154 protein-coding genes and 2 pseudogenes are annotated in these 182,275 nt (G+C 72.3%); 78 read left to right on the plus strand and 78 right to left on the minus strand.

What is annotated here, in order from left to right; all coding sequences use genetic code 11:
• Positions 1 to 359 precede the first annotated feature (359 nt).
• Entirely contained in the window at positions 360 to 839 is a 480-nt protein-coding gene (locus tag ACBI99_RS25305) for a GNAT family N-acetyltransferase (RefSeq protein ID WP_219503521.1), read from the plus strand.
• A 33-nt stretch (positions 840 to 872) separates the two neighbouring features.
• Here the strand turns inward: ACBI99_RS25305 and ACBI99_RS25310 are convergent, their stop codons facing one another.
• On the minus strand, positions 873 to 1,652 hold the full coding sequence (locus tag ACBI99_RS25310; protein ID WP_375073650.1) for an aminoglycoside N(3)-acetyltransferase: 780 nt from the start codon (positions 1,650 to 1,652) through the stop codon (positions 873 to 875).
• A gap of 271 nt (positions 1,653 to 1,923) precedes the next feature.
• Between ACBI99_RS25310 and ACBI99_RS25315 the strand changes: the two genes are divergently transcribed.
• Positions 1,924 to 3,213 (plus strand): MFS transporter, encoded by a 1,290-nt coding sequence (locus ACBI99_RS25315; protein ID WP_219503515.1) that lies wholly within the window; start codon positions 1,924 to 1,926, stop codon positions 3,211 to 3,213.
• 3 nt (positions 3,214 to 3,216) lie between these two features.
• On the opposite strand, the gene ACBI99_RS25320 is transcribed toward ACBI99_RS25315, so the two are convergent.
• Positions 3,217 to 5,196 (minus strand): hypothetical protein, encoded by a 1,980-nt coding sequence (locus ACBI99_RS25320; protein WP_375073651.1) that lies wholly within the window; start codon positions 5,194 to 5,196, stop codon positions 3,217 to 3,219.
• Between the two features lie 164 nt (positions 5,197 to 5,360).
• Complete coding sequence (fxsA, locus tag ACBI99_RS25325) at positions 5,361 to 5,519, minus strand: FxSxx-COOH cyclophane-containing RiPP peptide (protein WP_219503507.1); 159 nt, start codon at positions 5,517 to 5,519, stop codon at positions 5,361 to 5,363.
• A gap of 168 nt (positions 5,520 to 5,687) precedes the next feature.
• Here fxsA and fxsT point away from each other — a divergent pair, with 168 nt between their 5' ends.
• On the plus strand, positions 5,688 to 8,201 hold the full coding sequence (gene fxsT, locus ACBI99_RS25330) for an FxSxx-COOH system tetratricopeptide repeat protein (RefSeq protein WP_308125699.1): 2,514 nt from the start codon (positions 5,688 to 5,690) through the stop codon (positions 8,199 to 8,201).
• Positions 8,202 to 8,227: 26 nt separating this feature from the next.
• Here fxsT and ACBI99_RS25335 read toward each other — a convergent pair whose 3' ends face one another.
• The 6 genes from ACBI99_RS25335 to ACBI99_RS25360 form a co-directional block, all read right to left on the minus strand.
• Positions 8,228 to 9,508 (minus strand): HEXXH motif domain-containing protein, encoded by a 1,281-nt coding sequence (locus ACBI99_RS25335; protein ID WP_375073652.1) that lies wholly within the window; start codon positions 9,506 to 9,508, stop codon positions 8,228 to 8,230.
• Positions 9,505 to 10,737, minus strand: coding sequence for an FxsB family cyclophane-forming radical SAM/SPASM peptide maturase (locus ACBI99_RS25340; RefSeq protein WP_246644455.1), 1,233 nt, complete (start codon positions 10,735 to 10,737; stop codon positions 9,505 to 9,507). The genes ACBI99_RS25335 and ACBI99_RS25340 overlap by 4 nt, the downstream gene beginning before the upstream one ends.
• 111 nt (positions 10,738 to 10,848) lie before the next feature.
• On the minus strand, positions 10,849 to 13,524 hold the full coding sequence (locus tag ACBI99_RS25345; RefSeq protein ID WP_375073653.1) for a BREX system ATP-binding domain-containing protein: 2,676 nt from the start codon (positions 13,522 to 13,524) through the stop codon (positions 10,849 to 10,851).
• A 9-nt stretch (positions 13,525 to 13,533) separates the two neighbouring features.
• On the minus strand, positions 13,534 to 14,502 hold the full coding sequence (locus ACBI99_RS25350; protein WP_219503499.1) for a hypothetical protein: 969 nt from the start codon (positions 14,500 to 14,502) through the stop codon (positions 13,534 to 13,536).
• Positions 14,503 to 14,505: 3 nt separating this feature from the next.
• The gene (locus ACBI99_RS25355) at positions 14,506 to 15,762 is read right to left on the minus strand and encodes a P-loop NTPase fold protein (protein WP_219503496.1); all 1,257 of its coding nucleotides are present in this window, start codon (positions 15,760 to 15,762) and stop codon (positions 14,506 to 14,508) included.
• 50 nt (positions 15,763 to 15,812) lie between these two features.
• On the minus strand, positions 15,813 to 16,049 hold the full coding sequence (locus tag ACBI99_RS25360; protein WP_219503493.1) for a glutaredoxin domain-containing protein: 237 nt from the start codon (positions 16,047 to 16,049) through the stop codon (positions 15,813 to 15,815).
• 130 nt (positions 16,050 to 16,179) lie between these two features.
• On the opposite strand from ACBI99_RS25360, the gene ACBI99_RS25365 reads away from it, so the two are divergent.
• The 5 genes from ACBI99_RS25365 to ACBI99_RS25385 are packed head-to-tail and all read left to right on the plus strand — an operon-like array spanning position 16,180 to position 23,134.
• Positions 16,180 to 17,793, plus strand: coding sequence for an ABC transporter substrate-binding protein (locus ACBI99_RS25365; RefSeq protein WP_375073654.1), 1,614 nt, complete (start codon positions 16,180 to 16,182; stop codon positions 17,791 to 17,793).
• Positions 17,766 to 19,625, plus strand: a complete 1,860-nt coding sequence (locus tag ACBI99_RS25370; RefSeq protein ID WP_375073655.1) for an alpha/beta hydrolase family protein — start codon at positions 17,766 to 17,768, stop codon at positions 19,623 to 19,625. The genes ACBI99_RS25365 and ACBI99_RS25370 overlap by 28 nt, the downstream gene beginning before the upstream one ends.
• A complete protein-coding gene (locus ACBI99_RS25375) occupies positions 19,625 to 20,578 on the plus strand; it encodes an ABC transporter permease (RefSeq protein WP_375073656.1) in 954 nt (317 codons plus the stop codon). Before ACBI99_RS25370 ends, ACBI99_RS25375 begins: the two co-directional genes overlap by 1 nt.
• Positions 20,575 to 21,387: an ABC transporter permease gene (locus ACBI99_RS25380; RefSeq protein WP_375073657.1), complete on the plus strand. Its 813-nt coding sequence runs from the start codon at positions 20,575 to 20,577 to the stop codon at positions 21,385 to 21,387. Before ACBI99_RS25375 ends, ACBI99_RS25380 begins: the two co-directional genes overlap by 4 nt.
• Before the next feature lies 1 nt (position 21,388).
• Positions 21,389 to 23,134, plus strand: a complete 1,746-nt coding sequence (locus tag ACBI99_RS25385) for an ABC transporter ATP-binding protein (protein WP_375073658.1) — start codon at positions 21,389 to 21,391, stop codon at positions 23,132 to 23,134.
• 40 nt (positions 23,135 to 23,174) lie between these two features.
• Here the strand turns inward: ACBI99_RS25385 and ACBI99_RS25390 are convergent, their stop codons facing one another.
• From ACBI99_RS25390 to ACBI99_RS25410, 5 genes are all read right to left on the minus strand, one after another.
• Positions 23,175 to 23,768, minus strand: a complete 594-nt coding sequence (locus tag ACBI99_RS25390; RefSeq protein ID WP_219503459.1) for an XRE family transcriptional regulator — start codon at positions 23,766 to 23,768, stop codon at positions 23,175 to 23,177.
• A gap of 42 nt (positions 23,769 to 23,810) precedes the next feature.
• Positions 23,811 to 24,686 carry a 1,4-dihydroxy-2-naphthoate polyprenyltransferase gene (locus tag ACBI99_RS25395; RefSeq protein ID WP_375073659.1) on the minus strand — a complete coding sequence of 292 codons (876 nt, stop codon included), beginning with the start codon at positions 24,684 to 24,686 and terminating at the stop codon, positions 23,811 to 23,813.
• Entirely contained in the window at positions 24,686 to 25,246 is a 561-nt protein-coding gene (locus tag ACBI99_RS25400; protein ID WP_308125698.1) for a GNAT family N-acetyltransferase, read from the minus strand. The genes ACBI99_RS25395 and ACBI99_RS25400 overlap by 1 nt, the downstream gene beginning before the upstream one ends.
• A 92-nt stretch (positions 25,247 to 25,338) precedes the next feature.
• On the minus strand, positions 25,339 to 25,860 hold the full coding sequence (locus ACBI99_RS25405) for a CGNR zinc finger domain-containing protein (protein ID WP_219503450.1): 522 nt from the start codon (positions 25,858 to 25,860) through the stop codon (positions 25,339 to 25,341).
• Between the two features lie 24 nt (positions 25,861 to 25,884).
• Positions 25,885 to 27,282 carry a PLP-dependent aminotransferase family protein gene (locus ACBI99_RS25410; RefSeq protein WP_375073660.1) on the minus strand — a complete coding sequence of 466 codons (1,398 nt, stop codon included), beginning with the start codon at positions 27,280 to 27,282 and terminating at the stop codon, positions 25,885 to 25,887.
• On the opposite strand from ACBI99_RS25410, the gene ACBI99_RS25415 reads away from it, so the two are divergent.
• Genes ACBI99_RS25415 through ACBI99_RS25425 form a run of 3 tightly spaced genes read left to right on the plus strand, consistent with a single transcriptional unit; the run spans position 27,281 to position 29,679 of the window.
• A complete protein-coding gene (locus tag ACBI99_RS25415; RefSeq protein WP_219503443.1) occupies positions 27,281 to 28,192 on the plus strand; it encodes a DMT family transporter in 912 nt (303 codons plus the stop codon). The genes ACBI99_RS25410 and ACBI99_RS25415 overlap by 2 nt on opposite strands.
• A gap of 42 nt (positions 28,193 to 28,234) precedes the next feature.
• Positions 28,235 to 29,257, plus strand: coding sequence for a hypothetical protein (locus tag ACBI99_RS25420; RefSeq protein WP_219503440.1), 1,023 nt, complete (start codon positions 28,235 to 28,237; stop codon positions 29,255 to 29,257).
• A 23-nt stretch (positions 29,258 to 29,280) separates the two neighbouring features.
• Positions 29,281 to 29,679, plus strand: coding sequence for an ASCH domain-containing protein (locus ACBI99_RS25425; protein WP_357585309.1), 399 nt, complete (start codon positions 29,281 to 29,283; stop codon positions 29,677 to 29,679).
• A gap of 157 nt (positions 29,680 to 29,836) precedes the next feature.
• Here the strand turns inward: ACBI99_RS25425 and ACBI99_RS25430 are convergent, their stop codons facing one another.
• Together ACBI99_RS25430 and ACBI99_RS25435 are read right to left on the minus strand one after the other, a co-directional pair.
• Positions 29,837 to 30,325 carry a GntR family transcriptional regulator gene (locus ACBI99_RS25430; RefSeq protein WP_375073661.1) on the minus strand — a complete coding sequence of 163 codons (489 nt, stop codon included), beginning with the start codon at positions 30,323 to 30,325 and terminating at the stop codon, positions 29,837 to 29,839.
• 42 nt (positions 30,326 to 30,367) lie between these two features.
• Positions 30,368 to 30,844 carry a GntR family transcriptional regulator gene (locus ACBI99_RS25435; RefSeq protein ID WP_375073662.1) on the minus strand — a complete coding sequence of 159 codons (477 nt, stop codon included), beginning with the start codon at positions 30,842 to 30,844 and terminating at the stop codon, positions 30,368 to 30,370.
• A 110-nt stretch (positions 30,845 to 30,954) separates the two neighbouring features.
• Here ACBI99_RS25435 and ACBI99_RS25440 point away from each other — a divergent pair, with 110 nt between their 5' ends.
• Together ACBI99_RS25440 and ACBI99_RS25445 are read left to right on the plus strand one after the other, a co-directional pair.
• Complete coding sequence (locus ACBI99_RS25440) at positions 30,955 to 31,257, plus strand: hypothetical protein (RefSeq protein WP_357585303.1); 303 nt, start codon at positions 30,955 to 30,957, stop codon at positions 31,255 to 31,257.
• 254 nt (positions 31,258 to 31,511) lie between these two features.
• Complete coding sequence (locus ACBI99_RS25445) at positions 31,512 to 32,330, plus strand: NmrA family NAD(P)-binding protein (RefSeq protein ID WP_375073663.1); 819 nt, start codon at positions 31,512 to 31,514, stop codon at positions 32,328 to 32,330.
• A gap of 327 nt (positions 32,331 to 32,657) precedes the next feature.
• Here the strand turns inward: ACBI99_RS25445 and ACBI99_RS25450 are convergent, their stop codons facing one another.
• Positions 32,658 to 33,347, minus strand: coding sequence for a RadC family protein (locus ACBI99_RS25450; protein WP_375073664.1), 690 nt, complete (start codon positions 33,345 to 33,347; stop codon positions 32,658 to 32,660).
• A gap of 181 nt (positions 33,348 to 33,528) precedes the next feature.
• On the minus strand, positions 33,529 to 34,245 hold the full coding sequence (locus tag ACBI99_RS25455; RefSeq protein ID WP_219503420.1) for a GntR family transcriptional regulator: 717 nt from the start codon (positions 34,243 to 34,245) through the stop codon (positions 33,529 to 33,531).
• A gap of 527 nt (positions 34,246 to 34,772) precedes the next feature.
• On the opposite strand from ACBI99_RS25455, the gene dapA reads away from it, so the two are divergent.
• Together dapA and ACBI99_RS25465 are read left to right on the plus strand one after the other, a co-directional pair.
• On the plus strand, positions 34,773 to 35,690 hold the full coding sequence (dapA, locus tag ACBI99_RS25460; RefSeq protein ID WP_375073665.1) for a 4-hydroxy-tetrahydrodipicolinate synthase: 918 nt from the start codon (positions 34,773 to 34,775) through the stop codon (positions 35,688 to 35,690).
• A 66-nt stretch (positions 35,691 to 35,756) separates the two neighbouring features.
• Entirely contained in the window at positions 35,757 to 37,442 is a 1,686-nt protein-coding gene (locus ACBI99_RS25465) for a ribonuclease J (protein WP_219503416.1), read from the plus strand.
• 198 nt (positions 37,443 to 37,640) lie between these two features.
• On the opposite strand, the gene ACBI99_RS25470 is transcribed toward ACBI99_RS25465, so the two are convergent.
• From ACBI99_RS25470 to ACBI99_RS25485, 4 genes are all read right to left on the minus strand, one after another.
• On the minus strand, positions 37,641 to 38,777 hold the full coding sequence (locus tag ACBI99_RS25470) for an NAD(P)/FAD-dependent oxidoreductase (protein ID WP_375073666.1): 1,137 nt from the start codon (positions 38,775 to 38,777) through the stop codon (positions 37,641 to 37,643).
• An 830-nt stretch (positions 38,778 to 39,607) separates the two neighbouring features.
• Positions 39,608 to 40,960: a YcaO-like family protein gene (locus ACBI99_RS25475; RefSeq protein WP_375073667.1), complete on the minus strand. Its 1,353-nt coding sequence runs from the start codon at positions 40,958 to 40,960 to the stop codon at positions 39,608 to 39,610.
• Positions 40,953 to 41,984 carry a TOMM precursor leader peptide-binding protein gene (locus ACBI99_RS25480; RefSeq protein ID WP_375073668.1) on the minus strand — a complete coding sequence of 344 codons (1,032 nt, stop codon included), beginning with the start codon at positions 41,982 to 41,984 and terminating at the stop codon, positions 40,953 to 40,955. The genes ACBI99_RS25475 and ACBI99_RS25480 overlap by 8 nt, the downstream gene beginning before the upstream one ends.
• Positions 41,981 to 42,886 carry a SagB/ThcOx family dehydrogenase gene (locus ACBI99_RS25485; protein ID WP_357585293.1) on the minus strand — a complete coding sequence of 302 codons (906 nt, stop codon included), beginning with the start codon at positions 42,884 to 42,886 and terminating at the stop codon, positions 41,981 to 41,983. Before ACBI99_RS25485 ends, ACBI99_RS25480 begins: the two co-directional genes overlap by 4 nt.
• An 881-nt stretch (positions 42,887 to 43,767) precedes the next feature.
• Here ACBI99_RS25485 and ACBI99_RS25490 point away from each other — a divergent pair.
• The 3 genes from ACBI99_RS25490 (at position 43,768) to ACBI99_RS25500 (ending at position 46,515) form a co-directional block, all read left to right on the plus strand.
• Positions 43,768 to 45,186: a sensor histidine kinase gene (locus tag ACBI99_RS25490; RefSeq protein WP_375073669.1), complete on the plus strand. Its 1,419-nt coding sequence runs from the start codon at positions 43,768 to 43,770 to the stop codon at positions 45,184 to 45,186.
• Positions 45,183 to 45,824 carry a response regulator transcription factor gene (locus ACBI99_RS25495; RefSeq protein ID WP_219503400.1) on the plus strand — a complete coding sequence of 214 codons (642 nt, stop codon included), beginning with the start codon at positions 45,183 to 45,185 and terminating at the stop codon, positions 45,822 to 45,824. The genes ACBI99_RS25490 and ACBI99_RS25495 overlap by 4 nt, the downstream gene beginning before the upstream one ends.
• A gap of 202 nt (positions 45,825 to 46,026) precedes the next feature.
• Positions 46,027 to 46,515: a DUF402 domain-containing protein gene (locus ACBI99_RS25500; RefSeq protein WP_357585289.1), complete on the plus strand. Its 489-nt coding sequence runs from the start codon at positions 46,027 to 46,029 to the stop codon at positions 46,513 to 46,515.
• A gap of 110 nt (positions 46,516 to 46,625) precedes the next feature.
• On the opposite strand, the gene ACBI99_RS25505 is transcribed toward ACBI99_RS25500, so the two are convergent.
• Together ACBI99_RS25505 and ACBI99_RS25510 are read right to left on the minus strand one after the other, a co-directional pair.
• The gene (locus ACBI99_RS25505; protein ID WP_375073670.1) at positions 46,626 to 47,774 is read right to left on the minus strand and encodes a hypothetical protein; all 1,149 of its coding nucleotides are present in this window, start codon (positions 47,772 to 47,774) and stop codon (positions 46,626 to 46,628) included.
• Between the two features lie 765 nt (positions 47,775 to 48,539).
• Positions 48,540 to 49,811 carry a glucarate dehydratase family protein gene (locus ACBI99_RS25510; protein ID WP_375073671.1) on the minus strand — a complete coding sequence of 424 codons (1,272 nt, stop codon included), beginning with the start codon at positions 49,809 to 49,811 and terminating at the stop codon, positions 48,540 to 48,542.
• Between the two features lie 86 nt (positions 49,812 to 49,897).
• Here ACBI99_RS25510 and ACBI99_RS25515 point away from each other — a divergent pair, with 86 nt between their 5' ends.
• Entirely contained in the window at positions 49,898 to 51,367 is a 1,470-nt protein-coding gene (locus ACBI99_RS25515; RefSeq protein ID WP_375073672.1) for an aldehyde dehydrogenase (NADP(+)), read from the plus strand.
• A gap of 744 nt (positions 51,368 to 52,111) precedes the next feature.
• Here ACBI99_RS25515 and ACBI99_RS25520 read toward each other — a convergent pair.
• From ACBI99_RS25520 to ACBI99_RS25540, 5 genes are all read right to left on the minus strand, one after another.
• The gene (locus ACBI99_RS25520) at positions 52,112 to 53,017 is read right to left on the minus strand and encodes a 5-dehydro-4-deoxyglucarate dehydratase (protein ID WP_357585281.1); all 906 of its coding nucleotides are present in this window, start codon (positions 53,015 to 53,017) and stop codon (positions 52,112 to 52,114) included.
• 13 nt (positions 53,018 to 53,030) lie between these two features.
• On the minus strand, positions 53,031 to 53,792 hold the full coding sequence (locus ACBI99_RS25525; RefSeq protein WP_219503377.1) for an IclR family transcriptional regulator: 762 nt from the start codon (positions 53,790 to 53,792) through the stop codon (positions 53,031 to 53,033).
• A 67-nt stretch (positions 53,793 to 53,859) separates the two neighbouring features.
• Complete coding sequence (locus tag ACBI99_RS25530) at positions 53,860 to 54,720, minus strand: carbohydrate ABC transporter permease (protein WP_357585279.1); 861 nt, start codon at positions 54,718 to 54,720, stop codon at positions 53,860 to 53,862.
• Entirely contained in the window at positions 54,717 to 55,604 is an 888-nt protein-coding gene (locus ACBI99_RS25535; RefSeq protein WP_357585277.1) for a sugar ABC transporter permease, read from the minus strand. The genes ACBI99_RS25530 and ACBI99_RS25535 overlap by 4 nt, the downstream gene beginning before the upstream one ends.
• Positions 55,601 to 56,920 (minus strand): extracellular solute-binding protein, encoded by a 1,320-nt coding sequence (locus ACBI99_RS25540; RefSeq protein ID WP_375073673.1) that lies wholly within the window; start codon positions 56,918 to 56,920, stop codon positions 55,601 to 55,603. The genes ACBI99_RS25535 and ACBI99_RS25540 overlap by 4 nt, the downstream gene beginning before the upstream one ends.
• A gap of 136 nt (positions 56,921 to 57,056) precedes the next feature.
• Here ACBI99_RS25540 and ACBI99_RS25545 point away from each other — a divergent pair, with 136 nt between their 5' ends.
• The 6 genes from ACBI99_RS25545 to ACBI99_RS25570 all read left to right on the plus strand — a co-directional run bounded on the left by ACBI99_RS25545 (position 57,057) and on the right by ACBI99_RS25570 (position 64,065).
• Positions 57,057 to 57,851, plus strand: coding sequence for an NAD(P)-dependent oxidoreductase (locus ACBI99_RS25545; RefSeq protein WP_357585273.1), 795 nt, complete (start codon positions 57,057 to 57,059; stop codon positions 57,849 to 57,851).
• A 274-nt stretch (positions 57,852 to 58,125) separates the two neighbouring features.
• Entirely contained in the window at positions 58,126 to 59,112 is a 987-nt protein-coding gene (locus ACBI99_RS25550) for a carbohydrate ABC transporter permease (protein WP_219503367.1), read from the plus strand.
• Positions 59,096 to 59,965, plus strand: a complete 870-nt coding sequence (locus tag ACBI99_RS25555) for a carbohydrate ABC transporter permease (RefSeq protein ID WP_357585271.1) — start codon at positions 59,096 to 59,098, stop codon at positions 59,963 to 59,965. Before ACBI99_RS25550 ends, ACBI99_RS25555 begins: the two co-directional genes overlap by 17 nt.
• 42 nt (positions 59,966 to 60,007) lie before the next feature.
• The gene (locus tag ACBI99_RS25560) at positions 60,008 to 61,297 is read left to right on the plus strand and encodes an extracellular solute-binding protein (RefSeq protein WP_357585269.1); all 1,290 of its coding nucleotides are present in this window, start codon (positions 60,008 to 60,010) and stop codon (positions 61,295 to 61,297) included.
• 63 nt (positions 61,298 to 61,360) lie between these two features.
• Positions 61,361 to 62,641, plus strand: a complete 1,281-nt coding sequence (locus tag ACBI99_RS25565; RefSeq protein WP_281426929.1) for a Gfo/Idh/MocA family oxidoreductase — start codon at positions 61,361 to 61,363, stop codon at positions 62,639 to 62,641.
• Between the two features lie 344 nt (positions 62,642 to 62,985).
• A complete protein-coding gene (locus tag ACBI99_RS25570) occupies positions 62,986 to 64,065 on the plus strand; it encodes a hypothetical protein (RefSeq protein ID WP_375073674.1) in 1,080 nt (359 codons plus the stop codon).
• Here ACBI99_RS25570 and ACBI99_RS25575 read toward each other — a convergent pair.
• The 4 genes from ACBI99_RS25575 to ACBI99_RS25590 are packed head-to-tail and all read right to left on the minus strand — an operon-like array spanning position 64,055 to position 68,779.
• Positions 64,055 to 65,941 carry a DUF6807 family protein gene (locus tag ACBI99_RS25575; protein WP_375073675.1) on the minus strand — a complete coding sequence of 629 codons (1,887 nt, stop codon included), beginning with the start codon at positions 65,939 to 65,941 and terminating at the stop codon, positions 64,055 to 64,057. The genes ACBI99_RS25570 and ACBI99_RS25575 overlap by 11 nt on opposite strands.
• Positions 65,942 to 65,946: 5 nt before the next feature.
• A complete protein-coding gene (locus ACBI99_RS25580) occupies positions 65,947 to 66,996 on the minus strand; it encodes a mandelate racemase/muconate lactonizing enzyme family protein (RefSeq protein WP_375073676.1) in 1,050 nt (349 codons plus the stop codon).
• Positions 66,993 to 67,895, minus strand: coding sequence for a 5-dehydro-4-deoxyglucarate dehydratase (locus tag ACBI99_RS25585; protein ID WP_219503349.1), 903 nt, complete (start codon positions 67,893 to 67,895; stop codon positions 66,993 to 66,995). The genes ACBI99_RS25580 and ACBI99_RS25585 overlap by 4 nt, the downstream gene beginning before the upstream one ends.
• Positions 67,892 to 68,779 carry an NAD(P)-dependent oxidoreductase gene (locus ACBI99_RS25590; protein WP_219503346.1) on the minus strand — a complete coding sequence of 296 codons (888 nt, stop codon included), beginning with the start codon at positions 68,777 to 68,779 and terminating at the stop codon, positions 67,892 to 67,894. Before ACBI99_RS25590 ends, ACBI99_RS25585 begins: the two co-directional genes overlap by 4 nt.
• 224 nt (positions 68,780 to 69,003) lie before the next feature.
• On the opposite strand from ACBI99_RS25590, the gene ACBI99_RS25595 reads away from it, so the two are divergent.
• Positions 69,004 to 69,975: a LacI family DNA-binding transcriptional regulator gene (locus ACBI99_RS25595; RefSeq protein ID WP_219503343.1), complete on the plus strand. Its 972-nt coding sequence runs from the start codon at positions 69,004 to 69,006 to the stop codon at positions 69,973 to 69,975.
• Positions 69,972 to 70,913, plus strand: coding sequence for an aldose epimerase family protein (locus ACBI99_RS25600; protein WP_375073677.1), 942 nt, complete (start codon positions 69,972 to 69,974; stop codon positions 70,911 to 70,913). Before ACBI99_RS25595 ends, ACBI99_RS25600 begins: the two co-directional genes overlap by 4 nt.
• Here ACBI99_RS25600 and ACBI99_RS25605 read toward each other — a convergent pair.
• Positions 70,895 to 73,333: a SpoIIE family protein phosphatase gene (locus ACBI99_RS25605; RefSeq protein ID WP_357585252.1), complete on the minus strand. Its 2,439-nt coding sequence runs from the start codon at positions 73,331 to 73,333 to the stop codon at positions 70,895 to 70,897. The genes ACBI99_RS25600 and ACBI99_RS25605 overlap by 19 nt on opposite strands.
• A 154-nt stretch (positions 73,334 to 73,487) precedes the next feature.
• Here ACBI99_RS25605 and ACBI99_RS25610 point away from each other — a divergent pair, with 154 nt between their 5' ends.
• The 6 genes from ACBI99_RS25610 (at position 73,488) to ACBI99_RS25635 (ending at position 79,935) form a co-directional block, all read left to right on the plus strand.
• Positions 73,488 to 75,992: a DNA translocase FtsK gene (locus tag ACBI99_RS25610; protein WP_219503332.1), complete on the plus strand. Its 2,505-nt coding sequence runs from the start codon at positions 73,488 to 73,490 to the stop codon at positions 75,990 to 75,992.
• A 77-nt stretch (positions 75,993 to 76,069) separates the two neighbouring features.
• On the plus strand, positions 76,070 to 76,834 hold the full coding sequence (locus ACBI99_RS25615) for a helix-turn-helix domain-containing protein (protein WP_219503330.1): 765 nt from the start codon (positions 76,070 to 76,072) through the stop codon (positions 76,832 to 76,834).
• A gap of 46 nt (positions 76,835 to 76,880) precedes the next feature.
• On the plus strand, positions 76,881 to 78,287 hold the full coding sequence (gene rimO / locus ACBI99_RS25620; protein WP_219503328.1) for a 30S ribosomal protein S12 methylthiotransferase RimO: 1,407 nt from the start codon (positions 76,881 to 76,883) through the stop codon (positions 78,285 to 78,287).
• Positions 78,284 to 78,856: a CDP-diacylglycerol--glycerol-3-phosphate 3-phosphatidyltransferase gene (pgsA, locus tag ACBI99_RS25625; RefSeq protein ID WP_219503325.1), complete on the plus strand. Its 573-nt coding sequence runs from the start codon at positions 78,284 to 78,286 to the stop codon at positions 78,854 to 78,856. The genes rimO and pgsA overlap by 4 nt, the downstream gene beginning before the upstream one ends.
• 4 nt (positions 78,857 to 78,860) lie before the next feature.
• Positions 78,861 to 79,352, plus strand: a complete 492-nt coding sequence (locus ACBI99_RS25630; protein WP_375073678.1) for a CinA family protein — start codon at positions 78,861 to 78,863, stop codon at positions 79,350 to 79,352.
• 226 nt (positions 79,353 to 79,578) lie between these two features.
• Positions 79,579 to 79,935 carry a helix-turn-helix domain-containing protein gene (locus ACBI99_RS25635; RefSeq protein ID WP_219503598.1) on the plus strand — a complete coding sequence of 119 codons (357 nt, stop codon included), beginning with the start codon at positions 79,579 to 79,581 and terminating at the stop codon, positions 79,933 to 79,935.
• On the opposite strand, the gene ACBI99_RS25640 is transcribed toward ACBI99_RS25635, so the two are convergent.
• Together ACBI99_RS25640 and ACBI99_RS25645 are read right to left on the minus strand one after the other, a co-directional pair.
• Positions 79,932 to 80,711, minus strand: coding sequence for a DNA-formamidopyrimidine glycosylase family protein (locus tag ACBI99_RS25640; protein WP_375073679.1), 780 nt, complete (start codon positions 80,709 to 80,711; stop codon positions 79,932 to 79,934). The genes ACBI99_RS25635 and ACBI99_RS25640 overlap by 4 nt on opposite strands.
• 9 nt (positions 80,712 to 80,720) lie before the next feature.
• On the minus strand, positions 80,721 to 81,320 hold the full coding sequence (locus tag ACBI99_RS25645; protein WP_357585250.1) for a TetR/AcrR family transcriptional regulator: 600 nt from the start codon (positions 81,318 to 81,320) through the stop codon (positions 80,721 to 80,723).
• Positions 81,321 to 81,406: 86 nt separating this feature from the next.
• Between ACBI99_RS25645 and ACBI99_RS25650 the strand changes: the two genes are divergently transcribed.
• Complete coding sequence (locus tag ACBI99_RS25650) at positions 81,407 to 82,837, plus strand: MFS transporter (protein ID WP_375073680.1); 1,431 nt, start codon at positions 81,407 to 81,409, stop codon at positions 82,835 to 82,837.
• A gap of 19 nt (positions 82,838 to 82,856) precedes the next feature.
• On the opposite strand, the gene ACBI99_RS25655 is transcribed toward ACBI99_RS25650, so the two are convergent.
• Complete coding sequence (locus ACBI99_RS25655) at positions 82,857 to 83,306, minus strand: Rrf2 family transcriptional regulator (RefSeq protein WP_219503311.1); 450 nt, start codon at positions 83,304 to 83,306, stop codon at positions 82,857 to 82,859.
• Positions 83,307 to 83,518: 212 nt separating this feature from the next.
• On the opposite strand from ACBI99_RS25655, the gene ACBI99_RS25660 reads away from it, so the two are divergent.
• Positions 83,519 to 84,697, plus strand: a complete 1,179-nt coding sequence (locus tag ACBI99_RS25660; protein WP_219503308.1) for an ROK family transcriptional regulator — start codon at positions 83,519 to 83,521, stop codon at positions 84,695 to 84,697.
• On the opposite strand, the gene ACBI99_RS25665 is transcribed toward ACBI99_RS25660, so the two are convergent.
• Positions 84,687 to 86,405 (minus strand): glycoside hydrolase family 3 protein, encoded by a 1,719-nt coding sequence (locus tag ACBI99_RS25665; protein ID WP_375073681.1) that lies wholly within the window; start codon positions 86,403 to 86,405, stop codon positions 84,687 to 84,689. The genes ACBI99_RS25660 and ACBI99_RS25665 overlap by 11 nt on opposite strands.
• A gap of 162 nt (positions 86,406 to 86,567) precedes the next feature.
• On the opposite strand from ACBI99_RS25665, the gene ACBI99_RS25670 reads away from it, so the two are divergent.
• From ACBI99_RS25670 to ACBI99_RS25690, 5 genes are read left to right on the plus strand one after another with little or no spacing between them, the layout of a single operon-like run.
• Positions 86,568 to 90,734, plus strand: coding sequence for an amino acid adenylation domain-containing protein (locus tag ACBI99_RS25670; RefSeq protein WP_375073682.1), 4,167 nt, complete (start codon positions 86,568 to 86,570; stop codon positions 90,732 to 90,734).
• Positions 90,727 to 92,037 carry an MFS transporter gene (locus ACBI99_RS25675; RefSeq protein WP_357585242.1) on the plus strand — a complete coding sequence of 437 codons (1,311 nt, stop codon included), beginning with the start codon at positions 90,727 to 90,729 and terminating at the stop codon, positions 92,035 to 92,037. Before ACBI99_RS25670 ends, ACBI99_RS25675 begins: the two co-directional genes overlap by 8 nt.
• Complete coding sequence (locus ACBI99_RS25680; RefSeq protein WP_219503298.1) at positions 92,015 to 93,079, plus strand: methyltransferase; 1,065 nt, start codon at positions 92,015 to 92,017, stop codon at positions 93,077 to 93,079. The genes ACBI99_RS25675 and ACBI99_RS25680 overlap by 23 nt, the downstream gene beginning before the upstream one ends.
• Complete coding sequence (locus ACBI99_RS25685) at positions 93,076 to 94,347, plus strand: NAD(P)/FAD-dependent oxidoreductase (RefSeq protein WP_219503295.1); 1,272 nt, start codon at positions 93,076 to 93,078, stop codon at positions 94,345 to 94,347. The genes ACBI99_RS25680 and ACBI99_RS25685 overlap by 4 nt, the downstream gene beginning before the upstream one ends.
• Positions 94,347 to 95,000, plus strand: coding sequence for a DUF6875 domain-containing protein (locus ACBI99_RS25690; protein WP_219503293.1), 654 nt, complete (start codon positions 94,347 to 94,349; stop codon positions 94,998 to 95,000). The genes ACBI99_RS25685 and ACBI99_RS25690 overlap by 1 nt, the downstream gene beginning before the upstream one ends.
• Here the strand turns inward: ACBI99_RS25690 and ACBI99_RS25695 are convergent, their stop codons facing one another.
• From ACBI99_RS25695 to ACBI99_RS25710, 4 genes are all read right to left on the minus strand, one after another.
• Positions 95,001 to 96,443 (minus strand): glycoside hydrolase family 3 protein, encoded by a 1,443-nt coding sequence (locus tag ACBI99_RS25695; RefSeq protein WP_219503290.1) that lies wholly within the window; start codon positions 96,441 to 96,443, stop codon positions 95,001 to 95,003.
• Between the two features lie 91 nt (positions 96,444 to 96,534).
• The gene (locus tag ACBI99_RS25700; RefSeq protein WP_375073683.1) at positions 96,535 to 97,386 is read right to left on the minus strand and encodes a carbohydrate ABC transporter permease; all 852 of its coding nucleotides are present in this window, start codon (positions 97,384 to 97,386) and stop codon (positions 96,535 to 96,537) included.
• Complete coding sequence (locus tag ACBI99_RS25705) at positions 97,383 to 98,303, minus strand: carbohydrate ABC transporter permease (protein ID WP_375073684.1); 921 nt, start codon at positions 98,301 to 98,303, stop codon at positions 97,383 to 97,385. The genes ACBI99_RS25700 and ACBI99_RS25705 overlap by 4 nt, the downstream gene beginning before the upstream one ends.
• A gap of 98 nt (positions 98,304 to 98,401) precedes the next feature.
• Positions 98,402 to 99,727 (minus strand): extracellular solute-binding protein, encoded by a 1,326-nt coding sequence (locus ACBI99_RS25710; protein WP_375073685.1) that lies wholly within the window; start codon positions 99,725 to 99,727, stop codon positions 98,402 to 98,404.
• Between the two features lie 167 nt (positions 99,728 to 99,894).
• On the opposite strand from ACBI99_RS25710, the gene ACBI99_RS25715 reads away from it, so the two are divergent.
• Both ACBI99_RS25715 and ACBI99_RS25720 read left to right on the plus strand, forming a co-directional pair.
• The gene (locus ACBI99_RS25715; protein ID WP_375073686.1) at positions 99,895 to 101,064 is read left to right on the plus strand and encodes an ROK family protein; all 1,170 of its coding nucleotides are present in this window, start codon (positions 99,895 to 99,897) and stop codon (positions 101,062 to 101,064) included.
• A 12-nt stretch (positions 101,065 to 101,076) separates the two neighbouring features.
• Positions 101,077 to 101,727: a M15 family metallopeptidase gene (locus ACBI99_RS25720; RefSeq protein ID WP_219503269.1), complete on the plus strand. Its 651-nt coding sequence runs from the start codon at positions 101,077 to 101,079 to the stop codon at positions 101,725 to 101,727.
• Here the strand turns inward: ACBI99_RS25720 and ACBI99_RS25725 are convergent.
• From ACBI99_RS25725 to ACBI99_RS25735, 3 genes are read right to left on the minus strand one after another with little or no spacing between them, the layout of a single operon-like run.
• Entirely contained in the window at positions 101,690 to 103,822 is a 2,133-nt protein-coding gene (locus tag ACBI99_RS25725; protein WP_375073687.1) for a N,N-dimethylformamidase beta subunit family domain-containing protein, read from the minus strand. The genes ACBI99_RS25720 and ACBI99_RS25725 overlap by 38 nt on opposite strands.
• On the minus strand, positions 103,819 to 105,081 hold the full coding sequence (locus ACBI99_RS25730) for a condensation domain-containing protein (RefSeq protein ID WP_375073688.1): 1,263 nt from the start codon (positions 105,079 to 105,081) through the stop codon (positions 103,819 to 103,821). Before ACBI99_RS25730 ends, ACBI99_RS25725 begins: the two co-directional genes overlap by 4 nt.
• Entirely contained in the window at positions 105,078 to 105,314 is a 237-nt protein-coding gene (locus ACBI99_RS25735; protein WP_246644443.1) for an acyl carrier protein, read from the minus strand. The genes ACBI99_RS25730 and ACBI99_RS25735 overlap by 4 nt, the downstream gene beginning before the upstream one ends.
• 185 nt (positions 105,315 to 105,499) lie before the next feature.
• On the opposite strand from ACBI99_RS25735, the gene ACBI99_RS25740 reads away from it, so the two are divergent.
• From ACBI99_RS25740 to ACBI99_RS25765, 6 genes are all read left to right on the plus strand, one after another.
• Positions 105,500 to 106,894 (plus strand): AMP-binding protein, encoded by a 1,395-nt coding sequence (locus tag ACBI99_RS25740; RefSeq protein ID WP_357585234.1) that lies wholly within the window; start codon positions 105,500 to 105,502, stop codon positions 106,892 to 106,894.
• Between the two features lie 68 nt (positions 106,895 to 106,962).
• Positions 106,963 to 108,306, plus strand: a complete 1,344-nt coding sequence (locus ACBI99_RS25745) for a phosphopantetheine-binding protein (protein WP_375073689.1) — start codon at positions 106,963 to 106,965, stop codon at positions 108,304 to 108,306.
• Positions 108,303 to 109,220 (plus strand): thiamine pyrophosphate-dependent dehydrogenase E1 component subunit alpha, encoded by a 918-nt coding sequence (locus ACBI99_RS25750; protein ID WP_375073690.1) that lies wholly within the window; start codon positions 108,303 to 108,305, stop codon positions 109,218 to 109,220. The genes ACBI99_RS25745 and ACBI99_RS25750 overlap by 4 nt, the downstream gene beginning before the upstream one ends.
• Complete coding sequence (locus ACBI99_RS25755) at positions 109,217 to 110,182, plus strand: alpha-ketoacid dehydrogenase subunit beta (protein WP_375073691.1); 966 nt, start codon at positions 109,217 to 109,219, stop codon at positions 110,180 to 110,182. The genes ACBI99_RS25750 and ACBI99_RS25755 overlap by 4 nt, the downstream gene beginning before the upstream one ends.
• Positions 110,175 to 111,206, plus strand: coding sequence for a 2-oxo acid dehydrogenase subunit E2 (locus ACBI99_RS25760; protein WP_375073692.1), 1,032 nt, complete (start codon positions 110,175 to 110,177; stop codon positions 111,204 to 111,206). The genes ACBI99_RS25755 and ACBI99_RS25760 overlap by 8 nt, the downstream gene beginning before the upstream one ends.
• Before the next feature lie 81 nt (positions 111,207 to 111,287).
• On the plus strand, positions 111,288 to 112,373 hold the full coding sequence (locus ACBI99_RS25765) for a glutamate--cysteine ligase (protein WP_219503252.1): 1,086 nt from the start codon (positions 111,288 to 111,290) through the stop codon (positions 112,371 to 112,373).
• 16 nt (positions 112,374 to 112,389) lie between these two features.
• Here the strand turns inward: ACBI99_RS25765 and ACBI99_RS25770 are convergent, their stop codons facing one another.
• The 12 genes from ACBI99_RS25770 to ACBI99_RS25825 all read right to left on the minus strand — a co-directional run bounded on the left by ACBI99_RS25770 (position 112,390) and on the right by ACBI99_RS25825 (position 124,819).
• Positions 112,390 to 113,139 (minus strand): sulfite exporter TauE/SafE family protein, encoded by a 750-nt coding sequence (locus ACBI99_RS25770; protein ID WP_357585224.1) that lies wholly within the window; start codon positions 113,137 to 113,139, stop codon positions 112,390 to 112,392.
• 63 nt (positions 113,140 to 113,202) lie between these two features.
• The gene (locus tag ACBI99_RS25775) at positions 113,203 to 115,050 is read right to left on the minus strand and encodes a gamma-glutamyltransferase family protein (RefSeq protein ID WP_375073693.1); all 1,848 of its coding nucleotides are present in this window, start codon (positions 115,048 to 115,050) and stop codon (positions 113,203 to 113,205) included.
• Positions 115,047 to 116,024 carry an oligopeptide/dipeptide ABC transporter ATP-binding protein gene (locus ACBI99_RS25780; RefSeq protein ID WP_364175430.1) on the minus strand — a complete coding sequence of 326 codons (978 nt, stop codon included), beginning with the start codon at positions 116,022 to 116,024 and terminating at the stop codon, positions 115,047 to 115,049. Before ACBI99_RS25780 ends, ACBI99_RS25775 begins: the two co-directional genes overlap by 4 nt.
• Positions 116,021 to 116,986, minus strand: coding sequence for an ABC transporter ATP-binding protein (locus tag ACBI99_RS25785; protein WP_375073694.1), 966 nt, complete (start codon positions 116,984 to 116,986; stop codon positions 116,021 to 116,023). The genes ACBI99_RS25780 and ACBI99_RS25785 overlap by 4 nt, the downstream gene beginning before the upstream one ends.
• Positions 116,983 to 117,858 (minus strand): ABC transporter permease, encoded by an 876-nt coding sequence (locus ACBI99_RS25790; protein ID WP_219503245.1) that lies wholly within the window; start codon positions 117,856 to 117,858, stop codon positions 116,983 to 116,985. The genes ACBI99_RS25785 and ACBI99_RS25790 overlap by 4 nt, the downstream gene beginning before the upstream one ends.
• Positions 117,851 to 118,810: an ABC transporter permease gene (locus ACBI99_RS25795; RefSeq protein WP_219503243.1), complete on the minus strand. Its 960-nt coding sequence runs from the start codon at positions 118,808 to 118,810 to the stop codon at positions 117,851 to 117,853. Before ACBI99_RS25795 ends, ACBI99_RS25790 begins: the two co-directional genes overlap by 8 nt.
• Complete coding sequence (locus ACBI99_RS25800) at positions 118,810 to 120,321, minus strand: ABC transporter substrate-binding protein (RefSeq protein ID WP_219503240.1); 1,512 nt, start codon at positions 120,319 to 120,321, stop codon at positions 118,810 to 118,812. Before ACBI99_RS25800 ends, ACBI99_RS25795 begins: the two co-directional genes overlap by 1 nt.
• 197 nt (positions 120,322 to 120,518) lie before the next feature.
• Positions 120,519 to 121,202, minus strand: coding sequence for a GntR family transcriptional regulator (locus ACBI99_RS25805; protein WP_219503237.1), 684 nt, complete (start codon positions 121,200 to 121,202; stop codon positions 120,519 to 120,521).
• Entirely contained in the window at positions 121,195 to 122,964 is a 1,770-nt protein-coding gene (locus ACBI99_RS25810; protein WP_375073695.1) for a hypothetical protein, read from the minus strand. Before ACBI99_RS25810 ends, ACBI99_RS25805 begins: the two co-directional genes overlap by 8 nt.
• The gene (locus ACBI99_RS25815; RefSeq protein ID WP_219503230.1) at positions 122,955 to 123,704 is read right to left on the minus strand and encodes an ABC transporter ATP-binding protein; all 750 of its coding nucleotides are present in this window, start codon (positions 123,702 to 123,704) and stop codon (positions 122,955 to 122,957) included. Before ACBI99_RS25815 ends, ACBI99_RS25810 begins: the two co-directional genes overlap by 10 nt.
• Positions 123,701 to 124,309, minus strand: coding sequence for a TetR/AcrR family transcriptional regulator (locus ACBI99_RS25820; protein ID WP_219503227.1), 609 nt, complete (start codon positions 124,307 to 124,309; stop codon positions 123,701 to 123,703). The genes ACBI99_RS25815 and ACBI99_RS25820 overlap by 4 nt, the downstream gene beginning before the upstream one ends.
• A gap of 54 nt (positions 124,310 to 124,363) precedes the next feature.
• Positions 124,364 to 124,819, minus strand: a complete 456-nt coding sequence (locus ACBI99_RS25825; protein ID WP_219503224.1) for an NUDIX hydrolase — start codon at positions 124,817 to 124,819, stop codon at positions 124,364 to 124,366.
• Between the two features lie 274 nt (positions 124,820 to 125,093).
• Between ACBI99_RS25825 and ACBI99_RS25830 the strand changes: the two genes are divergently transcribed.
• Positions 125,094 to 126,602, plus strand: a complete 1,509-nt coding sequence (locus ACBI99_RS25830) for a PQQ-dependent sugar dehydrogenase (RefSeq protein ID WP_375073696.1) — start codon at positions 125,094 to 125,096, stop codon at positions 126,600 to 126,602.
• A gap of 675 nt (positions 126,603 to 127,277) precedes the next feature.
• Here the strand turns inward: ACBI99_RS25830 and ACBI99_RS25835 are convergent.
• Positions 127,278 to 132,005, minus strand: coding sequence for an ATP-dependent helicase (locus ACBI99_RS25835; RefSeq protein WP_375073697.1), 4,728 nt, complete (start codon positions 132,003 to 132,005; stop codon positions 127,278 to 127,280).
• A gap of 87 nt (positions 132,006 to 132,092) precedes the next feature.
• Between ACBI99_RS25835 and ACBI99_RS25840 the strand changes: the two genes are divergently transcribed.
• Positions 132,093 to 132,581: a VOC family protein gene (locus ACBI99_RS25840; RefSeq protein WP_219513434.1), complete on the plus strand. Its 489-nt coding sequence runs from the start codon at positions 132,093 to 132,095 to the stop codon at positions 132,579 to 132,581.
• Between the two features lie 10 nt (positions 132,582 to 132,591).
• On the opposite strand, the gene ACBI99_RS25845 is transcribed toward ACBI99_RS25840, so the two are convergent.
• A complete protein-coding gene (locus tag ACBI99_RS25845; protein ID WP_219513437.1) occupies positions 132,592 to 132,786 on the minus strand; it encodes a hypothetical protein in 195 nt (64 codons plus the stop codon).
• Positions 132,787 to 132,829: 43 nt separating this feature from the next.
• Between ACBI99_RS25845 and ACBI99_RS25850 the strand changes: the two genes are divergently transcribed.
• Positions 132,830 to 133,024: a DUF3046 domain-containing protein gene (locus ACBI99_RS25850; RefSeq protein ID WP_219513439.1), complete on the plus strand. Its 195-nt coding sequence runs from the start codon at positions 132,830 to 132,832 to the stop codon at positions 133,022 to 133,024.
• On the opposite strand, the gene ACBI99_RS25855 is transcribed toward ACBI99_RS25850, so the two are convergent.
• Positions 133,025 to 133,300 (minus strand): hypothetical protein, encoded by a 276-nt coding sequence (locus ACBI99_RS25855; RefSeq protein ID WP_375073698.1) that lies wholly within the window; start codon positions 133,298 to 133,300, stop codon positions 133,025 to 133,027.
• A gap of 127 nt (positions 133,301 to 133,427) precedes the next feature.
• On the opposite strand from ACBI99_RS25855, the gene ACBI99_RS25860 reads away from it, so the two are divergent.
• From ACBI99_RS25860 to rny, 4 genes are all read left to right on the plus strand, one after another.
• On the plus strand, positions 133,428 to 133,778 hold the full coding sequence (locus tag ACBI99_RS25860) for a YciI family protein (protein ID WP_364175402.1): 351 nt from the start codon (positions 133,428 to 133,430) through the stop codon (positions 133,776 to 133,778).
• Positions 133,779 to 133,972: 194 nt separating this feature from the next.
• Positions 133,973 to 135,064 (plus strand): recombinase RecA, encoded by a 1,092-nt coding sequence (gene recA, locus ACBI99_RS25865; RefSeq protein ID WP_219513467.1) that lies wholly within the window; start codon positions 133,973 to 133,975, stop codon positions 135,062 to 135,064.
• A gap of 956 nt (positions 135,065 to 136,020) precedes the next feature.
• Entirely contained in the window at positions 136,021 to 137,220 is a 1,200-nt protein-coding gene (gene recX / locus ACBI99_RS25870) for a recombination regulator RecX (protein ID WP_375073757.1), read from the plus strand.
• 627 nt (positions 137,221 to 137,847) lie between these two features.
• Complete coding sequence (gene rny, locus ACBI99_RS25875; protein WP_219513480.1) at positions 137,848 to 139,464, plus strand: ribonuclease Y; 1,617 nt, start codon at positions 137,848 to 137,850, stop codon at positions 139,462 to 139,464.
• Here the strand turns inward: rny and ACBI99_RS25880 are convergent, their stop codons facing one another.
• The 5 genes from ACBI99_RS25880 to ACBI99_RS25900 form a co-directional block, all read right to left on the minus strand.
• The gene (locus ACBI99_RS25880; RefSeq protein WP_375073699.1) at positions 139,465 to 141,288 is read right to left on the minus strand and encodes a S9 family peptidase; all 1,824 of its coding nucleotides are present in this window, start codon (positions 141,286 to 141,288) and stop codon (positions 139,465 to 139,467) included.
• A gap of 108 nt (positions 141,289 to 141,396) precedes the next feature.
• Positions 141,397 to 142,290: an amino acid ABC transporter permease gene (locus ACBI99_RS25885; RefSeq protein ID WP_364175378.1), complete on the minus strand. Its 894-nt coding sequence runs from the start codon at positions 142,288 to 142,290 to the stop codon at positions 141,397 to 141,399.
• Entirely contained in the window at positions 142,287 to 142,955 is a 669-nt protein-coding gene (locus tag ACBI99_RS25890; protein WP_219513496.1) for an amino acid ABC transporter permease, read from the minus strand. Before ACBI99_RS25890 ends, ACBI99_RS25885 begins: the two co-directional genes overlap by 4 nt.
• A gap of 58 nt (positions 142,956 to 143,013) precedes the next feature.
• A complete protein-coding gene (locus tag ACBI99_RS25895; RefSeq protein WP_219513498.1) occupies positions 143,014 to 143,871 on the minus strand; it encodes a glutamate ABC transporter substrate-binding protein in 858 nt (285 codons plus the stop codon).
• Positions 143,872 to 143,891: 20 nt separating this feature from the next.
• Complete coding sequence (locus ACBI99_RS25900; RefSeq protein WP_364175373.1) at positions 143,892 to 144,611, minus strand: amino acid ABC transporter ATP-binding protein; 720 nt, start codon at positions 144,609 to 144,611, stop codon at positions 143,892 to 143,894.
• 173 nt (positions 144,612 to 144,784) lie between these two features.
• Between ACBI99_RS25900 and miaB the strand changes: the two genes are divergently transcribed.
• Entirely contained in the window at positions 144,785 to 146,278 is a 1,494-nt protein-coding gene (gene miaB / locus ACBI99_RS25905) for a tRNA (N6-isopentenyl adenosine(37)-C2)-methylthiotransferase MiaB (protein ID WP_375073700.1), read from the plus strand.
• A 114-nt stretch (positions 146,279 to 146,392) separates the two neighbouring features.
• Here miaB and ACBI99_RS25910 read toward each other — a convergent pair whose 3' ends face one another.
• A complete protein-coding gene (locus tag ACBI99_RS25910) occupies positions 146,393 to 146,656 on the minus strand; it encodes a hypothetical protein (protein ID WP_219513508.1) in 264 nt (87 codons plus the stop codon).
• A gap of 468 nt (positions 146,657 to 147,124) precedes the next feature.
• Between ACBI99_RS25910 and ACBI99_RS25915 the strand changes: the two genes are divergently transcribed.
• The 3 genes from ACBI99_RS25915 (at position 147,125) to ACBI99_RS25925 (ending at position 149,423) form a co-directional block, all read left to right on the plus strand.
• On the plus strand, positions 147,125 to 147,691 hold the full coding sequence (locus ACBI99_RS25915; protein ID WP_219513510.1) for a hypothetical protein: 567 nt from the start codon (positions 147,125 to 147,127) through the stop codon (positions 147,689 to 147,691).
• Between the two features lie 244 nt (positions 147,692 to 147,935).
• The gene (locus ACBI99_RS25920; protein ID WP_219513512.1) at positions 147,936 to 148,688 is read left to right on the plus strand and encodes an isocitrate lyase/phosphoenolpyruvate mutase family protein; all 753 of its coding nucleotides are present in this window, start codon (positions 147,936 to 147,938) and stop codon (positions 148,686 to 148,688) included.
• 24 nt (positions 148,689 to 148,712) lie between these two features.
• On the plus strand, positions 148,713 to 149,423 hold the full coding sequence (locus ACBI99_RS25925; protein WP_219513514.1) for a hypothetical protein: 711 nt from the start codon (positions 148,713 to 148,715) through the stop codon (positions 149,421 to 149,423).
• Here ACBI99_RS25925 and ACBI99_RS25930 read toward each other — a convergent pair.
• Entirely contained in the window at positions 149,377 to 150,288 is a 912-nt protein-coding gene (locus ACBI99_RS25930) for a ribonuclease Z (RefSeq protein ID WP_219513516.1), read from the minus strand. The two genes, ACBI99_RS25925 and ACBI99_RS25930, sit on opposite strands and share 47 nt — an antisense overlap.
• Here ACBI99_RS25930 and ACBI99_RS25935 point away from each other — a divergent pair.
• The 12 genes from ACBI99_RS25935 (at position 150,287) to ACBI99_RS25990 (ending at position 164,741) form a co-directional block, all read left to right on the plus strand.
• On the plus strand, positions 150,287 to 150,811 hold the full coding sequence (locus tag ACBI99_RS25935; RefSeq protein ID WP_219513518.1) for a methylated-DNA--[protein]-cysteine S-methyltransferase: 525 nt from the start codon (positions 150,287 to 150,289) through the stop codon (positions 150,809 to 150,811). The genes ACBI99_RS25930 and ACBI99_RS25935 overlap by 2 nt on opposite strands.
• Before the next feature lie 11 nt (positions 150,812 to 150,822).
• A complete protein-coding gene (gene miaA / locus ACBI99_RS25940; RefSeq protein WP_219513520.1) occupies positions 150,823 to 151,728 on the plus strand; it encodes a tRNA (adenosine(37)-N6)-dimethylallyltransferase MiaA in 906 nt (301 codons plus the stop codon).
• Positions 151,729 to 151,737: 9 nt separating this feature from the next.
• The gene (dapF, locus tag ACBI99_RS25945) at positions 151,738 to 152,550 is read left to right on the plus strand and encodes a diaminopimelate epimerase (RefSeq protein ID WP_219513528.1); all 813 of its coding nucleotides are present in this window, start codon (positions 151,738 to 151,740) and stop codon (positions 152,548 to 152,550) included.
• Between the two features lie 50 nt (positions 152,551 to 152,600).
• The gene (locus tag ACBI99_RS25950) at positions 152,601 to 153,356 is read left to right on the plus strand and encodes a hypothetical protein (RefSeq protein WP_375073701.1); all 756 of its coding nucleotides are present in this window, start codon (positions 152,601 to 152,603) and stop codon (positions 153,354 to 153,356) included.
• 19 nt (positions 153,357 to 153,375) lie between these two features.
• Positions 153,376 to 155,652, plus strand: coding sequence for a tetratricopeptide repeat protein (locus tag ACBI99_RS25955; protein ID WP_357585191.1), 2,277 nt, complete (start codon positions 153,376 to 153,378; stop codon positions 155,650 to 155,652).
• Position 155,653: 1 nt separating this feature from the next.
• Positions 155,654 to 156,412, plus strand: a complete 759-nt coding sequence (locus ACBI99_RS25960; protein WP_219513553.1) for an SDR family NAD(P)-dependent oxidoreductase — start codon at positions 155,654 to 155,656, stop codon at positions 156,410 to 156,412.
• Positions 156,413 to 156,515: 103 nt separating this feature from the next.
• On the plus strand, positions 156,516 to 158,906 hold the full coding sequence (locus tag ACBI99_RS25965) for an FAD-dependent oxidoreductase (protein WP_375073702.1): 2,391 nt from the start codon (positions 156,516 to 156,518) through the stop codon (positions 158,904 to 158,906).
• A complete protein-coding gene (locus tag ACBI99_RS25970) occupies positions 158,903 to 160,105 on the plus strand; it encodes a sarcosine oxidase subunit beta family protein (protein ID WP_375073703.1) in 1,203 nt (400 codons plus the stop codon). Before ACBI99_RS25965 ends, ACBI99_RS25970 begins: the two co-directional genes overlap by 4 nt.
• On the plus strand, positions 160,105 to 160,356 hold the full coding sequence (locus ACBI99_RS25975; protein ID WP_375073704.1) for a sarcosine oxidase subunit delta: 252 nt from the start codon (positions 160,105 to 160,107) through the stop codon (positions 160,354 to 160,356). Before ACBI99_RS25970 ends, ACBI99_RS25975 begins: the two co-directional genes overlap by 1 nt.
• The gene (locus tag ACBI99_RS25980) at positions 160,353 to 163,538 is read left to right on the plus strand and encodes a 2Fe-2S iron-sulfur cluster-binding protein (protein ID WP_375073705.1); all 3,186 of its coding nucleotides are present in this window, start codon (positions 160,353 to 160,355) and stop codon (positions 163,536 to 163,538) included. Before ACBI99_RS25975 ends, ACBI99_RS25980 begins: the two co-directional genes overlap by 4 nt.
• A 105-nt stretch (positions 163,539 to 163,643) precedes the next feature.
• The gene (locus ACBI99_RS25985) at positions 163,644 to 164,279 is read left to right on the plus strand and encodes an HNH endonuclease family protein (protein ID WP_375073706.1); all 636 of its coding nucleotides are present in this window, start codon (positions 163,644 to 163,646) and stop codon (positions 164,277 to 164,279) included.
• Between the two features lie 75 nt (positions 164,280 to 164,354).
• The gene (locus tag ACBI99_RS25990) at positions 164,355 to 164,741 is read left to right on the plus strand and encodes a RidA family protein (RefSeq protein WP_219517745.1); all 387 of its coding nucleotides are present in this window, start codon (positions 164,355 to 164,357) and stop codon (positions 164,739 to 164,741) included.
• Between the two features lie 11 nt (positions 164,742 to 164,752).
• Here ACBI99_RS25990 and ACBI99_RS25995 read toward each other — a convergent pair whose 3' ends face one another.
• The 3 genes from ACBI99_RS25995 to ACBI99_RS26005 are packed head-to-tail and all read right to left on the minus strand — an operon-like array spanning position 164,753 to position 167,025.
• Complete coding sequence (locus tag ACBI99_RS25995) at positions 164,753 to 165,076, minus strand: PepSY domain-containing protein (RefSeq protein WP_219517746.1); 324 nt, start codon at positions 165,074 to 165,076, stop codon at positions 164,753 to 164,755.
• Between the two features lie 36 nt (positions 165,077 to 165,112).
• Positions 165,113 to 166,348: an ATP-binding protein gene (locus ACBI99_RS26000; protein WP_375073707.1), complete on the minus strand. Its 1,236-nt coding sequence runs from the start codon at positions 166,346 to 166,348 to the stop codon at positions 165,113 to 165,115.
• Positions 166,345 to 167,025 carry a response regulator transcription factor gene (locus ACBI99_RS26005; protein ID WP_219517748.1) on the minus strand — a complete coding sequence of 227 codons (681 nt, stop codon included), beginning with the start codon at positions 167,023 to 167,025 and terminating at the stop codon, positions 166,345 to 166,347. The genes ACBI99_RS26000 and ACBI99_RS26005 overlap by 4 nt, the downstream gene beginning before the upstream one ends.
• Before the next feature lie 93 nt (positions 167,026 to 167,118).
• Here ACBI99_RS26005 and ACBI99_RS26010 point away from each other — a divergent pair, with 93 nt between their 5' ends.
• Complete coding sequence (locus ACBI99_RS26010; protein WP_219517749.1) at positions 167,119 to 167,553, plus strand: hypothetical protein; 435 nt, start codon at positions 167,119 to 167,121, stop codon at positions 167,551 to 167,553.
• A 1-nt stretch (position 167,554) separates the two neighbouring features.
• Here the strand turns inward: ACBI99_RS26010 and ACBI99_RS26015 are convergent, their stop codons facing one another.
• The 8 genes from ACBI99_RS26015 to aceB are packed head-to-tail and all read right to left on the minus strand — an operon-like array spanning position 167,555 to position 176,696.
• Positions 167,555 to 169,456, minus strand: coding sequence for a hypothetical protein (locus ACBI99_RS26015; protein ID WP_375073708.1), 1,902 nt, complete (start codon positions 169,454 to 169,456; stop codon positions 167,555 to 167,557).
• A 60-nt stretch (positions 169,457 to 169,516) separates the two neighbouring features.
• On the minus strand, positions 169,517 to 169,729 hold the full coding sequence (locus ACBI99_RS26020; RefSeq protein WP_219517752.1) for a DUF2277 domain-containing protein: 213 nt from the start codon (positions 169,727 to 169,729) through the stop codon (positions 169,517 to 169,519).
• Positions 169,730 to 169,733: 4 nt separating this feature from the next.
• Complete coding sequence (locus ACBI99_RS26025; protein WP_375073709.1) at positions 169,734 to 170,471, minus strand: IclR family transcriptional regulator; 738 nt, start codon at positions 170,469 to 170,471, stop codon at positions 169,734 to 169,736.
• A 23-nt stretch (positions 170,472 to 170,494) separates the two neighbouring features.
• A complete protein-coding gene (locus ACBI99_RS26030) occupies positions 170,495 to 171,235 on the minus strand; it encodes an IclR family transcriptional regulator (RefSeq protein ID WP_372455438.1) in 741 nt (246 codons plus the stop codon).
• A gap of 2 nt (positions 171,236 to 171,237) precedes the next feature.
• Positions 171,238 to 172,440, minus strand: coding sequence for a (Fe-S)-binding protein (locus ACBI99_RS26035; RefSeq protein WP_375073710.1), 1,203 nt, complete (start codon positions 172,438 to 172,440; stop codon positions 171,238 to 171,240).
• Position 172,441: 1 nt separating this feature from the next.
• Complete coding sequence (locus ACBI99_RS26040; RefSeq protein WP_375073711.1) at positions 172,442 to 173,650, minus strand: FAD-binding oxidoreductase; 1,209 nt, start codon at positions 173,648 to 173,650, stop codon at positions 172,442 to 172,444.
• A complete protein-coding gene (locus ACBI99_RS26045) occupies positions 173,650 to 175,089 on the minus strand; it encodes an FAD-linked oxidase C-terminal domain-containing protein (RefSeq protein ID WP_375073712.1) in 1,440 nt (479 codons plus the stop codon). Before ACBI99_RS26045 ends, ACBI99_RS26040 begins: the two co-directional genes overlap by 1 nt.
• A gap of 29 nt (positions 175,090 to 175,118) precedes the next feature.
• Positions 175,119 to 176,696 (minus strand): malate synthase A, encoded by a 1,578-nt coding sequence (gene aceB, locus ACBI99_RS26050; RefSeq protein ID WP_375073713.1) that lies wholly within the window; start codon positions 176,694 to 176,696, stop codon positions 175,119 to 175,121.
• A 144-nt stretch (positions 176,697 to 176,840) separates the two neighbouring features.
• Here aceB and ACBI99_RS26055 point away from each other — a divergent pair, with 144 nt between their 5' ends.
• The 6 genes and pseudogenes from ACBI99_RS26055 to ACBI99_RS26080 form a co-directional block, all read left to right on the plus strand.
• Positions 176,841 to 177,530 (plus strand): DUF4097 family beta strand repeat-containing protein, encoded by a 690-nt coding sequence (locus tag ACBI99_RS26055; protein ID WP_357585175.1) that lies wholly within the window; start codon positions 176,841 to 176,843, stop codon positions 177,528 to 177,530.
• 83 nt (positions 177,531 to 177,613) lie between these two features.
• Entirely contained in the window at positions 177,614 to 179,026 is a 1,413-nt protein-coding gene (gene hflX, locus ACBI99_RS26060) for a GTPase HflX (protein ID WP_219517763.1), read from the plus strand.
• A 416-nt stretch (positions 179,027 to 179,442) separates the two neighbouring features.
• Positions 179,443 to 180,651 carry an imidazolonepropionase gene (hutI, locus tag ACBI99_RS26065; RefSeq protein WP_219517764.1) on the plus strand — a complete coding sequence of 403 codons (1,209 nt, stop codon included), beginning with the start codon at positions 179,443 to 179,445 and terminating at the stop codon, positions 180,649 to 180,651.
• A gap of 13 nt (positions 180,652 to 180,664) precedes the next feature.
• A pseudogene (locus tag ACBI99_RS26070) lies at positions 180,665 to 181,215 on the plus strand (DegV family protein); the annotation flags it as partial.
• A 315-nt stretch (positions 181,216 to 181,530) separates the two neighbouring features.
• Entirely contained in the window at positions 181,531 to 181,734 is a 204-nt protein-coding gene (locus ACBI99_RS26075) for a DegV family protein (protein ID WP_375073758.1), read from the plus strand.
• Positions 181,735 to 181,802: 68 nt separating this feature from the next.
• Positions 181,803 to 182,275 (plus strand): annotated as a pseudogene (locus ACBI99_RS26080) (hypothetical protein); the annotation flags it as partial.

Below are 182,275 nucleotides of genomic sequence, written 5' to 3' on the forward strand. Positions count from 1 at the left end.
ACCTGATCGGCAGCATCGGGCGTCACGTCCTGGCCCACCTCTTGCCCGCCCGGCGGGTCCGCACCAAAGACCGCATCGTCAAACGCGCGATCTCCAAATACAACGCCCGCGGACCCGCCATCGACCGAACCACCTACAAAGCCACCATCAGCATCAACATGCTCCGGGCCAGCCCTTGACGCCACGACCCCAGCCCTAACTGAACGGCGTTGCCTCTAGACGGAGGCCGTGCCCGCCACCTCGGGACGAGGTCGCGGGCACGGGTGAAGGAGGGGTTCCCGGCTCCGCACAGCCGAGCCTACGATCATCACACTAATATTCGCGGGCGTCCGCGTCGGCAATCATGAGACCGTGTCGGCATGGTGCGATGGGCTGAATCCGCGGATCTTCCCGGCCTGACGGCTGTGGAGCTGGCCGCCGACGGGCTGTTCGAGCAGGTGGGCATCACGTTCCCGCCGGGCACGACGATGATCGAGGAGGTCACCGACCCCGGCCCGGTGCTGGTGGAGGGCGACCCGCCCGACGGTTTCGCCCTCGTCGGCCACGTCGACGGCAACCTCCACCTCGAACAGCTCGCCGTACGCCCCGAGCGGATGCGCCGGGGCATCGGCGGCCGGCTCGTCGCCGCCGTCCTCGACCACGCCCGCGCCACGGGCGCCCCCGCCGTGACGCTGACCACCTTCCGCGACGTGCCCTGGAACGCCCCCTGGTACGAGCGCCACGGCTTCCACGTCCTGCCCGCCGAGGACTGGGGCCCTGAGCTGCGCGCCCTGGTGGAGCACGAGCGCGCCCTGGGCATCGACGTGGCCCCCCGCGTCGTCATGAGCGCCATCCCCTGACAGCGGGGCCCCTGCCGTGACGGCGGAGTGCTTCTAGCGGTTGGCGGTGAGCCAGGCGACGGCGAAGTCCACGGCCGTCCTCAGCGGGAACAGCCGCGCGGTAGCGTCCCCCACCGGCCCCCGCCGCACCCGGCAGGCCCGCTCGAACGCGGCGCCCAGCGCGGCGAAGTCGCCCGCGTCGAGGTCCACGTCCTCGAACTCGCACCACTCCCGCCCCCGCCCGTCGTCCACCACCCCCCGGTACGACCGGCGCGGCGGATCGTCACGGAAGCGGTACTCGGCCAGGTGGAAGGCCGTGCACCGGTCGTAGCCGACGCCGAGCAGCAGCACGAGCGCCCCGGCGTCGTACAGCCGGCCGAGCGGCGAACGCTCGCCGAGCAGGCAGTCACGCGCGTGACCGTCGATGACGGCGGCGGCGTGCGGCCCCACGGCGGCGAACGAGGTGTGCGGGTGCGCGCTGCGCCGCGCCCCGGGAAGCTGCCGGACGTGCTCGGGTATGCGCCCCATCAAAGCCGTCGGCGTCGTCGCCGGGTCGTACGCGGGCATGGCGGCCCGATGCCGGGCGACCTCCTCGGCGCTCATCCCGGCGACGAGGGCGCGATAGCAGGAGGAGGTGTCGGAGTTGGCCGGGGTCCCGGTGGGGACCACGAGCGTGCCGCCGGGCCCCAGCAGGTCACGCAGCGCGGCGACGACGGCCGGAGCACCGCCGTGAACCCGGCCGATGGCACTGAGCGAGGAGTGCGCCAGGACGACCTGTCCGGGCGCGACGCCCAGCGCCGCGAAAGCGTGCCTTAAATGGTGATAATTGGGCATCTAACACCTCATTCCTGCTCAATGGCGCTTTCTATACACGAGAGTCGAATAAATGATCTTTCGCAAGCAAATGGCCATATTTCGTGCTGGTGAGGCGTGCTTTCCGGGGTGAGAGACGGCTGACGGGTCCTGATCGCTCCCATATAATTCGACGGGCCGTACGCGGCCAAAATCCTGTATCCACTCCCCACTGAGGCGGGTCGTCGCCGTGGCAATCGCCTCCTGTGAGCCTAAGGTCAACTCCGGGAAAGAACGGGGTGAGGCGAGGGGATTGAGGAGTACGGGTGGGGCACGCGGCCGCCCGCGTCTGCCCAAGCGGCTGGAATTTCCGGTCGCCTGGACCAGCTCCGCCCTGTCCACGGTCGGCACCCGGACGCTCCACGTCGCCTATCCGCTCCTCGCCCTCGCGCAGACCGGCTCGCCCACCGCCGCCGGTTGGACCGGGTTCGCCCTGACCATTCCCATTCTGGTCTTCTACGTCCCGGGTGGCCTCGTCGTCGATCGCCTGTCACCACGGACGATCATGTTCGTCGCCGAGCTGGGCCGTTTCCTCACCGTGCTGTCGGTGCTGGCCTCGCTGGCGTTCGGCGAGCCCCACCTGGTGCATCTCATCCTGGCCGCCCTCCTGGAGGGCACGCTCTGGGTGATGTACAACCTCGCGGAGACGTCGCTCCTGCCGTCGCTGGTGGAGCCGGTGAAAGTACGCAGCGCGCTGGCCAAGAGCGAGGGGGCGGGGCATCTGGCCTCGCTGGCGGGCCGGCCGCTCGGCGGCTACCTGTTCGGGCTGGGGGCGATGGTCCCGTTCGTGCTGAACGCCGTCCTGTTCTTCCTCTCCTCGCTGCTGACGCTTCCGCTGCTGCGCCGCTCCGGCCCCCGGCCGCCCCGCGCGTCGCTGCTGCACGACCTGTCGGGAGGGTTCCGCGTGCTGCGCAGGCAGGTCTTCCTGCGGGGCGCGATCACGCTGGTGACGCTGACCAACCTGCTCGTCAACACGCTCGTGATGATCTTCATCGCGGGCTCCGAGGGCATGTCGCCGCTGACCATCGGGCTGGTGCTGGCCGTGGGCGGCGTGGGCGGGGCGCTGGGCGCCCTGCGGGCCCACTACAGGAAGCCGAGCGGCTCCACCCTGCTGGTCCACGCGTGGATCTGGGCCGGGGCGATGTTCCTGGCGATGGTCGGCGCGCTGCTGCAGGCGGTGCTGGGCACCACCTGGCAGTTGTGGCCGATCTTCTTCGCCCTCGCCTTCATCACCACCGGCTACGGCGGCGCGATGAGCAACGTGGCGATCAGGGTGACGGAGGTGGAGCACATCGCGCCCCGCGAGCTGGCACGGGTGATCGGCGTCTCCCGGCTGTCCTCCTACGGCGCCCTCTGCTTCGCCGCGCCGCTCGGCGGCCTGCTCGTCACCTGGTGCGGCATCGAGGGCGGGTCGATCGTGCTGTTCGTACTGATGCTGGTCCTGGCGCTCGCGGCGACCTACCTGCCGGGCGTGCGGAACTGGCTGACCCCACCCCTGCCGAGCAGGCTGTACGAGCAGCACACCCCCGCACAGGCCGTGTGACCGCTACACGCTGACGAGCCGCCTGGCGTCCTTCTCCATGTGGCCGGGCAGGGGCGGCGCCGAGGCGGAGATGGCCCGCCGCGCCAGGTCGGCCGCGGACGTGGCCTGCCCCGCCAGCTCCTTGACCTTGGCCGCGTAGAGCAGCAGGGGGCCGTGGTCGCCGACCTCGGCCAGCGCGTCGGCCATCTCCCGCTCGGCCTCGGCGAGGCTGTCGACCTGAGCCAGCGCGAGCGCGTGCGCCACCCGGGCGAACGGCCGGCGGAGCGGCCGGGCCCGCTCCAGGTCCCGCAGCGCGTCGCGGCCCCGGCCCATCCCGGCCAGGATCTGCCCCCGGCCGAGCAGCGCGTCGAGGTTGTTGCCCTCGCGGTCGAGCACGCCGTCGAGCACCCCGAGGGCCGCCTCGGGATGGCCGCCGTGCCACAGTGCCCAGGCCAGCTCGGTCTGGACGGCGAGGTCGGCGGGCAGGCGGATCATCGCCGCGCGCAGGTCGCGGACCGCCTCCTCGGGCGAGCCCTGAGCCAGCCGCAGCCGGCCGATGGCCGTGAGCAGCGGCCCGACGGCGGTCGCCACCCCGGCGCTCTCGAAGCCCTTGGCGGCCCTGCTGTAGCGGGAGACGGCGGCGGCCAGGTTGCCGCGCCGGTGGTCGACGTTGCCCAGCAGCGATTCGATCTCGGCGCGCAGCTCCAGCTCGTCGTCCTGGGAACGCGCCAGCGCCTCCTCGCCGCGTCTGGCGGCCAGGGCCAGGTCACCCTCCCGCAGGGCCCCCTCGGCGGCCCGCAGGCAGTCCTCGGGCGGTGACGGCGCCCTGGGAGGGGCGTGCACCGGCTGGACGTCCTGAGGGCGTGGCAACCGGTCGTAGGCGAGCTCGTACCAGCCCTCGCCCTTGTGCCGGCCGGCTCGCAGCAGGTGGCGCTTGACGAGCAGCTCGAACGCGGGCTCGCCGATCCCGGTGACCCCGGCCAGGCCCTGGCCGACCGGCCGCCCGCCCGCGGGCGAGGCGCCGAAGGTCAGCCGCAGCCAGGTGCGCAGCCCGTGCTCGTCGCCGTCGAACCGCTCGGCGGCCAGGTCGGCGATCAGCCGGTCGTAGTGGCGGGCGAGCACCGAGTCCGCGTCGCCGTGCCGGAGCACGTCGCGTACCGAGATCGTCCCGCCGTGCGGCGGCAGCGCCTTCCACAGCGCCTCGCAGACCACCTGAAGCTGGACCGGCTCCACGCCCTCCCCGTGGCGCGCGATGTCCGAACGGGCCCTGATGTCGGCCAGGTCGTTCACCAGCTGCTCGGCGGCGGCCTCGGACAGGGCGCGGCCGGTGCCGGCCATCGGCCGCGTGACCGCTTCCAGCGCGGCGTCGGGCCCGAGGGGCCCCAGCTCGTAACGTGCCGCTGCGGAGCCGGCCAGCGCCCGCTCGTACGGTTCGACGTCGGCGAGGTGATCGGCGCGGACGGAGAGCAGGACGCGCAGGCCCGGATCGGCCTGGAGCGCCTCGGCGAGCTGGCCGAAGAACCAGTCGCGGTAGGGCTGGTCTCGCCCGTCGGCGGTGAACAGCTCCTCGGCCTGGTCGATGCTCACCATGGTGAGCGTGCGCTCCCCGTGGACGTCGCGCTTGACCGGACGGGACCGCAGGAACGCGCGGATTGTCAGACCGGCCAGCCGCGTGGGCGGCGCCATCGGCGACCACGACAGCAGAAGGGCCAGCACGTACGGATCGTGGTCGGGCAGCGCGGCCTGTGGATAGGCCGAGCCGTACGTGACCCGGCCGACCGGGAGCACGTCGGTCCGGTTGGGGCTGAGCAGCGGGATGACCCCGGCCTGGAGCAGGGACGTCTTGCCCGTGCCCGACGCGCCGTACAGGACCGTCAGCGGCCGGCTCTCCCAGAGCTCGCGGATGTCACGGGCTTCGCCGTCGCGTCCGAAAAAGGCGTGGTGATCCTCGGCGTGATAGGGGCGTAAACCTTTGTACGGTCCCGCCGCCCGCCGCGTTCTCATGCCGGAAGTCACCATGTCGATCCCATCCGCAGCCGCGTTTCACCGCACAGGTCCCCGGTGTAATGGTGCGCGATATCCTCGCACGTGCGGTCGGACCGGCACACCTGCCCGCGGGGACAAAGTGTTCTCCGGAACGCGGTTTACCGCCCCTCCGGGGAGGCGTGTCAGATCGAATTCGAGAATGCGGCGACCTGCTCCTTGTCGTCGCCCAGGCAGGAGGCCACCGCCGCACGCAGGGCCGCGCTCTCCAGGTCCTCCAGGTTGCGTAGCGACACGGAGGTGACGTCGATCAGCTGACCTGATCCGTACTGCCGGTCACGCATGTGCACTCCTCTGTTTCGGCCTGCCCGAATACCGATTGGCGCGATGGCAAATTATGAGCGTGCGTGATACTTCTGATTATGATTCTGTGATAAGCGGGTCGAGTAATCAAGCTCTAGGATGAGCCATATGATTGCCCGGCGCGTCCGGGTGCGGAGCGGAGGATCGACGTGACGGAGAATTCGTACTCCATGGCGCAGGGACCGAAGGTCTGGGAAAAGGTGCCCAAACGGAATCCGAACTTCACCGGCCGCAACGATCTTCTGACCGCTCTTCGCAAGAGCATCAACACCGTCACCGCCGTCGTGGCGCAGCCGCAGGCCCTGCAGGGGCTCGGCGGCGTGGGCAAGACCCAGCTCGCGATCGAGTACGCGTGGCAGTACCGCGCCCACTACGAGTTCGTCTGGTGGATCTCCGCCGACCAGCCCGTGCTCGTGCCGTCCGCGCTCGCCGCGATGGGCCCGGCGCTCGGCCTGCCCCCGGCCACCGGGGTGGAGCAGGCGACCCAGGCGGTGCTGCGCACGCTGGAGAGCGGCACGCCGTACCGGAGCTGGCTGGTGATCTTCGACAACGCGGAGGAGCCGGAGTACATCAAGGACTTCATCCCGCGAGGTCCCGGCCACGTCCTCATCACCTCGCGCAACTCGCGCTGGAGCGACCACGAGCCGACCATCCAGGTGGACGTCTTCGAGCGCCAGGAGAGCGTCGACTTCCTGCGCAAGCGTCTCAGGGGCACGGTCGGGGAGGCGGACGCGGACCTGATCGCCGAGAAGCTCGGCGACCTCCCGCTTGCGCTGGAGCAGGCGGGCGCCCTGCTGGCCAGGACGCTCATGCCGGTGGAGGAGTACGTGGCGCTGCTGGACGAGCAGACCAGCCGGCTGCTCAGCCTGGAGAAGGCGCCGATGTACCCGCAGTCGATGACGGCCGCCTGGCAGTTGTCGGTGTCGCAGCTGGAGGACCGGGTGCCCGAGGCGGTCGAGGTGCTGCGCTGCTGCGCGTTCTTCGGCCCTGAGCCCATCCCGCGCGACGTCTTCCGGCGCGGCGGCAACCGGTCGGTCGGCCCGCGGCTGGCGCCCATCCTGTCGGACCCGATCCTGCTGGCCAGCGCCCTGAGCAACCTCGAACGCTACGCGCTCGTCAAGGCCGAGCCCAACACCCGCACCCTCCAGGTCCACCGGCTGAATCAGGCGCTGCTGCGTGACGAGACGCCGGAGAAGGAACGCGGCGAGTTCCGCCACGAGGTGCACCTGCTCCTGGCCGGCAGCGCGCCGGACAACCCGGACGACACGAGCAAGTGGGCCAGTTTCGAGGAGCTGGCCGCGCACCTGCGGCCCTCCGGGCTGATCGACTGCGTGGATCCCGGGGTGCGCAAGTTCGCCCTCGACCTGGTGCGCTACATGTACGTGCGCGGCAGCTACACCCAGGCCCAGGCGCTGCTCGACGAGTACATCGAGAAGTGGACCGAGAAGAGCGGGGCTCGCCATCCCAACGTGCTGTCGGCCCGCGTCCACCTCGGCAACGTCTACCGGGCGCTGGCCCTCTACGACAAGGCCTACGACCTCGACTCGGTGACCTGGGAGCTGATGCGGGAGTCCCTGCGCCACGACCACGCCGACACGATCTGGGCCACCAGCAGCTACGCCGCCACCCTGCGGGGCCGCGGCGAGTTCAGCCGGGCGCGGGAGGTCGACCAGGAGGCGGTGGAGGCCTACGAGCGGCTGCACGGCGAGGACGACATCCTGACGCTGCGCTCCCGCAACAACCTGGCCGTCGACTACGCGCTCACCAGCGACTACGACCAGGCGCGCGAGATCCTGCAGAAGGTCTACCGGAAGGTGAGCGTCGAGGAGAACATGGGCAGCCGGTTCTTCCTGCAGATCTGGAGCAACCTCAACCGGGCCGTGCGGTTGAGCGGGCGGTTCCAGGCGGCTGCCGACATGGGCGAGGACCTGCACACCTACGGCGGCACCCACCTCGGCGAGGACCATCCCAACACGCTGCTGGCGGCCAAGGACTACGCGATCTCGCTGCGCAGGACGGGGCAGTTGGGCGAGGCCGTGGAGCTCATGCGTGACACCTACAAGCGCCTGCAGCGGCTGTACGGCGACCGGCACGGCGACACGATGGCGGCGGCGCTGGGCCTGTCCAACGCGTTGCGCGCCGCGGGCGAGCTCGAGGCGGCCGGGCAACTGGCCGAGGAGGCTCTGCTCTACTATCCGTCGGTGTTCGGCGACGACCATCCCTTCACCCACGCCGTACGGATCAACCAGGCTCTGCTCCTGCGGCTGAGCGGCGACGTGGCCACGGCGCGGCAGATGAACCAGCGCGCGCTGGCCGGTCTCACCGAGCGGGTCGGCCGCGCGCACGACTACACCGTCTCCTGCGCCGTCAACCTGCAGAACGACCTGGCCGCGCTCGGCGAGCACGACAGGGCCCGGCAGCTCGGTGAGGAGAACTACCGTGCGATCCGGACACACTTCAGCGAGGATCACTACCTGAGCATGATCTGCGCCGCCAACCTGAGCATCGACCTGCGCGAGACGGGGGCGGCGGAAGAGGCCGACCGGCTGCACGCCGAGACGATGAAGCGCTTCGCCCTGCACATGGGGCAGGACCATCCCGACAGCCTGGCGGCGGCCTCCGGCCTGCGCATCGACACGGACTTCGACCCGCCGCCCCTCTGACCCGCCGCCCGTCCGACCCGGGCGTCTCAGCGGAGGCGGGTCTGCCGGCGGTGGCGTTCGGAGAGCAGGCCCGCGCGGGCGGCCGCGGCCGGGGTGACCGGCTCGGCCCGCCAGCGGCCGAGCAGGCCGCGCAGCTCGCCGACGAGCTCCTCCCCGGCCGGGGTCAGGCCGCCGCTGCCGAGCAGCGTCGCGCAGACCTGGTAGGAGGCCTCACGCCAGCGGGCGAACTCCACCTGGGCCCGCGGGCCGATCCCGGCGTCGGCGGCGTGCACCCGCCAGAACCCGGCTACGGCGGCGTGCGCGTACGCGCCGTGCAGCAGGCCGAACAGCGGACGCGGATCCGGGCGCCAGGGCGCGTAATAGCGGCGGCCGTCGTCGGGACGGACCAGCTCCACCACCTCGCTCAGCGCGTTCAGCTTGGCGTGCTGCAACTCGTGCGCCAGCGTGACGGCCATGCCGATCCCGTCCAGCGGGTCGGACAGCGCGATCGCGCCGAAGGCGTCGCGCGCGGAGGCGCTGTGCTGGTCGCGCTCGCCCGCCAGCACGGGGGTGAGGACCGAGACGGCGGCTCCGAGTTCCGCCGCGACCGCCGGGTGTCGGCCCGTGAGCACCTCCCAGGCGCCGCGCGCGCAGGCGAACCACCGTTCCCGCCGCTCGTCCGTCAGCCGCCCGTCGACGTCGTCGCCCGGCCAGCGGCACGGGTCCAGGTCGTCGATCGTCAGCGACAGGCCGGGGGTCCCCGGCACCTGGTGCAGCACCTGCCAGCCGGGACCGTCACGTACCGGGGAGATGTCGATCTTGTGCCTGCCGGCCCGCAGCTCGGCGCCGCCGGACGCCGGCTCCACGGCCACCTCCGTGACCTCGGGCAGGCCGCCGGGCAGCGTCACCAGGCCCAGCGTGGGCAGCATGAGCGTGCCGTCGGACGCCGGGACGCGCAGGCGGCACGGCGCGCCCGCCCGCACGGCCGCCGCGAGCGCGAGCGCCGCCAGTTCGCCGGGGGACCCGCCGGGCAGCGCCCGGCAGGTGCGCAGCAGCCACGCGCCGGTCACCGGATAGCGCAGGCAGCGGTCGACCTGCTCGGGGAAGCGCTCCTCCAGCTCCGACAGCGTCTCGTAGGCCGCCGACACCAGTGCCGCGTCGCGGTGGCCGATCCGGCGGGTCTCGTCCACGAGGAAGCGCGCCAGCAGGCGGTGCTTGCTCGCCTGGGCGGCGCACAACTCCGCGACCGCCGCCGCTCCGCCCGTGCCCGTCCCCGTGGCGAGCGTCGCGAACGCCGCGGCCGAGATCCGATGGCCTGCCGCGCTCACCCGGCTCCTCTCAGGCGCGCCATGTCCCGCTCGCACCGGGCCGAGATGTGGCTGATCAACCGGTACAGGTCCGGGCAGTAGACGGAAGGCTCGGCGAACCCGGTGGCCGGGCTGTAGCGGTGCGCGTACTGGCCGCCGCCGCAGACGTTCACGAGGTCGCAGGCGCGGCAGGTGCCGGACAGCGCCAGCTCGCCGATCTGCCGGGCCACGATCGGCGGCTGCAGGAGCGCCTTGTCCAGCGGGTCGGTGAGCACGTGCAGGCTGGTGGCCGTGGCGCCCTCGAAGGCGCTCTTCAGGATGTCCGACTGTTCGATGCCGCCGTTCGTCTCGATCACCACCATGCGCACCGGCGACAGGCCCACCGCCTCCGCACGCGAGGCCCCGCCCATCAGCAGCCGCATGATCTCCCGGAACAGGCGGATCTCCGTCTGCAGGACCGGGCTGTCGTACCAGCGGTCGAAGATCGGGATCAGCCAGTCGGCGTACGGTGTCGCCGGCGAGCCCGGGATGCGGAACGGCGGCGGGGTGGCCCAGTTGCCGTGCGGCAGCAGGAAGTCGACCGCCGGCGGGTCGAACTCCAGCAGCGCCTCATAGGTGCGCAGCGGGTCGTTGCGGACATCGATCGTGCACAGGATGCCGTTGAACAGGTGGTGGTAGGGGCCCGAGGTCAGCCTGCGCAGCGACTCGCTGACCAGCGCGTGACTGCCGCGCCCGTCGGCGAAGCGCCGGTGCCGGTCCTGCCCCTCGGCGTCGCCGTCGAGGCTCACGCCGACGTGCACCTCCAGCGAGTCGAACAGCTCCAGGAAGGCCGGGCCGAGCCGGACGCCGTTGGTCTGGACGGTGACGTTGACCCGGGTGCCGGTGCCCACCGCGCCGCGGACGCCCAGGACCAGGCGGGAGATGAGGTCGGGGCCTGCCAGCAGGGGTTCGCCGCCGTGCAGGATGACGTCGATCTCCGGGAGGTCGTAGCGGGCGGTGTGCTCGCCGATCCGCTCGATCGCGCGGTCGGCGATGGCGTCGGACATGCGCCGGGGCTGGCCGCGCCAGCTCTGGTCGGCCATCTCGTACACGTAGCAGTGGCGGCAGGCCAGATCGCAGCGGCTGTGGATCTTCAGGATGAACTGCTGAAAGGCCAGCGGGGTCCAGCCGCCGGCCAGCAGTGCGTCAACGTCGAGGAATTCCGGGAACCTCCGCGTGAGCAGTGGCTCCGAATCAGGCCTTCCCAGCAACGGCTACCTCATTATGCGTCGTGCACGCCATTGTGCCCTTCTGACAAGGACTTCCGCTTTCGCGGATTGTGCGCTACGCCCCTCCCTATCTCTCACGACAGGGAAGACAAGTCAAGATTTGGGCCGGTTGGAAGTCATTTCTTCCTGGTGGTAGAGCAATTCCTCGAAGAATAGGTACAGGCCGTCGATTTCGGCGACGAGCGGGAGCCAGTCGTAGGTGCCGAGCCCGTCGGGCTCCAGGGGCGACAGGAGATGCGCCGCCGCTCTCAGCTCGTTGCGCGGGATCTCGATCGGCACGCTGCCGGGCGGCCCGCCGCGCGCCCTGGCCAGCGGGTGCCCGGGGCCCCGTACGCCCAGCGCGGCCAGCACCAGCTCCGCCGGATGCCGGGAGATCGCGCCGTCGGCCAGGTCGGGCGCGCCCGGGTTGGCCAGCGCCACCAGCACGCGCAGCTCGGGAGGCAGGTCGCGCAGCACCCGCGGCGGCCGGTCCACCTCGCTGTGCCGCTGGGCACGCGCCAGGAGCAGCAGCACCTCGGGGGTCCGCTCGCGCAGCCCGCGCTGCACCTCCGGCACGCAGTCCGCGGGGGAGCGTTCGGTCACGGCCATCCGGTGGCCGATGGCCTGCCGGACGAGGGCGAGCGGTTCGCCCAGCATGGCCGTCGCCAGCCGCCGGTAGTTGTCGTCCGGGTCCTCGGTGAGCGCGTAGGCGTAGCGGCAGACGGGATCGGCGGAGCGCGGGTCCGCGTACCGCCGCAGCTCCCGGGCGATCAGGTCGAGCTCGCGCCTGGACTCCAGCGGCACGGCGGCGAGACGGATGCGCGAGGTGATCAACCGGCTCCCGTGGTAGGCGGCCACGGCCGCCGCGACGAGCGCCGCCCCCAGACCGGCCCCGAGCAGGCCGGGGTGTTGCGACGCGGTCGCGAGCGTCACGAAGGCCAGCGCCACGGCCGCCGTCAAGGCCACGGCCAGCCACCTGATCCGGTTCAGCCGCAACAGCACGACCGCGTCGCGGATCTTGCGGAACTCCTCCCAGTCGGACGTCGCGCGCCGCCGCCTGGCCTCGGCGATCGCCGCCGCCAGCTCCGCCCGCCTGGCCGGCCAGCCGGACGCCGGCTTCTCCTCGCCGCGTTCGAGCCGATCGGCCACCTCTGCCAGGCTCCGCTGCAGCGTGACGGCCTCCTCGCGGCGTACGGAGTTCAGCTGCTCCAGCGAGGCCGTCAGCGCTCGCAGGGTCTCGTCGAGCTCACCGGGATCCCGTACGGGCTGCTCGTCGCCGGCGAGCACGTGGCCGATCTCCGCCAGGACCGCGTCCAGCCCGCGCGAGAACACGGCCGAGCCGTCGGCCACCAGCACCCGGTGCACGGCCTTGCGCAGGTGGTCCAGCACGGCGGGGCTGACGTAGCCGGTGACGACGAGCGCGGTGAAGACGGGGTTGCGGCCCGACCTGGCCTTCCTGCTCAGGCGGACCAGCTCGGTCGCGCGCGCCGCCTCGTCGTCGAAGAAGATGGCCTCGCTCAGCCTGATCACGGCGCGGGGAGCGCGCCCGCCGGGGAAGCAGAACTCGGTCGTCCCGGCGTCGGTCCTGCCGCGTTCCGCCGTCAGCCCGGCGGCCAGCAGCTTCGCCTCCACGAGCATCTCCAGCCCCGGGAGGTCGGGCGAGCGGCCGTGCCGGGCCGCCGCGGCGTCGACCGCCGTGGCGCCGACGGCCGCGCCGGGCTCGGCGTCCTCGAAGCTCGCCCAGCTCAGCTGCAGCAACAGGCGGACGTTGCCGCCGCTGTGGCGCAGCAGCGCCAGCAGGCCGGAGTCGGTGAACGGCCGGATGTCCGGCGCCGGGGTCGCGAGATACGCCGACAGCACCAGCCTGGCCTCGTCCGGGGTGAGCGGCAGCAGCCGCACGGCGCCGGCGCCGATCCGCTGGCGGAAGTCGGGCGGCACGCAGTCCCAGCCCGCCTCGCTGGTCACCAGGAGCAGCATCCCGCCGGCCCGGGGGATCGCCTCGACCAGGCTCTGCAGGAGGCCCACGTTCGCCGGGATCGGGTCGCCTTCCTCCAGGAGGAACTTCTCGCACTGGTCCAGGACCACCATGAACGGGCGGCCGCTCCCGGTCATCAGCGCCGTCAGCAACTGCACGCCGTAGCGGCACATCACCGGGTCGTCGAGCTGCCCGCGCACCCCGATGGCCAGGGCCGCCTCCGTGCTGATCGGCCTGCCGCACAGCCAGTCGTAGGCGGCCTCGGAGAAGCCGGGATTGGCCAGGAACGACAGCGCCCGCTGGAACTCGGCCCCGTTGCCCGCGACCGCGGAGATCTCCTTGGCCTGCTCCTCCAGCACCTGCCCGGACGGGACCAGATCCGGGTCGCCGGCCCGGGCCACCAGGTCCTCCCACACCCGGTCAAGGTAGCGCTCGTTCAGATCCGTCAGCAGCGTCTGCGGAAGCTGCGACACCAGCCGGCGGTAGGCGGCGACGAAGTCGTCCTCCTGGAACCGCAGGTAGAGCTGGACCGCCTCGGGAGCCTCCCGTCCGGCCTGCGCCATCATGTGCCGGGCGGCGTGCGTCTTGCCCACCCCGTGCGCCCCGTACAGGCAGCCGAGGCCGCCCTCGCCGGCGGCCCCGCCGCGGAAGGCGCGCAGGTACTCGCCGGACAGACGGACCGCGCCGCGCACGCCGGGCAGCAGCGCGGTCGGGGTGTGCCGCGCCCAGTCGTCACGGAAGTCGCGTCGTGAGGTCTCCTCCGCGCTGGAGGTGCCGCGCGCGGGGAACGGGTTCCTCGTGGGGTGACCGGCCATGGGAGCCTCCTAGCCCGCGTTCCATTTCTCGCCCTGCCACATCCTGAGCCGCAACCAGCTCTCGCTCATGTGCAGCCCCTCGGTGGGCCAGGGATCGTCCTTGTCGTACTCGCTGAGCCGGAAGTCGAGCAGCAGCTGCAGGTGCCGCATGGCCTGGCCGATCGTGTACGGGCGTCCGCTGAAGGCGCTCTTGACGCCCTCCGGCTGGAAGGGAGAGGGCGGCCGGCCGTTCCAGCGGCCCGTGGCCAGCTCGCAGATCTGCTCCGGGGTCAGCGTGCCGAGGTCGACGACATGGCCGGCGAACTGCTCCCGGTCCGCCTTGGTGAGCTGGACGGTGTTGGCGTGGTCGTACGTCTCGACGGTGAACACGACGACGCAGGCCGTGTCCTCGAAGACCCGGGTCGCCAGGGTGATCAGCTTCTTGGTGGACACGTCCTCGTAGCAGACCCCGAAGCCCGCCTCGCGGCCCGCGAACGTGGCGCCGATCGAACCGGCGATGTCCTGGAGGTCGTAGTCGTCCATCCGGTCGGCGGTGGTGCGCCGGCTCAGCTCGGTGAAGCGGGCGCGCAGGTCGGGCGGGACGCTGATGGCTGCGGCGTTCATCCTATTGCGCAGCGAGAGCAGGGTGGAGCACATCATGGCGTAGGCGTCGTGCGTCATGTCGGTGCGCCCGGCGCGGTGGGTGACGAACGTGTGACCGGGGCCCGTCGAGGTGGCCTTCCGATACAGGTGCATGATGTGGTTGGCCAGCGAGGTCCGCCCGCTCTTGCCGACCCCGGTGATGAGGAAGAAGGCCGGGCGCCCGGCGTCGGCGGCCTCCCGCACGGCCGTCTCGATCGCGGGCAGCTGGATGAACCCGGCCAGCGGCAGCAACAGCTCGTGGTCGGCGTCCAGGCTGACGGCGTCCAGCGGGCGGCAGACGTACGGATTGCCGGACCGGAGGCCGTACAGCTCGTAGCGGACCTCGCCGATGTCCATGCCTCAGCCGCCGATCATCGTGAGGTAGGCCGGCAGGTCGGCGGCCGACGCCTCGAAGGCGGAGCCGGTGAACAGGTGCGGGTAGAAGTCGTGCTTGCCGTGGTAGGCCCTGGCCAGGTGCTGGATCTGGTCGGCCCGGCCGCGGAAGCGGGTCTGGAAGCCCTGGGCGACGTCGAGGACGAGCCGGTCCTGGTGGACGAGTTCGAGCGCGACGAGGAGGTCGGGGTGGCGGACGACGTCGGCGAACAGGTCGGGGCTCTGCACGCGGAGCACGACGAGGCGGACGATGAGGTCGGTGTGGAGGGCGGCGAGGCCGGGGGTGGCCTCGATGACCGCCTCGGTCACGCGCAGGAGGTTGAGCACCCGTTTGATCTTGCGGGGGTTCGGGGTGACGATCTTCTCCAGGGTGGCGGCGTGCCTGGCGGCGAGGGCGCCGGGGCCTGAGGCGTGGATGAAGCGGCCGACCTCGGCGGGGCCGAGCGGGTAGAGGTGCAGCGGGAGCTGGATCATCTTGTCGAGGTAGTCGTCGCCGATGGCGGCGTGGTCGGCCTCGGGGAAGCCGAACGGTTGATACTTGACCGAGATGCCGCGGTTGACGACGTCCTTGGCCAGGGCGATCAGGACGAAGACGTGTTTGAGGTCGAGGAAGAGCTTGATGGACTCCAGCACGTCGATGATCTGGTCGGGTTCGCAGCGGTCGAGGTCGTCGACGAAGAACACGATCTTCTTGCCCTGGGCGGCGAGGCGGTCGGCCTCCTCCTGGAGCAGTCCGCGCAGGCGGCCGGTCTGGCTGTCGACGCGGCCGCGCATCTCGGCGTACTGCCGGGCCAGGTTGCCGATCTTCTCGACGCTGACCGAGGTCAGGCTGAGTTTCTTCAGCATCTCGTCGGCGGCGAGGTTGAGCATGATGAGGCCGAGGCGTTTGACGGTGCCGGCGAAGCGGCGGGCGGGGTCCTTGTCGAGTTCGTCGTGCAGCGCGTTGAGGAGGGGGAGCAGCATCTCGGGCTCGCGCCGGTGGACCCAGGGGTTGAAGTGCACCCGGACGAAGGCGTCGCCGTGCCGGTCGAGCAGCCGTTCGTTCACCATGTCGAGCAGGGTGGATTTCCCGCTGCCCCACGCGCCGTAAACACCGATCGTAAAGGGTGTTTCCGTCTGGGGATTGGTGATGACCGAAACGAGCGGGTCGACGTAACGCCGAAACTGGAGAAGGTCGCCGCGCCAATTGGCGGGAGCGTCCGAGAGCATTGCGATATCGGGCATTGTCCCTCCAGAAACGAGGATGCATCGTTCCGGAGGCCCAATACCGCGTGTTATCGAACTGTGATCGCTTCCTGGATCTCCTGGATCGAGGGGTTCACGAGGGCGGAGCCGTCCGGGAGCACGACGGTGGGGATGAGCCAGGAGCCGCCGCCCAGCTCGGTGATCAGCTCGATGGCGCCGGGCGTCGCGTCCACGTCGACCTCGGCGTAGGGGATGCCGGCCCGGCCGAGCTGTCCCTTGAGGCGCTGGCAGTGGCCGCACCAGGGGGCGCTGTAGACGGTGATCATGTATTCCCCATTCGAACGGTGGGTTTGACCCGCGGGCGAGGCAGCGAATACTCTCATGTGCCAATTGGATGTTACCGGTAGACACTGCAGCTAGGCGGGTTGACCGGACACGTGAAAGTAGGGTCCACCGGTGACCGAACTCCCCCTCTCCCGGCGCTCTCTGTTGCGGGCGGCCGCCCTCGTGGGCGGTCTCGCGGCCCTGGCCGCCTGCGGCAGCGACGACGCCCCCGGCGGCGCCGAGCCGCAGCGGCAGAGTCAGGACGTGCTGCGCGTCGCGCTGCCGTCGTCCATCGGCTCGCTCGACGCCGCCAAGGAGTCGGGCATCATGAACTACGTCGTCGCCCTGCTCGTCCAGGAGGCCCTGGTCGGCGTCGGCCGCGACGGCAGCCTCCAGCCCTCCCTGGCCGAATCCTGGACCAGGAAGGACGCCACCACCTACGTCTACACACTGCGCAAGGGCGTGACGTTCTCCGACGGCAGCCCGATGACCGCCGCCGACGTCCTGGCCAGCCTCGACCTGCACGCCAAGAAGGGCTCCACCAGCGGCTTCGCCTACGCCTACGCGGGCGTCGAGACGATCGAGGCCACCGGCGACGCCGAGATCACCATCAGGCTCAAGAACCCCGACGCGTCGTTCGCCTGGACGCCCTCGCCCGGCACGCTCCTGGTGACGAGCGAGAAGTTCATCCAGGCCACCGGCGAGCGCATCGGCACCCCCGAGGGCAAACTGCTCGGCACCGGCCCGTACAAGGTGGCCGAGTTCGCCCCCGACTCCCACGTGACGCTGGAGCGCAACGACGGCTGGTGGGGCGGCAAGGCGCCGTTCCGGCAGATCAGGATCGACTTCATCCCCGAGGAGTCGACCCGGCTGCTCGCCATGCGCGGCGCCGAGCTCGACGTCGCGCTCAACGTGCCCGCCGAGCAGATCGACCAGTGGAAGACGATCTCCGGCGTCGAGCTCAGGACGGCCGCCGACCGCTCCCTCGTCACGCTCGCCTTCAACACCGCCAAGGCGCCGTGGGACGACATCCACGTCCGCAAGGCCGTCGCCCACGCCATCGACCGCGAGGGCGTCGTCAGGAGCGTGCTGCGCGGCCACGCCCAGGTCGCCGCCACCATCCCCGACCCGGCCCAGTGGGGCGGCGTGCTGCCGCCCGACGAGGTGACCGCCCTGTACGCGAGCATCCCCCAGTACGGGTTCGACCTGGCTGCGGCCAAGGCCGAGCTGGTGCGGTCGGCCACCCCACAGGGCTTCACCGACGTGCTCTCCTACCCCAGCAGCGGCCCCCAGCTCGGCCGCGCCGCCCTCACCCTGGCGCAGAACCTCAAGAGCCTCGGCATCACGCTGGAGGTCAAGGAGGTGCCGCTGGAGCAGTGGATCGCCGACCTCGGCAAGCACGCCTCCGGCATCTACCTCGGCTGGTACTTCGCCACCACCGGCGACCCCGCCGAGTACGCCCAGCAGCTCCTGCACCGCTCGGCCCGAGGCGAGAACGGCACCAACATCGCCGAGTACGACGACGCCGAGGTGAGCAGGCTCCTGGACGAGGCCAAGGCGAGCACCGACGACGCCGCCCGGGGCAAGCTGCTCGGCCAGGCCCTGGTCAAGGCCGCCGCCGACGTCCCGTACCAGCCGCTGTGGTGGGGCGAGGCCGCGACCGCGTTCGGCCCGGCCGTCACCACCGGGGAGTTCGGCCCGTACTTCTTCGTCGGCCCGTGGGCCGCCAACGTGACCGCCCGCTGATGGGGCCGCTCGACGTCCACCGGGAGCTGGCCGGGCTGCGCTACCCGGAGTCGGTGGCGCTGCACCCGGACGGCGACCGCGTGGCCTGCGTGCTGGGGACGCGCGCGTACGTGCTGGCCCTCGACGGCGAGCGGCGGCCGGTGCCCGGCGGCGAGCCGCAGGCGCTGACCCGCTGGCTGCCCGACGGACGGCTGCTGCTCGCGGCCGGCGGCGACCGGGTCGAGGTCAGGCACGGCACCACGCTGGAGCCGCTCTGGCAGGCCCGCGTCACCGGCGAGATCGAGGACCTGGTCCCCGGCGGCGACGGCACCGTGCTCGTCCGCCTGGCCGATCCCGGCAGCGAGCGCGACGGCAGCCACCTCGGCCTGCGCGTGCCCGACCCGGGCGACCCGTTCGTGCGGGTGCCGGGCGGGCGGCTGCGGCGGCTGGTCCGGTTCCGTGTCGGCGACGCCACGCCCCGGCCGCTGCCGGCGCCCACGGTGTGGGACGCCGACTGGCGCGACGGCCGCGCGCTCGCGGTCACCTCCGCCGACGAGACCCCGGCGGGCTACTACCGCCCCCGCCTCGACCTGATCGACGACACCGGCCTTCGCACCCTGCACCGCACCGCGTGGCAGCTCAGCAGGCCCAGGCTGGCCCCGGGCGGGCGCGCCGCCGTCGTGGTCGAGGGCCTGTCGATCGTCTCGGGGCGCGTCCTGTACGTGGACCTGGACGGCGGCGGCGTGAGCCGTCTGGGCGAGATCGACGACGTGACCGACCTCGGCTGGCTGGACGAGCGGACGCTCTGGTTCACCGGCTGGGACGGCACCGGCGTGCACGGCGGCGTGCTCGACACCGGCGGCCGGGTGATCCATCGCTGGACCGCCCGGGGCACGATCGGCGGGCGCGACGGCCAGCCGTCCCTGTCGCCCGACCGGTCCGGCACGCTGGTGGCGGCCTGCTGGGAGAGCCCCGGGCAGCCGCCCGAGGTCGCCGTCGCCGCGCTGGCCGACGGCGACTGGAAGCCGGTCACCGCGCTCAACGCAGCCCTGGCCCGGCTCGCGGTGAGCCAGGAGGAGATCACCTGGACCGGCCACGACGGCCTGCCCGTCTCCGGCCTGCTGCTCACCACGCCGGGCGACGGGCCCCGGCCGCTGGTCGTCATCGCGCACGGCGGGCCCACCTGGCTGTGGTCCAGCTCGTTCGCGCCGGCCGAGTCCAACCAGCTCGCCGTGCCGCTCGCGCACGCCGGAGCGGCCGTGCTGCTGCCCAACCCGCGCGGCAGCAGCGGGCGCGGCCAGGACTACGCCCGCGCCGTCATCGGCCGGTTCGGCGAGGCGGACCTGGCCGACGTGCTCGCCGGGGTCGACCACCTGACCTCGACCGGCGTCGCCGACCCCGACCGGATGGCGATCATGGGCCTGAGCTACGGCGGCTACCTCACCGCCTGGGCGGTCACCCGGACCCGGCGCTTCCGCGCGGCGGTCGTGCTGTCGGGCGTGAGCGACTGGCTGAGCTTCTCCACCGGCAGCAACCTGGGCGGCGGCTTCGACCCGCTCTACCACGCGGGCGCCGACCCGGCCACACCCGAGGGCCGCGAGTTCCTGGCCGCCCGCTCGCCCGTCCATCACGCCGCGAACGTCACCACCCCGACGCTCGTCCTGCACGGCGACCAGGACCGGACCACCCCCGTCGGCCAGGCCGAACAGCTCTATCGCGCCTGGTCGGTGGCCGGAGTGAGCACCCAGCTCGTCGTCTACCCTCGGGAGGGTCACGAGCTGGTGGAAGACGCGCACCGCGCGGACGCGGCCGAGCGCGTGATCGGCTGGCTGACCGGGGGCGGGGTGTTGTGATGGGGTGGGGCCGCTTCGCCCTGCGCAGGCTCGCGGGCACCGCCGTCGTGGTGCTGCTCCTGTCGGCGGGGGTGTTCGGGCTGCTCTACCTCGCGCCGGGCTCCGTCCAGCAGACGCTGCTCGGCACCCGGCCCGCCACCGCCGAGACCATCGCCGCGATCCAGGCCCGCTACCACCTCGGCGACCCCGTCACCGTGCAGTACCTGCGCTGGTTCGGCGGCGTGCTGCGCGGCGACCTCGGCACCTCCATCAGGACCGGCGCCCCCGTCTCCGGCATGCTCGCCGACCGGGTGCCGCTCACGCTCGCCCTCACCGCCTACGGCACGCTGCTGGCCGCGCTCGCCGGCATCCCGCTCGGCGTGCTCGGCGCGCTGCGGCGCGGCCGGGCCGCCGACCGGCTCGTGGTGACGGCCGGCGTCGCCGGGCTGAGCGCGCCGCCGTTCGCCGTCGGGCTGCTGCTGCTCGTCGTGTTCGCCGGGTGGCTGGGCTGGTTCCCCGGCTACGGCACCGGCGAAGGGCTCGCCGACCAGCTCTGGCACCTCACGCTGCCGGCCGCCGCGCTGGCCGTCGGCGCCGTCGGCATGCTGGTGCGCTTCAGCCGCGCCGCGCTCGTCCGCGAGCTCGACCAGGACTACGTCGTCTTCGCCCGCGCCCGCGGGCTGGCCGCGCCCGTCGTGCTCGGATACGCGCTGCGCAACTCGCTCGTGCCGATGCTCACCGCCGCCGGGCTCGTCGTCACCGGCATGCTGGCCGGCACCGTGCTCGTGGAGGTCGTCTTCGCGCTGCCCGGCCTCGGATCGCTGCTCGTCGACTCCGTCACGTTCAAGGACGTGCCCGTCGTGCAGGCGCTCGCGCTCCTGCTCACCCTGCTGATCGCCGCCGTCAACCTGCTCGTCGACATCGGGTACGCGCTCGCCGACCCCCGCGTACGGCTCGGCGGAGGCGCGTCGTGAAGCGGACCCCGGTCAGCGTGTGGGCCGCCCTGGCCGTGCTCGCCGCCGTCACCGCCGCCGCCGCGTTCGCGCCCTGGCTCGTGCCCGGCGCCACCGACCAGGATTTGATGACCGGCATCACCGGCCCCGGCCCCGGCCACCCGCTCGGCACCGACGACCTCGGCCGCGACGTGCTCGACCTGCTCATCGCCGGGGCGCGCACGGCCGTGCCCGGCGCGTTCGCCGTCGCCGCCGGGTCGATGCTCATCGGCAACCTGATCGGGCTGGCCGCCGGCTACTTCGGCGGCTGGGCCGACACCCTGGCCATGCGCTGGGCCGACCTGATGTTCTCGCTGCCCGCGCTGCTCGTCGCCATCGTCGTCGCCGGAGTGCTCGGCGGCGGCTACGGCCTGGCCATCGCGGTGCTCGTCGTCCTGTTCGCGCCCACCGACACCCGGGTGGTGCGCGGCGCCGTGCTGGAACAGCGCCACCGGCCCTACATCGAGGCCGCCGTGCTCAAGAACCTGTCCGCCTGGCGCATCATGACCCGCCACATCTGGCCCAACATCGCCTCCGTCGCCCTGGCCAACGTCTTCCTCAACTTCGCCTACGCCCTGGTGTCGCTGTCGTCGCTGTCCTTCCTCGGCCTCGGCGTGGCCGCCGGGTCGCCCGACTGGGGGCGCACGCTGGCCGACAACCGCACCCAGCTCCTGGCCAACCCGTGGGCCGTCATCGCCCCCGGCCTGGCCGTCATCGCCACCGCCGCCGCGCTCAACATCGTGGGCGACTGGCTGCACGAGCGCGTCGACCGGCGCGGAAGGGCACGCTGACATGCTGCGCGTCGAGGGATTGTCGGTACGCCAGCCCGCCACCGGCCGCACCCTGCTCTCCGAGGTGTCGTTCGACGTCGCGCCGGGGGAGTCGGTGGCGATCGTGGGCGAGTCCGGATCGGGCAAGTCGCTCACCGCGCGGGCCGTGCTCGGCCTGCTGCCCGCCGGGCTGGCGGCGTCCGGGCTGGTGGAGGTCGGCGGGCGGCGCGTCGACGACGACCCGCGCGCCCAGCGGCGGCAGCGCGGCTCCACCGTCTCCCTGCTCATGCAGGACCCGTTCACGCTGCTCAACCCGCTGCGCAAGGCCGGCAAGCAGATCGCCGACGGGCTGCCGCGCGGCGCCGACCCGAAGACCGAGGTGCCCCGGCTGCTGGCCGAGGTGGGGCTGCCCGCCGACGTGGCCGGGCGCTACCCGTTCCAGCTCTCCGGCGGCATGCGCCAGCGCGTCGGCCTGGCGGCCGCGCTCGCCGCCGCGCCCCGCGTGCTGCTCGCCGACGAGCCGACCACCGCTCTGGACGCCACCACGCAGCGGGAGGTGCTGGCCCTCATCCGGCGCGTGCAGCGGGAGCGGGACATGACTTTCCTGCTCATCACGCACGACCTGCGGCTGGCGTTCAGCATGTGCGACCGCGTCGTGGTCATGTACGCCGGGCGCGTCATGGAGGTGGGCCGGGCCGCCGACCTGCGGCGCGAGCAGCGCCACCCCTACACGCGGGCGCTGCTGGCCGCCGAGCCGCCCGCCGACCGCCGCCTGGCCGTCATCCCCGCCGTCCCCGGCTCGGTCCCCGCCCACGACGCGGTCGCCGGGCAGTGCGCCTTCACCGACCGCTGCTCGCTCGCCCTGGCCGAGTGCCGCGCGGGCGTCCCGCCGCTCCGCCCGGCAGGGGACGCCGGCCGCCTGTCGGCCTGCGTGCGGGCCGGGGACCTGCCCGCCGCCCCCGCGCCCCCGCTCGGCGTGGCCGCGCCCGTGCGGGCCGCCGCAGAGCCGGTGCTCGACCTGCGCGATCTGCGCAAGACCTTCCCCGGCTCGGCCAGGCCCGCGCTGGCCGGGGTGAGCCTGACCGTCGCCCCGGGCGAGATCGTCGCCGTCGTCGGCGAGTCGGGCTCCGGCAAGACCACGCTGGCCCGCTGCGTGACCGGCCTCGAACGCCCCGACGCCGGGACGATCCTGCTGGGCGGACGCGACTGCTCCGACTACGCCCGCATGTCGCGCGAGGCCGTCCGCCAGGCCCGCCGCACCGCACAAATGATCTTCCAGGACCCGTACTCGACCCTCAACCCCGCCCGCACGGTCGGCGCCACGCTCAAGGAGGCGCTCGTCGCCGACGGCCGCCCCGCCGACGTGGCCGCGCTCATGGAGCTCGTCGGCCTCGACCCCGCCCTGGCCGCCCTGCGCCCCGCCAACCTGTCCGGCGGCGAGCGCCAGCGCGTCGCGATCGCCCGCGCCGTGGCCGGCGAGCCCGCGCTGCTCGTCTGCGACGAGCCCGTCTCCGCCCTCGACGTCTCCGTCCAGGCGCAGGTCCTCGGCCTGCTCGCCGGCCTGCGCGAGCGGCTGTCGACCGGCATGCTGTTCATCACCCACGACCTCGCCGTGGTCCGCCAGCTCGCCGACCGGCTGTACGTGCTGAAGGCGGGGGAGTGCGTCGAGAGCGGCCCCGTCGACCGGGTGCTGGACGAGCCCGCCCACCCCTACACGCGCGACCTGCTGGCCAGCGTGCCCGACGGGACCAGCCGCTGGCCCGGCTGATCCCGGTACTCAGTCGTCAGCCATCAGCCGTCGTCAGTCGTCAGTCGTCGGAGAAGGAGATCAGCGTGAGCACCCGGCAGGCCAGCTCGCCGGTGGAGTAGACGTGGTCGTACTCGGCGGCGAAGCGCAGCGCGTCACCCTCGCCGAGCGTCACCGACCACGCGTCGGTCGCCACCGTCACCTCGCCCGACACCACGTACGCGTGCTCCATCGAGCCGCGCCCGTGAGCGCTCTTGGCGCTGCGCGTCGCCGGCGGCAGCAGCCCCTCCGCCAGCTCGAACCGCCGCCGGTCCGGCGCGTCGAACAGGCTGCGCACCGCCGTGTCGCCGGTCATCACCGCCTCGCCCTCACCGCGCCGGATCACCTCGGGCCCCGCCGGATGCGTACGGGTCAGCTCGGCGAACGTCAGCCGCAGCGCCGCCGCCAGCCGGGTCAGCACCTCGATCGTCGGATTGGCCACCCCGCGCTCGATCTGCGAGATGAGCGCCTTGCTCACCCCGGTCAGGTCGGCCAGCTCCCGCACGCTGTGGCCGCGCGCCAGCCGGGTGCGGCGCAGGTTGCCCGCGATCGCGCCCCGCACCCCGGCGCCGGGCCCCGCGGTCACGCCCAGATCGGGGGTCTTGTCGTGGCGCACGTGGCTCCCCTCCCTGGATACTGACTCCATCATGCCGGACGGCTACAGCGTCAGGGCCAGGCCGATCGCGAGGAGCAGCCCGTAGGCGAGCTGGAGCTTGCCGGTCTGCTGCAGCACCGTGATCAGCGCCGGGCCGGCGGCGCCGCCGAGCACCGCGCGCACGGGCGCGATCGCCAGCGGGGCGGCCAGCACCGCGAGCGCGGCGGCCGGCGCGACCGGCGTCATCGCCAGCGCCACCGCGAACGGCAGGACGAGGCAGGCCGCGTACAGGTGACGGGTGCGCGGCGCGCCGAGCACGACCGCGAGCGTCCGCTTGCCGGACTCCGCGTCGGTGCCCACGTCACGCAGGTTGTTGACCACGAGCATCGAGCACGACAGCAGCCCGACCGGCACCGACGCCACCAGCGCCGCCCAGGTGAGCTGCTCGGTCTGCACGAACGCGGTGCCGACCACCGGCACCACCCCGAAGAACACGAACACCGACACCTCGCCCAGCGCGCGGTAGCCGTACGGCCTCTTGCCCCCGGTGTAGAACCAGCCCGCGGCGATGGCCGCGGCGCCCACCAGGAGCACCCACCACGCCTGCGTGACCAGCACCAGCACCAGCCCGAACACCGCCGCGGCGGCGAAGCTGCCGAGCGCGGCGGCGAGCACCTGCGGCGGCGCGGCCACCCGCGAGCCCACCAGGCGCATCGGCCCGACCCGCTGGTCGTCCGTGCCGCGGATGCCGTCGCTGTAGTCGTTGGCGTAGTTGACGCCGATCTGCAGGAGCAGCGCGACGAGCAGCGCCAGGATCGCGCGCCACCAGACGAAGCCGCCCTCGCCGATCGCCACGCCGGTGCCCGCCATGACGGGGACGACGGCGTTCGGCAGCGTGCGCGGGCGCGCGCCGGCCAGCCATTGTGCGGGGGTGGGCATCAGCTGATGTCCGTCGTGAGCCTGACCATGCGGATCGGGCGGCCCATGTCGAGCACCCGCTCGGCCATGTCCTCGCCCCAGCCCGCCGACTCCAGGAAGCCGAGGACCGCGTAGTTGTCAGCGAACACCCAGGTGACGATCTGGCGGTAGCCGTCCTCACGCAGGTGGTCGACGGTGGCGTTGAGCAGGCGGCTGCCGTGGCCGCGCCGGACGAAGTCGGGGTCGACCAGCAGCGTCAGCATCTCGGCCACGACCGTCGGGTCGAGGTCGGGGTCCTCGGCCGGCGCGTGGGAGGCCAGGCCCACCACCCGCTCGCCGCCGCGCGGCGTGGCCGGGGCGGCGTTGCCGCCGGCGCCCAGCGCGGGGAAGCCCTCAGTGTCGAGGATGGTCTCCACCGCGACCAGCACGCGATGCCGTGAGGTCGGCGGGGCGACGATCGCCTCGTCCCACTGGCGCAGCCACATCTTCTCGGCCGCCGGGCCGGTCATCTGCTCGAGGGGACCCTCGGGCAGGAAGTCCCGGTAGCCGTAGCGCCAGGCGCGGACCTGAACATTCGCCACTTGGAGAACATCCTCGCGCCGGGCCGCCCGGACGCCTACGTCTGCCATCTCGGCCCGCTCCTTCGACTGCTGTTCATGCCACGAGGCACGAGTTACACCGTATCGGTGTTTGAAGGTTGGAGACGACGCGAACCCTGCTTCCTGGCCCGGTATGCGCGCGTTTTGGTGCGGTTACCGCAGACCCTCATCGAACACCACGAGCGGGAACGGTTCTTGGAGGCGTCGATGAACGCCCACTGGCAGGTGTCCTCCGCGCACACCTTGAGCCGGTCCCACGAGGCGTCGGTCGCCGCGGCGGCGATCCTGGCCAGCGCGCCGGGCACGCCGCCCGCCACCGGGGCCAGGCCGGGCCGCGAGCCGATCACCACGGTGAGCGGCAGGCGCGGCAGCTCGGGCGGGCCGGCGCCGGGCAGCCGCCGCAGCGCCGCGCGCAACCCTTCGCGCAGCGCGATCGCGGTCGCCAGGTCGTCGTCGGTGGCGCGGTCGCGGGGCCCGGCCAGCGCGCGCTCGCGCAGCCAGACGCCCAGCTCGGAGGGAGTGCCCAGATCGTCGGCGTCGGACTCGACGTCATAGGTGTTCACGAAGTCACGCACCAACTCCGCCGCCACCAGCATGGGGCCACTCTACTCGCCGCGTGATCAGCCGAGCGCGCGCAGGGCCCGCGCCAGCCGGCTCACGCCCTCGGCGAGCTCCGGCAGGTTCGCCGGCGCCATGTGGGTGACGCGCACGCGCGGGCCGGGCGGCTCGGCCGGGTAGTACATGCGCCCCGGGCTCACCAGCACGCCGTGGCGCTTGGCGGCCTCCACCAGGGCGTGCTCGTCCGTCTCCGGCGGCAGCCGCAGCCACAGGTGCATGCCGCCGCCCGGCACCAGGAACGGCGGCGCCTGCGGCATCCGCGCGGCCAGCGCGGCGGCGAGCGCGTCACGCCGGGCCGCGATCTCGGCGTGCACCGCGCCGAGATGCCGCCGCCAGGCGGGCGAGCCGACGAACTCCAGCGCCGTCTCCTGCAACGGCCGCGCCACGAAGAACGACTCCACGAGCTGCCCGGCCCGCAGCCGGTGCGCCGCGGGGCCCCGGGCGACGACCGCCGCCACCCGTATGCTCGGCGACAGGATCTTGGTCAGCGAGTGGATGTGCACCACGGTCCCGTGCGCGTCCGCCGACACCAGCGACGGCGGCGCGGACGCGGTCAGGTAGCGGGCGTAGTCGTCCTCGATCACGAACGCTCCGGCCGCCCTGGCCACCTCCAGCACCTGCCGGCGGCGTTCCTCCGTCAGCGTCGCGCCCGTCGGGTTGTGCAGGGTCGGCTGGCACAGGAACACCCGCGCCCCCGACACCGCGAACGCCTCCGCCAGCAGGTCGGGCCGGACCCCGTCGCGGTCGATCGGCACGCCGGTGGCCCGCAGCCCGGCCGCCTTCGCCGCCGCCAGCGCGCCGGGGTAGGTGGGCGTCTCCACCAGCACCTGCGTGCCCGGCGCGGCCAGCGCCCGCAGCGCGTGGGTGAGCGCCGCCTGCCCGCCGCTCACGATCAGCGCGTCGGCGGCCGTTACGTCGCCGCCCGCCTGCTTGGCGAACCAGCCGCGCAGCTCCGCCAGCCCGCCCAGCGGCGGCATCGCCCACGCGTCCGGCCTGCGCACCGCCCGCGCCGCCGCGGCCGCGAGCTGGCGGTCCGGCCGGATGCCCGGATGCAGGTAGCCGCCGGTCAGCGGCACCACGCCCTCCGGCGCGGCCCCCAGCAGCGCCTCCACCGGCTCCCCGGACACCGCCCGGTCGCCGAGCGCCACCGTCTGCCAGGAGAAGTCGGCCGCGTCGGGCGCCCACTCCCGCCGGGCCGCCACGAACGCCCCGCTGCCCGGCCGGGTCACCACCATGCCCTCGGCCGCGAGCTGCCCCAGCGCCCGCGACACCGTCACCGGGCTCACGCCGTGCCGTCGCACGATCTCCCGGCTCGGCGTCAGCCGATCGCCGGGCCGCAGCCGCCCCGCCTCCTCCCGCAGGATCGCGGCGATCGTGGCGATACTGCTATCGTTGTCCATGAAGGAACAGGATAGCGCTATCGCCACGACCGCAGTAGCGGTCCCCGCCCCCGACGCCCGCCGGGGCACCGCACTGGCCTTCCTCGGCGTCCTGGCCTTCTCCGGCTCCTTCCCCGCCACCGTCTACGCGATGGAAGGCTTCGACCCCTGGCTCGTCGCCATCGGCCGCGCCCTCATCGCCGGCGTCGTCGCCGTCATCTGCCTCAAGGCCGCCCGCCTGCCCCTCATCCCGCCGAACCCGCGCCCGTACCTGCTCATCTCCCTCGGCGTCGTCTTCGGCTTCCCCGTCCTCAGCGGCCTGGCCCTCGACCTCGGGGCCGGCACCGCCCACGCCGCCGTCGTGATCGGCCTGCTGCCCGCCGCCACCGCAGCCTGCGCCGTCCTGCGCGCCGGCGAGCGCCCCCGCCCGCTCTTCTGGGCCGCCTGCGCCGCCGGCGCCGTCGCCATCACCGTCTTCACCCTCACCCAGGGCGGCTCCGGCGCCGCCTGGCCCGACCTCCTCCTGGTGGGCGCGCTCCTCTCTGCCGCCGTCGGCTACACCGAGGGCGGCACCCTCTCCCGCACCACCCCCGGCTGGCAGGTGATCTCGTACGCGCTCGTCCTGTCCCTCCCCGTCACCGCGCCCGTCACCGCCGTGCTGGCCCTCACCACCCCCGTCACGCCCACCCCCGCCTCGCTCGCCGGGCTCGCCTACGTCGGCCTCGTCTCGATGTTCCTCGGCTTCTTCCCCTGGTACGCGGGCCTCGCCAGGGGCGGCATCGCCAGAGCCGGACAGACCCAGCTCACCCAGCCGCTGCTCACGCTCGTGTGGGCGTGGTTCCTCATGGGGGAGCGGTTCGGCCTCGCCACCGTGGCCGCGGCACTGGCCGTGCTCGTGTGCGTCGCCATCACGCAGCGCGCCCGTACTTGAAAGCCGTGACGCCTGGCCGCAGGATGGGGGTGGAGGTGTCACATGGCGGACCTCACGATCCCCGAAGGCGGCTTCTGGCCCGCGCCGGAAATCCCGCAACCGAACATCTACCCGATGGAATGGCGCGTCGAGACCGAGAAGCTCGCCGCCATCTACGAGAAGTCCAAGCGCATGCTCTGGAACCCGGCCGACCTGCCCTGGGACGAGCTCGACCCGGCCGACTTCACCCGCGAGCAGCGGCTCGGCATCATGTACTGGTTCGCGGTCCTGGCGAACTTCGACGCCTCGGGGCCGGCGGTCTTCGCCCGCGCCACCATCCAGGCGTTCGAGAAGCACGAGGAGGACCCGGTCAGGAAATGCTTCTTCTCGATCACCCGTGACGAGATGAACCATGAGGAATGCTGCCAGCGCGCCATCGCCAAGCTCTGGCCCGGCGGCCCCCTCGACTGGACCCCGTCCGACGACCTGGAAAAGGCCGCCCACAACAACATCGGCTGGCTTTACCACAACGGCGGCCGCTACTGGAACGGCTACAACAGCGCCGTCGGCAAATACTCGCTGCCCGTGCTGTTCACCAGTTTCATGATGGGGGAGATGGCCGCCTCCACATTGTTCCGCGGAATGGCGTCCGGCACCCGGCACCCGGTGTTCGAGGAGATGTTCCAGCGCATCGGGCGTGACGAATCCCGTCACCTCCAGATCTGCATGACGATCCTGGAGAACGAATGGCCCGGCCTCACCGACGACACCCGCGTCCTCATCACCCGCCAATTGCGCGCCGGGTTCGTCTTCCTGTCCATGATCCTCTGGGAGCCGCCCGAGGGGTTCTGGGAGCTGCCCCCGTACTTCCTGGCCAACCACCGCGTCCTGATGGACCACGCCCGCGACGCCGGCCTCGGCCTGCTGTCCTACGACGAGCAGGCGGAGAACTGGCGCGTGGCGATGGCCCGCGTCCGCGCCATCGTCGAACGCTGGGGCATCGCCTTCCCCGCCATCCCCGAGCTCGACCTGGAAGGCGTCCCCGTCGACTTCGTCGACCCCGAGGAGATCATCCCGGTGTTCTGACCTCGTGGCGTACGATGCGGCGCATGTGGGGACGTATGAACGGCCTGCGGGTGCTGGAGCTGGGCACGCCCGGCGAGATGCGCACCTGGCTGACCGGCCTTGCCCTGTCCGGCGCCAAGCAGGGCACGGCCGGCCTGCTCGAACTCGACTACCACGCCGAGAACGAGCCCCTGGAACACGTCGGCGAGCGCCTGGCCCTGGTCGGCGACGCCGGCGCCCAGGTCGCCACCGTCGAGGTCACCGCCGTCACCCAGGTCCCCTTCGCCGAGGTTCCCTGGGAATTCGCCGATTCGGAAGGCGAGGGCTACACGTCGATCGACGGCTGGCGGGAATCGCACCGCCGCTATTGGCGCGCCGAGGGTTACGAGGTGAACGACGACACGACGGTGGTGTGTTTGTCGTTCCGGCTGGTTTCCGAATAGCGGCGCGGCCATCGCGATCCCCCCTCGAAAGGCGCAGTACAACAGGGGACCGGGCCGATGGCCGCGCAAAAAGATTGTCCTCCCTGCCCGCCACCTTGCGCAGGCATTTACCGGAGAAGACTTCTTCGCCGGACTGGATCGTCCTCAATGCGGGTGATTAGTCCTCGCCGTCGGCAGGCCACCGCTCCCTGGCCGACACGAAGGTGCCGCGCTGCGGGACCGTGAACACCCAGCCCTGCTCCCTGAGCAGCGAGACCGCCGAGCGTGCCGTCGCCTTCGCGACGCCGTACTTCCGCATCATCGCCTTCTCTCCGGGAATGGCCCTGTTCGGCGCGATGCCGCCTTGAGTAATCTGCCGCGAAATGTCGGCTGCTATTTCTCGGTAAATCGGGCCTTTTCTTGACCTGCGGGGTGTGTCGGGCAGGCCGATGAACGTCCCCTCGCCCTGGATCGTGTACGCGACGCCGCGCTCTCTGAGTTCACGTGCCACCCGGCGGGCCGTGCTCCTGGAAACCCGGAACTCCGTCTCCATGAGCGCCTCGCTCGGCACCGGCTCGCCCGGAAGCAGCTCTCCCCGGTTGACGCGATCCGCGATGACATCCGCTATCTGGCGGTAGATGGGGACGGGGCCCTCGCGATCCAGCATGGGAGGAGCCTAGGCGTGCGCATACGGCCAGGCGGGCGGATGCTAATCCTGGGGCCACGACTCCTTGGGGGAGACGTAGCTGCCGCGCTGGGGGACGGTGTAGATCCAGCCTTGCTCGCGCAGCAGGGCCATGGCGCGGCGCACCGTTTCGCGGGCCACCTCGTACTGCTGGACCAGCGCGGTCTCGCCCGGGATCGGCCGGCGAGGCTGGTAGCGCCCGGTCTTGATTTCCTCCGCGACGTCCAGCGCTATCTGCTGATAGAGCGGGATCTTCCGCTGTTTGCGGGGCGCCGCGTCCGGAGCTCCGACGAACGTGCCCTCGCCCTGGACGGTGTAGATGAGGCCTTCCTCGCGCAGAACGTGGATCGCCCGCCGCGCGGTGGTCCTGGCGACCCCGAACTCGCTCTGGAGATCGGCCTCGCTCGGCACGGGATGCCCCGACGAGAGCCCGGCGACCCGATGCCGGAGGATCTCGGCGATCTGCAGATAGATGTGGGTGTCCCCATCGTAGTCGAGCACAGTCGAAAGATAGACGAAGGTGTACGAGGCCTCCCATAACGCTTCGTCTGTTGAGCCCGAGTTTCCGTTATGAATAGGCAGAGGGATACAACTAGACGTATGCTGCTCGCGTGATCGATCCATGGGTCCACCTGAACGACAGGTGCCTCAGCCCTCATCCGGCCCCCGTGCGGGCTGACTGCGTGGCCATCGAATGGTGGCCCGGGCGTCCGCTGATCACGTCGGTGCGGGTGCGTGACTTCACCTGCGACTGCGAGAAGACGTACTACGAGTTGTGCCAGATCGGCGGCATGCGGTTCATCCGCTGGATCCGCATCAGACGAAGCGGCTTGATCTCCGACGAGTGCCTGCCAGGCAGGGCCGCGGAGATCGACGACCTGTGGGCTCGGCTGCTGCTCGGGGCAGCACGTTGACCATGACCGCCGGGCAAGCTCAGGTCCAGGCTTGTCCATTCCCCCGGCAGGTGTCATCCCAACGCGTCAGCGCCTGCCGGGTCCATCGCCCTCGTGAGGTCTGGATACGGGCCCGGGCCTCACGAGGGCCTTGGGGGCTCCGGCGCCTCCATCGCTCTGTCCGCCGGAGCCCCTCCGAACCACAGAAGACACAGTTGACCTCAAGTTAGGTCGGGGTTCTACGGTCACATCGACCGACGAGATGGAGAATGCTCATGACCTACCTTGTGACAGGCGCCACCGGAAAGGCCGGCCGCCACGTCGTCAGCCACTTGCTCCGAGCCGGACACCAGGTCCGCGCCCTGACCAGGAACCCGGCCACGGCCGATCTGCCGTCCGAGGTGGACGTGGTGGCCGGTGACCTCACCAAACCCGAGACCCTGGGCCCGGCGTTGGCCGGCGTCGTCGGCGTACACCTGCTGACCGTCGGCGGCGACGACTACGCCACGCTCACCACGGGCCCCGAGATCGTCGAGCTGGCGCTGAAGGCCGGCGTACGACGCGCCACCGTGCTGTGGAACGGCCGGCTCGGCCCGGTGGAGGAGGCCGTCGAGTCGAGCGCGCTCGAATGGACCCGCCTCCAGCCCGTCGACTTCATGGGCAACACCCTCGGATGGGCAGATGCCATCCGAAAGGAGGGCACCGTACGTGAACCGTTCGGCGACGTGCCGGCGGCGATGGTCGACGAGGCCGACGTCGGGGTCGTCGCCGCGGTGGCGCTCGCCGAGCCCGGCCACGCCGGCAAGGTCTACACGCTGACCGGCCCGGAGGCGCTGACCCCGCGCGAACGGCTGGCGGTGATCGCCAGGACGATCGGCCGGGACCTGGAGTTCGCCGAGCTGACCGAGGCCGGGGCCCGTGAGCGCTGGCGGCGGGCCGGGCACGCGGAGGAGCTCATCGACCTGCTCGCCGCCTGGCAGGGCAACCCGCCGCCCGAGGCGTACACGGTGGTGCCGACCGTGGAGGAGCTCACCGGGAGGCCGCCCGGTACGTTCGCCGACTGGGTCAGCAGGCATGCCGACCGGTTCGCGTAGGAATGCCTGCCGCCGGGCCGACTGGCCCGTCACCATCAACCGGGCCGGTTGCCTTCGGATGCGGCTGATGGGTGCCCGGCAGCAGGCAACATGGCCGCACGTCCTTCCGGGAGGCCGTGCGGCCACACACTACGAGTAATCGGCCGCCTGACGTCCTCAACGGCCGACCCGCGGACTCAGGATGCCACGGGGGTATGCGGGGCGACGGGGCTTCAGCGCTTTCGTAGGGATCGCGCGCTATCGGGTGACCTGCGGCAATGACCCGTCTTCATCACCCCGGTCCCTGGGCGCAACCCCGGGCGTCGGCCGCGCTGGGCCGCGATCCCGTCATGCCGCCATCGCGTCACCCGCTGGACTTGCCGGACCCGCCACGCGCCGCCAGGCCGTGTCCGTGATGACGAGATGGTCGAGGAACCGCAGCCCCACCGTCTCGGCGGCATCCCTCAGCCGCCCCGTCGCCACCACGTCGTCGTCGCTCGGCTCCAGGCAACCGCTCGGATGGTTGTGCGCGATCCCGAACGCCGCGCCACCCGCCGTCAGCACCGCCGTGACGATCTCCCGCACCGGCACCATCGTGTGGTCGGTGCCGCCCTCGCTCATCACCGTCCGTCGCAGCACCGCCCCCCGGCCGTCACACACGACCAGCACCAGCCTCTCGTACGCGTGCCCGCGCAGCAGCGGCGCCGCGACCGCCGCCAGGTCGGGTGTGCCCGTGATGCGCACGCGTTCGGGCTCGGCGTCGGCCCGCCGTACGAGATGGAACGCCGCCGCCACCCGCGCCGCCTTCGCCGGCCCCACCCCCGGAACGGCCAGCAGCCGATGCGGCTCCGACCTGGCCAGCCCGTCGAGGTCGCCACAGTGTGCGATGACCCGCGCGGCCAGATCCATCGCGCTCATCCCGCGAAACCCCGAGCCGAGCAGCACCGCCAGCAACTCGCGATCGGCCAGCGCCCCGGCGCCGCTGTCCATGAGCCGCTCACGGGGCCGCTCCCGTCGCGGCAGGTCTTTGACGCGCACATCCCCCACCTCCTGCACGGTTCTATCAACGACCACCGACAACCTCCGGGCGGGCGTCTGCCTGCTGGCCGGCCGGCGCCCGCGTTCGGGGACGTGCCGGTGTGGCGGGCGGTGGCGGTGCCGCTGACCTGCGGCGAGAGCGTGGTGGGGGATAGGCGGAGATGTGGTGATCCAGGGTGCCTCAGACGGGCATGCTGTACACCATCTTGAACCGGTCGCCCGGGATGATGATGTCGCTGGTCTCCACCGGCCGGTCGCCCGCCCAGTGGGTCCGCTCGACATGCAGGACGTGGACACCGGCCGACAGGTCCAGAACCTCGCTCTCCCGGGGCTCGGGAACCCGGGTGTGGATGCTCTCGACGACTTCGGTGATCTTTATCCCGTGCGCGTCCAGCCTGGCGGCCAGACTGCGCCGCTCTTCCTCGGTGTGCGGCGCGAACTCCAGCGGCTCGTACGCGGTCGCGAGCTGAAGCGGCCGCCCGTCGCCCCGGAAGACGTAACGCGTCTTGGTCAAGGTGGCCGTCCGATCCACCCGGAGCCGCCGGGCGAGGTCGGGCCCCGCCTCGGCGGGTTCGCTGTACCAATCCCACGTCACGCGCCGCCCCTGGGACTGGAGATCCGCTGCGAAGGGCGTAGGGTGATCAAGGAACCGCCATCGGTGCAGCGATGAGAGATCAGGCCGTTCCTTGACGTAATGGCCCGAACCCACACGGCCGATGATGAGACCTTCACCCGCCAGCACACGCAGAGCGTGACGAGCCGCGGTCTCGCCGACCTGATACTTGCGGGTCAGCTGCGCCCGGGAAGGAATGGGCGCGCCAGGAGGAAGGGTACCGTCGTTGATCTGCCGTCGAATGTCTTCAACGACACGCAGGTAGACCGGATCTGAGGTCGTCACTAGTCCATCCCTGGGGGTTCGTGTGAGGCGTTGCCCCATGTTGCCGTATTCGGCAGGTAACCGACCGTCATCGAGGACCGCTGGAGCCCCAACTTTGCGATAGCGGAAAATTATCGGAGAAACCCTGTAACGCGGGCGTAAGGCCCACCGATTCTCCGGTAGAGGTCGTCGATGTGTGTACCCCCGAGCACATATCGGCGACCTCTTCCATTGCCCGCCCCTGGTGCAGGGCCTGTCCGCCGGGCGCGCGGGTGATCTCCGGCCGCGACCCTCCGTGATCGCCCCCCGGAGCGAAGCGACGACCGCCGGCTCCCGTGAACGGACCCTGATCCCCCCGGAAGTCGTCACACGCGCCAGGAGTGGGGCCGTGGAGGGCGGGCATGGATGGGGGGAGCGGTCGACAACGGTGGAGCGTAGTCGGATGTGCCCTGAGATGCCGGAGAACGGTGTGACAAAAAGCGGCTCCAGGCAGGCAATTCGGGGTGGCGGCGTCCAACGGATTTCGGAATCCAGGTAGCGTTCGCACTATGGCATCGCCAACTGGAACCACGGACGCGCCCTTCGGCCGCATGCTGACCGCCATGGTCACGCCGTTCACCGCCGACGGCGAGGTCGACTACAAGACCGTGCGACGCCTCGCGACCTACCTGGTGGACGAGCAGCACAACGACGGGCTGGTCGTCAGCGGCACCACCGGCGAGTCGCCCACCACCACCGACGAGGAGAAGGCCCGCATCCTCGGCACGGTGCTCGAAGCGGTGGGCGACCGGGCGACCGTGGTGGCCGGAGCCGGCACCAACGACACGCGTCACAGCGTCGAACTGGCCAAGCGCGCAGCCCGCGAGGGCGCCCACGGCCTGCTCGTCGTGACCCCTTATTACAGCAAGCCCCCGCAGGAAGGGCTCTACCAGCATTTCACCGCCGTGGCAGACGCGACGGAACTGCCGGTTATGCTCTATGACATCCCCGGTCGCAGCGGCGTGCCGATCAAGACCGAGACCCTGATCCGGCTGGCCCAGCACGAGCGCATCGTGGCGGTGAAGGACGCCAAGGGAGACCTGTTCGCCGGCAACACGATGATGACGGTGACCGATCTCGCCTACTACTCCGGCGACGACCTGCTCAACATGGCCTGGCTCTCGCTCGGCGCGGCGGGGTTCGTGAGCGTGGTCGGGCACGTGGTCGGCAGCGACCTCGCCAACATGATCAGGCTCCACGCGAACGGTGACATCGACGGCGCGCGCGCGATCCACCGCCAGGTGGCGCCGGTCGTCGAGGGGATCATGATGAGCGCGGGTGGCGCGATCATGGCAAAGGCGGCGCTGAGCATGGTGGGAGTACCGGTCGGTCCGGTACGCCTGCCGCTCGTGCCCGCGACTGAGAAGCAAATCGCCGAGCTGCGTGCTTGCCTGGTGGCCGGCGGGGTGAAGTTGACAGACGTATAGGAACGGGGAGGATCCGGGAGTTTTGAGAACACGATTTGACCATGGGGTCGACCTTGGGAGCCGGGTATGAGCCATCCGCATCCTGATCTTGGCCCTCCTCCGGTGCTGCCGGAAGGCGGCCTGCGCATCGTCGCACTCGGCGGGCTCGGCGAGATCGGCCGCAACATGGCCGTCTTCGAGTACGACAGCCGCCTGCTGATCGTCGACTGCGGGGTGCTCTTCCCCGAGCCCGACCAGCCTGGCGTGGACCTGATCCTGCCGGACTTCGAGTACATCAGAGATCGGCTCGACCAGGTCGAGGCCGTGGTGCTGACGCATGCGCACGAAGACCACATCGGAGCGGTCCCGTACCTCCTGCGCGAGCGGCGCGACATCCCGCTCATCGGCTCCAAGCTGACGCTTGCCCTGATCGAGGCCAAGCTCAGCGAGCACCGAATCCAGCCGACCAAGGTCCAGGTCACGGAAGGCGAACGGCACTCCTTCGGGCCGTTCGACTGCGAGTTCCTGGCGGTCAACCACTCGATCCCCGACGCCCTGGCGGTCGCCATCAGGACGCCCGCCGGCATAGTGCTGCACACCGGCGACTTCCGCATGGACCAGCTGCCGAGCGACGGCCGCCTCACCGACCTGGGCGGATTCGCCCGGCTCGGCAGCGAGGGCGTCGACCTGCTGATGTCCGACTCGACCAACGCCGAGGTGCCGGGGTTCGTCACCAGCGAGCGTGAGATCGCGCCGGTCATCGACGAGGTCATCCGTACGTCGGAGCAGCGCGTCATCGTGGCCAGCTTCGCCTCTCACGTACACCGCATCCAGCAGGTCATGGACGCGGCGGCCAAGCACGGCCGCAAGGTCGCCCTCGTCGGCCGCTCGATGGTGCGCAACATGGGGGTGGCCCGCGATCTCGGCTACCTCAAGGTGCCCCCGGAGCTCATCGTCGACTCCCGCGACATCGAGGCGTGGCCGCCGCAGGACGTGGTGCTGATCTGCACCGGTTCGCAGGGCGAGCCCATGGCCGCGCTGTCGAGGATGGCCAACCGCGACCACCCGATCCGCATCGCGAAGGGCGACACGGTCCTGCTCGCGTCGTCGCTCGTGCCGGGCAACGAGACCGCGGTCAACAAGGTGATCAACGGCCTGTCCCGCTGGGGCGCCCGCGTGGTGCACAAGGGCAACGCCAAGGTGCACGTGTCCGGCCACGCTGCGGCCGGCGAGCTGCTCTACGTGCTCAACCTCACCCGGCCGTCCAACTTCATGCCGGTGCACGGCGAGTGGCGGCACCTGCGGGCGCACGCCAAGCTCGCCGCGCTCACCGGCGTGCCGGACGACCACATCGTCATCGCCGAAGACGGCGTCGTGGTCGACCTGGTCGACGGCCGAGCGAAGATCGTCGGCGCGGTCCACGCCGGGTACGTGTACGTCGACGGGTCGTCGGTGGGAGAGATCACCGACGTCTCGCTGAAGGACCGGCGCATACTGGGTGACGAGGGCTTCATCTCCGTGGTCGTGGTGGTGGACTCCACCACGGGCAAGCTCACGGCCGGGCCGGAGATACACGCCCGCGGTTCGGGAATAGACCCTGCGCAGTTCGAGCAGTTCATCCCGCAGATCGAGAAGGCCCTCGAGGAGAAGGCCGCCGACGGGGTGATCGACATGCAGGAGATCCGCCGCGTGGTCCGCCGTACGGTGGGGCGCTGGGTGAGCGACACCTACCGCCGACGCCCGATGATCATCCCTGTGGTGGTCGAGGTCTGACCCGAGGGTCGCCGCAGCCGGCAGATCCGGCTTGAACGAAAGGTGTGGCGGGCGCATCCCAACCCCTCAGCGGGGCACCGGGAGAGCCCGCCCTCACCCGGGGCCGCGACGGCCGCAGCGCAGCACGTCCCGTGGGGCCACGGTGCTGAAGCATTGCCCAGATCGCATGGTCCTCGCGACTCCGCCTCGGCGCCGGCGTCAGGGGATGCCTCCGTAGCGGCGCAGGAAGCGGTCGACGTAGACGGGGTCGTGCTGGTGCTGGACGAGGTCCGGCGGGAGTTCGTCGGCGTCGAGCCGGGCCGTGCGCAGTGCCGACTCGTACGCCGGGGTGAACTGACACAGAAGGTCCCGACCGTAGCGGGACAGTGCCGCCTCCACCTCGCGGGGATCGTCGAGAGGGATGGACAGCCGGTCGGCGAGCATCTCGGCCTGGAGGAAGGCGTCGGTGATGCCGCGGGCGGTGATGGGATCCTTGTTGTGCGCGGCGTCACCCACGAGGGCCCAGCCCGGGCCGTGGGCGCGGCGGAAGAAGTTGGGCTGATCGGCGCAGCAGTACAGGCGGTCCTCCTGGCGGCCGGCGGCCAGCTGCCGCCGAAACTGCTCGCCGTTGCGCCGTAGCCGTCCTTGGTAGAGACGCTCCCGGTTCTGAGGCGCGACAGGCCCGTCCGGGCGGAACTGCAGGGCGATGAGCGTCAGCCCGTCCTGAGTGGGGACGCAGGCGGTGCCGGCCCCGTGGAGGAAGTGCAGACGCAGGCCCTGCTCAGGGATGCCGCTCCAGTAGGTGTAGTAGAAGCACGTGAGCGCAGGGTCCTGACGCACGTACGGGGCCCGGACCAGGCGAGCCACGGTGGAGTGGCGCCCGTCCGCGCCCACGGTCAGCCGAGCGCGCTCCACCACCTGTCCGCCGCGTCGGCTGCCGTGGCGGACGCCTGCTACGGCCCCGTCCTTCCACACCAGGTCCAGTACGGTCGCCCGCGGCCGGAACTCGGCACCGGCGGCGACAGCGGCCTGCACCAGGAGGTGATCCAGCGTCTTGCGGCGGGGAGCGCACCCGCCCGCGATCGAGCCGAAAGCCGGTGCCGGGCCGGACAAGCAGGCGCCGGGCAGGTGGAAGGTGAGGCGGGTGATCAACGGACAGCCGGTGGCGAGGACCTGGTCCAGCACTCCCCACCGGTCCAACCGGGCCACGCCGGGCTGGTGAATGTAGAGGGTGGACAAGGTGTCGCTGGGGAAGGACATGCGATCCAGCAGCAGGACCCTGTGCCCGGCACGTGCCAGGAGCATCGCGGTGGCCGCTCCCGCGCAGCGCGCACCGACAATGATCACGTCATACATGCCGCGTCCCTTCCGAAACCGACCCGCCTGCCGCAGCAGAAGCCCAGTGCCGCGCAGAGCCCCGAGGCCGCACAGAGCCCCGAGGCCGCACAGAGCCCCGAGGCTGCGCAGAGGGCCGAAGTCGCGCGGAGGGCCGAAGTTGTGCCCGATAGGCAAGAGTCGCGCCAAGGGCCGAGGCCGCGCGGCAGGCGAGGGCCGAGCCGAGGGCCGAAGTCGCGCCCGGCGGGCCAGGACCGCGCCGAGGGCCGTGGCCGCGCAGAGGGCAGAGGCCGCGCCGAGAGCCGAAGTCATGCCCGGTAGGCAAGGGGCGCGCCGAGGGCCCAAGGCGCGCCCAGCGGGCTAGGACCGCGCCGAGGGCGCGATCGTGCGAGGACAGTGGCCGCGCGCGGAGCGCCAGTACCTCGCCGAGGGGCGAGATCGTGTAGAGGACCGTGGCCGCGCGCGGGGGCCAAGATCGCGCTGAGGCCGGTGGCCGCCCAGCACTGGTCGCATGCGGACGGTTGTGGTCGCACGCGGAAGATCTGGTCGGCGCCGAGGGCCGTGGTCGCGCCCGGCGGGCCAGGACCACGCTGAGGGCGAGATCGCGGGCAGAGCCGAGGCAGCGCGCGGAAGGCTGAAGTCGCGCGCGGCTGGCCGGGCCGCACCAAGGGCCAGATCGCGCGCAGGGCCGAGACAGCGGGCGCGGAGCCGAGCCAGCGCGCAGAGGCGGGCCAGCGCGCGGAGGTCGGGGCCGCGTGCGGAGGGGCGTGGCCGCCCGCGGAGAGCAACGGTCGCGCGGAGAGCAACGGTCGTGCGGGGCGACCTGGCCAGGACCTGGGGCGCACCGGTGATCAGGGGTAGGGGTGGGGTTCAGGGTTGACGGCTCCTCCATAGGCGGCGAAGCGGGGATGCAGCAGCGGAGGCGCGCTGGGAAGGCACAGGCTCAGCGTGTCGGGCGACCAGACACGGCAGACGGTGAGCCCCAGATGGCGGATGTCGGGCGTGGTGAGGTCAAGGTAGGCGAGCTGCTTGCCGGTCGCCGCGAAGGCGTCAACCAGCCGCCGCGCGCAGCTCCGGGGGTCGGCGGGGCCGTCGGGTGGCAGATCGGCCGCGGCGGTCAGGGTATGGGCGGCGAAGCGCTTCTCGATCAGCGCGGCATTGGCCGGGGCGGTGTAGTAGGCGACGTTGTCGTCCAGGTCGAAGAATCGCGTCTTGTCGGCGTGGCCGGTCTCGTCGATGGCCGTCTTGACGGTCATCCAGGTCGCGTAGCGGAACACGGCCACGGCTTCGAGCAGCGCCTTATACATCGCGTACGCCAGACGCTGGTCGCTGCCCAGACCGGCGACGACGGGCGCGATGGCCGGATTACCGTGACGGTACAGGCAGGCGATGGTGAATCCGGGCAGGTCAGGACTCGGCAGCAGGTGAAACTCCGGTGCCGGGGTGCCACGTGTCCAGTGGTGCTCGATCAGCCGGTCGAGTACGCGCAGGCGGCGGTCGAGCCGTATCTTGACCGACGGCAGTGCCCCGTACCAGTGGCCGACGACGCAATCGAGCTGAACGAGCTCTTCCAGGGCGCCGAGGAGGGCCTTGCCCGGGTCGCTGTGGGCGGCGGTGCCGGTCGTCACGGCGGAGTTGATCCACCGTTCGCCGTCCCGGCGCCGTGGCCGGTAGCCGACGAGGGCGAGTTGCGCAGGCAGCCAGTACGGGGTGTCTGTCGTGAGTGAGTTGGCCGGCAGCCAGCTCATCGGGGTGTCAGCGCCGAACCGCCGGAAGAGGAAGCCGTCGCGGTCGAGTTGTTCGCCGGAGAAGAAGGTCAGGCACTGTTCGGGCGGCAGCGTGGCGCGCTCGCGGCTGACCGTCCGGTAGCTGTCGAAGCGCAGCCGCTCGGGATGGTGGGCGAGGTAGGAGTGGTGGCAGTAGCGTTCGGCCGATTCTCCCAGTGACTTGATGAGGGGTTCGTCGAGGAGGATGCCGGCGCCGCCGAGGTGGTGCCGTTCGGCGGGGATCGGGGGGCCGCCGTTCAGGACGTGCACGCCGGTCAGTTCGGTGCCGGCGATGGCGACGCGCGGCTCGCCGCGGGAGCGGACGCTGAACTTCAGCCGTGGGGTCAGGCCGCACACGGGGTTCAGCATCCGGCGCATCAGCTTCCGGGTGGTCGCGTCGAACGGCAGGGTCCGGCGGCTCAGCCGCGTCTCAGCCATGGAGCCATTCCTTGGCCTGGAAGTAGAGCTCGGGCTCGTCGCGGTGGGCGACGGGCGAGCAGGCTTGGCAGCCGGGCACCTGCAGGACCTCGCTGACGGTGGTCTCCCACGTCGGCAGGTATGTGCCGAACATCTTGCCGCCGGTGAACGAGGCGCCGGTCCGAGCCAGATTGATGGCTTCCAGGGCAAGGTGGGAGCACAGCAGCGCCGACAGCGCGGGCAGGATGGGCGCCTGACCGCCGGACGCCTTGGCCTCGGTGAGCGCGTTCTTGTAGCGGTGGTAGGCCGCGCCGTCGGTGAGGTTCATGGTGACACGCGTCTCCAGGCAGGCGTAGCAGGGACCCGCGCCGGGATGGAAGGTCGGCCCCACGAACAGGAAGGGTCCGTCGATCGCGCCGTGCAGCCATGTCATGCCGGCCTGCAGAGCGATCCTGTTGAACAGGCTCACCGCGGGCGGATCCATCCGGGAACCGGCCCACACGACGATGTTCTCGCGCCAGGCGGCGAACGTCTCGGCCACCTCGTGCAGCCGCAGCCCGTGGGTGGTCCAGCCGGTGTCGGGATCGTCCAGCACGCCGAGGACGGGATCGGCGCTGGCGTCGGCCACGTCGAGGTGCGGGTCGCTGGCCGCGATCAGTCGCGTCACCTGCGCGGCCGTCACGGGCTCGCCGATCACTCGTACGGGCCGGGCAGGGGGTGGCGGCCCGGCCAGCACGCCCGCGTAGTGGTCGAGGTAGTGATCGAGCGCGGTCGTGGCGCGATCTTCCAGGGCGTCGAGCTCGCGCAGATGAGAGAGCAGCTCCGACATCTCCTGCGTGCCGACGCCGATGTCGGCGGCCAGCTCGGTCATGTCGCGGGACCCGTCCAGCCCGTTGACTGCGGAGAAGAGCCAGCCGCGCCGGGCCTCGTCGGTGATGGTGTGCGAGGTGGCGTTCCACACGCCGGACCTGAGCTCGACGGTGTCCGGATCACGACCGATGACCGCGAAGGAGCGTTTGACGCGGGGCGTCGGTCCGGCCGTCACGTTGCGCTCCTCGCGGTTCGCGGGCGGCCCAGGACGATCAGGTGCAGCAGGGCAGTACGCAGCCCGTCGATGCCGAGCACGGCGTGCGCCTCCTCGTCGTAGTAGGTGGACCAGTCGGTGCCGGCCAGACCGAGCGCGGTCGCGGTCAGGTGCACGTGCTGTGCCATGGCGCCCACCTCGTGCAGCACGAACCGCAGGCCGCGCGGCCCGTACTTGCGCATGGAACGCCACGGCCGGGCGACGAACAGCACCAGCAGTGCCGCGCGGTCGATGGCCAGCAGGTCCGGGTGCTCGCCTGGACCGCAGGCCAGCAGCGCGGTCACCTCCGCCGGGCCGCCGTACCGGTCCAGCGCGTCCAGGCGGGGCGCATACCGGTACAAACCGGAGTCGAGGCCCGTCACGCTCCGCGGGGCCAGGTGCAGTTCGACCGGATACAGGCCGCCACCGCTGGCCACGGCACGGTGAGGCCGCCCGGCCTCGTGCTCGTGGTGCGCTCCTGCCGCCCGCAGCACCGCCGCCGCTTCTGGCAGGGTCACGGGCGCGCCGCTGAAGGATCGGATGCTGCGCCGTGCCGCGAACACGTCCTCCAGCGCTGCCCGGGCGGGCGCCGACGCGGGCAGCTCGACGCGGCGCGCGGCGGGAATGGTTTCCTCGTCGGTGTGGCTCAGCACCTGCATGATCTCGGGGCGAAGATAGTCGGCCACCGAACGTTGCAGCTCACGGTCGTGACGCCTGATCCGGGTCTCGTACAGGAACTGCTCGGCCGCGGACACCTGTCGGGCGAGTCCGAGCTGGGCGTGGCGCGCCTGGTGGGTGTGGAACGCCGTGCTGTCCGGCCAGGCGCTGACCGCACGGTAGAAGTTGGCGCTGAGCGCAGGGCCCAGCCCTGGCGACGGCTCCACTGACGCCTCCCTTCGTGAGGTGGTCCGGCCGGTGCCGCCCCTGGCCGGGGCGGCACCGTCTCTCGTGCTAGTCCTCACTGGTGAGGGCGATGGTGGTGGTGCTGAGCGGGGCGACCAGCAGCCTGTCGTCGTCCGCCTTGATCGGGCGGGCGCTCAGGTCTTCCTTCGCCGTGATGGTGGAGAACATCCTTGCCTCCTCTCGGTGATAGTGGTGGACGCGGCCGGGAAGCAGGTGCGCTTCACCGGCCCTGATCCAGCCGCTCGAGGGGGTCGGCGGCCGGACACGTGCGTCCGGATCAGGCATGGCCGATCCGGACGGGCTTGCCATCGGCACGACTCGGGCCGCCCTGCCCGCCCTGTCTCGCCCAGCTCGGCCCGGGCAACGGCAGAAGCCGGCGCGGACGACGGCGGCATGACGTGAGGTGTTGCGCAGCGGAGTGCCGGCATGGCGAGCGCCTCGGCCACTACATGAACGGCCACTTCATGAGCGAGGCGGGATCTGTCGGCCCCCCGGTGTGGTGAACGCGTGGCGCTGGCGCGGTGGCAGCCTCCTTGAAGTGGCTGTTCAGTCCGACACCAGATTTATCGCCCACCTATAAACTACCTACCGTTACTTTGAGTCACTGAATGTAGTCCTCGCTGGTAGGAAGCTATGGCGCGGCCTCTCTTTCCTGAGCCCGGCTGGCCGGGCGGGCAGGACCTTGAAGAAGAGGCCGCCGACGGCCAGGGTGGCGTCGTGGCGTTTCGCCGGGCGCTTGAGTTCGATCACGCCGTAAAGGGTGCGGCATGCGAGGCCTTCGCCACATCGGACCACAGTCCGAACCTCAACATCAGACCCCGGGTTGACGTGCGAAGTCCGGCCCACCGGCTACCTTCATCGCGTGAACGAGTCGCACCCTCTTTTCGCCAGGCGCCTGGCCCGCCGGCAGCTGATCATGCTGGATCTGGCTGCCGGGCTTGGCCTCTCGTTCGTGTTCTTCACACTGACGGCCTCCGCCACGGTGCTGCCGCCGTGGGCCCGGATCGCCCTTCCGCTCGGGCTGGGTCTTCCGCTGGCCGTGCGGAGGCTGTGGCCTGTCCCGGTCTTCCTTGTCACGCTGTCGATCGCCATGGTGGCCGTCGTGGTCGACGTCGTGAGCATCGCGTACGTTGCTCCCGCGTATGCGATCTACCTGGTCGCCGTGTCGGAGAATCGCGGCGCCTGGTTCCCGACCTCGGCCATCGGGATGCTCGCGGCGATCACCGGGGCAGCCCTGGTGATGGTCGGGGGCGTGCCTCAGCCAGGAGTGCCGGAGTGGTTGTTGCGCAGTGACACGTTGCTGTTCGGCGTCGCAGCGCTGGGAGGAGCCTGGACCGTGGGGCGCGCCGTGCGCGAGCGGAGGATCTACATGGCGCACGACGCGGACCGGATCGCGGCTCAGGCGGTGGCGGACGAGCGCCTGCGCATCGCCCGCGAGCTGCACGATGTCGTCACACACAATGTGGGGCTGATCGCCGTGAAGGCCGGTGTGGCCAACCACGTCTTCGCCTCCGATCCGGACGAAGCGCATGACGCCCTGCGCGTGATCGAGAGAGCCAGCAGAAGCGCGCTGCGGGAGATGCGACATTTGCTGGCAGTCCTGCGCTCGGCCGACCCGCCCGCACGCGGGCCCACGCCGGGCCTCAGCGGCCTGGGCGAGTTGGCGGACCAGGCACGGCTCTCGGGGGTGGACGTGGATCTCGACGTACGTGTCAGGTCTCGTGAGGCCGGTCGCCCTGACCGCGTGAGTGCGAGAGATCGTCAGCGGCCTGCTGGGCAGGCGGGCCGGCCTGAGGCTGTGGGCGATCTTCGAGACGTGGAGGTTGCCAGTGGAGTCCGTGGCCGGCGGGGCGATGACGATGCCGTGGAAGGCGACGATTCTGTAGTCGGCGCGGGGGAGAGGCGTGCTAGTGATGGGGTGCCGAGCGGGTCGGGACATGGCGGTGGCGGAGCCGATCCAGCCGAAGGGCGAAGGCTCCCGGAAGGCGTTGAGCTGTCCGTGTACCGGATCGTTCAGGAAGCGCTCACCAATGTGGTGAAGCATGCGGCACCTGCTCGCTGCTGGGTGTCGGTGATCGACGATGGGAGGGCGGTACGCATCGAGGTTCGGGATGACGGTCCGGGGCCGCGGGTGGGGCAGGGGAGCGCTGTGGTGCCGGGGCATGGGCTGATCGGGATGCGGGAGCGGGTCACGATGTACGGGGGCGCCTTCGAGGCGGGCGGGCTTCCGCGACGCGGGTTCCGGGTGGCGGCCCACCTGCCGTACGGGGCGGCGTCATGATCCGGGTTGTGATCGTCGACGATCAGGCGCTGCTCCGAGGCAGCTTCAGGGTGCTGGTCAACTCCGAGCCCGATCTTGAGGTCGTGGGTGAGGCGGCCACGGGGGTCGAGGCCATTGCGGTCGTCCAGGAGACACAGCCCGACGTCGTCCTGATGGATGTGCGGATGCCGGAGATGGACGGCATCGAGGCAACCAGGCGTATCAAGGATGTGTCGCGGATCCTCATCGTGACGATGTTCGATATCGACGCTTACGTCTACGACGCGCTGCGGGCCGGGGCGAGCGGGTTCATGCTCAAGGACACGCCGCCGACGGACCTGCTCGCCGCCATCCGGGTCGTGGCCGGTGGTGAGGCGTTGCTGGCGCCGACGGTAACGCGACGGCTGATCGAGGAGTTCGCGCGCACGCCTGCTTTACCGGCGGTTCGCGGGCTGGACGGGGTGACGGAGCGGGAGCGCGAGGTGCTGGCGCTGATCGCGCGTGGCCTGTCCAATGCTGAGATCGCCGACCATCTCCAGGTGACTCTGGCGACGGTCAAGACCCACATCACGCGCTTGCTGGCCAAGTTGGACGCGCGTGATCGGGCGCAACTCGTCATTGCGGCGTACGAGAGCGGGTTGGTGACCGCGGCACGGTGAGATGGCACCGATGGGATCGGTCACGGGGGTGGGGCTGGCTGTCGTACGTGATCGAGTGGGGACCCCCCTTCCGGCGTCCTCCGCTTGGCCGGTTCGCCGACTGTGGGAGTGAAGGCGGGAGCGTTATAGGGCTGGGTGAGTGTCGGCTGTTGTGGCTGAGTGGTTGTAGGTGGGTATGTGGCGGGGCGATAAGTTCCAGTTTGTGGATGATGTGAGGATCGTTTTCCGGAAATACGGCGGCGCGTTGCATTGGAACCATGCGGCGAAGGTTCTGGGTGAGGACGAGTACGGGCTCTGGGTGACGGTGCCGGCGGGGACGGTCGCTCGTAAGGGCGAGGGGCCGCCGGTGGTCTGGGAGAACCACTGCTTGATGTTGTTCCCGCGTGATGCGTGGTGGGCTGCGACTTTTCACTCGCCGCCGCACAGGACTGAGGTCTATGTGGACGTCACCACCGTTCCCGAGTGGCGGGACGGGGAGGTGTCCATGATCGACCTGGATCTCGATGTGATCAGGATGCGGGATGGGCGGTTGATCCTGGATGACGAGGACGAGTTCGCCGAGCATCAGGTCGTACTGGGATATCCGGAAAATGTGATCCTTCGTGCGGAAGAGACCGCCAAGTGGCTGATGGATGAGGTCGGGCGGCGGCAAGGCGTCTTCGGGGGCGCGCATCTGCGCTGGCTGGGCTAGGGATGGGCTGATCTGGTGAGGGCTGGAGTGGGAGCCGCCGCCGAGGGTGGGCTGGTGGCCTGAGCCACAGCATGAGGGTCTGACGCGAAGCCGCTGGAGGCCCGGGTGGGTTACTGGTTGGTTTGGCGGAGGGCGGCCGTCATGGCTGCCAGGCGTTCGGGGCCGGCCAGGCCTGCGTGGTAGAGGTGAATTTCGGAGGCGCCTGCCTTGGCGTAGGTGGTGAGGAGCTCCGCCAGGGCGGTGGCGTCGGTGGGGCGAGGGGGGAGGGCTAGGACGTAGGCGCCGACTCGTTGGCCGGGGGTGCACAGGTCGCGGAGGTGGGACAGGCGGGCGGCGTCCTTCGCCGGGTCGCCCCAGCAGTTGCCCACCAGGACGTCGGCTTCGGGCTCGCCGGTGGGGAGGGCGGCGAAGGGGCCGGTGGCCCAGGGGTCCGGGTTCGCGTGCAGGGTGATGGGGATGTTCGGGGCGACCTCGTGGGCGGTGGCGATCAGGCGGGTGCGGAGCGAGGCGGACAACGAGACACGGGCGGCGCGTACTTCGTCGGCAAGCGGGCCAAGTGCGGCGTCGATGGGGGAGACGGGAGGTTCCGGGGAGGGGGAAGCTGGGCGTTCCGGGGTGATGGGCGTGTCTATGGCGGTGCGGATTCTGGCTTGGGTGCCTTCGGGGTAGCCGGGGGCGCAGGCGGTGCAGAAGCAGAGGGACAGCAGGTCGGCGTCGTAGTCGGCGCCTGAGGTCTTCTCGTGTACTCCCTGGTGGGAGAAGCCCATGGGGCCGCAGCCTTCGAGGATGAGGCCGTCCGGTTCGCCGGCCGTCAGCACCTCGTGGACGAGGCGGGAGCAGTAGTCGACGACGTCCTCGAAGGCGGGGCACAGGGCGTACGGGTACGGGTCGCCGAAGGCGTTGCGCACCACCAGGTCGGGGTGGGCGCCGCCTAGGTGGGCGTTGTGGGTCAGGACGGTCCACGCGTGGACGCGGAGGCCGGCGCGGCGCAGGGCGTCCTGGGCGACCAGGTACGCGTCAGGGGCGGTCCAGGAGGGGGCGGCGGGGGTCAGGCGGCCCCAGGCGGCCGGTCGTATCGACAGGTAGAAGGCCGAGTGGGGGACGTCGAGGATGCGGTGTGCGGGGTGGAAGGGGGTTGCGGCGCGGGTGGAGTGGTAGGAGGCGGCCAGGGCTACCGCGTCGACGCCGAGGGCAGCGAGGCGGTCGGGGGCGGCGGGGTCGCCTGCGATGTCCCAGGGGTAGGCGTAGGCGATCCTCATCGGTCTGGTCTCCTCACGGTGTGGCGGGTGTTCGTTGGTGCGGTGGCCTTATGGATTGGGGTGGGTGTCTACGGCTTGGGCGGGTGCTTGTCTTCCCGGCGGCGGTGGGGGCTGTAGACACCGGGACCGACGGCTTGGGGCGCGGGGCGTTGGTCAGTGCGGCGTGCCGTTCCGGCGAGAACCGCGCTGGCGCGTCGGGACGTGGGGCGTCGGCGACCGCTGGGCATGGGCCAACCATGCGGACCTCCGTAACCGCACGCAAGCGCGGGGGCCGTAGTGCCGGTGGTGGCCATACGCGGCGGTTCGGTGAGCGTGCGCGGTGGGGTGGCCGCGGGCGTGGTGGTCACTGTTCGCGTGGTGGTGACCGTGCGGGTGGTGACGGCGCGCGTGGGGGTGGTGGTGACCGTGCGGGTGGTGACGGCGCGCGTGGGGGTGGTGGTGACCGTGCGGGTGGTGACGGCGCGCGTGGGGGTGGTGGTGACCGTGCGGGTGGTGACGGCGCGCGTGGGCGTGGTGGTGACCGTATGTGGCGTGGTGACGGGACGTGGGGCCGTGACCGTATGTGGGGTGGTGATCGAGCGTGGGGCCGTGACCGTACGTGGGGCGGTGATCGGAGGTGGGGCGGTGATCGTGCCTAGGGAGGGGACGGTATGTACGGCGGTGGCCGTGGCGGGGGTGTGGCAGGACGCGGGGTGGTGGCCGTGCGAGGAGGGGACATCGGCCGTGCGTGGGGTGGTGAGTGTGGGCAACGGGGGGCTGCCGGGGTTACCAGCGGGGGCGTTGGGCGGTGTAGTCCGGGTTGAAGCGTTGCATGTACGTGGTGTCGTCCCGGGCGGTGATGCCGCACTTCACGTACTGCTCGTGCATCTGCGCGAGGGCGTCGCGGTCGAGTTCGACGCCGAGGCCGGGGGCGGTGGGCACCGGGACGGCGCCGTCGACGCAGCGCAGGGCGCCGGGGGCGACCACGTCCTGCCCGTCCTGCCAGGGGGTGTGCGTGTCGCAGGCGTGGGTGAGGTTGGGGGTGGCGGCGGCGAGGTGGGTCATGGCGGCGAGGCTGATGCCCAGGTGGGAGTTGGAGTGCATGGACAGCTCCAGCCCGAACGTCTCGCACAGCGCGGCGATGTGGGAGGAGCGGACGAGTCCGCCCCAGTAGTGGTGGTCGAGCAGGAGGACGCCGATCGCGCGGGAGGCGATGGCGGGGGGCAGGTGTTCGGGGGTGACGACGCACATGTTGGTGGCGAGCGGCATGGAGACCTGGGCTGCTACCTCCGACATTCCGGAAATGTCCGGGGTGGGGTCTTCCAGGTACTGGAGGATGCCGTCCAGTTCGCGGCCGACCCAGGTGGAGGTCTCCACCGTCCAGGCGGCGTTCGGGTCGAGGCGCAGCGGCACCCCGGGGAACGCCTCGTGCAGTGCCCGGATCGCCGCGACCTCGTCGGCCGGGGCGAAGACGCCGCCCTTGAGCTTGATCGAGCGGAACCCGTACTCCTTGATGAGCAGCGCCGCCTGCTCGACCACGCCCGCCGGGTCGAGGGCCTCGCCGAAGCGGTCCGGTTCGGCGCCGGGGTGGCCGGCCCACTTGTAGAAGAGGTAGGCGCTGTACGGGACGGCGTCGCGGACCCGGCCGCCGAGCAGGTCGACCACGGGCACGCCCGCCGCCTTGCCGCGGATGTCCAGGCAGGCGACCTCGAAGGCGGCGAACACCCGGTCGACGCTCTTCTCCTTGGTCGCGACGCCGGTCAGGCCGTGCAGGTCGGTCACCGCGTCGCCGACGGTGGCGGCGATCCGCCGGTACATCTCGTTGGTGGCGTGCACGTCCAGGCCGACGAGGGTCCGGGCGCACTCGCGTACTTTCGACAGATGTCCCAGGTCACCGTACGTCTCGCCGAGGCCGCTGAGTCCCTCGTCGGTGACGATCTCGACCACGGTGCGCAGGGCCCACGGCTCGTGCGCCCCTGCGGCGTTCAGCAGGGGCGGGTCCCGGAACGCGACGGGAGTGACGTGGACCTGCGTGATGATCATATGTTCGCCGTCCATGTATGTGAACGATGGTCAGGATTGTGGACAGTTCTGGCAACTGTAAGAATGAGCCGGAGAAGGTGTCAAGACTGAAGGACCATTCGATGATCTATGGATACGACCCCAGGACCGGCGAGACCGTGGGTGACGCGGTTCCTGAGACGGATCGTGCCGGGGTCGACTTGATCGTCTCCGCCGCGGCCGCCGCCGGTTCGGCGTGGCGTGCGACACCGGCCGCCGAGCGCGCCGAGGCGCTTGAAGCCGTCGCTGACGCGCTCACCGCCCACGTCGAGGAGCTCTGGCAGCTCGCCGACCGGGAGACCGCGCTCGGTGAGGTCCGGCTGCGCGGCGAGGTCGCGCGCACGGCGGGGCAGTTCCGCCTGTTCGCCCAGGTGATCAGGGACGGTGGCTACCTCGAGGCGATCGTCGACCACGCCGACGCCTCGGCCACGCCGCCCAGGCCCGACGTGCGGCGGATGAAGCAGCCGCTGGCCGGGGTGGTGGCGGTGTTCGCGGCGAGCAACTTCCCGTTCGCCTTCTCGGTGGCCGGTGGCGACACCGCGTCGGCGCTGGCCGCGGGCTGTCCCGTCGTGGTCAAGGCGCACCCCGGGCACCCGGGCACCTCCGCGCGGGTGGCCAGGATCGTCCGGGACGCGCTGCCGTACCCGGATCTGCTCGGGCTGGTGCAGGGCATGCAGGCGGGTGTGAACCTGGTTCAGCACCCGGGGGTGGTGGCGGCCGGGTTCACCGGGTCCATCGCCGGGGGCAAGGCGATCCAGGGGCTCATCGACCAGCGCGAGACGCCGATCCCGTTCTACGGCGAGCTGGGCAGTGTCAACCCCGTCGTGGTGCTGCCGTCGGCGGCTAAGGGGGAGGTGGCGAATGGGTTCGCGGCGTCGCTGACGCTCGGCGTGGGGCAGTTCTGCACGAACCCGGGGCTGATGTTCGTGCCGGAGGACGAGGAGCTGCGTACGGCCCTGGTCTCGGCCGTGGAGGGCACGAGCGGCGGCGCGATGCTGGGTGAGCGCATCAGGGACGGCTACCTGGGCGGGGTCGAGCGGCTGGGCGAGCTGACGCTGCTGGCCGAGGGCAAGCCGGGGGAGGGCGGCTGGGCGGTGACGCCCAAGGTGTTCACCACCGACGTGAAGTCGTTCGCCGACAAGCTGCCGGGGGTCGCGGAGGAGTGCTTCGGGCCCGCCTCGGTCGTGGTGACCTACCGCGAGGTGTCGGAGCTGCGGCCGGTGCTGGAGCGGCTCGACGGGTCGCTGACCGCCACCATCCACGGCACCGACCCCGACGAGGCGACGCAGGTCGCCGAGGTGCTCTCGCGCAAGGCCGGGCGGCTGATCTGGAACGGCTGGCCCACCGGGGTGGCCGTGACCTGGGCGATGCACCACGGGGGTCCGTGGCCGGCGTCCACGTCGGCGACCACCTCGGTCGGGGCCACGGCCATCGAGCGGTGGCTGGCGCCCGTGGCGTACCAGGACTGGCCTGCCGAGCTGCTGCCCGACGAGCTGAAGGACGGCAACCCGCTGGGCATCCCCCGCCGCGAGGACGGCACCTTCCGGGCCTAGCGACGTCGGGGCGTAGCGGGCGTAGTGGCGTAGGAGCTGATAGGGGGACCGGCCCTACGCAGCCATGCGGCCAGACGGCCGTGCGGGCCCGACGGCCCGCACGGCTGACGGGCCGGACGGGTCGGACGGGTCGGACTCGCGGAGTGGGCCAAACGGCCGGGCGGGCCAGATGGCCAACGCCCGAGCGGGCGGAACGGGCCAATCGGCTGAACGGGAGGAACGGGCCAGGCCGCCGCACGGCCAAGCGGGTCGGACGGGGCGACCGGGCCGAACGGGACCAGCGGCCGAGCGGCCGAACGGGCCCAGTGGCCGAGCGGGCCAAACGCCCACAGGGCCAACGGCCCAACGGGCCAGACGCCGAACGCCCGAAGGGCCAATCGGCCCAACGGGCCAGACGGCCAACGCCCGAGCGGGCGGAACGGGCCAGACGGCCGCACGGCCAAACGGGTCGGACGGGGCGACCGGGCCGAACGGGCGGGCGGGCCCCATCGACTGAGCGGCCGAACGGGCCCAGCGTCCGAGCGGGCCAAAACAGCCCAGCGGGCCAGACGGCCGAACGGGCGGAACGGGCCAATCGGCCGAACGAGCGGAACGGGCCGAACGGCCGAGTGGGCGGAACGGCCGAGTGGGCCCCAGCGGCCGAGCGGGCCGAATGGCCGAGCGGCCCCCGGGCCCCGAGCGGACGGAACAACCCCCGCATGCACGAGACGGCCCCCGGAAAACCGAGGCCCGTTCGCTGCCAGGTCAGGAGCTGGCGATTTCCAGGCCGGCTGCGATGATCTTCTCCAGCTCGGCCACGTGCTCCGGTGCCGGGTCCGCCAGTGGGGCGCGGACGCCGCCCACCTCGAGCCCGCGCAGCCGCACTCCCGCCTTCACCAGCGAGACCGCGTACCCGGGCACCAGGTCGCGCAGTTCGACGAGCGGCAGGTAGAAGCCGGTCAGCAGCCGCCGCACCAGCGCGTCGTCGCCGCCGGTGACGGCCCGGTGGAAGGCGAGCGCGACTTCGGGCGCGAACGCGAACGCCGCGCTGGAGTAGAGGTCCACGCCCAGCCCCCGGTAGGCGGGCACGGTGAACTCGGCCGTGGGCAGCCCGTTGAAGAACGTGAAGCCGGCGGCGCCCGCCTCGCGTACGCGCAGGATGATGCGCTGGAGCAGGTCGAGGTCGCCGAGCCCGTCTTTGAAGCCGATCACCGACGGGTCCTGGGCGAGTTCGGCGACGGCCTCGGGGGTGAAGCGGGCGGTGCCGCGCTGGTAGACGATCACGGGCAGCCCGCCGGCCTCCGCCACGTCGCGCACGTAGGCGACGAGCCCGCTGGGGGGCCCGCTGACCAGGTACGGCGGCATGAGGAGCAGCCCGTCGGCCCCGGCGGCGGCGGCCGCCCTGGCGACGGCCCGGGCGGCGGGCAGCGCGCCTCCGGCTCCGCCGAACACCGGGACGCGGCCGGCCGTGGCGGTGACGGCGGTGGTCACCACCTGGGTGTACTCGTCCGGGTCGAGGGCGTTGAACTCGCCGGTGCCGCATGCGGCGAACACGCCTCCGGCCCCGGCTTCGACTCCTTGGGCGACGTGCCGCCTCAGGAGCTCCTCGGACACGCCGCCGTCGGGCGTGAACGGGGTCACCGGGAAGAAGAGAACACCATCTAGCCGCATCTATGCCTCCATGTCAGCGGATGCCCTCTCGGCGGAGAGTGGCAGCCAGCTTTCGGGTGTGTCTGATCACCGCTTGGGTGACCCGCTCGATCTCGGCGGGCGGCAGGCCCACCGGCATCGAGCAGCTGATCGCGTCCGTGGCCGGGATCCGGTAGTCGACCGCGACCGCCACGCAGGCGACGCCGGGCGTGCCCTGCTCGCGTTCGTAGGCCCAGCCTCGGGTGCGGACCTGGTCGAGCTCATCGGTGAGCTTCTCCAGGTCGACGATCGTGTGCTCGGTGACGGCGGTCAGCGGCGTCGGGAGCAGGGCGGCGACCTCGTCGTCGGTGAGCTGGGCGAGCAGCACCTGGCCGAGTGCCGTGACGTGGGCGGGCAGGCGCCTGCCGACCCTGGGGATCACGTGGTGCGCCTCGCGGGAGTCGCGGGTGGCCAGGTAGAGGACGTGCGCGTCGTCCCGCCGGGCGAAGTGGGCGGTCTGCCCGACTTCTTCCCGCAGGTCTTCGAGCGTCTCCTGCGCGAACGGCAGTGCCGGGTCCTTGTCCAGGTACGCGGTGCCGGTGAGCAGCGCGTGGGGCCCGATGCCGAACGCGGATCTGGCGGTGTCGGTCTCGACCCAGTTGAGCTCGACGAGCGTGCGCATCAGCGCGTGCAGGCTGCTGCGCGGGAACCCGGTCGCCTGCTGGAGCTCCGACAGCGTCAGTGTGGTGGGGGACGCGGCCAGGGCCTCCAGGATGCGAACCGTCCGCTCGGCGGACTTGACCAGCTGCGGCTCCATGATCATCCCATCTCGACAGCGGCTTCGACCAGTCAGCATACGGGATGGCGTTCAGATACATGGACACCTACCCCTTGATGGCGCCGCTTGTCAGGCCACGCATGAACTGACGCTGGAAGGCGAGGAACGCGATGATCGACGGGAGCAGGGCCAGCAGTGAGGCCGCGAGCACCACGCCGATGCCCACCTCCTCGTCCGAGCGGAGTGAGCGCAGCGCGATGGGCAGCGTCCACATGCTCGACTCCGGAGCCACGATGAGCGGCAGCAGGTACTGGTCCCAGATCATGGTGAAGCCGAAGACGCCGATGACCCCGAGCGCCGGCCGGCACAGCGGCAGGATGATCGTGAAGAACGTGCGCAGCTCGCCCGCGCCGTCGATGCGCGCGGCCTCCTCCAGCTCGACCGGCACCTCCTTCATGAACTCGGTCATGACCAGGATGGAGAACCCCCAGGCGCCCACCGGCAGGATCATGCCCGCGTACGTGCCGATGAGGTCGAGGTGCAGCACGGGCAGGTCGGCGAGCACGAGCGACAGCGGGATCGCGATGATCTCCTCGGGCAGCATCATCGTGGTCAGCATGATCAGCATGACGATCGACATGCCGCGGAACTTCTTGCGCGCCAGCGCGTACGCGGCGAACACGCTCACGATCACCTGGAGCAGCAGCCCGAACCCGACGACCACGAAGGAGTTGAACAGATAGAGGTAGACGTTGCGCTCGCCCGCCTGGACGAAGTTCTCGAACGTGAAGGAGTCCGGCCACAGCGTGAACGCGGTCGGGTCGAGCGTCTCGTTGAACGCGCTGATCAGCAACGCGACCAGCGGCCCGGTGAAGATCAGCACCATGCCGGAGTAGAGCAGGACCTTCACGGCCACGGCCACCGGCCCGCGCCTGGCCTCCAGCCCCAGCGCGCTGTCGAACCTCATGATGCCGCCTGCCTTCTGCGCATGAGCTGGACCAGCACGGTCAGCAGCAGCGTGGCCGCGAACAGCACGATCCCGCCCGCCGACGCGATGCCCAGCTCGCCCGTCTGGAAGCCGAGCTTGTAGATCAGTGTCATGAGCACCTCGGACGACCCGTTCGGCCCGCCGTTCGTGAGCACGTACACCTCGACGAACACCCGCAGGCCGCGGATGGCGGCGAGCGTGAACAGGATCCAGAACACCGGCCGCAGCGCCGGCAGCGTGATGTGCCGCAGCCGCCGCCAGGTGGACGCCCCGTCGACCGCGGCGGCCTCGTACAGCGTCCGGTCCACCCCGACCAGCCCGGCCAGGAAGATCATCATGTCGTACGGGGTCCCGCGCCAGATGCTCATGCCCATGATCGACAGCAGGGAGGAGTCCTCGCTGGCCAGGAACGGCTGCGGGTCCAGTGCCACCCAGCCGAGGATGCTGTTGAGCATGCCGGTGTCGCCCGGGTGGTACATGATCCGCCACACCTCGGCCACGGCCGCCATCGTGGTCACGACCGGTAGGAACGCCGCGGTCCTGACGAACCACAGGTATCGCGCGGGCCCCTCGATGAGCAGCGCGAACCCCAGGCCCAGCACCAGCGACCCGGCCGTGGTGCCCAGCGCCAGCACCAGGCTGTGCCAGATGGCCGAGGCGAAGGCGTCGTCGGTGAGGATCGTGCGGTAGTTGTCCAGCCCGACCCACCGGCTGTCGATGTAGCGGATCTCCTGGAAGCTCATCGTCAGCCCGGTGAACATCGGGATGAACTTGAAGTACAGGAACAGCAGCAGGGCGGGCGCCAGGAAGGCCCAGGCGATCAGCGCGCCCCGCCGCCGCGCCCGGGTGGGCGTGGGCGTCATGATGCCTTCTGGCCCTGCAGTTCCCGCGTGAGCTCGGTGTTGAGGGTGTCCATCTCGGCCTGGACGTCCATGCCGCAGTCGGCCCACGCGGAGTTGATGGAGTCGGCCGAGGTCTGGCGGATCGGCGCCCAGTTCGGCACGGGCGGGGCGTAGACGGCGTCGGGGTAGGCGTCCTGGAACACCTTCCAGCGCGGGTCCTTCCGCTCGGCGGCCAGGTCGACCTCGGAGTTGACCGGCAGGCGGACGATGGCGCCGTTGTTGTCCTTGTTCATACCGATCCGCTGGCCCTCTGCGGAGATCGCGAACTCGGCGAACTTCTTCTGGCCCTCGGGGTTGCCGGACCCGGCCATCAGGTAGACGTTCTCGCCCTCGCCGAGCGTGCCGGGGCCGCCGGAGGGGCCCTTGGGCACCGGGAAGACCTCGATCTTGTCGGTGCCGATGCTCTCCACGAACCGGGCGAGCACGTACGGACCGGTCAGGTAGAGGCCTCCCTGGCCCTTCTCGAACACCTCGTGGGTGACGGTGGTGTCGTTGCTGACCGCGCCCGGGTTGACGGTCTTGGCGGTGCAGAACTGGTCCTGGAGGAACTTCACGGCCTCGACGGTCCTGGGGTCGCCCGTCATGGCGGCGAACGTGCCGCTGCCCGTGGTCCTGAGGAAGTCGCCGCCGTTGGCGTAGATGAACGAGGAGGCGTACCAGGAGGCGTAGCCGCGCTTGGTGCCGGCCGGGATCACGAAGCCGGAGGTGTCGTTCTCGCCGTTGCCGTCGGGGTCCTTCTCGGTGAACGCCTTGGCCAGCGCGGCCAGGTCCGCCCAGGTGCGGGGGACGTCCATGCCGAGCTTCTCGCGCCAGTCCTTGCGCGCGATGATCGCGAACGCCTGGGCGGAGAACGGCGCCGCCCACGTCTTGCCGTCGGCGGCCGTGGCCGCCTTCCAGGCCAGGTCGGACAGCTTGTCCCCGCCCGCGAACGAGGCCCGGTCGACCTCGGTGAGCCAGCCCTGGGTGTGCATGTTGCCGATCTGGGCGGTGTCGTTGATGACGATGTCGGGCAGTTTGCGCTGGGCCGCCTGCTGCTGCAGCTTGGTCTCGAAGTCGTCGAAGAGCGCGACGACCTTGGTCGGCACGCCCGCGGCCTTGGTGAAGGCCTCGGCCAGGCGCTGGGCCGTCTTGGCGGAGTCGGAGTCGGGCGTCTGCCTGATCCAGATCTCCAGAGCCTCGTCCGAACCGGAACCCGAACCCGATGATCCGGAGCCGCAGCCCGTCAGCGTTACGGTCAGGGCCGTCGCGATCGCGACCCCGAGCAGATGACGTGACATCAGACCGCCTCCTGTTCACATATGTGGACATCTATCGCGGACGTGAATTTGGTACCTGCGAACGTAACGAGTGACGCACATCACGGTCAATATTCAAGAATGTGAATTCAAGCCAGGCTTGTGTACAACAGAAGTCATGCGCATTCTCATGACCGGCGCCGCCGGCAAGGTCGGCACGCTGCTCCGTCCCCGTCTCGCCCGCGAGGGCCGGACCCTGCGCCTGTCCGACCTGCTCCCGCTGGAGCCGGGGCCCGGCGAGGAGGCTGCCGTCGCCGATCTGGCCGACGAGTCCGCCATGGCCAAGGCGATGGCGGGCGTCGACGCGGTGCTCCACCTCGGCGGGCAGAGTCGCGAGCACCCGTGGGCGGACATCGTCCGGGCCAACATCGACGGCACCCAGGTGCTGATGGAGGCCGCGCGGCGGGAGGGCGTACGGCAGCTGGTGCTGATGGGCAGCCATCACGCGGCCGGGTTCCAGACCAGGCCGCCGTCCGGCGAGGATCTGCCCGACTACGCCTTCCCTCGCCCCGACACCTTCTACGGGGTCAGCAAGGTCGTCATGGAAGGGCTCGGCAGCCTCTACCACGACAGGTTCGGCATGAACGTGACCGTGATCAGGCTCGGCACCTGCAACGAGGGCCCGGCCGACACGCGCGGCCTGGCCACCTGGATCTCGCCGGACGACCTGGCGCGCCTGGTCGAGGCCGCGCTCGTCGCGCCCGGCTTCCACGTCGTCTGGGGCGTCTCGGACAACGCGCGCCGCTGGTGGTCGCTGCGCGAGGCCGAGGCCATCGGGTACGTCTCCCGCGACGACTCCGAGGTGTTCGCCGGTCCCCTGGTCGCCGAGCTGGGCGAGCCGGACCTGAGCGACCCGGTGCACGACCGTGCCGGCGGGGTGTTCACGTTGAAGGAGCTCGGCGGATCCTGGTGAGCGTTACCGCTCGGTAGCCGCCCCGGCCGGACAGGACGGGGCGGCTTTCTGTTGCCCTCCCATGATGCAACCGGTTGTAGTGGATCTGAGCCAACGGCAAAATGTTGTGATTCCGTCATCTTCGATCCTGGCCATCTGACCTGCGACGACGGCGTTGACGATATATCGGTAACGGCTTTGTAACACCTGCAAAGGGTTGACGAAACTTTTCGCCTGCCTATAGGAAGGCGCTATCCGATCCCGCCGTGCCGGGCAGGGCCTGGAAGAGGGATGTATGTCCGAATCAATCTCTGTGACGCCGGAGCGAGCACTCGCCCCGAAGCGTGCGCCCGATCAGCCGCCAGGACGCCGCAGGAGGACCCCCCACGTTAACGTTCACAGGCGGCGTGAGGCCCGCGCGGCCTACGTCTTCCTCGCGCCGTGGTTCATCGGCCTCTTCGTCATCACCGTCGGCCCGATCCTGGCCTCGCTCTACCTGTCGTTCACCAACTACAGCCTCCTGGAAGAGGCCAAGTGGGTCGGGACCGACAACTACACCAAGATGTTCTTCGAGGACGACCGCTTCATCACCTCGCTGAAGGTCACCACCGTCTACGTGGTCGTCTCGGTGCCGCTGCAGCTCGCCTTCGCCCTCGGGCTCGCTCTGGCGCTCGACCGCGGACTGCGCGGCCTGTCGTTCTACCGCTCGGTCTACTACCTGCCGTCACTGCTCGGCGGCAGCGTCGCCATCGCCATCCTGTGGCGCAAGATCTTCGGCACCGACGGCCTGGTCAACGGCCTGCTCGCGGTCTTCGGCATCCAGGGGCCCGGCTGGGTCTCCGACCCCGACACGGCGCTCGGCACGCTGATCCTCCTGCACGTGTGGACGTTCGGCGCGCCGATGGTGATCTTCCTGGCCGGACTGCGCCAGATCCCGCAGAGCTACTACGAGGCGGCCGCCGTCGACGGCGCCACCAAGCTGCGCCAGTTCCGCTCGATCACGCTGCCGCTGCTCACCCCGATCATCTTCTTCAACCTCGTCCTCGAGGTGATCAAGTCGTTCCAGTCCTTCACACAGTCGTTCATCGTGAGCGGCGGCAGCGGAGGCCCGGTCGACTCCACGCTCTTCTACACGCTCTACCTCTACCTGAAGGGCTTCAAGAGTTACGAGATGGGCTACGCGGCCGCCATGGCGTGGGTCCTTCTGCTCATCATCGCCGGCCTGACCGGCGTGAACTTCCTCGCGTCGAAGTATTGGGTCTTCTATGGCGACTCGAAGTAAGCAGGTCCCGCTCCTGTTCCGGCCGATGCCGCGGGGGAGCCGCCTGCTCAAGCACCTGCTGCTGATCGCCTTCGGGCTGGTCATGCTCTATCCGCTGCTCTGGATGATCTCCAGCTCGCTCAAGCCGGAGGAGCTCATCTTCCGGGAGCCCGGACTGTGGCCCAGTGAGGTGACGCTGGACAACTACGGCGACGGCTGGACCGCGCTCAAGCACTCCTTCGGCTACTACCTGTGGAACTCCGCCGTGATCACCGGCCTGTCGGTGCTGGCGAACCTGGTGGCCTGCTCACTGGCCGCCTACGCGTTCGCCCGGCTGAACTTCCCGCTGAAGAAGCTGTGGTTCACGGTCATGCTGGGCTCGATCATGCTGCCGCACCACGTGACCGTCGTGCCGCAGTACATCGTGTTCGCCGAACTCGACTGGATCAACACGATCTGGCCGCTGGTCGTGCCCAAGTTCCTGGCCACCGACGCGTTCTTCATCTTCCTGATGGTGCAGTTCATCAGGACCCTGCCCAGGGAGCTGGACGAGGCCGCCGCCATCGACGGAGCCGGCTACTGGCGGGTGTTCCTCCAGGTCATCCTGCCGCTGTGCATGCCCGCCCTGGCCACCACCGGCATCTTCACCTTCATCTGGACGTGGAACGACTTCTTCAGCCAGAACCTCTATCTCACCAACTCCGACAACCTCACGGTGGCCGTGGCGCTGCGCCAGTTCCTCGACTCCAGCGGCGAGTCCTCGTGGGGGCCGATGTTCGCGATGTCGATCGTGTCGCTGGGACCGATCTTCGGGTTCTTCCTGGCGGGGCAGAAGTACCTGATCCGGGGCGTGGCGACGACCGGTTTGAAGTAGTTCCTCTTCACCCCCTGCAACTCTCCAAGAGGAGGTAGAGCTGTGAACCTCAGCTCTCGCAAGACCATGTGGAAGGTCGCCGCGCTCTCGGTGGCCGTGCTCACGGCGGTCACCGCCTGCGGCAGCGGCGACAGCGGCGAAGGCGGTGGCGGCGAAGGCGGCAAGACCACCATCACCTTCGCCTACTGGGGCAGCGACGCCCGCCAGAAGCTGACCGAGCAGGTCATCGCCAAGTTCGAGGAGAAGAACCCGACGATCGACGTCGAAGGCGACTTCTCCAACTGGGACAGCTACTACGAGAAGCTCGCCACCAAGGTCGCCGCCAACGACGCCCCCGACGTGCTCAGCATCGAGATCCGCGGCCTGAGCGAGTACGCGGGCCGCGGCGCGCTGGCCGACCTCGCCGGCAAGGTGCCCACCGCCGACCTCGACCAGCAGGTCCTCGCCAGCGGCCAGATCGACGGCAAGCAGTACGCGATCCCGACCGGCGTCAACGCCTTCTCCATGGTCGCCAACACCGCGGCGCTGGAGAAGGCCAAGAAGGAGCTGCCCAAGGACACCGACTGGACCTGGGACCAGTGGATGGCCCTCGCCCAGGAGATCTCCGGCGCGGGCGGCGTCACCGGCGCCGAGTACAACTTCAACCCGGCCTTCCTGCAGATCTACGCCGCCCAGCGCGGCGAGAAGTTCTACGACGGCAACAAGATCGGCGTCTCGCCCGACACGCTCAAGTCATGGTGGGCCATCCACCAGAAGCTCATCGAGACCAAGGGCTCGCCCGACGCCGCCAAGAGCGCCGAGATCGGCGCCACCGGCCCCGAACAGTCGCTGCTCGGCACCAACGCCGGCGCCATGGGCATGTGGTGGAGCAACCAGCTCAACGCGCTGACCAAGTCGTCCGGCTCCGAGATGACGCTGCTGCGCATGCCCAAGCTCGAAGGCGCCACCACCGGCGGGATGTTCCTGCAGCCCGCCATGTTCTACGCCGCCTCCGCCAAGTCCGAGCACTCCGCAGAGGGCGCCAAGCTCATCGACTTCCTCGTCAACGACCCGGACGCCGCCGCCATCCTGCTCAGCGACCGCGGCCTGCCCACCAACACCAAGGTGCTCGACGCCGTCAAGACCAAGCTCCCCGAAACCGACCAGAAGACCCTCGCCTTCATCGACGAGGTCAGGAGCGAGCTGAGCCCCATCCAGGTCCCGCCGAAGGGCGCCCTGGAGATGGAGGACATCCTCAAGCGCAACTCCGAAGAGGTCATGTTCGGCCGGGCCACCCCCGACGCCGCCGCTCAGAAGTTCCTGACGGAGGCCAACGCCGCGATCGCCGGCTGACGCGATCACCGCCGGGGGCCGGCCTGGCCCCCGGCCGCCACCTCGACTCGGGGAGAAGAGCAGTTGAGCACCAAGTACGCCTTCGTCGGCCTCGGCCACCGGGCGCAGATGTACGTCGACGCTCTGCTGGGCGACTGGCAGGACACCGGGACGATCGCCGGCCTGTGCGACACCAACCGGACCCGCATGGACTACTACGCCGAGCGCATCGGCCGCCCGGTGCCCTGCTTCGGCCCCCAGGAGTACGGCAAGCTCCTGGACCTCGCCGACGCCGTGATCGTCTGCACGGTCGACGCCACCCACGCCCAGTACGTGATCGCCGCCCTCGACGCCGGCCGTGACGTGATCGTCGAGAAGCCGCTCACTGTCGACGCCGAGAGCTGCGCCGCCATCGCCGAGGCCGCCGAGCGCAGCACCGGCAAGCTCGTCGTGACGTTCAACTACCGCTACTCGCCGCGCAACTCCGCCGTCAAACGGCTGCTCAGCGAGGGCGCCATCGGCGACGTCACCTCCGTCCACTTCGAATGGGCGCTCGACACCATCCACGGCGCCGACTACTTCCGCCGCTGGCACCGCGACCGCGCCAGCTCCGGCGGGCTGCTCGTGCACAAGTCGACCCACCACTTCGACCTGGTCAACTGGTGGCTCGACGCCGCCCCCCAGCTCGTCTTCGCCCAGACCGACCTGCGCTTCTACGGCGACGCGCTGCCCCGGGGCGAGCGCCCCGCCCGCGGCCAGGGCGCACCCGGGCTGGGCAGCGACCCGTACATCCTGGACATCTCCGCCGACGAGCGGCTCAAGCGGCTCTACCTGGACGCCGAACACGAGGACGGCTACATCCGCGACCAGGACGTCTTCGCGCCCGGCGTGACCATCGACGACACCATGGCCGTCATGGTCCGCTACGCCAACCGGGCCATCCTCACCTACTCGCTCACCGCCCACGCGCCCTTCGAGGGCTACCGGGTCGCCTTCAACGGCACGCGCGGGCGGATCGAACTGGAGGTGTGCGAGCGGGCCTGGACGCCGCCGCACGCCGCCGTCGACCCCAGCGCCGCGAGCAAGGAACACGCCGCCGGCGCCTGGGACCGCCTCACCCTCCACCGCCACTGGGAGCAGCCCGAACAGGTGCCCATCGAGCAGGGCGCCGGCGGGCACGGCGGCGGCGACCGGCTGCTGCTCGACGACGTCTTCCGCGGGCCCGGCGACGACCCCCTCGGCCGCCCGGCCGGCTACCGCGACGGCATCCGCAGCGTCCTCGTCGGCGTCGCCGCCACCCGCGCCGCCGCCACCGGCCTCCCCGTCCCCCTCACCCCCGACGGCACCGCCCTCCTGACCCCCTGAACCCCGCCCCATGAGCGCCCCGCCCCTTCCGAGAAGCTGCGCACACGAAGGGCCGCGCCTTGGGGGGGCTTGCTCGGGAGGGCGATGCCCGTGAGGGGTACCCCGCCCCCAGGAGGCACAAGCCCTCCGGGCTGGCCGTCCGCCTCTGAGGGGCTGCGGCTCCCCGGGAGGCGCACGTTCGCGAGGGGCCGCGCCCTCACGGGGTTGCTCGGGAGGATCCGGTGTCCCAGGGGGGCGGGCCTGGGAAGGGCGCCCGTCCTGGGGCTCCGCGGGGTGGCTGGCCGGTGGAGGGCTGAAGGGCGGGCCCCGAAAGGGGCGATCAGGCGGAGAGGAAAGGACGGGTAGTGCGGCATCTTGGGGTGTTCTCGGGGCTGGTGGAGGTGGCCGGGCGGCGGCGGGGGCTGTTCGCGGATGCGGTGCCCGGGGCGGCGCTGGCCGAGGCGGCGAGGGAGACGATCGGGACGCTGGACCTGGTGGCGGCCGACGTCAGGACGGAGCGCACCTGGGAGGCGGGTGACGTGGCGGGGGAGGAGCTGTCGTGGGACGTGGGCTTCGGCCCGCGGACGCGGGCGTACCTGCTGAGGCCGCGCGGCGAGCGCGGCAGGCTGCCGGGGGTGGTGGCGCTGCACTGCCATGCCGGGATGAAGTGGGCCGGCAAGGAGAAGGTCGCCGACGGCCCGGTGGGTCCGTCGGCGGAGGTGCGGCGGCTGCGGGAGGAGATCTACGGCGGCCGCGCCTATGCGGGGGAGCTGGCCGGGCGCGGGTTCGCGGTGCTGGTGCCGGACGTGTTCGGCTGGGGCAGCCGCCGGTTCCCGCTGGCGGACATGCCGGACCGGGTGGCCGCGTACGCCGGTGATCCGGCGCTGTCGGAGGCGGACCGCTACGACGCGGCGGCGGGTCACCACGAGCACGTGCTGGAGAAGTACTGCACGCTGCTGGGCACGTCGATGGCGGGCGTGGTGGCGGGCGAGGACCTGGCGGCGGCGGCGTACCTGCGGGGCCGTCCGGACGTCGGTGAGGTGGGCTGCGTGGGGGTGTCGGGCGGCGGCCTGCGGGCGGCGCTGCTGGGCGCGTTCGACCCGGAGGTGCGCGCGGTGGCGGTGGTGGCGATGGTGTCGGCGTACGCGGATCTGCTGGACGGGTACGTCGCCTCGCACACGTGGATGCTCTACCCGCCGGGCCTGTCCCGCCTGTGCGACTGGCCGGCGCTGGTGGCGGCGCGGGCGCCGCGTCCGCTGCTGGTGCAGTACGCCGAGCGGGACGCGCTGTTCCCGCCGGAGGGGATGCGGCGGGCGCACGAGGCGATCGCCCGCCGCTACCCCGGGGGCGGCTACGAGGGCGTCTTCCACGACGCCCCGCACTCCTTCGACGTCCCTATGCAGGAGGCCGCCTTCGCCTGGCTGGCGAAGCGGCTCAGGACCTGAGCTCGGCGACCAGCCCGGCGGCCTCCTCGCGGGTCAGCCGCCCGTCGGCGACGACGACGGCGACCCGCCGGGCCAGCACGGGGCCGAACTCCAGCGGCGTGTCCCAGGCGAGCGCGGTGCCGACGCCGGGGTATTCGGCGACGCGCACGAACCACGGGTCGTCGTCCTGCGCGAACACCAGCGTCCAGTCGTCGGAGGCGAGCGCCAGCCACGGCGCCCGCGACCCGTGCACCCGCGCCTCGCCGTCCTCGGCGGCCGTGAACGCGTGCAGTCCCGGCGATCCGGCGGGCGCCCGCCAGAAGAAGCCGCCGTAGCCGGCCCCGGCCCGGCCCTTGGTGGCCGAGCTGCGCACGGTCAGCGGCCGGTCGGTCAGGTTGTGCAGCGTGAACGCGAAGTCGAGCGCCCACCCGCGCGACAGCGGCGCGGCGCGCACGGTGCGCTCCTCGCGCACGATCGGCTGCTCGCCGGGCCGCTCCCACACCAGCCGCTCGGCGAACCCGGACGACTCCCGCACGGGGAACGACAGGTGCCGCTGCGTGCCGTGGTCGTCCAGCCAGGCGGGCCCCCGATCGCGGACGTACGTGCGGCCGCCCCAGAAGTTGCGCCCGCCGAGGTCGGTGACGGCCACTCCGGCGCCGAGGTGGTGCGGATGGTCGTCGGGCCGCACCTCGGTCACGACGGTCCCGCCGAGCGTCCGTACGGGATGCAGGAACGGCCGGGGGGCGGCCTCCAGCGGCAGGTCGCTCACGGTGGTGTACTCGGCCACGACGGTGCCGGAGACGGTCAGCGGGGTCGCCCAGCTCACGCCGAGCTCCGAGAAGAGCGCCAGCCGGTCGGCGCAGGCGTCGACGACGCCGGCGATGCCGGGCAGCACCCGCCCCTCGCCGGACAGGTCCTGGTGGGCGTCGTCGATCGGCAGCGGGTCGGGCGCGAGCCGGATGGCCTCCATGACCTCCATGAACGCCCCGGTCCGGTGCACGGGCACGAGCAGCTCGGCGCCGGAGCGGACGTGCTCGACGAGGTTGGCCAGCAGGTCGGCCCGCTCGTAGGAGCGCGCGGGCCCGTCGTCCACCTGGACCTGGTCCGTCGTGTACGTGAGCCGCACGCGGCCCTTGGTGCCGTGGACGAGCACGTACGGCTCGTCGCGCGTGGCGGCGCAGAGCGTCACGGCCGCGACCACGGGCACCCCGGAGGTGAGGTCGATCCGGATCGCGGAGGTGTCGTCGGACTCGATGGGGTTGGCGTGGAACAGCTCCGCGGTGACGGAGGAGACGGCGCCGCGCTCCTCGGCCCCGGCGACGGCCAGGGCGGTGGCCAGGGCGTGCGCGAACGGGTTGGTGAGCGCCCCGTCGACCACGTCGACGCCGTCGAGCACCCGGCGGCCGGCCCACGGGCTGCGGGTGAAGTAGGCGGCCGGGCGCGGCCACGAGCCGGCCACGCCGATCCCGGTGACGCGGCCGACGGCGCCGCTCGCGACGAGCTCGCGGACGGCGGGCACGGCGGCCGAGGCGAGGCTCTGGAAGCCCACCTGGCAGGCCAGCCCGGCGGCGTCGGCGGCGGCGCGCATGCGTTCGAAGTCGCGCAGCGTGGCCGCCGTCGGCTTCTCCACCAGCACGTGCGCGCCCGCGCCGAACGCGGCCAGCGCCAGGTCGGCGTGCGTCGGGATGGGGGTGGCGAGGATGGCGATCTCCGCCCCGGTCCGCTTGATCAGGCCGGGCAGGTCGGCGGACACCTCCGGCTCGCCCAGCCCGTCGAGCAGCTCCGGCGCGACCGGCCGCACGTCGCACACGCCGGCCAGCTCGATCCCGGGCATCCGGCGCAGCCGGTCGAGGTAGTGGGAGCCGAACCCGTGGGCTCCGGCCAGCACGACACGCACGATCGTCACCTCCAGCGGAGGCCGAGCCCCCGGTGCCCGCCGGCGCGCAGCTCCGCGCCGGACACCTCGACAGGGTACGGCTCGGCCAGCAGCCCGAGCGCGGCGAACGAGGCGTCCTCGACGACCTCGGCCATGCACGGCAGCGGCAGCGCGAGCGCGAGCTGCCCGGACAGGTCGGGCAGCAGGTGGGGGTGGACGGGCACGTCGTAGGCCCGCGCCAGCTCCGCGATGCGCAGGAACGGCGTGATGCCGCCCACCCGGACGACGTTCGGCTGCACGACGTCGCAGGCCCCGGCCGCGAGCAGGTCGCGGAAGCCGTAGACGGTGTAGACGTTCTCGCCCACGGCGATCGGCACGCCGACGGACCGGCGCAGCTCCACGTGCGCGGCCACGTCGTCGGCGGGCAGCGGCTCCTCCAGCCAGTGCAGCCCGTACGGGGCCAGCGCGTCGGCGGCGCGTCTGGCCCGGTGCAGGTCCCAGCGCTGGTTGGCGTCGATCATGAGCAGCGTGTCCGGCCCGACGACCTCGCGGACCGCCGCCACCCGTTCGACGTCCTCGCGCAGGTCGGGGCGGCCCACCTTGATCTTGACGCCGGGGTGCCCGGCGGACTTCCAGCGTTCGGCCTGGGCGACCAGCTCGTCCAGCGTGTAGTGCAGGTTGACGCCGCTGCCGTAGACGGGCACGCTGTCACGCCGCCGGCCCAGCACGTCGGCCAGGCCGCGCTCGCCGCACCGCAGGTCCCACAGCGCCAGGTCCACCCCGGCCAGCGCCACCGTGGTGACGCCGCCGGGCCCGGCCTCGCGCAGGTGCCGCCAGAGCCGGTCCCACACCACCTCCGGGTGCGGGTCCAGGCCGATGAGCGCGTCGCGGACGTCGTGCTCCAGCAGGGCCTGGACGGCCTTCGCGCCGATCTGCGGCGTCCAGGAGAACCCGGTGCCGGTCCGGCCGTCGGCCAGCGTCACCTCGACGACCAGGACGTGGTTGGCGGGCACGTCCGGGCCCCACGGCCGGCGCAGCGCGACCGTCCGCGGGGTGACCCTGAGGTCGCGGATCACAGCGCCCGCCCTTGCTCGATCGACCGCCCCTGCTGGATCGACCGCGCGTGCTCGATCAGCCTGGCCAGCTCGGCCACGTCCTCGGGCGCGGCGTCGGTCAGCGGCGGGCGCACCGGCCCGGCGTCCAGCCCGCCGAGCCGCACCCCGGCCTTGACCAGGGACACCGCGTAACCGGGGGCCTTGGACCGCAGCCGTACCAGAGGCTCGTAGAACTCGGTGAGCAGCCGGTCGGCGCCGTTCAGGAACGCGGTGGCGATGTCGGGCGCGAACGCGAACACGGCGGAGGAGTAGAGCTCGACGCCGATGCCGCGGTAGGCGCCCATGGTCAGCTCGGCGGTCGGCAGGCCGTTGAAGAACATGAAGCCGTCGCCCACCTCCCGGCGCACGGCCAGGACCGTGCGCTGGATGAGGTCGATGTCGCCCAGGCCGTCCTTGAGCCCGATCACGCCGGGGACGCGCGCCAGCTCGACCGCCTGCTCGGGCGTCGGGACGACCGAGCCGCGCTGGTAGATCACCGTCGGCAGGATCGCCGCGACCTCGCGCACGTAGGCGAGGAAGCCCTCGGGCGTGCCCTTCATCAGGTACGGCGGCATGAGCAACAGGCCGTCGGCGCCGGCGTCGCGGGCCGCCCTGGCCTGGGCGAGCGCCGAGCCGAGCGGGCCGCCCGCGCCCGCGAACACCGGGACCCGGCCGCGCGCGGTCTTGACCGCCACCCGGACGGCCGCCGCGTGCTCGGCCTCCGACAGGGCCGGGAACTCGCCCGTGCCGCAGGCCGCGAACACCGCCCCCGGATGGTGTTCGAGGCCCCGGCCGATGTGCTCGGCCAGCACGTCCTCGGCCAGCTCCCCGGCCGCGGTGAACGGGGTGACGGGGAAGAAGAGGACTCCGGTGAGGTTCATCCGATCTCCAGTTCGGTGCGCCAGCTGCGCTTGGCCGTCCAGCCGAGCATGCGTTCGGCCTTGGCCGAGGTGAAGGCGGGACGGGTGCCGGTCAGGTGGATCGCCGCGGCCCTGGTGGCGGGCATGACGGCGGGAAGCAGGTCGGCGAGGGGGTCGCGGGCCAGCGCGTCGGCGGCGCCCGCGAAGAACACCTCGCCGTTGGGCAGGCCGGGCAGCTTGTCGACGAGCACCGAGATCATGTCGGAGGCGTCCCTGGCGTCGATGTAGTTGAACAGGGAGACGCCGGCGATCTCCGGCCGGTCGAGGCGTTCGGCGATCGTGTGGCCCGACTGGGTCGGCGCGCCCGCCCACTCTTCGGGGGCGACGACGAAGCAGGGCCGCACCGCCGCGAAGCGGGTGTCGGAACAGCGCGCGAAGGCCGCCATCGTCTGCTCGGCGACCAGCTTGGACAGGCTGTAGGAGTTCCACGGCCGGGGCGGGTGGTCCTCGTCGATCGGCAGGTAGTCGGGCGTCCAGCCGGAGGGGGCGCCGTAGCCGATCACGGTGGGGCTGCTGGCCACCACGACCCGGCCCACGCCGGTGGCGCTCGCCGCCGCGCACACGTTGAACGCCAGCTCGGTGTTCGTGCGGAAGGTGACGCCGTCGGTCCGGCTGAACGGGGTCGCGATGGCCGCCAGGTGCACGACGACGTCGGGCCGGAAGCGCGTGAGCACGTCGTAGGCCTCACCCAGGTCGGTCAGGTCGGCGGGCAGGACGGCGGCGGCCTCGTCGGGCGTGCCGGCGGTGACGTCGACGCCGATCACCTCGTGACCGGCCTGCGCCAGGGTGGTGACGAGGCTGCGGCCGAGCCTTCCGGCGCTGCCCGTCACCAGTGTTCGTGTCATCGCTCGCTCACCTTCCCGCAAGGGGCTCGAATACCGCAACCGGTTGCAAAAAGTATCGAGGCGGGGTCGGGAGAACGTCAAGCCGTACGGTCCCCGCTCACACGGGCGCCGACGCCCGTATAACCGGTATGGTGGGCATTGGCGCTCTGGCAGAGGCTCTCGAAGTCCATTGACAGCGATACAAGCGCTTGCATTAATGTACAGGGCATGCACGGAGGCCTAGCGTGGCGGTGACGATTCGTGACGTGGCGGAGGCGTCGGGCGTGCACGTCTCCACGGTGTCGCGCGCATTCTCCGCGCCCCATCTGGTCAACCCCGCGACGCGCACCCGGGTGCTCGCCATCGCCGAGGACCTCGGCTACCGGCCCAACCGGGCCGCGCGGGCGCTGACCACCGGGCGCACCCACAACATCGGCCTCATCGTGGCCGACATCGCCAACCCGTTCTTCCCGCCGCTGATCAAGGCCGCGCAGGCGCAGGCCAGGCTCCGCGACTACCACGTGTTCGTCGCCGACACCGACGAGGACCCGCAGGTCGAGGAAGAGCTCATCCAGACCCTGACCAAGCAGGTCGACGGCGTGCTGCTGTGCAGCCCCCGCCTGACCAACCGGACGATCGAGCGGCTGCGCGAAGAGGTGCCGTTCGTCGTGGTCAACCGGCGGGTCAAGGGCATGCCGACGGTCCTGATGGACGTCGGGCGCGGCGTCCGGCTGGCCGTCGAGCACCTGACCGGCCTCGGCCACCGCAGGCTCGCCCTGGTCACCGGGCCGAGCGGGTCGTGGACCAGCAAGGAGATGCAGTCCGCGGCGGCCGCGATGAGCGAGGCCGACGTCACCTTCCTCGGCCCCAACCCACCCACCGAGCTCGGCGGCCTCGCCGCGGTCACCGACGTGATCGCCTCCGGCGCGACCGGCGTGCTCGCCTACAACGACCTGGTCGCGATCGGGCTCATGGAGGGCCTGGCCGAGCGCGGGATCGCCGTGCCGGGCGACATCAGCGTGATCGGCGTCGACGACATCGTCCCCGGCCGGCTGAGCCGCCCCAAGCTCACCACGATCGCCATGCCCACCGCCGCAGCGGGCCGGATCGCCGTGGACATGCTGCTTCAGTCGGTCGACTCCGACTCGACCGGCGGCGTCACCGTGCTGGAGACCAGCCTGATCGTCCGCGAGTCAACGGGAGAGACCCACTCATGATCTTCGGAACGCTGCCGTCGGGGGAGCCCGTCGAGCGCCACGTGCTGTCGTCGGGGCGCCTGCGCGCGGCGGTGCTCAGCTACGGCGCGATCCTGCAAACGCTTGAGGTGTCGGGCGTCAACGTGGTGCTCGGCCTCCCGACGCTCGACGACTACCTGACCCGCAGCCGCTACTTCGGCGCCGTCGTCGGCCGCTACGGCAACCGCATCGCCCGCGGCCGCTTCACCCTCGACGGCACCGAGCACACGCTGCCCGTCAACAACGGCCCCAACAGCCTGCACGGCGGCGCCGACGGCTTCGACCGCCGGGCCTGGACCGTCGCCGACGTCACCGGCTCGTCCATCACGCTCACGCTGACCAGCCCCGACGGCGACCAGGGCTACCCCGGCACGCTGACCGCCTCGGTCACCTACACGCTCGACGGCGACGCGCTCCGCCTCGACTACGCGGCCGAGACCGACGCCCCCACGGTGCTCAACCTGACCAACCACTCCTACTTCAACCTCGCGGGCGGCGGCGACGTGCTCGGCCACGTGGTGCGCATCGCCGCCGACCACTACCTGCCGGTCGACGACGGCAAGATCCCCACCGGCGAGCGGGCCCCGGTCAAGGGCACCGTCTTCGACTTCACCACGCCCCACGCGGTGGGGGAGCGGTTCGGCGGCGCGTACGACCACTGCTACGTCCTCGACGGCGGCGTCACCGTGGTCGAGCCGGTCAGCGGGCGCACGATGGAGGTCACGACCACCGAGCCGGGCGTGCAGTTCTACGCGGGCGGCATGCTCGACGGCGTCGCCACCCCGTTCGGCCCGCACGCCGGGCTGTGCCTGGAGACCCAGCACTTCCCCGACTCGCCCAACCAGCCGGGCTTCCCCTCGACCGTGCTCAGACCGGGCGAGCGCCACGCCTCCTCCACCACCTACGCCTTCCCCGCCTGACGCGCGGGCAGCGCCCGCAGCACGAGCAGCGCCACGTCGTCGCGCGACGGGTGGTCGGCGAAGGACTCGACCGCCTGCCGCACCCGGTCGGCCACCGCGTGCGCGCTCAGCCCCGCGCAGCCCGCCAGCAGCCGCGCCAGGCCGTCGTCGTCGTCCAGCAGCCGCAGGCCGCTGCGCCGCTCGGTCACGCCGTCGGTGACGCACAGCAGCACCTCGCCGGGCGCCAGCTCGAACGACTCCACGCTGAACCGGGCGCCGTCCTCGACCCCCAGCAGGAGCTGCGGCGTCGCCACCGTCTCGACCCGGCCGTCGGCGCGCAGCAGCAGCGGCGGCACGTGCCCGGCCGAGGCGACCGTGCACAGCGCGCCGCCGCCCGGCAGCGGTGTCAGCTCGCCGCACAGCAGGCTGAGGAAGCGGCCGTCCTCGCCCTCCTCCAGCACCCGCTGGTTGAGCCGGTCGAGGATGTCGGCCACCGTGTAGTTCTCCTTGGCCAGCAGCCGCACCGCGTGCCGGGCCAGCCCCGTCACCGCGGCGGCCTCCGGCCCGCTGCCGCACACGTCGCCCAGCGCGAAGCACCAGTGGCCGGCCACCGTGAACAGGTCGTAGAAGTCGCCGCCGACGTCCGCGCCCTCCCCGGCGGGCTCGTAGACGATGGCCGACTCCAGGCCCGGCATCGGCGCCACCCGCATCGGCAGCAGGCTGCGCTGCAGCACCCGCGACGTGGTCGCCTGCCGGGTGTAGAGCATGGCCGTGTGCAGGTTGAGCGCGATCAGCCGGCACAGGTCGGCCAGCAGGTCGGCCAGCTCCAGCGGCAGCGTCGGCTCCTGGCGCCCGATCACCAGCGCGCCGTGCGCGTTGCCCTGCGTCATCAGCGGGAACGACAGCACCGCCTCCTGGCCGACCGGCCAGGCCACCTCGGCCAGCGGCGTGCCGGGGATGGCCGGCAGCGACTTGCGCAGGCCGGCGTTGTGCCGCTCCTCGCTGTGCCACACGTGGGCCAGCCGCGTCATCCCGGCCAGGTCCGTCAGGTAGACCGCCGCCCAGGTGGCGATCTTCGGCACCACGAGCTGCGCGGACAGCGCCGCGATCACCTCCTCGTCGTGCACGCCCGCCAGCAGCTCGCCCGCCTCGGCCAGGAAGGCGAGGCGGCCCCGGTGCGCCCGGTCCTGCTCGGCCAGCCGCTCGCGCTGCACGGTGACCGCCACCTGGTCGGCGATGTGGCGCAGGCTGACAGTGAGGTCGTGGTCGAAGCGGCCGGGGGCGGCCGAGGTCACCGCCAGGTGCCCGATCACCTCGCCCCCGGCCACCAGCGGCGCGCACGCCAGTGACCTGGCCCGCAACTGCTGGGCCAGCTCCACGTCGACCGCCAGCAGGTCCTCCAGCACCGCCGGGGCCGTGCGGTCGGGCGCGAACACGCCCGCCGCCGGCACGCCCACCACCCCCGCCGTGTCGCCCACGCCCGCCGCGACCCCCAACCGGTTGCCGCTCTCGGCGCGCAGCAGCACGTACGTGGCCTCGCCGCCGCTCGACAGGTGCACGATCTGCGCGATCGTGTCGAGCAGCTCGGCCAGCGGACGGTCGCGGTCGAGCAGGTCCTTGATCCGCCTGCCCGCCTCCCGGCGCACCGGCGCGGGCGGCGCGGCCAGCACGAACCCGTGCTCCCAGCTCGTCACCATCCAGATCGACCGCCGGTCCTCGGCGCGCCCGCCCGTGCGCAGGTGCGACACGTACACGCGGACCGTGCGGCCGTCGCGGTGCCGCATCCGCGCCTCGCCCCGCCAGCGGCCCAGCGCCAGCGTGTCGGCCAGCGGCAGCGCGTACGGGCCTGAGCCGCGCCAGGCGACCAGGTCGGCCAGGGGCCTGCCGACGGCCTGCTCGGCGGTCCAGCCGAGCAGGGTGCGGGCGTCGGAGTTCCACGCGATGACGCGGCCGGCGGCGTCGGCGACGAGCACGGCGACGCGCAGCCGGTCGAGCCCGGCCGCCGGCGGCGGGGGAGCGGGCGCCGGGCTGTCGGACGCGCCCGCGAACTCCATGCGCACCCACACGCGCTTGGCCGTGCGGGTGTAGGTGACGCCCCAGGCGTCGGCCAGCATGCCCGCCAGCGCGAGCCCGCGGCCGTGCGTGGACATCGGCTCGGACGGCGGACGCTCGGCCAGGATCGCCCGCCCGGGGTCGTGGTCGTCGACCTCGATCTCCAGCTTGGCCGGCGCGGCGTCGGCGTCGAGCCGGCAGGTGAGCTCGATGCCGGTGCCGGCGTGCACCACGGCGTTCGTGACGAGCTCGCTGGTCAGCAGCACGGCGTCCTCGGTCAGATGGGTCAGGCGCCACTCGCCGAGCACCTGGCGAACGAACCGCCGCGCGGCTGCCGGGGCATGGGGAGTGCCGTCGAAGGAAGTGCTCGACACCTGCGTCGCGTCCACTGTGCGTCCTAGAACATCACTCGATGTGGCAGTTCGGTCACTCTCAGAGTGGCAGACTGAACGGCTCGGGAACGGCGAGTTACGAAGAAGGGTTTCGCGGGGACACCGGCGAGTCACGGTGATTTCGCCGGGGCTCCGACGTACCTTTGGCATCATGGCCACCCGTACGCCGAAAAGCGCATCGAAGGGACCGGCGAAGCGGTCGGCCCCGTCTCGCTCGACCCCCGCCAAGCGGAGCGCAGGTTCGGCGGGACGGTCCCGGGCCAAGGCTTCGACGCCGGCCCGCAAGGGCTCGATGACCCACCAGGACCCGATCAGCTGGGTCTTCACCATGATCGGCAAGCTCGTGGTCGGGCTGTGGATGCTGCTGGCCAACGGCATCGGCAGCACCGCGCGGGCGCTCGGCAAGAACGCCCGCGAGCTCGACCCGGCGCACCGGCGCGACGGCGTGGGCCTGGCCGTGCTGGCGGGCGCGATCGTGCTGGCCGCGATGACCTGGCGCGACACCGGCAGCGGCGTATCCCAGGCGGTCAACACCGTGGTCCACGCGGTGTTCGGGTCGCTGGCGTGGGCCATGCCGCTGCTGCTCGGCCTGCTGGCCTGGCGCTACCTGCGCCACCCCGACCAGAACGCCGACACCGGCCGCATGGTGATCGGGTGGAGCGCGCTGCTCGTCGGCATCCTCGGCGTCATCCACGTCGCCAACGGCACCCCGTACCCGGCGGGCGACGCGAACAACACGATGGACAAGGTGTCCCAGGCGGGCGGCATGGTCGGCTTCATCGTGTCGGCGCCGCCGATGAGCATCCTGCCGTCGTGGATCACGATCCCGCTGCTGCTGCTCCTGTCGGGGTTCGGCGTGCTGGTGATCACGGCGACGCCGGTGCACCGCATCCCGGAGCGGCTGGCCGAGCTGCGGCACATGCTGTTCGAGCGGCAGGGCGGCGAGGGCGCCCCCGCCACGGCGCCGAAGAAACGCGTCAAGAAGCCCGCCGCCAACCCGGAAGACCTCGTCAAGCCGTACGACACGCCCGTCATCGCGGAGAAGGACAAGCGGGGCGAGCACTCGCCGGAGATCGTGCCCGGCCTCACGGAGGAGGACGAGGAGCCGCCGGCCCCGGCCAGGAAACAGCCCGAGCCGCCGGAGCCGACGCCCGCGCCGCGCAAGGTCGAGCAGCTCGTTCTCTCCCCGCAGGCGGGCCCCTACCACCTGCCCGACCTCAAGTTCCTCAAGCCGGGCAGCGCGCCAAAGCCGCAGACCAAGGCCAACACCGTCGTCGTCAACGCGCTGACCAGCGTGCTGGAGCAGTTCGCCATCGACGCCCAGGTGATCGGCTTCACCCGCGGCCCGACCGTGACCCGCTACGAGATCGAGCTGGGCCCGGCGGTCAAGGTCGAGAAGGTCACCGCGCTCACCAAGAACATCGCCTACGCCGTCAAGTCCGCCGACGTGCGCATCCTGTCGCCGATCCCCGGCAAGTCGGCGATCGGCGTGGAGATCCCCAACGCCGACAAGGACCTGGTGGCCCTGGGCGACGTGCTGCGCTCGCAGGTGGCGCAGGCCGACCACCACCCGATGATCGTCGGGCTCGGCAAGGACGTCGAGGGCCGCACGATCGTCGCCAACCTGGCCAAGATGCCCCACCTGCTCATCGCGGGCGCCACCGGCGCGGGCAAGTCCGTCTGCGTCAACGGCCTCATCACGTCGATCCTGATGCGGGCCACCCCGGACGAGGTGCGCATGGTGCTCGTCGACCCCAAGCGGGTCGAGCTCAGCGTGTACGAGGGCATCCCCCACCTGATCACGCCCATCATCACCAACCCGAAGAAGGCCGCCGAGGCCCTCGAATGGGTCGTGGGCGAGATGGACCGGCGCTACGACGACCTGGCCGCCAGCGGGTTCCGGCACGTCAACGAGTTCAACGAGGCCGTGCGGGCCGGCAAGCTGCAGCCGCCGCCCGGCAGCGAGCGCGTCTACCAGCCGTACCCGTACCTGCTGGTGATCGTGGACGAGCTGGCCGACCTCATGATGGTGGCGCCGCGCGACGTCGAGGACTCGATCGTGCGCATCACCCAGCTCGCCCGCGCCGCCGGCATCCACCTGGTGATCGCCACCCAGCGGCCCTCGGTCGACGTGGTCACCGGGCTCATCAAGGCCAACGTGCCGTCGCGGCTGGCGTTCGCGGTGTCGTCGCTGACCGACTCCCGCGTCATCCTCGACCAGCCGGGCGCCGACAAGCTGGTCGGCCAGGGTGACGCACTGTTCCTGCCGATGGGAGCCAGCAAGCCGATCCGCATCCAGAACGCGTTCGTCTCGGAGAAGGAGATCGCCGAGATCGTCGCGCACTGCAAGACGCAGATGCAGGTCGAATACCGCGACGACGTGGCCGCCGCGCCGGTCAAGCGGGAGATCGACGAGGAGATCGGCGACGACCTCGACCTGCTGATCCAGGCGGCCGAGCTGATCGTGACCACGCAGTTCGGCTCCACGTCGATGCTCCAGCGCAAGCTGCGCGTCGGCTTCGCCAAGGCGGGGCGGCTGATGGACCTGCTCGAAAGCCGCAACGTGGTCGGCCCGAGCGAGGGGTCGAAGGCCCGCGAGGTGCTGGTGAAACCGGATGATCTGCCCGGATTGCTAGCCGACCTGCGTGGCGAATGACCCCAATGCACGTTTCCCGGAGCGTAGCTGGTTGAATATATCTGACTACGCTCCGTTGTGGTCGGGAGGCGTTTGCGATGCAGGAACAGAGCACGGGTGCCATGTTGGCGGCCGCCAGGGAGGCGGCGGGCCTGACGGTCGCGCAGCTGAGCGCGAACACGCGCATCCGCGAAGTGATCATTCAGGCGATCGAACGGGACGACCCCGCGGAGAACGACTTCTACACCCGGGGGCACGTCAAGGCGATCGCCAAGGCGGTGGGCCTGGACCCGGAGGCGGTCGTCCACCTCTACGACCAGCAGCACGGCGGTGCGCCGCCGCCGGTCCGGGCCTCTGACGTCTTCCGGGCCGACCGCGGCGTCCGGCTGGGCGAGCGGCGCGGCCCGAGCTGGACGACCGCGCTGGGCGTGGCGCTGGCCGTGGTCGTGGTGTTCGGCGTGGTGCGGGTGATGGGCGGCGAGTCCGACCGGGTCCGCTCGGCCGGGGTCCAGCACGCCACGTCGGCGCCGAGCGTGCCGCCCAACCGGCCCTTCACCGAGGCGCCGGCCAGGCCGCCGCGCCAGGCGATGGCCATCGCCAAGGGCGACCTGGTCGTGGTCAAGGTCAAGGCCAAGCGCTCGTCCTACCTCAACGTGCACGACGCGCAGGGTCGCAAGCTCTTCTCCGGCACGCTCAAGGCGGGCGCGAGCTCGACCTGGCGGGCCGCCTCGAAGGTCAATCTGCTGCTGGCCGACGCGGGCGCGGTGTCACTGCAGGTCAACGGCAAGGAGCTGGGCCGGATCGGCGACCGGGGGGAGGTCGTGCGCCGCTCGTTCGGGCCTGGGAAGCCGCGAGCCAGGTAGCCCCTGCATCGGGTGGTGGCCAACTCCCGATACCGTAGTGTTCACCATGTCATCCCGCCGAACCGCATCGCTGATCACCCTGGGCTGCGCGCGCAACGAGGTCGACTCCGAGGAGCTCGCCGCGCGACTTGAGGCTGCCGGTTGGCAGCTCGGCGACGACGACCCCGATGTCGTCGTCGTCAACACGTGCGGCTTCATCGACTCGGCGAAGAAGGACTCCATCGACACACTGCTGGCCGCCGCGGACTCGGGGGCCAAAGTGGTCGCCGCGGGCTGCATGGCCGAGCGCTACGGCAACGAGCTCGCCGAGGCGCTGCCCGAGGCCAGTGCGGTCATCTCCTTCGACGACTACGCCGACATCGGTGGCCGCCTCGACGACGTCATCGCAGGCAGGCGGCTCGTCCCGCACTCGCCGCGCGACCGCCGCACCCTGTTGCCCATCTCACCCGTCGAGCGCGCCGGGTCCCGATCCTCCATCCCCGGCCACGGCGATCTGCCCTCCGGGGTGGCTCCCGCCAGCGGCCCCCGCGTGCTGCGCAAGCGGCTCGACGAGAGCCCGGTGGCCTCGCTCAAGCTCGCCTCCGGCTGCGACCGGCGCTGCACGTTCTGCGCCATCCCGGCCTTTCGGGGGGCGTACGTGTCCCGCGACCCCGACGAGCTGGTGGCCGAGGCCGACTGGCTCGCCCACCGCGGCGTCCGCGAGCTCGTCCTCGTGAGCGAGAACTCCACCTCCTACGGCAAGGACCTCGGCGACCTGCGGGCGCTGGAGAAGCTGCTGCCGCGCCTGGCCGCGGTCGAGGGCGTCGACCGGGTGCGGGCGAGCTACCTGCAGCCGGCCGAGCTCCGGCCGGGGCTCATCGACGTGCTCGCCGGCACCGAGGGCGTCGCCGCCTACTTCGACCTGTCCTTCCAGCACGCCAGCGGGCCGGTGCTGCGCCGGATGCGCCGCTTCGGCGACCCCGAGCGCTTCCTCGGGCTGCTGGAGACGATCCGCGAGCGGGCCCCCGAGGCCGGTGTGCGCTCCAACTTCATCGTCGGCTTCCCCGGCGAGACGGAGGAGGAGTTCGGCGAGCTGGTCTCCTTCCTGGAGCAGGCCAGGCTCGACGTGATCGGCGTGTTCGGTTACTCCGACGAGGACGGCACCGAGGCGGCCGGCTTCGACGGCAAGCTCGACCAGGAGGTCATCGACGAGCGCGTCCGCGTGCTCACCGAGCTGGCCGAGGAGCTCACCTCCCAGCGGGCCGAGGAGCGCATCGGCACCGAGGTCGACGTGCTCATCGACGAGGACCTGGGCGACGGCGGCTATGAGGGACGGGCCGCCCACCAGGGGCCCGAGGTCGACGGTTCGGTCACGGTTCAGGGCATCGGTCTGGTCAAGGGGCAGATCGTCCGCGCGGTCGTGGTCGACGCCGAGGGCGTCGATCTCATCGCGCGGATCAAGGCCGGTCCATGACCAGGGACGAGCGCCGCGTGGTGAGCCCGTGGAACATCGCCAACGTCCTCACGGTCCTCCGGTTGGCGCTCGTCCCCTTTTTTGTGGTGTGTCTCTTCGTGCCGGGCACGGGCTGGCGGCTGGCCGCGCTGGCCGTGTTCGCGGTGGCCTCGCTCACCGACCATCTCGACGGTGAGCTGGCCCGGCGTTACGGGCTCATCACCGACTTCGGCAAGATCGCCGATCCGATCGCGGACAAGGCGCTGACCGGCGCCGCGCTGGTCTGCCTGTCGATCCTGGGCGAGCTGCCATGGTGGGTGACGATCCTGATCCTGGGCCGCGAGCTCGGCATCACGCTGCTCAGGCTGCTGCTGATCCGGCACGCGGTGATCCCGGCCAGCTATGGCGGCAAGGTCAAGACGGTCCTGCAGATCGCCGCGATCGTCCTGTACATCCTGCCGGGCGTGCCCGACCCGCTGCGCTGGGCGGTGATGGGGGCCGCCCTGGTCGTCACCGTGGGCACCGGCGCCGATTACGTGATCAGGGCGGTCAAGCTGCGCAAGGTGGCCAGGCAGGCACGCGGGGAGTGAGAGCATGGCGGACGTCGCCGGGGTCGTGGCGGAGCTGGTGCGGCAGGGGGCCACGCTGGCGGTGGCCGAGTCGCTGACCGGCGGGCTCATCGGGGCGGCGGTCACGTCCGTCCCGGGGGCGTCGCGGGTGTTCAGGGGCGGGGTGATCTCGTACGCGACCGAGCTGAAGCAGGAGCTGCTGGGGGTGCCGGCGGAGCTGTTGCGGCGGGAGGGCGCGGTGCATCCGGACGTGGCGGCGGCGATGGCGGCCGGGGCGGCCCGGGTGTGCGGGGCCCGCTACGGGCTGGCGGTGACCGGGGTGGCCGGGCCCGAGCCGCAGGACGGGCAGCCGGTCGGCACGGTCCACGTCGCGGTCAGCGGTCCCGATGGTCAGGTGTGGGGGCGCCGGTTGAGCCTTTCGGGGGAGCGGGCGCGTATCAGAGAGGGGACGGTGGACGAGGCCATCGATCTTCTGGCAAGTGTGCTGAGGGCCAATAAAGGGGAACATTCCGGATGATTACCGTGTTACGTCCCGAGCGAACATGCGAGGCACGGTCTGACGCGGTGTCGGTTGATACGGGTACGGTGGAGCTGTGAGTGATGAGCCACGAGCGGCGGCCCAGGGGCGGAGACGCCCGATGATGACGGCGAGGAGTATGTACGAAGCGAAGAAGAACAATGGGCGGCACGATCCGATCGCGCGGGGCGTGGTGAAGACATCCACGCCGGGGAGGGAGCGACAGATGATTCTGCTGCGTCAGCTGCTCGGTGATGTGCTGAGGCGGCTGCGCGTGCGGCAGGGACGCACACTTCGCGAGGTTTCCACGCTGGCGCGTGTCTCGCTCGGCTATCTGTCCGAGGTCGAGCGTGGCCAGAAAGAGGCATCCTCCGAGCTGCTCGCGTCCATCTGCGGGGCACTGGGAGTGCCGTTGTCGCAGGTGCTGCGTGAGGTTTCCGACCAGTTCGCGCTGGCGGAGCTCCAGGCTGCCCCTGTGCTCGCCGAAGCCCCCGAGCACGAGCGCATCCCCCTTGCCGATTCGGTCCCCGGGTCGATCTCCGATTCCGTCTTCCCCGAAGTCAAGGACATGGTGGCGGCCTAGCCCGGCTGGCAGCCGCCGCACCACAGGATCAGCCGCTCCTGTGACTGCGCCCCCATCTCCCCGCGGCTGATGCGGGTGCCGCATCGACGACAGGGCCTGCCCGCCCTGCCGTAGACCCAGGTCTGGTTCGCCGGACGGCGGTCACCTGTGGTCACCGTGCCCGCATGGAGTTTGTTCGCGTCGAGCAGCCGCCGCGCGAGCGTGACGACCCCCTCCAGATCCTCGACGTCCCCGACCCGGCGCCACGGCCAGATCCCGCGCAGGAAGAGCGTCTCGGCCCGATAGATGGTGCCGATGCCCGCGAGGTTGCGCTGGTCCAGCAGCGCCTCGCCGATGGTCGCGTCCGGGGTGCGGCGCAGCCGCCGCACGGCCTCGGCCGGATCCCAGTCGTCGCCCAGCAGGTCGGGCCCCAGATGGCCGACCACCCGGCTCTCCTCCGCCGTCTTCAGCAGGTCGACCATCCCCAGCCGCACGCCCACGGCCTGCCACCGGCTGTTGGCCAGCACCAGCCGCACCTGGTCGCCGCCCGCGACCCGCCGGCCCGCGGGCGTGATCTGCCAGCTTCCGTCCATCCGCAGGTGGGTGTGGACCGTCAGGCCGCCCTCCATCCGGGTCAGCAGGTGCTTGCCGCGCGAGACGGTCTCCAGAACCGTCCGGCCCGTCAGGTCGGCGGTGGCGTGGCGGGGCACCCGGAAGTCGGAGCGGGTCAGCACCTGCCCGTCGAGCGCTCCCCGCAGCCGCGCGGCCGTACGGTAGACGGCATCTCCTTCCGGCATGCCCCCAGTCTAGTCCTTGGGATGATCTTGGGCGGCTTCGGCGACCCACCCGTCCACCAGGGTGACGAGCTGGTCGAGCGCCTGCTCCACGCGCTCCCGCTCGCCCGTCGTGAGCAGGTCGGCCTGCAGTCCCGCGTAGGCGGCGTTGGCCAGCGTCGAGATGCGCACGGCGTCGGGCTCCGGCACGCCGCGCTCGCGCAGCAGGCCCGCCACGAACTCCGACCGGTCCGCCAGCAGCCTCGGCACCTGCCCCGCCAGCCGGCCGCCCGCCGCCAGGCCCTCGATCTCGTGGACCAGGCGGGCGATCGGCAGGTTCTCCTCGCGCAGCTGCCAGTCCCAGGTGGCGCGGATGATCGTGCCCACGCTGTCGGCCCCGGTCCGGCCGGGCTGGGCGCGCAGCCAGGCGCGGTGGCGCTCGTCCAGGCGTTCCATCGTGGCCGACAGCAGGGCCTCCTTGTCGGCGAAGTGGTGGGTGAGCACCCGCGTGGTCTTGCCCAGGTGCTCGGCCAGCGGGCGCATGGACAGCGTGGACAGGCCGTGGCCCGCCAGGTAGTCCACGATCTGGTCGAGCAGCTCGGCGCGGCGGGCCGGGTCGGCGGTCCTGGCCATCGGCGAATCCCCTTTGACGGCGATGGGGTGACGACTGTTACCTTATCTTGGGTAACGACTGTTACCTTTATTGAGGGGGTCTCCTCGTGTTCCGTGCGCCCGGGTGGCTGCTCGCGCTGACGTTCACCGCGTTCGCGTTCGCCACCGACGACTACGTGATCGCCGGCGTGCTGCCCGCCATCTCCGGCGGGCTCGGCGTCAGCGAAGCGGCGGGCGGGCAGCTCGTCACCGCGTTCTCGCTCGCCTTCGCGCTCACCGCGCCGGTCGCCTCCGTGGTCACCGCCTCTTGGCCGCGGCGGCGGCTCATCACCGGGGCGCTGCTGCTGTTCGTCGCCGCCAACTGGGCGTCCGCGCTGGTCAGCAGCTATCCCGTGCTCATGGGGCTGCGCGTGCTCGCCGCCGTGGCCGCCGCCGCCGTCGTGCCCGCCGCGTACGCCATCGCCGCCTCCCTCGCGCCCGAAGGCCACCAGGGGCGCTATCTGGCGCTGGTCATGGGCGGGCTCACCGGGTCCCTCGTGCTCGGCGTGCCCATCGGCACCTGGGTGGGCGGGGCGTTCGGGTGGCAGGCCACGTTCGTCCTCGGCGGGCTGCTCGGGCTGGCCGCCCTCGTCGCCGTCCACCGCACCCTCCCCGACGTACGCGACCTCGTACCGGCAGAAACCCACCCGACCACCGAACCCGAGCCCAAAACCCCGACCGGTACGGCCACCGGGTCCGTCCCGGGCGACGCGACCGCCGTGGGCTACGGGACTGTCCGGGACCCCGCAGCCTCCCGGTCCGCGTCCGCCTCTGCATCGGCTCCCGCCTCGGGGGGCGCGTCCGCCTCCGACTCTCCGTCCGGGTCGGCCGCCCTCGCGTCTGCGGGCGTGCGGGATTCTGGGTCTGGGGGTGCGGATGCGCCTGCGGGTGTGCGGGATTCCGGGGGAGGGGTGTGGGGGCGGGTGCGGCCGTTGGGGCGGCCGCGGGTGCTGCTCGGGTTGCTGGGGATGGTGGCGATCGTGACCGGCAGCATGATGCTGCTGACCTACCTCGCGCCGTTCCTGCGGGATCTGGCCGGGGCGGGGCCCAGGGAGCTGGGGTGGGTGTTCGCGCTGGCGGGGGTGGCGGGGCTGGCCGGGGGGATGCTCGGCGGGCGGGCCGCAGACCGGTGGGGGCCGGACCGGGCGCTGCTGGCCGGGATCGGCGGGTTCACGGCGGTGATGGCGGTGTTCGTGGGGAGCTGGTTCCTGCGGCCGGTGGCGCTGCTGTGGCTGCTGCCGGTGCTGCTGGTGTGGGCGGGCGTGTCGTGGTGGATCCCGCCGCCCGCGCAGACGCGCCTGCTCGCCCTGGCGGGCACGGCGGGCCCGCAGGCGCTGGCGCTGAACAGCAGCGCGGTCTACGTCGGCGTGTCGGCCGGTGGCGCGCTCGGCGGCCTGGTCCTGGAGACGTACGGCAGCGGCGTGCTGCCGGTCGTGGCCGCCGTCGTCGAGCTGGCCGCGCTGGCGCTGTTCTGGGCGGCGGCCAGGCTGGGCCGCTGACGGGGCGCCGCCGGGCGAGTCAGTCCCAGGCGGCGGGGTCGGAGGCGAGCTGGCGGACGCGGTCGGGCAGCGCGCCGGTGGCGACCTGCTCCAGCGTGACCTCCTCCAGGATGGCCCGCTCGGTGGCGCGCAGGGCGATCCACACCTGCTGGAGGGATTCGGCGGGCCCCCGGTAGCCGACGTGCTCCGGGCGTTCGCCGCGGACGTTGGCGAGCGGGCCGTCGACGGCCCTGATGACGTCGGCCAGGGAGATCTCGGCGGCGGGCCGGGCCAGGACGTAGCCGCCCTCGGGGCCGCGCTGACCACGGACGAGACCGGCGCGGCGCATCTGCAGCAGGATGTTCTCCAGGTACTTGGGCGGCATGTCCTGCTCCTTGGCGAGCTCGCCCACTGTGGTCGGGCCGGCACCGGCAGCGGCGAGTTCGGCGGCGGCGCGGAGGGCGTAGTCGACACGAGCGGAAAGGCGCATGTTCTCGATTATCCCTCCTGGTCAACACTGGTTCGCCGCAAGGTCGCCGAAAACCGGCAGTCGGACGTATCCGGGCGAGCCGGACATGCCTAGTGGCATAGGGGAGCGCGGGAGCGGGGAATGAGATCCAAGACCGCTCCTGACCACTGGAGAGGAGTGGTGAGAGCGCTAAACTTCCAGCAACCCTTTTCTATGTGACGGTGGGATTAAGCGTGGAGCGACGGCCTGGTGTGCCCAGACTTCTTCGGGAGATCAACGATCGGGCCGCGCTTGAGCTCTTGCTGGCCACCGGTCCGATGACCCGTGGCCAGATCGGCGAGCTGACCGGGCTGTCCAAGGTGACCGCCTCGCAGACGCTCGCCCGGCTGGAGGAGCGCGGGCTGGTCGAGGTGGTCGGCAGCCAGGGCGGCGGGCGCGGCCCCAACGCGGCCCTCTACTCCGTGATCCCCTCCAGCGCGTACGTGGCCGGGCTGGAGATCGGCCCCGAGCTGATCTCCGCGGCCATCGCCGACATCAACGGCCGCACGGTCGCGCAGGCCGCCGTCGACCCCAACGGGCACGACGACCCGGTCGCCGCCGTGCACGAGGCCGTGATGAAGGCGTGCCGCAGCGCCAAGGTGAGCGTCGCCAAGCTGCGCGGCGTGGTCATCGGCACCCCGGGCGTGGTCGACCCGCGCAGCGGCGACGTGCGGTTCTCCTTCGACCTGCCCGGCTGGCACGAGGGCATCCACGAGGCGCTCGCGGGCGACCTCAAGCGCGAGGTGACGATCGAGAACGACGTCAACCTCGCCGCCATCGCCGAGCGTTCCGACGGCGCGGCCAAGGGGCTCGACGACTTCGTGCTGCTGTGGTCCAGCCGGGGGCTCGGCATGGCGGTCATGCTCGGCGGCAAGCTCCACCGGGGCCGCTCGGGCAGCGCGGGCGAGATCGGCTACCTGCCCGTGCCCGGCGTGCCGCTGCCCGAGGACATCCGCACCTCGCCGGGCAGGCTCCCGTCGCTGGCCGGCGGCCTGCAGTCGCTCGTCAGCGCCGAGGCGGTGACCGAGCTCGCGCGCAGCCACGGCTTCGAGGCCGCCAACGCCGGCGAGTGCGTCGAGGTCGCCATCGCGGCGGGCACCGAGGGCGAGCCGCTGCTCGACGAGATCGCCCACCGGCTCGCGCTGGGCGTGGCGGCCGTGTGCGTGATCCTCGACCCGGGGCTCGTCGTCCTCGGCGGCGAGGTCGGCCACGCGGGCGGGCGCACGCTCACGTCCCGGGTGGAGGAGGCGGTCGCCAGGATCTGCCCGGTGCGGCCCCAGGTGGCCACCAGCACGGTCGAGGGCAACCAGGTGTTGCGCGGCGCCGTCCTGGCGGCCCTCGATCAGGCCCGCGAGGAGCTGTTCACGTCCTGATCAGGTGCGCGATGGCGGTGGCCGCCGCCTCGCTGCACGGGTTCGTCGCGCCGTGGGTGGCGATGTGGACGGCGCCGGGGCGTTCGTGGCCCGGGGTGCCCAGCTCGACGACGACGCTGCCCGGGCGGCGGGCGAGGATGGCGTCCACCGTCGCGGTCACCCAGGTGTGGCGGTAGGCGGTGCGGATGACGACCACCAGGAGGCGGTCCTCGGCCGCGTCCACGGCCTTGGCCAGGTCTTCGGGCTCCGGGTCGGCCAGGCGGGCGCTCGTCGTGCCGGGGAAGAGCCGGGTCAGCGGGGTGACCAGGCCCCACGGGGTGGCGCGGTCCACGGCGAGGTTGACGGGGGAGTCGAGCTCGACCACGTGGGGCGGGCCGTCGCCGGTGGGGCGCTCGTGCACGGTCACCCGCAGCGCGCGGCGGGCGGCGAGCAGGGCCGCGTTGCGCGGGGCGGACTCGGGGTAGCCCACGGCCAGCGGGAGCGCGGCGGGGAGGTGCGGCGTGACCGGCGACTGCGTAGGCGAGGCGCCGGCGGCCGTAGGGGCGTCGGCGGGCTCGACCGGCGCTCCCGGGCCGGCGGGCGCTGCGGGGGGCTGGACGGTGGACTCCGGCGCGCTGGGCGCTGTGAGGGACGTCTGGGGGCTCGTGAGCGGGGGCGGGGTGAGGTGGACCGCTTGGGCGTGCGGGCGCATCGGGAGGTGCGTGGCGGTCCAGTGGGTGAGGGCGCGGACGCGGGCGGCGGCCTCGGCCAGGCGCTCCTCGGGCAGGGTGCCGTCGGCGACGGCGGCCATGATGGCGTTGCGCAGCAGCCCGACGACGCCGGGCGTGGCGTTCTCGCCGCCGACGCAGATGGCGTCGGCCCCGGCCGCGAGGGCGCGGACGGTGGCGCCGCCGAGGCCGTACGGGGCGGAGACGGCCGGCATCTCGATGCCGTCGGTCACGATGAGCCCGTCGAAGCCGAGCTCCTCGCGCAGCAGCTGGACCATGAGGCGGCGGCTGGTGGTGGCGGGCTCGGACTCGTCGTACGCGGGGACGAGCAGGTGGCCGGTCATGACGGCGCGCACCCCGGCGGCGATGGCGGCGCGGTAGGGGAGCAGGGCGGTGGCGGCGAGCTCCTCGCGGGAGAGGCGGACGACGGGCAGGGCGTCGTGGGAGTCGACGGAGGTGGCGCCGTGGCCGGGGAAGTGCTTGGCGCAGGCGGCGACGCCCGCTGACTGGAGGCCGGTCACCCAGGCGGTGGTGTGGCGGGCGACGAGCTCGGGGTCGGAGCCGAAGGCGCGGGTGCCGACGACGGGGTTGTCCTCGGCGTCGATGTCGACGACGGGCGCGTAGTTGAGGCTGATGCCGGCGGCGGCGAGGTCGTGGCCGATGCCCTGGGCGACGGCACGGGTGAGCGCGGGGTCGCCGGCGACGCCGAGGGCGAGGTTGCCGGGGCGGGAGCTGCCGGTGAAGGCCTCCAGCCGGGTGACGTCGCCGCCTTCCTCGTCGAGGGCGATGACCACTTCCGGATTCTCTGCCCGAATTGCGGCGGTTAGGTCACGTATTTGACTACTTGTCACGAGGTTGCGCGAGTACAGGGCGATGCCGCCGAGCCCCGTCGAGAGTCGTTTGCGCACCCAGTCCGGCAGGGTCGTGCCCTTGAACCCCGGCTGCAGCACGGTGTCGGCGAGCCCGGCCAGTACGGGACTCCTGACGATCGACGCGCCCATCGTGCCTCCCCTTGCGCCCGGCTCGGATCTTCGCCGGGTGGTCCTTGTCTGTGGTCGCCCCATGTGTATAGCATCAACCCCAGTCAATAAATAGGAAACTTTCCTAAGAGTTATTGAGTCAAACCTCCCAGTCAGACATCCGCGGTTAGGGGACTCGTCACCATGCAGCTGGCAGGCCGTGCCGCGGTCATGTCGAGGGGCCAGGAACGCCTGTGGTTCCTCGACCGGCTCTCCGGCGGCGACGCCTCGTACAACATCGCCGTCGCCGAGAGGCTCACGGGCGAGCTGGACGTGGCGGCGCTGGAGCGGGCGCTCACCGAGCTGACCGCCAGGCACGAGGCGCTGCGCACCGTCTTCCCCGAGGTGGACGGCGTGCCGACGGCCGTCGTACGCCCCTGCGAGCCGGTCGTCGCCGAGCGCGTCGAGGCCGCCGGGGAGAGCCTGCCCGGGCTGCTGGCCGAGCGCTCCAACCGGCCCTTCGACCTGGCCGCCGGGCCGCTGTTCCGGGTGAGCCTGCTGCGCGCCGGGCCGCGCGAGCACGTGCTGCTGATGGTGCTGCACCACATCGTGAGCGACGCCTGGTCGCTGGAGCGCATCCTGTACCCGGAGCTGTCGGCGCTCTACGCCGCGTTCGCCGCGGGCCTGCCCGCGCCGCCGCTGGAGCCGGCCGTGCCCTATTCGGAGTACGCCCGCCGCCAGCGCGAACAGGATCACGGCGCCCACCTGGAGTTCTGGCGCACCGAGCTGGCCGGGGTCCCGGCCCTGGAGCTGCCCGCCGACCGGCCCAGGCCCGCCACCCCGAGCGGCCACGGCGACCTGGTCATCCAGCGGATGCCGGTCGAGCTGTGGACCCGGGTGCGCGAGCTGGCCAGGGCGCAGCGGTGCACGCCGTTCATCGTGCTGATGGCCGCCTACCAGGCGATGCTGTCGCGGCACTCGGGCCAGGACGACTTCTGCGTGGCCACGGCGGTCGCCGGGCGCGACGAGGAGGAGTTCGAGCGGGTCTTCGGGCTGTTCATCAACACGCTGGCCGTCCGCGCCGACCTCGGCGGCGACCCGACCGTGCAGGAGCTGATCAAGCGGACGCGGCGCCGCCTGCTGAAGTCGTTCACGCACGCCGCGGTGCCGTTCGACGAGGTGGTGTCCGAGCTGCGGCCGTCCCGGGGGCAGGCACCGCTCGTCCAGACGCTGCTCAACCTGGACAACCCCGGCGAAGGGCTGAAGGAGGGCCCCGATCCGCTGCACCTGGCCGGGCTGGAGCGCACGCCGGTCGTGTCGGGGCTGGCCCCGGCCAAGTTCGACCTGGCCGTGGACGTGGTGGTGTTCGAGGAGCACCTGCAGTTCATGCTCACCTACAGCACCGATCTGTTCGAGCGCCCCACCGTGGAGCGGATGGGCGGGCACCTGCGGCGGCTGCTGGAGGAGATGACGGCGCGGCCTGAGGCCCGGCTGTCCGAGCTGCGCATGCTGCCGCCGGAGGAGCTGGCGCTGGTGCTGCCCGACCGGCTGGACGGGCTGATCGCCCGGCAGGTCGCCAGGACGCCCGCCGCTCCCGCCGTCGTCACGCCCGGCGGCGTCCTCACCTACGGCGAGCTGGCCGCCCGCGCCCGCGTGCTGGCCGGCGAGCTGCGCGAGGCCGGGGTGCGGGCGGGCAACCTGGTCGCGGTCCGGCTCAAGGCGGGGCCCGACGCCATGGTGGCCGTGCTCGCCGTGCTGATGTGCGAGGCCGCGTACGTGCCCGTGGACCCCGCGCAGCCGGAGCACCGCACGCGCGCCATGCTGGCGGGCTGCGCGGCGGTGATCGGCGAGGACGGCGTGGCGCCGGTCCCGGGCGAGGTGCACGAGCCCGTCCCCGGGGACGTCCTGGACGTCACCGGCGGGGGCGCGGGCGAGCTGGTGTCCGGGCGGGTCACCGCCGACGGCGCCGCGTACGTGATCTACACCTCGGGCTCGACCGGGACGCCGAAAGGAGTGGTCGTCAGCCACCGCAGCGCCGCCCGGCTGGCGGTCTCGTTCCGCGACGCGCACGGGTTCGAGCCGGGGCAGCGGGTGCTGATGGTGCCGCCGCTGAGCTTCGACGCCTCGGTGGGCGACATCTTCCCGGCGCTGATCAGCGGGGCCGCGCTGGTGCTGCATCCCGACCCGGTCTCGCTCAGCGGGCCCGAGCTGATGCGCCTGTGCTCCGAGCTGGGCATCACCATGGTCGACACGGCCTCGGCGCTGTGGCAGCAGTGGGTGGAGGACCTGGCGGAGGCCGGGCCGGTCGACCCGGGGCCGCTGACGACGATGATGGTCGGCGGCGAGAGCGTCCCCCTCGAACGGCTGCGCACCTGGGCCCGGCTCACCGGCGGCAAGGTCGCCTTCTACAACCACTACGGCCCCACCGAGGCCACCGTCTGCGCGACCGTCTGCCGCACCGTCGACGGCGGCGAGCTGGGGGAGCGCACGCACCTGCCGATCGGCGTCCCGCTGCCCCACGTGCGCGCGTACGTGCTGGACCGGCACGGCCGGCCCGCGCCCGCGGGCGTGCCCGGCGAGCTGCACCTGGGCGGCGAGTGCGTCGCCGAGGGCTACCTGGGGCGGCCGGACCTGACCGCCGAGCGCTTCCGCGACGACCCGTTCCTGCCGGGCGGCCGGATGTACGCGACCGGCGACCTGGTGCGGATGCGCGCCGACGGGACGCTGGACTTCCTCGGCCGCACCGACAGGCAGCTCAAGGTCAACGGGGTGCGGATCGAGCCCGGCGAGGTGGAGGCCGCCTGCCTGGCCCACCCGGCCGTCAGGGAGGCCGTGGTCACCGCCGTGGGCGGGCGGCTGGTCGCCTACCTGACCGGCGAACCGGTCGGGCTGGCCGAGCTGCGCGGCTTCCTGGCGGGACGCCTGCCGTCGTCGATGATCCCAGCGGCCGTGGTCACGCTGGACGCGCTGCCGCTGACGCCGCACGGCAAGGTCGACTTCCGGGCGCTGCCCGAGCCCGCCGCCGCGGCGACGCCGTACGAGAGCCCGCGCACCGGAACCGAGCGCGTGGTCGCGGCGGTGTGGGAGGAGATCCTCGGGGTGCGGGCCGGGCGCCGCGACGGCTTCTTCGAGCTGGGCGGCCACTCGCTGCTCACGCCCCGGGCGGTGGCCCGGCTGGCGGAGGAGACCGGGGTCCGGGTGCCGCTGCCGGTCTTCTTCGCCTGCGCCGACCTGGCCGAGCTCGCCGCCGCCCTCGACGGGCGCGCCCCGGAGGGGCCGCCCGACCTGCACGCCGAGGCGACGCTGCCTGCGGACTTCACGGTGGCGCCGGGCGGCGGCCGGGGCGAGCCGCGCCGGGTGCTGCTCACCGGGGCGACCGGGTTCCTCGGCGCGCACCTGCTCGCCGACCTGCTCACGCACTCCGACGCCACCGTGCTCTGCCTCGTCAGGGGCGACCATCCGCAGGAGCGGGTGCGGCGCAACCTCGCCGCGCACGGGCTGTGGCGCGACGACTTCGCCGGCCGCATCGCCTGCGAGCCAGGGGACCTCACCGGGCCGCTGCCCGACGTCGACTGCGACCTCATCGTGCACAGCGGCGGGCAGGTCGACTTCACCCGCCCGTACCGCGCGCTCAAGGCCGCCAACGTGGACGGCACGCTCGCCCTGCTCAGGCTCGCCGCCCGCCGCGGCACGCCCGTGCACCTGATCTCGACGCTCGGCGTCCACCTGACCCCGGGCGAGCGGGTGGTGCGCGAGGGCGACCCGCTGCCCGACCCCGCCGGCCTGCACCTCGGCTACGACCAGAGCAAGTGGGTGGGCGACCGGCTCGCCACGGCGGCCCGCGAGGCCGGGCTGCCCGTGACCGTGCACCGCCCGGCGCGCATCTCCGGCGACAGCCGCACCGGCGCCGGGCCCTCCGACGACTTCCTGCGCCGCCTGATCGCCACCTGCGCACTGCTCGGCACGGTCCCCGACGGCGAGGAGCTCGACCTGGCCCCCGTCGACCACGTCGCCGCCGCCATCGGGCACCTGGCCAGGACCGGCGCCACCGGCGACTTCCACTACCGCAACCCGCGCACGCTCGGCGCCGCCGACCTGGCGGCCGGCCTGGCCGCGCACGGCGTCCCGGTGCGGCTCGCGCCCGCCGCCGAGTGGCGCGCCGAGGTGCGGCGCAGGCTCGACGGCGGCGAGAGCCTGCCGCTCGCGCCCTTCCCCGCGTTCTTCGCCGAGTACGGCGACGACAGCACCGGCCCCACGTTCGACTGCACGGCGACCGAGCGGCTGCTGGCCGAGGCGGGGCTCGTCTGCCCGCCCGCCGCCGACCTGCTCGGCGTGTACCTGCCCCACCTGATCGGAGACCGCGATGCCTAGGACGTTCCTGGCCATCTGGTCGTCCCAGCTCCTGTCGATCATCACCTCCAGCGTCACCGGGTTCGTCCTGGGCGTGTGGGTGTTCCAGAAGACCGGCTCGGCGACCCAGTTCGTCACCATCACGCTCTGCGCGGTGCTGCCCGAGGTGCTGTTCGCGCCGCTCGCCGGGTCGCTGGCCGACCGGTGGGACCGGCGGCGGATGATGCTGGCCGCCGACCTGGGGGCCGCACTGGCCACCGGCGCGCTGGCCCTGCTGCTGACCACGGGCGAGCTCCAGGTGTGGCACATCTACGTGGTCACCGCCGTGAGCGCCGTCTTCGGGACCGCCCAGATGGCCGCCTACCACTCGATGCTGCCCAGCCTGGTGCCCAAGGAACAGCTCGGCCGGGCCAACGGCCTCATGCAGGTGGCCGACGCCGTCCGCGTCGCCGCGCCGCTGCTCGCCGGGGCGCTGCTCGTCGGCGTCGGCCTCACCGGGGTCGTGGTGATCGACCTGGTGACGTTCCTGGCCTCGCGGATCGTGCTCCACCTGGTGCCGCTGCCGCGCGAGGCGACCCGGCCGGGGGAGGGGCGGCCCGCCGAGCCGTGGCTGCGCGACCTGGCCTTCGGGCTGCGCCACCTGCGGACCCGGCGCGGGCTCGGCTGGCTGGTCGGGCTGCTGGCCGCCTACAACCTGTTCTTCGGCATGGCCGGGGTGCTCGTGCAGCCGCTCATCCTGTCGTTCGGCTCGGCGGCGCTGCTCGGCGCGCTCATGGCCGCGGGCGGCGCGGGCCTGTTCGTCGGCGGGCTGGTGCTGAGCGCGTGGGGCGGGCCCAAGCGGCGGGTGCGCGGGCTGCTCGCCTTCGTCGCCGCCGGCGGCGTGCTGCTCATGCTGCACAGCCTGAGCCCGTCGGCGCTGCTCATCGGCCTGGTCGCGCCCGCGTTCCTGTTCACGATCCCGTTCGTGCAGGGCACCGGCATCACGCTGATCCAGCTCAAGACCGCACCGGCCGAGCTGGGCCGGGTGCTCGGCGCCGTCCGCATGCTCACCCAGGCCGCGACCGTGCTCACCTACCTGGCGGCCGGGCCGCTCGCCGACCAGGTGTTCGAGCCGATGCTCGCGCCGGGCGGCGCGCTGGCCGGCAGCCTCGGCCAGCTCATCGGCACCGGGCCCGGCCGCGGCATCGCCACGATCTTCCTGCTCACCGGGGCCGCGCTGGTCGTGCTGGCGCCCCTGGCCTACCTCCAGCCGCGCCTTCGCCGGGTGGAGACGGAACTGCCCGACGCTGAGGAGTCATCCGATGCCGCTCTATCTCGATCCTGAAGAGTTACGCATATTTCGTGACCTGAACCAAGCGCCCGGAGGGTTCATCGACCTCGTGGGCGCGATGGCGTTCCGCGCGGCGGGAACCGCGCAGCGGCTCGGCGTCTTCGACGCGCTCGCCGCCGGAGCGCGCACCCCGGCGGAGCTCGCCACGAAGCTGGACGTCGCCGAGGGGCCGCTCACCGTGCTCCTCGACGCGCTCGCCGGCTTCGGGTACGTGCTCCGCGACGACGACGGTTACGCCCCGGGCCCGGCCGCCGACCCCTGGCTGGCGAACGGGCCACGCGACTGGTTCGCGCCGACGCTGGCACTGTGGCACGAGCTGATCGGCGAGTTGTGGACCGGCCTGGAGGAGGCGGTGCGCACCGGCCGGCCGCCCGAGCCGTACTACGCCTGGCTGGAACGCCGGCCCGGCACGTTGCGCACCTTCCAGGGGATGCTGGCCGGGATGGCGCGGGGCCTGGCCCCGGCCGTCGTCGCGGCGGTGCCCGGCCCGTACGGGAAGCTGCTGGACGTCGGCGGCGGCCACGCGATCTACAGCGCCGCCTTCTGCGAGGCCGCGCCCGGGACGACCGCGACCGTCGTGGACCTGCCCGGAGCCCTGGACGAGGGCCGGGCGCGGGTCGAGGAGGCCGGGCTGGCCGGGCGGATCACGCTCGTGCCCGGCGACCTGACCGTGCCCGCCGACTCGGCCGCGCTCGACAGCGCGTACGACACGGTCCTGCTGTTCAACGTGGTGCACGGGCTCGACCCGGACGGCGCCGCCGGCCTGGTCGCCAGGGCGGCGCGGGCGCTGCGGCCCGGCGGGCGGCTGCTCGTGCTGGAGCCGTACAGCGACCCGCCCGCCGGCACGCAGGGCCACACGGCCGCCTTCCTCGGCGGCTTCAGCCTCAACCTGGCCGCCACCCAGGGCGGACGCCTCTACACGTTCGCCGAGGTGGCCGGCTGGGCCGAGGCGGCCGGGCTGGGCGGGATCGAGCGGCTCCCGCTCGACGCCCCCGGCTCCGACGAACTGCTCGTGGCAAGACAGGAGACGGTGTGAAGATCCTCATCGCGGGCGCCGGTCCCGCCGGCAGCCTGCTGGCCTGCTACCTGGCCAGGCGCGGCCACCGCGTCGCCGTCTACGAGCGCCGCGACGACCCCAGGCTGCGCGACGACGAGGAAGGCCGCTCGATCAACCTGGGCCTGTCCGCCCGGGGCGTGCGCGCGCTCACCGACGTCGGGCTCATGCACGAGATCTGGCCGAGCACCGTGCCCATGCGCGGACGCGCGGTGCACGCCCCCGACGGCGCCGTCACCTTCCACCCCTACGGCAGGCGCGAGGAGGAGATCCTGCACTCCGTGCGCCGCCGCGACCTCGTCGTCAGCCTCATCGGCCACGCCGAGGCGCAGGGCGTCGCCTTCCACTTCGGCCACCGCGTCGTCGACCTCGACAAGGAGGCGCCCACGCTGACCGTCGAGCACGAGGACGGCCGGAGCACCGTCGAGGCCGACGCTGTGGTGGGCGCAGACGGCGCGTTCTCCGCGGTGCGCACGCTGATGCACCGGGGCACGCGCGCCGACCTGCACCAGGAGTTCCTGCCCTGGGGCTACAAGGAGCTGACGATCCCCAAGGTGCCCGAGCACCACGAGGCGCTGCACGTGTGGCCCGGCGGCGACGACGGGCTCATCGTCACCCATCCCAACCTCGACGGCTCGATGACGGCCACGCTGTTCCTGCCGTTCGAGCGGTTCGAGGAGATCGACGACCCGGAGGCGTTCTTCGCCGAGCGCTTCCCCGACGCGCTCGCGCTCATGCCGGACCTGGCCAAGGAGTACGCCGACCGGCCCGTGGGCCACCTGGTCTCGATCCGCACCACGCCCTGGCACGACGGCGGCAAGGTCGTCCTCATCGGCGACGCCGCACACGCCGTCTACCCGTTCTACGGGCAGGGCATGAACTCCTCCCTCGAGGACTGCACGGTCCTCGACCGATGCCTCGGACTCGGCGATACGCGTGCGGCCTTCGCCGAGTTCGAGCGGACCCGCCGGCCGCACACCGACGTCCTGGACGAGCTGTCCAGGCAGAACTTCGTCGAGCTGCGCGACCGGGTCCGCTCGCCGCTGCACCTGGCCCGCAAGCGCGCCGACCTGGTGCTCTCGGGCCTCTTCCCGGACCGCTGGGTCCCGCTCTACACGATGATCTCCCACACCACCACCCCGTACGCCGACGCGCTGGCCCGTGCCAGGCGCCAGGACGCCCTGCTGCGCTGGTCCGCCCTGGGAGCCGCCGGGCTCGCCGCGTTGTTGCTCGCCAGGAAGGTTCGCTGATGCTCACGGATCCCACCGATCCCTCCCGCGTGCTCATCGAGGTGAGCGATCTCGACGGCGGCCACGAACTGGTGCGGCGGTACGCGGAGCCGCTCGGCCACATCGTGACGTGGGCGCGCGAGTATCTGTGCCGGCCGCACCCGGAGCTCGGCAGGAAGGGGCCGGTCTGCCCGTACGCGCAGACCTCGCTCGACCGCGGCACCTTCTACCTGGCCGTCTGCCCCGGGGAGCCGGACGCGGCGCAGGTCGCCGAGGTGCTCGACGGCTACCGCTCGTGGTTCCAGCGGCTGGTCGCCCCTGAGGGGGTCTCGCCGCAGTTCCGCACCATCCTGGTGCTGCTGCCGGACCTGCCCGTCGATCGCGCCCCTGCGGTGATCGACGCGGCCCAGCTCGCGCTCAAGACCCGGTACGTGGAAGCCGGGCTGATGGTCGGCGAGTTCTACCCCGGCCCGCCGCCCAAGCACGGCCTGTGGAACCCGGACTTCCTGCCGCTGGGCTCCCCGGTCCCGTTGCTGGCCGTCCGGCACATGGTGGCCTCCGACTTCCCGTTCCTCAAGGACGACCCCGCGCACGCGGCGGCCTACCTGGAACGGTTCGGCGAGCGGCCGCCCGCCCCGCTGAGGGAGGCGGTGGCGGCCGCCCGCCAGGGCTGATCAGGCGGTCAGCAGCTCCATCGCGGCCTGGGCGTTCGCCCGGGCCGCGCCGTATGTGGCGATGTAGGCGGCGCTGCCGGGACGCCACACGGGCAGCCCCATCTCGATCACGATGGTGTCGGGCCGGCCCGTGACCAGCGCGGACACCAGGGTCCGGCTCTCGGCGTAGCGGTGCGCGTCCTTGACGACGACGAGCAGCGAACGCCCCCCGGCACGCTTGAGCAGCTCGTCGGGGCAGGCGTCGGCGGGCTTGACCCGGACGACCTCGGCGTGCGGCAGCCACGGCGACACCCCCCACGGCACGTCGCCCACGGCGATCGTCGGCGGCGTGTCCACCTCGACGACCAGCGGCACGTCCGACAGCGGCGCCGGCGCCCCGTCGAGCCGGACCGCGCGGCGGGCGGCGTCCAGGCCGACCCGGGTCAGCTCGGGCAGCGAGCCGGAGCTGTGGCCGGCCCAGGCGCGCAGCGCGGCCACGCGGGCGGCGGACCGCTCCAGCCCCTCCACCGACAGCACCCCGTCGGCGACGGCGTCCATGATCGCCGCGATGATCTTCTGGATCTCGTCGTAGCCCGGCTTGGGGCCCAGGCAGAGCAGGTCCGTCCCGGCCGCCAGCGAGGCGACGGCGCCACCGGCCAGCCCCACGCTGTCGGTGATCGCCTGCATGTCGAGCGCGTCGGTGACGACGACGCCGTCGTAGCCGAGCTCGCCCCGCAGCAGCCCGGTCAGCGCGGCCGGCGACATGGTGGCGGGCGTCTCACCGGTCAGCGCCGGGACCGCCACGTGCGCCGTCATGATCGACTTGGTGCCGGCCTGGACGGCCGCCAGGAACGGCGCCAGCTCCCTGGCCCGCAGCACCTCCAGCGGCACGTCCACCACCGGGATCGCCAGGTGCGAGTCGACCGTGGTGGCCCCGTGGCCCGGGAAGTGCTTGACGCAGGCGGCCACGCCCGTCGCCTGCAGCCCCTCGACCGCGGCCACCGTGTGCCGGGCCACCAGGTCCGGGTCCGAGCCGAACGCCCGGGTGCCGATCACCGGGTTGTCCTCGGCCGTGTTCACGTCGGCGTCCGGCGCCATGTCGAGGTTGATGCCCGCTGCGGCCAGCTCCGAGCCGATCGCCCGGTAGACCTGGCGGGTCAGGTCCACGTCGTCCACCGCGCCGAGGGCCGCGTTGCCGGGATACGGGCTGCCGACGTGGTAGGCGAGCCTCGTGACGTCGCCGCCCTCCTCGTCGAGGGAGATGACCGGCTCACCGGCGGCACGCAGGGCGGCGGTCAGCTCGCCGAGCTGGGCCGGATCGCCGACGTTGAACCCGAAGAGTGTCACGCCGCCGAGCCCGCCCTCGAGCTCCCTCAGCACCCAGGCGGGCGCGCTCAGCCCGTCGAACGCGACGAGCAGCGTGCCCGCCGCGAGGCGGCGTAGCCCCCGATCACTCTGGCTCATGAATCCTCATCGTTGTCAGGGCAGGACATGGGTACGGCCAGCGCACGGTGGAGCGCGCTGGCCGTACCGGAACCCGCGGGAAGGGAAGGGGTCAGCCCTTGACGGCCCCGGCCACCAGGCCGGAGACCATGCGGCGCTGGACCAGCAGGAAGAAGACGATGACCGGCAGGGTCATCAACGTGGAGGTGGCCATGATGGCTCCCCAGTCGGTGCCGCGCTGCCCGAAGAAGAACTGCAGCGCCACCGGCATCGTGTAGCCGGTGCTGTCGTTCATCAGGATCAGCGCGAAGATGAGATCGTTCCACGCGGTGATGAACGAGAAGATGCTCGTCGCGACCAGGCCCGGAGCCACCAGCGGGAACAGGACCTTCCAGAACGTGGTGAACCGGCTCGCGCCGTCGATCCACGCGGCCTCCTCCAGCGACTTGGGCACCGCGGCGACGAACGTGCGCAGCATCCAGATGCCGAACGGCAGCGTGAGACCGACCTGGATGACGATCAGCCCGAGCAGCTGGTCGTACAGGCCGAGCCGCTTGACGTTCAGGAACAGCGGGATGAGCAGTGCCTCCGACGGGATCATCTGCACGACGAGCAGCGTGATCAGGAAGCTGGTGCGGCCCTTGAACCGGAAGCGGGCCACCGCGGTGGCCGCCAGCAGCGCGAACACCGAGCCGATGAGCACGGTGCCGAGCGCCACGATCGCGCTGTTGCGCATGTAGAGCCAGATGGAGTTGCCCGCCACGCCCTCCGTCAGCACCTTCTCGATGTGCTCGAAGGTGAAGTGTGTGGGGAACGGGATGAAGTCCGTGGTGAAGATCTGGTCGTTGGCCTTGAACGACGTCGAGACCATCCAGTAGACCGGGAACATCGCGAACAGGAAGACCAGGACCCCGGCGGAGTTCAGCGCGATCTTGGTGAAGCGCTTGCGCGCCAGCGGCGTCATTGGACCTCCTCCGACTTGACCATCTGCCGGGTGTAGAACGCGGTGACGATGAGCAGGATGACCGTCAGCACCACCGCGATCGCGGCGCCCGTGCCCATCTTGGGCGGCGCCTTGAACGCCTCGGCGAACGAGAAGAGCGACAGGTTGAACGCCTCACGGTTCGTCGGTCCGTTCATCAGCACGTAGAGCTGGCTGAACACCTTGAAGTCCCAGATGATCGAAAGAATCGTCAGGACGGCGAAGACCGGCTTGAGCAGCGGGAAGGTGATCTTCCTGAACGTGCGCCACGGCGTCGAGCCGTCGACCCGGGCCGCCTCGTACAGCTCCGCCGGGATGCCGCGCAGGCCGGCCAGCACCGACACCGCCACGAACGGGAACGACGACCACAGGACGGTCAGGATGAGCGCCAGGTAGATCGACCAGGCGTCGTTGAGCCACGGCTGCCCCGTCCAGTCGGCCCGGCCGAAGAGCAGGCTCGACAGCCAGTCGGGGAGCAGGTTGAGCGCCCAGTTGATGACGCCCCTCTCGGCGTCGAACAGCCAGCGCCAGATGGTGCCCTGAGCGACCGGCGGGACGGCCCACGCCGACATGATGCCGATGATCACGAAGCTCGACATCCGCTTGCTGAGCCGGTTGAGCAGGATGCCGACCGCGGTGCCGAGCACCAGAGTGAGCGTGACGGTGATGGCGGCGAAGGCGACCGTGTTGCGCAGTGACGACCAGAAGACCGGGTTGTTGAAGATGGCCTCGAAGTTGCCGAACCCCACGTACTCAGGCTCGGCGGCCCCGCGGATCACCCGGAGGGTGACCTTCTGGAACGACATGATGACCATCTGGACCGTGGGGTACATCAGCAGTCCCACGATGACCAGAGTGCCCGGGATGAGCAGGGCGTACGGGACGAGCTTGGGGTTCATCCCGCTGGCCTTGCCCGGCTTGCGGGAGCTACGGCGGCGCCGCCCAGGGGCGGAGGAATTTCCTCCGCCCCTGGCGAGCGTTGACGTGTTCGTCATCGTTACTGCGCGTTCAGGATCTCTTCGAGTTCCGTGTTGGCCTTGGCGAGCGCCTCGTCGGCCGTGGCCTTGCCCTCGATGACCGAGCGGGCCGCGTTCTGCAGGACGGCCTTGGTCTCGTTGGCCTCGGTCCAGTTCGGGTCGGCCGGGAACGCCTTGGCCTTGGCGAAGGCGGCCGCGAACGGAGCCTGGGCCGGGTCACTGGCGAGCGAGGCCAGGGTGTCCGGGTAGACGGGCAGCAGGCCGCCGTCCATCGCGTAGCGGTCCGCCCACTTCTTGCTGGTGGCCAGCTTCACGAAGTCGGTGGCGAGTTCCTTGTTCTTGGCGTCGTTCCAGACGGCGATGTCGTTGCCGCCGAAGAACGCCGGGGTCTCACCGCCGGCCTTGGAGGGCAGCGGGAAGAAGGCCATCTGCTCCTCCTTCACCTTGCCCTTGCTCTCCTCCTTGATCGTGGCGATGTCCCACGACGCGGTGAGGTACATGCCGACCTTGCCGTTGGAGAACCGGGTACGGATGTCGGTCGTGTTCTGCGTGAGGCGGGACTTGCCGGACACGCCCGAGGTCACGATGCCCGTGTAGGTCTCGAAGCCGGTCTTGAAGGCGGGGTCGGTGAGCTTGCCGACCCACTTGTCGCCCTCCTTCACCGCGTACTCGCCGCCCTCGGACCAGGCCAGCGCGCCGAGGAGGTGGTTGGCGTCGGAGCCGCCGTTGAAGGCGAAGCCGTCGACGTCCTTGCCCTTCTCCTCCTGGATCTTCTTGGCGGCCGCGATGAGCTCGTCCCAGTTCTTCGGCACCTCGATCTTGAGGTCCTCGAACCAGTCCTTGCGGTACATCACCGCGCGGGTGCCCGCGCCCCACGGCATGGCGTAGACCTCGCCGTCGATGGTCTCCAGGCCGAACAGGTTCTTGGGAATGTTCGCCTGCTCACCGGAGGTGGTGATCGAGGTGACCGGCGCGAGGGCGTCCTGGCTCTGCCAGAGCGGCACCTGGTCGTTGCCGATCTCGGTCACGTCCGGGCCCTCGCCACCGGCGGCGGCGGCGGTGAACTTGTCGTTCACCTGCGGCCACGGGATCCACTCGACCTTCACCTCGGCGCCCGTGGTGGCCTTGAACTCGGCGACCAGCTCGTCGGTGTACTTCTGGGACGGCTCGTTCGGGACGCCAAGCCGCCACATGGTGAGGGTCTGCCCCGCCCACTTGGGGCCGGAGGCGCTGGCGGAGGCCGCCGGCTCGTTGGCGGCCGGCTCGGCGCCGCCGCCGCAAGCGGCCAGGCCCAGGGCCAGGGCGGCCGTGGTGACCGTGGTGGCCGTGATCTTAGAGATCCTCACTGGGATGCTCCCTTCCCGGCTAAATCGCATCGGGTCTCTGCGTCATCGGGTGCTGGGCCTGTGGTCCGCACCTGGCTGATCGTCAGTCTTGAATGGTGATAAACTAACAAGAAACTTTCTTAAAAGAAACTGGCGTTAGCGGATCGTGACGAGAGGGGAGAATGCCCGTGACACGGAACCCGGGGGTCCCGCGGCTGCTACGCCGGCTGAACGATCGGACCGCCCTGGAGCTGCTGCTCTCCGAAGGCCCCCTCACCCGCTCCGAGCTGGGTGAACGCACCGGACTCTCCAAGGTCACCGCAGGCCAGCTCCTCGCCAGACTGGAGGACCGCGGCCTCGTCGAAGTCACCGGACGCAGGGCCAGCGGACGCGGCCCCAACGCCGCCCTCTACGGCGTCGTGCCCACCAGCGCGCACGTCGCCGGGCTCGAAGTCCTGCCCGACGCCATCACCGTCGGTGTGGCGGACATCACCGGCAAGGTCGTCGTCGAGGTCGTCGTCGACCCCGCCGACGGGCGCGACCCCGTCGCCACCGTCCACGCCGCCGTCCAGCGCGCCTGCGCCTCCGCCCGGATCACCCTGCCCCAGCTCAAAGCCTTCGTCATCGGCACCCGCGGCGTCGTCGACCCCGCCAACGGCGACGTGCGCTTCTCCCACGACCTCCCCTCCTGGCACGTCGGCGTCCTCGCCAGCCTCCGCCGCACCCTCGGCGCCTCCGTCACGATAGAGAACGACGTCAACCTCGTCGCACTCGCCGAACACCGCTACGGCGCCGCCGCCGGACAGGACGACTTCGTCGTCGTCTGGACCGGCATCGGCCAGGGCCTCGGCGTCATGCTCGGCGGCCGGCTGCACCGCGGCATCACCGGCGGCGCCGGCGAGATCGGCTGGCTGCCCGTCCCCGGCGAACCACTGCCCGCCGACGTCACCCGCCCCCAATCAGGCTCCTACCAGCGACTCGTCGGCCTCGACGCCCTCACCGGACTCGCCCAGGAACACGGGCTCGCCGCCCGGCCTGGCGCCACCGGACCCGAGATCGTCAGAGCCGCCGTCGCCGGCGCCCGCACCGGCTTCCTCGCCGCCGTCGCCGCCCGCCTCGCCGTCGGCGTCGCCGCCGTCACCGTCGTCCTCGACCCCGGCCTCATCGTCCTCGCCGGCGACGTCGGCCGCGCCGGCGGCACCGAACTCGCCGCCATGGTCGAGGACGCCGTCGCCAAGGTCTGCCCCAGCCGCCCCCAGGTCGTCACCACCGGCATCACCGGCAACCCCGTGCTGCGCGGCGCCCTCGTCGCCGCCCTCGAGCAGGCCCGCGAGCAGGTCTTCTCCGACACTGTGTGAGAATTCTTGCCCATGTGGCTTCCTCCCGGTGACATCGTGCTCATCTCCGATCCGCGGGTGGCCGCCATCCCCGTCACCGACACCGGCGAACCCCTCGCCGAGGTACGCGGACGGCTGCGGCTCGACGACCGGATGGCCGACCCCGACGGCGCCTACGCCCGCCTGCGCGCCGGCCTCCTCGACCGGCTCGAGACCGCCGAACGGCGCCTGCCCGACGGCTTCCACCTGCTGATCGTCGAGGGCTACCGGCCCATCGCCGTCCAGCGGAAGATCTTCGACGACTACCGCGCCGAACTCGCCGCCCGCTTCCCCGGCCTCACCCCCGGCGAGCTCCACGCCGCCGCCAGCCGCTACGTCTCACCCGTCGACGTCGCCCCCCACACCGCCGGCGCCGCCGTCGACCTCACCCTCTGCGACCCCGACGGGGCCGAGTACGACATGGGCACCGCCGTCAACGACACCCCCGAGACCAGCGGCGGCGCCTGCTACACCGCCTCGCCCGACATCTCCGAGGACGCCCGGCGGCACCGCAAGATCCTCGCCGCCGCGCTGGAGCCCGCCGGGCTCGTCAACTACCCCACCGAGTGGTGGCACTGGTCGTACGGCGACCGCTACTGGGCGTTCGTCACCGGAGCCGGCCGGGCGTCGTACGGCCCCATCTGAACAGGCGCAACGGCAGATCCCTGCCGCCCGCCACCAGCATCCCCGCATGCGCGGCGAACGCCGTCCCGGGCACCGTCACCTCCAGCGGCTCCCACCCCTGACCCGGCACCCCGCTCCACAGCCGCCTCCGGCCGTCCAGGACGAACAGCCGCCCGTTCATCGCCCCCAACCCCCGAACCCCACCCGCAGCCCCCTCCCCGCGCGGGGCGGCGGCCCCTTCGGCGTCCCCCGGAGCCGGCCCGGCACCGTCCCCCAGTGGCCCGCCGTTGGTGGTGGCGGTTTCTTCGGGAGAGGCGGTCCGGATGGTGGCGGTCTCCTGGGGGGAGGTGGGCCGGGTGGGGGCGGTCTCTGCGAGGGAGGGCGCCCCGTCCTTAGCCCGCTCCCCGTACGTGGCGATCCCCTGGGTGGGGAGGGTGGCCCCGGGAGCCTGCCTGGCGCTGTCCCCCAATGCCCCGCCGTAGGTGGTGGTCTCCTGGGGGGTGGGGGTGGGGTGCCAGGTGGTGGTGCCGAAGGTGAGGCGCCAGAGGAGGTCCGAGGCGGTGGTGACGTAGAAGGTGCAGTCGGCGATGGCGAGGCCCGTGGCGTCGGCCGGGGCGGTGACGAGGTCGTGCCAGTGGGCGCCGTCGAAGTGGAGCAGGCGCCCGGTGCCGGTGACGCCGTAGAGGGCGACGGGCACGCCGGCGGCGGCCTCGCGGGGTGCGGCGAGGGCGCGGACGCCGGGCGTCGGCCCGACGGGCTCCCAGGGCAGGTTCTGGCCGCAGAGCTCGCGGCGCAGCAGGTCGCCGGAGGCGTCGACGGCGTAGAGGGTGCGGCCGAGCGCGGCGAGGGCGCGGATGTCGGCCTCGGGCCCGATGACCTCCCACGGGTCGCCGGCCCCGGTGGAGAGCCGGTCGATGACGTTGCGGGTGATGCGGTCGACGACGGGGTCGTGCAGGGTGTTGCCCCAGTTGACGGTGGCGGCGGTGAAGACGGTGCCGAGGCCGCTGGTGTAAACGCCCATGGTCGCCATCCCGCCCTGCCCGTAGCCGGCCCAGTGGCGCAGGTCGGCGGTGGCGAGGACGACGAACGTGGGCGGGGTGCCGTCGCGGCAGGTGGCGCGCGGGACGCCGCCGATCTCCTCGAACTCGGCGGCGTCGGTCTCGTAGCCGAGGCAGCCCTGGCCGAACTTGTCTCCGTCGGTCAGCCCGGTGCCGTCGAAGACCCAGTGGGAGGCGAAGCGCGCGGTGTAGGACTCTTCGAGCATGCGCGGCATGTGCGGGCCCCAGGTGCCGGCGCCGGCGCGGAAGCTGACGCCGGTGAGGGAGTTCTCGGGGCGGCCGGCGGCCGACCATTCGACGGTGGCCAGGCGGGGGTCCTCGACGGGGTCGGAGACGGGGTCGCGGTGGCAGACCATGGTCCGTCCGCCGTCTTCCAGCCGGATCTGCCACCAGCAGGTGTTGCCGGAGAAGAACGCGACGTTGCCGCCGCGGCGGACGTACTCCTCGACGGAGTCGCGCATTCCGGCGGACCAGTATTCGTCGTGGCCGTTGACGATGAGCATCCGGTGCCGGGTCAGCAGGTCGAGCCCGTCGTGGAGGTCGAGGTTGGAGCAGTAGGCGACGTCGTACCCGGCGGGGCGCAGCCATTCGATGAGGCCCTGTTCCCAGCGTTCGGGGGGCGGGCCGCAGCCGGGCCGGTCGAAGGTGACGCGGGCGGCGCGGTCGGGCGCCTCGGTCCAGTAGACGCTTTCGCCGGGCACGCCTGCCCGGTTGTACGCCTGCCAGGTGGTGAAGGGGATGCTGAGGAGGATCGGCGCGGCCGGCACGGCTTCCCGTACGACGAAGAAGACCTCGTTGTCGGGGCACGGCGTGTCGCCGGGCAGGCCGGGCGGCCACGGCTGTTCGGGGCCGAACCGGGCGCGGTAGAGGGAGCTGGGCCAGTCGGCGCCGATCGGCAGTTCCCAGCCGGGGGCGGCGTCGCCGGTGTGGACGACGCGGCCGTCGGCCATGTCGGTGACCTCGACGGGCGCCGGTCCGGACAGGACGAACGGCAGCCGTGCGCCCTGGGGGCAGGAGGTGGCGGTGGCGTAGGCGCGGACGCCGGTGGGCGGGGTCATCGGCGGGCGGCCTCGACGAGCAGGTCCTCCAGGGCGTACAGGTAGCGTTCGATGGCGTCGCTCGACAGGTGGCGGGTGTCGGCGGTGAGGGAGACGCCTTCGGTGGTGACGTGCACGCAGAAGCGGCAGTTGAGCTTGTCCTGGCTCATCTGCCATTCGAGCGCGGTGGCGGGCAGCGCGGCGTCGAGGTCGGCGGGGGCGCAGGCGGCGGGGCCCGGGTCGGCGAAGCGCATGTCGTTGAAGCAGCAGTTGGGGTGGACGGCGGTGCCGCGGCGGTCGCTCTCGTCGCGGACGATCCTGGCGCGGTCGGCGGGGTCGTGGTAGGCGCTGCGGTAGGCGCGCATGGCGGCGGGGGCGGCGGCGCGGAGCACGTCGGGGAAGTCGCCGTCGACGTCGAGCGTGAACAGGCCCTCCTGGGAGAGGGTGCTGACGATGCCGAGGGTGTCGCGGCGGAACCGGTTGCCGACGATGGGCAGCATGGCGCACCGGCCGGAGCCGGAGCAGCGTCCGGCGAGCGTGGCGGTGGCGGCGAGCAGCACGGTGGAGGTGCTGGTGCGGTTGGCGAGCGCGACGGCGCGGGTGGCCAGTTGCAGGGCGGGGGAGCGGAGGAGCGCGCGCCGGATGGGCGGGTCGGCGGGGTCGCCGCTCGGCCCGGCGAACATGGTGTCGGGCATGCGGGCGTGCTCGTCGGCCCAGTGGGCGGCGGCGGCGTCGGCGACCTGCCGTCCTTGGGGGCCGGCCTGCCAGTGGGCGAGGTCGAGCGGGCGGGGCGCGGGCGGGCCGGAGACGCGGCCGCGCAGCAGCAGGGTCCGCAGGTCGCGCAGGGCCACGTCGCTGCCGAGCCCGTCGGTGGCCAGGTGGCAGAAGACGAGCACGACGTGGGTGACGGTGTCGCCGTCCAGGACGAGCGCCACGCGCAGCGGCCATTCGGCGTGGTAGTCGAACCGGGTGGCGGCCAGTTCGGCCATCACCTTGTCGGGGTCGCCGGTGGTGACCTCGACGGGCATCCGCCCGGTGGCCTCCAGCCGCTGGCCGACGGGGTCGGCGAGCAGGGTGCGCAGGGAGCCGTGCCGTTCGACGAGGGCGGTGAGCGCGACGGTGACCTCGGCGACGGTCCGCGTGCCGGGGACTTTCAGCACCCGGCCGAAGTTGAAGTAGTGGTCGTCGGGTGCGGTGCGTTCGACGGCCTCCCAGATCGCCCGCTGGCCCCAGGTCAGCGGGGCGGTGCCGGAGTCGGGCGCGGAGAACCGGATCGTCATCGTCCGGCCAGGTGCCCGGCCAGCCGGTCGAGGTCGTCGAGCAGGTCGAGGCCGTCGCCGGTCAGGTCGACGGTGACCCCGAACTCGGTCTCGATGGCGTCGACGAGCCGGAGCTGGCCGATCGAGGTCAGTCCGAGCGCGGTGAGCGGCACCGTCGCCGTCAGGGCCTCGTGCTCGCTGATCGCGCCGTCGGACGACTCCGCGACGAGCGCGGCGAGCCGCTCTCTGATCATCACAGGCTCCCCCGCCGAAACTGGAAAGAATCCTAACTGTTCGAGTGTTCCACGGATCTTCCGAGTCTCGCAAGGCCGTGGAATACGGCCTTGTGTGCGTCGCCGGTGCATGCCACACTGAACGCCCACCCATAAAAAGTAAAGTTTCCTATTAGAAACGCCGATGGCTGTTCCGGGGGCCGATCGTGAGCGTTACCCTTCCCGGCCTGCTCAGGCAGCGGGCCGCAGCAGACCCCGGCCGCGTGGCGATGACCGTCCACGGCTCGGGCTCGATCACGTTCGATGAGTGGGAGACCAGATCCGACCGCGTGGCCGCCGGGCTCACCGCTCGCGGCGTGCGCCCTGGAGACCGGGTGGGGCTGGTCTTCGGAAACAGCAACTGGCTGGAGTATGCCATCGCCTTCTTAGGCGTGGCCAAGGCGGGCGCGGCGGCGGTGCCGCTGTCGGACCGCCTGGCCGCCCCCGACGTCGACGCGATGCTCGCGCACTGCGGCGCCGCCGCCGTGCTGAGACCCGGCGAGCTGCCCGACGCGCCCGGCGAGGTGACACTGCCCGAGCCCGGCGCCCTGGCCCAGATCCTCTACACCTCCGGCACCACCGGCCGCCCCAAGGGCGTCAGCGCCACCCACGCCAACCTGGCCCACGGCTGCGGGGGCAGGCGACGGCCCTTCGCGCACAGCCGCCACCTCGCGCACGCCTTCCCCATCGGCACCAACGCCGGGCAGTGGATGCTCGTCAACGCCGTGGACGCCCACCCCGAGGTGGTGACGCTGCCGGTGTTCACCCCCGCCAGGTTCGCCGCGCTGATCGAGCACTACCAGGCCGGCACCGTCTTCCTCGTGCCCGCGATGGCCATCGAGATGCTCGCCGCCCGCGTCCACGAGCGGCACGACCTGTCCAGCGTGCTCCTGCTCGGCTCGGCCGCCGCGCCGCTGCCCGGCCGGGTGGCCGCCGGGCTGTCCGACGCCTTCCCGAACTCCACGATCACCAACTACTACACCTCCACCGAGGCGGCGCCCGCCCAGACCGTGATGATCTACGACCCGGAACGGCCGACGAGCGTGGGCCGGGCCGCCGCCGGGGGCGCGGTGCGGATCGCCACCGCCGAGGGCGAGCCGCTGCCGCCCGGCGTCACCGGCGAGGTGTGGATGCGCTCCCCGGCGGCCGTGCGCGCCTACTACGGCGACGCGACGGCGACCGGCGAGGTGTTCCGGGACGGCTGGGTGCGCATGGGCGACCTCGGCTACCTGGACGGCGACGGCTACCTCTACCTGGTCGACCGGGAGAGCGACGTGATCAAGTCGGGCGCGTACAAGGTGTCCACGATCCACGTCGAGGACGCCGTCTACCAGCACCCGGGCGTGACCGAGGCGGCGGCGTTCGGCGTCCCGCACCCGACGCTCGGCAAGGCGGTCGCCGTCGCCGTCGTCGGCGGCGTGGCGCACGAGGACCTGCGGATCTTCCTGAAGGGCCGGCTGGCCCCGCACGAGCTGCCCGTACGGCTCGTGACCGTCGACGTCTTGCCCCGCAATCACGGAGGCAAGGTGGACAAGCGCGCACTGCGAGAGGTTGTTCGATGACCGAGGTTTCGTACGCCCAGCACGGCATGTGGATCACGGAAAGGATGGGTGCGGGGTCCGCTTACCACATGCCGATCGTGATCCGGTTCGCCGTGCCACCGGACCGTGGCGCGCTCGCCAAGGCCGTCACCGCCGTGGTCGAGCGCCACCCGCTGCTGGGCAGCGCGTTCGAGGACCGGGGCGGCGAGCCGCACCTGGTGCCGGCCGACGTCCAGCCCGCGCTGACCGACCAGCCCGTGGCACTGGACCTGGAGCGCGGCCCGCTGGCCCGCTTCCAGCTCGACGGCGACACGCTGACGATCGTCGCCCACCACCTGGTGTTCGACGGCCAGTCCAAGGACGTGCTGGTGGCCGACCTGGCCGCCGCGCTCGACGGCACGATCGCCGAGCCGCTGGAACGTGCCGACCACGCCGCGCTCCAGCGCGAGCGCGTCGAGGCGCGGCTGGCCGAGGCCGGGGCGTTCTGGGCCGGGCGCTGGCGCGAGCCGGGCGAGGTCGTGGTGGCCGGTGACGTGCTGCGCTCGCGCCGCGCCGGGACCGGCGCGCTCGCCGAGTTCGACCTCGACGTGCCCGAGCTGCCCGGCCTGACCAGGTTCGAGGTGGTGGTCGCCGCGCTGCACGCGCTCCTGCGCTCCTACGGCAACGCCGACGTGGTGACCGCCGTGGACCTGTCCACCCGGACCGCCGCCGAGACCGGCCACGTCGGCCCGTACGTCAACGAGCTGCCCGTCTACTCCACGCCCTCGCCGGACGCGCCGTTCGGCGAGTTCGCCGCCGGGCTGCGGGCCGAGCTCAGGCGGGTGTACGAGGTCCGCGAGGTGCCCATCGCCCGCGCCGTGCCCGGCATCAGGCCGCACGCCGCGCTCGCCCCGATCTCCGTCAGCTACCGGCGCGGCGGGACCGCTCCCGCCGGGTGGGACGTCGACTGGCTGGCGTTCAACGGGGCGGTGCGCGGCGCGCTCCAGCTCCAGCTCCTGGACGGGCCCGGCGGCCTGTCGGCGAGCCTGCGCTACGACCCGGCCGAGCTGCGCGACCCCGGCCGGTTCGCCGCCGACCTGATCGCGGTGCTGGGCCGGGCGACGCCCGAGCGCCCGCTGCGCGAGCTGGCCGCCTTCCAGGAGACCGTCACGGCGGAGGCGCAGGCGCCCGCCGCGGAACCCGCCCAGGTGGACGACGGGGGTGCCGACCTGGGCGGGGACCCGCTGATCGGGGAGATCACCGCGATCTGGGAGGAGGTGCTCAAGCTCTCGCCGATCCAGCCCGAGGACGACATCTTCGACCTGGGCGGCCACTCGCTGAGCATCACGCAGATCATCGCCCGCATGCGCAAGCGCCTCGGCGTGGAGATCGACCTGGACGACTTCTTCGACAACCCGACCGTCGCCGGCGTCGTCGAGGTGATCAGGAGGTGACCTCGCTCCTCGAACGGGCCGCCGGGCCCATCCTGGACGACGCCGACCTGTCGCTCATGCTCACCATCCGGGCCTTCGAGCTCAAGCTGCTCGACCTGTTCGGCGAGGGGCGGCTCAACGGCACCACGCACACCTGCCTCGGCCAGGAGTACGTGCCCGTGGCCCTGGAGCCGCTGCTCGGCCCGGCCGACCACGTCTTCAGCAACCACCGCGGCCACGGCCACTACCTGGCCCGCTTCCGCGACCCGCACGGCCTGCTGGCCGAGATCATGGGCCGGGAGGGCGCCATCTGCCACGGCGTGGGCGGCAGCCAGCACATCCGGCGCGAGCGCTACCTGTCCACCGGCGTGCAGGGCGAGAGTCTGCCGGTGGCCGCCGGGGTGGCGCTGCGCCTGCGGCGTGCCGAGCCGGGCGCGCTGGCCTGCGTCTACATCGGCGACGGCACGTTCGGCGAGGGCGCCGTGTACGAGGCGCTCAACCTGATCGCGCTGTGGCGGCTGCCGGTGCTGGTCGTCGTCGAGCACAACGGCATCGCCCAGTCCACGCCCACGACGGCCCACATGGCGGGCACGATCGCGGGCCGGGCGGCGGCGTTCGGCATCGCGCACGAGCGCGTCGAGGGGTTCGACCTGCCCGCGATCCGGCGGCGGCTCGCCCCGCCGGTCGCGCGGGTGCGCGAGGGCGTCCCGCTCGTGGTGGAGTTCGCCACGCACCGCCTGGGCCCGCACAGCAAGGGTGACGACACCAGGAGCGCGCAGGCCGTACAGGAGGCGAGGGACGCCGACTGGCTGGAGCGCTGCCGCGCGGTGCGGCCGGAGCACGTCGGCCGGCTGGAGCGGGAGGCGCGCGAGCACGTCGACGCCGTCGCCGAGGAGGTCGCGGCCCGGCCGCCGTCCAGGTGGGTGCGCGCATGAGGGTCGCGGAGAACCTGAACGCGGCGCTGCACGCGGTGATGGAGCGGCAGCAGGACCTCTACCTGCTGGGCGAGGACGTCCTCGACCCGTACGGCGGCGCCTTCAAGATCACCAAGGGGCTGTCGACGGCGTTCCCCGAGCGGGTGCTGTCCACGCCGATCAGCGAGGGCGCGATCACCGGCGTGGCCGCCGGGCTGGCGCTGGCGGGCGACCGGGCGATCGTCGAGATCATGTTCGGCGACTTCGCCGCGCTGGCCTTCGACCAGCTCCTCAACTTCGCCGCCAAGTCCGTGTCCATGTACGGCGAGACGGTGCCGATGCGGATGGTGGTGCGCTGCCCGATGGGCGGCGGGCGCGGCTACGGGCCCACGCACAGCCAGAGCCTGCAGAAGCACTTCATCGGCATCCCGGGCCTGGCGCTGTACGAGATGTCGCCCTTCCACGACAACCTCGCCGTGTTCGAGGAGATGCTGGCACGCGCCGAGCCGTGCGTGCTGTTCGAGGACAAGGTGCTCTACACGCGGCAGATGCACCAGGTGGACGCGCCCTTCTCGGTCGAGGTGGCCGGCGGGGTGGCCCGGGTGTTCCTGGACGACACGCCCGACTGCGTGATCGTCGCGCCGGGCGGCGTGGCGCACCGGGTGGTGGCGGCGATGCGCTCGCTGCTCCTGGAGGACGAGATCGGCTGCACGCTGCTGGTGCCGTCGCGGCTCTACCCCTTCGACGTGGAGGTGCCCGCGGCCCGGCACGTGTTCGTGGTGGAGGAGAGCACGGCCGGCGGCACCTGGGGCGCGGAGGTCGCGCACCACGTCCACCAGCGGCACTGGGACCGGCTGGCCGGCCCGGTGACGCTCGTCCACTCCGCCGGCTCCGTCATCCCCACGGCCTCCCACCTGGAGCGCGAGGTGCTGGTGGACGAGGCCGACATCCACCGCGTGATCAGGAAGGTCGTCCGTGGCTGAGCTGCGCCTGCCCAAGCTGAACAACAACGACACCGAGTACCTGCTGGTCGAGTGGCTCGTCCCTGATGGCACGCCGGTGCACGAGGACGACGCCGTCGCCGTGGTGGAGACGTCCAAGGCGGCCGAGGAGCTGCCCGCCGACGCCACCGGCACGCTGCGCCACGCGGTCAAGCCGGGCACCTGGTGCCGCCCCGGCGAGCTGCTGGCGACGATCGGCGACGAGCCCGCCGAGCCGGCGCCCGCTACCGCCCCTGCGGCGAGCGCGGCGTCGCAGGCCGGGCCGCTCGTCACCGCCCCCGCGCAGGCGTTCGCCGACGAGCACGGCATCACCGCCGAGCAGCTCGCCGGGCTCGGCGTCGACGTGGTCCGGCGGGCCGACGTCGAACGCCTCCTCGACGGCCCCGCCCGCCGCGAGCTGCCCCGCGTCCAGCGGGCCGTGGCCAGGGCCGTGGAGCTGTCCCACCAGAGCATCCCGGCCGCCTACCTGGTCGTCAGGATGGACCTCGGCCCCGCGCTCAAGCGGGCCGAGGCGGCCACCCGCGAGGTGCGCAGGCCCGTCGGGCTCGCCGAGCTGTTCGTCCAGGCGGTGGCCGGGCTGCACGAGAAGCACCCGCTGTTCTTCGCCACCTACGAGGGCACGCACGCGCTGCTCTCCGACGAGCCGAACATCGGCGTCACCCTCGACGTGGGGGAGGGCCTGTACGTGCCGGTCGTGCACGACGCGGCCCGTCGCCCGCTCAAGGAGATCGCCACCGCGCTGATGAAGCACCGCCTGGCCGCCGCGTCCGGCGACTTCAAGGAGGCAGACCTGGCCGGGGCCAACTTCGTCGTCACCCTGCACACCGAGGGCGACGTCGTGCTGGCCGTGCCGTTCGTCTTCCCGGGCACCGCGTGCGCGCTGGCCGTCACCGGGCCGTCCGACGGCACCGTCGCGCACATCGGGCTCGCCTACGACCACCGGCTGGTCAACGGGCGTGACGCGGCGCTGTTCATGGCCGCGCTGAAAAGCGCTATTGAAGGCTAGTTTGCCCACATACTTTTCCCGCCGACACTGCACGGGCACAAACAGTAAGGAGGCTCCTGACTTCCCCTGCGAGGTGTGGGCATGGTTCCGTTGATCGGGATCGAGGAGGAGTACCTCGTCGTCGATCCCCGCACCCGCCACGTCACTCCCCGGGCGGCCGACGTGCTGGCCGCCGCCACGGACATGCTCGACGTGGCGCACGAGATCACCCGATTCCAGGTGGAGGCCCGGACAGCGCCGTCCGCGGACCTGACCGAGCTGGGCACACAGCTGCGCGCCGCGCGCAAGGAGGTGGCCGGGGCGGCCCGCTCGTGCGGGCTGGCCGTCGTGGCCAGCGGCATCCCCGTGCTCGGCAACGTCATGCCGCCGCCGCTGACCGAGGACGCGCGCTACGAACAGGGCCGCGTCCTCTACCGCGCGTTACAGGACGAGATCAGCATCTGCGCCCTGCACGTGCACGTGGACGTGCCCGACGAGGAGCACGCCGTCTACGTGGGCAACCATCTGCGCCCCTGGCTGCCCACCCTCATCGCGCTGGCCGCCAACTCGCCGTTCTTCGTCGGCCGCGACACCGGCTACGCCTCCTGGCGGGTCATCTCGTGGGGACGCTGGCCGGTGTCGGGCGCGCCGCCGTACTTCCCGACGTTCGCCGACTACGAGCTGGCGCTGCGGGCGCTGGCGGAGTCGGGGGCGCTGATGGACCCGAAGACGGTCTTCTGGGACGCCAGGCCCTCGCCCAAGCTGCCGACGGTCGAGGTGCGCGTCGCCGACGTGCCGCTCGACGTGAGCGACAGCCTCACCATCATCGGCCTGGTCCGCGGCCTCGTCGTCACGGCGCTGGCCGCCGTGGCGCGCGGCGACCGCGGGCTGCCCGTTCCCGGCGAGGTGCTGCGCGCCGCCTACTGGCGCGCCGCCCGCGACGGGCTCGCGGGCGACAGCCTGGACGTGCGGCACGGCACGCTCGTGCCCGCCCCGGTGCTGGTCGGCCGCCTGCTCGACCACGTACGGCACGCCCTGGCGGAGGCCGGTGACCTGCCGTTCGTCGAGGAGGGGCTGGACCGGCTGCTCCGCAAGGGGTCCGGGGCGGCGCGGCAGCGCCGGGTGCACGCCCGGGGCCACGACCTCGCGGAGGTGGTGGACGACCTCATCGAGGCCACCGTCGCCTGACCGGGGTCAGCACGGGTCAGCGCAGGGCGAGCGCCATCGCGACGCCCAGCCCGAAGACGACCACGACGCCGCGCAGCACCGCCGGTGACATGAGGCGGGCCAGGCGGGTGCCCAGCAGGCCGCCCGCCAGGCTCGCCGGCGCGATGACCGCCACCGCCGCCCACTCGACCGGCCCGAACAGCGCGAACGCCACCACCGACACCGTGCAGATCGCCAGCGACAGCACCGCGCGCACGGCGTTGACCCGCTGGAGGTGGTCGTGCAGGAACATGCCGAGCACCGCCAGCAGCAGCACGCCCATGCCGCCGTTGAAGTACGCGCCGTAGCAGCCGCCGAGGAACACCCCGGCGTACACGAGCCTGCTGGGCCGCTCCCCGTCGCCGCCGCCGAACCGCTTGCGCAGCCACGGCTGGGCCAGCAGCGCCAGGCTGGCGAAGGCCACCAGCCACGGCACCAGCGCCTCGAACGTGTCGCCCGGCGTGTTCAGCAGCAGCGCGCTGCCCGCGACCGCGCCCAGCACCGCCACCCCCGCCAGCCCGGCCGCCCGGCGCCGCCGCCCGCGCAGCTCGGCGCGGTAGCCGAAGGCCCCGCCGAGGTAGCCGGGCCACAGCGCCACCGCGTTCGTCACCGTGGCGGTCACCCCCGGGTAGCCGAGCGCCATCAGCGCCGGGAACGAGACCAGCGTGCCGCCTCCGGCGAGCGCGTTCACCACGCCGGCCAGCAGACCGGCCCCGGCCAGGAACAGGACGTCACCCAGCGGGATCATGCGAACTCCTTACGTGCGGATCCCGCTGCTGGGGGAAACGGGGAGAACCAATGAGAAAGACGGTCAACGGCCGACCGCGTAGCCCTGGGCGCCGCGCGGGTTCGCGCCGGCCTTCAGGAAGTCGCCGTCACGGGCCACCGCGCTGAGGCGGCCGAGCGACCACGGCCCCTGCACCTCGACCTCGTGCCCGCGCCGCCGCAGCTCCGCCACGACCGCCGGGTCCAGCCGCTCCTCCACGTGCACGACCCCCGGCCGGGAGCCGCGCGGGAAGAACGAGCTGGGGAAGTGCTCGGTGTGGAACGTCGGGGCGTCGATGGCCTCCTGGAGGTTCAGGCCGCCGTGGACCAGCGCCAGGAACAGGTTGACGCTCCACTGGTCCTGCTGGTCGCCGCCCGGCGTGCCGAACGCCAGCCACGGCCTGCCGTCACGCAGCGCGAACGACGGCGACAGCGTCGTGCGCGGGCGCGCCCCCGGCCGCAGCGAGGCGGGCAGCCCCTCCTGCAGCCAGAACATCTGGGCCCGGGTGCCCAGGCCGAAGCCCAGCGACGGGATGACCGGCGAGCTCTGCAGCCAGCCGCCGCTCGGCGTGGCCGACACCATGTTGCCGTGCCGGTCGACGACGTCGACGTGGCAGGTGTCGCCGCGCACGGCGCCGTCGGAGGTGACGACCTCGTCGCCGGTGTCCTCGGCCGGGACGACGAGCCTGCTCACGGTGGGCTCGCCCACCCCGGCCCGCCGCCCGGACGCGCCGGGCGCCGGACCGGCGGCGTCGGCCGGGGGCAGCACCGGCAGCCGGGGCTCGCGCCCGCCGGGGGAGCCGGGCCGCAGCTCCAGGCTGGCGGTGTCGCCGATGAGCGCGCGCCGCCCGGCGTTGTACGGCTCGGACAGCAGGTCGGCCAGGGGCACGTCGGTGTCGCCGTACCAGGCCTCGCGGTCGGCGAAGGCCAGCTTGGCCGCCTCGGTCACGGTGTGCACGTAGTCGGCGCTCAGCACGCCCATGCCGGTCAGGTCGTACCCGGACAGCAGCGCGAGCTGCTGCAGGAACACCGGCCCCTGGCCCCACGGCCCGGTCTTGCACACGGTGTGCCCGTGGTAGTCGAAGGTGACCGGCTCCTCCACCGACGCCGACCAGGAGGCCAGGTCGTCGCCGGTGAGCAGGCCGCCGTGCCGCTCGCCGGAGGTGTCCAGCCAGGAGGTGGTGGCGCTGAACTCGGCGATCGCCTCCGCCACGAACCCCTCGTACCAGGCGCGGCGGGCGGCCTGGAGCTGGCCCTCGCGGGAGGCCGACGCGGCCTCGGCCTCGGCCACGATCCGCCGGTAGGTGGCGGCCAGCACCGGGTTGGCCAGCTTCGAGCCCGGCGCGGGCACGTCGCCGCCGGGCAGCCAGGTGGCCGCCGACGTCGTCCACTCGTCGGTGAACAGCTCCTTGACGGTGGCGATCGTGGTGGCGATCCGCTCCAGCACCGGCACCCCGCGCTCGGCGTAGTGGATCGCCGGGGCCAGCACGTCGGCCAGCTTCCAGGTGCCCCACCGCTCCAGCATGAGCAGCCAGCCGCCGAACGCGCCCGGCACCGTGGCCGCGAGCAGCCCGGTGCCCGGCACCACGTCCAGGCCCAGCCCGGCGAAGCGCTCAAGGGTCGCGGCTGCCGGGGCCACGCCCTGCCCGCACACGGTGGACACGCGCTGGTCGGCCTCGCTCCACAGCAGGATCGGCACCTCGCCGGCCGGCCCGTTCAGGTGCGGCTCGGCCACCTGCAGCACGAACCCGGCCGCCACCGCCGCGTCGAACGCGTTGCCGCCGCGCTCCAGCACGCCCATGCCCGTCGCGGAGGCCAGCCAGTGCGTGCTGGCCACCATGCCGAAGTCGCCCGTCAGCTCGGGCCTCGTGGTGAACAAGTGCGGTCCTTTCATGAGGCGGCGGCCGCGTCGGGGAGGCGGTCCGCCGTGACGAGGTGGCAGGCGGCCGGGTGGCCGCCCGTGCGCGGGTCGGCCAGCTCGGGCTCGCGGGTGCGGCACTCGTCGAACGCCAGCGGGCACCGGGTGTGGAAGCGGCAGCCGGACGGCGGGTCCACCGGGCTCGGCACGTCGCCGCCCAGCACGATCCGCCGCCGCTCGCGCTGCCTGACCGGGTCGGCGACCGGCGCCGCCGACAGCAGCGCCTGCGTGTACGGGTGGCGCGGCTCGGCGAACAGCCGCGCCGTCGGCCCCGACTCGACGATCCTGCCCAGGTACATCACCGCGATCCGGTCGGCCAGGAACTCCACCACCGACAGGTCGTGCGTGATGAACAGGCAGGAGAAGCCCAGCTCTCGCTGCAGATCGGTGATCAGGTTGAGCACCGACGCCTGCACCGACACGTCCAGCGCCGACACCGGCTCGTCGGCCACGACCAGCTTCGGGTTGAGGATCAGCGCGCGGGCCAGCCCGACCCGCTGCCGCTGCCCGCCCGACAGCTCGTGCGGGAACCGGGTGGCCATCTCCGGCCGCAGCCCCACCTGTTCCAGCATCTGCGCGACCCGGCGGCCCACCTCCCGCCTGGCCACCGCCTTGTGGTGGATCAGCGGCTCACCGACGATCTGCTCGATCGTGAAGCGCGGGTTCAGCGACGAGAACGGGTCCTGGAACACCATGTGCACGTCCCGGCGCAGCGGGCGCATCGAGCGCCGCGACAGGTGCGTGATGTCGGTGCCGCTCAGGCTGATCCGGCCCGACGTGGGCTCGATCAGCCGCAGCACGCACTTGCCGACGGTGGACTTGCCGCTGCCGGACTCGCCGACCAGGCCGAGCACCTCGCCCTTGCCGATCTCCAGCGACAGGCCGTCCACCGCGCGCACCTGGCCATAGTGCATGACCAGGTCGTCGATCTTCAGTACGGGTTCGGTCATGGCTGCTCTCCAGGGTGGAAGCAGGCCGCCAGGTGGCCGGCCGCCTGCCGTACCAGAGGGGGCCTGGAGGTGGCGCAGTCGTCCTGGGCGCGCGGGCAGCGCGCCCGGAACGCGCACTCGTCCGGGTCGGACATCGGCGAGGGGACCATGCCGGGGATCTCCGCCAGCCGCCCGTTCACCGCCGCCGACGGCAGCGCCTTCATCAGGCCCAGCGTGTACGGGTGCCGGGGCCGGGCGAACAGCTCGGTCACCGGCGCCTGCTCGACGGCGCGGCCCGCGTACATGACCACGGCCCGGTCGGCGATGTCGGCGACGACGCCGAGGTCGTGCGTGATCAGGATGATCGCGGTGCCGAGCCGGTCGCGCAGGTCGCGGAAGACGTCCAGGACGCCCGCCTGGATCGTCACGTCCAGCGCGGTCGTCGGCTCGTCGGCGATGAGCACACGCGGCGAGCACGCCACCGCGATCGCGATCATCACGCGCTGCCGCATGCCGCCGGAGAGCTGGTGCGGATACTCCTTGACGCGGCGGCGCGGCGCCGGGATGCCGACGAGCTCCAGCAGCTCGACCGCGCGGTCCATGGCGGCCCGGCGCGACAGCTTCTCGTGCCTGCGCAGGACCTCGGCGATCTGGTAGCCGACCGTGAACGACGGGTTGAGCGAGGTCATCGGCTCCTGGAAGACGACGGACACGTCCTTGCCGCGCACCTTGCGCAGCTCCGGCTCGGGCAGCGTGGTCAGCTCGCGGCCGTCCAGCCTGATCGAGCCGCTGAGCTTCGTCGTGCCGGGCGGCAGCAGCCTGGGCACCGACATCGCGGTGACCGACTTGCCGCAGCCCGACTCGCCGCACAGCGCCAGGATCTCGCCCTCCTCCAGCGTGAGTGAGATGTCCCTGACCGCCTGGACCAGGCCGTCCTCGGTGTCGAAGTGCACGGCCAGGTCGGTGATCTCCAGCAGGCTCATCTGCCGCTCCTCGGGTCGAGCACGTCACGCAGCCCGTCGCCCAGCAGGTTGAAGCCGAGCGTGGCCAGCGCGATCATCACGCCGGGCCAGATGGCCAGCCAGGGGGCGACGTCCAGGTACTGCTGGGCGGTGGTGAGCATGACGCCCCACGACGGGGTCGGCGGCTGCACGCCCAGGCCCAGGAACGACAGCGTCGACTCGCCGATGATCGCCGCCGGGATCGCCACCGTGGCCTGCACGATCAGCGGGTTGGCGCAGTTCGGCAGCACGTAACGGAACAGGATGTGCCGGTCGCCCGCGCCGTCGGCGATGGCCGCGGCGACGTAGTCCATCTCGCGGATCGCCAGCACCTCGCCCCGGGTGATCCGGATGATCGCCGGAAGCTGGGAGAAGCCCAGCGCGAGCACCACACCCTTGAGCGACGGCCCGATGATCGCCGCCAGGCCGACCGCGAACACCAGGAACGGGAACGCCAGCGTCACGTCCACCAGCCGCATCACGACCGGGTCCAGCCAGCGTCGGTAGAACCCGGCCACCAGCCCGATCGGGATGCCGATCACCATCGCCAGCAGCGTCGACAGCACGCCCGCCTGGAGCGACACCTGCGCGCCGTGCGCGATCCTGGCCAGCGCGTCGCGGCCCAGGTCGTCGGTGCCCAGCGGGTGCGCGCCCGACGGCGGAGCCAGCGTCGCCGCGTAGTCCTGCGCCGACGGATCGCCCGTCACCAGCGGCCCGGCCAGCGCCAGCAGCAGGAACGCCGCCACCAGCACCAGGCCCGCCATCGGCATCGGCCGCCGCCGGAAGCGCCGCCACAGCCTGCGCCGCCGGTCGGCCCGGCCCGACCTCACGGGTACGGCCAGCGTCTCAGCCATGACCGCCTCCCGAGAGCCGGATGCGCGGGTTCAGGTAGGCGTAGGCGATGTCGACCAGCAGGTTGACCACCACGTAGCCGATCACCGTGACCAGCACCACCGCCTGGATGACCGGGTAGTTGCGGGTGAGCACCGCGTCCACGGTCAGCTTGCCGAAGCCCGGAATGACGAAGATCTGCTCCGTCACCACCGCGCCGCTGATGAGCGCGCCGAGCTGCAGGCCGAGCACGGTCACCACGGTCGTCAGGCTGTTGCGCAGCGCGTGCGCGCCCACCACCTTGGCCTCCGCCAGGCCCTTGGACCGGGCGGTGCGCACGTAGTCGGCCGACAGCGCGCCCAGCATCGCCGAGCGGGTCTGCCGCATGAGGATCGCGGCGAACCCGGTGCCCAGCACCAGCGCGGGGAGCAGCATGCGTTGCAGGTTCTGTCCCGGGTCCTCGGTGAACGGCACGTATCCCGAGGCGGGCAGCCAGCGCAGCGTCACCGCGAACAGCAGGATGCCGAGCAGCCCCAGCCAGAAGTGCGGCACCGACAGCCCGGCCAGGCCGAACCCGGTCGCCACGTAGTCGGCGAGCTTGCCGCGCCGTACCGAGGCCACGATGCCCGAGCCGACGCCCACGACGATCGCCACCAGCATGGCCAGCGCGGACAGCTCCAGCGTCACCGGCAGCCGCTCGGCGAGGATGTCGGCCACCGGGATCTGGTCCTGGGTGGACCGGCCGAGGTTGCCCGACAGCGTCTGGGCCACGTAGTCGACGTACTGGGCCGGCAGCGGCTTGTCCAGGCCGAACTCGTGCCGGATGGCCTCGACCACGGCGGGCGAGGCCTCCTCGCCGGCCATGACCACGGCCGGGTCGCCGGGCAGCGCCCTGACCCCCAGGAAGATCAGGACGCTGGCCACGAACAGCACGATCACCGCCGAGCCGCAGCGCCGAAGGATGAACCAGACCATCAGGCGACGAATCCGGCGGTGGCGAAGCGGGGCAGGCCGTCCTTGAAGTACTGGACGCCGGCGACGTTCTTGCTCATGCCCAGGTAGTACTTGTTGTGGTACAGGTACACGACGCCGCGCAGCTCGGCGGCCCGCTTCATGGCCTTGCTGTAGAGCTCGGCGCGCTCGGCGGTGTCCTGGGTGGCCGCCGCCTGCTTGATCGGCTCGTCGATGCCCGGGTCGGCCATGCCGGCGAAGTTGTTGCTGCCCTGGCTGGTGACCAGGTTCGTCAGGTTGCCGTCCGGGTCGACGCGGCCGGACCAGCCGCTCAGCATGGCCTGGAAGTCGCCGGACTTGCCCTGCTCCAGGGTGCTGACGAACTCGGCGGTCTCCACCGTGACGGCGAACCCGGCCTCCTTGGTCATCTGCTGGACGACCTGTGCGAGCCGCTGGTTGGTGGCGTCGTTGGGTGAGGTGAGCTTGACCGGGACGGGCGTCGGCACGCCGGACGCCTGCACGAGCTGCTTGGCCTTGGCCAGGTCGCGCTTGGGGCACTGCAGGTCGGGGGTGCGGTAGGCGCTGTCGACGGGCACCGGGAAGCAGTCGACCTCGTGCAGCCCGTTGTAGACGGTCTTGTTGATCTGCTCGCGGTCCAGGGCCAGCTCGAACGCCTCGCGCAGCTCGGGGCTCTTGGCCAGCGGGCTGTCGACGGGGCCGGCCTTCTCGGTGGAGCCGGTGGCGTTGCCGACGTTGATCTGCAGGCCGTAGTAGCCGAGGCCGCCGCCGGAGACGACCTTCAGGTTCGGGTCGGCCTGCACGCCGGCGACGGTGGTGGTGGCGAGCTGGTCGGCCACCTGGACGTCGCCGGACTTGAGGTTGGCGGCCCGCACGTTCGGGTCCACGATGATTTTGTATACGAGCTTGTCGAGCTTGACCTTGGCGGCGTCGTAGTAGTCCGGCGCCTTGTCCAGCACGATCTGGCTGCCCGAGGTCCGGGCGGAGAACTTGAACGGCCCGACGCACACGGGGGAGGCGCCGAAGTTGTCGCCCGCGCCGTCGAGCGCCTTCGGCGACATGATCATTCCGGCCCGGTCGGCGAGCTGCGCGGTCAGCGGCGTGAACGCGCGCTTCAGCGTGAGCTTCACGGTGGCCGCGTCGACGACCTCGACCTCGGAGATGGCCTCCAGGTCGGCCTGGCGGGAGGACTTCTCCCAGGTACGGTGCCGGTCCAGCGACTTCTTGACCGCCTCGGCGTCGAAGGGCGTGCCGTCGTTGAACTTCACGCCGTCACGCAGCTTGATCGTGACTTCCTTGCCGTCCTCGGAGACCTCCGGGAGGGCGGCGGCGAGCTGGGGGACCAGCTCGGACGCGGCGTCGATGTCGTAGAGCTTCTCGCACATGTTGGCGAAGACCTCGCGGCCGACGAGCGTGGTGGAGGTGCTCGGGTCGAGGGCGTCGGGGTCGGCGTTGAGCGCCACGTTCAGCGTGCCGCCGCTCTTCACGGCCCGGTTGTCCGCCGAGGCGTCGGCCACGGAGGGAGCAGCCGACGGACCGCTGGAACCGCCTCCGCCGCACGCTGTCAGTGCGAGGGGCAGCACGGCGAGTGCCGCGACGATTCTGGGGGACGGTCTCATGGTGCCTCCGAGGGGAACGGGCAGTTCGGACACTGTATACAAGACCTAACATTGCAATTGCACGCTGTTAAGAGCGGTTGTTACCTGAGTGTTTTCTAATTGATTGCGTGCTTTGTCCTGTTAGCCCGCCCGACGGCTGTCAGGAACGACCGCCTGGCGGCCGCCACGTGCGCCACCGCCCTGGCCTGCGCCTCGTCCTCGTCACCCGCCGCGATCGCCTCGTACAGGCTCAGATGCTCCGACCACGAGTGCGGGCCGCGCGCCGCCGCCGTCTGACTGAACACCCACTGCGCCCGCTGGAGCATGGGCGTCATCATCAGGTTGAGGTAGGAGTTGCCCGCCGCCTCGCCCACGGCCAGGTGGAAGGCGGTGTTGAGATCGGCCACCGCGTCCAGCCTGCCCTCGTCCACGGCCTGCCTGGCCTCCTCGAGCACCCGGCGCAACCGCTCGGCCGACGCCGTTGTGCGCTTGCGGGCCGCCAGCCGCGCCGCCAGCCCCTCGACGGCCATCCGCACGTCGAAGAGCTCGTCGCCCTCCTCGGCCGACAGCGTCGCCACGGTCGCCCCGAACCTCGGGACGACCTGGACGAATCCCTCGGCGGCCAGCACCCGGATGGACTCGCGCACCGGGTTGCGCGAGACCCCGAGCAGGGCGGCCAGCCGGTCCTCGACCAGCCGCTCGCCCTGCCCGAACTCGCCGGACATGATGCGCCGGCGAAGCTCTGCGGTGACCTCGTCGCGCAGGGTCCGGTGGGTTGCGCCGAGGGATACATCAGACATTAGGTGATTTATCGTATACAACCCTCTTCTTGTACCTGTACATGATCCCGAGCCCGGTCCCGTACATCGCCAGCCCCAGCGCGATCATCACGGCCGCCGTCGGGTAGCGCAGCCCCGGCGCCATGTGCGTGGCCAGGAACCAGCTGTGCCCGAGCTGCCCGTTGGCCACGAACACCGCCGCCAGGATGCCCTGCGGGATGAGCGGGATCGCCCCCAGCGACACACACGTGATCACCACCGCCCGCTGGACCTTCGGCATGTCGGGCAGTGCGAAGGCCGACGACGCCTTTCCCGCGGCGGCAGGCCGGCGGCCGGTGCGCATCATGTGCAACAGCTCCGGCCCCTGCGCCGCCAGCCGCCGCTCGGCCAGCGCGCCGAACCACCACAGGCACGCCGCCCCGGTCGCCGCCCCCACCGCCACGCCCGGCCAGCCCCACAACGCCGCCGCCACGCCCGCCGGCACCCCGGACGCCGCCACGAGCACCATCATCAGGTACGCCAGCCCGGTCAGCGCCCCGTCGTCCTCGCTCGTGCGCAGCGGGTTGCCGCCGCGCTTCTGCGGATCGGTGCCCGGCACCAGCGCGTACACCGACACCAGCGGCACCAGCCCCGCGCCGCCGCCGAGCAACGCCACCGACAGCGCCACGATCATCGGCCACGGGCCGCCGTTGACCGCCGTCAGCGCCACCACGAGCACCGCCGCGACCGGCGTCACCGTCACCAGCCACGCCAGCTGCCTGCCGCGCACGTCCGACGAGCCCGGCGTCATCACCGACAGCCAGAGCGCGGTGCCGTCGGCGCCGTAGAGGTTGGCCGTCATCGCCGCCGCCATCACGATGAAGATCGGCGCCGCCCACGGCAGCATCCCGGTCCACCCCAGCACCAGCGGCGCCGCCGCGAAGAACACCCCGTAGGCCAGGGCGAACGTGAGCTGATGGGTGCGCACCAGGTCCCGCGACCACGTCCGCAGCTCCTTGGCCAGCACCGCGTCCAGCGCCGTGGCCGCCCGCATCGGCCTGCGGCCCCGCGCCGACGCCCGCTCCGCCCCGGCCCGCCTCGACAGCAGCGCCGCCCACGCGCCCAGCAGCAGCGCGATCAGCACCGCCATCGCCGCCAGCGCCAGATAGTCGCCCTGGACGGCCAGCACCCCCCACCCGGACGGCAGGTAACGTACGATCGGCGGGATGCCCTCGGCCTGCCCGAGCGCGACCGCGAACACCCAGCCCTGCCCCAGGAACGCCAGGATCGCCCCGTTGACCAGCCCCGCGCCGATCGCCCCCACGCGCGAGCGCAACGCGATGCCCAGCACCCCCACCGCGACCCGCGACAGCAGCACGAACACGGCCAGCTGCAGCACCATCGCCGGCACCGCCACCAGCGCCGGCCCGGCCCCCTCCCGGACGCCGAGCACCACCAGCCCCGTCAGGGCCAGCAGGCTGACCGCCGGCGCCACCCCGACGAACGCCGACACCAGCAGCCCCGCCGCCAGCCGGTGCGGCGGCAGCCCCAGGAGCGAGAAGAACTCCGGCCGCAGCGTCTCGTCACCGCCGCCGGAGAAGACCGGGCCGATGATCCAGCCCAGCATCCACACCGCGAACGCGGCCGCCAGCCAGTCACCGTCGAGGAACGCCAGATAGATCGTGCCGGCCGCGAGCAGCGCGCCCACCGAACCCGCCGAGACCGCCATCGTCCCCCGCTGGCCGGTCAGCGAATGGCGCAGGATCGCCACCTTCATCCGCACCAGCGTCACCGCTACAGCCACGACAGCCCCTTCGTGCCGGTGGTGGCCGAGCCGACCAGCTCCACGAACCTGTCCTCCAGCGTCGCGTCGCCGCGCACCTCCTTGAGCGGCCCGGCCGCCGCCACCCGGCCCCCGTCGATCACCGCCACGTGGTCGCACAGCTGCTCCACCAGCGCCATCACGTGACTGGACAGCACGATCGAGCCGCCGCTCGCCACGAACCCGCGCAGGATCGTCTTGATCGTCGCCGCCGACACCGGGTCCACCGCCTCGAACGGCTCGTCCAGCACGAGCAGCTTCGGCCCGTGCAGCAGCGCCGTCGCCAGGCCGATCTTCTTGCGCATGCCCGTCGAGTACTCGACCACGAGCGTCTTCTCCGCCCCGTCGAGCTCCAGCACCGACAGCAGCTCCTCGGCCCGCGCCGCCACCACGTCCTTCTCCAGCCCGCGCAGCAGCCCCAGATAGGTGAGCACCTCCCGCCCGGTCAGCCGCTCCGGCATGGCCAGCCCGTCAGGCAGCACCCCCACCAGCCGTTTCGCCCCCGACGGGTCCGCCCACACGTCCGCGCCGAAGATCCGCGCGCTCCCGCCGTCGGGCCGGAGTAACCCCACCGCCATCGAGAGCGTGGTGGTCTTTCCCGCGCCGTTCTGCCCGACGAGCCCGTAGAACGATCCCTGCGGAACCGTCAGCTCGACGTGATCCACCGCGACCTTCTCGCCGAACGACTTCGTCAGACCGGCGATGTCCAGCGCCGCTGTCATGGCTGCCTCCTCGTGGCAAGCGTGAAAAGGGTGACGAACTCGCCCGCGAGCCCGCCCAGATCGAGCTCCGGATCGTGAAGCAGGCGCGCCGGCACCGCGTCCACGGCGCCGCGGATCGCGATCGCCATGCTCCGCGAGTCGAAGTCGCGGAACTCCCCGGTCGACTTGCCCCACTCGAGCAGCCTGACCACGTCGTCGATCGCCGTCTCGTGCTGCTCCGCGTACGGGCCCGGCCCGCGATCGTCCTCGCCCCGGTTGTACGTGACGATCTCTACCAGCGCCAGCAGCGGCTTGCGGTGCAGGCGCATGAAGTCGAGATTGCTCTCGAAGTAGACCCGCAGCATGTCCGTGGCCGTGGGCTGCGCCAGGATGCGCGGCACCATCAGGTCCGTCGCCACCTTGGCGACCGAGCTCACGACCGCCTCCAGAAGCTGCCGCTTGCCGCCGAAGTGGTAGGAGATCACGCCGGTGCTGATGCCCGCCCGCTGCGCGATCCTGGCCATCGACGCCCGCGCGTACCCCTCCGAGGCGAGCACGTCGATCGCGCACTCGATGATCTGCGCCCGCCGTGCTTCCTCGATGAACGACCGGCCTTCTGACGGCACGGTCAAAACTTTAAACGGCCGTTCAGATTCTGGGAAGCCGCGTGATTTCCCGGTTTACGGGAGCGACGACTCGATCAGCAGCCGGTGCGACTCCAGCAGACCCTCAGGAAGATCGTCTGGAGCGCACCAGCGGGCCTCCAGGATCTCCAGCGAGTTCAGCCGCAGCGTCCCCCCGCCCACGTAACGGGCCGCGTAGGCGATCTCGACCCGGAGCCGGAACCCGCTGCCCACCCGCACCACCTCGCCGACCTTCACCTCCAGGCCGGTCTCCTCCATGACCTCGCGGACCACCGTCTGCTCGAACGTCTCGCCCCGCTTCGCCCCGCCCGTCGGCAGACCCCACTGCCGCCCCTCCGGCCAGAACCGGTGCCGCAGCAGCAGCACGTTCCCGTCGAGGTCACGCACCACGCCGGTCACCCCGACGACGAACTTGGCCTGCGACAGATAGAGCAGCCGCCACTGCACCGGCCCGCTGATGCGACGCCAGAGCCCGGCCATCAGCTTCTTCACCGGCGTCCTCCTGACCACGTCCCGTTACGAGCAGCGTAGCGATCACGGACGCCGCGCGACGGCCATGTACGTTTCATCCGTCCACGCCCGGGCGACCCCCGGTCATCCCAGGTCATCGACCCTGAGGTCGTCCACCACGGCCCCACCCGGCCCCGAGTGCTGGCCGGACGGCCGCCCCGCCGGTACCGTCCGGCCGGGCGCGCCGCATGCCCGCCGCGCCCCGGTCCCGGAGAACCCCCCGGACCCCGGACGAAGCCCCGCCTCTGGAGCCCGCATGCCAGCACGACGCTGGGCAGCCCCCGCCCTGCTCGCCCTGTCCCTGCTCGCCCCCTTCACCCCGGTCACCCCGGCCGCCGCGGCCGAGACCGCCCCTCCACCCCTGGAAGAGATCCGCGCGACCACTACCCAGGTCGCCTTCGGGCTGCGCCGCCCCACCGCCATCGCCGCCCCCGACGACGGGACCGACCGGCTCCTCATCACCGAGAAACGCGGCACCGTACGCGTCTACCACCCGGACACCGGCCTCGCCCAGACCCCGATCATCGACATCACCGCCTCCGTCGACGAATCCGGCAACGAACGCGGCCTGCTCGGCATCGCCCTCGCCCCCGACTTCCCCCAGAGCCAGGACCTGTACCTCGCCTACACCGCGCTCCCCGACGGCGCCGTCACCCTCGCCCGCTACCGGCTCGACGAGGCCCGCCTCGAACCCCTCCTCGCCCAGGAGCACGCCGAACACAGCAACCACAACGGCGGCCAGCTCACCTTCGGCACCGACGGCCACCTCTACTGGAGCATCGGCGACGGCGGCGGCGCCGGCGACCCCTTCGACTCCGGGCAGCGCCTCGACACCCTCCTCGGCAAGATCCTCCGCATCGACGTCAGCCGGACCTGCGGCGACCTGCCCTACTGCGTCCCCGACGACAACCCCTTCACCGGCGTCCCGGGCGCCCGGCCCGAGATCTGGATGTACGGGGGCCGCAACCCCTGGCGCTTCTCCGTCGACCACGCGGACGGCTCCCTGTGGATCGCCGACGTCGGCCAGGGCCGCTGGGAGGAGATCAACCACGTCAAACCCGGGCACCAGGCCGGCGCCAACCTCGGCTGGTCCTGCTACGAGGGCCTCGAAGTCTTCGACGAGACCCAGTGCCGCCCCGACGCCCAGTACACCCAGCCGATCTTCACCTACTCGCCCTACACCGGCGGCTGCGCCGTCATCGGCGGCCAGGTCTACCGCGGACGCCAGTACGCCGACCTCGTCGGCGGCACCTACATCGCCACCGACTACTGCTCCTCCACCGTGTGGGCCCTGCGCGAGGACGGCGCCGGCGGCTACGACCAGGCCGAGATCGGCGAGATGCCCACCCAGGTCACCGCCTTCGGCAGCACCCCCCAAGGCGAGCTCTACGTCGTCAACGACCTCCCCGGCGGCCTGCACCGCGTCTCCTTCGAACGCGCCCGGCCCACCTGCTCCATCAAGCCCGTCACCCAGGTCTGGGGCACCGGCATGACCGTCGACCTCGCCATCACCAACCTCGCCGACACCCCGGTCGACGGCTGGACCCTCACCTTCCCCCTCACCCCCGGCCAGAAGATCATCTCCGACTGGAACACCACCCTCACCCAAGGCGGCGACATCGTCCAAGCCGTCAACGCCCCGCACAACCGCACCATCGCCCCCGGCGCCACCGTCACCCTGGGCTACCTGGCCGGCCACACCGGCGACCCCTCCCTCCCCACCCGCTTCACCCTCAACAACACCCCCTGCACAATCACCCCCTAACCCCCCACGAAGTCCCGCCCCCGGCCCAACGGAGTCCCGCACCCCGAAGGCCCCTCACCCCACCGGCGCCCGGCCCCCGAGCCCCGGGCGCCGGTGAGGCCCCCACGTCCGGGCACGCCGCCATGTCCGGGGGCGCCGCCACCTCGGGGTGCGTCGCAACCTCGGGGTGCGCCGCCACTTCCGGCCATGCCGCCACCCCCGGCGTGCCACCGCCCCCGGGCGCGCCGTCACCAGGCGCGTCGCCACGTCCGGACGTGCCACCACCGCCCCGGGCGTGCGCCGTCTCCAGCCGTGCCACCCGTGCGGGCGTGCCGCGACCTCGGCGTGCCCTCGCCACCAGGCGCGCCCACCTTCGGGCACGCCCCGACCTCCGGATATACCGCCTCCGGGGGCGGCCCCACCACCCCGCCGCCTGCCCCCACTACCTTGCGTGCCGCAACCCCGCGGGTCCCGTCACCTATGCGCCGCCCCCAGTGAGCGGCCGTCACCCCGTGCGGCGCGCCACCCCGTGCGGCCCGTCACCCCGTGCGGCCCGTCACCCCGTGCGGCCCGTCACCCCGTGCGGCCCGTCACCCCGTGCGGCGCGCCACCCCGTGGGCCTATCACCCCGTGCGGCGCGCCACCCTGTACGGCCCGTCGCCCCGCGAGGGTCGGCACCCGTGGTCGGCGCCTCGGTCAGGCTCGTAGGCGGAGGCCGCGGGGGGTTGGGTGGAAGCCCGCTTCCTCCAGGGCCGCTGCGAGGGGCGAGTCGACGATCGGCTCCCCGTCGGCCCGCTCCACCGTCAGCTTGCCCAGCGCCCCGTCACGCACAGCCAGCGCCAGGGCGTCGACGGCAGGCTGCAACCGCTCCCCGTCGGCGAACGACAGCAGCGTCTTGCCGCCCCGCTCGACGTACAGCACCAGGTAACCGTCGACCAGCACCACCAGCGCCCCCGCCTTCCGGCCCGGCTTGTGCCCGACTTCCCCCGGATGCGCCGGCCACCCCAGCGCGGCCCCGTACGGGTTGGCCGGGTCCGCCGCCGCCAGCACCACCGCCTGCCGCCCCCGCCCGGCTTCCCCCGCCCGGGACGAGGCCGCCCCTGAGGAGGCCGCCCCCGACGAGGCCGCCCAAGCAGCACCCGCCGGGGCGCGCCCGGACCCCGGCTCACCGGACGGCGCCCCTTCCCAAGGCCCGCCTCCGTACGAAGCCGAATCCGTGGGCGTTCCCACCCAACCCCCGTACACCTCACCCCCCGACGGGGAGGCTGCCGGGGAGGTTAGGCTCGGGGACATGGCGCGCATCCGGTCGACCGCCCCCGGGAGGGCGAACTGCGCCCCGCCGAGCCCTTCGACGAAGTAGCCCCGCCGGCACCGCCCGCTCTCCTCGTACGCCCGCAGCACCTGGTAGATCGGCGTGAACCCGCCAGGCAGCCGTTCCGCCGTGACCGCGCCGCGCGTCACCACCCCGTGCCGTTCGAGCAGCGCCTCGGCCTGGGCCTGGGCCCGCTGGGTGGCGTCGGCGGCGGGCTCGGGGAGCAGCCACCAGCGCCCGCCCACGGTCGGCGGCCCGCTCCGGCTGGGCAGCACCGCCCGCCGCCGCCTGGTCGCGGGCCGGTGCGCGGGCCGTCCGGACCCGAGCGCGGCCCGCAGCGGCGCGAGCGTGTCGCCCGACACCCGCCCCGACCACACGAGGTCCCACAGCGCCGCGGCCAGCGTGGAGTCGTCGAGCGACCCGAGCCGGTCGGACAGCCCGCGGAAGAACAGCGCCCCGCCGCCGCCGAGCGCCTCCAGCACCTGTTCGTGCACCGGCGTCATGGTGATCTCGGCGGGCTCGGCCAGCAGCAGCGGCGCGGTGTCGGCGAAGTAGAGCGACACCCACCCGTCGCCGCCCGGCAGGGCCCCCTGCCCCACCCACATCACCTCGCCGGAGGAGGTCAGCTCGTCGAGCAGCGCCGGATGGTAGCCGGGCACCCGCGACGGCAGCACCAGCGTCTCCAGCGCCGAGGCGGGAACCGCGGCTCCTTGCAGCAGCTCGACGGCCCGTACGAGCGAGTCCATCGCCCGCGCCGTGCCGCCGGAGCCGCCGGCGCGGGCGGCGCCCCGGGATCCGGTGATGCCGTGCCACGCGGGCAGGAACGTGGCCAGCGTCTCCGCCGAGACCGGCTCGACCTCCTTGCGCAGCCTGGCCAGCGACCTGCGCCGCAGCGTGCGCAGCACTCCGGCGTCGCACCACTCCTCGCCCCGCCCGCCGGGCCGGAACTCGCCGCTGACCACCCGTCCGGGCACGGCCAGCCGGCGCAGCGCGTCGGTCACCACGGCCACGCCCAGCCCGAACCGTTCGGCGGCCGTGGAGGCGTGGAACGGCCCCCGGGTGCGCGCGTGCCGCGCCACCAGGTCGGCCAGCGGGTCGGCGACCGGCTCCAGGAACACGTGGGGGATGCCCACGGGCAGCGGCGCCCCGAGCGCGTCGCGCATGCGGGAGGCGTCCTCGATCGCGGCCCACTGCGTCTCGCCCGCGATCCGTACGCGAATCGCCCGCCGCGCCCGCTCCAGCTCCTCCAGCCAGGCCGGGTCGCCGCCGCGTACGCTCACGTCGGGCGCGAGCAGCGGCCCGTGCGAGCGGAGCAGGTCGGCGAGGTCCTCCGGGTCGCGCAGCGGCCGGTCGAGCCGCGCCAGCTCCCGCTCGGTGTCGGCGATCACGTCGGGGTCGAGCAGCTCGCGCAGGTCGGCCTGGCCGAGCAGCTCGGCCAGCAGCGTCGTGTCGAGGGCCAGCGCCTGCGCCCGCCGCTCGGCCAGCGGCGCGTCGCCCTCGTACATGAACGCGCCCACGTAGTGGAACAGCAGCGACGCGGCGAACGGCGACGCCTGCGACGTCTCCACCTCCACCAGCCGCACCCGCCGCGCCGCCAGGTCGCGCATCAGCGCCACCAGCCCCGGCACGTCGAACACGTCCTGAAGGCACTCGCGCATCGTCTCCAGCACGATCGGGAACGAGGCGTACTGGGAGGCGACGCCGAGCAGATGGGCGGCCCGCTGGCGCTGCTGCCACAGCGGGCTGCGGCGGCCGGGGACGCGGCGCGGCAGCAGCAGCGCCCGCCCCGCGCACTCCCGGAACCGGGAGGCGAACAGCGCCGACCCGCCCAGCTCCTCGGTGACGATCTGCTCGATCTCGTCGGCGTCGAAGGCGGCCACGTCGGTCGGCGGCTCGGCCAGCGTGTCAGGGATGCGCAGCACGATGCCGTCGTCGGAGTGCACGGCCTGCACGTCGACGCCGTAGCGCTCGCGCAGCCGCCGGTTGATCGCCAGCGCCCACGGGGCGTGCACCCGCGCGCCGTAGGGGGAGTGGATGACGACCCGCCAGTCGCCCAGCTCGTCGTGGAAGCGCTCGACCAGCAGGGTCCGGTCGTCGGGCACGTAGCCGGTGGCCTCGCGCTGCTCGCGCAGGTAGGCCAGCAGGTTGGCGGTGGCGTAGGGGTCGAGCCCGGCCTCGCGCAGCCGGTCGGGCGACTCCTGGGCGGCCTGCTCGCGCAGGAACCCGCCGATGGCCTTGCCCAGCTCGGCGGGACGGCCGGGCGTGTCGCCGTGCCAGAACGGCAGTTTGCCCGGCTGCCCCGGCGCGGGCGAGACGAGCACCCGGTCGGCGGTGATGTCCTCGATCCGCCATGACGTCGCGCCCAGCACGAACACGTCGCCGACGCGCGACTCGTACACCATCTCCTCGTCGAGCTCGCCCACCCGGGACGCCTTCTCGCCCACCCGGGACGCCTTCTCGCCCACGAGGAAGACGCCGAACAGGCCCCGGTCGGGGATGGTGCCGCCGTTGGTGACGGCCAGCCGCTGCGCGCCGGGGCGGCCCTGGAGGGTGCCCGTCACCCGGTCCCACACGATGCGCGGACGCAGCTCGGCGAATTCCTCGCTCGGATAGCGGCCGGCCAGCATGTCGAGCGTCGCCTCCAGCGCGCTCCTGGGCAGCGTCGAGTAGGGGGCCGCCCGCTTGACCACGGCCTCCAGCTCGTCGACGGTCCACTCGTCGAGCGCGGTCATCGCGACGATCTGCTGGGCCAGCACGTCGAGCGGATTACGCGGATAGCGCAGCTCCTCGATGAGGCCGCTCTTCATCCGCTCGGCGACCACGGCCGTCTGCACGAGGTCGCCGCGGTATTTGGGGAAGATCACGCCCTTGGACACCGCGCCCACCTGGTGACCGGCCCGGCCGATGCGCTGCAGCCCGCTGGCCACGCTCGGCGGCGCCTCCACGCACGCGACCAGGTCGACCGCGCCCATGTCGATGCCCAGCTCCAGGCTGGAGGTGGCGACCACGGCCGGCAGCCGCCCGGACTTGAGCGCCTCCTCGATCTGCGCCCGCTCCTGCTTGGACACCGAGCCGTGGTGGGCGCGCACGATCTCGGTGACCACGCCCTTGCTCGCCCCCGCCTGCGCCATCACCTCGGCGGGCACGCGCGGCGGCCCCGTCTCCCAGATCGACAGGTCGACGGCCTCGGTGCCCTGCTGCCGGCCGTAGGCCAGCTCGTTGAGCCGGGTGCAGAGGCGTTCGGCCAGCCGCCGCGAGTTGGCGAACACGATCGTGGACGAATGCGCCTCGATCAGGTCGAACAGCCGGTCTTCAACATGCGGCCAGATCGACCGGTTCGCCGGGTCGGGCGCGAGGTTCTCCGCGTCGGGCGGGCGGGACTCCACCTCCGTCATGTCCTCCACCGGGACGACGACCTCGACCTCGATCACCTTGTCGGACGGCGGCTGCACCACCGTTGCCGGGCGGGAGCCACCGAGGAACGCCGCGACCTCGCTCACCGGCCGCACCGTCGCCGACAGCCCCACCCGCTGGGCGGGCCGCTCCAGCAGCGCGTCGAGCCGCTCCAGCGTGAGCGCCAGATGGGCGCCGCGCTTGGTCGCCGCCACCGCGTGCACCTCGTCGACGATCACCGTGCGCACGCCGCGCAGCGCCTCCCGCGCCTGGCTGGTGAGCAGCAGGAACAGCGACTCGGGCGTGGTGATCAGGATGTCGGACGGCCGGGCCGCGAACCGCCGCCGGTCCTCGGCGGGCGTGTCGCCCGAGCGGATCGCCACCGAGATCTCCGGCACCGGCAGCCCCAGCCGCCGCGCCGTCTGCTTGAGCCCCGCCAGCGGCGCGCGCAGGTTGCGCTCCACGTCGACGGCCAGCGCCTTGAGCGGCGACACGTACACGACCTTGGTGCCGCCGCCCTCGGACGGCTCGGCGGCCAGCCGGTCGAGCGACCACAGGAAGGCCGCCAGCGTCTTGCCGGAACCCGTGGGCGCGACCACGAGCGTGTTGTCACCGCGCGCGATCGACTCCCACGCACCGTCCTGGGCGGCGGTGGGCGCGGCGAACGCCCCGGCGAACCATTGCCTGGTCACCTGGCTGAAGTGGTCGAGCGAGCTCACGCGCTCATACTGCCTCGCCGCACCGACAGAAAACGCTTCGCCCCGCGCCGCGTGATTGAGCGGCCGCTCAGCGGACATACACCGACCGTGACCATCGACAACGCAGCCCTGGAGGCTCGCCGCGAGGAGATCCGCGAACGGTACGTCTTACCGCACCGTCCGTCGAGCAGCGCCCGCGGCCTGCATCACATCGCCCTGGTCTCGTCGGACGTGGAGCGCACCGTCAAGTTCTACCAGGAACTGCTGGAGTTCCCGCTCACCGAGATCTTCGAGAACCGCGACTACGAGGGCTCCAGCCACTTCTTCTTCGACCTTGGCAACGGAAACCTGCTGGCGTTCTTCGACTTCCCCGGCCTCGACCTCGGCCCGTACCTTGAGGTGTTCGGCGGCCTGCACCACGTGGCGATCTCCGTCGACCCCGCCACCTGGGAGCGGCTGCGCGGGAAGCTGGAGGCGGCCGGCGTGCCGCACCAGATCGAGAGCGGCGCCTCCATCTACTTCAAGGACCCCGACGGCGCCCGGCTGGAGCTGCTCGCCGACCACCTCGGGGAGATGTACGGCGCACGCGTGCTCTGACCCTGTACGGCTAGCGGCGCGACGCCCTGCGCGTGCGCGGCGTGCCCGCACGCGGCTCCTGCCTGATGCCCGCGTGCCTCTCGGCACGCTCTTCCTTCTCCTTCCGTACGGCGAGCCGCCGGTCGAGCTGTAACCGGCGCCGCCTGGCCTTGTTGGCCTTGACCTTGGCGGATCTGGGGGGTGAGGACTTGGGGGTCTTCGGCATGGGGATGTCCTACCCACTCCCGGGGGCGTCCCATACTTGGGTGATGCGCCTGACCGAGTTCTGGAGACGGATGCGCGAGCACTTCGGCGACGCCTACGCCGAGTCGTGGGCGCGTGACTACGTGCTGGCCCCGCTCGACGGCCGCACCGTCGTGCAGGCGCTGGCCGACGGCGAGAGCGCCAAGTCGGTCTGGCGGGCGGTCTGCCAGGTGGAGGACGTCTCTCCCCGGCTCCGCTGATCACTCGGCCTCCGGCATCTCCAGCGCGTCCCTCAGCTTGCCGGCGGCCCCTTCCGGATCTTCGGCGTCGTGCAGCCCGCCGGGCGACCACAGGAACTGCCAGCCCTGCCGCGACGGGGTGGCGAAGACCAGCGTGCGCCGTCCCGAACGCGGATGCCACGTCCACAGCACCGGTTCGTCGCCGCCGACCAGCCGGCTCACCAGCCCCTGGCCCTTCAGCAGCGCGGCGAGGGCCTCCAGATGGGTGCGCCGTTCCCCGGTGTACGCGCTCGCCACGTCGCGGCCTCCTGACGTCTCCCTGTGAGTCTCCCCAGCTCACAGCCGCTGACAACACGTCCCTGTCGAATCGCGGACCGGCCCGTTCGTCATGCTTCGTGAAGAGACTCTTCGAGGAGGTACGACGATGAGGTTCGCTTTGCTGCTGTTCGACCCGGAGGGCTACGCGGAGTCCGTCACGGAGGCCGGGATGACGGCCGCGCTCGCCGAGCACGAGGCGTTCGCGCGCCATCTGAGGGAACGCGGCGTCCCGTTCACCGGCGAGGCGCTGCACCCGGCCGCCCGCACGCTGCGCCCCGGCCCGCCCGGGGAGCCGCCGGTCGCCGCCGACGGGCCGTTCGTCCCGCTGCGGCACGAGCTGGCGGGCTTCTACCTGGTCGAATGCGCCGACCTCGACGAAGCGGAAGAGCTCGCCCGCCACTGCCCGATCGGCGCCGGCATCGAGATCCGCCCGATCTGGGACGCGCCTGGTGGGTGAGCTGGGACGCGTCCGGCGGGTGAGCCCGAACGCGCCGGGCCCGTGACGGCGCGTTCGGCGTGTGATCGAACAGTCGTTCGGCTACCATGGACCTCGCCGGGCCACTTCTTCCCCGGCGGCGGCCAAAAATGTCGGTGGCAGGCCATAGCTTTCACTCGACTGTTCGGACCCAAGACTCTCCAGGGGGAGTTCCCATGGCAATCAACGACCGCGAGAAGGCCCTCGAGACCGCGCTCGCTCAAATCGAGCGGCAGTTCGGCAAGGGGTCCGTGATGCGCCTGGGCGATGACGCCCGAGCCCCCATCGAGGTGATCCCCACCGGGTCGATCTCCCTGGACGTGGCCCTCGGCATCGGCGGCCTGCCGCGCGGCAGGATCGTCGAGATCTACGGCCCGGAATCCTCCGGTAAGACCACGGTCGCCCTGCACGCGGTGGCCAACGCCCAGCGCGCGGGCGGCATCGCCGCCTTCATCGACGCCGAGCACGCCCTCGACCCCGAATACGCCAAGAAGCTCGGCGTCGACACCGACGCGCTGCTGGTCTCCCAGCCCGACACGGGCGAGCAGGCGCTGGAGATCGCCGACATGCTGATCAGGTCCGGCGCCGTCGACATCATCGTCATCGACTCGGTGGCCGCCCTGGTGCCCAAGGCCGAGATCGAGGGCGAGATGGGCGACAGCCACGTCGGCCTCCAGGCCCGCCTGATGTCCCAGGCCCTGCGCAAGGTCGCCGGCGCCCTCAGCAGCACCGGCACCACCGCCATCTTCATCAACCAGCTCCGCGAGAAGATCGGCGTCATGTTCGGCTCGCCCGAGACCACGACGGGCGGCAAGGCGCTGAAGTTCTACGCCTCCGTCCGCATGGACATCCGCCGCATCGAGACCCTCAAGGACGGCACCGAGGCGGTCGGCAACCGCACCCGCGTCAAGGTCGTGAAGAACAAGATGGCGCCGCCCTTCCGCGTCGCCGACTTCGACATCCTCTACGGCGTCGGCATCTCCCGCGAGGGCGGCCTCATCGACATGGGCGTCGAGCACGGCTTCGTCCGCAAGTCCGGAGCCTGGTACACCTACGAGGGCGACCAGCTCGGCCAGGGCAAGGAGAACGCCCGCAACTTCCTGAAGAACCACCCCGACATGGCCAACGAGATCGAGAAGAAGATCAAGGACAAGCTCGGCGTCGGCCCCCGCCTCGACACCCCGGCGGAGCCCGCCCCCGCGGCCGCCGCCGCACCGGCCCCCACCGGCCGTGGCTCCAAGTCCACGCCGAAGCCCGGTGACGTCTGATCGGTCGCCGCATGAGTGACAAGGATCCGGACCAGGCGCCCCACTCCCGAGACTGGGGCGCCTGGCCCGACCTCCCCGCCACCCCACCCCGCCGCCGCCGCAAACCCACCCGCCTCGCCCCGGGCGGCCTACCCCGCCCCACCGACGCCCAGGGCCCCGACGGTCAGGGCACCGGGGCTTCGGGCATCGGCGCCCGAGGCGCCGACGGTCAGGGTGCCGATGTCCCAGGCGCCGATTACTCGGGTGCGGGTGCCTCAGGTGCCGATGCCTCGACCCTGGATGCCCCGTCGTCCCGGGTCTCCGGGCGTGGCCGTTCTGGGCGCTCGACGACCTCGGGCCGTCGAGGTGGCCGACTTACGGGCCGTGGCCGTGGCGCCTCCGACGACCCGACCGGCACCCCAGGCGGTTCGTCGCGCGGTTCTCGCAACGGTGACGGTCCCTGGGCGGACTCCGACCGCAACGCCGGCCGGTCATCAGACAGTGGCCGCGACACCGGCTGGGCGCCGGGTGGCAGCGGTGCCTGGTCACCGGGCGGTGGCAGTGGTGGTGGCAGTGGCGGTGGCTGGTCGCAGGGTGACGATAACCGCAGCGGTGGCCGCCGACGGTTCGGTGATGGGCGCGACGAGCGTGCCGGTGGCGGTTGGCCGTCGCCGGACGAGTGGCAGGAACTGCGCCGCTCCCGATCGGCTGCCCCATCGTCCCCGGAACCGGATTCGGCCGCTCCGCAGTCAGAGGCGGCGGCGTTCCCCGGGACGGCGCACCCGTTCTTCGGGTCGGGCGATGCGGCGTCTGCGGGGGATCGTCCGGAGCCCGCCCCCTGGGAAGCGCCCACGGCGTCGGTGTCCTTCACCGAGCCACCTCAATTCGAGTTCGCCGACTCCAAGCCACCCGAACCCGACCCTGCCGGTTTTGAGCCCACCGGTTCCGGGCCCACCGAGCCTGCCGGTTCTGAGCCCATGGGCCCCGAGCCTGTCGGTTCTGAGCCTGTGGCGCCCGACGCTAGGGGACTTGGGCTTGTCGGGTCCGACGCTGCGGGGTCCGGCCCTGCGGGGTCCGACGCTGCGGGCGAGCCCGTAGGGTCCGATTCTGCGGGACCCGACCTCGCGGGATCCGATTCTGCGGGACCCGACCTCGCGGGATCCGATTCTGCGGGACCCGACCTCGCGGGATCCGATTCTGCGGGACCCGAGCCTGTCGGATCCGACCTTGCGGGAACCGAGCCGGTCGGGGCTCAGCCTGGGGAAGTCGGGCCTGAGCCTGGGCTTTCGTTCACGTCCGACAGTTCGGAGCCACCCCCGTTCGTGCCCCGTGAGGCCGAGCCGGAGCCTCCGCCGGCTCCCACTGCCGCCGAGCCCGCACCTCCGTTCGAGCGTACGGAACCCGAGCCCTCACCCTCCATTGCCCAGAACCCCGGCGCGGGGTCCGGTGAGCGGGTAGAGGCGGCGTTCGGTGGGCTGTTCGAGGGCGGGGGATCGGACGAGGGCCGGCCCGAGGAGCCCGGGGAGTGGGGCTCGGGGAAGGGGCGTCGTTCGGGAGGAAAGGGTCGGTACGGGAAGGGGCGGCGCTCCGGGCGGGGTGCTGCAGGCGGCGGTGGGCGTGGGGCCGGGCGCGGTTGGCTGCCTGACGGCCCGGATCAGGACTCACCAGCAGGTACGACCCCGCATGCCGATCCCGAGTCGGTAGCCCGGGCCATCTGCCTGCGGCTGCTCACGATGGCTCCCAAGACGCGCGCCCAGCTGGCCGAAGCCCTCCGCAAGCGGAACGTACCGGATGAGGCCGCCGAGACGGTGCTCGACCGGTTCTCCGAGCTGGGGCTCATCAACGACGAGGCGTTCGCCGAAGCGTGGGTCGACTCCCGGCACCACGGCCGGGGCCTGGCCAAGCGCGCCCTGGCCGCCGAGCTGCGCCATCGGGGCGTTGACTCCGAGACCGTCAACGAGGCCGTCGAGCGCCTGGACCCCGACCAGGAGCTGGAAACGGCCCGCCGCCTGGTGGAGCGCAAGCTCGCCAGTACGCGGTCCCTGGACCCCAAGGCCCGCACTCGCCGCCTGGCCGGCATGCTCGCCAGGAAGGGTTACCCGTCCGGCCTGGCGTTCCGCGTGGTCCGCGAGGCCCTCGAACAGGAGGGCATCGAGATGGAGGACGACTACCCGTAGGACGTCCACGCGGGTGGACGGCTGTCCGTATGGACGGCTGGTTGCAGGGAGCTGCCCATACGAATGGTGACCCGTTCGAATGGCTGCCCGCACGGACGAATGCCCGTACGGATGGCGACCCCGTACGGGCGGTGACCCCGTACGGGCGGTGACCGTTAAGGACGGTGGCCCGGACAGACGGCGACCCGTACGAGTGGTGATCCGGATGGGCGTGGCGTCGGGCCTCCGGGCGCGCCGGGCGCCAGAGAGCCGGGCGGTGCCGAATCGAGGGGTCCACCAGCGGTAGGGAGGGCGGTGTGTCCCGAGGTGTTCACGCACGGCGGATGCGAGCGTAAGACACGCTTGATAACGCGTTTGCTTGCTCGTGACCTGTTCGACGCATAACCTCGACGGCAGTGAGGAGTTACTCCGCGCAGTGCGGATTGCCATACCGGTGAACGACGGACTTACGAGTTTGAGTGATCGAGGCGGGCGAGGTGCCGGCTGCGGGTGTCGGCGCCCGATGTGCCTTGGCTTGATATCGGTCCTGGTGACGACGCCGATCGGGCTTTCCGTGCCGCGCCCGTGACCCTCCTGGGCGAGGGCCGCGTTTGTGGGTGTTGACGACGCGAGGAGGGCGGGGCGCACATGGGGCCGCTGGTCGTGGTGCTGTCGGTGGCGGTCGTGGCGCTGACGTGCGGGATGATGAGCGCCCTCTACATCGTCGTACGCCGGACGTCCGGCGGTGCGCCCGCGAAGAAGAAGCTGACCCCGGAGCAGGAGCAGGCTGTCACGGACGAGCTGGAGCAGGCCCGTGAGGAGGCCGGCAAGATCCGTGACCGGGCCGAGGCCGACGCGGAGGAGATCCTGCGCAGGTCGGAGGCGGCGGCGGAGAGCGCCGCGCAGATGCGCCGCGAGGTGGAGCAGGAGAGCCAGGTCCTGAAGTCGGAGCTGAAGGAGCTGCGCGCCGATCTGGAGCGGCGGGAGAGCCGCCTGGGTGAGCGTGAGCAGCGGCTGGACGAGGAGGCCAGGCGGCAGGCGGAGCGTGACCGCAAGCTGGCCGAGACGGAGATCGAGCTGGCCGACCGGCGTGAGGAGCTGCTGCGGGTCGAGGAGGAGCGCCGGGTCATCCTGGAGCGGGTCGCGGGGCTCACGGCCGAGCAGGCGAAGGCCGAGCTGGTCAAGGAGATCGAGAACCAGGCCAAGCGTGAGGCCGCGCTGATCATCCGGGAGATCGAGGGTGAGGCCCGTAAGGAGGGCGAGAAGCGCGCCACGAAGATCGTGACGCTGGCGGTGCAGCGGGTGGCGGCGGAGCAGACGGCCGAGTCGGTGGTCAGCGTGCTGCATCTGCCGGGTGACGAGATGAAGGGCCGGATCATCGGCCGTGAGGGCCGCAACATCCGGGCGTTCGAGTCGACGACGGGCGTCAATCTGATCATCGACGACACGCCGGAGGCGGTGTTGTTGTCGTGTTTCGACCCGGTGCGCCGGGAGACGGCCCGGCTGACGCTGGAGAAGCTGGTGCTCGACGGCCGCATCCATCCGCAGCGGATCGAGGAGGCGCACGACCGCAGCCGCCAGGAGGTGCAGGACCTGTGTGCCCGCGCGGGCGAGGACGCGCTGGTCGAGCTGGGCATCACCGACATGCATCCGGAGCTGACGCTGCTGCTGGGCCAGCTCCGCTATCGCACCAGTTACGGGCAGAACGTGCTCAAGCATCTCATCGAGTCGGCGCACATCGCGGGCATCATGGCGGCCGAGCTGAAGATGGACCAGGCGCTGATGAAGCGCTGCGCCCTGCTGCACGACATCGGCAAGGCGCTCACGCACGAGGTCGAGGGCAGTCACGCGCTGATCGGCGCGGAGATCGCGCGGCGCTACGGCGAGCAGGAGGACGTGGTGCACGCCATCGAGGCGCACCACAACGAGGTCGAGGTGCGCACGGTCGAGGCGGTGCTGACGCAGGCGGCCGACGCGATCAGCGGCAGCCGCCCGGGCGCCCGCCGCGAGTCGCTGGAGGCGTACGTGAAGCGGCTGGAGCGGCTGGAGGAGATCGCGCAGTCGTACGAGGGCGTGGACAAGGTCTTCGCCATGCAGGCGGGGCGGGAGATCCGGGTGATGGTCAAGCCCGACGGGGTCGACGACATCCAGGCGCAGGTGATCGCCCGCGACGTGGCCAAGCAGGTGGAGGAGGAGCTCACCTATCCGGGGCAGATCCGGATCACGGTGGTGCGGGAGTCGCGGGCGACGGAGTTCGCGCGCTGATCAGGTGAACAGCTGCTGGTAGAAGGCCAGTTCGGCGGCCAGTGCGGCGGAGCGGGTCTCGGTGCGGCGGAAGCCGTGCGACTCGCCTTCGAAGGCGAGGTAGGTGCAGCGGACGCCGCGTTCGGACAGGGCGTCGGCGAAGGCGGACGACTGCTCGGGCGGCACGACGGGGTCGTCGAGCCCTTGCAGGAGCAGCATGGGGCAGGTCACGCCGTCGGCGAGGGCGAGCGGTTCGCGTTCGGCGTAGACGGCGGGGTCGGAGCCGACGAGCCATTCCACGTAGCGTGACTCGAAGTCGTGCGTGTGGGCGATCAGCGGGGCGAGCGCGCTGACTCCGAAGTAGGACACCCCGCCCGCGAACTCGCCTGACCGGCAGCAGGAGGCCATCACGGTCCAGCCGCCGGCGCTGGCGCCGCGCACCGCGATGCGGCCGGGCCGGGCGAGCCCTTCGGCGGCCAGCCAGCGGGCCGCCGCGACCGTGTCGTCCACGTCGACCAGCCCCCACTTGCCCTTCAGCCGCTCGCGGTAGGCCCGGCCGTAGCCGGTGGAGCCGCCGTAGTTGAGGTCGAGCACGCCGATGCCGCGCGAGGTGAAGTACGCCTTCTCCAGGTCGAGCGCGACCCCGGCGTGCGCGGTCGGCCCGCCGTGCACGAAGATCACGTACGGGGGCGGCTCCTGGAGGATCTCGACCGGGTTGGCGGGCTCGTACAGGAAGCCGTGCACGCCGATGCCCGGCAGCTCGATCGGGCGCGGCGTGGGCAGGTAGGCAGGGTCGGGCAACCGCTCGACGTCGCGCCTGAGCGGCTCGGCCTCGCCGCTGCCGAGGTCGACGCGGACGACCGTGCGCGGCGTCGCGGACCCGTACGCGATCCCGGTGAGGGACGTGCCGTCGGCGCTCAGCGAGGGCTCCCAGCCGTCGAAGGGGAGCGGCAGGTCGGTGAGAACGCCGGTGCGCGGGTCGAGCACGCCGGCCCGCAGGTCGGCGCGGCCGTGCAGGACCGCGAGCCGGCCGTCGGCGAGGATCGTGTACGGGGCTCCGCCCAGGTTCCACAGGGGCCCGGTGAACTCCTCGTCGCGAGGACAGAGCGGCCGGGGCGAGGGGTCGCCGAGGCCCGTCTCGTACAGGTTCCACCAGCCGGAGCGGTCGGAGATCGCGTAGAGGGTGTCGTCGTCGCGCCAGCTCGGGGCCAGCACGGACTCCGACGGGCCGCCCAGCAGGGTGCGGGTGTGGCCGTCGGGCAGCCGGGTGACGCGCAGCTCGGTGCCGTCCCACGGCATGCGGGGGTGGTCCCAGCAGATGTAGGCGAGGTGGCGGCCGTCGGGGGACAGCGCGGGGAAGGCGTAGAAGTCGCTGCCGGTGACGTGCTCGCGCACCGGCCCACCGGTCAGCGGGACGGACACGACGGCCCGGCTGACCTTGCCGTCGCGGTGGCGTTCGCGCACGCACCACACATGGCCGTCGCGGACGAGCAGGTCGGCGTAGCGGTCGCCCTCGGGGGTGAGCGGGGTGCAGGCGCCGGTGTGGTCACGCAGGTAGAGGCGCTGGTCGGCCAGGTTGGCGAAGATCAGCTCACCGCCGGGCGTCACGGTGTAGGGGCGGCCGCCGTACTCGTGCACGCGGGTGCGGGCGCTCCACGGCGCGGGCAGCAGCTCACGGTGGCGGCCGTCGGCGGCGCGGTGCATGACCGTGGTGCGGCCGCCCTGCTCGGGCCGCTCCTCCGTCCACCACGTCTGCCCGTCGAGGGCGTACGGCCAGCCGGCACGCGCACCGGCACGGGCGACGTCGGCGGTGGAGATGGGCGAGGGCCACGATGCGACGGGCATAACCGAATCTTGCCGGAAATCCGCGCCGCCCGTGGTCAAGGTCACGGTAATGGGGCCGCCCCGGATGGACGGGGTCCCGGATGTCGACCCGGGACCCCGTCCGCGCGGCTAGTCCGTGCTGTCGAGCCCGCCGCCGGAGCGCAGGCCGACGGCCTCGGCCCCGGGAGGCGCGACCGGCGCGGCCGACGTCTTGCGGCTGCGCCGGCTGCGGCGCTCCAGCCAGTTGGCCAGATAGCTGAGCAGCAGGTTGAGCCCCACGTAGATGACGCCGATGACGATCGCCGCCGGAATCAGCGAGCCGAAGAACACGGCAGGCAGGATCTTGAAGCCGGTGTTGAGCAGGTCGACGTAGGCGATGATGTAGCCGAGCGCGGTGTCCTTGAGCAGCACCACGAGCTGGCTCACGATCGCCGGCATCATCGCCGTGACCGCCTGCGGCAGCAGCACCAGCCGCATCACCTGGTTCTTGCGCATGCCGACCGCGTAGGCGGCCTCCGACTGGCCCCTGGGCACCGCCTGCACGCCCGCCCGGACGACCTCGGCCAGCACCGACCCGTTGTAGAGGGTCAGGCCGAGCACCACCGCGATGAAGGCGTAGTCGCCGGAGCCGAACATCGTCGGCGCCAGGTAGAAGATGAAGAAGATCAGCAGCAGCAGCGGGATGGCCCGGAAGACCTCCACCACCGTGGCCGCCGGGACCCGGATCCACCGGTGGTCGGAGAGCCTGGCCAGGCCGAAGACGGCGCCGAACGCGAGCGCGAGCACCGCGGCCAGCGCGGCCGCACGGAGCGTGCCGATCAGACCCGGGATGATGTAGTAGCGCCAGGTGTCGGCCTGGAGGAACGGCTCCCAGATCTTCCCTTCCCACTGGCCCTTGGCGTCGAAGCCGCTGTAGACCCAGTAGAGGAGCGCCGCCACCGCCACGACGCTGACCACCGTGAGCAGGTGGTTGCGGATCCTGCCGCGCGGGCCGGGGGTGTCGAAGAGGACCGAGGTGCTCATCGGGCCACCGCCAGACGTCGGGCCAGCCAGCCGGTGAAGAAGCCGATCGGCATCGTCAGGGCCATGAAGGCGAGGATGATTCCGATGAAGATCGGGATCGACGCGCCGGTGTCGTCGAAGACGATCTTCATGGTGGCTGCGACGTCGGCGAGATAACCGCCAGCCGTCGCGACCGTGGTGTTCTTGATCATGGCGATCATGACGCTGCCGAGCGGCGCGATGACCGCGCGGAACGCCTGCGGAAGAATGATCATGCGCAGCGACTGCGAGAACGTCAGCCCGATCGCCCGCGCCGCCTCCGCCTGGCCGAGCGCCACCGTGTTGATGCCGGAACGCAGAGCCTCGCACACGAACGCCGCGGTGTAGGCCGACAGGCCCATGGCGACGATCCAGAACGAGTTGGTCCTCGGCACCTGTGAGAAGACGAGACCGAGCTGGTCGCTCAGACCCAGCGCGGAGAACGCCAGCACCAGTGTCAGCGGCGTGTTACGCACCACGTTGACGTAAAAGGTGCCCACGACTCGGAGTACGGGAGTAGGCGAAACCCGCATCGCCACGAGGATCGTGCCCAGGATCAGGGAGACGACCGCGCCCACGGCCGAGAGCTTGACATTCTCCCAGAAACCCAAGGCGAGCTCGGGTGCGTACTTGATTAGGTCGTCCATCGTGCTCCACCACATAGGAGGGCGGCGGCCGGGAGACCGGCCGCCGCCTCAGAGAGGATCAGCTGCAACCCTCGGCGGTCGGGGCTTCCGTCGAGACCTTCAGGCCCTCGATGCCCCCGAACCACTTCTCCAGGAGCTGCTTCATCGTCCCCTTCTGCCAGAGCGACTGGACCGCCTTGTTCACGGCCTCACACGTCTTGGTGTCGCCCTTCTTCAGGCCGATGCCGTACTTCTCGTCGGTGAAGCCCTGGCCCAGCACCTTGAAGTTGCCGCCGGCCTGCTTGGCGAAGCCCGCCAGGATCAGGTCGTCGGTCGTGACCGCGTCAAGGTTGTTGCCGCCCAGCTTCTGGATGCACTCGGAGTAGCTGGCCGCGTCGACCGTCGTGGCGTCGAGGTCGAGCTCGCCGTCCGGCGGCGGGTCGGTGATCCGCTTGTAGGAGTTGGAGCCGGCGGCCTTGCAGATCTTCTTGCCGACCAGGTCCTGCGGGGTGTTGATGGAGGTGTCGTCCTTGCGGACCATCACGTCCTGGTGAGCGATCACGTACGGGCCGCCGAACGTCACCTTGGACTTGCGCGACTCGGTGATGGAGTAGGTGGCGAAGATGATGTCGACAGTGCCGTTGGCCAGGAAGGGCTCCCGGTTGTCGGACTTCGACTCCTTCCATTCGATCGCCACGTCCTTGCCGCCGTTCATCTCCTTCAGGACGGCCTTGGCGACGTCGACGTCGAAGCCCTCGGGCTCGGCGCCCTTCTTCAGGCCCAAGCTCGGCTGGTCCCACTTGGTGCCGACCACCACGGTGCCGCCGTCGGCGACCTTGTCGGCCACGGACGCATAGGTCTCGCCACCGCCGCAGGCGGCCAGCCCCGCGGCCATCGCCGCAAAGGACAGCACCGCTCCCATTCGACGCATGTGCATGTGTACCTGCCTCTTGCTCGTCAGTGCGTAAGGATCTTCGAAAGGAAGTCGCGCGCCCGATCCGTCTGCGCGTTGGTGAAGAACTCGTCCGGGGTGTTCTCCTCGACGATCTGGCCGTCGGCCATGAACACCACCCGGTTGGCCGCCCGCCGGGCGAACCCCATCTCGTGCGTGACGACCATCATGGTCATCCCGTCGCGGGCCAGCCCGATCATGACGTCGAGCACCTCCTGCACCATCTCCGGGTCCAGTGCCGAGGTGGGCTCGTCGAACAGGATCATCTTCGGATCCATCGCCAGGGCCCTGGCGATCGCCACACGCTGCTGCTGGCCGCCGGACAGCTGCGCCGGGTACTTGTCGGCCTGCGCCGCGATCCCGACACGCTCCAGCAGCTCCATCGCCCGCTTGTCCGCGGCGTCCTTCGCCTGGCCGCGCACCTTGACGGGGCCCAGGGTGACGTTCTCGCGGATGGTCTTGTGAGCGAACAGGTTGAACGACTGGAACACCATGCCGACTTCGGACCGCAACCGCGCCAGTGACTTGCCCTCTGCCGGCAACACCTGGCCGTCGAAGACGATCCTCCCGCCGTCGATGGTCTCCAGCCGGTTGATCGTCCGGCACAACGTGGACTTACCACCGCCGGAAGGACCGATGACGACCAGAACCTCGCCACGAGAGACGGTCAAGTTGATGTCCTTCAGGACGTGCAGCGCCCCGAAGTGCTTGTTGACGTTCTCCATCTGCACCAGTGGAGTGACGTCCCCGTTCTCCGTCATGGAGTCAAACGGTAGAGGCACGAAGGGCGCTGGTCACTAACCGGCCGGTACCGATCCGGTCACATCGTGCCGTCAAGCTGGACTTTTAGCTCCGGAGGGCTGTCGCGATCCGCGCAACGACTACCCTTGAACATGCGATGACTGTGACCCAGGAGAGCGCCCGCACCTATCAAGTGCGCACATACGGGTGCCAGATGAACGTGCACGACTCCGAGAGGCTGTCCGGCCTGCTGGAAGACGCCGGTTACGTGCCCGCGGCCGACGGCGAGACCGCCGACGTGGTCGTCTTCAACACGTGCGCCGTGCGCGAGAACGCCGACAACCGCCTCTACGGCAACCTCGGCCACCTGCGGCCCGCCAAGGTGTCCAACCCGCGCATGCAGATCGCCGTCGGCGGCTGCCTCGCGCAGAAGGACCAGGGCGAGATCGTCCGCAAGGCGCCGTGGGTCGACGTGGTCTTCGGCACCCACAACATCGGCTCGCTGCCCGTGCTGCTGGAGCGCGCCCGCATCGAGGGCGAGGCGCAGGTCGAGCTCAAGGAGTCGCTGGAGGTCTTCCCCTCCACGCTCCCCACCAGGCGCGAGTCCGCCTACGCCGCCTGGGTGGCCATCTCCGTCGGCTGCAACAACACGTGCACGTTCTGCATCGTGCCGTCGCTGCGCGGCAAGGAGAAGGACCGCCGCCCCGGCGACGTGCTCGCCGAGGTCCGCACGCTCGTCGAGCAGGGCGTCCTCGAGGTCACGCTGCTCGGCCAGAACGTCAACACCTACGGCGTCGAGTTCGGCGACCGGCTCGCCTTCGGCAAGCTGCTGCGCGCCTGCGGCGACGTCGAGGGCCTGGAGCGGGTCCGCTTCACCTCGCCCCACCCGGCCGCCTTCACCGACGACGTCATCGCCGCCATGGCCGAGACGCCCAACGTGATGCACCAGCTCCACATGCCGCTCCAGTCGGGCTCCTCGCGCCTGCTCAAGGCGATGCGCCGCTCCTACCGCGCCGAGCGCTACCTCGGCATCATCGAGCGGGTGCGCGCCGCCATGCCCGACGCCGCGATCTCCACCGACATCATCGTCGGCTTCCCCGGCGAGACCGAGGACGACTTCCAGCAGACCCTCGACGTCGTACGGCAGAGCCGCTTCGCCAACGCCTTCACCTTCCAGTACTCCATCCGGCCCGGCACCCCGGCCGCGACCATGGACGACCAGATCCCCAAGGAGGTCGTCCAGGAGCGTTACGAGCGGCTGGTCGCACTCCAGGAGGAGATCTCCTGGGAGGAGAACAAGAAGCAGGTCGGCCGCACCCTGGAAGTGCTCGTCGCCGAGGGCGAGGGCCGCAAGGACGACGCCACCCGCCGCCTGTCCGGGCGCGCCCCCGACAACCGGCTCGTCCACTTCGCCGTCGGCGACCGGACGCCCCGGCCCGGCGACATGGTGACCGTCGAGGTCACCTACGCCGCCCCGCACCACCTCGTCGCCGACGGCGCCCCCAAGGCCGTGCGCCGCACCCGCGCGGGCGACGCCTGGGAGTCCCGCCAGGCCGGCCCGCCGCAGGGGCCCGGCGTCCTGCTCGGCATGCCCGCCATCGGCCGCCCCGCCCCTCTCCCGCCGCCGGTCAACGGCTGCTCCACCCACTGAGCCGTACGCGACGCCCCCGCACCGAAGCCAGGTGCGGGGGCGTCGGCGTACGTGCCGGGGTGGCCAGGCCACCGGCTTTGGCCCGCCGTACGCGACGCCCCTACGTGCCGGGGGTCAGCGGGTGAGCTGGTCCAGGAAGCGGTAGCAGGGGTCGCGGCGGAAGTCGTGGAAGGTCGCGCACGGGTCGGGGCCCAGCCGCGCCGTGGACGCCGGGGTCGGCGCGGGCGGCGGCGGGGTGGTCGCCGGGGCCGGGAGCGTGCCGGTGGCCTTCGCGGCCGGTGGGCGGGTGGACGACGGGGCCCGGGTTCTGGCGGGGGGCGGTACGGCGTGCGCCCATCCGGTCGTGGCGGCCGGCGAGGGCGCTCCGGACGAGGGCACGCCTGCTTTCGGGACCCCCGCCGAAGGCGCGGTCCCGGACGGAACGCCCGGTGACGGCACCCACGTGAGCCCGCCTGAAGGCGCCCCCGACGGCTCCCCCGACGGTCCTTCGGAAGGCGTCCCCGAGGGGGCCGGGCGGACGGGGGATGACCAGGGAGTTCGCACAGATCCGCTTGATCCATGGAAAAGCGGCTTTTCCTGATCATATTCCGGCGCGCTATTCCGGCCTTGATTCCCCGGGGCGGTGAACGCCAGCAGAATGCCGAGACCGGCGACGGCCAGGACCGCGATCACGCCGGCGGCGGGTGCGAGCCGCCCCCGGCTACCTGGGCGAATGGATCTAAGGGGGGACAAGTCGTGATTCCTTTGTGATTGTTGCGCGAGCATTCAGCTGTTGCGGCTAGTGTGGTCCATCGCCCGCGGAAGCCGGAGAGCTTTCCCGATACGACCGCAGGGAGCTGTAAAACCATGCAAGATCCGACCGAGCCGGATCGCCAGGAGATCCTCGACGGGCCGGGTGACCGCCGTCGCAGGCCAGGCAGGAACAACAAGAAGACCGCGATCATCGCCGCCTCCGTCGTCGCCCTCGCGCTGGCGGCCGGGGGAGCGGGCTACCTGCTGACCGGTGGCCCGTCAGGCACGACCCCCGCCTCGACCCAGCAGCAGCAACAGGCCGAGCCCGCCCCCGACCCCGCGGAGCAGGAGCTGCTCGGCGAGGAGGAGGCCGAGATGGGCGACGCCAAGACCGACGCCCCGGCCGAGGACGCCCCCGCCGAGGACGGCGGAGTCGGCGACGTCGCCGACCCGGCCCCCGACACCGGCAACACGGGCAACACCGATGCCGGCGACTCCGGCAACACGGCCACGACCGGCAACACGGGGAACTCCTCCGACAAGGGCTCCGCCGGCAAGAAGGACGACAACACGGGCAAGAAGCCCACGACCGCCCCCAAGCCCTCGGAGGACGCAGGCAGCAGCCCGGCCGACGGTCCGGCGGGCAGCGTGACCGGTCAGTGCGCCAAGGACGGCTGCTGACCAGGGTTCTCCTTCGCGGGCTGTGAAGGCAGCGCGGGGCCGCGTCCGTCCACCCTCCGGACCGCGCCCCGCGCTTCCCTTTCCGGCCGTTCCAGGAGCCCGGCCAAGTGCCGCTCCAGGGGCCCGGGCAAGTGCCGTTCCAGGAGCCCGGCCAAGTGCCGCCCGAGGGGCCGGCCAAGTGGTCCGGCGGTAACCGCCGCGACTGGACCTACAGGCGCGCCCGGCCGCTCCGTAGGGTTCCGGCATGACGACTGACAGAGCAGCCGAGCTGCGGGCCCTGCACGTGCCCGGCAAGCCGCTGATCCTGCCCAACGCCTGGGACGCCGCGTCGGCGCGGGCCGTCCGGGAGGCGGGTTTCCCGGCCGTCGCGACCGGCAGCGCGGCGGTGGCGCGGGTGCTGGGCTACGACGACGGCGAACGCACGCCGGTAGAGGAGATGCTGGCCGCGGTGGCGCGGATCACGCGGGTGGTGGACGTGCCGGTGACCGCCGACCTGGAACGCGGGTTCGGGCTGGAGCCGGCCGAGCTGGCCGCCCGGCTGGCCGCCACGGGCGCGGCCGGGTGCAACCTGGAGGACTCCGACCCTCGTACGGGCGAGCTCGTGGACGTGGGGACGCAGGCGCGGTTCCTGGCGGAGGTGCGCGCGGCGGCGGGACCCGGGCTGGTGCTGAACGCCCGGATCGACACCTACATCGCGGGTGATTCCAGCCGCGCGGCGGCGGTGGCGCGGGCACGCGCCTACCTGGACGCGGGCGCCGACTGCGTCTACCCGATCGGGCTGGCGGACGAGCGGGAGATCGACGCGCTGGTGTCGGAGGTCCCGGGGCCGGTGAACATCCTGTTCAGGCCGGGGGTGCCCGGCCTGGCGAGGCTGGCCGCGCTGGGCGTGGCCCGGGTGAGCTACGGCCACGGCCTGCACCAGGCCGCGCACGCGTACGCGGTGGGCCTGATCGAGGCGGTCGCGCAGGGCCGCGACCCCTACCAGCGGGGGGAGTGACCGGGTCCCACTACGCTGACGCCTGTGCTTGTCGCCGCGGCCGTCTGCCCGCACACCCCGCTGCTCGTCCCCGCCCTGGCCGGCGCCGGCCAGGGCGAGCTGGCCGGTCTCCGTTCCGCCTGTCATGAGGCCGTCGCCGCCCTGCTCGCCGCCGGGCCCGACCGGGTCGTGGTCGTGGGCGGGGCCGATCGCGACAGGGCGTTCGACGGGTGGGCGGCCGGCTCGCTGCGCTCCTACGGCGTGGACGTGACGACCGGGGCGGGCGAGCCGGTGCTGCCGCTGTCGCTGACCGTCGGCCGCTGGCTGCTGGAGCGGGCCGCGTACGACTTCGGCGCGGTCGCGCTGCGGGCCGTGGCGGCGGACGCGCCGGCGGACGCCTGCCTGAAGCTCGGCGCGGAGCTGGCGGGGGAGGGCCGGGTGGCGCTGCTCGTCGCGGCCGACGGGTCGGCCTGCCTGACCGCGAACTCCCCTGGCCACCTCGACCCGGCGGCGGCCCCGTACGACGACCTGGTCGCGGGCGCGCTCGCCGGGGGCGACCACGAGACGCTGGCCGCGCTCGACCCCGGCACGGCCGACCGGCTCTGGGCGAGCGGCCGGGCCGCGCTCCAGGTGCTGGCCGGGGCGGCGGCGGGCGGCGCGTTCGACGGCAGCCTGCTCGCGCGGGCCGCCCCCTACGGCGTCGGCTACTTCACGGCCGTGTGGCGACGGCGCGGCGCGGCACCGGGATCTTCATGAGGTCCCTGGCCAGGATCACCTCACCGTCGTAGGAGCGCCGCACCTCCTCCAGGAACGCCGCCTCCTGGGTGATGCCGTAGCGCTCGGAGAAGTGCGTCAGCACCAGCCGCCGCACGCCCGCGTCGGCCGCCACCACGCCCGCCTCGTACGCCGTCAGGTGCCCGTACTCCTTGGCCAGCACGCCCTCGGACGACAGGAACGTGGCCTCGATCACCAGCAGGTCCACCCCGTTGGCGAGCTCGAAGACCGTGTCGCACAGCCGCGTGTCCATGACGAACGCGGCGCTCTGCCCCGGCCGGGGCTCGCTGCACTCGGCGAGCGTCACGCCGCGCACCGACCCGGTGCGCTGCAGCTCGCTCACCTCCGGGCCGCGGATGCCGTGCGCGGCGAGCCGGTCGGGCAGCATGCGGACGCCCGGCGGCTCCTGGACGCGGTAGCCGTAGGACTCGACCGGATGCGACAGGCGGCGCGCGGTGAGCGGCCCGACGGCGGCGCGCGAGCCGGAGACCGGGTGCTCCTCGATGACCTGCGTGTCGGCGAAGGCGGCGGCGTGCCGCAGCCGCCGCCAGTAGGACGTGCCGGACGCGGGGAAGACCGCCCGGACCGGATGCCGGACCCGGTCGCGGGCGATGCGCTGCACGACCCCGGGCACGCCCAGGCAGTGGTCGCCGTGGAAGTGCGTCAGGCAGATCCAGTGCACGTCGTGCGCGCTCACCCCGGCGTGCAGCATCTGCCGCTGTGTGCCCTCCCCGGGGTCGAAAAGGTAGCCTTGGCCGTCCCAGCGCAGAAGGTAACCGTTGTGGTTGCGGTGCCGGGTCGGCACCGCGCTGGAGGTGCCGAGGACCACGAGCTCACGTGAGGACATGATGGCCGCATCTGCCGTTACGGTCGCGTTCGCCGAGGTGCCGACACCGGTCGGCGCGTTCGTGCTGGCCGTCACCGAGGACGGGCTGGCCGCGTCGGGCTGGGGCGCCCGCGAGCGGCTGGGCGAACTTCTCGGCCTGCCTGAAGTTCATGACCCGGATCGTACGGGTTTCGTGGTGGAGGAGTTGCATGCTTATTTCGGCGGCGGGTTGCGGCGCTTCGAGACGCCGATCGACTGGCGGCTGACGTCCGGCTCGCGCCGCCGCGTGCTCCAGGCCCTGTTCGAGGTCCCGTACGGCACCGCCGTCACCTACGGCGAGCTGGCCGAGCGCAGCGGCTCGAACGTGCCCGCGCGCGGCATCGGCTCGATCATGGGCTCCAACCCGCTGCCGATCGTGGTGCCCTGCCACCGGGTGGTCGCGGGCAACGGGCTGGGCGGGTTCAGCGGCGGCGTGGGCGTGGAGACCAAGCGCTGGCTGCTCACCCACGAGGGCTACCTGCAGCCGACGCTGCTCGATCTGTGAAAGTGGCGAGGGTGCGCGAAAAGCCGGTCATCGCCGTCGTGGGGCCCACCGCGGCAGGGAAGTCCGATCTCGCCGTGGACATCGCGCTGCGGCTGGGCGGCGAGTGCGTCAACGCCGACTCCATGCAGCTCTACCGGGGCATGGACATCGGCACCGCCAAGCTGACCCTGGAGGAGCGGCGCGGGGTGCCGCACCACCTGCTCGACATCTGGGACGTCACGGTGACGGCCAGCGTCGCCGAGTACCAGCGGCTGGCCAGGGCGGTGATCGAGGCCGTCGACGTGCCGGTGCTGGTCGGCGGCAGCGGCCTGTACGTGCGGGCGGCGATCGACGACCTGGAGTTCCCCGGCACCGACCCGGAGATCCGGGCCAGGCTGGAGGCGGAGCTGGCCGAGACCGGCCCGGCGCCGCTGTACGAGCGGCTGCGCGGGCTCGACCCCGTCGCGGCGGCGGCGATCCTGCCGAGCAACGGCCGCCGCATCGTGCGCGCGCTGGAGGTGATCGAGCACTCCGGCAGGCCGTTCTCGGCGACGATGCCGTCCTACGACGCGGTCCACCCCAGCGTCCAGATCGGGCTGGAGGTGCCCAGGCCGCAGCTCGACGAGCGGATCGAGGTCCGGGTCGGGCGCATGTGGGCGGCCGGTCTGGTGGAGGAGGTGCGCGGGCTGCTCGGCCAGGGGCTGGCCGAGGGCCGAACGGCCGGGCTGGCGCTCGGTTACGCACAGGTGATCCGGTTCCTGCGGGGGGAGTGGAGCGAGGAGCAGGCGTACGAGGAGACGGTCCGGGCCACCCGGCGCTTCGCCCGGCGGCAGGAGTCGTGGTTCCGCCGCGATCCGCGGGTGTGCTGGCTGCCCTATGACGCCCCCGACCTGCTCGAACGGTCCCTGGCGCGGATAGCGGGGGAAGGCTGCGCTTAAAATTCGACCATGCGCTTTCTCAAGGGGCACGGCACCGAGAACGATTTCGTCATCCTCCCCGACCCCGATGGCGAGCTCGACGTATCCGCCTCGCTGGTCGAGAAGATCTGTGACCGCAGGGCCGGGATCGGCGCCGACGGCGTGCTCCGGGTGGTGCGCACCAAGCAGGCTCCCGAGGTGGCCGACCAGGCCGGTCAGGCCGAGTGGTTCATGGACTACCGCAACGCCGACGGCAGCGTGGCCGAGATGTGCGGCAACGGCGTGCGCGTCTTCGCCCGCTACCTGGCCGAGGCCGGGCTGGCGGAGTCCGACGAGTTCGGCGTGGCGACGCGGGGCGGGGTGCGCAGGGTGCGGCTGGAGCCCGGCGGTGACGTCACCGTCGACATGGGCAAGCCGCGCGTGGGCGGCACCAGCGTCACGACGGTCGCTGGGCAGGAGTACGAGGGCATCTGCGTCGACATGGGCAACCCGCACCTGGCCTGCTCGATCGGCGACCCGGTGGTCCAGCTCGACCTGTCGCACCAGCCGAACTTCGACCCGGGGGTGTTCCCGGCCGGGGTCAACATCGAGCTGTTCAACGCGGTGGGCACCAGCCGGGCGGTGATGCGCGTGTTCGAGCGCGGCTCCGGCGAGACCCGCGCCTGCGGCACCGGCGCGGTCGCCACGGCCGTCGCGGCGGCGGCGCTGTCGGGCGACACCACCGGCACCTGGACCGTCGAGGTGCTGGGCGGCACGCTCACGGTCACGCTCGACGAGGAGACGAGCTACCTGAGCGGCCCGGCCGTGATCATCGCGTCCGGCAACCTGATGCTTGCAGAATGATGTTCTCCTGAGCGATGCTGGGTCTGCTAACCGAACCGAGAGGGGTGGAGATGGCGGACCCGCGAGCCACCGCGGTGGCGGTCAAGGGGCCCATCGGGCACTACGGCGGCGGCTTCATGGTCTCCCGCGAGGCCAAGGCCGTCTGCGAGGAGCACGGCCTGGGCCCCAGGGAGCTCTACTTCCGGGGCCGCTGCGGGGTCCTCGGCGAGTGCGACGCCGACGTGGTCGTCTCCGTGGCGGTCTTCTTCCCGGCCGAGCACGTCGCCGACAACTGGAACGGCGGCCGCAGGATGCCCGTCGAGCAGGCTGTCGACCTCTACGCCGAAGCCTGCCGGCAGTGGGGCAGGCGCAAGCTCGGCGGCTACGCCGGGTGCGCCAGGATCGCCGAGCTGCTGGAGCCGGTCGTCGAGCACGCCTCGCCCGTCGGGGCGCCGCTGTTCGCCGGGTGGCGGGCCGTTCCGCTGGCCGACGACGCGCCCGCGCGGGCCACCCAGCTCATGCACGTGGTCCGCGAGCTGCGCGGCGCCCTCCACGCCAACGCGGTCGTCGCCGCCGGGCTGCACCCGCTCGACGCCACGCTCGCCGCCGCCCACGACGGCACCCCGTTCGGCCCGGCCGCCGGAGAGATGATCGCCCGCTTCTTCACCTGGCCCGAGCCCTACGACACGCCGGGACCCGACCTGATCGCCCGGCGGGCCGCTGTGGAAGATGTCACCGACGATCTGATGGCACCGGTCTTTTCGGTCCTTAACGGTGACGAATCAGACGAGCTCATCGAGCTTCTGCGTTTTGGGCACGGTGATTGACCTGGCAGACTGACTGCCCATGGACGTGGACATCTGGGCCTGGGTCGGCGAAACCCAGCAGCAGCTTTCCGAGGCGGGCAACGTGGGCCTCGCCATGGCGCTGGGAGACCTCCCCGCACAGGCCTATGAAGGGCGTTATCCCCAGCTCGACGTGATGGCTCCGGCCATCGCCCAGCAGGCGGAGACCCTGGAGCAGCCCTGGCTTGAGTTCTACGCCCGCTACTGGCACCTGATCGGCCGCATCGGCGACCGCGCCCAGGGCGCGGTCGCGATCGAGGACGCCCAGCACCTGCTCGCGTTCGCCCAGCGCGAAGAGGTGCGCTCCTGCCCGGCCACGCCGGCCGCGGTCGAGGCCCTCGCCATCGCCTGGGCCAACGCCGACGGCCCCGGTTACGCGGCCGAGCGCCTGGAGACGCTCGGCGCCGCGATCGAGCAGGCCGAGCCCGCCGGTCCCGCCTACAGCGGCCTCGTGACGCAGTACGTCGCCGCCCTCGTCGACGCCGGCCGCGCCGGCGAGGCGGTCAGCTACGCCGAGTCCGCCGTCGAGCGGTTGCGCGCCGCCGGCCGCGAGTCGAGCTGGGAGCTCGGCGCCGAGAGCGCCCGCGCGCTGCTCGCCGCCGGCCGCGCCGAGGACGCGCTGACCGCGCTCCAGGCCGCCGCCGGCTTCCAGGCCGACGACCCCGTGGCCAAGGACCATCGCGACGGCGTCCGCCGCGCCCTCATCCTGGCCACCCTCGGCCGCGTCGCCGAGGCCGTCGACGCGCTGCCCGACCTCGACGTGGTCGGCGAGCACCCGAGGGTCTTCGTCGAGTGGACCCGCGCCGTCAGCCTGCTGGCGAGCTCGTCCCAGATCACCAACACCTGGCAGCTCGGCCGCGTGCTGCGCCAGTGGATCGACTACTTCGGCATGATGGGCGGCTACCGCTCCCGCGTCGAGCTCGCGCTGGTCGCGGGCGACCTGGCCGTCGCCCGGCAGGGCGTGTGGCAGGCCCGGCTGCTGGCCGACCTGGCCGAGTCCGGCGCGGGCGAGCTGCGCGACGCCTCCGGCGTGGCCGAGCGGGTGGCCGCCCTGCGCGCCGCCGCCGACGCCGCCACCGAGCCCGAGGCGCCCGGCCCGCTGGAGGAGCGCGTCGGCTACTTCGACGCCGCCGACGGCTACAACGCCGACCCCGAGCGCTGGGTCGGCTGGCTGGCCCCGCTGTCCGGCAAGGACATCGAGGCGACCCGCCGCCACACCACCACGCTCGGCTTCCTGGGCTACCCGTCCTCCGGCGCCGACATCTACTGGAAGATGCTCGTCGACAGCGGCGACATCGCCTCCGCCGACGGCGACGACGTCGCCTACCTCACCACGCTGCTCATCGAGGCCCGCCAGGACGAGCGGCTGGAGCAGATGGCCGGCAAGCTGCCGCACGACGCCAAGTGGCTGACCCTGGCCCGCCTGCACAGCGCCCGCGAGCGCTGGGCCGAGGCGCTCGACGCCGCCGAGCACGCGGTGGCCGCCGGCGCCGGGGTGGAGGCCCGCCGGGTGCTCGCCGGAGCCGCCCAGCAGGTCGACGAGAACGCCAGGGGCGCGGGCGCGCTGCTGGAGGTGCTCGACGAGCTCACCGACGAGGACGTCTGGCGCATGATCGTCATGGCGACCGCCGCCGAGGACTGGGACACCGTGCGCAAGGGCGCCGCCAAGATCGGCATGCCGATCAAGTCCACCGAGGGGCCGATCGAGGAGGAGCTGGGCCTCATCCGGGTCATCCTCCCGGCGCCCGACGGCGGCCAGCGGCAGGTCCTGTCCATCCGCACCGGCCCCGCCACCGCCCGGCTCGCCCTGCCGCAGCCGCGCGGGATGGAGTACAACGCGGGCGACCTGGTCGTCTTCGACCCGCAGCTGCTGGAGCCGCTGCCCGAGGACCCCCAGGAGCAGCAGAACTTCGTGCCCCCGTTCGCCGCGGTCAGCATCCTGCGCCCCGGCGGCTACACGAGCTACTTCTTCGACGGCGCCGCGCCGAGCGAGGCCGACTGGACCGAGTTCACCGAGGTCATGGCCGAGCGCGGCTGGCCGATGTGGGTCTACAGCGACGAGAACTACAAGGTCACCCACCCGACCACCGGCGAGCAGATCCCCGGCGTGTTCGGCTGGGTCGCGGTGCCGCCCAACGTCTCGGCGGTCGAGGTCGACGCCCTGCTCGACGACGCCACCGAGCGCTGGTCCCACCCGCTGGCCTGGCTCGACCTGGCCCGCGAGGTCGACGTCGAGGTCGAGCGGCACGAGCGGATCGTCAAGGAATACGGGCTCTGACATGCTGGGCCGCTTCAGCCTCGACGGCAAGGTCGCCATCGTCACCGGCGCGTCCGCGGGGCTGGGCGTCGCCTTCGCCCGCGGCCTGGCCGAGGCGGGGGCCGACCTCGTGATCGGCGCCCGCCGCGCCGACCGGCTGGAGGAGACCAGGCGGCTGGTCGAGGAGACCGGCCGCCGCTGCCTGGCCGTCGCCACCGACGTGACCCGGGTCGAAGACTGCGACGCGCTCGTCGCGGCGGCGGTCGACGGGCTGGGCGGCGTCGACGTGCTGATCAACAACGCGGGCGTCGGCACCGCCGTGCCTGCGCTGCGCGAGACGCCCGAGGAGTTCCGGCAGGTCGTCGACATCAACCTGCACGGCACCTACTGGATGGCGCAGGCGTGCGCCAGGGTGATGCGGCCCGGCTCGTCCATCGTCAACATCGGCAGCGTCCTCGGCGAGACCACCGCCGGGCTGCCGCAGGCCGCCTACAGCGCGTCCAAGGCGGCGGTGATCGGGCTGACCCGCGACCTGGCCCAGCAGTGGACCGGGCGGCGCGGCATCCGGGTCAACTGCCTGGAGCCGGGCTTCTTCGCCTCCGAGATGACCGAGCAGTACAAGCCGGGCTATCTGGAGGCGATGCTGGAGTTGCGCGTGCCCATGCGGCGGGCGGGCGATCCGGCCGAGCTGGTCGCCGCCGCGATCTTCCTGGCGAGCGACGCGTCCTCGTACATCACCGGGGTGACGCTGCCCGTCGACGGCGGGATTCTGATCACCTAGCCGCGCCCTCCGGGAGCGAGGGCCTTGTCGGGGGCCCCGCTCGGCCTTATGTTCGTTGCGTAATCCGGTCCATGTTGCGCATCAGGGAACAACCGGAGGGCCCATGGTGAGCCGGCCGCGTACCGTGATCATCGGAGCCGGCATCGTGGGCTGCGCGCTGGCCGACGAGCTCACCGGCCGGGGGTGGACCGACGTCACCGTCGTGGACCGCGGGCCGCTCCCCGCCACCGGCGGATCCTCCTCCCACGCGCCCGGCCTGGTCTTCCAGACGAGCCCGTCCAAGACCATGACGGAGTTCGCCGCCTACACCGTGCGCAAGTACGCCGCGCTCGGCTGTTTCGAGCGGGTCGGCGGCCTGGAGGTGGCCACCACCCCGCAACGCTGGCTCGACCTGCACCGCAAGCACGGCTGGGCCGAGTCGTGGGGCGTCGAGGGCCACCTGGTCGACGCCGCCCGGTGCGCCGAGCTGTGGCCGCTGCTCGACCCCGCCCGGGTGCTCGGCGGGTTCCACGTGCCCGCGGACGGGCTGGCCGACGCCGTGCGCTGCTGCGAGGCCCAGGCTCGGCGGGCCGTCGGGCGCGGCGCCCGCTTCCTGCCCGGCCACACCGTGGTGGGCGTGCACCACAAGGGCGGCCGGGTCACCGGCGTGGCCGTCGAGCACGCCGGCGGCTACCGGGTCGTCGAGGCGGACGTGGTCGTGTGCGCGGCCGGGTTCTGGGGGCCGTCGATCGGCGCGATGGCCGGGCTCACCGTGCCGCTGCAACCGCTGGCCCACCAGTACGCCAGGTCGGGGCCGGTGCCCGGCGCGGCGGCCGGGCCGATCCTGCGCCACCAGGACCGCGACCTCTACTTCCGCCACCACGGCGACCGGATCGGCGTCGGCTCCTACTCCCACCGCCCGATGCCGGTCGCCCAGCACGAGATCGAGCCCGGGGGCACCACGATGCCCTCGGTGCGGGCGTTCACCGAGGAGGACTTCGAGCCCGCCTGGCGTGACGCCGCCGAGCTGCTGCCCGCGCTCAAGGAGGCGGGCTACCGCGACGGGATCAACGGCGTCTTCTCGTTCACGCCGGACGGGTTCCCGCTGATCGGGGAGGCGCCGGGGCTCGACGGGTTCTGGGTGGCGGAGGCCGTCTGGGTGACGCACTCGGCGGGCGTCGCCAGGGCCGTCGCCGAGCTGCTGGTCGACGGCCGCTCCGGCTACGACCTGCACGAGTGCGAGCTGAGCCGGTTCGAGCCCGTCCAGCTCGCCCCCGCCTACGTGGCGGAGCGCGGCGCGCAGAACTTCGCCGAGGTCTACGACGTCATCCATCCGCTCCAGCCGATGGCCTCGCCGCGCCCGATGCGCACCAGCCCGTTCCACGTCCGCCAGCGCGAGCTGGGCGGCTGCTTCCTGGAGGCGGCCGGGTGGGAGCGGCCGCACTGGTTCGAGGCGAACCGGCCGCTCGCGGACCGGCTGGCCGAGCCCGCGCTGGGCGCCGCCCGGCGTGACGAGTGGGCGGCGCGGCACTGGTCGCCGGTCGCCGCCGCCGAGTCGCACGCCACCCGCGAGGGCGTCGCGCTCTACGACATGACGCCGCTCAAACGGATCGAGGTCGGCGGGGCCAAGGCGGCGGCGTTCCTGCAACGGCTGATGACCAACGACGTCGACAGGAAGCCGGGCTCGGTCACGTACACGCTGCTCCTGGACGCGGGCGGCGGCATCCGGTCGGACCTGACGGTGGCGCGGCTGGCGGAGGACCGGTTCCAGATCGGCGCGAACGGCAACCTGGACCTCGACTGGATCACCCGGCACGCGCCCGGCGACGTGTACGTGCGCGACATCACGCCGGGCACCTGCTGCGTCGGGGTGTGGGGGCCGCGCGCCAGGGAGCTGGTGCAGCCGTTGACCGACATGGACCTGTCGAACGAGGGCTTCCGCTACTTCACCTGCCGGACGGGGCACGTGGGGATCGTGCCGGTGACCGCGATGCGCGTCTCGTACGTGGGGGAGCTGGGCTGGGAGCTCTACACCACCGCCGACCTGGGGCTCAAGCTGTGGGACACGCTCTGGGCCACCGGGCTGCCGGTCGCGGGCGGGCGGGCGGCGTTCAACAGCCTGCGGCTGGAGAAGGGCTACCGGCTCTGGGGGGTCGACATGACCACCGAGCACAGCCCGTACGAGGCCGGGCTGGGGTTCGCGGTCAAGGAGGGCAAGGACTTCGTCGGCAGGGACGCGCTCAGCCCCGACATCGGCCGCACCCTGGCGCCGCTGCTGACCGGCGAGGTGGTCATGGGCAAGGAGCCGGTCCGGCACGCGGGCCGCACGGTCGGGTACGTGACCAGCGCCGCCTACGGGCACACGATCGGGCGGCCGATCGCGTACGCGTGGCTGCCGGTCGAGCTGGCCACCCCCGGGACAGATGTGGAAATTTCCTACTTCGGGCGGCGGGTTGCCGCCGAGGTCGCCGCCGAACCGCTGTACGACCCGCGGATGGAGAAGATCCGACGTTGACCCACCCCGACTTCCTGTGGCGCGACCCCGACCCCCGGCCCGCCTACGACGTGGTGATCGTCGGCGGCGGCGGCCACGGCCTGGCCACCGCCTACTACCTGGCCCGTGATCACGGCATCACGAACGTGGCCGTGCTGGAGAAGGGCTGGCTGGCCGGCGGCAACATGGCGCGCAACACCACGATCATCCGCTCCAACTACCTGTGGGACGAGAGCGCCGCACTCTACGAGCACTCGCTCAGGCTGTGGGAGGGGCTGAGCGACGAGCTCGGCTACGACCTGCAGTTCAGCCAGCGCGGCGTGCTCAACCTCGCCCACAGCGTCGCCGACGTGCGCGAGGGCAGGCGGCGGGCCAACGCCAACCGGCTCAACGGCATCGACGCCGAATGGCTCGACGCCGCCGAGGTCAAGAAGTTCTGCCCGGTCCTCGACGTCTCCGGCAGCGCCCGCCACCCGGTGCTCGGCGCGACGTTGCAGCGCCGGGGCGGGATCGCCAAGCACGACCACGTCGCCTGGGCGCTGGCCCGCCGGGCCGACGCGTACGGGATCGACCTGATCCAGGACTGCGAGGTCACCGGGTTCGAGATCACCGGCGGCCGGGTCAGGGCCGTGCGGACCTCGCGCGGCCGGATCGCGGCCGGCAAGGTCGCGCTCGCCGCCGCCGGGCACACCTCCGTGCTCGCCGGACACGCCGGCCTCCGGCTGCCCCTCCAGTCCCACCCCCTCCAGGCGCTCGTGTCGGAGCTGCTCGAACCCGTGCTCGACTGCGTCGTCATGTCCAACGCCGTGCACGTGTACGTCAGCCAGGCGCACAAGGGCGAGCTCGTCATGGGGGCGGGCATCGACGCCTGCAACTCCTACGGGCAGCGCGGCGCCTTCCACGTCATCGAGGCGCAGATGGCGGCGGCGCTGGAGCTGTTCCCGATCTTCAGCCGGGTGCGGGTGCTGCGCACCTGGGCGGGCGTCGTCGACGTGTCGCCCGACGCCTCGCCGATCATCGGCCCCACCCCGGTCGACGGCCTGTACGTGAACGCCGGCTGGGGCACCGGCGGCTTCAAGGCCACCCCCGGCGCCGGTTCCGTCTACGCCCACACGATCGCGCACGGCGTCCCGCACCCGCTCGCCGAGCCGTTCGCCCTGGAACGGTTCGCCACCGGCGCGCTCATCGACGAGCACGGCGCGGCGGCGGTGGCGCACTGATGATGCTCATCCCCTGCCCGCACTGCGGACCCCGCGACGAGAACGAGTTCCGCTACGGCGGCCAGGCCGGCGTCGCCTACCCCGGGACGCCCGCCGAGCTCACCGACGACGAGTGGGCCCGGTACGTGTTCCGGCGCGACAACCCCAAGGGCTGGTTCCACGAGCGGTGGTTCCACGTGCACGGGTGCCGCGTCTGGTTCACCGTCGAGCGCCACACGGTCACCCACGAGATCCGGGATGCCCCCTCATGACCCGTCTGCCGTCCGGCGGTCTCATCGACCGATCCGTCACGCTTCCGTTCCGCTTCGACGACCGCCCGCTGCACGGGCATCCCGGCGACACGCTCGCCTCCGCGCTGCTGGCCGCCGGGGTGCGGGTGGTCGGGCGCAGCGTCGAGCTGGGCCGCCCGCGCGGCGTCTTCACCGCCGGGGCCGAGGAGCCGAACGCGCTCGTCCGCGTCGGGGACGACCCGATGCTGCCCGCCACCACCGTCGAGCTGCGCGCCGGGCTTGAGGCGTGGAGCCTGCGCGGCAAAGGCCGCCTCGACCCTGCCCGCCTCGACCCTGCCCGCCTCGACCCTGCCCGCCTTGACCCTGCCCACTCCGATCCTGCCCGCCCCGCCGCCGGGGCCGTCCGCTGCGACAAGGCGTACCTGCACTGCGAGGTGCTGGTCGTCGGCGGCGGCCCCGCCGGGCTCGCCGCCGCCCTGGCCGCCGCCGGGACCGGCGTCCGGGTGATCCTCGCCGACGACCAGCCCCGCCTCGGCGGCGACCTGCTCAACGGCCGCGACCCGCTGGACCGGGCCGGCGGCGCCGCCCGCCGGCTGGCCGGGATGCCCGAGGTCCGCGTCCTCACCAGGACGTCCGTGATCGGCTACTACGACCACAACCACCTGGTCGCCGTCGAACGCCGCCACGACGGCGAACGCCTGTGGCACTTTCGGGCCGCGCAGGTCGTGCTGGCGACCGGCGCGCACGAGCGGTCGCTGCCCTTCCCGGGCAACGACCGGCCCGGCGTCATGCTCGCCTCCGCCGCCCGCGCCTACGTCAACCGGTACGGGGTCCGGCCCGGCCGGCGGGCGGTCGTGTACGCGTGCGCCGACTCCGGGTACGAGGCGGCCCGCGACCTGGAGGCGGCCGGGGTGGAGATCGCCGCCGTCGTCGACCCGCGCCCCGGCGGGGCGGGCCAGGTGATCACCGGGACCACCGCCGACGGCGACGGCCTGCTCACCGGCGTCCGCGTCGGCGGCCGGCACGTGGCCGCCGACCTGCTCGCCGTCGCGGGCGGCTGGAACCCGGCCGTGCACCTGTTCAGCCAGTCGCGGGGCACGATCGTGTTCGACGAGGCGCTCCAGGCGTTCGTGCCGGGCCGCTCCGCGCAGGCCGAGCGCTCCGCCGGGGCCTGCCGCGGCCTGTACGGCACGGACGAGGCGGTCGAGGACGGCCACGCCGCCGGGCTCGACGCCGCCCGCGCCGCCCAGGGGCGCCCCGCCCGCCACGCCGCCCGGCCCGTCCCCGCCGGTGACGCGCCCGCCGCGTACTGGGGGGAGCTCGCCCCCGACCCGACCGCGTTCGTCGACCTCCACCGCGACGTCACCGTAGCCGACCTCGCCCGGGCGACCGGCGCCGGGCTGCGCTCCGCCGAGCACGTCAAGCGCTACACCACCGCCGGCACCGGCGCCGACCAGGGCAAGACCTCCGGCGCGCTCGTCGCGGGCGTCCTGGCCGCGCTCCTCGGCGCCGCGCCCGGCCAGGTCGGCCCGACCACGTACCGCGCCCCGTACGTGCCGGTGGCCTTCGCCACGCTCGCCGGCCGCGCCCGGGGCGAGCTGTCGGACCCCGTCAGGACCACGGCCATGCATGACGCGCACGTCGCCCGCGGCGCCGTGTTCGAGGACGTCGGCCAGTGGAAGCGGCCCCGCTACTTCCCGATCGGCGGCGAGGGCATGCGCGAGGCCGTGCTGCGCGAGTGCCGCGCCGCCCGCACCTCCGTCGCCGCGATGGACGCCTCCACCCTCGGCAAGATCGACATCCGGGGCCGCGACGCCGCCGTCCTCCTCGACCGGATCTACACGAACCTGTACTCCACGCTTCCCGTCGGCGCCTGCCGCTACGGCCTCATGTGCACCGCCGACGGGATGGTCCTGGACGACGGCACCACCACCCGCCTCGCCGGCGACCACTACCTGATGACGACCACGACCGGCAACGCCGCCACCGTCCTCGACTGGCTGGACGAATGGCACCAGACCGAATGGCCGCACCTCGACGTCCGCCTCACCTCCGTCACCGACCACTGGGCCACCGTCGTCGTCGCCGGGCCGCACGCCCGCCGCGTCCTGGCCGCCGTCGCCCCCGGCGCCGTGGACCTGCCCTTCATGCGGTACGCCGCCACGCCGGTGCTGGGCGTCGCCGGGCGCGTCTTCCGCATCAGCTTCTCCGGCGAGCTCGCCTACGAGGTCAACGTGCCCTGGGCCTACGGGCGGGCGCTCTGGGAGACGGTCCTGGACCTCGGCGCCGTGCCGTACGGGACCGAGACCATGCACGTGCTGCGCGCGGAGAAGGGCTTCCCCATCGTCGGCCAGGAGACCGACGGCACCGTCACGCCGCACGACCTCGGCATGTCGTGGATCATCTCCCGGAGCAAGCCCGACTTCGTCGGCAAGCGCTCCCACAGCCGGCCCGACACCGCCAGGACCGACCGCAAGCGCCTCGTCGGCCTCCTGCCGGACGACCCGGCGACCCTCCTGGAGGAAGGCGCCCAGCTCGTCACCCCGAACGCGGCCCCGGTGCCGATGGCAGGGCATGTGACCAGCAGTTACGAGAGCGCCGTGCTGGGGCGGACGTTCGCGCTGGCCCTGGCGCGCGGGGTGGGCCCCGGGGATCGGCTGGTGGCCGTGGCGGGGGAGACGGCCGTCGGGGTGCGCGTGGTGGAGCCGGTCTTCTACGACCCGGAGAACGCCAGGCGGGAGGGCGACCCGGCGCCCGCGCGGCCGTGGGCGACGGCGGGGCCGGCGCGGGCGGAGAGCCCGGCGGCGGCGTTCGCGGAGCGGTTCGCGGCGGCGGGCGGCGAACGGGTGCGGCTGCGGGAGCTGCCGCCCGTCCCCAGGTGGGAGGTTCGCGGCGCCGACCCCGGGAGGGGGTTGCGGCTGGGCCCGGCGTGGTGGCTGGTCGAGGGGGAGGGCGAGGACGGCTGGGTGGACGTGTCGGGCCAGCGCACGGTGCTGGAGCTCGGCGGCCCCGGCGCGCTCGACGTGCTCATCACCGGATGCGCCCTCGACCTGCACCCGAGCGTGTTCACCGGCCCTGCCCAGACGCTGCTCGCCGGGGTGCCGGTGATCCTGGAAAAGGGGATGGACGCGTACAAGATCCACGTACGTTCCTCGTACACGCGATACCTCGCCGAATGGCTTCTTGACGCCATCAAGAGATAAGTGCGGCGTTACGGGTAATTGATATACCTAGGCTTTTACATCAGGAGTCTGGGGGCAAACGTGCGGGGACGGGCGAGAATGGCCGCGGCGGCGCTGGCTGTCGCGATGACGGTGACAGGCTGCGGGGAGCTGGAGGCGGGCCTCACCCCCGATTCCGGCAAGGCCGCCAAGGGGGACGCGGCCGACGTCGGCGAGGCGCGCAAGAAGCTGGACGACCTGGCGGTCAAGGGCCGGGCGCCGAAGACGGGGTTCGACCGTGACGAGTTCGGCCCGGCGTGGGCCGACGTCGACCACAACGGCTGCGACACGCGCAACGACATCCTCAAGCGCGACCTGCGCGAGGAGACGTTCAAGAAGGGCACCCACGACTGCGTCGTGCTCACGGGCATCCTCGACGATCCCTACAGCGGCAAGCGGATCGAGTTCAGGCGCGGCCAGGACACCAGCTCCGAGGTGCAGATCGACCACCTGATCCCGCTGTCGGACGCCTGGCAGAAGGGCGCCCAGAAGTGGTCGGAGACCAAGCGCAAGGAGTTCGCCAACGACCCGCTGAACCTGCTCGCGGTCGACGGCCCGCTCAACGGACAGAAGAGCGACTCCGACGCGGCGACCTGGCTGCCGCCGCGCAAGTCGTACCGGTGCGCGTACATCGCCCGGCAGATCGAGGTGAAGGCCAAGTACGAGCTGTGGGTCACGGCGGCGGAGAAGGACGCGATGAAGGGCGTCCTGTCCTCCTGCTGACCCCGGGCCGGGAGGGGACCAATCGGGGCGGCTTGGCTCTGGGGCCGGGCCGCCCGAGGGGTCACGATGGCCGGCATGGAGCTGATCGTGCACGACCCGGCCGAGGGCGTCTACGCCGCCACCGACGACTACGCGCACGCGATCGAGGTGCGTGATCCGTCCCGGTTCCTGTTCGTCGCGGGGACGATGGGCCTGGACCGCGACGGCGTCGCCGGGGCCACGCTCGACGAGCAGCTGGAGCTCGTCTGGGCGAATCTGCGGGCGATCCTCGCGGCGGCGGGGATGGGGGTGGACAACATCGTGCGGTTGACGAGCTACCTGCGTGACCCCGGCTACGCCGAGGCGAACGCCAGGGCCAGGACGGCCGCCCTGGGCGGACGCCGGGTACCCACCACGGCGGTGGTGGCGCAGACGCTGGCCGGCGACTGGCTGGTGGAGATCGAGGTGGTGGCGGCGGGCTGAGCGCCGGAGGCTCAGTCGTCGTCCCGGTCGCCGTCGTCGTCGACGGGCTCGGTCTCCTCGTGGAGGAGCTTGCCGGTGGCCGCGTCGATGTCGAGCTCGTGCGCGACGTCGCCCTTGACGACCTTGACCTCCCACACGTCGGGGCGGGTGCCGCGCCGGTCGAAGTCGACCTCGCACACCCAGGAGCCGGGCACCTGCTTCTGGGCGAGCTGGATCGCCTGCTCGGCGCTCACCTTGGGGGCGGGCCGGTTGACGGCGGCGAAGGCGGCGGACCCGCCGGCGACGAGGGCCATGGTGACCCCGCTGGCAACGATGATCTTCTTGGTGATGTGCATACCCAAGACGAAACCGCGAACGACGGTAAACGCGCGCTAAGGCCGCGTTAACACCATCTCCACGATGGCGCCGCCGTGGGAGGAGACGGTCAGGCGCCCGCCGCAGGACTCGGCGGTGCGGCGGGCGATGTCCAGGCCGAGCCCGGTCGAGCCGGCGCCGCTGGTGCCCCGCGCGAGCAGGGCGGGGTCGAAGCCGGGGCCGTCGTCGCTGACGGTCAGCAGGGCCCCGGAGGGGTGGGGCGCGAGCCGTACGGTGAACGACACGCCCTCGGGGGTGTGCGCGAAGACGTTGCCGAGCAGGGCGTCCACGGCGGCGGCCAGGGCCTCGCCGCCGACGGCGACCGGCAGTTCGCCCTCGGGCAGCGCGACCGTGACCGCGCGGCCCTGGTCCTCGGCCAGCACGGACCAGAACCGCACCCGCTCGTCCACCACAGCGGTGGCGTCGCAGCTCTCGCGCCCGGCGGAGCGGCGGCGGGCGTCGGTGATGACGGCGCTGACGGCCCGCTCCAGCGCGTCGACGCGGGCGCCGATGCGGGCGGCCTCCTCCGGGTCGCGCAGCGACTCGGCGTCCAGCCGCAGCCCCGTCAGCGGCGTGCGCAGCCGGTGTGACAGGTCGGCGACCGACTCGCGTTCGGCGGCGAGCAGGTCGCCGATCCGCCCGGCCAGATGGTTGAGCGCGAGCGCGACCGAGCGCACCTCGGGCGGCCCGCCGGGCTCGGCCCGCGCCTCCAGGTCGCCGCCCGCGAGCCGGTGCGACACGCGCGCCAGCCCGTCGACCGGCCGGGTGACGGCCAGCGCCAGCCGGTCGGCCAGCGCGATGCCCAGCACGACCAGCGCGAGCCCGAGCCCGAGCAGCGCCAGCCACGCCTCGCGCACGCCGCGCCACAGCTCGTCCTCGCTCACGTACACCCGGATCACCACCGTGCCGTCCGGTGACTGCACGGCGACCAGCACCTCCCGGCCGCCGTCGTCGCACTCGGCGGTGACACTGCGGCCCGTCGCCGCCAGCCGGACCGCGGCGGAGCGCTCGGCCTTCTCACCGAGCCGCCCGCCGTCCGGCAGGAACACCGTGACCGGCCGCGCCACCTGCTCCAGCGCCAGCGACAGCTCCGGTGTGCCGACCGCGACGGCGACCGACTCGGCGGCCGTGGTGGCGCGGCTCGTCGCGCCGTTCTCGGCGACGGCGCGGATCAGCAGCGCCATCGGCACCAGCAGCGCGACCAGCACCAGCGACGTGGTGGCCGCCACCAGCAGCGCCAGCCAGCGCCTCACGACGGGCCGACCAGCTTCACGCCGACGCCGCGCACCGTGTGCAGGTAGCGCGGCTCGGAGGCGGTCTCGCCGAGCTTCCTGCGCAGCCACGACAGGTGGACGTCCACGGTCTTGTCGGCACCGCCGTACGGGAGCTGCCACACCTCGGTCAGCAGCTCACGCTTGGTGACCACTTCGCCGGCCCGCGCCGCCAGGTAGTGCAGCACGTCGAACTCGCGCGGCGTCAGGTCCAGCGTGGCCCCGTCGAGCCGGGCCTCCCGCGCCCTGGGGTCCACCCGCAGCCCGCCCACCCGCAGCGGCTCCTCCGGCGTCGCGTCGGCGGCCCGCCGCAGCACGGCCCTGATCCGCGCGTCGAGCTGCGCGGCGCTGTACGGCTTGACCACGTAGTCGTCGGCCCCCGCGTCCAGCACCGGCACCATCTCGGCGTCGCCGTCGCGGGCGGTCGCCACGATCACCGGCACCCTGCTCACCGCGCGCAGCATGCGCAGCAGCTCGGCCCCGTCCAGGTCGGGCAGCCCCAGGTCGAGCACGATCAGGTCGGGGCGGTCCTGGACGGCCAGCCGCAGCCCGTCGAGCGCCGTGGGGGAGGAGGACACGGCGTGGCCGAGATCCCGCAGGCCCCGGCTCAGCGCGGTGCGGATCGTCACGTCGTCCTCGATGAGCAGGATGTCAGCCATATACGGAAACGGTAGACGGTCGGCGGTGTTGTGACGTCGCCTGTTATCGCGGTCTTAACCTGGGCTTAGCCGTACAGGGGGGAAGGTGGCGGGGTGAAGAGACTCGTCCTGGCCTGGGCGGCCACCGCGGTGGCCGCGACGGGCGCGGCCGTGGCGGTGCTCGGCCTGGTCGGCGGCGCGCTGACGGGCTCGTCCGGCGAGGTCATGACGCAGGACGAGGCCCGCGCCGCGCTCGCCACCGCGTCGGCCCGGCAGCCGGCGCCCGCGACCACGACACCCGGCCCGTCCGCCCAGCCCACTTCGCAGGGCGGCGAGTTCGTCCGCAGCCCCGGCGGCACCGTGATCGCCTCGTGCGACGGCGACCGGGCGACCCTGCGGTCCTGGAGCCCGGCGCAGGGCTACTCGGTCGACGGCGTGGAGCCGGGCCCCGCCCTCGAGGTCCAGGTGGAGTTCGAGGCCGACGAGGGCGAGGACGTGGAGCTGACCATCGGCTGCCGCGGCGGTCGGCCGGTCACGCTGACCGGCTAGCTCACGCCTCGGCGCTGAGCGCCGACTTCGTCAGCTCCGCCTGCCGCCTGATCTGCCCCATGACGATGGGATTGAGACCCTTGGCGGCGAACGTCGCGACCATCGCGTCCATCACCGCGTGCGCCTTGCGCAGCTCGCCCTGCCGCGCCTCGGCCCGGGCCAGCCGCCGCATCACCAGGTTGAGCGTGATGTTGTCGATGCCGCCCATCCTGGCCACCTCGGCGAGCTGCTCGACGCCCTGCTTGGCGTCCGGCGGCCGGACCCGCAGCCGGTTGCCGGGCGTCAGCGCCTTGAAGCCGCGCTCGGCGTTCAGCCCCTTGACCAGCCGGGCGTACACCGACAGCGGATGCCCGCCGTAGCGGTCGATGACCTCCTCCAGCGCCAGGTTGCCGGAGCGCAGCGCCGGGGAGTCGGAGCCGAGCAGCGAGAACAGCTGGCCCTGCTCCTCGCCCAGCATCAGCTCGGCCACCCGGTGGTCGTCGTCGCCGACCGGCCGGCGCACCCGGACCAGGCACGGGGGCGAGACGACGCGGGAGCCGTCGGCGGCCACGTACTGGGCCCTGACGTGATACTCGCCGGGCTGCTGGAAGTAGTGCCCGTCGCGGCCGTGCCCGATGTACGCGCTGCGGTACATGGCCGGGTTGCCCGCGTCGAGCCGGATCCGCGGCGAGCTGTCGACGCAGTGGCGCATCATCGGCCGGTACAGCACGGTCCTGCCGCCTGGCTGGGTGATCGTCACCTGGGTGAACTCGGTGTCGGGATGCAGGTGGCCGTGCGTGGTGCGCGGCTCGCCGGTGCACGACAGCCGCAGCTCGACCACGACCGGCTCGCCGAACCCGAACGACTCCTTGGCCCGCAGCTCCAGCGCCAGCCCCGACAGGTCCTCGACCGGCTGCTCGAACGGAGCCGGCTCGGCCGCGCCGCTGCCGAACGCGCCGCCGCCCATGACCACGTCCCGGTAGAAGCCGTGGCGCAGGTGCACCAGCTCGGAGTCGGTGAACTGGAACGGGAACGCCGCCCAGTAACCGGCCTCGCCGCCCGGCTGGTAGTTCTGCACGTAGTTCATCCACGACAGGTCGCCGAAGCCGCCCGACGGGCCGAGCGGCTGGGGCGGCGTGGCCAGGTTCTTCTGCCAGGAGTGCAGCAGGTTGAAGGCGTGCCCGAGCTCGTGCACGTACGTCCTGAGCATGGCCCGCTGCGCCTGCGGCGAGTCGCCCTTGATCGCGTCGTGGAAGACGGCGGCGCCCTGCCGCTGGTGGGCGTCGCCGTAGTCGAACATGATGCCCCGGTAGCCGCCGACGTGCTTGCTGGCCACCAGCAGCCACACCCGCCAGGCCGCCGCGTCGCCGAACCTGCTGAACTGCTGCGTCATCGCGTGGTGCAGCTCGGCGTCGTCCCACGCCAGGTCGGCGCCCGCGCCGTCGACCGGGATGACGCCCGGCTCGGCCACGGTCAGCTCGATGCCCGCCTCCGCCCACGCGGCGGCGACGCTCAGCTCGCGCGCGGGCGACCCGGCGGGCCCCGGCAGCGAGCCGGTGTCGTAGCTGACGAACGGCACGGCCCCGGCGACGGAGTCCTGCTCCAGCAGGACCTTGCGGAAGTGACGCGAGACGAACGTGATCGGGTAGGTGCGCCCCGCCACCCGCGCGGTGCCCGATTCGCCGGAGATCGTGACGCGCACGTCCTGATCGCCGGTCTCGTACGTGAACGCCCCGCGCCCCTCGACGGCCCCCGCCGTCACGGCCGGCGCGTGCACCACGAACGAGCCCGTGTAGCCCGTCGTGGCGCCGGAGACGGTGAACAGGTCACCGCTGACGCGCCCGGTCGGCCTGGTCCCGTCGACGTCCACGCGCAGCTCCAGCCGCGAGTCGCCGTCCTGCCCCTGGTAAAGCCCGCTGATCATCGCGGCCCCCTGCAGTCGGTGTGGTTACACCGGGGACACTTCTCCGGCGGGCCGGGCCTGTCAACGGCTTCCGCGAACCTGCAATGCCGCCAGCAGCTCCTCCGAGGCGCGGGTGATCGTCTCGACGGCCCGGTCGAACGCCTCGGCGTTGTGGGCGGCGGGGGCGCGGAAGCCCGAGATCTTCCTGACGTACTGCAGCGCGGCGGCCCGCACGTCCTCCTCGGTCACGTCCTCGGTGTAGGGCGGGCGCAGGGTCTTGATGCTTCGGCACATGCTTTCAACGGTAATGGCCGATCCGCTGGCTTATCTCCCTCGCGCCCACGGCCATGACCTCGCCCACCTCGGGCAGCCGCTGCGGCGTCAGCCGGTAGGAGGGCCCGGAGACGCTCACCGCCGCCACCACCGCGCCGTCGCCGCCCCGCACGGGCGCGGCCACCGCGTTCAGCCCCAGCTCCAGCTCCTCGACGGTGAAGGCCCAGCCGCGCCGCCTGATCTCGGCCAGCCCGAGCAGCCGCGCGTCGGTGATGGTCAGCGGCGTGAACCGGTCGAGCACCTCGGGCAGCGCGAGCGCGCCGAACGCCAGCAGCACCTTGCCGCTGGAGGTCGCGTGGGCGGGGGTGCGCTGGCCGACCCAGTTGTGCCCGCTGATCGCCGACGGCCCGCGCACCTGGCTGATGTTGACCGCGCACCCGTCACGCGGCACCGCGACGTTGACGGTCTCGCCGAGCTCCCCGGCCAGCCGCAGGCACACCTCGCGGCTCTCCTTGGCCAGGTCGAGCTGGGCGGTCGCGGCGCCGGCCAGCCGCACCACGCCGAACCCGAGCCGGTAGCGGCCCCGGTCGCCGCTCTGCTCGACGAGCCCGCCCTGCTCCAGGGCGGCCAGCAGCCGGAACGCGGTGGACTTGTGCACGTCGAGCTCGGCCGCCAGGTCGGTCACCCGGCTCGCACCGTCGCGGGCCAGGATCTCCAGGATCGCGATGGCCCGATCGACCGACTGCACCGAGCCGTTGCTCATGGCGCAACACCTTACCCCGCCGGTTACCGGGCGGCCGGGCTCAGCTCCGCCGCGAAGTCACGGGCGATGCCGCGCATGCCCTCGGCCAGCTCGCCCCGGTCCAGCGCGCCGATCCGCTCGGCCGGGCCCGACACCGACATCGCGGCCACCACCCGGTCCCCGTCGAGCACCGGCACGGCCAGGCAGTGCACGCCCAGCTCCTCCTCGCCCAGGTCCAGCGCGTAGCCCCGGGACCTGACCTGGCCCAGCTCGGCCAGCATCGACTGGATGTCGGTGATCGTGTTGGGGGTGCGCCTGGGCATGCCGGTCCGCTCGAACACGGTCACCGCGTCGCCGCCGGGCCGCCACGCCAGCAGCACCTTGCCCACGGCCGTGCTGTGCGGCAGCACCCGCCTGCCGACCTCGGCGAACATCCGCAGCCTGCGCGGCGACGGCACCTGCGCCACGTAGACGATGAAGTCGCCCTCCAGCACCGCCAGGTTCGCCGTCTCGCCCGACAGCTCGACCAGCCGCGCCAGGTACGGCTGCGCCCACACGGCCACCATGCTCTCGGCCACGCCGCCGAGCCGCACCAGCCCGCCGCCGAGCGCGTAGCGCCGGTCGGACTCCTGACGGACGTAGCCGCGCGCCAGCAGCGTCTGCAGCAGCCGGTGGATCGTTCCGTAGGGCAGCCCGGTCCTGGCCGCGATCTCCGACAGCCCGGCCTCGCCGCCGTGCTCGGCCAGCGCCTCCAGCACGTCGAGCGCCCGCTCGACCGACTGCACGCTCACAGGCCCACCCCGCGCAGCGACGCGTCGAGCACCTCGGCGGTGTGCGCCACCCTGATCGCGGCGCCTTCGCGCCGCATCGCCGCCGCGATCTGCATCGTGCACCCCGGGTTCGCCGACACCAGCAGCTCCGCGCCCGTCGACCCGACCGCCTTGGCCTTGCGGTCGCCGAGGTCGCGCGCCGCCTCCGGCTGGAAGATGTTGTACGTGCCCGCCGACCCGCAGCAGACGGCCGAGTCGGGCACCTCGCGCAGTTCCAGCCCCGGGATGCCGCGCAGCAGCTCGCGCGGCTGCGCCCGCACGCCCTGGGCGTGGGCCAGATGGCAGGCGTCGTGGTAGGCCACGGTGACCGGCAGCGGATGGCGCTCGGCCGCAGGCCCCAGTTCGGCCAGCCACTCCGACAGGTCCACGACCCGGAAGCCCGGCTCCTCGCCGAGCAGGTCGCCGTACTCCTTCATCGTCGACCCGCACCCGGCGGCGTTGACCACGACCGTCTCGACCCCCGCCTTACGGAACGCGCGGACGGTCCGGCGGGCCAGCCGCCTGGCCTGGTCGCGCCGCCCGGAGTGCACGCTGAGCGCCCCGCAGCAGCCCTGCCCGGCCGGGACGATCACGTCGCAGCCCTCCAGCGCCAGCACCCGCGCCGTGGCGGCGTTCACCTGCGGGAAGAACTCGCCCTGCACGCACCCGGTGAGCATGCCGACCACCGCCCGGCGCGGACCCCGGGCGCGCACCAGCCGGGGCAGCCGCTGCCGCCGCGCCACCTCGGGCGCGAGCCCGGCCATCGCCCCCAGGCCCGGGTGCGCCCGCGCCAGGAACGGCGCCAGCCGCCGCGCGATCCCCAGCCCCGGGCGCAGCAGCCGCAGCCTGCGCGGGTAGGGGAACAGCCCGAACACCAGCCCGCGCACCGCCCGGTCGCGCGGGTCGCGCACGTGCGTGCGCTCCACCTCGGCCCTGGTCTGCTCGATCAGCCGGTCGTAGCGCACCCCCGACGGGCACGCGGTCACGCACGCCATGCAGCCCAGGCAGGCGTCGAAGTGCCCGGCCATCTCCGGCGTGACCGGAGTCCCCTCGACGTGCTGCTTCATCAGGTGGATGCGGCCGCGCGGCGAGTCCATCTCCTCGCCCCACAGCGCGTACGTCGGGCAGGTCGGCAGGCAGAACCCGCAGTGCACACAGTCGTTGATCAGCTTCGGGTCCACGTCAGAGCCCTCCTGCGAACCGCCCGGGAGACATCCTGCGCCCCGGGTCGAACCGTTCCTTCACCCGCCGCATCAGCGGCAGCGAGCTCACCTCGCCCCACCGGTCCACGCCCTCGTACGGCGTCGCCAGCACGGTCATCCGCGCGCCCAGCGCCGTCAGCCGCTCGCGCAGCCCGCGCAGCGCGGTGACCGTCTTGTCCTCGCCGGGGTCGTCCCACAGCTCCAGCCACATCCGGCCCGACACCGCCGACCCGCGCAGCGAGAACCCGCTGTAGTGCACCGCGTCCAGCACGCCGGTCAGCCTGGACGGCCGGAAACGCACCTCGGCCAGCACCTCGTCCCGCACGATCGCGCCCCACTGCGGCGGCGGCTCCTCGCGCACCGAGCGCAGCGCGTCGCCCATGAGCGCGGCCAGCGCCTCGGCCCGCTGCGCCGCGGCGGCCCCCTCGACCAGCACGCTCATCCAGATCGGCCCCTGCCCGTGCGGCCAGTCGAGCTCGACCGCGCTCGGCTCGGCCTGCGAGGCCGCCAGCGTCGCGGCCAGCTCCCGGACCCGGCACGGCCCGCGCTCGGCCATGCCGGGCGGGTCGGCGACGGCCACGATCCAGCGCCGGTCGGCGGGCAGCGGATGCAGCCGGAACGCCGCCTCCGCGATCACGCCGAGCGTGCCGTGCGAGCCGGTGAACAGCTTGCCCAGGTCGTAGCCGGCGACGTTCTTGACGACCTTGCCGCCGGACCTCGCCACCGTGCCGTCGGCCAGCACGACCGTGACGCCGATGAGCAGGTCGCGGGCCGTGCCGTAGCGGAACGCGCGCGGCCCGGCCACGGCCGTGGCCAGCGTGCCGCCCACGGTGGCGTCGGGGAACGGCGCGTCCAGGGCCAGCTCCTGCCCCTCGGCGGCGAGCGCCCCGGCCAGCGCCCCCATCGTCACCCCGGCCTGGGCGCGCACCACCAGGTCGCCGGCCGCGTGCTCGACCACCCGGTTCAGGCAGCACAGGTCGAGCAGCACGTCGAAGCGCTCAGGCGGCGGGCCCCAGTGCAGCTTGGTGCCGCCGCCCACGGGCACCACCGCCAGGTCGTCGCGGGCGCACGCGCGCAGCACCTCCGCCACCTCCTCGACGCTCTCCGGCAGCGCCACGCGGCGCGGCAGCATCCCCAGGACCGCGTCGTCCGGCCCGGGGTCCCTGACCGTCACGCCCGTCTCCAGCATCAGAACTGCTCCGCCTTCCCGGACTCCACCAGCGGATGCGCGCCCTTGCGCACGCCGGGCACCTCGCCGCAGAGCCGCGGCGTGGGGAACACCTTGCCTGGGTTGGACAGCCTGGCTGGGTCGAACGCGCAGCGGACGAGCTGCATCGTGTCGAGGTCGTCGGGCGAGAACATCCGCGGCATGTGCTTGGCCTTGTCGACGCCCACGCCGTGCTCGCCGGTGATCGAGCCGCCGTGCGCGATGCACAGGTCGAGGATCGCGCCCGACACGGTCTCGGCCCGCTCGCCCGCCCCCGGCTCGGCGTCGTCGAACAGCACCAGCGGATGCAGGTTGCCGTCGCCCGCGTGGAAGACGTTGGCCACCCTGATCCCGTGCTCGGCCGACAGCCTGTCGATCTCCGCCAGCACCCGGGGGAGCGCGGTGCGCGGCACCACGCCGTCCTGCACGATGTAGGCGGGGCTGATCCGGCCGACGGCCGCGAACGCCGACTTGCGGCCCTTCCAGATCGCCGCCCGCTCCTCTGCCCCGGCCGCCACCCGCAGCTCGAACGCGCCCGAGCAGATCTCCCGGAGCTGCGCGAACTGCCGCTCGACCTCCTGCGCGGGCCCGTCCAGCTCCACGATCAGCACCGCGCCGGCGCCGCGCGGGTAGTCGCAGGCCACCGCCGCCTCGGCCGCCTCGATGGCCAGCGCGTCCATCATCTCGATCGCCGCGGGCACGATCCCGGCGCCGATGATGGCCGACACGGCCTCGCCGCCCCGCTCGATGCTCTCGAACGCCGCCAGCACCGTGGTGACCGCCTCGGGGGCGCGGCTCAGCCGTACCGTGATCTTGGTGGCGATGCCGAGCGTGCCCTCCGATCCGACGAACGCGCCCAGCAGGTCATAGCCCGGGTCCATCCGGTCCAGCGTCACCAGGTCGCCGTCCGGGGTGACGATCTCGCACGCCTCCACGTGGTTGACGGTGAAGCCGTACTTCAGGCAGTGGGCGCCGCCCGAGTTCTCCGCCACGTTGCCGCCGATCGAGCAGATCTGCTGGCTGGACGGGTCGGGCGCGTAGTAGTAGCCCTGGTCGCGCACCGCCTCGGTGATCGCCAGGTTGGTCACCCCCGGCTCGACCACGGCCCGGCGGTCGGGCAGGTCGATCTCCAGGATGCGCCGCATCTTCGAGGTCACGATGAGCACCCCGTCCTCGCGGGGCAGCGCGCCGCCGGACAGGCCGGTGCCGGAGCCGCGCGCCACGAACGGCACGCCGGCCTCCCGGCACAGCCTGACCACCGCCGCCACCTGCTCGGCGGTCTCGGGCAGCACGACCACGCCGGGGGTCGCACGATGGTGGGTGAGGCCGTCACATTCGTAGGTACGCAGCCGGACCGGGTCGGTTATCACCGAATCGGCGGGCAATATGCCGGCCAGCGCCGCCGTCAGCTCATCCAGCATGGCCTCACCTGCTCTCTATATCAGGATATTTACGGCATGCGGGCGTATGCCGGAAGCGTCAGGAACTCGGCGAAGTCGTCGTCCAGCGCCACCTCCTTGAACAACGCCGTCGCCTGGCCGAACAGCTCCTCGTCGTAGCCCGGCTCGGCGGCGGCCTTCGCCAGCTCCTCGCCGATGATGCGCTCCACCAGCTCCTTCGTCACGGTCTCGCCCGTGTCGGCCAGCGTGATGCCGTTGTGGATCCACTGCCAGATCTGCGAACGGGAGATCTCCGCCGTGGCCGCGTCCTCCATCAGGTTGTGGATCGCCACCGCGCCCAGCCCGCCCATCCACGCGGCCAGGTAGCGCAGCGCCACGTCCACGTTGTTGCGCAGCCCCGCCTCGGTGATGTCGCCCGGCGTCTCGGAGACCGCCAGCAGGTCGGCCGCCGACACCGACACGTCCTCGCGCAGCCGGTCGATCTGGTTGGGCCGCGAGCCCAGCACGCCGTCGAACACCTCACGGCAGATCGGCACCAGGTCCGGGTGGGCCACCCACGAGCCGTCGAACCCGTCGCCCGACTCCCGCGTCTTGTCCGCGCGCACCTTCTCCAGCGCCGTCGCGTTGACCTCCGGGTCACGCCGCGACGGGATGAACGCCGCCATCCCCCCGATCGCGTGCGCGCCGCGCTTGTGGCAGGTGCGCACCAGCAGCTCGGTGTAGGCGCGCATGAACGGCGCCGTCATCGTCACCGCGTTGCGCTCGGGCAGCAGGAACTCCCGGCCCCGGGTGCGGAACTTCTTGATCACGCTGAACAGGTAGTCCCAGCGTCCCGCGTTGAGCCCGGCCGAGTGGTCGCGGAGCTCGTACAGGATCTCCTCCATCTCGAACGCGGCCGGGTACGTCTCGATGAGCACCGTGGCCCGGATCGTGCCCTGCGGGATGCCGAGCAGCTCCTGGGCGCGGACGAACACCTCGTTCCACAGCCGCGCCTCCAGGTGCGACTCCAGCTTGGCCAGGTAGAAGTACGGGCCGCGGCCCTTGTCGAGCTGCCGCTGGGCGCAGTGGAAGAAGTAGAGGCCGAAGTCGAACAGCGAGGCCGCCACCGGCCGCCCGTCGACCAGCGCGTGCTTCTCGTCCAGGTGCCAGCCGCGCGGTCGCACCACGACGGTGGCCAGCTCCTCGTCGGGCCTGAGCGCGTACGCCTTGCCGCCGGTCTCGAAGTCGATCGTGCGGTCGAGCGCGTCGCGCAGGTTGAGGTGGCCGCTGACGCAGTTGTCCCACAGGGGGGAGTTGGCGTCCTCGAAGTCGGCCAGCCACACCTTGGCGCCGGAGTTGAGCGCGTTGATGGTCATCTTGCGGTCGACCGGCCCGGTGATCTCGACCCGCCGGTCCTCCAGGCCGGGCGCCGGCGGCGCGACCCGCCACTCCGACTCCCTGACCTCCTTGGTCTCCGGGAGGAAGTCGAGGGTGCCGCCCGCCGACAGCTCCTCCTGCCTGGCCTGGCGCGCGGCGAGCAGCTCCAGGCGCCGGGGGCCGAACTCCCGCTGGAGCGCCGTCACGAAGCCGAGCGCCTCCGGCGTGAGGATCTGGTCGAACCGGTCGTGCATCGGGCCGGTGATCTCCATGGCTCCTCTTTTCCGTATGGTGGAAACCAAGTTCTGGATGATGAAAGTGACGCTAGAGCATGAGGGTTCGGCAGGTCAAAGGCAGGGGTCGTCCCCGGGGGAACCCCGATGCCCGCGCCGCCCGTCCGCGACATGATCGAAGGCATGAAGACGATCGCGATCGCGGGCGGCGTGCTGGCCTCCGCGCTGCTGTTGACGGGATGCGGCCTCGGCGGGCTCGGCGGCCCCACCCACCAGGACACCGTGTCCTACGAGGTGACCGACAAGGTGGCCAAGCTGTACGTCAAGAGCGAGTCCGGCGACACGGTCATCACCGAGACCGGGGGCAGCGCCATCCGGGTCGTCGAGACGCTGCGCTGGCGCGACAACAAGCCGCAGGCCGAGCACGCCGTCGAGGGCGACACTTTGCGCGTGAGCTTCGACTGCAAGCCGAGCTGGGGGAGCTGCGGCGTCGACTACCGCATCGAGGTCCCCAAGGGGCTCAAGGTCGAGGCGGAGTCAGGCTCGGGCGACATCACGCTGCGCTCGCTGAGCGGCCCGCTCGTCCTTACCGCCGGCTCCGGCGACATCGACGCCTCCGGCCTGACCGGCAAGACCGTCACCGGCGAGGCCGGCTCGGGCGCGATCGAGCTCAAGTACGCCAGCGCCCCCGACAGCGCCGACCTGGAGTCCGGCTCCGGCAACGTGACCCTGCGGGTGCCCGCCGGCGCCTACGACGTGACCGCCGACGTGGGCTCCGGCGAGGCCACCGTCTCCGTCGACGACGACGACGCCTCCCCCCGCAAGCTCAACCTCACCTCCGGGTCCGGCGACGTGAGCGTGCTGCCGGGATAACCAGGTGATGACTTGAGTGAGGTCGTGTCACCATCGGGGAAGACACCGAGGTGCCCAGACGTTCCCTAATAGAGATGACACGAATGCACGATTACTCCGAGCTCGACGACTTCGCGACCGGCGACATGGACCTCGAGGAGCGGCAGGCCCTGCGCCGCGTGGCGGGCCTCTCCACCGAGCTCCAGGACGTCTCCGAAGTCGAATACCGCCAGCTGCGGCTCGAGCGGGTCGTCCTCGTCGGCGTCTGGACCTCCGGCACCGCCGCCGACGCCGAGAACTCACTCCAGGAGCTCAAGCTCCTGGCCGAGACCGCCGGTTCCCAGGTCCTCGAAGGCCTCATCCAGCGGCGCAAGTTCCCCGACCCCGCGACCTACATCGGCTCCGGCAAGGCGCTGGAGCTGCGCGACGTGGTCGAGTCGACCGGCGCCGACACCGTGATCTGCGACGGCGAGCTGAGCCCCGGCCAGCTCCGCCAGCTCGAGGAGACGGTCAAGGTGAAGGTCATCGACCGCACCGCGCTGATCCTCGACATCTTCGCCCAGCACGCCAGCAGCCGTGAGGGCAAGGCTCAGGTCGAGCTTGCCCAGTTGCAGTACCTGCTGCCGCGCCTGCGCGGCTGGGGCGGCAACCTGTCCCGGCAGGTCGGCGGCCGTGCCGCCGGCGGCGTCGGCATCGGCGGCCGCGGCCCCGGTGAGACGAAGATCGAGCTGGACCGCCGCCGCATCCGCGAGCGGATGGCCAAGCTGCGCCGGCAGATCAAGGGCATGTCGACCGCCCGCGACACCATGCGCCAGCACCGCCAGAGCCGCGAGGTGCCCGCCGTGGCCATCGCCGGCTACACCAACGCGGGCAAGTCCTCGCTGCTCAACCGGGTCACCGGGGCGGGCGTGCTGGTGGAGGACGCGCTGTTCGCCACCCTCGACCCGACCGTGCGCCGCTCGCGCACGCCCGAGGGCCGGGTGTTCACGATCGCCGACACCGTCGGGTTCGTGCGCCACCTGCCGACGCAGCTCGTCGAGGCGTTCCGGTCCACGCTGGAGGAGGTCGCCGACGCCGACCTGATCCTGCACGTGGTCGACGGTTCGCACCCCGACCCCGAGGGCCAGCTCGCCGCCGTGCGCGAGGTCTTCGCCACCATCGAGGGCGCGAGCGACGTGCCCGAGATCGTGGTGATCAACAAGGCCGACGCCGCCGACCAGGAGGTGCTCGACCGCATCAGCAGGCGCGAACGCGACAGCATCGTGGTCTCCGCCCGCACGGGCGCCGGCATCCCGGAGCTGATGAGCCTCATCGAGCGCCGGCTGCCGCACCTGGACCACGAGGTCACGCTGCTGATCCCGTACGAGCGCGGCGACCTGATCTCGCGCGTCCACAAGGAGGGCGAGGTGCTGTCGCTCGACCACGTCGAGGACGGCTCGATCCTGCACGCCCGCGTGCTGCCCAGCCTCTTCCAGGAGCTGGAGCGGGTCGGCAAGCCGGTCGAACGTGTCGCATAAAGGCACGGCAGGGCAGCTCTCGCTTTAAAAGGCGCAGAGCTGCCCAAAAGCGGCAGTGGTCCCGGGCGGCTGGTGTTGCTACGATGAGCCAAGCCTTACGAAATTGAGACAGAGCACGGGTTTCGACGATGGCTGCTGTGGTTCTGGACACGCGCGGGGGCCTGTGTGTGAGATCGGGGCTGAGTGGCGGCTGGGATGAGTGGGCTTTCTTCCGAATAACCCTGTACAGCGAGCCCACCTGTGAAATAACGTAACTGAACTGAAATCGCCGGATCATGCGTCCGGCGATACGGTCACCGCACAGCATTTGCGGATGAGAGCAGGAGACCCCCCATGTCGTCCGGACCCGGAGCGGACTCAGTGGGCGCGGCACAGGCCGTGCGCTGCGTGCTGCTCATGCACGGGGCGGTGATGCGGTGACCGTTCGCCTTCTGACCAACATCGGCCGCCTCTGGACCGGCAACGAGGTCCTCAGCAACGCGGCCATCCTCGTGCACAACGACCGCATCGCGTGGGTCGGGCGGGCGCCCGACCTGCCGCAGAGCGTGCCCGGAGTCGTCGACGACATCGTCGACGTCGACCACGTCGAGAACCTGGGCGGCGCCCTCGTCACGCCCGGCCTCATCGACGCCCACACGCACCCCGTCTACGCCGGCAACCGCTACGCCGAGCTGGCCATCCGCACCGGCGGCTCCAGCGCGGCCTCCATCACCGCGGCGGGCGGCGGCGTCGGCTCCACGGTCACCGTGACCCGCGGCACCGACCCGTGGACCCTGTGCAACGGCGTCCGCGAGCGGCTGCGCGGCTGGCTCCTCAACGGCACCACGACCGTCGAGGCCAAGACCGGCTACCATCTCACCCGCGACGGCGAGCTCGCCGACGTGCGGCTCCTGCGCGAGCTGGAGAAGGAGCCGATGATGCCGCGGGTGCACGTCACCTTCCTCGCGGCCCACGTCGTGCCCCCCGAATACTTCGGCCGCCAGCGCGAATACGTCGAGGCCGTGGGCGCCTGGTGCGCCGACGCGGCGGCGGCCGGAGCCGACAGCGTCGACGTCTACTGCGACGAGGGCCACTTCACCACCGAGGAGTCCCGCTGGGTGCTCGCCTCGGGGCGCAACGTCGGCCTGCTGCCGCGCATCCACGCCGGGCTGTTCAGCCGCCGCGGCGCCGTCCAGCTCGCCGCCGAGCTCGGCTGCGCCTCCGCCGACGGCCTGCACCACATGTCCGACGAGGACATCGCCATCATGTCGCGCTACGGCGTGCCCGCCGTCGTCTGCCCGGCCACCGCGCTCCAGCGCGGCAACCTGCCGCCGGTCCGTCAGATGATCAAGCACGGCGTGCAGATCGCGCTCGGCAGCGACCACAACCCCGGCCACTGCGGCATCACCTCGATGTCGCTGGTCATCGCGATGGCCGTGTCGGCGTTCGGGATGAGCGTCAACGACGCGCTGCGCGCCGCCACGCTCGGCGGCGCCACCGTGCTCGGCGCGCCCGACCGCGGCGTGCTGGCGCCCGGGCGGCTGGCCGACATCGTCCAGTGGGACGCCGACCACGAGGGCGCCTTCGCCTGGTCCTTCGGGCTCAAGCCGCGCCGGGTGTGGCGGGGTGGCACGCCGGTTCAGTAGTTACTCTCGGGCTATGCCGTCTGAAGTCGCCGTGGTGACCGATTCCACCGCATACCTGCCCGAGGTGCCCGGCGTCACGGTGGTTCCCGTACAGGTGGTCTTGGGGGAGATGGCCTGCGACGAGGGCGATTTTTCGGGAAATATCTCCACAGCAACCACTTCGCGGCCTGCACCGTCCCGCTTCGCCGCCTGCTACGAGGCGCTCGCCGCAGGCGGCGCCTCCGCCGTCGTCTCGATCCACCTGTCGGCGGCCCTCTCCGGCACGGCCGAGTCCGCCCGCACGGCGGCCCGCGACGCCCCCGTCCCGGTCGAGGTCGTCGACAGCCGCTCTATCGGCATGGGCCTCGGCTACCCCGTCCTGGCGGCGGCCCGAGCGGCCGCCGCGGGCGGCGACGCGGAAGCGGTCGCCACGGCCGCCCGCGACTGCGCCGCCCGCACCCGCACGTTCTTCTAGTCGACACCCTCGACCACATCCGCCGAGGCGGCCGCATCGGCGCCGCTGCGTCCCTGCTGGGCTCGGCCCTCCTGATCAAACCGCTGCTGCACCTGGTCGACGGCCGCATCTCCCTCCTGGAGAAGGTCCGCACCCCTTCCCGCGCCCTGGGCCGCCTGGAAGACATCGCCGTCCACGCGGCCCAGGCAATGGGAGCCGCCGAGAGCGCCGGCGCCCCCGGAGCCTTTGACCCTCCCGGCACGGGCAGTATTTCCGGCACCGGCACCCCCGGCATCTCCAGCTCCGGCACCTCGGGGCCCGACCCCTCCCGCACATGCGGCACCTTCGGCACTCCGGGCATCTACGGGACTTCGGGGCCCAGCACCTCCGGCACTTCCGCCATCCCCGGAACCCCCAGCACCTCCAGCACCTCCGGGGGCGCCGGAGTGCTTGGGGCGGCGGCCGGGGGTGAACTGGTCGAGATCGCCGTCCAGCACCTCGCGGCCCCTGACCGCGCCGAGGCCCTGGCCGACCGCCTCGCCAAACGGCTCCCCGGGCTGCCGCGCCCCCGCGTCGTGGAAGTGGGTGCCGTCATTGGCGTCCATGTGGGCCCAGGCACGCTGGGCGTCACCATCACCCCCGCCCACTGAACCCCGGGTTATCCACAGAACTCCATTCGGCCCCACCGCCCCACCCACCGCGTCCGTACATTCTCGCCGTGCGCACCCACGACCTCGCCGCCGAGCGGGCCATCGCGGAGACCCGGCTCCGGTCCATCACCACCCCGGCCCGGGCCCCACTGCTCACCGGCATCCCCACCTCCTTCCAAGCCTTCCGCGCCTCCACCCGCCCCGGCACCGCCCCTACTCCCCACACCCCGCCAGCCCCGCCCACAAATTCCGACCCGTCCCCTCTGTCCGGCCCCTGCGCTCTGTCTGACGTGGGCCCCGTCGCTGGCGGGGCCTACATGTCTGGCGCGGCCCCCATCTCCGGCCCGTCCCCCGTGTCCGGCCTGACCGCCGCTTCCGGGGAGTCCCTGCTGTCCAAGCTGGCCACCGCTTCCGGCATGCCCCGCCCCTCCCTGGACCCGGGCCGCCCAGGAGTACGCGCCCTCCTCGCCCTGGCCGCCGTGGCCGTACTGGTCGCAGGCTTCTTCCTCTGGCGCTCCCGCCCCGCCCCGGAGCCCCTGCC

This window comes from Nonomuraea sp. ATR24 (assembly GCF_041950485.1).
Classification (GTDB): domain Bacteria; phylum Actinomycetota; class Actinomycetes; order Streptosporangiales; family Streptosporangiaceae; genus Nonomuraea; species Nonomuraea ceibae.

Bases quoted from the DNA above. Each gene is read 5' to 3' on its own strand.
- ACBI99_RS25305 (WP_219503521.1), top strand. From the start codon at position 360: ATGGTGCGATGGGCTGAATCCGCGGATCTTCCCGGCCTGACGGCTGTG.
- ACBI99_RS25310 (WP_375073650.1), bottom strand. From the start codon at position 1,652: ATGCCCAATTATCACCATTTAAGGCACGCTTTCGCGGCGCTGGGCGTC.
- ACBI99_RS25320 (WP_375073651.1), bottom strand. From the start codon at position 5,196: ATGAGAACGCGGCGGGCGGCGGGACCGTACAAAGGTTTACGCCCCTAT.
- fxsA (WP_219503507.1), bottom strand. From the start codon at position 5,519: ATGCGTGACCGGCAGTACGGATCAGGTCAGCTGATCGACGTCACCTCC.
- ACBI99_RS25345 (WP_375073653.1), bottom strand. From the start codon at position 13,524: ATGGCCGGTCACCCCACGAGGAACCCGTTCCCCGCGCGCGGCACCTCC.
- ACBI99_RS25350 (WP_219503499.1), bottom strand. From the start codon at position 14,502: ATGGACATCGGCGAGGTCCGCTACGAGCTGTACGGCCTCCGGTCCGGC.
- ACBI99_RS25355 (WP_219503496.1), bottom strand. From the start codon at position 15,762: ATGCCCGATATCGCAATGCTCTCGGACGCTCCCGCCAATTGGCGCGGC.
- ACBI99_RS25360 (WP_219503493.1), bottom strand. From the start codon at position 16,049: ATGATCACCGTCTACAGCGCCCCCTGGTGCGGCCACTGCCAGCGCCTC.
- ACBI99_RS25375 (WP_375073656.1), top strand. From the start codon at position 19,625: ATGGGGTGGGGCCGCTTCGCCCTGCGCAGGCTCGCGGGCACCGCCGTC.
- ACBI99_RS25385 (WP_375073658.1), top strand. From the start codon at position 21,389: ATGCTGCGCGTCGAGGGATTGTCGGTACGCCAGCCCGCCACCGGCCGC.
- ACBI99_RS25395 (WP_375073659.1), bottom strand. From the start codon at position 24,686: ATGCCCACCCCCGCACAATGGCTGGCCGGCGCGCGCCCGCGCACGCTG.
- ACBI99_RS25405 (WP_219503450.1), bottom strand. From the start codon at position 25,860: ATGCTGGTGGCGGCGGAGTTGGTGCGTGACTTCGTGAACACCTATGAC.
- ACBI99_RS25415 (WP_219503443.1), top strand. From the start codon at position 27,281: ATGAAGGAACAGGATAGCGCTATCGCCACGACCGCAGTAGCGGTCCCC.
- ACBI99_RS25410 (WP_375073660.1), bottom strand. From the start codon at position 27,282: ATGGACAACGATAGCAGTATCGCCACGATCGCCGCGATCCTGCGGGAG.
- ACBI99_RS25420 (WP_219503440.1), top strand. From the start codon at position 28,235: ATGGCGGACCTCACGATCCCCGAAGGCGGCTTCTGGCCCGCGCCGGAA.
- ACBI99_RS25425 (WP_357585309.1), top strand. From the start codon at position 29,281: ATGTGGGGACGTATGAACGGCCTGCGGGTGCTGGAGCTGGGCACGCCC.
- ACBI99_RS25430 (WP_375073661.1), bottom strand. From the start codon at position 30,325: ATGCTGGATCGCGAGGGCCCCGTCCCCATCTACCGCCAGATAGCGGAT.
- ACBI99_RS25445 (WP_375073663.1), top strand. From the start codon at position 31,512: ATGACCTACCTTGTGACAGGCGCCACCGGAAAGGCCGGCCGCCACGTC.
- dapA (WP_375073665.1), top strand. From the start codon at position 34,773: ATGGCATCGCCAACTGGAACCACGGACGCGCCCTTCGGCCGCATGCTG.
- ACBI99_RS25465 (WP_219503416.1), top strand. From the start codon at position 35,757: ATGAGCCATCCGCATCCTGATCTTGGCCCTCCTCCGGTGCTGCCGGAA.
- ACBI99_RS25470 (WP_375073666.1), bottom strand. From the start codon at position 38,777: ATGTATGACGTGATCATTGTCGGTGCGCGCTGCGCGGGAGCGGCCACC.
- ACBI99_RS25475 (WP_375073667.1), bottom strand. From the start codon at position 40,960: ATGGCTGAGACGCGGCTGAGCCGCCGGACCCTGCCGTTCGACGCGACC.
- ACBI99_RS25495 (WP_219503400.1), top strand. From the start codon at position 45,183: ATGATCCGGGTTGTGATCGTCGACGATCAGGCGCTGCTCCGAGGCAGC.
- ACBI99_RS25505 (WP_375073670.1), bottom strand. From the start codon at position 47,774: ATGAGGATCGCCTACGCCTACCCCTGGGACATCGCAGGCGACCCCGCC.
- ACBI99_RS25510 (WP_375073671.1), bottom strand. From the start codon at position 49,811: ATGGACGGCGAACATATGATCATCACGCAGGTCCACGTCACTCCCGTC.
- ACBI99_RS25515 (WP_375073672.1), top strand. From the start codon at position 49,898: ATGATCTATGGATACGACCCCAGGACCGGCGAGACCGTGGGTGACGCG.
- ACBI99_RS25520 (WP_357585281.1), bottom strand. From the start codon at position 53,017: ATGCGGCTAGATGGTGTTCTCTTCTTCCCGGTGACCCCGTTCACGCCC.
- ACBI99_RS25525 (WP_219503377.1), bottom strand. From the start codon at position 53,792: ATGGAGCCGCAGCTGGTCAAGTCCGCCGAGCGGACGGTTCGCATCCTG.
- ACBI99_RS25530 (WP_357585279.1), bottom strand. From the start codon at position 54,720: ATGAGGTTCGACAGCGCGCTGGGGCTGGAGGCCAGGCGCGGGCCGGTG.
- ACBI99_RS25535 (WP_357585277.1), bottom strand. From the start codon at position 55,604: ATGACGCCCACGCCCACCCGGGCGCGGCGGCGGGGCGCGCTGATCGCC.
- ACBI99_RS25540 (WP_375073673.1), bottom strand. From the start codon at position 56,920: ATGTCACGTCATCTGCTCGGGGTCGCGATCGCGACGGCCCTGACCGTA.
- ACBI99_RS25545 (WP_357585273.1), top strand. From the start codon at position 57,057: ATGCGCATTCTCATGACCGGCGCCGCCGGCAAGGTCGGCACGCTGCTC.
- ACBI99_RS25550 (WP_219503367.1), top strand. From the start codon at position 58,126: ATGTCCGAATCAATCTCTGTGACGCCGGAGCGAGCACTCGCCCCGAAG.
- ACBI99_RS25555 (WP_357585271.1), top strand. From the start codon at position 59,096: ATGGCGACTCGAAGTAAGCAGGTCCCGCTCCTGTTCCGGCCGATGCCG.
- ACBI99_RS25585 (WP_219503349.1), bottom strand. From the start codon at position 67,895: ATGAACCTCACCGGAGTCCTCTTCTTCCCCGTCACCCCGTTCACCGCG.
- ACBI99_RS25590 (WP_219503346.1), bottom strand. From the start codon at position 68,779: ATGACACGAACACTGGTGACGGGCAGCGCCGGAAGGCTCGGCCGCAGC.
- ACBI99_RS25600 (WP_375073677.1), top strand. From the start codon at position 69,972: ATGATCTTCGGAACGCTGCCGTCGGGGGAGCCCGTCGAGCGCCACGTG.
- ACBI99_RS25610 (WP_219503332.1), top strand. From the start codon at position 73,488: ATGGCCACCCGTACGCCGAAAAGCGCATCGAAGGGACCGGCGAAGCGG.
- ACBI99_RS25615 (WP_219503330.1), top strand. From the start codon at position 76,070: ATGCAGGAACAGAGCACGGGTGCCATGTTGGCGGCCGCCAGGGAGGCG.
- rimO (WP_219503328.1), top strand. From the start codon at position 76,881: ATGTCATCCCGCCGAACCGCATCGCTGATCACCCTGGGCTGCGCGCGC.
- pgsA (WP_219503325.1), top strand. From the start codon at position 78,284: ATGACCAGGGACGAGCGCCGCGTGGTGAGCCCGTGGAACATCGCCAAC.
- ACBI99_RS25630 (WP_375073678.1), top strand. From the start codon at position 78,861: ATGGCGGACGTCGCCGGGGTCGTGGCGGAGCTGGTGCGGCAGGGGGCC.
- ACBI99_RS25635 (WP_219503598.1), top strand. From the start codon at position 79,579: ATGATTCTGCTGCGTCAGCTGCTCGGTGATGTGCTGAGGCGGCTGCGC.
- ACBI99_RS25640 (WP_375073679.1), bottom strand. From the start codon at position 80,711: ATGCCGGAAGGAGATGCCGTCTACCGTACGGCCGCGCGGCTGCGGGGA.
- ACBI99_RS25645 (WP_357585250.1), bottom strand. From the start codon at position 81,320: ATGGCCAGGACCGCCGACCCGGCCCGCCGCGCCGAGCTGCTCGACCAG.
- ACBI99_RS25655 (WP_219503311.1), bottom strand. From the start codon at position 83,306: ATGCGCCTTTCCGCTCGTGTCGACTACGCCCTCCGCGCCGCCGCCGAA.
- ACBI99_RS25665 (WP_375073681.1), bottom strand. From the start codon at position 86,405: ATGGGCGCGTCGATCGTCAGGAGTCCCGTACTGGCCGGGCTCGCCGAC.
- ACBI99_RS25670 (WP_375073682.1), top strand. From the start codon at position 86,568: ATGCAGCTGGCAGGCCGTGCCGCGGTCATGTCGAGGGGCCAGGAACGC.
- ACBI99_RS25675 (WP_357585242.1), top strand. From the start codon at position 90,727: ATGCCTAGGACGTTCCTGGCCATCTGGTCGTCCCAGCTCCTGTCGATC.
- ACBI99_RS25680 (WP_219503298.1), top strand. From the start codon at position 92,015: ATGCCGCTCTATCTCGATCCTGAAGAGTTACGCATATTTCGTGACCTG.
- ACBI99_RS25690 (WP_219503293.1), top strand. From the start codon at position 94,347: ATGCTCACGGATCCCACCGATCCCTCCCGCGTGCTCATCGAGGTGAGC.
- ACBI99_RS25695 (WP_219503290.1), bottom strand. From the start codon at position 96,443: ATGAGCCAGAGTGATCGGGGGCTACGCCGCCTCGCGGCGGGCACGCTG.
- ACBI99_RS25700 (WP_375073683.1), bottom strand. From the start codon at position 97,386: ATGACGCCGCTGGCGCGCAAGCGCTTCACCAAGATCGCGCTGAACTCC.
- ACBI99_RS25705 (WP_375073684.1), bottom strand. From the start codon at position 98,303: ATGAACCCCAAGCTCGTCCCGTACGCCCTGCTCATCCCGGGCACTCTG.
- ACBI99_RS25720 (WP_219503269.1), top strand. From the start codon at position 101,077: ATGTGGCTTCCTCCCGGTGACATCGTGCTCATCTCCGATCCGCGGGTG.
- ACBI99_RS25725 (WP_375073687.1), bottom strand. From the start codon at position 103,822: ATGACCCCGCCCACCGGCGTCCGCGCCTACGCCACCGCCACCTCCTGC.
- ACBI99_RS25730 (WP_375073688.1), bottom strand. From the start codon at position 105,081: ATGACGATCCGGTTCTCCGCGCCCGACTCCGGCACCGCCCCGCTGACC.
- ACBI99_RS25735 (WP_246644443.1), bottom strand. From the start codon at position 105,314: ATGATCAGAGAGCGGCTCGCCGCGCTCGTCGCGGAGTCGTCCGACGGC.
- ACBI99_RS25745 (WP_375073689.1), top strand. From the start codon at position 106,963: ATGCCGATCGTGATCCGGTTCGCCGTGCCACCGGACCGTGGCGCGCTC.
- ACBI99_RS25755 (WP_375073691.1), top strand. From the start codon at position 109,217: ATGAGGGTCGCGGAGAACCTGAACGCGGCGCTGCACGCGGTGATGGAG.
- ACBI99_RS25765 (WP_219503252.1), top strand. From the start codon at position 111,288: ATGGTTCCGTTGATCGGGATCGAGGAGGAGTACCTCGTCGTCGATCCC.
- ACBI99_RS25770 (WP_357585224.1), bottom strand. From the start codon at position 113,139: ATGATCCCGCTGGGTGACGTCCTGTTCCTGGCCGGGGCCGGTCTGCTG.
- ACBI99_RS25775 (WP_375073693.1), bottom strand. From the start codon at position 115,050: ATGAAAGGACCGCACTTGTTCACCACGAGGCCCGAGCTGACGGGCGAC.
- ACBI99_RS25780 (WP_364175430.1), bottom strand. From the start codon at position 116,024: ATGACCGAACCCGTACTGAAGATCGACGACCTGGTCATGCACTATGGC.
- ACBI99_RS25785 (WP_375073694.1), bottom strand. From the start codon at position 116,986: ATGAGCCTGCTGGAGATCACCGACCTGGCCGTGCACTTCGACACCGAG.
- ACBI99_RS25790 (WP_219503245.1), bottom strand. From the start codon at position 117,858: ATGGCTGAGACGCTGGCCGTACCCGTGAGGTCGGGCCGGGCCGACCGG.
- ACBI99_RS25795 (WP_219503243.1), bottom strand. From the start codon at position 118,810: ATGGTCTGGTTCATCCTTCGGCGCTGCGGCTCGGCGGTGATCGTGCTG.
- ACBI99_RS25805 (WP_219503237.1), bottom strand. From the start codon at position 121,202: ATGTCTGATGTATCCCTCGGCGCAACCCACCGGACCCTGCGCGACGAG.
- ACBI99_RS25815 (WP_219503230.1), bottom strand. From the start codon at position 123,704: ATGACAGCGGCGCTGGACATCGCCGGTCTGACGAAGTCGTTCGGCGAG.
- ACBI99_RS25830 (WP_375073696.1), top strand. From the start codon at position 125,094: ATGCCAGCACGACGCTGGGCAGCCCCCGCCCTGCTCGCCCTGTCCCTG.
- ACBI99_RS25845 (WP_219513437.1), bottom strand. From the start codon at position 132,786: ATGCCGAAGACCCCCAAGTCCTCACCCCCCAGATCCGCCAAGGTCAAG.
- ACBI99_RS25850 (WP_219513439.1), top strand. From the start codon at position 132,830: ATGCGCCTGACCGAGTTCTGGAGACGGATGCGCGAGCACTTCGGCGAC.
- ACBI99_RS25860 (WP_364175402.1), top strand. From the start codon at position 133,428: ATGAGGTTCGCTTTGCTGCTGTTCGACCCGGAGGGCTACGCGGAGTCC.
- recA (WP_219513467.1), top strand. From the start codon at position 133,973: ATGGCAATCAACGACCGCGAGAAGGCCCTCGAGACCGCGCTCGCTCAA.
- recX (WP_375073757.1), top strand. From the start codon at position 136,021: ATGGGCCCCGAGCCTGTCGGTTCTGAGCCTGTGGCGCCCGACGCTAGG.
- rny (WP_219513480.1), top strand. From the start codon at position 137,848: ATGGGGCCGCTGGTCGTGGTGCTGTCGGTGGCGGTCGTGGCGCTGACG.
- ACBI99_RS25880 (WP_375073699.1), bottom strand. From the start codon at position 141,288: ATGCCCGTCGCATCGTGGCCCTCGCCCATCTCCACCGCCGACGTCGCC.
- ACBI99_RS25885 (WP_364175378.1), bottom strand. From the start codon at position 142,290: ATGAGCACCTCGGTCCTCTTCGACACCCCCGGCCCGCGCGGCAGGATC.
- ACBI99_RS25890 (WP_219513496.1), bottom strand. From the start codon at position 142,955: ATGGACGACCTAATCAAGTACGCACCCGAGCTCGCCTTGGGTTTCTGG.
- ACBI99_RS25895 (WP_219513498.1), bottom strand. From the start codon at position 143,871: ATGCACATGCGTCGAATGGGAGCGGTGCTGTCCTTTGCGGCGATGGCC.
- ACBI99_RS25900 (WP_364175373.1), bottom strand. From the start codon at position 144,611: ATGGAGAACGTCAACAAGCACTTCGGGGCGCTGCACGTCCTGAAGGAC.
- miaB (WP_375073700.1), top strand. From the start codon at position 144,785: ATGACTGTGACCCAGGAGAGCGCCCGCACCTATCAAGTGCGCACATAC.
- ACBI99_RS25915 (WP_219513510.1), top strand. From the start codon at position 147,125: ATGCAAGATCCGACCGAGCCGGATCGCCAGGAGATCCTCGACGGGCCG.
- ACBI99_RS25920 (WP_219513512.1), top strand. From the start codon at position 147,936: ATGACGACTGACAGAGCAGCCGAGCTGCGGGCCCTGCACGTGCCCGGC.
- ACBI99_RS25935 (WP_219513518.1), top strand. From the start codon at position 150,287: ATGATGGCCGCATCTGCCGTTACGGTCGCGTTCGCCGAGGTGCCGACA.
- ACBI99_RS25930 (WP_219513516.1), bottom strand. From the start codon at position 150,288: ATGTCCTCACGTGAGCTCGTGGTCCTCGGCACCTCCAGCGCGGTGCCG.
- dapF (WP_219513528.1), top strand. From the start codon at position 151,738: ATGCGCTTTCTCAAGGGGCACGGCACCGAGAACGATTTCGTCATCCTC.
- ACBI99_RS25950 (WP_375073701.1), top strand. From the start codon at position 152,601: ATGGCGGACCCGCGAGCCACCGCGGTGGCGGTCAAGGGGCCCATCGGG.
- ACBI99_RS25955 (WP_357585191.1), top strand. From the start codon at position 153,376: ATGGACGTGGACATCTGGGCCTGGGTCGGCGAAACCCAGCAGCAGCTT.
- ACBI99_RS25960 (WP_219513553.1), top strand. From the start codon at position 155,654: ATGCTGGGCCGCTTCAGCCTCGACGGCAAGGTCGCCATCGTCACCGGC.
- ACBI99_RS25965 (WP_375073702.1), top strand. From the start codon at position 156,516: ATGGTGAGCCGGCCGCGTACCGTGATCATCGGAGCCGGCATCGTGGGC.
- ACBI99_RS25975 (WP_375073704.1), top strand. From the start codon at position 160,105: ATGATGCTCATCCCCTGCCCGCACTGCGGACCCCGCGACGAGAACGAG.
- ACBI99_RS25980 (WP_375073705.1), top strand. From the start codon at position 160,353: ATGACCCGTCTGCCGTCCGGCGGTCTCATCGACCGATCCGTCACGCTT.
- ACBI99_RS25985 (WP_375073706.1), top strand. From the start codon at position 163,644: ATGACGGTGACAGGCTGCGGGGAGCTGGAGGCGGGCCTCACCCCCGAT.
- ACBI99_RS25990 (WP_219517745.1), top strand. From the start codon at position 164,355: ATGGAGCTGATCGTGCACGACCCGGCCGAGGGCGTCTACGCCGCCACC.
- ACBI99_RS25995 (WP_219517746.1), bottom strand. From the start codon at position 165,076: ATGCACATCACCAAGAAGATCATCGTTGCCAGCGGGGTCACCATGGCC.
- ACBI99_RS26005 (WP_219517748.1), bottom strand. From the start codon at position 167,025: ATGGCTGACATCCTGCTCATCGAGGACGACGTGACGATCCGCACCGCG.
- ACBI99_RS26015 (WP_375073708.1), bottom strand. From the start codon at position 169,456: ATGATCAGCGGGCTTTACCAGGGGCAGGACGGCGACTCGCGGCTGGAG.
- ACBI99_RS26020 (WP_219517752.1), bottom strand. From the start codon at position 169,729: ATGTGCCGAAGCATCAAGACCCTGCGCCCGCCCTACACCGAGGACGTG.
- ACBI99_RS26025 (WP_375073709.1), bottom strand. From the start codon at position 170,471: ATGAGCAACGGCTCGGTGCAGTCGGTCGATCGGGCCATCGCGATCCTG.
- ACBI99_RS26040 (WP_375073711.1), bottom strand. From the start codon at position 173,650: ATGCTGGAGACGGGCGTGACGGTCAGGGACCCCGGGCCGGACGACGCG.
- ACBI99_RS26045 (WP_375073712.1), bottom strand. From the start codon at position 175,089: ATGCTGGATGAGCTGACGGCGGCGCTGGCCGGCATATTGCCCGCCGAT.
- aceB (WP_375073713.1), bottom strand. From the start codon at position 176,696: ATGGAGATCACCGGCCCGATGCACGACCGGTTCGACCAGATCCTCACG.
- ACBI99_RS26055 (WP_357585175.1), top strand. From the start codon at position 176,841: ATGAAGACGATCGCGATCGCGGGCGGCGTGCTGGCCTCCGCGCTGCTG.
- hflX (WP_219517763.1), top strand. From the start codon at position 177,614: ATGCACGATTACTCCGAGCTCGACGACTTCGCGACCGGCGACATGGAC.